Source organism: Candidatus Symbiopectobacterium sp. NZEC151, from assembly GCF_025962655.1.
Classification (GTDB): Bacteria; Pseudomonadota; Gammaproteobacteria; order Enterobacterales; family Enterobacteriaceae; genus Symbiopectobacterium.
Map to the genome: position 1 here is coordinate 115343 of NZ_JAGFPE010000004.1, position 230686 is coordinate 346028.

The 230686-nt window shown below is 52.6% G+C and carries 187 protein-coding genes, 2 tRNA genes and 3 pseudogenes (2 of these 192 cut by a window edge); 119 read left to right on the forward strand and 73 right to left on the reverse strand.

The window, feature by feature from the left end; translation table 11 throughout:
* The 3 genes from J5067_RS13935 to galR all read right to left on the reverse strand — a co-directional run.
* Positions 1-420: the 5' end (the start) of an MdtA/MuxA family multidrug efflux RND transporter periplasmic adaptor subunit gene (locus J5067_RS13935; RefSeq protein ID WP_264643784.1), read on the reverse strand. It extends 834 nt beyond the left edge of the window; only the first 420 of its 1254 coding nucleotides appear in the window; its start codon is at positions 418-420; the stop codon falls past the left edge of the window.
* A gap of 156 nt (positions 421-576) precedes the next feature.
* Positions 577-1767, reverse strand: a complete 1191-nt coding sequence (locus J5067_RS13940; protein ID WP_264651363.1) for a NupC/NupG family nucleoside CNT transporter — start codon at positions 1765-1767, stop codon at positions 577-579.
* Positions 1768-2112: 345 nt separating this feature from the next.
* On the reverse strand, positions 2113-3123 hold the full coding sequence (gene galR / locus J5067_RS13945; protein WP_264651364.1) for an HTH-type transcriptional regulator GalR: 1011 nt from the start codon (positions 3121-3123) through the stop codon (positions 2113-2115).
* Positions 3124-3359: 236 nt separating this feature from the next.
* On the opposite strand from galR, the gene galT reads away from it, so the two are divergent.
* Positions 3360-4421 (forward strand): galactose-1-phosphate uridylyltransferase, encoded by a 1062-nt coding sequence (gene galT / locus J5067_RS13950; protein ID WP_264651365.1) that lies wholly within the window; start codon positions 3360-3362, stop codon positions 4419-4421.
* Complete coding sequence (gene galK / locus J5067_RS13955; protein WP_264651366.1) at positions 4408-5583, forward strand: galactokinase; 1176 nt, start codon at positions 4408-4410, stop codon at positions 5581-5583. Before galT ends, galK begins: the two co-directional genes overlap by 14 nt.
* Here galK and mgtE read toward each other — a convergent pair.
* The 3 genes from mgtE to J5067_RS13970 form a co-directional block, all read right to left on the reverse strand.
* Positions 5572-6996 (reverse strand): magnesium transporter, encoded by a 1425-nt coding sequence (gene mgtE, locus J5067_RS13960; protein WP_264651367.1) that lies wholly within the window; start codon positions 6994-6996, stop codon positions 5572-5574. The genes galK and mgtE overlap by 12 nt on opposite strands.
* Positions 6997-7108: 112 nt before the next feature.
* Complete coding sequence (locus J5067_RS13965; RefSeq protein ID WP_264643579.1) at positions 7109-7573, reverse strand: DUF1456 family protein; 465 nt, start codon at positions 7571-7573, stop codon at positions 7109-7111.
* A 118-nt stretch (positions 7574-7691) separates the two neighbouring features.
* A complete protein-coding gene (locus tag J5067_RS13970) occupies positions 7692-7913 on the reverse strand; it encodes a YfgG family protein (RefSeq protein ID WP_264643783.1) in 222 nt (73 codons plus the stop codon).
* Positions 7914-8233: 320 nt separating this feature from the next.
* On the opposite strand from J5067_RS13970, the gene J5067_RS13975 reads away from it, so the two are divergent.
* On the forward strand, positions 8234-10186 hold the full coding sequence (locus J5067_RS13975; protein WP_264651368.1) for a methyl-accepting chemotaxis protein: 1953 nt from the start codon (positions 8234-8236) through the stop codon (positions 10184-10186).
* Positions 10187-10377: 191 nt separating this feature from the next.
* On the opposite strand, the gene ppx is transcribed toward J5067_RS13975, so the two are convergent.
* On the reverse strand, positions 10378-11910 hold the full coding sequence (ppx, locus tag J5067_RS13980; RefSeq protein ID WP_264643577.1) for an exopolyphosphatase: 1533 nt from the start codon (positions 11908-11910) through the stop codon (positions 10378-10380).
* Positions 11911-11919: 9 nt separating this feature from the next.
* The gene (ppk1, locus tag J5067_RS13985) at positions 11920-13983 is read right to left on the reverse strand and encodes a polyphosphate kinase 1 (protein WP_264643576.1); all 2064 of its coding nucleotides are present in this window, start codon (positions 13981-13983) and stop codon (positions 11920-11922) included.
* Positions 13984-14371: 388 nt separating this feature from the next.
* Here ppk1 and J5067_RS13990 point away from each other — a divergent pair, with 388 nt between their 5' ends.
* From J5067_RS13990 to J5067_RS14005, 4 genes are all read left to right on the forward strand, one after another.
* Positions 14372-16573 carry an ABC transporter permease subunit gene (locus tag J5067_RS13990; protein ID WP_264651369.1) on the forward strand — a complete coding sequence of 734 codons (2202 nt, stop codon included), beginning with the start codon at positions 14372-14374 and terminating at the stop codon, positions 16571-16573.
* Positions 16570-18234, forward strand: coding sequence for a phosphate ABC transporter permease PstA (gene pstA / locus J5067_RS13995; protein WP_264651370.1), 1665 nt, complete (start codon positions 16570-16572; stop codon positions 18232-18234). The genes J5067_RS13990 and pstA overlap by 4 nt, the downstream gene beginning before the upstream one ends.
* A gap of 43 nt (positions 18235-18277) precedes the next feature.
* Entirely contained in the window at positions 18278-19093 is an 816-nt protein-coding gene (gene pstB / locus J5067_RS14000) for a phosphate ABC transporter ATP-binding protein PstB (protein WP_264651371.1), read from the forward strand.
* Positions 19094-19207: 114 nt separating this feature from the next.
* A complete protein-coding gene (locus tag J5067_RS14005) occupies positions 19208-19648 on the forward strand; it encodes a helix-turn-helix domain-containing protein (protein ID WP_264643572.1) in 441 nt (146 codons plus the stop codon).
* A gap of 168 nt (positions 19649-19816) precedes the next feature.
* Here the strand turns inward: J5067_RS14005 and J5067_RS14010 are convergent, their stop codons facing one another.
* The 6 genes from J5067_RS14010 to ppiB all read right to left on the reverse strand — a co-directional run bounded on the left by J5067_RS14010 (position 19817) and on the right by ppiB (position 26122).
* The gene (locus J5067_RS14010) at positions 19817-21184 is read right to left on the reverse strand and encodes an L-serine ammonia-lyase (RefSeq protein ID WP_264643571.1); all 1368 of its coding nucleotides are present in this window, start codon (positions 21182-21184) and stop codon (positions 19817-19819) included.
* A gap of 155 nt (positions 21185-21339) precedes the next feature.
* Entirely contained in the window at positions 21340-22620 is a 1281-nt protein-coding gene (locus J5067_RS14015; RefSeq protein WP_264643570.1) for an HAAAP family serine/threonine permease, read from the reverse strand.
* Positions 22621-23123: 503 nt separating this feature from the next.
* Complete coding sequence (gene purK / locus J5067_RS14020; protein ID WP_264651372.1) at positions 23124-24188, reverse strand: 5-(carboxyamino)imidazole ribonucleotide synthase; 1065 nt, start codon at positions 24186-24188, stop codon at positions 23124-23126.
* Positions 24185-24694, reverse strand: coding sequence for a 5-(carboxyamino)imidazole ribonucleotide mutase (gene purE, locus J5067_RS14025; protein ID WP_264643568.1), 510 nt, complete (start codon positions 24692-24694; stop codon positions 24185-24187). Before purE ends, purK begins: the two co-directional genes overlap by 4 nt.
* Positions 24695-24894: 200 nt before the next feature.
* Positions 24895-25617 (reverse strand): UDP-2,3-diacylglucosamine diphosphatase, encoded by a 723-nt coding sequence (locus J5067_RS14030; protein ID WP_264643567.1) that lies wholly within the window; start codon positions 25615-25617, stop codon positions 24895-24897.
* Between the two features lie 10 nt (positions 25618-25627).
* A complete protein-coding gene (gene ppiB, locus J5067_RS14035) occupies positions 25628-26122 on the reverse strand; it encodes a peptidylprolyl isomerase B (RefSeq protein WP_264643566.1) in 495 nt (164 codons plus the stop codon).
* A gap of 341 nt (positions 26123-26463) precedes the next feature.
* Between ppiB and J5067_RS14040 the strand changes: the two genes are divergently transcribed.
* Together J5067_RS14040 and cysS are read left to right on the forward strand one after the other, a co-directional pair.
* Positions 26464-26886 (forward strand): DoxX family protein, encoded by a 423-nt coding sequence (locus J5067_RS14040; RefSeq protein WP_195316028.1) that lies wholly within the window; start codon positions 26464-26466, stop codon positions 26884-26886.
* A gap of 224 nt (positions 26887-27110) precedes the next feature.
* Positions 27111-28496: a cysteine--tRNA ligase gene (cysS, locus tag J5067_RS14045; RefSeq protein ID WP_264651373.1), complete on the forward strand. Its 1386-nt coding sequence runs from the start codon at positions 27111-27113 to the stop codon at positions 28494-28496.
* Between the two features lie 96 nt (positions 28497-28592).
* On the opposite strand, the gene ybcJ is transcribed toward cysS, so the two are convergent.
* The 4 genes from ybcJ to J5067_RS14065 form a co-directional block, all read right to left on the reverse strand.
* On the reverse strand, positions 28593-28805 hold the full coding sequence (gene ybcJ / locus J5067_RS14050) for a ribosome-associated protein YbcJ (protein ID WP_264643564.1): 213 nt from the start codon (positions 28803-28805) through the stop codon (positions 28593-28595).
* Between the two features lie 76 nt (positions 28806-28881).
* On the reverse strand, positions 28882-29745 hold the full coding sequence (gene folD / locus J5067_RS14055) for a bifunctional methylenetetrahydrofolate dehydrogenase/methenyltetrahydrofolate cyclohydrolase FolD (RefSeq protein ID WP_264643563.1): 864 nt from the start codon (positions 29743-29745) through the stop codon (positions 28882-28884).
* A gap of 79 nt (positions 29746-29824) precedes the next feature.
* The gene (locus tag J5067_RS14060; RefSeq protein WP_264651374.1) at positions 29825-31411 is read right to left on the reverse strand and encodes a sensor domain-containing diguanylate cyclase; all 1587 of its coding nucleotides are present in this window, start codon (positions 31409-31411) and stop codon (positions 29825-29827) included.
* 243 nt (positions 31412-31654) lie between these two features.
* Positions 31655-32800, reverse strand: coding sequence for an MFS transporter (locus J5067_RS14065; protein ID WP_264651493.1), 1146 nt, complete (start codon positions 32798-32800; stop codon positions 31655-31657).
* A 160-nt stretch (positions 32801-32960) separates the two neighbouring features.
* On the opposite strand from J5067_RS14065, the gene J5067_RS14070 reads away from it, so the two are divergent.
* Positions 32961-33905, forward strand: coding sequence for a LysR family transcriptional regulator (locus tag J5067_RS14070; RefSeq protein WP_264643561.1), 945 nt, complete (start codon positions 32961-32963; stop codon positions 33903-33905).
* On the opposite strand, the gene J5067_RS14075 is transcribed toward J5067_RS14070, so the two are convergent.
* Complete coding sequence (locus J5067_RS14075) at positions 33902-34831, reverse strand: dihydroorotate dehydrogenase (RefSeq protein WP_264651375.1); 930 nt, start codon at positions 34829-34831, stop codon at positions 33902-33904. The genes J5067_RS14070 and J5067_RS14075 overlap by 4 nt on opposite strands.
* Positions 34828-35673, reverse strand: coding sequence for a dihydroorotate dehydrogenase electron transfer subunit (locus J5067_RS14080; protein WP_264643559.1), 846 nt, complete (start codon positions 35671-35673; stop codon positions 34828-34830). The genes J5067_RS14075 and J5067_RS14080 overlap by 4 nt, the downstream gene beginning before the upstream one ends.
* A gap of 214 nt (positions 35674-35887) precedes the next feature.
* On the opposite strand from J5067_RS14080, the gene J5067_RS14085 reads away from it, so the two are divergent.
* On the forward strand, positions 35888-36775 hold the full coding sequence (locus J5067_RS14085) for a helix-turn-helix domain-containing protein (protein ID WP_264643558.1): 888 nt from the start codon (positions 35888-35890) through the stop codon (positions 36773-36775).
* Positions 36776-36798: 23 nt separating this feature from the next.
* Here J5067_RS14085 and J5067_RS14090 read toward each other — a convergent pair whose 3' ends face one another.
* On the reverse strand, positions 36799-38040 hold the full coding sequence (locus J5067_RS14090; RefSeq protein ID WP_264651376.1) for a Zn-dependent hydrolase: 1242 nt from the start codon (positions 38038-38040) through the stop codon (positions 36799-36801).
* Between the two features lie 350 nt (positions 38041-38390).
* Here J5067_RS14090 and J5067_RS14095 point away from each other — a divergent pair, with 350 nt between their 5' ends.
* Both J5067_RS14095 and J5067_RS14100 read left to right on the forward strand, forming a co-directional pair.
* The gene (locus J5067_RS14095; protein WP_264643556.1) at positions 38391-38729 is read left to right on the forward strand and encodes a hypothetical protein; all 339 of its coding nucleotides are present in this window, start codon (positions 38391-38393) and stop codon (positions 38727-38729) included.
* Positions 38730-39269: 540 nt separating this feature from the next.
* On the forward strand, positions 39270-40526 hold the full coding sequence (locus tag J5067_RS14100; RefSeq protein ID WP_264643555.1) for an MFS transporter: 1257 nt from the start codon (positions 39270-39272) through the stop codon (positions 40524-40526).
* Positions 40527-40578: 52 nt separating this feature from the next.
* Here the strand turns inward: J5067_RS14100 and cybB are convergent, their stop codons facing one another.
* Together cybB and J5067_RS14110 are read right to left on the reverse strand one after the other, a co-directional pair.
* Positions 40579-41127, reverse strand: a complete 549-nt coding sequence (cybB, locus tag J5067_RS14105) for a cytochrome b561 (RefSeq protein WP_264627727.1) — start codon at positions 41125-41127, stop codon at positions 40579-40581.
* 144 nt (positions 41128-41271) lie between these two features.
* A complete protein-coding gene (locus J5067_RS14110; RefSeq protein WP_264627728.1) occupies positions 41272-41862 on the reverse strand; it encodes a flavin reductase family protein in 591 nt (196 codons plus the stop codon).
* Between the two features lie 392 nt (positions 41863-42254).
* Here J5067_RS14110 and J5067_RS14115 point away from each other — a divergent pair, with 392 nt between their 5' ends.
* Positions 42255-46472, forward strand: a complete 4218-nt coding sequence (locus J5067_RS14115; RefSeq protein ID WP_264643554.1) for a hypothetical protein — start codon at positions 42255-42257, stop codon at positions 46470-46472.
* A gap of 23 nt (positions 46473-46495) precedes the next feature.
* On the opposite strand, the gene J5067_RS14120 is transcribed toward J5067_RS14115, so the two are convergent.
* Positions 46496-46735 (reverse strand): DinI family protein, encoded by a 240-nt coding sequence (locus tag J5067_RS14120; RefSeq protein WP_264643553.1) that lies wholly within the window; start codon positions 46733-46735, stop codon positions 46496-46498.
* 121 nt (positions 46736-46856) lie between these two features.
* Here J5067_RS14120 and J5067_RS14125 point away from each other — a divergent pair, with 121 nt between their 5' ends.
* The 12 genes from J5067_RS14125 (at position 46857) to J5067_RS14180 (ending at position 65943) form a co-directional block, all read left to right on the forward strand.
* Complete coding sequence (locus J5067_RS14125) at positions 46857-47123, forward strand: DksA/TraR family C4-type zinc finger protein (protein WP_264628947.1); 267 nt, start codon at positions 46857-46859, stop codon at positions 47121-47123.
* 205 nt (positions 47124-47328) lie between these two features.
* Positions 47329-51018, forward strand: coding sequence for a hypothetical protein (locus tag J5067_RS14130; RefSeq protein WP_264651377.1), 3690 nt, complete (start codon positions 47329-47331; stop codon positions 51016-51018).
* A gap of 127 nt (positions 51019-51145) precedes the next feature.
* A complete protein-coding gene (locus tag J5067_RS14135) occupies positions 51146-55501 on the forward strand; it encodes a hypothetical protein (RefSeq protein ID WP_264643551.1) in 4356 nt (1451 codons plus the stop codon).
* A gap of 250 nt (positions 55502-55751) precedes the next feature.
* Positions 55752-56735 (forward strand): MurR/RpiR family transcriptional regulator, encoded by a 984-nt coding sequence (locus J5067_RS14140; RefSeq protein ID WP_264643550.1) that lies wholly within the window; start codon positions 55752-55754, stop codon positions 56733-56735.
* 40 nt (positions 56736-56775) lie between these two features.
* Complete coding sequence (locus tag J5067_RS14145; RefSeq protein ID WP_264643549.1) at positions 56776-57813, forward strand: ABC transporter substrate-binding protein; 1038 nt, start codon at positions 56776-56778, stop codon at positions 57811-57813.
* A gap of 35 nt (positions 57814-57848) precedes the next feature.
* On the forward strand, positions 57849-58628 hold the full coding sequence (locus J5067_RS14150) for an ABC transporter ATP-binding protein (RefSeq protein ID WP_264651378.1): 780 nt from the start codon (positions 57849-57851) through the stop codon (positions 58626-58628).
* A 12-nt stretch (positions 58629-58640) separates the two neighbouring features.
* Positions 58641-59396 carry an ABC transporter permease gene (locus tag J5067_RS14155; RefSeq protein ID WP_264643547.1) on the forward strand — a complete coding sequence of 252 codons (756 nt, stop codon included), beginning with the start codon at positions 58641-58643 and terminating at the stop codon, positions 59394-59396.
* A gap of 34 nt (positions 59397-59430) precedes the next feature.
* On the forward strand, positions 59431-60666 hold the full coding sequence (locus J5067_RS14160) for a Zn-dependent hydrolase (RefSeq protein ID WP_264643546.1): 1236 nt from the start codon (positions 59431-59433) through the stop codon (positions 60664-60666).
* A 30-nt stretch (positions 60667-60696) separates the two neighbouring features.
* Positions 60697-61650 carry an N-carbamoyl-D-amino-acid hydrolase gene (locus tag J5067_RS14165; protein WP_264643545.1) on the forward strand — a complete coding sequence of 318 codons (954 nt, stop codon included), beginning with the start codon at positions 60697-60699 and terminating at the stop codon, positions 61648-61650.
* Positions 61651-61682: 32 nt separating this feature from the next.
* Positions 61683-64892: a molybdopterin cofactor-binding domain-containing protein gene (locus J5067_RS14170; protein ID WP_264643781.1), complete on the forward strand. Its 3210-nt coding sequence runs from the start codon at positions 61683-61685 to the stop codon at positions 64890-64892.
* A gap of 3 nt (positions 64893-64895) precedes the next feature.
* A complete protein-coding gene (locus J5067_RS14175; RefSeq protein ID WP_264643544.1) occupies positions 64896-65354 on the forward strand; it encodes a (2Fe-2S)-binding protein in 459 nt (152 codons plus the stop codon).
* A gap of 19 nt (positions 65355-65373) precedes the next feature.
* Positions 65374-65943, forward strand: coding sequence for an NTP transferase domain-containing protein (locus J5067_RS14180; RefSeq protein ID WP_264643543.1), 570 nt, complete (start codon positions 65374-65376; stop codon positions 65941-65943).
* A 13-nt stretch (positions 65944-65956) separates the two neighbouring features.
* On the opposite strand, the gene J5067_RS14185 is transcribed toward J5067_RS14180, so the two are convergent.
* Positions 65957-67717 carry a sigma 54-interacting transcriptional regulator gene (locus J5067_RS14185; protein WP_264643542.1) on the reverse strand — a complete coding sequence of 587 codons (1761 nt, stop codon included), beginning with the start codon at positions 67715-67717 and terminating at the stop codon, positions 65957-65959.
* Positions 67718-68080: 363 nt separating this feature from the next.
* Here J5067_RS14185 and dpaL point away from each other — a divergent pair, with 363 nt between their 5' ends.
* A complete protein-coding gene (gene dpaL, locus J5067_RS14190) occupies positions 68081-69277 on the forward strand; it encodes a diaminopropionate ammonia-lyase (protein WP_264643541.1) in 1197 nt (398 codons plus the stop codon).
* 29 nt (positions 69278-69306) lie between these two features.
* Positions 69307-70707: a dihydropyrimidinase gene (hydA, locus tag J5067_RS14195; RefSeq protein ID WP_264643540.1), complete on the forward strand. Its 1401-nt coding sequence runs from the start codon at positions 69307-69309 to the stop codon at positions 70705-70707.
* 4 nt (positions 70708-70711) lie between these two features.
* Here the strand turns inward: hydA and J5067_RS14200 are convergent, their stop codons facing one another.
* Positions 70712-71521 carry an XdhC family protein gene (locus tag J5067_RS14200; RefSeq protein WP_264643539.1) on the reverse strand — a complete coding sequence of 270 codons (810 nt, stop codon included), beginning with the start codon at positions 71519-71521 and terminating at the stop codon, positions 70712-70714.
* Between the two features lie 346 nt (positions 71522-71867).
* On the opposite strand from J5067_RS14200, the gene ygfK reads away from it, so the two are divergent.
* The 7 genes from ygfK to xdhB all read left to right on the forward strand — a co-directional run bounded on the left by ygfK (position 71868) and on the right by xdhB (position 85405).
* Positions 71868-74975: a putative selenate reductase subunit YgfK gene (ygfK, locus tag J5067_RS14205; RefSeq protein WP_264651379.1), complete on the forward strand. Its 3108-nt coding sequence runs from the start codon at positions 71868-71870 to the stop codon at positions 74973-74975.
* A 3-nt stretch (positions 74976-74978) separates the two neighbouring features.
* On the forward strand, positions 74979-76307 hold the full coding sequence (gene ssnA, locus J5067_RS14210; protein ID WP_264651380.1) for a putative aminohydrolase SsnA: 1329 nt from the start codon (positions 74979-74981) through the stop codon (positions 76305-76307).
* A gap of 308 nt (positions 76308-76615) precedes the next feature.
* Entirely contained in the window at positions 76616-77953 is a 1338-nt protein-coding gene (locus J5067_RS14215; RefSeq protein WP_264651381.1) for a TonB-dependent receptor, read from the forward strand.
* 198 nt (positions 77954-78151) lie between these two features.
* A complete protein-coding gene (locus J5067_RS14220; protein WP_264651382.1) occupies positions 78152-79912 on the forward strand; it encodes an ABC transporter ATP-binding protein in 1761 nt (586 codons plus the stop codon).
* A gap of 354 nt (positions 79913-80266) precedes the next feature.
* A complete protein-coding gene (gene guaD, locus J5067_RS14225; protein WP_264651383.1) occupies positions 80267-81598 on the forward strand; it encodes a guanine deaminase in 1332 nt (443 codons plus the stop codon).
* Positions 81595-83037, forward strand: a complete 1443-nt coding sequence (gene xdhA, locus J5067_RS14230; protein WP_264651384.1) for a xanthine dehydrogenase small subunit — start codon at positions 81595-81597, stop codon at positions 83035-83037. Before guaD ends, xdhA begins: the two co-directional genes overlap by 4 nt.
* On the forward strand, positions 83027-85405 hold the full coding sequence (xdhB, locus tag J5067_RS14235; protein ID WP_264651385.1) for a xanthine dehydrogenase molybdopterin binding subunit: 2379 nt from the start codon (positions 83027-83029) through the stop codon (positions 85403-85405). Before xdhA ends, xdhB begins: the two co-directional genes overlap by 11 nt.
* A 7-nt stretch (positions 85406-85412) precedes the next feature.
* Here xdhB and J5067_RS14240 read toward each other — a convergent pair whose 3' ends face one another.
* Positions 85413-86486, reverse strand: coding sequence for an alginate lyase family protein (locus tag J5067_RS14240; RefSeq protein WP_264651386.1), 1074 nt, complete (start codon positions 86484-86486; stop codon positions 85413-85415).
* Positions 86487-86731: 245 nt separating this feature from the next.
* Between J5067_RS14240 and epsC the strand changes: the two genes are divergently transcribed.
* From epsC to J5067_RS14305, 13 genes are all read left to right on the forward strand, one after another.
* Positions 86732-87670 carry a serine O-acetyltransferase EpsC gene (epsC, locus tag J5067_RS14245; protein WP_369076104.1) on the forward strand — a complete coding sequence of 313 codons (939 nt, stop codon included), beginning with the start codon at positions 86732-86734 and terminating at the stop codon, positions 87668-87670.
* 168 nt (positions 87671-87838) lie between these two features.
* Positions 87839-88744 (forward strand): PLP-dependent cysteine synthase family protein, encoded by a 906-nt coding sequence (locus J5067_RS14250; protein ID WP_264651387.1) that lies wholly within the window; start codon positions 87839-87841, stop codon positions 88742-88744.
* Positions 88737-89165, forward strand: coding sequence for a M67 family metallopeptidase (locus J5067_RS14255; RefSeq protein ID WP_264643528.1), 429 nt, complete (start codon positions 88737-88739; stop codon positions 89163-89165). Before J5067_RS14250 ends, J5067_RS14255 begins: the two co-directional genes overlap by 8 nt.
* A 66-nt stretch (positions 89166-89231) precedes the next feature.
* A complete protein-coding gene (locus J5067_RS14260) occupies positions 89232-89522 on the forward strand; it encodes a MoaD/ThiS family protein (RefSeq protein ID WP_264627620.1) in 291 nt (96 codons plus the stop codon).
* Positions 89519-90694: a molybdopterin-synthase adenylyltransferase MoeB gene (gene moeB, locus J5067_RS14265; protein WP_264627619.1), complete on the forward strand. Its 1176-nt coding sequence runs from the start codon at positions 89519-89521 to the stop codon at positions 90692-90694. Before J5067_RS14260 ends, moeB begins: the two co-directional genes overlap by 4 nt.
* 44 nt (positions 90695-90738) lie before the next feature.
* On the forward strand, positions 90739-91683 hold the full coding sequence (locus J5067_RS14270; RefSeq protein WP_264643525.1) for a family 2A encapsulin nanocompartment shell protein: 945 nt from the start codon (positions 90739-90741) through the stop codon (positions 91681-91683).
* A complete protein-coding gene (locus J5067_RS14275; protein ID WP_264651388.1) occupies positions 91670-93190 on the forward strand; it encodes a cysteine desulfurase in 1521 nt (506 codons plus the stop codon). Before J5067_RS14270 ends, J5067_RS14275 begins: the two co-directional genes overlap by 14 nt.
* Positions 93191-93363: 173 nt before the next feature.
* Positions 93364-94428, forward strand: a complete 1065-nt coding sequence (locus J5067_RS14280) for an ABC transporter substrate-binding protein (protein WP_264651389.1) — start codon at positions 93364-93366, stop codon at positions 94426-94428.
* The gene (locus tag J5067_RS14285) at positions 94425-95441 is read left to right on the forward strand and encodes an iron ABC transporter permease (RefSeq protein WP_264651390.1); all 1017 of its coding nucleotides are present in this window, start codon (positions 94425-94427) and stop codon (positions 95439-95441) included. The genes J5067_RS14280 and J5067_RS14285 overlap by 4 nt, the downstream gene beginning before the upstream one ends.
* A 4-nt stretch (positions 95442-95445) precedes the next feature.
* Positions 95446-96219, forward strand: a complete 774-nt coding sequence (locus tag J5067_RS14290) for an ABC transporter ATP-binding protein (protein WP_264651391.1) — start codon at positions 95446-95448, stop codon at positions 96217-96219.
* Entirely contained in the window at positions 96216-96950 is a 735-nt protein-coding gene (locus tag J5067_RS14295) for a molybdate ABC transporter substrate-binding protein (protein WP_264651392.1), read from the forward strand. The genes J5067_RS14290 and J5067_RS14295 overlap by 4 nt, the downstream gene beginning before the upstream one ends.
* 108 nt (positions 96951-97058) lie before the next feature.
* A complete protein-coding gene (dbpA, locus tag J5067_RS14300) occupies positions 97059-98441 on the forward strand; it encodes an ATP-dependent RNA helicase DbpA (protein ID WP_264643519.1) in 1383 nt (460 codons plus the stop codon).
* Positions 98442-98773: 332 nt separating this feature from the next.
* Positions 98774-99487 carry a PAS and helix-turn-helix domain-containing protein gene (locus tag J5067_RS14305; protein WP_264651393.1) on the forward strand — a complete coding sequence of 238 codons (714 nt, stop codon included), beginning with the start codon at positions 98774-98776 and terminating at the stop codon, positions 99485-99487.
* 19 nt (positions 99488-99506) lie between these two features.
* Here the strand turns inward: J5067_RS14305 and J5067_RS14310 are convergent, their stop codons facing one another.
* The 7 genes from J5067_RS14310 to J5067_RS14340 form a co-directional block, all read right to left on the reverse strand.
* Positions 99507-99857, reverse strand: a complete 351-nt coding sequence (locus J5067_RS14310; RefSeq protein WP_264628622.1) for a type II toxin-antitoxin system RelE/ParE family toxin — start codon at positions 99855-99857, stop codon at positions 99507-99509.
* A 23-nt stretch (positions 99858-99880) separates the two neighbouring features.
* The gene (locus J5067_RS14315) at positions 99881-100108 is read right to left on the reverse strand and encodes a type II toxin-antitoxin system Phd/YefM family antitoxin (protein ID WP_264628623.1); all 228 of its coding nucleotides are present in this window, start codon (positions 100106-100108) and stop codon (positions 99881-99883) included.
* Between the two features lie 183 nt (positions 100109-100291).
* The gene (locus tag J5067_RS14320; protein ID WP_264651494.1) at positions 100292-103048 is read right to left on the reverse strand and encodes a pitrilysin family protein; all 2757 of its coding nucleotides are present in this window, start codon (positions 103046-103048) and stop codon (positions 100292-100294) included.
* A gap of 31 nt (positions 103049-103079) precedes the next feature.
* Positions 103080-104792 carry an ABC transporter ATP-binding protein/permease gene (locus J5067_RS14325; RefSeq protein ID WP_264651394.1) on the reverse strand — a complete coding sequence of 571 codons (1713 nt, stop codon included), beginning with the start codon at positions 104790-104792 and terminating at the stop codon, positions 103080-103082.
* 24 nt (positions 104793-104816) lie between these two features.
* Entirely contained in the window at positions 104817-107561 is a 2745-nt protein-coding gene (locus J5067_RS14330; protein WP_264651395.1) for a TonB-dependent receptor, read from the reverse strand.
* Between the two features lie 96 nt (positions 107562-107657).
* Complete coding sequence (locus J5067_RS14335; RefSeq protein ID WP_264627667.1) at positions 107658-108644, reverse strand: FecR family protein; 987 nt, start codon at positions 108642-108644, stop codon at positions 107658-107660.
* Positions 108641-109186, reverse strand: coding sequence for an RNA polymerase sigma factor (locus tag J5067_RS14340; RefSeq protein WP_264627668.1), 546 nt, complete (start codon positions 109184-109186; stop codon positions 108641-108643). The genes J5067_RS14335 and J5067_RS14340 overlap by 4 nt, the downstream gene beginning before the upstream one ends.
* Before the next feature lie 330 nt (positions 109187-109516).
* Here J5067_RS14340 and J5067_RS14345 point away from each other — a divergent pair, with 330 nt between their 5' ends.
* Entirely contained in the window at positions 109517-110296 is a 780-nt protein-coding gene (locus J5067_RS14345; RefSeq protein ID WP_264627669.1) for a TonB family protein, read from the forward strand.
* Between the two features lie 31 nt (positions 110297-110327).
* On the opposite strand, the gene J5067_RS14350 is transcribed toward J5067_RS14345, so the two are convergent.
* Entirely contained in the window at positions 110328-111320 is a 993-nt protein-coding gene (locus tag J5067_RS14350) for a helix-turn-helix domain-containing protein (protein ID WP_264643511.1), read from the reverse strand.
* Positions 111321-111760: 440 nt separating this feature from the next.
* Here J5067_RS14350 and J5067_RS14355 point away from each other — a divergent pair, with 440 nt between their 5' ends.
* From J5067_RS14355 to J5067_RS14415, 13 genes are all read left to right on the forward strand, one after another.
* Complete coding sequence (locus J5067_RS14355; protein WP_264651396.1) at positions 111761-113368, forward strand: AMP-binding protein; 1608 nt, start codon at positions 111761-111763, stop codon at positions 113366-113368.
* A 74-nt stretch (positions 113369-113442) separates the two neighbouring features.
* Positions 113443-114678 (forward strand): CaiB/BaiF CoA-transferase family protein, encoded by a 1236-nt coding sequence (locus J5067_RS14360; RefSeq protein ID WP_264627900.1) that lies wholly within the window; start codon positions 113443-113445, stop codon positions 114676-114678.
* Positions 114679-114729: 51 nt separating this feature from the next.
* On the forward strand, positions 114730-115554 hold the full coding sequence (locus J5067_RS14365; protein ID WP_264651397.1) for an acyl-CoA dehydratase activase: 825 nt from the start codon (positions 114730-114732) through the stop codon (positions 115552-115554).
* Positions 115551-116792 (forward strand): 2-hydroxyacyl-CoA dehydratase subunit D, encoded by a 1242-nt coding sequence (locus tag J5067_RS14370; RefSeq protein ID WP_264651398.1) that lies wholly within the window; start codon positions 115551-115553, stop codon positions 116790-116792. Before J5067_RS14365 ends, J5067_RS14370 begins: the two co-directional genes overlap by 4 nt.
* A complete protein-coding gene (locus tag J5067_RS14375; RefSeq protein ID WP_264651399.1) occupies positions 116792-117925 on the forward strand; it encodes a 2-hydroxyacyl-CoA dehydratase subunit D in 1134 nt (377 codons plus the stop codon). Before J5067_RS14370 ends, J5067_RS14375 begins: the two co-directional genes overlap by 1 nt.
* 132 nt (positions 117926-118057) lie before the next feature.
* The gene (locus tag J5067_RS14380) at positions 118058-119395 is read left to right on the forward strand and encodes a GntP family permease (RefSeq protein ID WP_264643506.1); all 1338 of its coding nucleotides are present in this window, start codon (positions 118058-118060) and stop codon (positions 119393-119395) included.
* 127 nt (positions 119396-119522) lie between these two features.
* A complete protein-coding gene (locus J5067_RS14385) occupies positions 119523-120662 on the forward strand; it encodes an acyl-CoA dehydrogenase family protein (RefSeq protein WP_264651400.1) in 1140 nt (379 codons plus the stop codon).
* A gap of 98 nt (positions 120663-120760) precedes the next feature.
* Positions 120761-121537 carry a putative electron transfer flavoprotein FixA gene (fixA, locus tag J5067_RS14390; protein ID WP_264651401.1) on the forward strand — a complete coding sequence of 259 codons (777 nt, stop codon included), beginning with the start codon at positions 120761-120763 and terminating at the stop codon, positions 121535-121537.
* Between the two features lie 20 nt (positions 121538-121557).
* Positions 121558-122496 carry an FAD-binding protein gene (locus J5067_RS14395; protein WP_264651402.1) on the forward strand — a complete coding sequence of 313 codons (939 nt, stop codon included), beginning with the start codon at positions 121558-121560 and terminating at the stop codon, positions 122494-122496.
* Between the two features lie 24 nt (positions 122497-122520).
* The gene (locus J5067_RS14400; RefSeq protein ID WP_264651403.1) at positions 122521-123807 is read left to right on the forward strand and encodes an FAD-dependent oxidoreductase; all 1287 of its coding nucleotides are present in this window, start codon (positions 122521-122523) and stop codon (positions 123805-123807) included.
* The gene (locus tag J5067_RS14405; protein ID WP_195314096.1) at positions 123804-124088 is read left to right on the forward strand and encodes a ferredoxin family protein; all 285 of its coding nucleotides are present in this window, start codon (positions 123804-123806) and stop codon (positions 124086-124088) included. Before J5067_RS14400 ends, J5067_RS14405 begins: the two co-directional genes overlap by 4 nt.
* A gap of 88 nt (positions 124089-124176) precedes the next feature.
* Positions 124177-125019: an excinuclease Cho gene (gene cho / locus J5067_RS14410; RefSeq protein ID WP_264643779.1), complete on the forward strand. Its 843-nt coding sequence runs from the start codon at positions 124177-124179 to the stop codon at positions 125017-125019.
* A 74-nt stretch (positions 125020-125093) separates the two neighbouring features.
* Entirely contained in the window at positions 125094-125993 is a 900-nt protein-coding gene (locus J5067_RS14415; protein WP_264627965.1) for a LysR family transcriptional regulator, read from the forward strand.
* A gap of 64 nt (positions 125994-126057) precedes the next feature.
* On the opposite strand, the gene J5067_RS14420 is transcribed toward J5067_RS14415, so the two are convergent.
* From J5067_RS14420 to J5067_RS14445, 6 genes are all read right to left on the reverse strand, one after another.
* Positions 126058-126903 carry a DmsC/YnfH family molybdoenzyme membrane anchor subunit gene (locus J5067_RS14420; RefSeq protein WP_264651404.1) on the reverse strand — a complete coding sequence of 282 codons (846 nt, stop codon included), beginning with the start codon at positions 126901-126903 and terminating at the stop codon, positions 126058-126060.
* Position 126904: 1 nt separating this feature from the next.
* The gene (locus J5067_RS14425; protein ID WP_264643499.1) at positions 126905-127456 is read right to left on the reverse strand and encodes a DMSO/selenate family reductase complex B subunit; all 552 of its coding nucleotides are present in this window, start codon (positions 127454-127456) and stop codon (positions 126905-126907) included.
* Between the two features lie 2 nt (positions 127457-127458).
* Positions 127459-130047, reverse strand: coding sequence for a molybdopterin-dependent oxidoreductase (locus tag J5067_RS14430; protein WP_264643498.1), 2589 nt, complete (start codon positions 130045-130047; stop codon positions 127459-127461).
* A gap of 102 nt (positions 130048-130149) precedes the next feature.
* Entirely contained in the window at positions 130150-130848 is a 699-nt protein-coding gene (locus tag J5067_RS14435; RefSeq protein ID WP_264627979.1) for a molecular chaperone, read from the reverse strand.
* Positions 130849-130859: 11 nt separating this feature from the next.
* Entirely contained in the window at positions 130860-132182 is a 1323-nt protein-coding gene (locus tag J5067_RS14440) for a radical SAM protein (RefSeq protein ID WP_264651405.1), read from the reverse strand.
* A gap of 13 nt (positions 132183-132195) precedes the next feature.
* Positions 132196-133104 carry a 4Fe-4S dicluster domain-containing protein gene (locus tag J5067_RS14445; protein WP_369076103.1) on the reverse strand — a complete coding sequence of 303 codons (909 nt, stop codon included), beginning with the start codon at positions 133102-133104 and terminating at the stop codon, positions 132196-132198.
* 570 nt (positions 133105-133674) lie between these two features.
* Between J5067_RS14445 and J5067_RS14450 the strand changes: the two genes are divergently transcribed.
* The 3 genes from J5067_RS14450 (at position 133675) to J5067_RS14460 (ending at position 136050) form a co-directional block, all read left to right on the forward strand.
* A complete protein-coding gene (locus J5067_RS14450) occupies positions 133675-135123 on the forward strand; it encodes an alkaline phosphatase (protein ID WP_264651407.1) in 1449 nt (482 codons plus the stop codon).
* Positions 135124-135198: 75 nt separating this feature from the next.
* Positions 135199-135693: a hypothetical protein gene (locus J5067_RS14455; protein WP_264643494.1), complete on the forward strand. Its 495-nt coding sequence runs from the start codon at positions 135199-135201 to the stop codon at positions 135691-135693.
* Between the two features lie 129 nt (positions 135694-135822).
* A complete protein-coding gene (locus J5067_RS14460) occupies positions 135823-136050 on the forward strand; it encodes a YdgH/BhsA/McbA-like domain containing protein (RefSeq protein WP_264627772.1) in 228 nt (75 codons plus the stop codon).
* Between the two features lie 99 nt (positions 136051-136149).
* Here the strand turns inward: J5067_RS14460 and J5067_RS14465 are convergent, their stop codons facing one another.
* The 3 genes from J5067_RS14465 to J5067_RS14475 form a co-directional block, all read right to left on the reverse strand.
* Positions 136150-136941, reverse strand: a complete 792-nt coding sequence (locus J5067_RS14465; protein WP_264627771.1) for a hypothetical protein — start codon at positions 136939-136941, stop codon at positions 136150-136152.
* Positions 136942-137161: 220 nt separating this feature from the next.
* The gene (locus tag J5067_RS14470; RefSeq protein WP_264651408.1) at positions 137162-138388 is read right to left on the reverse strand and encodes a VWA domain-containing protein; all 1227 of its coding nucleotides are present in this window, start codon (positions 138386-138388) and stop codon (positions 137162-137164) included.
* A 422-nt stretch (positions 138389-138810) separates the two neighbouring features.
* Positions 138811-139209, reverse strand: coding sequence for a helix-turn-helix domain-containing protein (locus J5067_RS14475; protein WP_264627610.1), 399 nt, complete (start codon positions 139207-139209; stop codon positions 138811-138813).
* A gap of 79 nt (positions 139210-139288) precedes the next feature.
* Between J5067_RS14475 and J5067_RS14480 the strand changes: the two genes are divergently transcribed.
* Complete coding sequence (locus tag J5067_RS14480) at positions 139289-139780, forward strand: DUF2938 domain-containing protein (RefSeq protein ID WP_264627614.1); 492 nt, start codon at positions 139289-139291, stop codon at positions 139778-139780.
* 18 nt (positions 139781-139798) lie between these two features.
* On the opposite strand, the gene J5067_RS14485 is transcribed toward J5067_RS14480, so the two are convergent.
* Both J5067_RS14485 and J5067_RS14490 read right to left on the reverse strand, forming a co-directional pair.
* On the reverse strand, positions 139799-140449 hold the full coding sequence (locus J5067_RS14485; protein WP_264651495.1) for a LysR substrate-binding domain-containing protein: 651 nt from the start codon (positions 140447-140449) through the stop codon (positions 139799-139801).
* Between the two features lie 81 nt (positions 140450-140530).
* Positions 140531-140734 (reverse strand): annotated as a pseudogene (locus J5067_RS14490) (LysR family transcriptional regulator); the annotation flags it as partial.
* A gap of 162 nt (positions 140735-140896) precedes the next feature.
* On the opposite strand from J5067_RS14490, the gene J5067_RS14495 reads away from it, so the two are divergent.
* Genes J5067_RS14495 through J5067_RS14505 form a run of 3 tightly spaced genes read left to right on the forward strand, consistent with a single transcriptional unit; the run spans position 140897 to position 144074 of the window.
* Complete coding sequence (locus tag J5067_RS14495) at positions 140897-142030, forward strand: metallophosphoesterase (RefSeq protein ID WP_264643490.1); 1134 nt, start codon at positions 140897-140899, stop codon at positions 142028-142030.
* Between the two features lie 5 nt (positions 142031-142035).
* Positions 142036-143232, forward strand: a complete 1197-nt coding sequence (locus tag J5067_RS14500; RefSeq protein WP_264651409.1) for an MFS transporter — start codon at positions 142036-142038, stop codon at positions 143230-143232.
* 2 nt (positions 143233-143234) lie between these two features.
* Entirely contained in the window at positions 143235-144074 is an 840-nt protein-coding gene (locus J5067_RS14505; protein WP_264643488.1) for an SDR family oxidoreductase, read from the forward strand.
* 28 nt (positions 144075-144102) lie between these two features.
* Here J5067_RS14505 and J5067_RS14510 read toward each other — a convergent pair whose 3' ends face one another.
* Positions 144103-144897, reverse strand: coding sequence for an MBL fold metallo-hydrolase (locus tag J5067_RS14510; protein WP_264628097.1), 795 nt, complete (start codon positions 144895-144897; stop codon positions 144103-144105).
* A gap of 588 nt (positions 144898-145485) precedes the next feature.
* Between J5067_RS14510 and J5067_RS14515 the strand changes: the two are divergent.
* Positions 145486-145662: pseudogene (locus tag J5067_RS14515) on the forward strand (hypothetical protein); the annotation flags it as partial.
* An 88-nt stretch (positions 145663-145750) separates the two neighbouring features.
* On the opposite strand, the gene J5067_RS14520 reads toward J5067_RS14515, so the two are convergent.
* Positions 145751-146656, reverse strand: a complete 906-nt coding sequence (locus J5067_RS14520; protein ID WP_264651410.1) for an Rpn family recombination-promoting nuclease/putative transposase — start codon at positions 146654-146656, stop codon at positions 145751-145753.
* A 327-nt stretch (positions 146657-146983) separates the two neighbouring features.
* Here J5067_RS14520 and J5067_RS14525 point away from each other — a divergent pair, with 327 nt between their 5' ends.
* The 4 genes and pseudogenes from J5067_RS14525 to J5067_RS23240 form a co-directional block, all read left to right on the forward strand.
* A complete protein-coding gene (locus J5067_RS14525) occupies positions 146984-147244 on the forward strand; it encodes a type II toxin-antitoxin system Phd/YefM family antitoxin (protein ID WP_264643778.1) in 261 nt (86 codons plus the stop codon).
* Positions 147245-147247: 3 nt separating this feature from the next.
* Entirely contained in the window at positions 147248-147550 is a 303-nt protein-coding gene (locus J5067_RS14530) for a type II toxin-antitoxin system RelE/ParE family toxin (RefSeq protein WP_264651411.1), read from the forward strand.
* Positions 147551-147809: 259 nt separating this feature from the next.
* Positions 147810-148055 carry a helix-turn-helix transcriptional regulator gene (locus tag J5067_RS14535; RefSeq protein WP_264628260.1) on the forward strand — a complete coding sequence of 82 codons (246 nt, stop codon included), beginning with the start codon at positions 147810-147812 and terminating at the stop codon, positions 148053-148055.
* Between the two features lie 429 nt (positions 148056-148484).
* Positions 148485-148601, forward strand: a pseudogene (locus tag J5067_RS23240) (integrase domain-containing protein); the annotation flags it as partial.
* 399 nt (positions 148602-149000) lie between these two features.
* Here J5067_RS23240 and J5067_RS14540 read toward each other — a convergent pair.
* Together J5067_RS14540 and J5067_RS14545 are read right to left on the reverse strand one after the other, a co-directional pair.
* A tRNA-Arg gene (locus J5067_RS14540) sits at positions 149001-149077 on the reverse strand.
* 192 nt (positions 149078-149269) lie between these two features.
* Positions 149270-156052, reverse strand: a complete 6783-nt coding sequence (locus tag J5067_RS14545) for an autotransporter-associated beta strand repeat-containing protein (protein WP_264651412.1) — start codon at positions 156050-156052, stop codon at positions 149270-149272.
* 490 nt (positions 156053-156542) lie between these two features.
* Here J5067_RS14545 and J5067_RS14550 point away from each other — a divergent pair, with 490 nt between their 5' ends.
* On the forward strand, positions 156543-158999 hold the full coding sequence (locus J5067_RS14550) for a DUF3772 domain-containing protein (protein ID WP_264651413.1): 2457 nt from the start codon (positions 156543-156545) through the stop codon (positions 158997-158999).
* Between the two features lie 194 nt (positions 159000-159193).
* Here J5067_RS14550 and J5067_RS14555 read toward each other — a convergent pair whose 3' ends face one another.
* From J5067_RS14555 to dgcN, 3 genes are all read right to left on the reverse strand, one after another.
* Positions 159194-160054, reverse strand: coding sequence for a D-amino-acid transaminase (locus J5067_RS14555; RefSeq protein ID WP_264643483.1), 861 nt, complete (start codon positions 160052-160054; stop codon positions 159194-159196).
* 69 nt (positions 160055-160123) lie between these two features.
* Positions 160124-161104: an N-acetyl-D-Glu racemase DgcA gene (dgcA, locus tag J5067_RS14560; RefSeq protein ID WP_264643482.1), complete on the reverse strand. Its 981-nt coding sequence runs from the start codon at positions 161102-161104 to the stop codon at positions 160124-160126.
* Positions 161101-162102, reverse strand: coding sequence for an N-acetyltransferase DgcN (gene dgcN, locus J5067_RS14565; protein WP_264643481.1), 1002 nt, complete (start codon positions 162100-162102; stop codon positions 161101-161103). The genes dgcA and dgcN overlap by 4 nt, the downstream gene beginning before the upstream one ends.
* 664 nt (positions 162103-162766) lie before the next feature.
* On the opposite strand from dgcN, the gene alaC reads away from it, so the two are divergent.
* Both alaC and gspS read left to right on the forward strand, forming a co-directional pair.
* Positions 162767-163993, forward strand: coding sequence for an alanine transaminase (gene alaC / locus J5067_RS14570; protein WP_264651414.1), 1227 nt, complete (start codon positions 162767-162769; stop codon positions 163991-163993).
* Positions 163994-164160: 167 nt separating this feature from the next.
* Positions 164161-164562 carry a type II secretion system pilot lipoprotein GspS gene (gspS, locus tag J5067_RS14575; protein ID WP_264651415.1) on the forward strand — a complete coding sequence of 134 codons (402 nt, stop codon included), beginning with the start codon at positions 164161-164163 and terminating at the stop codon, positions 164560-164562.
* A 26-nt stretch (positions 164563-164588) separates the two neighbouring features.
* Here gspS and gspB read toward each other — a convergent pair whose 3' ends face one another.
* Positions 164589-165128, reverse strand: a complete 540-nt coding sequence (gene gspB / locus J5067_RS14580; protein ID WP_264651416.1) for a type II secretion system assembly factor GspB — start codon at positions 165126-165128, stop codon at positions 164589-164591.
* A gap of 559 nt (positions 165129-165687) precedes the next feature.
* On the opposite strand from gspB, the gene J5067_RS14585 reads away from it, so the two are divergent.
* From J5067_RS14585 to J5067_RS14655, 15 genes are all read left to right on the forward strand, one after another.
* Positions 165688-167250 carry a polysaccharide lyase family 1 protein gene (locus J5067_RS14585; RefSeq protein ID WP_264651417.1) on the forward strand — a complete coding sequence of 521 codons (1563 nt, stop codon included), beginning with the start codon at positions 165688-165690 and terminating at the stop codon, positions 167248-167250.
* Between the two features lie 99 nt (positions 167251-167349).
* The gene (locus J5067_RS14590; RefSeq protein ID WP_264651418.1) at positions 167350-169359 is read left to right on the forward strand and encodes a glycoside hydrolase family 28 protein; all 2010 of its coding nucleotides are present in this window, start codon (positions 167350-167352) and stop codon (positions 169357-169359) included.
* Between the two features lie 51 nt (positions 169360-169410).
* On the forward strand, positions 169411-170325 hold the full coding sequence (gspC, locus tag J5067_RS14595; RefSeq protein ID WP_264651419.1) for a type II secretion system protein GspC: 915 nt from the start codon (positions 169411-169413) through the stop codon (positions 170323-170325).
* 83 nt (positions 170326-170408) lie between these two features.
* Complete coding sequence (gene gspD, locus J5067_RS14600) at positions 170409-172337, forward strand: type II secretion system secretin GspD (protein ID WP_264643777.1); 1929 nt, start codon at positions 170409-170411, stop codon at positions 172335-172337.
* Positions 172334-173830 (forward strand): type II secretion system ATPase GspE, encoded by a 1497-nt coding sequence (gspE, locus tag J5067_RS14605; protein WP_264651420.1) that lies wholly within the window; start codon positions 172334-172336, stop codon positions 173828-173830. The genes gspD and gspE overlap by 4 nt, the downstream gene beginning before the upstream one ends.
* 1 nt (position 173831) lies before the next feature.
* Positions 173832-175058 carry a type II secretion system inner membrane protein GspF gene (gene gspF, locus J5067_RS14610; RefSeq protein WP_264651421.1) on the forward strand — a complete coding sequence of 409 codons (1227 nt, stop codon included), beginning with the start codon at positions 173832-173834 and terminating at the stop codon, positions 175056-175058.
* A 41-nt stretch (positions 175059-175099) separates the two neighbouring features.
* Positions 175100-175564, forward strand: coding sequence for a type II secretion system major pseudopilin GspG (gspG, locus tag J5067_RS14615; RefSeq protein WP_264643472.1), 465 nt, complete (start codon positions 175100-175102; stop codon positions 175562-175564).
* A 25-nt stretch (positions 175565-175589) separates the two neighbouring features.
* The gene (gene gspH / locus J5067_RS14620; RefSeq protein WP_264643471.1) at positions 175590-176189 is read left to right on the forward strand and encodes a type II secretion system minor pseudopilin GspH; all 600 of its coding nucleotides are present in this window, start codon (positions 175590-175592) and stop codon (positions 176187-176189) included.
* On the forward strand, positions 176186-176551 hold the full coding sequence (gene gspI, locus J5067_RS14625) for a type II secretion system minor pseudopilin GspI (protein ID WP_264643470.1): 366 nt from the start codon (positions 176186-176188) through the stop codon (positions 176549-176551). Before gspH ends, gspI begins: the two co-directional genes overlap by 4 nt.
* Positions 176548-177186, forward strand: coding sequence for a type II secretion system minor pseudopilin GspJ (gene gspJ, locus J5067_RS14630; RefSeq protein WP_264643469.1), 639 nt, complete (start codon positions 176548-176550; stop codon positions 177184-177186). The genes gspI and gspJ overlap by 4 nt, the downstream gene beginning before the upstream one ends.
* A complete protein-coding gene (gene gspK, locus J5067_RS14635; RefSeq protein WP_264643468.1) occupies positions 177183-178172 on the forward strand; it encodes a type II secretion system minor pseudopilin GspK in 990 nt (329 codons plus the stop codon). Before gspJ ends, gspK begins: the two co-directional genes overlap by 4 nt.
* Positions 178173-178183: 11 nt before the next feature.
* A complete protein-coding gene (gene gspL, locus J5067_RS14640) occupies positions 178184-179503 on the forward strand; it encodes a type II secretion system protein GspL (protein WP_264651422.1) in 1320 nt (439 codons plus the stop codon).
* Positions 179500-180012, forward strand: a complete 513-nt coding sequence (locus J5067_RS14645; protein WP_264643466.1) for a type II secretion system protein M — start codon at positions 179500-179502, stop codon at positions 180010-180012. Before gspL ends, J5067_RS14645 begins: the two co-directional genes overlap by 4 nt.
* Complete coding sequence (locus J5067_RS14650) at positions 180002-180787, forward strand: type II secretion system protein N (RefSeq protein ID WP_264651423.1); 786 nt, start codon at positions 180002-180004, stop codon at positions 180785-180787. Before J5067_RS14645 ends, J5067_RS14650 begins: the two co-directional genes overlap by 11 nt.
* A 127-nt stretch (positions 180788-180914) precedes the next feature.
* Entirely contained in the window at positions 180915-181760 is an 846-nt protein-coding gene (locus J5067_RS14655; protein ID WP_264651424.1) for an A24 family peptidase, read from the forward strand.
* Between the two features lie 122 nt (positions 181761-181882).
* On the opposite strand, the gene ypdK is transcribed toward J5067_RS14655, so the two are convergent.
* Positions 181883-181954: a membrane protein YpdK gene (gene ypdK / locus J5067_RS14660; RefSeq protein WP_195314225.1), complete on the reverse strand. Its 72-nt coding sequence runs from the start codon at positions 181952-181954 to the stop codon at positions 181883-181885.
* Between the two features lie 548 nt (positions 181955-182502).
* On the opposite strand from ypdK, the gene J5067_RS14665 reads away from it, so the two are divergent.
* Together J5067_RS14665 and J5067_RS14670 are read left to right on the forward strand one after the other, a co-directional pair.
* On the forward strand, positions 182503-183588 hold the full coding sequence (locus J5067_RS14665) for an alkene reductase (RefSeq protein WP_264651425.1): 1086 nt from the start codon (positions 182503-182505) through the stop codon (positions 183586-183588).
* A complete protein-coding gene (locus J5067_RS14670) occupies positions 183588-183857 on the forward strand; it encodes a hypothetical protein (RefSeq protein WP_264629357.1) in 270 nt (89 codons plus the stop codon). Before J5067_RS14665 ends, J5067_RS14670 begins: the two co-directional genes overlap by 1 nt.
* Positions 183858-183928: 71 nt before the next feature.
* Here J5067_RS14670 and J5067_RS14675 read toward each other — a convergent pair whose 3' ends face one another.
* The 4 genes from J5067_RS14675 to J5067_RS14690 form a co-directional block, all read right to left on the reverse strand.
* Positions 183929-184486 carry a hypothetical protein gene (locus tag J5067_RS14675; RefSeq protein WP_264643461.1) on the reverse strand — a complete coding sequence of 186 codons (558 nt, stop codon included), beginning with the start codon at positions 184484-184486 and terminating at the stop codon, positions 183929-183931.
* Positions 184487-184930: 444 nt separating this feature from the next.
* A complete protein-coding gene (locus J5067_RS14680) occupies positions 184931-186367 on the reverse strand; it encodes an MFS transporter (RefSeq protein WP_264651426.1) in 1437 nt (478 codons plus the stop codon).
* A 203-nt stretch (positions 186368-186570) separates the two neighbouring features.
* Complete coding sequence (locus tag J5067_RS14685) at positions 186571-187296, reverse strand: hypothetical protein (protein WP_264643459.1); 726 nt, start codon at positions 187294-187296, stop codon at positions 186571-186573.
* A gap of 260 nt (positions 187297-187556) precedes the next feature.
* Positions 187557-188495 (reverse strand): DUF1266 domain-containing protein, encoded by a 939-nt coding sequence (locus tag J5067_RS14690; RefSeq protein WP_264643458.1) that lies wholly within the window; start codon positions 188493-188495, stop codon positions 187557-187559.
* Between the two features lie 560 nt (positions 188496-189055).
* Between J5067_RS14690 and cspG the strand changes: the two genes are divergently transcribed.
* From cspG to J5067_RS14710, 4 genes are all read left to right on the forward strand, one after another.
* Positions 189056-189268, forward strand: coding sequence for a cold shock protein CspG (cspG, locus tag J5067_RS14695; protein WP_195314187.1), 213 nt, complete (start codon positions 189056-189058; stop codon positions 189266-189268).
* A gap of 18 nt (positions 189269-189286) precedes the next feature.
* Positions 189287-189481 carry a cold-shock protein gene (locus tag J5067_RS14700; RefSeq protein WP_264643776.1) on the forward strand — a complete coding sequence of 65 codons (195 nt, stop codon included), beginning with the start codon at positions 189287-189289 and terminating at the stop codon, positions 189479-189481.
* A gap of 294 nt (positions 189482-189775) precedes the next feature.
* Positions 189776-189922, forward strand: coding sequence for an ash family protein (locus J5067_RS14705; RefSeq protein ID WP_264651427.1), 147 nt, complete (start codon positions 189776-189778; stop codon positions 189920-189922).
* Between the two features lie 80 nt (positions 189923-190002).
* Complete coding sequence (locus tag J5067_RS14710) at positions 190003-190185, forward strand: hypothetical protein (RefSeq protein ID WP_264651428.1); 183 nt, start codon at positions 190003-190005, stop codon at positions 190183-190185.
* Between the two features lie 453 nt (positions 190186-190638).
* On the opposite strand, the gene J5067_RS14715 is transcribed toward J5067_RS14710, so the two are convergent.
* The 4 genes from J5067_RS14715 to J5067_RS14730 all read right to left on the reverse strand — a co-directional run bounded on the left by J5067_RS14715 (position 190639) and on the right by J5067_RS14730 (position 195769).
* Entirely contained in the window at positions 190639-193407 is a 2769-nt protein-coding gene (locus J5067_RS14715; protein WP_264651429.1) for an AAA family ATPase, read from the reverse strand.
* Positions 193408-193409: 2 nt separating this feature from the next.
* Positions 193410-193880, reverse strand: a complete 471-nt coding sequence (locus J5067_RS14720; protein WP_264627824.1) for a hypothetical protein — start codon at positions 193878-193880, stop codon at positions 193410-193412.
* A gap of 406 nt (positions 193881-194286) precedes the next feature.
* On the reverse strand, positions 194287-195519 hold the full coding sequence (locus J5067_RS14725) for an integrase arm-type DNA-binding domain-containing protein (RefSeq protein ID WP_264651430.1): 1233 nt from the start codon (positions 195517-195519) through the stop codon (positions 194287-194289).
* A 175-nt stretch (positions 195520-195694) separates the two neighbouring features.
* Positions 195695-195769, reverse strand: a tRNA-Arg gene (locus J5067_RS14730).
* Positions 195770-196120: 351 nt separating this feature from the next.
* Between J5067_RS14730 and mlaA the strand changes: the two genes are divergently transcribed.
* Both mlaA and mqo read left to right on the forward strand, forming a co-directional pair.
* Positions 196121-196906, forward strand: coding sequence for a phospholipid-binding lipoprotein MlaA (mlaA, locus tag J5067_RS14735; RefSeq protein WP_264651431.1), 786 nt, complete (start codon positions 196121-196123; stop codon positions 196904-196906).
* Between the two features lie 324 nt (positions 196907-197230).
* On the forward strand, positions 197231-198817 hold the full coding sequence (gene mqo, locus J5067_RS14740; protein ID WP_264651432.1) for a malate dehydrogenase (quinone): 1587 nt from the start codon (positions 197231-197233) through the stop codon (positions 198815-198817).
* A 75-nt stretch (positions 198818-198892) separates the two neighbouring features.
* On the opposite strand, the gene fadL is transcribed toward mqo, so the two are convergent.
* A complete protein-coding gene (gene fadL / locus J5067_RS14745) occupies positions 198893-200152 on the reverse strand; it encodes a long-chain fatty acid transporter FadL (protein WP_264651433.1) in 1260 nt (419 codons plus the stop codon).
* A gap of 393 nt (positions 200153-200545) precedes the next feature.
* On the opposite strand from fadL, the gene J5067_RS14750 reads away from it, so the two are divergent.
* From J5067_RS14750 to fadJ, 3 genes are all read left to right on the forward strand, one after another.
* Positions 200546-200842, forward strand: a complete 297-nt coding sequence (locus tag J5067_RS14750; protein ID WP_264643405.1) for a YfcZ/YiiS family protein — start codon at positions 200546-200548, stop codon at positions 200840-200842.
* A 230-nt stretch (positions 200843-201072) separates the two neighbouring features.
* Positions 201073-202386, forward strand: a complete 1314-nt coding sequence (fadI, locus tag J5067_RS14755) for an acetyl-CoA C-acyltransferase FadI (protein WP_264651434.1) — start codon at positions 201073-201075, stop codon at positions 202384-202386.
* The gene (gene fadJ / locus J5067_RS14760) at positions 202383-204551 is read left to right on the forward strand and encodes a fatty acid oxidation complex subunit alpha FadJ (protein ID WP_264651435.1); all 2169 of its coding nucleotides are present in this window, start codon (positions 202383-202385) and stop codon (positions 204549-204551) included. The genes fadI and fadJ overlap by 4 nt, the downstream gene beginning before the upstream one ends.
* A gap of 34 nt (positions 204552-204585) precedes the next feature.
* Here the strand turns inward: fadJ and J5067_RS14765 are convergent, their stop codons facing one another.
* From J5067_RS14765 to J5067_RS14785, 5 genes are all read right to left on the reverse strand, one after another.
* Entirely contained in the window at positions 204586-205542 is a 957-nt protein-coding gene (locus tag J5067_RS14765) for a spore coat protein U domain-containing protein (protein ID WP_264651436.1), read from the reverse strand.
* Positions 205543-205545: 3 nt separating this feature from the next.
* The gene (locus tag J5067_RS14770) at positions 205546-207864 is read right to left on the reverse strand and encodes a fimbria/pilus outer membrane usher protein (RefSeq protein ID WP_264643401.1); all 2319 of its coding nucleotides are present in this window, start codon (positions 207862-207864) and stop codon (positions 205546-205548) included.
* Positions 207865-207938: 74 nt separating this feature from the next.
* Positions 207939-208706, reverse strand: a complete 768-nt coding sequence (locus J5067_RS14775) for a molecular chaperone (RefSeq protein ID WP_264643400.1) — start codon at positions 208704-208706, stop codon at positions 207939-207941.
* Between the two features lie 87 nt (positions 208707-208793).
* Positions 208794-209363, reverse strand: a complete 570-nt coding sequence (locus J5067_RS14780; RefSeq protein WP_264651437.1) for a spore coat U domain-containing protein — start codon at positions 209361-209363, stop codon at positions 208794-208796.
* A gap of 22 nt (positions 209364-209385) precedes the next feature.
* Entirely contained in the window at positions 209386-209919 is a 534-nt protein-coding gene (locus J5067_RS14785) for a spore coat U domain-containing protein (RefSeq protein WP_264628116.1), read from the reverse strand.
* A gap of 910 nt (positions 209920-210829) precedes the next feature.
* Here J5067_RS14785 and sixA point away from each other — a divergent pair.
* Entirely contained in the window at positions 210830-211312 is a 483-nt protein-coding gene (gene sixA / locus J5067_RS14790; RefSeq protein ID WP_264643398.1) for a phosphohistidine phosphatase SixA, read from the forward strand.
* A 52-nt stretch (positions 211313-211364) separates the two neighbouring features.
* Here the strand turns inward: sixA and smrB are convergent, their stop codons facing one another.
* Complete coding sequence (smrB, locus tag J5067_RS14795) at positions 211365-211937, reverse strand: endonuclease SmrB (protein ID WP_264643397.1); 573 nt, start codon at positions 211935-211937, stop codon at positions 211365-211367.
* 313 nt (positions 211938-212250) lie between these two features.
* Here smrB and prmB point away from each other — a divergent pair, with 313 nt between their 5' ends.
* The 6 genes from prmB (at position 212251) to J5067_RS14825 (ending at position 216868) form a co-directional block, all read left to right on the forward strand.
* Positions 212251-213183 (forward strand): 50S ribosomal protein L3 N(5)-glutamine methyltransferase, encoded by a 933-nt coding sequence (gene prmB / locus J5067_RS14800; protein WP_264651438.1) that lies wholly within the window; start codon positions 212251-212253, stop codon positions 213181-213183.
* Between the two features lie 84 nt (positions 213184-213267).
* Positions 213268-214353, forward strand: a complete 1086-nt coding sequence (gene aroC / locus J5067_RS14805) for a chorismate synthase (protein ID WP_264643395.1) — start codon at positions 213268-213270, stop codon at positions 214351-214353.
* A 7-nt stretch (positions 214354-214360) separates the two neighbouring features.
* Positions 214361-215188: a penicillin-insensitive murein endopeptidase gene (gene mepA, locus J5067_RS14810; protein ID WP_264643394.1), complete on the forward strand. Its 828-nt coding sequence runs from the start codon at positions 214361-214363 to the stop codon at positions 215186-215188.
* Positions 215189-215191: 3 nt separating this feature from the next.
* Positions 215192-215995 (forward strand): sulfite exporter TauE/SafE family protein, encoded by an 804-nt coding sequence (locus J5067_RS14815; RefSeq protein ID WP_264643393.1) that lies wholly within the window; start codon positions 215192-215194, stop codon positions 215993-215995.
* Complete coding sequence (locus tag J5067_RS14820) at positions 215992-216555, forward strand: elongation factor P hydroxylase (protein ID WP_264643392.1); 564 nt, start codon at positions 215992-215994, stop codon at positions 216553-216555. The genes J5067_RS14815 and J5067_RS14820 overlap by 4 nt, the downstream gene beginning before the upstream one ends.
* 31 nt (positions 216556-216586) lie before the next feature.
* Positions 216587-216868, forward strand: coding sequence for a YfcL family protein (locus J5067_RS14825; protein ID WP_264643391.1), 282 nt, complete (start codon positions 216587-216589; stop codon positions 216866-216868).
* A gap of 53 nt (positions 216869-216921) precedes the next feature.
* Here the strand turns inward: J5067_RS14825 and mnmC are convergent, their stop codons facing one another.
* Positions 216922-218940 carry a bifunctional tRNA (5-methylaminomethyl-2-thiouridine)(34)-methyltransferase MnmD/FAD-dependent 5-carboxymethylaminomethyl-2-thiouridine(34) oxidoreductase MnmC gene (mnmC, locus tag J5067_RS14830; protein ID WP_264651439.1) on the reverse strand — a complete coding sequence of 673 codons (2019 nt, stop codon included), beginning with the start codon at positions 218938-218940 and terminating at the stop codon, positions 216922-216924.
* A 162-nt stretch (positions 218941-219102) separates the two neighbouring features.
* Between mnmC and fabB the strand changes: the two genes are divergently transcribed.
* Complete coding sequence (gene fabB, locus J5067_RS14835) at positions 219103-220317, forward strand: beta-ketoacyl-ACP synthase I (RefSeq protein ID WP_264651440.1); 1215 nt, start codon at positions 219103-219105, stop codon at positions 220315-220317.
* Positions 220318-220481: 164 nt separating this feature from the next.
* Here the strand turns inward: fabB and J5067_RS14840 are convergent, their stop codons facing one another.
* Both J5067_RS14840 and J5067_RS14845 read right to left on the reverse strand, forming a co-directional pair.
* Positions 220482-221723 carry a flagella biosynthesis regulator Flk gene (locus J5067_RS14840; protein WP_264651441.1) on the reverse strand — a complete coding sequence of 414 codons (1242 nt, stop codon included), beginning with the start codon at positions 221721-221723 and terminating at the stop codon, positions 220482-220484.
* A gap of 119 nt (positions 221724-221842) precedes the next feature.
* Positions 221843-222787 carry a DMT family transporter gene (locus J5067_RS14845; protein ID WP_264651442.1) on the reverse strand — a complete coding sequence of 315 codons (945 nt, stop codon included), beginning with the start codon at positions 222785-222787 and terminating at the stop codon, positions 221843-221845.
* Positions 222788-222883: 96 nt separating this feature from the next.
* Between J5067_RS14845 and J5067_RS14850 the strand changes: the two genes are divergently transcribed.
* The 8 genes from J5067_RS14850 to dedD form a co-directional block, all read left to right on the forward strand.
* On the forward strand, positions 222884-223660 hold the full coding sequence (locus tag J5067_RS14850; protein WP_264651443.1) for a helix-turn-helix domain-containing protein: 777 nt from the start codon (positions 222884-222886) through the stop codon (positions 223658-223660).
* Between the two features lie 90 nt (positions 223661-223750).
* Positions 223751-224878 carry a 4-phosphoerythronate dehydrogenase PdxB gene (gene pdxB / locus J5067_RS14855; protein ID WP_264651444.1) on the forward strand — a complete coding sequence of 376 codons (1128 nt, stop codon included), beginning with the start codon at positions 223751-223753 and terminating at the stop codon, positions 224876-224878.
* A gap of 102 nt (positions 224879-224980) precedes the next feature.
* Positions 224981-225991 (forward strand): aspartate-semialdehyde dehydrogenase, encoded by a 1011-nt coding sequence (locus J5067_RS14860; protein ID WP_264643774.1) that lies wholly within the window; start codon positions 224981-224983, stop codon positions 225989-225991.
* The gene (truA, locus tag J5067_RS14865; protein ID WP_264651445.1) at positions 225991-226812 is read left to right on the forward strand and encodes a tRNA pseudouridine(38-40) synthase TruA; all 822 of its coding nucleotides are present in this window, start codon (positions 225991-225993) and stop codon (positions 226810-226812) included. Before J5067_RS14860 ends, truA begins: the two co-directional genes overlap by 1 nt.
* 78 nt (positions 226813-226890) lie before the next feature.
* Positions 226891-227577, forward strand: a complete 687-nt coding sequence (locus J5067_RS14870) for a DedA family protein (protein ID WP_264643773.1) — start codon at positions 226891-226893, stop codon at positions 227575-227577.
* A gap of 213 nt (positions 227578-227790) precedes the next feature.
* The gene (gene accD, locus J5067_RS14875) at positions 227791-228708 is read left to right on the forward strand and encodes an acetyl-CoA carboxylase, carboxyltransferase subunit beta (protein ID WP_264643383.1); all 918 of its coding nucleotides are present in this window, start codon (positions 227791-227793) and stop codon (positions 228706-228708) included.
* 88 nt (positions 228709-228796) lie between these two features.
* Positions 228797-230065 carry a bifunctional tetrahydrofolate synthase/dihydrofolate synthase gene (folC, locus tag J5067_RS14880; protein WP_264651446.1) on the forward strand — a complete coding sequence of 423 codons (1269 nt, stop codon included), beginning with the start codon at positions 228797-228799 and terminating at the stop codon, positions 230063-230065.
* Positions 230055-230686: the 5' portion of a cell division protein DedD gene (gene dedD, locus J5067_RS14885; RefSeq protein ID WP_264651447.1), read on the forward strand. It continues 139 nt past the right edge of the window; 632 of the gene's 771 nt are visible here — the first part of the coding sequence; its start codon is at positions 230055-230057; its stop codon lies beyond the right edge, outside the window. Before folC ends, dedD begins: the two co-directional genes overlap by 11 nt.

A 230686-nucleotide genomic window follows, 5' to 3' on the forward strand; every position in this document is an offset into this window, starting at 1 on the left:
CAGTTGTCCTTGTGCCTGTGTCAGCGCCACCTGATAAGGGCGTGGGTCAATTTCTGCCAGCAGATCGCCCGCCTTGACCTGTTGTCCTTCCTGAAAATGCAGCGCCATCAGTTCGCCGTTAACCCGGCTGCGCACCGTCACGGTGCTGGCCGCGGTAATGGTGCCTAAACCCGAAAGGTAATACGGCACCGCCGCAGCGCGCGTGGTCGCTGCCTGCACGGGCGGCAACGTGCGCATGGCAGAACGCCGTCCGCCACCGCCGCCCGCATTGCGTGCAGGAGCCGCGTTGCTACTGGCTTCCTGACGGGCTGCTGGGGCCGCCGTCGGGGAATCGGCAGGGCGTAAGTAACGCCAGATGACAACAGCGGCGATAACCGCGAACGCAAGCAACAGCAGACGAAAAAGACGAGTGGTATTCATCATGGTTTACGAATCGAGTGGCAGCCAGTATTAACACAATGAGGGTAGTCTACTGTGTTTTACTCAAATAATAATGAAGGAAATGTGGAAGAAATGTCAGGGTTTGTAGCGGATAGTGGGCGGCCGTCTGGCCGCCCTGACGATCGTTATGGCAAATTACAGCACCAGCCCGGCGATTGAGGCAGAGAGAATGCTGACCAGCGTAGAGCCGTAGACCAGCTTCAGGCCGAAGCGGGACACCACGTTACCCTGATTTTCGTTCAACCCTTTGATAGCCCCGGCAATGATGCCGATAGAGGAGAAGTTGGCGAACGACACCAGGAACACGGAGAGGATCCCGACGCTGCGCGGTGACAGCTGGCTCGCCACTTTTTGCAGTTCCAGCATGGCGACGAACTCGTTGGACACCAGCTTGGTCGCCATGATGCTGCCGACCTGTAACGCTTCGTTAGCGGGAATCCCCATGATCCAGGCAAAGGGGAAGAACACGTAGCCCAGCATTTCCTGGAAGCTGATACCGAACACGGCGCTGAAGATGGCGTTAACCATGGCAATCAGCGCGATAAAGCCGATCAGCATGGCCGCGACGATACAGGCCACTTTGAAACCGGCGAGAATATATTCCCCCAGCATTTCAAAAAAGCTTTGGTTTTCATGCAAATCGCGCAGTTGCAACTCAGGTTCGGCATCGACTTTGTACGGGTTGATCAATGACAACACGATAAAAGTGCTGAACATATTCAGGATCAGCGCCGCCACCACATATTTGGAATCCAGCATGGTCATGTAGGCACCGACGATAGACATCGATACCGTCGACATCGCGGTGGCTGCCATGGTGTACATGCGTTTTTCCGACATCTTGCCCAGAATATCTTTATAGGCGATGAAGTTTTCCGATTGCCCCAGAATCAGTGAACTGACCGCGTTAAACGACTCCAGTTTCCCCATGCCGTTCACCTTGGACAGCACCGTACCGATGGCGCGAATCACGATAGGCAGCACCTTGATATGTTGCAGGATCCCGATTAATGCCGAAATAAACACGATAGGGCACAGCACTTTGAAGAAGAAGGAAATCAGATTCTTTTCGTGGTTGATCATATCGCCAAACACGAAATCGGTCCCTTGTCCGGCAAACCCCAGCAATTTATCAAAGATGGCGGCAAACCCTTTTACGAAGCCCAAGCCCACGTTGGAATACAAGAAGAACCAGGCGAGCAAAATTTCAATCACTAACAGCTGAATGATAAAACGGATACGAATGCTTTTATGGTCGCGGCAGACAAGCAGCGCTAAACCGGCAACGACAAGCAATGCCAACGCAAATTGCGCAATATGGGTCATGAGAGCTCCGAATAGTAGGCGGGGTAACGTTTCCCACGCCATTCTAGGTAACGAAAAAGCTAAAAATGCGATAAAACACGCAAAAGTATAATTATATCGTGGGAATAGCGCTAAGTTGAATAGCTTATACCCTAAATAATTCGAGTTGCAGGAAGGCGGCAAGGGAGTGAATCCCGATGAGCTTACTCAGGTAAGTGATTCGGGTGAGCGAGTGTAGCCAACGCACATGCAACTTGAAGTATGACGGGTATATCGCAGGGAGCGGTGTGGGGATGGTAAGCAAACGTAACCAATAAATGAGCGGGCAACCCGGTTCTGAGATGCCCGTATCCTCGGCTAACAGGGTTAACCTGTGCGGGTGAGGGACTGCACCGAGTGGCGACGCACCAGCGTCGGCGTAAAGGTGTTGGTGACCGCCGTCAGCGCCTGGCCTTGTGCCAGCGCAATGGCTAATTCGGCGGCTTGCGTCGACATGGCTATCACCGGGTAGCGGATCGTGGTCAATCGTGGGCGCAAGTAGCGCGCGATAAGCACGTCATCAAAACCTATCAGAGAAACAGCCTGTGGCACCTCAATGCCGTTGTCGCTTAATACTGCCAATGCGCCCGCCGCCATCGAATCGTTGTAACACACCACGGCGCTAAAAGGCACGCCGTGGCTCAGCAGTTCGCGCATCGCTGCCTCGCCACCGGCTTCATCCGGCGCGGCGCGGGCGATCAGCCGGTTATCCAGCGCAATGCCTTGATCGTGCAGGGCGGCACTGTAGCCCTGTAAGCGATCCTCGGCGTCAGAAATCCGGTGATCGGAACAGAGAAAGGCAATGGCACGATGCCCTTCCTGAATCATATGCCGGGTTGCCAGCCAGCCGCCATGGCGATCGTCCAGCGCCACACAGCGCGACTCAAATCCGGGCAGAATGCGGTTGATCAGCACCATGCCGGGGACGTGGTGCATAAACGCGCTCAGTTCTGCATCGGGCAACACTTTGGCGTGCACCACCAGCGCCGAGCAGCAGTGGCGCAGCAACTGTTCGATGGCCTGACGCTCCATTTCCGCGTCATGGTAGCCGTTACTGATCAACAAAAAATTGCCCGTCGCTCTGGCGGTGCTATCGACCGCTTTTACCATCGCACCAAAGAACGGATCGGAAACATCCGCCACCACCAGCCCCAGGGTTTCTGCATGCTGATGCGCCAGTGCGCGTGCATTGGCGTTGGGGTGATAGCGCAGTTCTGCCATGGCGCTATGCACCGCATCCCGCGATGCCTGGCTGGCTTTCGGCGAGTCGTTGATGACCCGTGAAACCGTTGCCACGGAGACGCCGGCCAGGCGCGCAACATCCTTTATGGTTGCCATCGGTGGTTTCCCTGTCTGTGTTGATGGTTATCGGTTTATGTGATCGGTATCAATATCAATCGCGTGCGTCGCTATTCTCATTTATCACGCTTACTGCCTACAATGAGGGTAATCGTTTACACAGCGTTTGCAACTGGCTTTTTTGCGATTTTTATCGCGCTGTGTGAAAACGGGTTACACCTCCATGCACCCGTCAACGCACCAAAGATATCGCTGCTGTTTAAGGAGTGTCAGGAATGTCATTCGATCCCACAGAGCACCCGCATCGTCGTTACAACCCGCTTCGCGGCGAATGGGTGTTGGTTTCTCCCCACCGTGCGAAACGCCCCTGGCAGGGCCAGCAGGATGAGCCGGACAGGCGTCAGTTACCGGCTCACGATCCGGATTGCTTTCTCTGCGCAGGCAACCGGCGCGTTACCGGCGATGTGAATCCGAATTACACCCACACCCATGTGTTTCGCAATGATTTTTCCGCGCTGATGGAGCAAACCCCCGCGCTGGCGGCAAGCGATGATCCGTTGTTTCAAACCCAAAGCGTGCAGGGCACCAGTCGCGTTATCTGCTTCTCACCGGACCACAGTAAAACATTGCCGGAACTCTCGCTGGCGGCATTGGCGCACGTAGTTGCGGCCTGGTGCGAACAAACCGAGACGCTGGGAAAACAGTACCCGTGGGTTCAGGTGTTTGAAAATAAAGGCGCGATGATGGGATGTTCTAACCCGCATCCGCATGGGCAAGTGTGGGCCAACAGCTTTTTACCGACCGATATCGTGAAAGAAGACGGGCAGCAGCGCGCCTATTTTGAGCGTCATGGCACGCCACTATTGCTGGATTATGCCCAGCGCGAACAGGCGGAGCAGGTGCGCTGTGTGGTGGAAACGGAACACTGGCTGGCGGTGGTGCCCTACTGGGCCGCGTGGCCGTTTGAAACGCTGCTATTGCCGCGCAGTGCGGTGCAGCAGTTGCCGCAACTGACAGCCGCGCAGCGCAGCGATTTGTGTCTGGCGCTGAAAAAGCTGACCAGCCGTTACGATAATCTGTTTCAGTGCGCGTTTCCCTATTCCATGGGCTGGCACGGTGCACCGTTTATTGAAGGCGATAACCCCCACTGGCAACTGCATGCGCATTTTTACCCGCCGCTGTTGCGTTCGGCCAGCGTGCGGAAATTTATGGTGGGCTACGAGATGCTGGCGGAGCCGCAGCGTGATTTGACGCCGGAACAGGCGGCAGAGCGCTTGCGCAGCGTAAGCGATATTCATTTTCGGCAACAGCATGAGGTGAACGATGGGACGGATTAACAGCGTGCGGCGACAGGTAGATGAAGTGTTCAACGCCACCTTTGGCTATGCGCCTGCGGTGCAGGTGCAGGCTCCCGGACGCGTCAACCTGATCGGTGAGCACACGGATTACAACGACGGGTTTGTGTTGCCCTGTGCCATCGATTACCACACGGTGATTGCTGCCGCCCCGCGCGCCGACAGTCTGGTTCGGGTGGTGGCTGTTAATATGGAAGAGCAGCAGGACAGCTTTGACCTGACGCAGGCCATTGAACCGCATCCCCAGTATCTCTGGCCCAACTATATTCGCGGCGTGGTGAAATATCTGCTGGCACGCGGATTGACCCTGGGCGGCGTGGATATGGTGATTGCCGGAAACGTGCCAACCGGTGCCGGGCTCAGTTCCTCGGCGTCATTGGAAGTGGCGGTCGGGCAGGTGTTTAAAACGCTCTATGGATTAGCGCTCAGCCCGTTGGATCTGGCGCTTAACGGCCAGCAGGCAGAAAACCACTTTGTCGGCTGCAACTGCGGCATCATGGATCAGTTTATTTCCGCGCAGGGCGTCGCAGGCCATGCGTTGCTGATTGATTGCCGTTCGTTGCAAGGCACGGCGGTGCCGATCCCGCCGGGATTGGATGTGCTGATCATTAACTCTAACGTGCGGCGCGGGCTGGTGGACAGTGAATACAACACCCGGCGCGCGCAGTGTGAGGCGGCAGCGCGGCATTTTGGTGTGAAGGCGCTGCGCGATGTTTCATTGGCACAGTTTGAGGCCAACCGTGCGGGGCTGGATGCAGTAGTGGCGCAGCGCGCGCGCCATATCGTTACCGAAAATCAGCGTACGCTGGAAGCCGCTGCGGCGCTCACGGCGGGCGATATCCCGCGTCTTTCCCGTCTGATGGCGCAATCGCACCGCTCAATGCGTGACGATTTTGCCATTACCGTGCCGCTCATCGACACGCTGGTTGCGTTGATTGACGACTATATCGGTGAGCGCGGCGGGGTACGCATGACCGGCGGCGGTTTCGGCGGCTGTGTGGTTGCGCTGTTGCCATCCGCGTTAACGGCAGAGGTGTGTGAGCGGGTGGCGCGGGAATATCCGGCTCGTACCGGCTTGCCACCTACGCTTCATATCTGCCAGCCGTCAGCCGGGGCAGGGGTTTTACCTGCATCAGGGCAGTAAAAACAGGGTCGCCAGCCCGAGGAAGATAAAAAAGCCGCCGGTATCGGTGATCGCCGTGATCATCACGCTGGAGCCGATGGCGGGATCGCGGCCCAGTTTTACCATTGCTAATGGGATCGTCACCCCCATGGTGGCGGCCAGCAGCAGGTTGAGCATGATAGCCAACATCATGACACCGCCCATGGCGATGTTGCCGTACAGCAGCACGGTGATGACGGCGAGCACGGCACCCCACACCAGACCATTGACAACGGCAACGCCCAACTCTTTGAGTAATAACGCCGATTTTTTACCGTGATCCAACTGGTGCAGCGCCAGCGCGCGCACGATCATGGTGATGGTTTGGTTACCGGTATTGCCGCCGATGCCGGCGACGATTGGCATCAGCGTCGCCAGCGCCACCAGATGCGCCAGCGTGTCTTCGAACAAGCCAATGACCCTGGATGCGAGCAAGGCGGTGCACAGGTTGATGGCCAGCCAGCCCGAACGGTTTTTTACCGCTTTGGCTACCGGCGCATAGACATCTTCTGACGCCGTCAACCCGCCCGAGCGGCGCAGATGGTGGTCGCTGGTGCGGTTGACCCGGTCCAGAATATCTTCCACGGTGACGCGTCCCAACAGCTTGCCTTTGCTGTCCACAACGGCGGCGGAGATCAGATCGTAGCGTTCGAACGCGCTGGCGACATCATCGGTCTCTGTTTCCGGTTCGAACAGAATCGGTTCGGAATTCATCACCTGCTCAACCGTTGTGTTTGGCCTGTGCAGCAGAATATTGGTCAGCGTGAGTTCACCCAGCAGGCGGTTTTTGCGATCGGTGACAAACAGCTTGTCGGTGGCGTCGGGGATCACTTTACGCCAACGCAGAAAACGTTGTACCACGGCCAGCGTAACGTCCGGTCGTACTGTCAGCAGATTGAAATCAACCAGATAGCCGACAGACTCTTCATCGTACTGGATGGTTTCTCGCAGTTGCGCCCGCTGGCGCGGTTCCAGTGCGGTAAGAATACGGCCCAGCAGATGGCGTGGCAAACGGCGCGCTAACTGCGCCTGCTCATCGATATCCAGCGGGCGGATGGCGCGCAGAATATCTTTGTCGCTCATCTGGGCGATCAGGCCGTCAGAAATGGTGTCCGAGGCCTCATACAGCACAAAGCCGCGCTTATCAAGCGGGGTCAGGTACCACAGCGCCTGCCGCGCTTCGGGCGGCAGCGATTCCAGCAGGTCAGCAAGGTCAGCAGCGTGTAATTCGGTGAGCAGCGTACAGATTTCAGCGGTGTGGTCGAGAAGCCGCGTTTTCTCATCCTCAGCAACCGGAGGCTGCTGAGTAATGATGCTTTCCACCAGTGCAGGATCATCGAGCAGCAACAGTGAAATGCGGCGGCGAATGGCCGAGAGTTTTTTGACGCTTGGCATGATCGTTTTTCTCAGTGGTTATCACGTGCACGTACTAGAAATCGAGCGTTGTCAGTGCCTTTTACGGTGGATAGTCAGACAACGCTCACGCCTTTTCATTGACGGGGCGCTCTTATCCTTTGCGTACCCGCGCCGCCAGCCCTTTCAGAAAGTAGCGGATAACCTGATCGCCGCAGGTGCGATAGTTTTTGTGGTCAGGTGCGCGCATCATTGCGGTGACTTCCGGCAGTGAAATGCGAAAATTTTGTGTCAGCAGGATCGCCTGAATATCATCCGTTTTTAATGAGAAAGCGACGCGCAGTTTTTTCAGGATAATATTATTGGTCACCTTGCGTTCAAACTGCGGCGCAGGCTGTTTTTCATCTTGACCGCGTTTTTGCAGAATCAGCCCAGTCAGGAAATAACTCATCACGATGTCCGGGCAAGGCTGATAGCCTTCCTCTCCCTCTTTTTTGACGTAGCTCGCCAACTGCTGGGGAGGGACGGTCATCTCCACCAGCGCCAGAATCTTCAGCAGGTGGTCATTATTGAAATTCAGCATATAGCGCACGCTGCGCAACACATCATTGTTCATCATTACCGGTTTTTTCTCGCCATTCATTTTGGTTATTGTTGGAGAGTATAAGGGATCGCGGAAGATGTGACACTCAAGTGTTAAAACGGCATGTGCGATACTTTTTATTAGCGCGTCTGCGTTACTCTTTTTTAACGAAGGACAGTGTGGGGTTGACCGGCGATGATTTCAGCGTTTGTTCGATACGTTGCTGTTTATCTTGATGATGGAAAAAGGCACTAACGGAGGAGTAAGCGAAACGGCCTACGAGGATAAAGAAACTGATCAGGAGAATCGCTTGCGCAATCCGCGAACCGCTTCGTCTCTCTCGGGACGATCGTCGCTTGTGGGACAGGGTTGACAGGGAGGGTCGTCGTTTGTGAATCAGGGTAGCCATTATTATCACTCTCGTATCCGCGCTTATGCGCTGTTTCTATTTATTCACAATTGATGAAGTTGGTCAATCCTTAGACTTACTTTTGTGATCCTGATGGATTTCGCCGTGCGCGCCATCGTGAATATTTAGGGTTTCTGTGCCATACATAATAAATCGGCGCAACGCCGGTCATCGATACCGACACTAAAGAATAAGCCTTGCTTATCGACGCAGATGGGCAGGCGTGATGTTCGTTGTTTTGACACAGTAAACCTGCCCTTAAAGGGAATACGGAGCGGCTTTTAATAATGCAGATACTTCACCGCATTTCGATACGTAATAAATTCCTCCTCGCGCTGTTACCCATGGTACTGGCATTGCTGTGGCTCAGCGCATTGGGAATGAATGAGCGTCGTCAGACAGAACGTGAAATGAACCGGATGGAAAAGCAGATCCAATTAGCGCGAGATGCGGGAGAGTTGGTGCATCAACTGCAACGGGAACGAGGGATGAGCGCCGGTTATTTTGGCAGTCAGGGCAACGCTTTTGGCCCCGAGTTGCAGACGCAGCGTCAGGACACGGACAAAGCCGCTACCGCTTTTCAGCAGCGTTACCGCGACATGGATACCACCTGGTTAGGCGGCGATGTGGCTAAAAACTTTACCCAGGTGGCGGATTCGCTCAACACACTGGAGACGCTCCGGGGTCAGGTAAACAGCATGTCGATACCGGTGAATGCCGCGCTGGGTGCCTATAGCGAAAAAGTGACGGCGTTGTTGGAAGGGATTGGACTGATGGCGCATCTGGTACGAGATGCCGGGGTGACGCAGCAGATCGCGGCCTACTACAGCCTGCTGAATGCCAAGGAGCAGGCGGGGATTGAGCGCGCGGTGCTGGCTAACGTTTTTTCTGCCAACCGTTTTGGTGAGGGCATGTTTGTGCGCCTGAACCAATTGGTGGGACGCGGCGATGCCTATATTGCCAGTTTCAGAACCCTGGCATCGGAATCACTGCGCCAGGCGTTTGACCGTGCAATAAGCTCCAGCCTGGCGCAAGACGCGCAGGCACTGCGCCAACGAGCGATCGCCGCACCGCAAGGGGAATGGAATATCGATGGGGCTCAGTGGTTTTCATTGCAAACACAGAAAATCGAACAGCTTAAAAGTATCGAAGAACAGGCGGTTACCACGCTGCTTGGCGATGTCCAGCGCTTGTCTGCTACTGCACAGCGGGCCTGGATCATCTACCTGAGCGGCACGCTGCTGGCGATCGGGTTGGCGCTGGCGCTGGCGGCGGTGATTATGCGCAGCATCAACCGACAGTTGCAGGATACCTTAACCACCATCGCCGAGATGGGCGGAGACTTGACGCAGCGCCTGTCCGTGCCGGGAACCGATGAGCTGTCACGGCTTAATGGAGCCTATAACCAATCGCTGGAGAGCATCGCGAATCTGGTGATAAAAATCAAAAACAGCGCTACCACCATTGGACGGGCCAGCAATGAAATTGCTTACGGCAATCATAATCTGGCGCAACGCACGGAGCAGCAGGCGGCTTCGCTGGTGGAAACCGCCAGCAGCATGGAGCAGATTACTGCCACCGTACAGCAGACCGCCGATTTTGCTGCTCAGGCACGCGAACTGACCAGCACGGTCGATGAGCAGGTGCGCACTATTGGTGATATTACCTCATCAGCCCGCGACGCCATGAGCAAGATCCAGCAAACCAGTCAACGCGTTACCGAAATCGTCACGGGGATTGACGCCATCGCGTTTCAAACCAACCTGCTGGCGCTCAATGCGGCGGTGGAAGCGGCCAGAGCGGGAGAACACGGGCGTGGTTTTGCGGTGGTGGCAACAGAAGTGCGCCAACTGTCGCAGCGTAGCGTCGATGAAGCCAATAAAATCCGTGCGCTGATCGCCGACAGCCTTTCCAGCGTGGAGGAGGGCAGTGCGCTGGTGTCGCAGTCGCATCGCGGCTTACATGAAATTATCGACGGCACCAGCAAAGTAAAAGCGCTGGTGGGGGATATCGCCATCGCGGCGGGCGAGCAATCGCTGGGGATCGCCCAGATCAACGTGGCATTGAGCCAGTTGGAGCAGGTCACCCAGCAGAATGCCACGCTGGTGGCTGAAGCCTCGACGGCAAGCCAGATGCTGGATGGACAAGTGGCGGATATGACAGAACTGGTCGGGCGTTTTCGCGTAGACGTTGCTGAACCGGTTGCTGAAAATACCCCTTATCTTCTGGCTGACGCTTAGCGCAGTGGGAAACGCCTGCGCGATTGCTGAAAAACAGCCTACTTTCACCGTCATTCCCGCGAAAGCGGGAATCTCATGCAGGTGAAACGCGTTTCCTCTCGCAGAGATCCCCGGCTTTCGCCGAGGATGACGAGGAAGGAAGTGACTTGGACATCAGTCTGATTCCCTCCCCCTAAAGGGAGCGCAGGGCGTTAGTTCGCTTCTTCGATCAGCAATTTCCAGCCAGTGACATCCAGCCAGTAGGCCTGCTCTGCTTCCAGATCGAGCTGTACCAGCGCGTTCTGCGCGAAATAGCCCTGCGGAAAGGTGAGCGTCCAGTGGTTATCATCGGTGCCAAGGCGCAGCGAATCCGGCGGCGTGGTCGCCTGCCGCTGGTTGTTGAGCAGGCTTGCCAGCCGCAGAATCTGCACCATCGGCAAATACTGTTTTTTCTTGAACAGGTTAAAACGCGGCAGTTCTTCCAGCTTGATGGCTTTGCGCTGCAAGCGCACCATCAATGACAGCATCAACTGCTGTTCCTGATTAAAGCCGGGCAGGTTGGTATTTTGCAGAATGTAAGCGGAATGGCGCTGCATGCCCGCGTGGTTGATGCTCAGGCCGACTTCGTGCAGCATGGCGGCCCATTTCAGGATCGCTTCTAACTGCGGATGCACCAGTGACGGGTTTTGCGCCGCCCATTGGGTAAACAGCAACTCGGTGGTTTCCCGTACCCGACGCGCTTGTTCCCTGTCGATATTGTAGTGGCTAGCCAGACTGAGCGCGGTGCGGATACGAATATCCTGATGGCGGAAACGGCCTTCCATTTCATACAGCACCCCTTCGCGCAGCGCGCCGTCCGACAGGCGCAGCGATTTGATGGCCAGCGCATCGAAAACCCCGCACAGAATCGCCAGTCCAGGCACCAACACCGATTGCCGGTCTTCCGACATGCCCGGCAAGCTCAGGGATTTGAAGGTTTTAAACTGCAAAATCTGATCGCGCAGCATATTGAGCCGTTCCAGGGTGATCAGACCGTCTTTCTCACCCATTTCCACCAGGATTTCATGGGCGGATTTGATGGTGCCGGACGCGCCCAAGGCGTAATCCCAACCATAAATGCGGTATTCCCAGGAGAGGGTTTCCAGCTTCTGTACCGCCGCCAAACGCGCGCGCCGGAAATTCTGCTCGCTGATCTCACCGTTAGGGAAAAATTGCTGTGCGAAGCTGACACAGCCCATACGACGGCTTTCGACCAGAATCGGCTCAAAATTCTCCCCGATAACCAACTCGGTGGAGCCGCCGCCGATGTCGATCACCAGCTTGCGCCCTTTTTCCGGCTGAGTGTGCTCAACGCCCATAAAAATCAGGCGCGCTTCTTCATGGCCGGAAATGATCTCGATTGGATAAGGGATAATGTCGGCCGCGCGGCGCAAAAAGGTTTGCGCATTGGCGGCTTCACGCAGGGCATGGGTGCCCACGATGGAAACGTTGTCAGGCGAAAAACCTTGCAGCCGCTCAGCAAACAGCGCCAGACAGCTTAAGCCGCGCTCCATCGCCTCTTCGCTCAGCATATTGTTGCTGTCGAGACCATCCGCCAGATGCACTCGCTGTTTAAGGCGGCTCAACACCTGCAATGCACCGTTGACCACACGGGCAACCACCATATGGAAACTGTTGGAACCAAGGTCAACCGCGGCGAATTCCTGCGGTGTTTCTTTATCGGTATCGGTTTGTATCAGGGGCATTTTTCTTGCCTATTCGTCGGGTTGCTCAAGGGCCTTGAGGTACTCGTAAATGGCCGTCTGCGCGCGGACTTTACGCCGGTTGCCGCGTGCAACATAGCGATTACTCAGCTCTTTATCAATAATACGTGCTTTAACCGTATCGCTGAACAGCAGATCCAGCGTGTCCAATATCTGTTTTTTCAGCGCAGGATCGAGCACTTCTGCTGCCACCTCGATACGATAATCGATATTACGTGTCATCCAGTCCGCTGAGGAGATATACACTTTGTCGTCTCCTCCATTATGGAACACATACACCCGATCGTGTTCAAGATAGCGATCCAAAATGCTGATGACCTGAATATTCTCGCTGATGCCGGGCAGTGAGGGGATCAACGAACACATGCCGCGCACCAGCAGGTTGATCTTCACACCTGCCGCAGAGGCTTCATACAGTTTTTCGGCCAGATCTTTATCGACCAGATTGTTGACCTTGAGCGTAATCGCTGCGGGAATGTTCTCAAGCGCGTTGGCGATTTCGTTATCGATCAGTTTGCGCAACCGGGAGCGTGAGTTCTGCGGTGATACCAGCAAATACTCAAAGCTGACCGGGCGATAAGGGTTCTCGATAAAGTTGAACACGCTGCGCACTTCATTGGTGATGCGCTCATCGGCGGTCAGCAGTGAATAATCGGTATAAAGCCGGGCGGTTTTTTCGTTAAAGTTGCCGGTGCCAATGTGGGCGTAACGCACGATGTTTTCCCCTTCACGGCGGGAAATCAGGAATAGCTTGGCGTGAATTTTCAGCCCCGGCACCGAGAAAATCACGTGTACACCGGCTTCCGTCAGGCGCTTGGCCCACTGAATATTCGCTTCTTCATCAAAGCGCGCCTGCAATTCCACCACCACGGAGACTTTTTTGCCGTTGTGTGCAGCGTGGATCATCGCGTTGATAATGCGCGAATCTTTCGCTACGCGATAAATATTGATTTTGATCGACAGTACGCTCGGATCGAACGACGCCTGACGCAGCAGCTCGAGTACGTGCTCAAAGGTGTGATACGGATAATAAAGCAATATGTCACGTTCGCGAATGGCATCAAACCCGTTGCGAAAATGGCTGAAGCGGGTATGGCGCAGGCGCGGCAGCGGCTTGTTTTCCAGATTCGGGCGGCCAATATTGGGGAAGCTGATAAAGTCTTTAAAGTTGTGGTAACGCCCGCCGGGAATGATGGAATCGTAGGAGGAGATGCCTAATTTCTGCATCAGCATGTCCACCATCGCATCCGGCATATCGCGCTGATAGACAAAGCGCACTGGCTCGGCGGTCAGGCGCTGTTTCAGGCTGGAAGACATCAATTCCAGCAGGCTGGACTCCATTTCCGTGACCAGATCGTACTCGGCATCGCGCGTCATTTTCATGGAATAGGCGTTGAGCGCATCGTAGTCAAAGAAGCCTCTGAAGATATCATCCAGGCAGTAGCGCAGAATGTTATCCAGCAAAATCATGGTTTTTTTTCTGCGCGATGATTCTGACGGCAGGTTGATAAAACGCGGCACCTTGTCCGACGGGATCTCCAGCAGCGCATAGCGAATCTCGTTGCCGCGAATAATCTCTACCGCCAAATAGGTGTAGTCATCTTTCAAAAACTCCACCAGATCGGTTTCTGGCAGGATCAGAATCGGCGTGATGTGCTGACGCAGGTTCTGGCGAAAATAGTCGCGCAGCCACTCCTGCTGAAGCGGAGAGACCTGACGCTCATTCACCAAGAAAATGTGGTTGCGCGCCATCTCCAACAGCAGTTCGTTATACAGATTATCGAACACCTGATCGGTTTTCAGTACGCGTGCCTGAATTTTACTCAGCAAATGGCGTAAACCGCCGGCGGAGCCTTGTTCCTCGTTGATCAGAATCCGTCTTTTCAGATCGGCGAAGCGCACTTTGTAAAATTCATCGAGGTTGTTGGAGTAGATGCCCAAAAAGCGCATGCGCTCAATCAACGGATTACTCTGATCCGCTGCCTCTTGCAACACGCGTTCGTTGAAGGATAACCAACTTAGTTCTTTCTCAATGAAGAGCTTGTCCTGACTCATTGTCACTCCGTTAAATCGTTTACTGACGCTGCACCCACTCTCTACACGCCAATGATGGCGGATTTATGACGACGTGGCGCTATCTTGTTCTTTGCAACCCATTTTTTACGCGACGCCGTCTCATTGCTGAAGGATTACGGTTATTTTGTTTACAAAATGACCTGGATGCCGCGTCCGGTGTGGACGTGCATTAAAATCGTTCTTACAGAACGTCTTACCATTGTCATATTATGAGTGTAAAGGCAACATATGCTACCCCGATTTCATCATGGGGAAGAGAAAAGCAATCCGCCACGGTGTTTGAGACAACCTCAATCGTGCGGGATGGGCGACGCAGGGCTTTTTGTTCGCCATTCACTAACAGAACCTGACGGGTGGTGTAGGGATAATGGCAGAAACAGACAGCAGATTTGCCTATCAGGATGCCCGACGGCGGCGTCTGGATCGCGTAACGCAGCATATCGTGGTTGGCAGTGGCCTGCTGGTGATGATGGCGTTGGTGCTGATCTTTTTCTATCTGCTGTACGTGGTTGCACCGCTGTTTGTTTCTCCCTCGGTGACACAGTACGCCGCGTCGCCGCGCGTGGCGTCGGCGCCGTCTGCCGCGGTCGGGATCAGCGATGACGGTTCCTTAGGCTATCGCATTGATCAACATGGCTTTGGCGAGTTTATGGTGTTTGCTGGCGCGCAATCTCTACCGCGCACCGCACTGAGCGTTACGCCCATCACCCGTGCCGTCGCCTTCGGCGAAGGGCGGCCCCATTACGCGCTGCTCTCTGCCACCGGCCACATCACGATTGTCGCTCCCTTTATTCCGCTCGCCGGTAATGCACAGCCTGCCTGGCGTTATCCGTTTGGCAAGACGCCCCTGCCGTTGACGGCGGATGGCACACCGCTACGTCATCTGGCGCTGGCACTGCGCGAAACCACACCGCCGATGGCCGCTAACGCTGCCGCCACGGTGGTGGACGCGGTCGCCGTGTGGGTGACGCAGGATAACCGCTTGTCCATGGGCCGCATTTCCGCTGACGGTGTGCAGCCTGTCGCCAGTGTGGCACTCGGCGATACGCCGGTTGACGACCTGGTGCTGACGCCCCGTGGTGATGTTATCTACAGCTTAAGCGGCAACCAACTGAGCTCATGGCGCGTCAATGGCGAGACGCTGATGCCTTCAGGCACGGCGACTTTGCCCTCTGCCGGGCCGTGGCGGCTGGCGCTGTTCTCCGGCGGTTATTCACTGCTGGTGTATACCGAGAGTGGTAAAATATTTCAGTGGTTTGACGTGCCTGGCGCGGATGGTCTGCGCCTGACCGAGATTCGAGATTTTCCTCAGCGCGAAACCCAAGGCATGCAACTGGTGCCGGAAGCCTTGCGTCGGGTATTTGCCACCCTGACGCCGCAGGGGGCGCTTTCACTGTTTGCCAGCAAGCAATCTGCCGCTGTATTAACCCAGCAGGTTGCCGCACAGGCACAGCGCATGGTGTTTTCGGCGCACGGCAAAGCGCTACTGCTTGAGACGCCAACGCAATGGTATGCCTATCGTGTCGATAATCCTTACCCCGATATCGGCTGGCGCGGCCTGTGGCAGCGTGTTTGGTATGAGAACTACCCCCAACCTGATTTTATCTGGCAGTCAACGGCGGCAGACGACAGCTATCAGGCCAAGTTCAGTCTGGTGCCGCTGTTGGCCGGATCGCTGAAGGCGGCGCTGTACGCCATGCTGTTTGCCACGCCGCTGGCGCTGGCTGCGGCGGTGTACACCGCCTGTTTTATGACGCCGGGTTTACGCCGCTGGGTGAAGCCGACGCTCGAGGTCATGGGCGCGCTCCCGACCGTGGTGGTGGGGTTGATTGCCGCGCTCTGGCTCGCGCCGCACGTTGAAACCTACCTTTCTGCCATTCTGGCCTTGCCGCTGCTCTGTACCCTGGGCGTATTGGGCGTGGGGGCGCTGACGGCGCGCTGGCCGCGCGTTGCCCGCTGGATGCAGGGGCGCGAGGTGCTGCTGCTGATGCCGGTGCTGCTGCTGATCGTGCTCGGGGTTTGCGGGTTTGCCCCGGCGCTGGAAGTGCGCCTGTTCGGACAACCGCTGTTCCAATGGATGGACGGCAATTTTGTGCAGCGCAATGCGCTGGTGGCGGGGATCGCGCTGGGCTTTGCACTGATCCCACTGATTTTCTCATTGGCGGAGGATGCCTTGTTCAATGTGCCCACGCGGCTGAGTCAAGGCTCTTTGGCGCTGGGGGCGACCCCGTGGCAAACCCTGTGGCACGTAGTGTTGCCTTCAGCCAGTGCCGGTATCTTTGCCGCGCTGATGCTGAGTTTTGGCCGTGCCGTCGGCGAAACCATGATTGTGTTGATGGCAACGGGCAATACGCCCATCGTCGATGCGGGTTTGCTGCAAGGATTGCGCTCACTGGCGGCCAATATCGCCATCGAAATGCCGGAGGCTGTGATGGGCAGCGGGCACTATCGCGTACTGTTTCTCACTGCGCTGGTGTTGTTTATCTTTACCTTTGTGGTCAATACGTTGGCCGAAACCCTGCGTCAGCGGCTACGCCGACGTTACCGGGATGAGGGAGATCACGCATGACATCTCAATCGACCGTCCCCGAAGGGCAAACGCGCAACTGGTTTCGCAGCGGCACGCCCTGGGTCTGGTTAACCGGTGCGGCGATTGGCGTCAGTCTGTTGGCGATGCTGGCCGTGGTGGTGATGCTGGCCTGGCAGGGTGGGCGCTATTTGTGGCCGCAACCGGTGTGGCAGTTCACGCTAACCGAGCAGGTGGCGGGAGCGCCGCGCGCGCTGCTGGGCGAAATGTATGCTCGTCAAACGCTGACCGCGCCTTCCACGTCAACCGCCGCTGGCGATGAGGTGGCACGCTATCTGGTTAAGGTCGGAATGCGGGAGCGTTACGGGCAAAGTTTCCAGACGCTGCTTTCTTCGGAGATCACCGCGCGATCGCTGCCCGCCGATGTGCTGGTGCTTAAGCGCGCACACAACGGGGTTGCCTACGGTTTTCTGGCCGGGATGCTGGAAGATGGTCAACCGCTGCTGGCCGAAGATCTGCCCGCGACCTTGCAGCGCCGTATTCAACTGGTGCAGGGTTTTGTCAATAAAACGCAGCGTATCCGGCTGGTAGAGATGCGAAAAATCAACCAACGGGTTGAGGCGCTGCGGCTGGAGGAGAAACAAAAGCAGCGCGTCGAGGCGTTGGATACCCAAACGCTGGCGCGACTTCAGGCCGAGCGCGGTGAGTTGCAGCGTCGGTTTGATACGCTGTCGGGGCAGCTGGCTACGCTCAATCAGGAGATCGATCGCAATCAGGTACTGCTGCGCGACGCCGAAGGCACGCTGTATCGCATTCCGCTCAAAGAGATCGAAGGGGCCTGGTTTCCCAATAGCATGAACCGCTGGGATAAAGTGCGGCACTGGGGGCATGAAATGGCCTACCTGCTCACCCACGATGCGCCGGACAACGCCAGCGGCCATCTGTTCCCGGCCATTTTTGGCACGGTGCTGATGGTGATCCTGATGTCGATTGTGGTGATGCCGTTAGGGGTGATCGCCGCGATCTATCTTAATGAGTATGCAGGGAAAAATCATTTCACGCGCTGGGTGCGTATCGCCGTTGCCAATCTGGCGGGCGTGCCATCGATTGTGTACGGCGTGTTCGGGTTGGGCTTTTTTGTCTACCTGATGGGCGGTACGCTGGATAAGCTGTTCTATGCCGATGCGTTGCCGAACCCGACGTTTGGTACACCGGGGCTGCTGTGGGCATCGCTGACGCTGGCATTGCTGACGTTGCCGGTGGTGATTGTGGCAACGGAAGAAGGGCTGGCGCGCATCCCTGTGTCGCTGCGCCACGGCTCGCTGGCGTTGGGCGCGACGCGGGCGGAAACCTTGTGGCACGTGGTGCTGCCGATGGCCGTTCCCGCCATGCTGACCGGTCTGATCCTGGCGGTGGCGCGGGCTGCCGGTGAAACTGCGCCGCTGATGCTGGTGGGGGTGGTGAAGTCGGTGCCGGTGTTACCGGTGGATGATATCTTCCCCTATCTGCATCTGGAACGAAAATTCATGCACCTTGGCTTTCAGATTTACGATTTGGCGTTTCAGAGTGCGGATGTGGAAGCGGCGCGACCGCTGGTATATCTCACGGCGCTGTTGCTGGTGGTGATTGTGGTCGGGCTGAACGTGGCGGCCATGGGCTTGCGCCACGTGTTGCGCGAAAAATACCGCGCGCTGACGTTGTGACGGGATTTCTTGTCTTGAAGCGATATTTTATTAGGAAAAGGCTATGCGAGTAACCAATCCCCTGCATGGATCACCGCTGCTGGATATCCGCCAACTGAGCGACGAGCAGACGGCGCTGGAAGTGGATCATCTCAGCCTCTATTACGGCGAAAAACAGGCGCTGAACGATATCTCGTTGCGCATTCCGCAGCATCAGGTGACCGCGCTGATTGGCCCGTCTGGTTGCGGTAAATCGACGCTGCTGCGCTGTTTTAATCGCATGAACGATCTGGTGGAAAATTGCCGTATTGAAGGCGATATCCGGCTGCGCGGGGTTTCCGTCAGGGATGCCCAGTGGGATGTCTCGGCGCTGCGGCGGCGGGTGGGCATGGTGTTCCAGCGTCCCAATCCGTTTCCTAAATCCATCTATGACAACGTGGCGTACGGCTTGCGCCTGCAAGGCATCCGCGATCGGCGCTTGCTGGACGAAACCGTGGAGAGTGCGCTGCGTGCCGCGGCGCTGTGGCATGAAGTGAAAGACCGGTTGGGCGATAATGCCTTGACGCTCTCCAGCGGTCAGCAGCAGCGTCTGGTGATTGCCCGTGCCATCGCGATTGAACCCGAAGTGTTACTGCTCGATGAGCCGACCTCCGCGCTGGATCCTATCTCTACGCTGGTGATTGAAGAGCTGATGGGGGCATTAAAACAGCGCTTCACGCTGGTGTTGGTGACACACAATATGCAGCAGGCGGCGCGGGTATCGGATTACACCGCCTTTATCCACCAGGGCAAGCTGATTGAGTACGATCTTACCGATACGCTGTTCACCTCTCCGGTTCAGCGCAAAACGGAAGATTACATTACCGGACGCTTTGGTTGAGGGTTCAGCAGAAAAAATCGTAAAAAAACCTGTCTTTTGTACGATTCTCCGTGCCATATGAAAAAGTGATGATAAAATGTGCGGAATTTAATCAGGCGCAGGTAAAGTCGTAACATGAAATTCAGCAGTATGAGTGAAGGCGACATTGTTGTTGAACTGTGCCGGAGAATCAAAGAAGCACGCATTCAGCAGCGGCTGTCGCAGGTTGATTTGGCCGAACGCGCCGGGTTGGGTATCGCCACCATTAAACGCGCAGAGTTGGGTGAATCGATAACCTTGAGCAGCCTGCTGTGTATTCTGCGCGGTTTGAACCGCCTGCATCAGTTGGAAGGCGTGTTGTTTGATGCGGATGTCACCGCCTTCCATGCGCAAATCAGCGGAGAGAAACAGCGCACGCCGATGCGTATTCGCAAGAAAGCCTCAGCATTCCCGCCGCAAGCCCATAGCGCACCCGCCGCAGTGAAACCGGTCGCGAACAGCACGGTGGATTGGTACATTTCGGCGGCGGAAAACAACATTATCTGGTCGCGTCCGGAAAACGAGAAAAAGTCGTGAGGCAATAGCCTGTCACTCTGGTATCCATTCGGGCTCTTTCGTATTTCCCCGTCATTCCCGCGCAGGCGGGAATCTCCTACAGGCTAAACGCGTTCCCGCTGCCAGAGATCCCCGGCTTTCGCCGAGGATGACGTGAATGTGAGCTGAGGACGATAAGGCGATACCGCGTTATTCGCACAGCACCACTTTGATCGCCAGTCCACCGCGTGAGGTCTCGCGGTATTTGGCGTTCATGTCCTTTCCGGTTTCGTACATGGTCTCGATCACCTTATCCAGCGAGACGCGCGGTTCGCTGGTACGACGCATCGCCATGCGTGCGGCATTGATGGCTTTGACCGCGGCGATGGCGTTACGCTCGATACAGGGCACCTGCACCTGACCAGCCACCGGATCGCAGGTTAATCCCAGATTGTGTTCCATGCCGATTTCAGCCGCGATGCACACCTGCTCCGGATTGGCACCCAGCAGCTCCGCCAGCCCGGCCGCCGCCATCGAGCAGGCAACCCCCACTTCTCCCTGACAGCCAACTTCCGCTCCAGAGATAGAGGCGTTCATTTTATACAGTACGCCAATGGCACCCGCCGCCAGAAAATAGCGCAGATAGGATTCCTGCGTTACCGGTTGGACAAACTGGTTGTAGTAGGCCAGCACGGCGGGAATGATGCCGCATGCGCCGTTGGTTGGTGCCGTCACCACACGTCCACCGGCGGCGTTCTCTTCCGAGACCGCCATGGCGAACATGTTTACCCAGTCCATGGCATCCATGGGATCTTTAGAGAAACGATCGTTGATAAACAGCAAACGGTGCAGTGCCGAGGCGCGGCGCGGAACGCGCAGCGGGCCGGGCAGAATACCTTCGGTATTCATGCCGCGATGGATGGCGTTTTGCATGGTTTGCCACACGTCGGCAAAGTAGTGCTCGATAGCCTCACGTCCGTGCAGGGCAATCTCATTCTTCATCACAATCGCCGACAGAGACAGGCAGTGATCGTGGCAGTGTTGCAGCAGCTTTTGCGCGGAATAGAACGGGTAGGGCGCGCTCTCTTCCGTGGTCAGCGTCTTGCCGAAATGCTCCTGATCGACAACAAAGCCGCCGCCGATGGAGTAATAGGTTTTGCTGTGCAGCAAGGTTTGCTGTTGGTAGGCACGGATCGTCATGCCGTTTTCGTGCAGCGGCAGGTTTTCCGCCTGAAAACGCAGAGCGGTTTCCAGCGGAAAGTCCACCTCATAGTCGCCCCCCAGCAGAGGCAGGCGCTGGGTCTCTTTTACCCGTTGAATAAACGCCGGAATGCTGTCGATATCCACGCTGTCCGGCAGATTTCCGGCCAGCCCCATAATGATGGCGATATCCGTATGGTGTCCTTTGCCGGTCAGGGAGAGCGAACCGTACACGTCCACCACGATATGGGTGACGGAAGCGATAAGTGACTGGCTGACTAACTCATCGGTAAACATTTTGCCCGCTTTCATCGGCCCGACGGTATGCGAACTCGACGGCCCAATACCAATTTTGAAAATCTCGAATACGCTGACCATGGCGATTTCCTCTAACAAGATGCTGGCAGCACCAAGGCGTTGCCAACAGATTCCGTCATCAGGTGTGCCAGGAGGCGGCCGGCAACCTATGCCGACCGTCTCCTGACATCAGTGAGGGGAACAGGGAAGCGGCCTAGTGCCGCTTCTGAGTGGGATTAATGCAGGCTATAGACGATGGCGGTAATGGCGATCAGACCCATCACGGTAACGAATACGTTACTGATCTGTCCGCTGTATTGCTTCATTGCCGGGACTTTCTGAATGGCGTACATCGGCATCAGGAACAGCAGGCAGGCGATAACCGGGCCACCCAGCGTTTCAATCATGCCCAGAATGCTGGGGTTGAGCGTGGCGACAATCCAGGTGGTCACCAGCATAAACAGCGCCGTGATGCGGTTCAGTTTGGCGTGACCGATGGTTTTACCGCGGCTGCGCAGCGATTTGATTATCATGCCGTTAAAGCCTTCGCCCGCTCCCAGATAGTGGCCGAGGAACGATTTGGAGATAGCGATGGTGGCGATAACCGGTGCCAGATAGGCCATGACCGGGTTATTAAAGTGGTTGGCCAGGTAAGACAAAATGGAAATGTTTTGCGTTTTGGCTTCCATCAGTTCCGTGGGTGACAGGCTCAGCACACAACTGAACACAAAGAACATCACGGTCAGCACCATCATGATATGGCTGTAGGAGAGGATGCGGGAGCATTTCGGCTCGGCATCGTCGCCATACTCTTTACGCTTGGCAACGGCAAACGAGGAGATGATCGGTGAATGGTTAAAGGAGAATACCATTACCGGGATCGCCAACCACAGGGTAGACAACAGTCCATTGCCGGTTGCGCTGCTGGTGAATGACATATTATCAAAAATCGCTAAATTCCAATGCGGAACTAAATAAAATGCCAGCAGCATCAATACCATGACAAAAGGATAAACCAGAATGCTCATGGCTTTTACAATCATGGCTTCGCCAAAGCGAACGATAAACATCAGGCCCAGAATTAATACCAGGGACAGTATGGCACGCGGCGGAGACGGTAAATGAAGTTGGTGAGTGATAAAACTGTCTACCGTATTGGTAATGGCAACGCTATAAACCAACAGAATAGGGTAAATTGCAAAAAAGTAGAGCAGTGTGATTAATTTTCCTGCGCCGACACCGAAATGTTCTTCGACCACTTCAGTAATATCTTCACCGCCTTTTTTACCGGATAAAACAAATCGACACAGTGCGCGGTGTGAGTAATATGTCATCGGGAAAGCAATAATTGCCATAATTATCAATGGAATTAATCCACCAATACCGGCGTTGATCGGCAGGAACAGCACGCCCGCGCCAATGGCTGTGCCATACAGGCCGAGCATCCAGACGGTGTCGCTTTTATGCCAACCAGAAGCGGGTGCGACGATCGCACCGCTTTCTTGAATTGTGCTCATAATGGGTTCTCCTTGGTGAACACAGTTTGCAAATCATGTCAATATTGGCAACGGCACCAACATTGTATAAATAATAAACATCCACGCGTTTTTATAACGCAATCGTATGTTAGAGAGTCAATACTGATTGTGGCGGCATTCTATATTGAGGCGGTCAGCGAATAATATTGAGACGATCACAGAAATGAATTGACGTGTTTTAATTTTATCAAAATTCGGCCATAAATAAAATATCAATGATGATACTTTACGTTATTTATTTATAAGGTCTCTTATTTGATACTTTAACGTAATAATTATGCCAAATAATAACCAATAGCACTGTTGCTAATAAATAGCGTTAATTCACCAGCGATTAATAATAAACCTAATAATCCATATGTCACGCCAAAATAAGACCATAAAAAAAATAGGGATTTATGGTTTGCTTACCCAACAGAGGGGGATAGTGCGGGAATGCACTTCCCACCGCGTAACGCCACACGGTGGGAAGCGTACAGTGGTTAAAGCGTTGCTTGCGCCCACTGCAAGCCGGAGTGATAGGCTTCAGGTAACAAGGGCACCAGTGCCTGTAACGTGTGTTGTAGCTGAGCGCGATCGCTGTGCGTCAGGTTCAGGTGGCCTACTTTACGCCCTGGGCGAACGTCTTTGTCATACCAGTGCAGATGAACCAGCGGCAGTGCCAGCCAGGCGGGATTAACGTCTGTGCCGATCAGATTGATCATAACGGCCGGTGCATCAATCACCGGTTTCGGTAACGGCAGATCCAGGATGGCGCGCAGGTGCAGTTCAAACTGGCTGATGGACGCGCCATTTTGCGTCCAGTGGCCGCTGTTGTGCACGCGGGGGGCCAATTCATTGATCAGTAAACGATCGCCCACGATAAAGCACTCCATCGCCATCACACCGACGTAGCCGAGCGCATTCATGATGGCAGCAAGCATGGTTTCCGCCTGTTGCTGCATGCGCGCATCCGGTTGCGGCAGCGCAACGCTGGCACGCAGAATGCCCTCTTCATGCAGATTGTGCGTCAGCGGATAAAACACGCAGTGTCCATCCGTACTACGCGCACCCACCATCGACACTTCACCGGAAAAGGCGATGCCCTGTTCCACGATGCATTCGCCGTAGCACTCTTGCGGCAGGGTCGCTGCGGTGTCGTGACGCAAACGCCACTGGCCGCGGCCGTCATAGCCACCCACGCGACGTTTGACGATCGCCAACTCGCCCAGTCGGCTAAAGACGCCGGGCCACTCTTGCTCTGAAGCCAGTAACTGCCAGGGGGCGGTAGGCAACTGCAACGAATCCAGCAACTGTTTCTGCGTCAGGCGATCGGCCAGGCGCGGAAAAATATCACGGTTAACAAAGGCTGCGTGCTCAGCCAATTCGCGCGTCAATGCGGTTTCCGGCCAGCGTTCAATCTCGGCGGTGATGACCGCGTGATGAAACGGCACGGATTCCGGTTCGGCATCCAGTCCCACCGGATAGACGGCAATCCCCAAGGGTTCACCGGCCTGACGTAACATTCGGCCCAGTTGGCCGTTTCCTAATACGCAAACGGGCTTCATGCCTCCTCCTGCGGATCGGGATGTGCCAGTACCTCATCGGTTTGCTGTTGACGCCAGGCGGCAAGGCGAACCGCCAGCTCGCCATCGTGCAGCGCCAGAATCTGTGCGGCGAGCAGGGCAGCATTGGCGGCACCGGCTTTGCCGATGGCCAGCGTGCCTACCGGGATGCCACGCGGCATTTGCACAATGGAGTACAGGCTATCAACGCCGCTCAATGCTGCACTCTGAACCGGCACACCCAGCACTGGCACCAGCGTTTTCGCTGCCAACATACCGGGCAAGTGCGCTGCTCCGCCTGCGCCCGCAATGATCACATCAAACCCGTTTTGTGCGGCTTGCTCTGCAAAACTAAACAGTTTGTCCGGCGTGCGGTGCGCTGAAACGACTTCGGTGTGAAAGGGAACAGCGAGTGTGGTGAGAATTTCCGCAGCAAACTGCATCGTAGCCCAGTCACTCTTTGAACCCATGACGATGGCAATTTTTGCCGGGGCAGCGTTGGATGACATGCCTGTAGTGCTCCTGTGATATGACGTATTGAGACGCATGGCTGCGTCGGCCAGAAAACGAATGACGCTCTGGCTGGAGGGCGCAGATCATACCATGAGCGTTCGGGAAGGAAAACGGTTGCGTAGGGACAAATCGCAGTATTATTGCCGTTAACGGCATCACAGGTTTGCTACAAAAGGCGGCGAAAAAGCGGAGAAAATCAGAAGGGAAAGGAAATCAAGGCGGTATCGTCAGCCGTGACTTTTATCATCCATCCTTGCTCATGCCAGGCACCCAGCACCGCGCGTTGCGCTTCGCCGCTTTGGGTTATGACGGTGTGTATGGCGGGTCGGTGGGTATGGCCATGAATCAGGGTGTTGACGTTATACGCCTGTAAACACGCCTGCACCGCCTGTTGATTGACATCCATGATCTGCTGCGACTTACTCTGGTTTGCCTGCTGACTGGCTGCACGCATTTTTGCCGCCACCTTGAGACGCAGGCGCAGGGGTAAACGCAGGAACAGCCACTGGATGACGGGATTGTGCACCCGGCGGCGATATTTCTGATAGGCCGCGTCGTCAATGCACAGGGTATCGCCGTGCATGATCAGGACCCGGCGTCCATCGCACTCCACTACCTGCTCGGCGGGGAGCAGCGTCATGCCTGCCTGCGCGGCGAAATGCTTGCCCAGCAGGAAGTCACGGTTGCCGTGAATGAAGTAACAAGGGACACCGCGTTGATGTAACTGACGCAGCGCTTGCGCGACACTGGCATGCAGCGGCTGCGGATCGTCATCGCCAATCCAGGCATCGAACAGATCGCCCAGGATGTAGAGCGCGTCCGCCTGCGGGGCATCACGCTCCAGAAAACGCAGAAAACCGGCGGTGATCGCCGGTTCATGTACGTTAAGATGCAGGTCGGCAATAAACAGTGTTGCCATGCTGCTGCGATTACTCGCTGACAGTCACGTGGGTAATCACCACATCTTCTTTAGGAACGTCTTGATGCATGCCGCTGCGGCCGGTTGCCACGTCTTTGATCTTGTCAACCACGTCCATGCCATCAGTCACTTCGGCAAACACGCAGTAGCCCCAGCCGTCTGCACGTTCTGAGCGGAAGTTGAGGAAATCGTTATCCACCAGGTTAATAAAGAACTGTGCGGTAGCGGAGTGCGGATCGTTGGTGCGTGCCATAGCCAGCGTGCCGCGGGTGTTTTTCACGCCGTTATTGGCTTCATTGGCGATAGGCGCTTCGGTGGCTTTTTGCTGCATACCCGGTGCGAAACCACCGCCCTGGATCATGAACCCATTGATCACACGGTGAAAGATGGTGTTGTCGTAAAAACCGTTACGGCAGTAGTTTTCGAAGTTTTCCACAGTAGCAGGCGCTTTGTCTGCAAACGTATTAATGACGATGTCACCGAAGTTTGTATGTAATGTAATCATGATGAGTAAACCCTGATAACCAGAAGGACGAGACACGAGCCGCCGAGCAGCTCTGCCTGCACAAAGGCTGAATAACCAAGGCGCTCTTATAGCATAACTGGCTGCGCGAGTCAGTATGACGAGGGAACTATTCGCCGGGCAAATGTGGACCGTTTGGTTAAAAAGTAACACAGTGTCAATAAAATTGACAATATGTCATACATTTGCATTATTTTATTGAATAAAAATTTTCTTGTTGTAGATCAAACATTACTTATTTGGAGGTAGGATTTGCAATCAAGTCAGATTAGTCTTAAATGATTCGTATTACTGAGTTTACTAACAATACTAACAGGTGAATCATGCTGGGCTTAATCAATCGTGTACTGGATAAACCCGATGCAGGCAAACTGCTGCTGCGTCTCGCTTTTGGCATTTTGTTGATTTTTCATGGATGGCACAAAGTTGTTGATGGAGTGGGTGCTATCGCGGGCATGCTGACCAATGCGGGATTACCGACGTTTATTGCGTATGGCGTCTTCGCTGGTGAAGTGGTTGCTCCCATTTTGTTGATTCTCGGCATTCTGACTCGTCCTTCCGCCTTAGTGGTTGCGGGCACCATGGTGGTTGCGCAGTTCCTGGCGGCTCCAGCGGGCTTTGTTTCGTTGGCGAAAACCGGTGCCTGGGGCGCTGAACCGACGGCGGTGTTCTTCTTTGCCGCATTGGCTATCGCGCTGTTGGGCAGCGGGAAATACTCAGTGATGAGTAACCCGAATTTGCGCTAACGCCGCTTCGGTTTGCAAGCAGTAACACGAGACCCGGCACGCCATTGCCGGGTTTCTGTTTTTTTAATCCTTGTCAATTATCTTCCTATTACGCTGTCTCAGTCTTGCAATAGCCCGAGGTTCAGGTTTCAATACGCTGCTGGGCTTGCTGAACCCGCCTTTATGGCGTTGTTCCGTTGGCTGCGCATACTCCACTTCTCCCGCGAATATCATGGAATGTTTTGATGTTAAAGATTTTTAATACGCTGAGTCGCCAAAAAGAGGAATTCAAACCCATTCATGCCGGGAACGTGGGCATGTATGTATGCGGCATTACCGTGTATGACCTGTGTCATATCGGTCACGGGCGTACTTTTGTGGCTTTCGATGTGGTTGCCAGGTATTTGCGCTATTTGGGGTACTCGCTCAAGTATGTGCGTAACGTAACGGACATCGACGACAAAATCATCAAACGTGCCGCAGAGAATGGAGAGAGCTGCGAACAGCTGACCTCGCGCATGATCGCCGAAATGCACGCTGATTTTGACGCGTTAAACATTTTACGCCCCGATCTGGAGCCGCGTGCCACGCACCACATCGCCGAAATCATCGAACTGGTGGCGCAGCTTATTGCGCGTAAGCATGCCTATGTGGCCGGCAACGGTGATGTGATGTTTTCTGTCGACAGTGCGCCGGGTTACGGCGTGCTTTCTCGCCAGGATCTGGAACAGTTGAAAGCGGGTGCGCGCATTGAGATTGCGGAAGTGAAACGCAATCCGATGGATTTTGTGCTGTGGAAAATGTCCAAACCCGGCGAGCCGCACTGGACATCTCCGTGGGGCGAAGGGCGTCCCGGCTGGCACATCGAATGTTCCGCCATGAACTGCAAACAGCTTGGCGAGCATTTTGATATTCACGGCGGTGGTTCCGATCTGATGTTCCCGCACCATGAGAACGAAATTGCCCAGTCGACCTGCGCCCATGACGGTCCCTACGTCAACTACTGGATGCATTCCGGTATGGTGATGATCGATCGCGAGAAGATGTCTAAATCGCTCAACAACTTCTTTACCGTGCGCGATGTGCTGAAGTATTACGACGCGGAAACTGTGCGTTACTTCCTGATGTCTGGTCATTACCGCAGCCAGTTGAACTACAGCGAAGAGAACCTGAAACAGGCTCGTGCGTCTTTAGAGCGCTTGTACACGGCGCTGCGCGGTACCGATGCGGCGGCGACGGCGCAAGGGGGCGAGGCGTTTGAAGCGCGTTTCCGCACGGCCATGGACGATGACTTTAATACGCCGGAAGCTTACTCGGTGTTGTTTGACATGGCGCGCGATGTCAACCGCCTGAAAGCGGAAGATGCGGTGGCCGCCGATGCGCTGGCAGCCGCGTTGCGCCGTCTGGCGGGCGTGTTGGGGCTGTTGGAGCAAGACCCGGAAGCTTTCCTGCAAAGCGGTTCTCAGGCGGATAATGATGAAGTGCAGGAGATTGAAGCCCTGATTCAACAGCGTAACGACGCGCGTCAAGCCAAAGACTGGGCGCTGGCCGACGTAGCGCGTGCGCGCCTGACGGAAATGGGGATTGTATTAGAAGACGGCCCACAGGGTACGGTTTGGCGTCGTAAGTAACGCTACTGCACGTAACGTGTTACTGCACTAAAAAATTCGCCCGCGAACGTTTACCGTCGCGGGCGATTTTTATGGGGTCAAACGACGGGCTGTCGCTTAGGGCGCTACAGTGACCGATTGCCCGGCAAAGGTGACCCGTTGACCGGCAATGATTTTGCAGCGTTTGCGCGTTTCTACCTGGCCGTCAACGGTGACGCCACCGTCAGCAATGGCGGCTTTGGCGGCAGCGCCGCTTTCACTCCAGCCAAGCAGTTTAAGCAGATCGCACAGTTCAACGTGCGGGTGTTTATCGAGATGAAAAGTTTCCATAACATCCTGCTGTAAGAAAGAAAAAGGCGCGCCTGAGCGCGATGTTAACGTGATGCGTTAACCGTATTCAGTGCTGTCACGCGTTGCCGTCGTGGTACTCTTCGCAGGCTTGCAGCGTATTTTGAATCAGGGTGCCAACGGTCATCGGGCCAACGCCGCCGGGTACCGGTGTTATTAGCGACGCGCGCTCCTGCGCGACGGAAAACTCTACGTCGCCCACCACTTTGCCGCTGTCCAGGCGATTGATGCCAACATCGATCACGATGGCGCCCGGTTTAATCCACTCGCCGGGGATAAAGCCCGGTTTGCCCACTGCCACGATCAGCAGCTCGGCCTGCTCAACGTGTTGGCGCAGGTTCTTGGTAAAACGGTGGGTGACCGTGGTGGTACAACCTGCCAGCAGCAGCTCCAGACTCATCGGGCGGCCAACGATATTGGAAGCTCCCACCACCACGGCGTTCAAGCCGAACATGTCCACATTGTAGCGTTCCAGCAGCGTGATGATGCCGCGCGGCGTGCAGGCACGCAGTAGCGGGTCGCGCTGACACAGACGGCCGACATTGTAGGGGTGGAAACCGTCCACGTCTTTATCGGGTGCGATGCGCTCGATGACTTTGGTGTTATCAATGCCTTCGGGGAGTGGCAGCTGAACCAAAATGCCATCAATGGCGTTGTCGGCATTAAGTTCATCAATTAGCGCCAGCAGCGCGGATTCGGTGGTGGTAGCGGGTAAATCATAAGAGCGTGAGACAAAGCCCACCTCGTCACACACTTTGCGTTTGCTCGCGACGTAAATCTGTGAGGCGGGATTATCGCCGACTAACACAACCGCCAGCCCTGGCGCACGCTTGCCCTCGGCCAGACGTTGCTTGACGCGCGCACAAACTTCATCCTTCACTTGCTGCGCAATCGTTTTACCATCAATAATCTTCGCTGCCATCTCTCTGGAAATCCATCAAATAAAACTACGGGGGATGGAGCTATTTTGTCAGAAGCAACGCGCGCTGTCAGGCTCTGTATCAATATAAATTCGTCCGCACCTGACCGCTGTTGGCTTCTTCCGCCGCAATTTCAACGCGATTTCTGCCGTTATTCTTGGCCTGATACAACGCTTTATCTGCGCGATTAATCACGCTCTCCGGTGCCTGAGCCGGTGTGGTACCGACAAAAAGATAGACGCCTGCACTGGCGGTGACGACTTTTTCATCCAACGTGGTGAGTTCATGGGGGATGCGCTGGTGTCTGATGGCTTCCAGCGCCCGCTCCGCGAAGGCCACGGCGCCTTCTTCCGTCACATCCATCAGAATGATGACAAACTCTTCGCCGCCGTAGCGTGCAATCAAATCCTCCTTGCGGCGCGGCATACTGCTTAACGCATGGCTCACGGTTTGCAGACACTTGTCACCCTCGACATGGCCGTAATGGTCGTTATATTTCTTGAACATATCGACATCGAGCATGATAAGCGCTATTCGTTTTCCGGAAAGGGCCGACTGCGCGATGGTCTCTCGCAGGAAAATATCAAACTGCCGTCGGTTTGCCAGGCCGGTGAGGCCATCCAACAGCGCCAGCGTTTCCAGCGTGTGATTCATCGCGGTGAGCTGGTCGCGCACTTTAGTCAGGTCGATCTGGTTCTTCTCATTGATGTTGATCTGCTTAAGCACGATCGCGCCCATGCTGCTCATGATCAGCAGCAAGGTAAGGGCGATAGCGGTATAAATGGTGGAGTCGACTTTCCAGTTGGAGAGCACCTGGGTTTTGTTATAACCCGCCGCAATCACAATCGGGTAGCGTTTCAGCCGGGTATAGCCATAGATGCGCTCAACGTGGTCAACGGCGGAATAGAAGGTGGCCGTACCGCTGGCGGATGTTTTCAGATGCTCCACAAACAGCGGGCTTGCGGATACATCGCGATTAATTTGTGAATCATCAAAAGGACGCCCATACAGGATATGCCCGTCCGACAGCAAAATGGCTAATACGTCAGTCTCGCCCATCGAGTAATAGCCGTAATAGAGTTTGAAATAATTGATAGAGATGGTGGCGAGCAGCACGCCTGCAAAACTGCCATCACCATTATTCAAACGCATCGAAACCGGAATAATCAGATCGTCAGTGGTGCGGCTACGGATGACATTACCAATATACAAACTGTTACTGGGATTATTTTGATGATATTTGAAGTATTCGCGATCGGAGTTATTGGCATTTTTAGGCGTGTAATCCGCGGCGTTTACCAGCCAGTGTCCTGAAGCGTCATAGATAAAGATGCCGTGTAGTTGCGGCAGCGTTGATTTACGATTTTTCAGCGTTTGTTGCAGACGGGGCAGTTGTTGCCCACCAAACCCATCCTGTTCAATGCGTTCATTGAGATCCTGGAGCAACAGTTCCACTTGCAAGAAGGTGTCTTCGGCGTGACGTGAAAGCGAAAGAGATAAGTTATCCGCCTGCTTTTCGGTGGCTTCAAGGGTGCGTTGATAGGAGTTAAAAACCACCCATCCATTAAGTATGACCACGGCCAGAATAATAAAAAGGATAAAACCTGCCATCAGGTTTTGCAGAGACGGTGATGTGCGTTGTTCTGTCGACTGCGCGCGTGTATTCATGCAATGGTATCCCTTGTCCCCCATGCTGACATGTCCGCATTACTTATCCATGTCAGTAAAGTATCCCGCGAAAAGAGAATTTCTCTGCCCCGATAAGTCTATGTTAATGATTTTAAATGGCAGCATAGAAAAACGCAGGATGCGAATACACTAAGTGTAGCCGTGTTATTAAAAAGCGAGTCTTAAGTGGTGTTTTTTTAATAACGGGCGGCATGATTTGCCGCCCGTTGTGATTATTCAGCCTTATTTTTCTGAACGCAGCCTGACGATAAGGCACATAACGCTGGCGAGTGTGGCAAGCAGGGTGACGCCCGGCCAACCGGCGATCGACATCGCTTTGGCACCCAGTGCCGATCCTGATGCCATGCCGATAAATACGCCGGTAAACAGCAGGGCGTTGAGCCGACCACGTGCCTGAGCGTTCAAACTGTAAACCAGCGTCTGGTGGGAAACCAATGCGGATTGTAATCCCAGGTCAAAACCCACGGCGGAAAGCGCAATCAGGGCCAATTGACCGTGCAGCGGCAGTGCAGGTAACAGAAACAAGGCGGCAAAAGAGATGGCCGAGAGCGCCGCGCCTAACTGTGTGACTTTTCCTGCGCCAAAACGATCCGACAGGCTGCCTGAGAGTGGGGCGGCCAGTGCCCCGGCGGCCCCTGCCAGACCGAAGGTACCGGCGACGGCGCTGCCCAATTGGTAATGCTGTTCCAGCATCACCGCCAGCGTTGACCAGAATGCGCTAAACCCGACAGAGAGCAGCCCTTGCGCCAGTGCCGCACGGCGCAGTGCCGGATAGCTGCGCCACAGTTGCAGCATAGAGCGCAGTAAACCTGGGTAGCTCAAGGCCGAGTGTTGCGCAAAGGCAGGCAGAATACGCCACAGGGCAACACCGATAATCGCGATACTGACGGCGGCCAACTGGTACATAGCCCGCCAGCCAATGTATTCACCCACCACGCCGCTCACGGTTCGAGACAGCAGTATCCCGATCAACAAACCGGTCATGACGGTGCCGACATTTTTTCCCTGTTTTCCCGCTGGGGCCAAAATGGCCGCGACGGGCACGATATCTTGCGCCAGAGTGGCGGCCATACCGAGCAGCAGGCTGGAAAGCCACAGTGCGGTTGGCCCTGTCACCTGACTACACAGCCAGAGCATGGCAGTCAGCGCCGCGCTTTTAACGGCAATGATCTTACGCCGATCGTAGCGATCGCCGAGCGGTAATAAAAGCAGGATGCCGAGCGCATAACCGATTTGCGTCAACGTGGGCACCAGCCCCATGCCATCAAGTGTCAACTGCAAGTCATGACCTATCTGCGGCAGAATCGGTTGAACATAGTAAATTGATGCCACGCTGAATCCCGCGCCAATGGCAAGGATGAGCGTCATCAGGCCGGAAAGGGTCGGCTGTGCGACGCTTTCGCTCTCGGTGTTTGATATGGTCGACATGTGAATTTCCCCGTTGTGCTGTCGTGTTGGGGCGTATTGTTCAGCAATGTGGCGTCGCGTTGTAGCCGGATAAGTGGTAAAACAGTTATACGTATCGCGTATGAGTGATGGCATAGTGAGCAACATAGATCGTATAGAATTGATGCAGACGCTGACGCGCATTATTGAAAGTGGTTCTCTGTCGGCAGCGGCGCAGCAGATGGGGACGACTCAGGCGACCATCAGCCGCCGTTTGCAAGCGCTGGAGCAGTTGCTGAATACCAAGCTTCTGCTGCGCACTACCCATGCCATGAAGCTGACGGATGACGGTGAGCGCTGTTACCAACACGCGCGATCGCTGATCGCCGCCTGGGAGGCGCTAGAGGACGATTTGAAAGGGGCGGATGCTGAACCCACGGGCGTGCTTCGGGTGCGTGCTCCGCATGCGTTTGGTCAGGAACAGCTTATTGCGCCGCTGACGCAATTTCTCAATCAGTACGGGCAACTCTCCGTGGAGTGGATGCTGAACGATAAATCACCGGATTTTATTGCCGACAATATTGACTGTGCGATACACGTTGGGCCAGCCACCGATCCGGCGACGGTTGCCACGCGTTTAGCGGAGGTGCCGCGTATCATCGTGGCCTCTCCCACGCTGTTGGCTCAGGCTAAGAACGCCATTGAAGATATTGATGCTTTGGCGGCGTTGCCCTGGATCGCCATCCGGCAGTTTTATCACTACGATGTGACGTTGTCCCACAGTGAAACCGGGCAGAGCGAGCACTTTTCCATTGTTCCACGGCTCACGTCAGACAGTCTGTATGCCGTGCGTCAGGCCGCATTAAGCAGTATTGGCGCGGTCATTATTTCGGCCTGGCTGGTGGAGGATGACATCCGCTCCGGTCGGCTGATTCATGTGTTACCGCAGTGGCAAGCCTCACCACTGCCGGTTTTCTTGCTCTACCCTTATGCCAACTACTATCCCGCACGGCTGCGCAAATTTTTGGCGTTAATGCGCGATGCCATGCCGGGATTAGTGGGAATGCGTAAACCCGAATTCCGTTAGCGTACCTCTGCCAGCAGCGGGGTATCATTCAGCGCGCCTGTCAGTTCACTGATATGGCGAATGCCCTGCTGTTGACAGTAGTGGTGCAGGTCATCGAGCAGCGTAATCATGGTTTGCGGTTGGATAAACGTTGCTGTGCCCACCTGTACGGCACTCGCCCCTGCCAGCAGGTAGGCGATGGCATCTTCCGCGTTGGAAATACCGCCGCAGCCGATGATGGGAATGGAAATATGTTTGTGGCACTGGTAGACCATGCGCAGCATGATGGGCTTGATGGCCGGGCCGGAGAGACCTCCCATGATATTGCCCAGCCGAGGTCGCCTGCTGTGGATATCAATACTCATGCCCAACAGCGTGTTACCCACCACCACCGCATCCCCCCCTTCGTTTTCTACCGCCTGCGCCACGGCGGCGACATCCGAGGTATTCGGCGTCAGTTTGGCCCAGAGCGGCAGGGAAGTCGCCTGACGCAACGCCTTGATCACTCGGGCGGTTGCCACCGGTTCAATGGCGAAGGCGCGCCCATCCTCTTCAATATTGGGGCAGGAGATGTTGGCCTCGATAGCGGCAATGCCCGGCACTTCGCTCAGGCGCGCTGCCAGGGTGGCAAACTCCTGTGCAGTCGGTGCGGATATGCTGGCGATCAGCGGCGGCGCATAGCGCTGATAAAACGGCAGCGTATGTTCAATAAAGTCCTCAACGCCTTTACTGGGAATACCAATGGCGTTGAGCATGGCCGAATCCAGCTCACACACACGCGGCAGCGGGTTGCCGCTGCGCGGGTGCAGCGTGAAGGTTTTGGTGACGAAAGCGCCAAGGCGATTAAAGTCAATCACGTCGGCCAATCCTTCGGCAAAGGTGCCTGACGCGGGCATCACCGGATTTGCCAGACGCAGTCCGTTAATATCGACGCTCAAATCCGTCATAACACCACCTCATGCAGCGGAAATACCGGGCCGTCGTAGCACACGCGTTTATCGCTGAGCGCGTGGCTCTCTTTATCGCGCATGGGACGAACGCAGCAGTAGCACATGCCCAAACCGCACGCCATCTGCTGTTCCAGTGCGGCTTCGCCGCTGAATCCCAACTCCTGTGAGAGGCGTTGCAACAGGTGAATCACGCGGGATGAACCGCAGGTATAGACGGCATCGATCGGGCGCTGCTGGTGCACGGCGCGAATGCGTTGCTCAACCTGGGCCATGGCGCTGGAGCCATCACTGTCCGTCACTTCGATAACAGTGGCACCGCTGGCGAGAAAACGCTGCTGCGACATCAAGTGCTCAGGATCGCGCGCACTCAGCAGGGCGGTAACCTGAACATGATGCGCCGCCGCGTGCTCGGCCAGCGGTGCCAATGTTGCCAGACCGACGCCGCGCCCGGCGACCAGAATATGGCGATGGCCCGGTTGCAGCGTGAAGCCGTTGCCCAGCGGACCCAGCACATTCACCGCATCCTGTGGGCGCAGCGTCGACAAACCGCGCGTTCCGGCACCGACCACTTTATACAGAAAATCGACATAGCCCTGCTCCGCATTGGCAAACCAGGTGCTCATCGGGCGGCGGAAAAACGGTTTATCCTGCTCCGTTTGCGGGCATTGCAGGTTAAAGAATTGGCCCGGTTTCACCTGTGCCGCAAGCGCATCGACACGCACGCGCAGATGTTTATATTCATCATTGACCCATTCATTACTCAGCACGCTGGCGGCATTTTCGCGTGCGGTACTTCCTCTACGGGAACAGGCACGCGCGGCATCGTCACGCATTGTCATAAAAACTCCGGTGATATAGATAAAATAAATTTCCCTGGCGCGGTGTAAAAAAGAGAAACCAATCCGCGCATAATGTTTTCGCCCTGGTGTGGCGTTGTATTTATGAGTTACCGCTATAATGAAGCGCCATCACGGTATTCTCCGCGGGTGGCTACATTTGTCAGTCAGAACCGTTGATGATAAAATAATGCAAATTATTCAGTGGCCTGGAATCATGAACCTCACGTCGATCGATTATTTGGCTATTGGGCAACGGTTGCGTGCATACCGGATTGCCGCGTCGCTTAATGCGGAACAGATTGCTGCCGAACTGGGTATATCGCGTGCGGCGGTATACCGTCTGGAAAAAGGCGAAATAAAAAAGATCGAAACCCTTGAGCGTCTGGCGCAGTGCCTGAATACCACTGTCGAGACGTTGCTGGGCGTGGGCATGGAGTATTATCCCCATGCCAGCGGCTTCTTTGAGAGAATGCGCCAACTTGAAGAGGGCTCTACGCGTATTTATTCTCACTTTGAACCGTTCTCCTATCTGCTCACCTCAGAAAAATACGATGCCTACCTGCAACAGATGTTGCTGGAAACCGACAGCACGACGGTGCAGGGCGACAAACTTGACCCGAAGTCATTACAAACGCTGGCTATCCTGTCGGAACGTAAATCCCACCTGAATACCCATTTGCCGAAAATTCATAACCTGATCGGTATTCAGCACATCGAGAAATTTATTCATCTCGGGCTGGTGGGTTCCCTGAATATTTCACCCAGTACGCGCATGGAGCGTGTGCTGGCGGCGCGTCAGGAAGTGAAATACCTGCTCCAGGTATTGGAAGAGAAAAAGGATATCGTTCAGGTAGCCATCACCAAACAGACCATCCCTTCTTCTACCTTCCAGATTTTCTATAACGACAGTGAGGCGCTTTCGGTGGCCTCCAGCCCTTTCCGTTTGGGGGAATTACCCAATATCAGCGCCGGGGTGGCGTGGGTTTCCTCATCAAAAGAGGCGATTCACCACCATCAATCCCTGTTCGATGCGCTGTGGGAAAATGCCGCCAAAGGGGAAGATGCCCTGCGTTTGTTACGTGATACCCTCGATCGCTACTGATGACGCGCTCTGTTGTTTCTGCTTCAGGCGTTGGCTAACCGCGCCAGCGTGTTTTTCAATACCGTGGCGGCCAGTGCGATATCCTGCGGTGCCGTGTATTCCGCCGGGTGGTGGCTGATGCCTTCCCGAGAAGGCACAAACAGCATCGCCGTGGGGTAGTGACTGGCCATGTACATCGCATCGTGCCCGGCACCGCTCGCCATGCGCATGCTGGTAATCCCCTCTTGCGCGGCGCTTTCTTCTAACACACTGCAAATCGATTTATTCAGCAGCGTCGGGGTTTCAGCGGCCAGCGATTCCAGCGCAATCTGCACATCGTTCTCTTTCGCCACTTTGCTGACGGAATCGGCCAGACGATCCGCTACCCGTTGAATGCTGTTTTTATCGATGCCACGAATATCAACATAAAACTTCACCAAACCGGGGATCACGTTCATCGCGTTGGGCGACACGTCCAGTTTGCCGACGGTGCCAACGGTGCCATAGACCATCTCTTTACAGGCTGCATGGTGCACGTCTTCAATGATCATGGCGCTGGCGACCAGAGCGTCATGACGCTGGTACATCGGCGTGGCACCGGAATGGTCGGCAAGACCGGTTACGGTCACGCGAAAGCGCGTTGGTGCCGCAATGCCTTCAACAATTCCGAGGGTTTTTCCTTCGTTTTCAAGGCGGCGTCCTTGTTCAATGTGCAGTTCGATAAAGGCGTCGTAGCGTGCGGGTGCTAGCTCACAGCTGGTGAATTCATGCTCGGTATAACCTGCCGCGCTCAGTGCCTGAAATACCGTTAATCCTTGATCGTCGGTGTTTTTCATCCACGCGCTACGATCGATGTGCCCGGTCAGCACTTTGCTACCGATACAGGAAAAACCAAACCGGCTCGACTCTTCAGCACGGAACACCACCAGTTCCAGGCTGCGTTTTAGCTCGCCGGGTTCGAATTGCGCCAGGGCATACAGGCCAGCGATCACGCCCAGCGTGCCGTCGTATGCGCCCCCGCTCGGCACGGAGTCAATGTGTGAACCGGTGCCAATCGCGGGAAGCGAACGGTCATGACCGGGCAACCGCGCGAATATCGTGCCCATCGCGTCCCGGCATACCTCAAGCCCCTGCGTCGCCAACGTGTCGGCCAGATAACGGTGCGCCGCCTCGTCCTCCCGGCTGAAGGCGAGACGCGTGACGCCATCCTGACCGTGGGTGGTGGAAAATTGGCGTAATTCTTCCAGCAACACCGTGATGTCTTCTGTGGTGAAACGGGGCGGCATAGGGACTCCTGATCCTCTGTACTGTCAGCCATTACCGGTTAACCCTAAGGGCCAACCACGTTGGTAAACCTGGGCTGATGTTATGGTTTTTAGTGTTGCTCGTTTTTTTAATGCTCGTCAATATGATTGTCTAAAAATTTAGACAAAAATCGAAATGTGCTAGTAGGGGATTTAGCAATAAGCTGTTTTTAAGAAAGTATTTGTTTGTGGTAATAAGAAAAAACGATGGGTGATGTTCGTTTGTGTCAATTTTTAGATATCCATTGCTGAACACAGTTGACAAGTTGCGGTATTCGTTTTAGAAAAGGTAGCTTCCCTATGTGGTTGACTAACCGCGACTAAAGGTGGCAATGATGGATTTTACAACGGTATATCATGCATTTACTCAGAGTCTGGATGGCACGGATAGCTATGTTGTCTTGCGCCGCGATTTGGACAGCCTGATTGGGAGCGATCCTGATAACGCGGTTTCCTATTACGTTTTACGCGGTCTGGCGGATAGCTATGTGACATTGTATGCCGATCAGGCAGTTAGCCCTGATTTCGCGCATCAGGCTAAGACGGAAATGATTCGATTGCTTGATATCGTAAAACCGGCGTTGGCAGATAAAACCGCATCGGTAGCGGTGCGCTATCAGGCGATTAACGCGTTGGTGACCAGCTACTCATCGGGAAAAAAACGGTTTTAGTGTGCGATTCGCCCCCCGGCATCCAGCGATGCAAGGGGTTGCTCTGCCAAACATCCTCCGCTTTCAGGAGGATTTTTTTTAACTATTGCTTGTTATTTTGTATCAAAAATAAAACAAACGGGTAAATTTTGCTGCCTACCACTGTTTAAGGCCAAAGATGAGAAATCAGTGCATAGGTTTGCATGTTAGGCGTGAATTCTTTTATTGCACTGATTTAGTGATAATATGGTGCGTTTGCATTATTTTGGTGCTGGTGTTTACCGTAATCAGTGCACAACCCTTTTAGTACAAATTGGCATTCCCCTGTTCTTAGGAAATGGCTGAAAAATAACTCGTTATAAATCAAATTATTATTCATTTCGCACTCCGTCGTTGGGCGCTTTTGCGAAGTAAACGTTTGCGTGGGTGTTGGAGGAAAAGTGGTATGACTATTGCTAGTCATGCTTGTATCAAAAATGATACTGGTGGCGCACAAGGGCAAGGGTGGCAATACCAGGCACGTAATTTCATATTCTTATAACAATGATTCAGGAGAGCAGGATGGAATCCATTCCTTCACAAAGTGCACCCGCGTCAAGGCCGGAGAGCACGGAAAAAGAACACGTTGACAGCTACAGTTGGAAAGCATTAGCAGGGTCGGCAGTGGGCTACGCCATGGACGGATTTGATTTGCTGATTCTCGGCTTTATGCTGACGGCGATATCTGCGGATTTGAGCCTGACGTCCGGTCAGGCGGGATCGTTGGTCACCTGGACACTGATCGGCGCTGTGATCGGTGGTTTGATTTTTGGTGCCTTGAGCGATCGTTACGGTCGTATTCGTGTTCTGACTTGGACCATTGTGCTGTTCGCTGTGTTTACCGGGCTGTGTGCTTTTGCGCAGGGCTACTGGGATTTGCTGATCTACCGAACCATTGCCGGTATCGGTCTGGGCGGTGAGTTTGGCATTGGTATGGCGCTGGCGGCGGAAGCCTGGCCCGCCAAGCATCGCGCCCGCGCGTCTTCTTATGTTGCACTGGGCTGGCAGGCTGGCGTTTTAGGTGCAGCGCTGATTACCCCTGCGCTGCTGCCGCACATCGGCTGGCGTGGCATGTTTTTGGTGGGGATTATTCCGGCCTTTGTGGCCTGGTTTATTCGTCACCGCCTGCACGAGCCGGAAGTGTTTGTACGTAAGACCGATAAAAAAGCCTCGACCTGGTCTTCTTTCAAACTGCTGATGAAAGACAAGGCGACCAGTAAAGTCAGCGCCGGGATCGTGGTGCTCACCTCAGTTCAGAACTTTGGTTATTACGGCATCATGATCTGGATGCCAAGCTTTCTGTCCAAAACCCTGGGCTTCAACCTGACCAAATCGGCCATGTGGACCTCGGTGACTATTTTAGGCATGATCGCCGGTATCTGGGTGTTTGGACAACTGGCGGATCGTATTGGCCGCAAACCCTCGTTTTTGTTGTTCCAGGTTGGCGCTGTCGTTATGGTTTTGACCTATTCTCAACTGACCGATCCCATGACCATGCTGTGGGCCGGTGCGCTGCTCGGCGTGTTTGTTAACGGTATGATGGGTGGCTATGGTGCGGTGATGTCTGAAGCGTATCCAACCAATGCCCGTGCGACCGCGCAGAACGTGCTGTTCAACATTGGACGCGGTATTGGGGGTTTTGGCCCCGTGGTGATTGGTGCAGTAGCCAGCGTTTACTCTTTCCAGATGGCGATCGCGCTGCTTGCCGCTATCTACGTGCTGGATATTCTGGCGACGCTGTTCCTGATCCCTGAATTGAAAGGGAAAGCGCTGGAATAACGTTTCTCCGGGTAAGCGTACAAGGCCAGAGCATATGCTCTGGCCTTGGCGTTTAGCGCGTTTGAGTGGTGTCGGATTTGCCCGGCATCATGCGCAGCAGCGTATTGTCGCGCTGAACATAATGGTGAAAGAGTGCTGCGCCTGCATGCAGGGCAATCAGCACATAGCCCAGATTGGCGAGCGTTTCGTGAATGTCTTTCAGCAGGAACTGAGTGTCTTCATCGGGCGTGACGAAAGGGGAGACGGTGAAGCCCATGAGCGACCATTCATTGTCGCCATATGCCATCATGGCAATGCCCAATAAAGGCAATGCCAGGAAAGTAGCATAAAGCACGATATGCGTCAGCGTGGCGAGGTGATGCTGCCATTGCGGTGGCGCAGGCACGATCGCGGGCGTTTGGTATTTGTGCTTGAGCCCTATGCGGATAAACATCAATACCCAAACGGCAACCCCTGCGTTGTAATGCAACGTTCTCATTGCGGAAAAGGCAAAGGATGAGCGTGGAAACCAGCCCCGCAATTCCATCGCCGCATACGCCAGCGCAATCAGCAGCAGCGTTATCCAATGCAGGTGAATCTGTAATCTGGAGAATCGAGTCATCGTGGCATATCCCATTGAATGCTATAGCGAGTCGGCAGCAAGAAACCGTAACATAAACAAACGTTGAGAGTTACCGGAAATAACGCCACATCGTCAAGGGAGATTTAAAATCTTTACGTCCTGCCTCGTCCGCCAATCAGCACATCAACTGCCGTATTTAAAGTTAAACCCAAATGCAGGCGTGGTGGTGTTGTATTCACGGAACTTATAGATAAGCGGGTTCCACTGAGCGGTATTGAGGGAGCCATCTTCGTTCAACAGGTATTCATCGATCCACACCTGTTTGATATCCAACTCCACCAAAATGAAGGCCGCTTTCTCAATAACGTCGACGGTTTTACATTCAGCCTGAATCGGGCAATCTGCAATACGATCGGGGGAAACCTGCGTGGAGGCTTCCAGGGTAAATCCGCTTAAATCCGCTTTATCTGAGCAGTAGGAAAAACCCTGACTCAATTTACTGTCAGGCACAATTTCTCTTCCGGTCACACGGCCCAACTGCTCAATTTTAGACCACAACTGATGCGGGGGGATATTGATCACCACATCCGAACCGGCCACGATATTGTCGTGAGTTTTGTTGCTTTTATTTACGCCAATCATCAGCGTATTGCCGAGTGAAAAAGAGGCAGAGAGTGGCGCGATATTCAGTTGTTGCGTGATGGGGTCGCGAGTTGAAGCCAAAAATACCGGAAAACCATAGTAAAACGATTTTACGTTAACGCTTTTTTTCATTATCAATCACCTCAGTAGAACGTGGACGGGCGTAATGCCATCAGGCCTTAGCCCTCCCCGATACTACTGCCATCATTTCTACCAGAACAATGACCCGAAAGAGGGAGGCAATACTCCTTTATTATCAGTGCATGTATAAAAACGGGGCCGAGTCATCAGTGGCTAACATGATGGTGAATGCGATAGCCTGTTTTTTGAGCAATGCAAAAATAATTGCCTATCAATCAATTTCAAGTTCTCGGTCCATTGGTTAATACCAATGATCTCACTCATCGATATTATATCGTTTAATGATATGAAAATTCGGTATCACTAAATACACTATTGATTGTTTTGTTTGTATTTTTGAATATCTGATGGTCATGTAATTTTTAATAAAATGGATGTCTTTTATGCCAAAAGCAATACAATGCAATAATACTAATCGTAATATAGTGTTATTTTCACAAACAGGTTTTCCTGAGCAAGAAACTTGTAACATCACTGCGACATGCTTGCAAGATATAATAGTTGTAAAAAATTCGCGAGAAGAACCCTCTTTTAGCAAAAAACCAGGTGCTGCCGGGTGTGATAGCGAGCATTTATTAAGTGAGCCTGGCTCATCCGAAAATGTAAGGCCTACTAATGGCTTCTTTGGCAGAATGTGGCATCCCGCTTTTCAGCGTGCTGTTGGTATTGTGGCTGGATTAGTTTTAACAGCGACAGTTGGGCGTAAAATATACAGCACTTATGGCAATGTGAATCCATCTACTGAAAATAGAAGCGTAGAAAAAAACGACTCTCTTTCTTTTGCTGTGCATCAAATTGTGCAGGGTAATAACGCCTACAGCATGCAGAGATTAAACGCAATACAACAGGATTCCGATAAAAACGCTGTGCTAAACGCCAGCGAAAACTCACTCACTAATCACTCCTCTGTGACTCGAGAGTTTAAAATAACACTGCATGAGTATTTGAAGGAAATTGAAGTCATTGGAAAGTTAGCACCTCTACACTTGGATGATTTTTATAATAAGGTTTTTAATGTTGATATGAAAATAAGGGTGCAGCGGTCACATAATGACTTAAAGGAAAAAAAGATATCGGTTTCAGAGGAAATAAATTTTTTTTTGAATGATCCAATGATCGATTGGCGAATTAGAAATGAACTGCATTTGTTATACTCCAAAGCGAATGAAACAGTCGAGGTCAGTAATGCTAAAAACGGTCAGGTAAGGGATGCGAAGTTGATCTTGGCCTGTATTGATTTAACATTGCATTATCTTCATGAAAATAGGAAAAATGGGTTAAGTGGCGTTTCTTTCATCTATGGGGTGTTTTTTATTGATAAGTTATTATTGATTTTAGACGAAGTGAAGTTAGCGAGGAAAGGGGGGGAGGGTAAAAGACTGCGCCAGGATGTTAAGTTATACATCAGTGATATATATTCAAATAAGAATGTCGATATGCCATACGATGTGATGGATATGTATAAACACACTATTACGCACGGCCAGGTTTTGCATAAAAACAGGAATGATTATTTCTATTCAGCAATAAGAGAGCATGTCTTAAAAGGTGAAAATGTTACCGCGCAAAAACCAGAAAAAGACGAAGTGAAGATTATTGATCTCACTTTTTGTCAAAAAGAAAGAGAAAATCCAACACTGAGTGATACCTTGCGACTCATTGCTAAGGCAATAAAGCATCCCCTATCCACACTCGCTGAAGAAGGAAGAATTCTCTATGATTATAATGTTAAAGAGGAGGGATGTGCAACAGACATGCATATTGTTGAGCTAACTAAGAAAATAGATGAAAGTATTGATCTGCTTATGGAGTGGGTACCGCATTATAACCGGGGTCGGATGATTTTATCAATGGCTGCAACTTCTATGGATATGATTGCCGATGCCATCGATGGGAATGAGTTATCCGTGAGTTCCGTAAGTGAAATATATGGCTATTTTATTAGTTTTACCAAAGATCTGCTTTCTTCACTTTCAGCAAAACAAATAAATGACATGGAGTCTAAAAATTTAGAAGATGAAATTCTTAAGATGACCAGAAAAATAAAACACACAAATAACAGATTAACAATCGAAACTTCAGACCCTGATGAAATAACTTTTATCGATAGAGAATATGGGAATTTTGTCGATGAAATGAGTAAAAAAGTTATTTATTATAATGATGATAATGCTTGGCATATAAGTCCAGATGTTCGTTTCACACCTGAAACAAAAAAAATATTGGAAAATACGTATGGAATCTATCAACAAGGATATGATATTTATCTCATTAAAAATAGCTCTCCGGATTTATATGCGGATGGAACGTTGGCAAGAATAGATGATATACTTCATGTTTTTGTTGATAATGAGATGTATTCTGTTTCTGAAACGCTTATTTCGGATGGTGTTTATCGTTATGTAGCAAATAAAGATGATGTATTTACGCCCGTGGTTAATATCGGTGGTGTATGGGAATTTGAAAGTAAGCATTCACCATACGTAGGCGAGGATCTTATTGATTTTTTGGTCAACAATGAAAGAATAAGAGAAAAGTTGGTCAGTGAGGATACCCTTCATGAAAATGTGACACCAATTCGTCCATCGGTACTTTATCAGTATGATGGCAAGCATAATAAATACATAAAAATTGATGATAATTATTATCTTTTTAAAACTAATGATTTTTCATCGAGCTATATTGAAGGGTGTCATGACATTTTACCTGTTAATTTTGATGCTGGTAAATACCATGTTCATTTTGATCTGTTAGGAAATATGTATGATGTATATAAAATAGCCTTGAGACAGCCACTTGAACAGGATGATGTGGGTAAGTATTATTTAGACAGTTCCGTGATTAATAAAATATCTAAAAGAAGATTTTTAAACACGGCTAACGGTATTTTCAGTTTCCAAAAATCATTTTCTCAGTATATGTCAAAGTCGAATAACATTGATGGTGCAGTCACTATCAATAGAGTGGATTATATTATCTTTGATAAAAACTTTATAGAGATATCTAATAATGGGGATGATACTTATTTATTGGGGAGGGATGATAATATAAAAATATACAAAAATTCAAAAAGCAATACTTATTTTATCATGCCAAAAAAAGTTAATGAGATATTCAAAGCACAACAGTTAAAAATTCGCGATTCACGCTGCATCGCTAAACGGCAGGTTTTATCACTATGCACCGCACGTTTTATGGAGTCAAAGGACATAACTACGCTTCTTAGAAGAAACTCTGATCATAGTATAAATATTGATGCTCCAGTTGAACACCTTGAGCCCTATGGAGATGCTGATGGCTTTTTTAAAGAAAAAGAGGCTTCTTATTCCCTTTATTTTTTATCTAATGATGGCGTTTTTTTTCATGCCAAAGAGGAACCTATCAGCGACGGTATGGTTCCTGTATTTTTCAAAATCTATGGTAAAAAAAATGAGGGTGAGATAGACAAAAATATCATCATTGCTGATGTCTGTATTATCAAGGATTTTGACACAAAGCAGACGATAATCACTACGCCATCAGAAGCTCTTGAAATGGTTTTTAATTTAGATGCTGAGGTATCAAGCGCTTTATCAAAATGGCAAAATTCCGATATTAAACGTGAGCCTTTTGAAACTTCTTTCACATCGTTGGACAACTTGAAAAAAAAATTATTGGATAATGGTGATGTACAACATGTCAAGGATTTTTTCTCTCTCAGCAGTAAAAAATTAGTAACGTCAATAAAATACAGTAATGAATTTATTGATGATTACAAAATTGATGTTCTCGAGAATAAAGATGATTATTCTTTCAATAGTATCACGTCTATTGCAGATTCTCCCTCTCATGCCTATCTTTTTGAGGTATTCAATGATGCCTTTGATAAGACTAAGAAAGATATTTCGAAAGTCCGTATGCTGATCGAAAAACAATCTCCGGAGGTGAAAGACTACGTAGAGAATAGGTTGAGAATTTCTGATTTTTCTGCTCAAAAATTATTCATTGATACGTTATTGATTAAACTGAATCGTATGGATCTTGTTTTTGATGAAAATGATAAATCGAATATTTTTCTAGTCATGAATAAGCATGAAAAAAAACAGACTATGGACAACGGTGACCTGAGTAGGAAAAATAATGTTGCTGGATTTTCATATTCAAACGATCCACTGGATAGAATCTTTATCATGACGGATTTTATTCACGCTAAAGAATATGGGTCACTCCCACCGCACATCAAATCTCAGAAACTCTCTAAGGATACCAAAGCAGTTTCTGCCACTATGTGCCATGAGTCGATCCATGCGTTGGGTCGCCCTGAAGATTATTTTTATCATTATTCTGATGGGAATGGCGATTTTGGCACTATCGAAGAAACGTTAGCACGCACTGAGCTCTATATCCGAGGGAATGTACAGATCAGAGGAGAGTTTCTTCACATGTGCAAACTCTACTTTATGAGCAACCCTGTTTACAGTTCCTATGACTTGGATAGCTTGATCAAACCTGAGAGCTTGAGTCTTTTATTCCAATATGATGATTTCCTACGTGGTGTAATATTAATCAATAACCCAGACACCATCAGCGTGCTGGTCAATGATATTGCAAAGTTTGCGTAATTTATTGTCATAGTGCATTTTTTTTAGTCTGCAACCAGCCATTCATCTGCATCATTGAACATCTCTTCAATGAGGCGATTGATGACCGCTTTGTCAGATTTACTGGCATCAGAATTTATCGCGTTCGCCTGCATGGCCTTTGCCCTGACTTCAGCATCGGGAAAGGCGCGGTGTACGCGTTTTATCAGTTCTTTTTCGATAAGCGTGTGGGCGTTGTTCAGTCCGGCAACGTTACGTTTGTCATAAACAAGTTCAACAAACATGAAAGCTATCCTTGATGTTACTGTTTTTATGTACAGTACACGGAAACATGAAGCTTGAAAAGACAATTTTACCCATCCACACTACCATAAAGACAAGATGATTCGCGTTGGAGTACATAACATGGCCGTTGGCTGGGCAGGGGATGGTGCGGTACAGGAGCAAATAGACAGCACGGTTGAGGACGCTGTTGCCAGAGTAAGAAATGAACTGCCTTCTGGTGAGAGTTTGTCGCATTGTGCCGAGTGCGGTGAGCCGATCCCGGAGGCAAGACGCAAAGCATTACCTGGCGTGCGTTTTTGTGTGAATTGTCAGAAGTCTCTGGATGTCAAACAGCAAAATTTTTCTGGTTATAATCGGCGGGGTTCCAAGGATAGCCAACTGCGCTAATTTTTTAGTTTGGAAAATATTATATTGAATATTATTTATATTCTCGGGGGTTTTATTGTTCGGCCATTCATTAAAACTAAAAAAATCAATATAATAAAAGGGTAAGCATAAATCATCGTTAACTGGTATCCGCTTATCTAAAGCCTGTATATGATTAATCATGTTTTCAATATCATGACCACGTACTTCTTGTATGAGATTGCCTATGGATGTGAGGCTTATTATAGCGGACGAGAAAAACAAATACTTATCCGTTGAGGATGCAATAAAACCATCAATGCAGAAAAATATATTGCCTGCTAAAATTAACAAAATAGCCAGTTCCACTGAATGTCCAAGCGGCAGGAAAAACCTAAGGCATCAAAATCAAACTGTCACCAAATTAACAAAAACCTGTTTACGAGAAAGCAATGTACACTATGAAGACAATAATCTATCACTCTCAACGCTGATGGCGCGTGGGCATCAATTATATGTAGAGTCGGAGAGATTGAAAACCAGTGAGATAAATGATAAACCTGTACTTCCTGATTACTCACTTGGGAGAAAATCAACGATAGCTATTGGACTCATTATGTTAGGCGGCACAGGATGGTGGTTAGGTTATTCTCGCTACCGGCAGTGGGGACGCGATTCCATTCAGCCTATCTCAGCGGATAACGGTTCGATTTATCCTGCGGAAGCGCGGTATCCTGACCAAAAAATTACTATTGAAAAATACCCTGATAGGCATGAAAAACAGGGCTATACCAATGAGGCTAATGTAACGACGCATTTTCCGAAAGCGCGTGTTTTGTACGTTCGAAAAAGACACATTGAAAAAGAGACGGAGACTAAAAAAAATGCACCAGCATACGATGACGTTAAAATAATTAAACTTACAGATTGTCGCGATGAAAGAGAGCGTTTAGCGCTGTCAGATATATTACGAGTGATTAGCAAAACGATAAGATACCCGATATCCTCATTGATTGAGGAGGGGCGGATAGTGTTAGATTACAGTATCTATGCCAAGGGGTGTGTCGATCACAGTAAGTTTAACTCAATCTCTCAAAAAATTGAAAGTGCTATCAATTCGCTGCTGTCCTGGATTCCTATGTATAACAGAACGCACTTGATTACCCTGATAGCGGCTACCGTCCTGGATATGATCTCTGATGCTATCGAAGGCAAGGAGTTATCATTATCCTATATCGAGGATATTGATAATAATATTATTAATTTGGCGAAGGATATGATCTCTTCTTTATCAACCATACAGATCAATAACATGATAAAGCCTGATGGTCAAAAAGAGATTAATGCCATGACTAATGATGTTAAATATCGCAAAGGGAAATTAATAATCAGAACAGCTCACCCTATAAGAGATATTCCTGTAAAAAACTTTTTTAACCACTTCATCGATGAAAGAAGAAATAAATATCTTTTTTATGAGAACAATCATTGGGTTGTAAATAGAAACATTCAATTTAATCACGAAGTAAAAAAAACCAAGAGATTGATTGATAAGATATGGAGGGATGAAAAGGGGGTGTTTTATTTTAGAAACAGCTCACCCGAGTTTTATGGTGATTCGATTTTAATAAGACATTTAGATGAACTGTATATTGTTATTGGAAATAGAATTTATCCGGCAAAAGAATTTCAAGTCAATCCGAGAGTGTTTCGCTACCTGGCATTGAAACACAGTGTGTATGTCCCTGTTGTACAGCGAGCAGGAAAGTGGGTGTTTGAAAGTAAAATAACCCATTCTGCGAGCAGCGATCTGGTTCATTTTTTAACAGAAAAAGAAAACATCAAAAATAGATTGGTTAGGAATCACGTAGCACACAGCGACGTTGGGCCAATAACATTATCCAGAAAATTCCAGTTCGATAAAAATTACAATCGATATCTAAAAATCAATGAAGGTTATTACAGGGTTAAGCAAGATGTGTTCGGCTCTCTGTATGTTGATGGACATCGAGATATACTTCCCTTGAGAGAAAAAGATAGCCAGTTTTATACAAAATCATACCTTGCAGAAGGACAGTTTTCATACTATAAAAAAGCGTTACAAAAACCTTTTTCCTCCCATGATGATAAAAATTATTATCTAGATAACAGCGTGGTTGAGAGGATGCCCCGTAGTCAGTTATTCATGCAAGCCAAATCCTTTTCTGATGATACTTTTCTTGCTGAACATCAATATGATAGATCCCAAAAAATTGATGGTGCCTACGTTTTAGACGGAAAATATTTTTTTCTTTATAACAATAAAATGATTGCGGTTACAGACTTAGGAAATGATTATTTTTTATTACCGAATGAGAGACATGCTGATGATGGTATTTTTTTATATAAAAACAGTCGAGGAAATACCTATTATTCTTTTCAAAAAAAAAGTGGTATCAAAATAAATAAATACAATACCAAAACATTGCAATGCAAAGTAAAGCGGCAAGTACCTTCAGGGTGCATGAACGCGTATTATGAAACGGCAGAGTTTACTTCTCTACTTAAACGGAATGTCGATAATGGCATTAAATTGTTCAACGCAAAGGAAATGTTAGAGCCATACCGCGATCTTGACGGTTTTTACCGAAATAAAAATGATGAAAATAAGCTCTATTATTTTTTTAATGATAATGTTTATTTTCATGCCAGTGAAGTGGACAGCGCCGAAGATAGAATTGCACCTGTTTATTTTAAACTGTATGGAAAAAATGCAGAGGGCGAAATAAACCCCAGTTTCGTCATTTCAGATGTCTGCATCATAAAAGATTTTTATGATAAAAAAACTATCGTGAGTACGCCTATAGAAGCACAAGAAATCGTATTGGACTTAGACAAAACGTATTCACAAAAATTACTAAGGTGGCAGCAACGCAGTTCGGAAGGTATCATCGCTGAAAAGGGAAGTGAAGATATTGAGCAGTTATTACGCAAGTTACATGAAAAATTTGATAGTGATGAAGTCACAAAACTGTTTGATTTGAGCAGCAAAAAGAGCATTACTTCCATAAAAGATGCCGATTATTATATTAATAATGCAATAAAAGAAATCATCAACAGGCCTGATTCATTTGATTATATAACGTTAGCGTCAATAGAGAATGAAAAGAGTGATGTCATTTTATCAGCGATATTCAATGAAGCCTATAGTAATGCAATAGAAATGGTTGATAAGTCAAGTCGATTTGTCAAAAGCGATCGTTATTTAGCTGATGAGTATATCATTGAGCGGTTAAAGATTTCTGATAAAAGAGTGATTGACATTTTTATTGATTCATTCACTAAGATCTCAGGTAGAATAAATCAGTTGTTTAGCATGCATAATAAAGAAAATATTATTCTTATTGTCAGAAACAAAAACCATCCGATAGCATCGGATAAGAAAAATATAGATGTGAATCGTAATGTTTTAGGTTTTTCATTTATTAATGACCCTCTTGATCGGGTTTTTTTAAATACGGATATCATCCCTGATGATTTGACCATGAATGCGAGTGATTATGAGGGATTTAGCCAGCAAGAGTACTATGTAAACTTGATGTCTGGAACACTCTGCCATGAAGCCATACATGCATTAGGCAATCCTGATGATTACTTTTATCATCGAATAGATGAAAATGGGAAACTGCAACAGGTTGAGGACGCTATCGACCGGATTGAGTATTTTATCCTGACGGGAAATGCATTCAATGATCGATTTGTCTATCTTTGTAAATCATATTTTATGAGCAACCCTATATATGCTGGAGTCAATATAGAGAGTCTGATGAAACCAGCCGTGTTTCATCAGCTTTTCGTCAGGGATAATTATCTTCGCGCTATCGTTCTGTTAAATAACCCGGATACATTAACGCTGCTGATTCGTGATTTTGCACGGGATCATGTTTTGCTGTTATAACCGGACTTGTTTGTCTTATTTAGATGTCATGCACGATGATAATTTTCTCTGTAAGTAGTCATAGGGCTAATAGCTAATGATATTTATTAATGACGAGTTATGTTGGTAACAATCGGAGCATTTATTGATGCATGTAAAAACAAACCAAAAGCATTCATTCGAAAATTTGCCTTATTGTAAAAATTTCAATGAAATGACTACCGCTCATCGATTACATCATCAGCCCAATGGCCGGCCTGTTGCATCGGCGGCGAGAAAAACCTTGGCCGAGGAAGCGAACCCGCGGGCGGATGTGTTCAGCATATTTTCGTTTATTACACGGGTTTTCTCGTTCGGCACATCCTTACCACGACGTACTGACGAGAGTGCGTTTTCTCACATATCCCTCTCGGGGCAAAAGCTGATAGATGAAAGTGAGGCGTTGAAAGAGAAAACAAGAGGTGTTAATGAACAGAAAATTGGGTTCAATCTGACAAAAAAGCAAGCATTGGTTTTTGGCAGTCTGCTCCTTGGCGCTGGATTTGCCGGAGTTGTTTATTATCGCAATAACCACTCCCCCCAAAAACAGCATAGTGATAAAAATAATTATCACAACGATCGGGGTATTTATTTGGACATTAAAAATTCTTCTGAATATCCCTATGAAATGAATGACGATGATTTTGTGAACCCTTCCATTTACACCGACAAAACTATTATTGGCATTCCTGATCCTGTAACTGGATTGTGGCAAATATCAGAAGAGGAGTTTTACAATGATATTTCTGTGATAAATCAGTTGGTAGTATCCAGTTTTGACGACGGTTACGTTGTAGATCATGCTAACGCCCCTCCTGATAGAGTGGCGCGACAGAGCAGAAGAGTAATTATTAAAAATAAAAACATACTGAGTGAGATAATTAATCTTACACGCGATGAAAAAATTGACCGGCATTTAAGAAATGAATTTCATCATATTTTTAGGCGTTCAGAATCATCACCAGATGTAAAAAAAATTGAAAATAAAAGAGAAAGAAATATCAGGCTGTTGTTAAAGTGTATTCAGTATACGCATAAATATATCTATGGCGCTTTTGCTAATGAAATAAATAACCTGTCCTTTTTTCTTGCAAATATCCATTTGGTAAAGCTATGGCGGATTGTTGAAAGCTTGTCTAAAAAAGATAAAAGAACAGTTCGTGTTTTAATAAAAGAACATAACGCTATGTTCAAAGGGAAAACCCATCATTTTTCTTTCCTCGAAAATAATCATAAGCGAAAGAGAACAAATAAGAAACGTCCTGGCGTTGATGGGAAAGTCGATCCCTACCTTTCTGTCAATAAAAACAAAAATGGCTCAGTCGAGAGAGGATTTTCCTTTAATGCCAATCGGCGTTCTCAGGTTATGTATGATATCAAAAAGAGAATATATTCACCAAAAGAAAGAGAAAAAAATCAGAGTGCAACTATCGACGACGTGGTGAGGGTGAAAACCACGGACTGTCACGATCAACGGGAAGCGTTGTCAGTTTCAAAAATATTAAGAGTTATCAGTAAAACAGTAAAGAGCCCAGTGACCTCTCTGATTGAAGAGGGGCGTGTGATTTTACATTACGAAATTTATGGCATGGGTTGTACAAATTACACTAATTTTAATGCCCTTTCCCAAAAGATAGAGACTGCATTAGGTGGGCTTTTTACATGGTTACCCACCTATAATAAGACACGACTGGTAACATTAATTTTCGCTACCGTTCTGGATATGATTTCTGACTCTATTGATAACAAAGAACTGTCTATAGATTATCTCGAGGATCTGGAAAACTATACCTTATCTCTGGCAAAAGATATTGTATCCTCTTTGCTCACCAAAACGGTAAATGAGATAGCAAACAATAATGATGATAAACGAATCAGTAGCATTGTCAAAAACATCAAGCATAAAAATAATAATTTGATTATTAAAACACAGAGGCCAGAGAAGACAGTTTATATTGACCGAGTCGCCAACCATTTCGCTGATGAGGAAAGCAAAGGATTAATATTTTATAATGAACATAATTGTTGGGTGATTGATAAAAACTTACCTTTTAATAATGAAGTTAAAAGCACGTTTAATTTGGCTGAAAATTTCTGGACAAACGCCAAAAATATTTATTTTTATAAAAATAGCTCACCAGAAATCTACGGTGATGGAATTTTAATCAGATTTGACGGCATGGCTTATGCGCTTGTCGGCAATGTTTTCAAGCCAGCCTTAGAGATTCAAATATCAGATAATGTTTTCAGGTACATGGCCAAGGATGACAGAGGGTATCGGCCTATTACTCAGCGTGCGGGGAAATGGGTTTTTGAAAGTGAGCATACGCCGCTGGCAAGCGAAGCGTTGATATCACTGATTGAGTCTGATCAAAAACTAAAGAATGAATTGGTCAGTATGGATATCCAACACCACAATGTCGGGCCGATAACGGCAGGGAGGAAATATCAATTCGATAAATATCATAATAAATATTTAAAAATATCAGATGAGTATTTTAGATTTCATGTTGATGACAGTATGACGATGTATTTAGAAGGTAAGGGTGATTTGCTGCCGTTAACCTATTCAGGTGGGAAATTTGTTATCAAACCTGATCTTGTCACTGGAATCTATTCAATCATCAAATATCCATTAGAGAGATTGCCTTGGGAGACTTATGACCAGGATTATTATATCGACAATACTATTGTGAACGAGATTAATAAACATAAAATATTGCTCAGTGCTAAAGACTCACAGACCATTAGTCAACTCGCTATGCATGCGTTAACACCGTCGAAGAGCATCGATGGCGCTGTTATTTGTGAAGCGAAAGAGTATCTTCCTTATGAAGACAGATTAATAAGCATCAAGGCTAATGGTGATGATACCTATATTTTAGGTGAGTTAACCGGTGAGGAGGAGGGTATTCATCTTTATAAGAACCAGAAATCAAATTCCTATTATTTAATGCCTCAGGGGGCAGGCATTAACTCAGGACGGCAACGTTATAAACTTCGCTCATCAATGTGCAGAACTAAACGGCAGATTTTCTCTTTGTGTACGGCTGATTTCTATGAAAGCAACGATATCAGTTTTTTATTGAAGCGAAATGTTGGTGCTGGATTGAAATTTGATTCACCCAGTGAAATACTCAAACCTTATGTGGGAATCAATGGCTTTTACAAAGACATTAAGCTTGACAGTAAGTTATATTACTTATCCAATAATGATGTTTTCTTTCATGCATTAGAGAGTCCAGTGAGTGATAATGCTATCCCCACTTACTTTAAACTTTATGGAAAGAATAATGATGGTGAAATCAATCCTAATTTTTTAATCACAGATGTCAGCATTGTTAAGGATTTTGGCACTAAGAAAATCATCATTACTACCCCTTCTGAAGCACAAGAGATGATCTTTTCTCTCGACAGAGATTTGGCTGATAAATCGGTCAAGTGGCAGTCGGGTAATTCAAGAGGACATGATTTTAATATTGATGGATCAGATTTGTCTGGGTTGCCGTTTAAGTTATACAACAATGAGAATATGCATGAGGTGTATAACTTGCTTGAGCGTAGTGGAAAAAAAGTTGTCACATCGGTTCAGCAGGCAGATTTGTATATTGAAGAAAAGAAAACAGTGCTTTTCAGGGATCCTGAACAGTACGCGTATAAAAGCCTCGATGTGATTGAAAAGGAGCATCAATATACTGCTGTCTCTACTATCATGTTACAAGCCTTTGATAAAACAAAAGCAACGCTATCCAGCGCCAGCTATTTAATCAGTAATGATTATTCTGAGTTCGATGAATATATGTTGAATAAATTAAGGATAACAGATAAAAAGGTTAGGGATTATGTTAGTGAAATTTTTTGCGATAAGATAAATAAAATGAAGCTGGTCTTTGGTGATGAAGCTAAAGATAATATTATTATCGCGGTAAAAAAACGAGAGAGCGGGATGGACGAAGCGCGCGCTGAGAGCAATATATTAGGGTTTTCCTACGTTAACGATCCACTCGATAGAATATTTATCAATGCAGAGTTTATTCCGGCAGATTACACCCCTGACGAGCGAGAGTATGAGGGATATACCGAGCAGCAATACTATGTCAATCTGGCTGCGGATACGATGCGCCACGAGGCAGTGCATGCTTTGGGCAGCCCGGATGATTATTTTTATCTAAGAACAGATGCGGAGGGGAATCTTGAGGATGTTGATGCTTCGATTGCCCGTATTGAGTACCATATTATTACAGGAAAGATGCTAAGCGAAAGATTTGTTTATTTATGCAAGGTTTATTTCATGACCAACCCGGTCTACAAAGCCTATAACCTGGACAGCTTGCTTAAACCTTCCACCCTTTACCATATATTTCAACGTGATAATTATCTCCGGATGATTTTTTTAGTCAATAATCCGGATACGCTAAGTTTAATTATCAGAGATCTGGCAAAGCTAACAAAATTTCCACAGTGAGTACCCTTTTACTTTGCCTCCCTGCATTGTCATGGTGCAAAACGCGTGAAATCTGCACCAAAGTTGAAATACTACATGCATCACCGCCGCCATTTTTCGGCTAGGCCGTTTCTGATTACTCAATAAAAACCATATTTTTCATGTAGATAAATAATTACCTTTGAATTGGTAAGGTTTTGGCGCGCCCTTTGCTTAGTGGTTGGTACAGGCGTTTCGTTATGTGCTTTCTCATAAAACAGATGTGCCATTTGTGGCTGCTTTGCACCGCGAAACGTTAAGTACCACGCAGACCGAGGTCATGATGAATAACGCGCTAACCGCACCTGAAGAACACACCAGCGTATTGGCTGAGTTGCACACTGCCATCCGCCTTATCTATGGCGCGTTGTCCCCGGCAGAGAAGAAGCTGGTCGATGTCATTCTGGCGCATCAACATCAATTGGCAAGCTATAGCGCGACGGAATTATCCCGACTGGCGGGCGTCTCTAAATCGACCGCGGCGCGGGTGTTTCGTCGCCTCGGTTTTCAGGATTTCAATCAGTTTCGCATGAAATGTCGCGGTATTGAGCCGATGGGCTATTCGCCGCTCACTAATCTGGCACAGCGCACGCCACATCCGACAACGGTGCGTGAACGGCTTGATGTGCATATCGAACGGGAACGCGAAAATCTGGCGGGTATGCAGCGCGACAGCATGCCTGAAGAGCTGGAACGCGCGGTGCATCTTATGCGTGATGCACGCCGCGTTTGGGTGTTGGGGTTTCGCAATAGTTACGCCCCTGCTTTCTATGCCCAGTCGCTGTTCTCTCATGCGCTGAGCGATGTGCAACTGATAAACGATCCGGCTGCGAAATTTGCCGACGTGCTGGCGGACATTCGCGAGACGGATGTGCTGTTCGTGGTGGATTTTCCCCGCCAGATCCAACTGCTGCTACATCTGGTACGCGTGGCCAAACGCTATGGCACCCGCATTGTGGTGCTCAGTAATACCCCGGTATCTGATGTCTGCGCGCTGGCCGATGTGGTCATCCCATGTGCCGCAAAGCACAGCGACATTTTTGATTCCTACACCGCCGCCATCAGCATGGTCAATTTTATTGGCAATGAGCTGGCGGCCTGCTGTTCCGAGAGGGCAAGCCAACGCATGCAACGCATGGAAGATATTCATCAGCAGATTGGCGACCTGTATCAACGTGCTCCGCTCCCATCGGCGGACGACAAAAACCGGCGTTAATTCGGCTACACACTGACTTTCACTATTGAGGACATTCGTGATGTTGACATCCAGATTCGCAACACTGCACAAATTGGGTTGTACGGCGCTACTGTCTTTATCTGTACTGGCGTCATCCGCCTATGCGGCAGATCCTGTCAAAGTAAAATTCTCGCTCGACTGGCGCTTTGAGGGGCCCTCTGCACCGTTTTTGATGGCTAAAGCCAAAGGCTATTTCGCCCAGGAAGGGCTGGACGTACAGATCGACTCCGGTAACGGCTCCGCGGGTGCCGTGACTCGTGTGGCAACCGGTGCCTATGATATGGCCTTTGCCGATTTCAATGCTTTGATTGAACAAGAATCCCAGCATCCAGGCACCGGCATTAAAGGCGTTTATATGCTGTATAACGCCACGCCTGCCGCGGTATTTTTGCTGAAAAGCACTGGGGTAAAAACGCCAGCAGACCTGAAAGGGAAAACCATTGCGGCTCCGGTCTTTGATGCCGCGCGCAAAGCCTGGCCAGCTTTTGCGAAGAAAGTGGGGTTGAGCAAAGACGCCGTCACCTGGCAATCGGCTGACCCCACCGTTACCGCCAACCTGCTGGTGCGCAAAAACGTCGATGCGATTTCCGGCTTCTATTTTACCAATCTGCTGAATCTCGAAGCGCGCGGTGCCAAGGCTGATGACCTGACTATCTTCCCGTATGCGCAATATGGCGTCGATCTCTACGGCAACACCATCATCGCCAGCAAAGAGATGCTGGAAAAACACCCTGACACCATCAAAGCCTTCTTGCGTGCCTTTAACAAAGCGGTGCAGGAAACCCTCGCCGATCCCGTCAGCGCCGCCAAGTTTGTGAAGGAGCAGGATTCACTGATCGATTTGCCGCTGGAAACCCGTCGCCTGCAACTGGCGTTTGATCAGTTGGTGGTAACGCCAGAAACCAAGAAAAACGGTCTGGGCAGTGTGGATACCCAGCGCTTGAGTAACTCCATCAGTGATGTGGTGTCCGCGTTCGAGTTGAAAGAGACGCCGAAAACGGAGGCGTTGTTTACCAGTGCGCTGTTACCGGCATCTGCCGATCGTACCGTGCGGTAATTTCCGTCAGGCAGCATGATTTCAGGTGGTGAACAATGAGTTTCGTTAAGTTCGAGAATGTCAGTCTGGCGTACAGCAACAGCGAACAGCTGGCCATAAAGGACATTAATTTCAGTATCAATGAAAATGAGTTCGTGGCGCTGGTAGGACCTTCCGGCTGTGGTAAATCGACATTCATGAAGTTGACCTCGGGGCTGCTCTCGCCGAGTGAGGGCTACGTTTTCGTCAACAAACGCGAAGTGGTGGGGCCGCAGAAATGCATCGGCATGGCGTTTCAGGCCTCTAACTTGCTGCCTTGGCGCACCACGCTACAAAACGTCATGCTGCCGATGGAGATCGTGGAGCCTTACCGCTCTACGCGACGTAAAAAAGGGCGCGAGTATGAAGAGCAGGCGCGAGCCTTGCTGAAACGGGTTGGGCTGGAAGGGTATGAAGACAAATTCCCGTGGGAGTTGTCCGGTGGCATGCAGCAGCGCGCCTCGATTTGTCGCGCGCTGATCCACAAACCGCGCTTGCTGATGTTGGATGAACCGTTCGGTGCGCTGGATGCGTTCACCCGTGAAGAGTTGTGGTGCATGTTGCGCGATCTGTGGCAGGAAGCGCCGTTTACGGTGGTGCTGGTCACGCACGATCTGCGTGAAGCGGTGTTTCTGGCGGATACCGTCTATGTGATGAGTGCCAGGCCGGGCCGGATTATCGCGCGCCGGGAGGTTGAACTTCCTCGTCCGCGCGATCTTCAGGTGACCTACACCGATGCGTTTTCTCGCTATGTGTTTGAACTGCGCGAGCACATCTCTTCACAACATCATGCCTAACGGAGGCCCGTCGTGATATCTCGTCATGTGTTAATCAAGATAGCCCCTTGGGCACTGCTGGTCCTGCTCGGCGTTCTGTGGCAGGTGATTGTGGTGGGGCTGGATGTGCCGACCTACCTGTTCCCGTCATTGAGCGATGTCTTCCGCTCGTTGGTCGCGGACTGGCGGCCCATCGCCGCGCATTCGCTGCAAACGCTCTACACCACGCTGGCGGGTTTTGTGTTGGCGGTAGCCGTAGGGCTGGTGTTGGGGGTTGCGGTCGGTGCGTCCTCGCTGGTTTACAAAGCGGTGTATCCGCTGCTGGTCGGGTTTAACTCGATTCCCAAAGTGGCCTTTGTGCCGGTACTGGTGGTGTGGTTTGGCATCGGTACCATTCCGGCCATTGCCACTGCTTTTCTCATCTCTTTTTTCCCGGTGGTCGTCAACGTCGCGACCGGGCTCGCGACGGTAGAGCCTGAAATGGAGGATGTGCTGCGTTCACTGGGGGCATCCCGTTTCGACATTTTGAAAAAGGTGGGGTTGCCCCGATCGCTGCCTTACTTCTTTGCCTCGTTAAAAGTGGCCATCACGCTGGCGTTTGTCGGATCGGTGATTTCGGAAACCGTGGCCTCCAATCTGGGTATTGGCTATCTGATGATGTCGGCCAGCTCCAACATGAATATGGCGTTGGTGTTTGCGGGGTTGATCGTTATCGGCGCCATGGGGGTGGTGATGTATGAAATCTTCGCCTTCATTGAAAAGCGGATGACGCACTGGGCGCATCGTTGATGGCGCGCGGCAGCACGATAAAAAAGGTTATGTCATGACAAGCGAGTTACGCATTAACGGCGAACGCCTGATGGCGTCGCTGTATCAACTGGGCGCGATAGGCGCATTGCCGCAGGGCGGTGTGTGTCGGCTGGCGCTCAGCGATGAAGACCGGCAGGGGCGTGATTGGGCAGTGGCGCGCATGCAGGCGTTAGGACTCAACGTAACGGTGGATGCCATCGGTAATACCGTGGGTGTCTACCCCGGATTAACCGATACGCCGCCGGTGATGATGGGATCGCATATTGATACCGTGGCAACCGGCGGGCTGTATGACGGTAACTACGGCGTGCTCTCTGGGCTGGAAGTGATTGCCACCTTGAAAGATGCCGGTGTGCGGCTGCGTCGTCCCGTTGCGGTGGCGTTTTTCACCAATGAAGAAGGTTCACGTTTTCAACCCGACATGATGGGCAGCCTGGTGTATCAGGGCGGGCTGGCGCTGGAAACCGCGCTGGCAACCCGCGGTATTGACGGTGTCACCGTAGGCGATGCGTTGCGGAAAATCGGTTATGCCGGTCCGGCATCGGTGGGGAATAACCGGGTGGACAGCTATTTCGAACTGCATATCGAGCAAGGCCCAGTGCTGGATGAAGAAGGGCTGGCGATTGGGGTGGTGGAAGGTGTGCAAGGGATTTCATGGACCGAATTCCACTTGCAGGGCGTGTCGAACCATGCGGGCACCACGCCGATACGGTTACGTCACGATGCCGGTTACGTCGCCGCTAGGATCGGCGTGTTTGCTCGCCAACTGGCACAAGAGCTGGGTGGCGATCAGGTCGCTACCGTCGGGCATCTGGTGTTCACGCCAAATCTGGTCAATGTGATCCCCGATACCGTGACCTTGACTGTGGATTTACGCAATACCGACGCAGAGGCACTGCGTCTGGCCGAACAGCGCCTGTGGGCATTTGCCGAACAGGCGGCGCACGAAGAAGGGATTAGCGTGTCACGCAACATGCTGGCGCGTTTTGAGCCGACGCCCTTTGCGCCGGAGATGGTCGAACTGGTTGCTGCACAGGCGCGCCTGCGTGGCTTACCGTCGCGCCGCATGCCTAGCGGTGCCGGGCATGATGCGCAAATCATGGCTGCCATGTGTCCGGCCGGAATGATCTTCGTGCCCAGCGTGGCGGGGTTGAGCCACAACATTAACGAATTTACGGCACCACAGGATTTGATCGCGGGCGCGAACGTTCTGCTGGGTGCCGTCGTACAGCGCGCCGATCGCGCCTGATACCCGATGCGTTTACAGGAGAAAAATCACATGGCGCGTTATGTCAATGTCGCTATCGGCCAGTTAGGGCCGGTCAATAAACAAGATTCCCGTGCTGCCGTGGTGGCACGCTTGATGAACCTGATGCGCGAGGCGCACCAACTGGGTGCGGATCTGATCGTGTATCCCGAGTTGGCGCTCACCACGTTTTTTCCGCGCTGGTATATCGACGATGAGTCCCAACTGGATAGCTGGTGCGAGGCGGCGATGCCGGGTGCCGAAACACAGCCGCTGTTCGATTTGGCGCGTGAATTGCAAGTGGGCTTTTGTCTGGGATACGCCGAACTGAGCGTGGAACAGGGGGAAAAACGGCGGTTTAACACCTCAATATTGGTGGATAAAAACGGCGTTATCGTCGGCAAATACCACAAAGTGCACTTGCCGGGGCACCGTGAGCACGAACCCTGGCGCGCCTTTCAGCATTTGGAGAAACGCTATTTTACGCCAGGAACAGAATTCTCGGTGTTTAACGCCTTTGGCGGCCGGGTCGGCATGGCGATTTGTAATGACCGTCGCTGGTGTGAAACCTATCGCGTGATGGGGCTGCAAGGCGTGGAAATGGTGCTGATCGGCTACAACACGCCGGTGCACAATGCGCCTGCGCCGGAGCACGACGATCTGTCACTGTTTCATAACCAACTCTCTATGCAGGCGGGGGCTTATCAGAATGGCACCTGGGTGGTGGGGGTGGCGAAAGCGGGAACGGAAGAGGGCGTGGAACACATTGGCGGGAGCTGCATCATTGCGCCATCGGGTGAAGTGGTCGCCAGCTGTCTGACCAAAGGCGATGAAGTGGCGATAGCCCATTGCGATCTCGATTTCTGCCAGATCTACAAACGCACCACGTTCAACTTTGATGTGCATCGCCAGCCCAACGCCTACGGTCCGATTACCGCGCTCAAAGGCGAGGCATTGCTGGCTGATGGCAGTCCGCGTCACCAATGAGGTTAACCATGGCAGCAGATGAGAAAGACGTGATGGAAATGCAAGTGGTCGGCCATGAAGTGCCGCGCGTGGATGGCTTGGCCAAGGTCAAGGGCAGCGCGGTGTACGGTGATGATATCGTCCTGAAAGACATGTTGTACGGCGTGTGTCGCTATGCAGATATCGCGGCGGGGCGGGTGGAGGACATCGATCTCGACGCCGCATTACAGGTGCCGGGCGTGGTGAAAATTGCCACCTGGCGCGATGTACCCGGCGAAAGTCACATTGGCGTGGTGATGGCCGACTATCCGCCGCTGGTGAATGAGAATATTGCGTTTCGCGGCGATGTGATTGCGGTGATTGCAGCGGAAAGTTACGAAGCGGCCTGTCAGGCTGCGGATAGAATCAGCGTGCGCTACACGCCGTTTGAGCCCATCACCCGCGTAGAAGACGCGCTAAAACCGGATGCACGGCTGATTCACCCGGGCAGCGCCAGCAATGTGATCAATCACCACCACACCATCAAAGGTGACATTGACGCAGGGTTCGCGGCCTCCAGCCATATTTTCGAACGGGACTATGAGGTGGGGTATCAGGAGCACGCCTACATTGAACCGGAGTCGATCATTGCCTGGATCGACGATAACGAGCAGATCATGACGCTGTCAGGGTCGGTACAGAATGCGCACCGCGTGCGCGGTTTTGTGGCGAAGTACCTCGGTTTGCCGCAAGCGCGCGTCAACATCAAGCGGGCGATCGTTGGCGGCTCGTTTGGCGGCAAAGATGACATTATTGACCACCTGGCGTGCCGTGCGGCGCTGTTGTGTCACTTAACGGGCAGGCCGGTCAAATTTACCTACAACCGTGAGCAATCGATGCGGGAGAGCTATAAACGCCACCCGTACAAGATGAAATACAAAATCGGTCTGGATGACGAGGCACGTATTCAAGCCATCAAGATTGAGGTGCTGGCGGATGGTGGCAGCTATGCCGGGCAAACGCCGTTTGTCACCTGGCGCAGTTCGGTGCAGGCGGCGGGGCCGTACCGCATTCCGAATGTGCGCGTTGATGTCACGGGGGTCTACACCAACAACAACTACACCTCGGCGTTTCGCGGTTTTGGTGCGCCGCAGGTGATTCTGGCGAACGAGTCGCTGATGGATGAAGTGGCGGCGGCGCTTGGCCTGTCACCGCTTGAACTGCGTCAGCGTAATATCCTGCAACAAGGGGATACCAGCATGGCAGGACAGGTGTTCAGCGAACACACGGTCTCTGCCGAGGAAGTGCTGGCGAAAGCGGCTAACAGCGTTGAATTTATGGCAAAACGCGAACGCTATCAGCTATTGAATGCGCAGGGGGGGCCGATCAAATACGGCATCGGTCTGGCGTTAAGCCACCGTGGCTGTTCGCTCGGTGCGGAAGGGCTGGATGCGTCATCCGCGCTGATTCAGGTCAATGCCGATGGCAGCGTCAATATCTCCACGGCAGTGTCTGAGAATGGTCAAGGATTGCAAACCACGATGTCGATGATTGCGGCGGAAGCCTTCGGCCTGCCGCTCTCATGGATAACCTTTACCGATCCGGCGACCGCGATGATAGCTGACGGCGGCTCGACCGTTGCCTCGCGCGGCACGCTGATGGGCGGGCAAGCGGTGCTCAATGCCGCCAGCAAGATCAAACAGCGCATGGCAGATGCGGTTGCTGCACAACTGGGGGCAAGTGGCGTGGACTCCCTGATGTGGCGCGACGGCAAGGTGTTCAACCGTGCCAACCTGACGCGTTGCATGGATTTCGCTCAGGTGGTGACGCTCACCAAGGCGACCGGTGCCAATCTCTCCGCCTATGGCTGGCATGTCGCGCCCTCCATTCACTGGGATGAGGAAAAAGGCTGCGGCAGCCCCTATTTTACCTGGGTATACGGGTGTCAGGTGGCAGATGTCGCGGTGGATACCCGTACCGGGAAAATCACGCTGCTGGATATCACGGCGGTACACGACGTGGGCAAGGTGGTGAACCGCGTGGGGTTTGAAGGGCAGGTATACGGCGGCGTGGTGCAAGGGATGATCGGCTACGGCATGCTGGAAGATTTCAATATCGAAAACGGGGAAGTGAAATCCGAGAACTTCGACACCTACCTGTTGCCGACGATTCGCGATATCCCCAACATTAACGTGATTGCGGTAGAAAATCACGATAAGGCCGGGCCTTACGGTGCCAAGGTGATTGGTGAGCCGGTGCTGGAACTGGGCGGTGCCGCGCTCAACAATGCGGTCAGTTTCGCCATTGGCCGTTGGAATCGCACGCTGCCGTTGACGCTGGAACAGGTACGGCTGGGCTACAACCTGAAAAAACCGGCACGCCAGAGTGAAGTGCAAGCCCATGACGGTGAACGTAAGCAGGTGCTGCGTCTCAATACCCTTGAGGTGAACCAGCCCGCCAGTCTGGATCAGGCGTTAACGCTGTTGGCCCAACCCGGTGCCCAGGTATTGGCCGGCGGCACAGATGTGCTGGTGCAGGCGCGTTTAAAAACCACGCCGGTGCGGCTGGTGAATATTTCCAGCTTGCGCGAATTACGCGGAATTGATGCTGAAGGTGACGCCCTTACTATCGGAGCAGGCACCTGCTTTACCGATCTGGTCTGCGATGAACGGTTGCAGCGCCATTACCCGCTGCTGGTAACCGCCTGTCGCACGGTGGGTTCGCTGCAACTGCGCAACCGGGCGACCGTTGGCGGCAATATCGTCAATGCCGCCCCCTGTGCGGATTCCGTGCCGCCGCTGATGGTCTATGGTGCTGAGGTGGAGTTGCGTACTGCCAGTGAATGCCGCCGCGTCCCACTGGCGTCTTTTATCACCGGCGGCTATCGCACCCAGCTACAACCCGGCGAATTACTCACACGCATTATCCTCCCGCCGCCTCCGGCGGGCGCATTGCACCCTTTTTATCTGCAACTGGGGCGGCGTACTGCCGTGAATATCACGCGCCAAAGCCTCACCGCGCTGTTTCGATTGGACGCGCACGGCAACATCGAACTGTGCCGTTTGGTCGATGGCGCCGTGTTTGGCAAGCCACAGCGCTTGACGGTAGTCGAGCAGGCGCTGCTGGGGCACGCGCCGACACTGGCAGTGATTGATAATGCCGCAGCAGCATTGGAAACCCTGGTCACCGATGCGATTGGTGGTCGTTGGTCGGCACCTTACAAAATCCCAGTTTATCTCGACATGTTCCGTCAGGTAATGACAGGACTGGCGCAGCAGGAGTGACAGATGATTGATGTAGCAATGAAGATTAACGGCATTCGGGTGCAGGCCACGGTGAATGACAATACGCGCCTGCTGGATTACCTGCGTGAAGACCGTCGGTTGACCGGCACCAAAGAAGGCTGTTCCGTCGGTGAGTGCGGTGCCTGCTCGGTGATCATGAACGGGCGTGCGGTGTGCTCTTGTCTGTTGCTGGTGGCACAGTGCGATGGCGCTGAAATCACCACGGTCGAAGCACTGCATCAGGATCCTGTCGGGGTAAAACTGCAAAAGGCCTTCATTCGCCACGGTGGCGTGCAGTGCGGCTTTTGTACGCCCGGCGTGTTGATCAGCGCCAAGGCCTTGCTGGATGCCAACCCTCAACCGAATGATGAAGAAATTCGCGAGGCGCTGGAGGGCAACCTGTGCCGCTGCACGGGCTATCAGCCGATTATCACCTCGATCAAAGCGGTGTTGGCACAGTGATGCTGGTGGAGCTGGCTGCATGAGTGAGAAAGTCTGTCTGATGCTGGCGGCCGGGCTTTCCAGCCGTATGGGGCAGTGGAAAATGATGCTGCCCTGGGGGGAAGGAACGGTGCTCGACAGCGCGCTGGCGGCGGCACTCTCCTTTTGCGATCGCGTGGTGTTGGTGACCGGTTTTCGCGGTGCTGAACTGAACTGGCGCTATGGCGACAATGGGCGCATCACGCTGTGCCATAACGAGGATTTTACCGAGGGGATGTTCTCCTCCATTCGCTGTGGTGCGGCGGCGCTCGGCGGCGGGCATTTCTTTCTGGCGTTGGGGGATATGCCTGCCGTCAGCGGGGCGGTGTATCGCACGCTGTGGCAACAGCGCGATGCGACCTGTCTGATTCCGGAATATGCTCAAGGGAAAGGGCACCCGGTATTGCTGCCACCCGCCCTGCGCGATGCGGTGCTGGCGGCGGATAACCACACCTCGATGAAAACGCTGATTACCTGTCACGGCCAACGGCGGGTGCCCGTATCGGAGAGCGCGATTCATTGGGATATGGATACGCCGGAACAGTACCAGCAGTTGCTCCGGCGGCGTTAGCGATGAGAGCGGGCTAGTGAATATCACCTAGCCCGTATTTTTTGATTTTGCGATACAGCGTCGCCACGCTGATCTCCAACTCTTGCGCCAGTTGTGCTTTGTTCACGCCACGACCTAACGCCTCGATAATGCGCTGGTGTTCCAGCTGTTTCAGGCTCGGGGGCACGGCGGGTGTTGTTGCTGTAACCGCTTCGACGGCGGGCAACGGGGGGGTTGTGGCGCGATGAAAATGCGGCGGCAACAGCGTCGGATCAATCACCTCGCCGTCGGGCACGATATTCACCAGATACTCCACCAGATTGCTCAATTCACGCACATTGCCCGGCCAGCGATAATCTCGCAGCAAGGCCATTACCTCGCGGCTCACGCCAGGGTAGGTGCTGCCAATACGGCGTGTGTGCAGATTGAGAAAGTGGTGCACCAGCAGTTCGATATCTGCCGTGCGCTCGCGCAACGGTGGGATCTCGACCGGTATCACCTTCAGGCGGTAGTAGAGATCCTCGCGAAAGTTTCCCGCTTCGATCGCGCGCGTCAAATTTTGGTGGGTGGCAGAAATAATGCGGATATCCACCGCCACTGGCTTGCTGGCTCCCAGCGGCATCACTTCGCGCGTTTCGAGTACTCGCAGCAGCTTGGCCTGCAACGTTAACGGCATATCGCCAATCTCGTCGAGGAACAAGGTGCCAAGATGGGCGGACTGAATCAGCCCCGCCTTGCCATTCGGGGCGGCACCGGTAAATGCGCCTTTAACATAGCCGAACAGTTCACTCTCCAGCAGATGCTCAGGGATCGCCGCACAGTTGATGGCAATAAAAGGGTGCATGCTACGCCGTCCCACCTGATGAATGGAACGCGCCAGAACTTCTTTACCGCTGCCGCTCTCACCGGTGATCATGATGCTGGAGGGGCTATCGGCAAAACGCGCGATGTGCTGTTTCAGCGCCTGTACCGCCGGTGCATTGCCGATAAACTGGCCGATACGCGGTTCGCTGTCTGCCTCATTGAGTGGCGCGGGACGTTCAGATTGGTGGAAAGCAAACAGGAACAACTGCCGGTTGTTACCGTTATGATGCTGCCCGATCACCACTTCCTGCTGTGCGGCAAAGGCGATCACATGCTGTGCATTGCCGTTGGCGAAATCTTTGCTGGCCACCAACGGACGGATGGTCACCGGCGTGTTGGCCAGGGTTTCCCAACGGGCGTTGAGCAGCGTCAGCGCATTCTGATTGGCAAACGTCATAATGCCACGCTCATCCAGTACCAGAATGCCCTGATCCATGCTGTTGATGAGCGTGGTGAACAGCACATCCATGCCATCATTGGCAGTGGGATTCTTCGTCAGGTTAGCGATCAGCAGTGAAGCGATATGGCGAACGTAATCGGAAAATACGCTGATATTGTCCTGCAATCGCTGCTGCTGTTCTGCATTGATGGCCGCAAGGCTGATGACGCCCAGACAGCGCTCACCGTGCATCACCGGCAGGCCAAGAAACGCCAGCTCGCCGCAGTTGCCGTACTGACCACAACCCTGGCAAATCGGATCGTGCTGCGAGTGAATAACCGCTTTCTCTTGCTTGTTATCAATGACGTATTGCAGCAGGCGGGTGTTATCCGAGGGATGGCCGATGCGGTTACGATAGGGTCCACTGCCTGCCACGCGCAGCAACCGGTTATCAACGATCTCCACTTCCAGCCGCAATACCTGACTGAGCATCTGGGTGAAATGCCGAATGGTGGGCTGGATGTGCATCAGAGACAGGGTCTGGCTGGTCATGGGCTACGCTCTTATATCGGGTAAAGCGCCTCGCGGCTGTTTCTCATTTTGAGAATTCGTCATTTCCGTTCCCCTCCGTCATTCCCGTTCCCCTCCGTCATTCCCGCGAAAGCGGGAACCCCTTACAGAAGAAACATGTTCATTCTCACAGAGATCCCCGGCTTTCGCCGAGGATGACGAAGGAAGGCGTCATTCCCGCGAAGGCGGGAATCCCGTGCAGAAGAAACTCGTTCATTCTCACAGTGATCTCCTGTTTTCGATTATTCGACATTGCACTGGGCGCTGCAACTACAAACTGGCACAGATATTGATGTATGGATAGGGAATAGCGATGAATTCATTAATCAAAATCAGGATGCCAACATGTCAACGTTTTCACTACGGATGCAGATTGCCGACAACGCTCACTTTACGCCGCACGGCGCAGCACTGTTCAGCCGGGAACAGGCGGAACAGGCGCGCAACTTTCATCAACGGATGCCGGGTTATCGCCCGACGCCGCTGCACTCGCTGACGGCGTTTGCGGCTGAATTGGGCGTGGGGCAGGTGCTGGTGAAAGATGAATCTCAACGTTTCGGGCTCAACGCCTTCAAAATTCTCGGCGGTGCCTATGCCATCGCCCGCTGCGTGTGCGAAAAATACCACTTCTCCCTGGAGGATTTTTCGTTTGAGCAAGGCCGCGCGGCACTGGCGGAAAGCATTACCTTTGCCACCACCACGGATGGCAATCACGGTCGAGGCGTTGCCTGGGCGGCCAACGCGTTAGGGCAACAGGCGGTGGTCTATATGCCCAAGGGGGCGTCTGCGGAGCGTGTCGCACACATCACCGGGCTGGGGGCGGAATGTATCGTCACTGATATGAACTATGACGATACCGTGCGCCTGACCATGCAAACCGCGCAAGAAAAGGGCTGGGAAGTGGTACAGGACACCGCCTGGCCAGGTTACGAAAAAATCCCTGCCTGGATAATGCAAGGTTATGCGACGCTGGCGGTGGAAGCGGTAGAACAGGTTGCCGAGAACGACTGGCCGACACCGACGCACGTTTTTCTTCAGGCTGGCGTGGGTGCGATGGCGGCGGGGGTGCTGGATTATCTGGTGAATTGCTATGGTGCAGATAAATTGCATGCGGTGATCGTGGAGCCCGATCGCGCTGACTGTTTGTTCCGCTCAGCGCAACACGGGGAGATCGTCGCTGTCGGCGGTGCGATGGACACCATGATGGTGGGGTTGGCCTGCGGTGAACCCAACCCGTTAGGATGGCCGCGCCTGCGAGATTGTTCCCGCCAGTTTATCTCCTGTGAAGACCGCGTCACCGCGCTGGGTATGCGGGTGCTGGGCAATCCGCTGGGGCAGGATGCGCGCATCGTGTCCGGTGAATCGGGCGCTGTCGGTATGGGCGTCTTGGCGGCGATACTGCACAGTCCGGATCGAGAAGCGTTGCTGGCACAGTTGGGGTTGGATTCCTCCTCCTGTGTGCTGGTAGTCAGTTCTGAAGGCGATACCGATCGACAACACTATCGCGAAGTGGTGTGGGAAGGCCGTCCTTTGATGGATTAACCGTCTTCAACTTGATGCAGGAGAATGCTATGCAGCGCTTACTCAAAGGCGGCACGTTGGTCGATCATCAGGGGCAGTATCACGAGGATCTGCTGATCGAACAGGGGCGGATCGTACGGCGTGAACCCCATATCGCCATCACGCCCGAGATGGCGGTGATTGATGCAACCGGGTATCAGGTGATGCCCGGTGGTATTGATGTACACACCCATTTCAATATCGATGTCGGCATTGGCCGCAGCTGCGATGATTTTTTTTCCGGCACGCGTGCGGCGGCGTGCGGCGGCACCACGACTATTGTCGATCATATGGGCTTTGGTCCGGCGGGATGCAACCTGCATCATCAATTGGGGCGCTATCATGCCTATGCAGAGGGGCAGGCGGCGATCGACTACAGCTTTCACGGCGTGGTGCAGCATGTCGACGATGCTATTCTGGATGAAATGGCGTCGATGGTGGAGCAAGAAGGGATCAGCAGCTTCAAACTTTACCTGACCTATCAGTACAAACTGGATGACGCGGCGGTGTTGCAGGCGTTGCAGCGGCTGCGTCAGGTGGGCGCGTTAACCACGGTACATCCGGAAAATGATGCGGCGATTCGATGGCGTCGTGATGCCTTTGTGCAACAGGGGAACACCGCGCCGATGTATCACGCCTTGAGTCGCCCCGTCGCTTGTGAGGCGGAGGCGATCGCGCGCATGATTAACCTGGCGTCGTTAGCGGATAGCGCGCCGCTGTATATCGTTCACCTGTCCAACGCATTGGGGCTGGATTATATCCGTCTGGCGCAGCGCAACGGGCAGCCGGTGTGGGCAGAAACCTGCCCACAATACCTGCTGCTGGATGAGCAACGTTACCAAGACCCTGACGGGATGAAATACATCCTCAGCCCGCCGTTGCGCGGACAGGAAGAGCAGGCCGCGCTGTGGCAAGGGATGGCAGAGGGCAGTATCGCCACGCTGGCGACCGATCACTGTAATTTTTCACTGCATCAACGTCACATGCTCTCCGGTGGGGATTTCAGCCGTTGTCCGAACGGGTTGCCAGGCGTGGAAAATCGACTGGCATTACTCTATTCGAACGGTGTATCGACGGGGATAATCAGTCCTGAGCAGTTTGTCGCCTTGACCAGCACGCGTCCGGCGCAATTGTTTGGCCTGTGGCCGCAGAAAGGTAACCTGATGCCCGGTGCGGATGCCGATCTGGTGCTGTTTGATCCGCACCAGCGCGTTACGCTGCGGCACGATGAGATGCATGATAACGGCGACTACTCTCCCTATGAGGGCATGGTATGCCAGGGTTGGCCGATCATGACCTTGAGCCGCGGTGAGGTGGTGTGGCGTGAGGGTGTGTTCACCGGCCGCGCCGGGCATGGGCGCTTTCTGCGCCGCAAGCCGTTTAACGCCGCGTTGGTGAAGACACTATTCTGATAGGCTATTTTGATACGACAGCCAGCGTGGTGGACTGGAGTGATACCGCGCTGGCACCACTTTTCACCTGAAGAATTTCCGCTATCACGCTGATGGCGATCTCCTCCGGGGTTTCCGCCCCGATATCCAACCCAATCGGCGATCGCAGCGCAGCGATGTCAGCGGCATCGACGCCTCGCTTCTCAAGCTCGGCACGGAAGGTCTGGATCTTTCTTCGGCTGGCCAGCAAGCCAAGGTAACGCACCGGACTGCCGATGGTGTGTTCCAACGCTTCTCTGTCCTGATGGTTGGTGGCGATCACCACATAGCAGTTATCATCCAGTGTCAGCTGCTGGATACCGGCAGTGAAACTCTCAACCAGTAATTTGCGGCTGGCAGGCGGGAGATCCGGGTGATCCAGATTCTCTTTCCAGGTATCCATCAGCGCTACCTCGAAGCCGAGCGGGGCGGCCACCACGGCGATGGCGCGGTTCACGTGGCCCGCACCCAGCAGCACCAATTGCGGCCGGCGTGGCTGCACCGCGATATGTATCTTCATGGCGCCACCGCAATCCGAGCCAACGGCACCTTCGCCCTGACGCGCCATGCGCCCGCTAAATACGCGGGATTGCCCTTGCGCTAGCGCCTCTTTCGCTTGCTCCAGCACCAACCGCTCCATCATCCCGCCGCCGATGGTTCCCAGACTGTTGCCGTCTTCATCAACCAGCATGCTGGCATTGTGGCGCGGTGTAGAGCCCCGGCTTTCGACGATCTGGATAAAGGCAAAAGCCCGGTTATTTTTTTCCAATTCCGCTGCCTGAGTAAAAAGCCCCATTGCATACCTCGCATAAATCATGACTGATAAGGGAGTAATGCAAATTCTGTGCCTGCGTATGGGGTTATTTTGGCGCGTAATGACGCGGGGCATCGCGGGGAAACCCCGGTTATTTTCTCAAAATGAGAAATGCGATTATTAATTTGCAAAAACCTGATGCTAACCCTGAGCATCCCGCCCTTTCACCCTCGGCATAGGTATTTCGTCTGGTCAGCAGAACACGCTATAGCGCCTTATTCCCACGCCGCGCTCCCCGACGGCCTATTTCTGGCCTGCATATTGCTTTAACCACAATAACAATGTCGTTCGGTTTATTTTAAAAAAAGAACCAATAAAGGAGAGCAATGTGGGTGATGTGATGCGTCCCATTCCGTTTGAGCAATTGCTGGAAAGAATGTTTTCTGAATACCAGCAAAGTCGCTCTATTTTTGGCATCCCTGAGAGCCAGTTCTATCGCCGCAATCCCGCTCGGCAAATGCGCGTGTTCGGCGAAGTCTGCGACACCCCGGTGGGGCCAGCGGCAGGTCCGCATACCCAGTTGGCGCAAAATATCATTACCGCATGGCTGACCGGCGGCAGTTTTATTGAACTGAAAACGGTGCAGATTCTGGACAAACTGGAGCTGGAAAAACCCTGTATTGATGCGCAGGATGAAGGGTTCAATACCGAATGGTCTACCGAATTTACGCTGGTAAAAGCCGCCGATGAATATCTCAAAGCGTGGTTTGCCCTGTGGTTGCTGGAGTGTCTGTTTGCCCCGCGCACGCCTGAACAAGGCCGCTCATTTATTTTCAATATGAGCGTAGGCTATGACCTGAAAGGCATTCAACAAGCCCCGATGCAAACGTTTATTGCCACCCTGATGGATGCCGCCGATTCACCCGCCTTTCAGCGCTATCGCCAGACGCTGGCGCAGTGGATCGCGAACGTTGATACCCTGTTCGATGGTGTGGTGCACCCTGACAGCACTGCACTGGCAATGCTACCGGAGCGTATTCCTTCCCGGCTGGTCACCGGCGTGACCTTATCAACCATGCACGGCTGCCCTCCCGACGAAATCGAAGCGATTTGCCGCTATATGCTGGAAGAAAAGGGCCTGCATACCTTTGTGAAACTGAACCCGACGCTGCTTGGCTATGCGCGCGTTCGCGAAATTCTGGATGGCTGCGGGTTTGATTATATCCAATTAAAAGAGTCCTCTTTCCTGCATGACTTGCCGCTAGACCGAGCGCTGGGCATGTTGGAGCGGCTGCTGGCGTTGGCACACCAACAGGGGTTGGAATTCGGCGTAAAACTGACCAACACGCTGGGTGCTGGCAATCATAAACACCGTCTACCGGGCGATGAAATGTACATGTCGGGCCGGGCGTTGTTTCCCATTTCGATTAACGTCGCAGCGGTGTTATCACGCCATTTCGACGGAAAACTGCCCATCTCCTATTCCGGCGGGGCCAGTCAGCTCAATATCCGTGCGATTCATGAAACCGGTATTCATCCCATTACCATGGCGACCGATCTGCTGAAACCCGGTGGGTACCTGCGTCTGGCGGCCTGTGCGCAACAGCTTGAAAACTCTGCGGGCTGGACGATGAGCGCGGTGGACGTGTCACGGTTAGAGACGCTGGCGCAGGCGGCGCTAACGGCGGAATACCACCAGAAAGCCTGGAAGCGGGAAGAGACCATTGATGCCGGTGGCGTTTTACCGCCGTCCGATTGTTACGTCGCCCCCTGTGTCAGCGCCTGCGCTATCCATCAGGATATTCCCGAATACCTGCGTCTGGCCGGCGCGGGGCGCTATACCGAGGCGCTGGAACTGATTTATCAGCGTAACGCGCTGCCAGCCATTACCGGTCACATTTGCGATCACCAGTGCCAGTCCAACTGTACCCGACTGGATTACGACAGTGCGTTAAATATCCGTGAAGTGAAACGTATTGCGCTGGAAAAAGGCTGGTCGGGATATCAGCAGCGCTGGTGCAAACCGGCCGGTTCTGGCAACCGTCATCCGGTGGCGGTGATCGGTGCCGGTCCGGCAGGGCTGGCAACCGGGTATTTTTTGGCGCGTGCAGGGCATCCGGTCACGATATTCGAGCGTGAGCAAAGTGCCGGTGGCGTAGTACGCCACGTGGTGCCGCAGTTCCGTATTCCGGCGGAAAAGATCCAACACGATATTGATTTTGTCGCGCAGCACGGCGTGCAATTTGAATATGGTTGCGACAGCGGACTGACGATTGAGGCGTTGCACCAGCGCGGCTTTTCCTATGTCTGTGTCGGTACCGGGGCCTACCGTAGCCGCGATGTGGCGCTGGCCGGGGATAACCCCGCAGTGTGGTCATCATTTCAGTTTCTGCGGCGTTTCAACCGGGCTGAATCACTCACGCTCGGGCGCTCCGTGGGTGTTGTCGGCGCGGGGAATACCGCGATGGATTGCGCGCGCGCCGCGCTGCGTGTACCCGGCGTTGAGCAGGTCACCATTCTCTACCGTCGCGGTGAGCACGATATGCCTGCCTGGCGCGAAGAAGTGGAAGAGGCGCGTCACGCTGGGGTTGAATTCCGCTTTTGGGTGAATCCGGAACGGTTTGATAGCGACGGTGCTGTGACGCTACGGGTGATGCAACCCGGCGAGCCCGATGCGCAGGGGCGGGCCCGTCCGCTGGCGACCGAGCGCACCGACGTGCTGCATCTGGATGCCCTTATCTCCGCCGTTGGGGAAGAGCCGGATTATGCGGCGCTGGCACAGATGGGGATTCCCCTGTCGGCCAAGGGTGCCCCGGTGGTGGATAGCAAAACGCAGGAAACGCAGCGCAATAATGTGTTTCTGATTGGTGATGCGCAAAGCGGTCCGGCTTCCATTGTGGCGGCAATCGGTGCGGCGCGACGCGCGACGGATGCGATTTTGCTGCGTGAGAATATTCGTGACGATCATGCGGCCAAACGCTGGCTGAATACCGATCCGGCGGATATCTATCGCCGCAAAGGGGCGATAGACGTCCAACTGATCGCAACGGATGAGCAGGATGCGTTTGCCCAGCAAGAAGCACAGCGGTGCCTGTCGTGTAACTATGTGTGCGCCAAGTGTGTGGATGTTTGCCCTAACCGCGCCAATATCTCCATTGCGGTACCCGGTTTTCGTGACCGGTTCCAAACGCTGCATATTGATGCCTATTGCAATGAATGCGGTAACTGCGCCCAGTTCTGCCCGTGGGACGGCAAACCTTACCGCGATAAAGTCACCATCTTCAATTTGCGTGAGGACTTTGCCGCCAGCAGCAATCCTGGTTTCCTGTTGGATGAAGATGGCATTCTGGTACGCCATGAGCAGCAGGTCTATCACCTGGCGATTGACCCGCACGGCCATATTGCCAGTGCCCCACCGGAGCTGGCAGACATGTGCCGCATTATTTCAACGGTTTATCAACATCATCACTATTTACTTGGCGCGGTGGAGGCGTAATTCATGCTGATTTTGCGTAACGCAACGGCGGTGCAGTTTGAGCCCGCTCGGGTGGATGAGGGCGTGGATATCGCCATTGACGGCACGGCGATCGTGGCGGTGGGAAAAAACCTGACGGCGCGCTATCCGGCGGCGACAGTGAAAGAGATGCAGGGGCGGCTGGTGATGCCGGGCATCGTCTGCGCCCATAACCATTTTTACTCCGGGCTGGCACGTGGCATTTTGGCGCGTATTGACCCCTGTCCGGATTTTATCTCCACGCTAAAGAACCTGTGGTGGAAACTGGACCGCGCGCTGGATGAAGAGTCGCTGTATTACAGCGGGTTGGTATGCTCACTGGAAGCGATTAAACAAGGTTGCACCTCGGTTATCGATCACCATGCCTCCCCGTCGCTGATCGGCGGATCGCTGGATATTTTACGCCGTGGCTTTCTCACTGCCGGTTTGCGTGGTATGACCTGCTATGAAACCACCGATCGCAATGGCGGGCTGGATGAATTGCGGCGCGGCGTGGAAGAAAATATCCGTTTTGCTCACCGTATCGATCTGGATAAAAAGTCGGGCAAAACGCCCTATCTGGTGGAGGCGCATATTGGGGCTCACGCGCCGTTCACGCTGAGCGATGCCGGACTGGAACTGTTGGCCGATGCGATTCAGAGCACGGGGCGCGGGCTGCATATTCACGTTGCGGAAGACCGCTATGATGTGTCTCACAGTCATCACCATTATGGTGTTGATCCGATGGTGCGACTGGCGCGGGCGGGATTGCTGAACGAGAAAAGCCTGATCGCGCACGGCCTGTTTCTTTCGGCGCAGGACGTGGCGGTGATCAATGAGTTTGATGCTTGTCTGGTGCATAACGCCCGTTCCAACATGAACAATCAGGTGGGGTACAACCCGCGTCTGGCGGAGTATCGCCATGTGGCCTTAGGAACCGACGGTATCGGTGCGGATATGTTTGAAGAGTTGAAATTCGCTTGCTTCAAGCACCGCGATGCAGGTGGCACGCTGTGGCCAGACAGTTTCCTGCGTTTTCTGCATAACGGTAACCTGTTGCTGGAATGTAACTTTGGTGCGCAGTTTGGCGCATTGGCTGCGGGTTATCAGGCCGATTTAACCATTTGCGATTACCACTCCCCGACGCCGCTGTGTGCTGAAAATCTGGCCGGGCATTTGGCCTTCGCACTGAATTCCGCCAGCGTGCACAGTGTGATGGTGGCAGGGAATCTGGTGTATGAAAATCGCTGTTTCCCGTTTGACGTCGAGGAGATTTATTTCCACGCACGTCAGGCCGCGGAGAAATTATGGCAACGTATGGATAATCTCGCGTAATAAAATAAAAATACGGTTGAAATAATAAAAAAAGACACTCAATTATTCTTCATCCTCCGCAATTGCGGAGGATGAATATCAAAATAATTACTAACCTGCGAAAATAACGTCATCGCTGTTGTTCTATACCCTAAATAATTCGAGTTGCAGGAAGGCGGCAAGCGAATGAATCCCGATGAGCTTACTCAAGTAAGTGATTCGGGTGAATGAGCGTAGCCAACGCACCTGCAACTTGAAGTATGACGGGTATATTTGGCTATTCCTTGTTACAAGGTGGCTTCCTTTAATTCTGTAGTAGGAACCTAACTGTGAAACATAGCATTGTATCTTTATTCCCCAGGGATATTCGCACAGGTCGTTTATTTTCCATCAGTACCGCCGCAGCCGCACTGTTATTACCCGCATTCGCGTTTGCCGAATCGCCAGCAGCAATAAAACCGCTGAGCAGTAATCTGGGACAAACCTGCACACAAAATGCCTACGGCGTAGATAATGCGCTTGATGCATTACGCTGCGGTTCTGTTCATGGTTCGTTACGCTCACTGTATTACTCCACCAAGAATGCCTATTTCGTCAGGAATAATAATCAGGATACGGCCAGCTATGGCGGTAATATTCTGTTCCAAACGGCACCGTATTACGGTATTAGCGCAGGCGTTGGTGGGATTTATCAACAACAGTGGCGTTCACCGGGCGCTGGGCGTGGTGTGACGGAATTGGCGACCAATCAAAACGGTTTTGGCGAAGCCTGGTTGCGTTGGCAGTATCAGGATTTCCGCTTTACGGCGGGCGATCAGCGCATCGATATTCCCTTTATGAGCGACTATGACTGGCGTATTACGCCCATTCTGTTTCGCGCTGTGGATATGCATTGGGGCGATAAAACCGATTTCGTACACGCCACCAAGATATACCGCTACAAGCCGTGGCGCAGTGATAAATTCCTGGCAACCAGTGCTTATAGCGCGATTAAAGAAGAGACCAACGGCGCCTGGGCCGTGGGGGCGGGTCGCTCCAAGCAGGTGGGCGACATGACGCTGACCGGCCAGTTATGGTATGAAAGTTATGATGACTACGTGAATATTTTCTATAGCGAAGCGCACAGTCAGTGGAAAACTGCGCCGTGGCAGCCGGATATCGGCGTGCAATTTATTCGCGGTAGTGGCGAAGGTGAGCGTTTGCGCGGCGAAGTCGATAGCACCTCTTACGGTGTGCAATTGGCGCTAACGCCGACTAGCAAAGTGAAGTGGTCTATCAACTACAACCACATTGTCTCCAACCCTGAGGCCTATCTGAATGGGGCGCTGGTGACGCCCTATTCCAGCAGCACCTCGTCGGGTAAATATTTCGCACAGCCGTATTTTACCAGCACCCAGGATCTCGGTACCGGCAATGCCTATTCCACACGTATCAGCTATCAGATTATGCCTGCATTGAGCATCGGGACTTACTATTCCTTTATGGACCTGAAAAGTTCAGCCAGCGCGCCCAGCCGTAATCAGTCTGAATATGTGGTCTTTGGTATTTACCAGTTTGATGGTGCCTTAAAAGGATTAAGTTTGTCTAATTTCCTTGGGGTACAAACCTCGCCGGTTTACGATTATTCGTTTTGGCAGAATCGTGTTTCTCTGCAATATAATTTCTGATGTTGTTTTTTTGAAAAGGTATCCATGGCGGATACCTTATCTTCTCCCCAAATGCACCCTTAACTGATGTCTGCTTTGCACTTTTCATCTATACTTCTGAAAATTAGGCATAACGTACTGATTGCAATGTTATTTACGAGTGGTATGGTAAGTCGCTTCCTGCATGAAGCGTGACGTTTTCTAACACTGGGCGGTGTGATGAATAAGCTTGTGGAGTTTTATAAGCTCTTTAATTATTCGATTTTTCTTTTATTTTCATCCTCACCACTGCTATCAGTGTTATTTGTTTTTTTGGTCGTAATTCAAGGCATTATGCCGACATTAAGTGTTATGTTGGGCATTAGGTTAGGGAATCTTATCGGCCATGCTAACCAAACTGACATTTTTATTACCTCTATTGCCTGGGTAGTGACCTTTGTTATTCCTGGTGTGTTGGCCCCGATAGTCAGCACGCTGCAAAGTGTTTTGAATCAGAAAGCAACCTTTTTAACGCAAAAAAAGATAATGTTGTCCGTTTCCAGAATAAATGATCTGAATGTGATAGAGACAGAAAAGATTCACAATGATTTTGAAACCTTGTCACGAGAAGCATCAAATAAACCACTGAATTTATTAGTCAACTTGGTGAGTGTTTTCAGAGACTCGATAACATTAGTTTCTCTGTCTTTATTGATATCGACTATTGTTTGGTGGCTGCCTTTTGCATTGCTGTTTCCGGCATATCCGGTTGCTCTTGCTGTTTCAAAATCACAAAAAGATATATTCAACGCTTTTGCGGATAAGAGTGGTGCGTCACGATTAATCAAATATTTTATTTCTGTTTTGTTGAATACTGCGCTAGCTAAAGAAATTAGAGTTTTTAATTTGTCAAATTTTTTCATGTCTAAACATCGAGAAAATTTTCACCAGCTTGAATGTGATTTAAATGAGATCAGAAAAAAACAGATATTAAGACCGCAAGGTTGGAACTTACTTTATCTGGTTACCGCCTCATCGGTCATGTATTGGTTTTCAAACCATATTTCACAGGGGGAAATTTCAACAGGCGAGTTACTTGGCGTCATTCAGTCTATCACTTTTTTTGGCCTGACATGTCAATGGGGGGTCTATACGTTAGCTTACCTGTCCGTCTGTTTTGAGTATTTTAGAAAACTCTATGACATTGAAAACCTGTGTCAGGATGAGCGTGCCATGTATTTTACATTACCTGATGATAAGACAATAATATTTGAAAATGTCTCTTTTTCGTATCGAGAGCAGCGATGTGCCGTGAGTGATGTCAGCTTTCAAATAAAAGAAGGTGAGCATATCGCTTTAATCGGAGAGAACGGTGCGGGAAAAAGCACTCTTGTTAAATTATTATGCCGACTCTATACGCCGACATCGGGGCGAATTACTCTGGGAGGTATAGATATTAATGAGATTGATATCACCGTTTGGCGCGAGTATATATCTGCTATCTTTCAAGATTTTGGTCATTATGTGCTCAGTGTTGAGGAGAATATCTACCTGGGGGATGTGGCTAATGGGGGTAACAGAGAGGCGCTAGAACGTGTGTGTTTGCAGGCAGGGTTTACATTACCCGCAGGAGTAGATTATACCGATCTGTTGGGGAAAGAGTTTTCCGGGACGGACCTGTCTGGCGGACAATGGCAACGGCTTGCTATTGCCAGGGCATTATATTCATCGAACAGTGGCATTGTTATCTTAGATGAACCCACCAGCGCACTGGATCCGCGCATTGAAGCAGATTTCTTTAAGCGTTTTTATCAAAGCACCAAAGGAAAAACCTCCATAACGGTAACACACAGAATGGGGGCCGTTAAGAATGCAGAGAAAGTGATTGTGATGAAAAACGGGGTTCTTGTAGAGCAAGGGACGCCCGATGCGCTCTCAAGGTTAAAGGGCGAATATTATGAGTTGGTCAATATCCAAAAAGAGCTTTGGAACGCGTCTTGAGTTGGTTTACCGTTAATTCATCATCTCATGGTATTTGCAATACGTGCCGATAATCTTGAGTGAACAGATCTCTCCTCCTGTTCAATAGACAAATAAAACACAAATCAAATGTCATAACCATGCACTTTATAAGGGCATGGGGAGCTATTTTTGCTGTTTCATGGTGCATTATTAGAAATAGATCTATTGCGTCAGCGATGTGTAATAACGTGGCTCCGACAAGGTAATCGTTTGCTTAAAAATGCAACCGTTTGCATATCATAAAAAATAAATGACCACCGGGCCGGTTTTATTGTGGTACGGGAATTGCTGTTTATTAAATAACCCTTCGTTTATTACTCAGGATAAAACAGCATGACCGTATGCAACCGTTACGCTATCCGCAGCGCTTTTTTCGATATTGTCGCGCCCGCAGAGAATCCGCAGCAGATCGTTGAGCATGCCCGTTATATTGAAGACGGCGTATTGCTGATTGATAAGGGAAAAATCGTCGATTTAGTGCCCTGGCAGCAAGGTGAAGCGCGTGTCAAAACGGGCTGGTCGCTGATCGATTATCGCGGAAAAGTGATTTTGCCGGGCTTTATCGATACCCATATTCACTTTCCACAGGCCGAAATTATTGGTGCTTACGGTGAGCAGTTGCTGGAGTGGCTTGAGCGTTACACTTTTCCTGCCGAAAGCCACTATGGCGATATGCACTATGCTACCCGGATGGCCGCGTTTTTCCTGCAACAACTGCTGAGTAACGGCACCACCAGCGCCATGGTATTCGCCACCGTGCATCCTGAATCCGTAGAGGCACTGTTTAGCGCTGCGCAAGGGTTGGGGATGCGATTGATTGCGGGCAAAGTGATGATGGATTGCAACGCGCCGGACAATCTGGTTGAGACGGCAGAAAGCAGCCATCGCCAGTGTCAGGCGTTGATCCGGCGTTGGCACGGTCGTGGACGTCTGGGCTATGCCATCACCCCACGTTTTGCGCCGACATCGTCACCGGAGCTGCTGAGTGCCGCGCAGCGCCTGCGCGAAGAATTTCCCGATACCTGGCTGCAAACACACTTGAGCGAAAACCCGCAGGAAGTGGCTTGGGTACGCGAGCTTTATCCCGATCGGGACAACTATCTGGATGTGTATCACCACTACCGGTTGACCGGTCGGCGCAGCGTGTTTGCGCACGCTATCCACCTCGATGAGGCGGAGTGGGATTGTCTGCACCAGACGCAATCTGCCGTGGCGTTTTGCCCCAGTTCTAATCTGTTTCTCGGCAGCGGGCTGTTTCGTTTGCAGCAGAGCTGGCACAAGGGCGTGCGTATCGGCATGGGGACTGATGTCGGTGCGGGAACGTCGTTCAGTCTGCTGCAAACGTTGGGAGATGCTTACAAAGTCGGGCAGTTACAACAGTACCGGCTGTCAGCCTGTGAGGCGTTCTACCACGCCACGTTGGGAGGCGCATGTGCGCTCGATCTGGAGCATGAAATCGGCAATTTTGCGGCAGGGAAAACCGCAGATTTCGTGGTTATCGATCCTGCGGCCACCGCCTTACAACGCCTGCGTGATGACAAGTGTCAGGACATTATGGAGCGGCTGTTTGTGCTGATGACGCTGGGTGACGATCGTAATGTGGTTGCCACCTGGGTCAATGGGCGTCCCGTTTGGCAGGCTGACTGTCAGGAGGTGGCCGCATGACCGCTTTTTTACTCAACGATACCGTAGTCGTGGAGCGGGATGGCGATCCTGCGCTGACCGTATTGCACTACCTGCGCCAGCGTAAGCGTCGCACCGGAACCAAAGAAGGCTGCGGTTCTGGCGACTGCGGTGCCTGCACTGTGGTAGTGGGCCGCGTGGAGCAGGGACGTATCTGTTATGAAACTGCCAGTGCCTGCCTGACGCCATTGAGCGCATTGCAGGGTAAACAGCTCATCACGGTAGAAGATCTGCGGCAGGAGGGAGAACTGCATCCGGTGCAGCAGGCGGTAGTGGATCTGCATGCGTCACAATGTGGTTTCTGTACGCCGGGTATGGTGATGTCCCTGTTTGTGCTGCAAAAACAGCACATAGGATGGGATCGTCAGCAGGCGGAGCAGGCATTGGCAGGAAATTTATGCCGCTGTACCGGCTATCGACCGATCATGGACGCGGCGCGCCAGTTGTGCGAACACCCGACAGAGGACAGTTTCACCCGACAGGAAGCGCATACCGTCGCACGGTTGAATGCATTGGCGAGAGAGGTCACCGAGGTGCCGTTCGGTGAGGAGCAGCGCTGCTTTATGCCAACCTCGCTGGAACAGTTGGCGGCCTATTATCTGCGATATCCACAGGTGCGCTTGCTGGCGGGGGGAACCGATCTGATGTTGGAGATGGCGCAAGCCGGATCGGCTCCTCCTCCCGCGATCGCGTTGGAACAGGTGGAGACACTGCGTGACGCCTATACGGATGACAACCATATCCATCTCGGTGCCGGATTAACCATTACTCAGTGCGAACATCGCTTACACGCCGCGCTCCCGGCTTTTGCTCAGGCGTTGCAGCGCTTTGCATCACGCCAGATCCGTAATCGCGCTACGCTTGGGGGCAACATCGCCAACGCATCACCGATAGGCGATACCCCTCCCATGCTGTTGGCGCTGGATGCTGCGTTGCTGCTACAGCGGGGGGGCGATCTTCGCACGATACCGTTGCGAGAATTCTTCCTGGCTTACCGCAAAACGGCGTTAGCGCCGGGCGAATTTATTCGCGAGATCCTGATCCCGCGTGGGTCGCTGCTGGACAACTTCCGCGCGTGGAAGGTATCCAAACGGGCCGATGACGATATCGCTATCGTGTTCGGCGCTTTCTCTCTGCATATCGAACAGGGACGTATTGTGCAGGCGCGCGTCGCTTTCGGGGGGATGGATGCGATCCCTCGGCGGGCTGAACGTTGTGAGCGCGCGCTGCTGCATCAGCCCTGGAACCGGGAGACGATTATGGCGGCCAGTCAGGTGCTGGCGCAGGATTTCACACCACTCAGTGACGCGCGCGCCAGCGCCGATTACCGCATGCAGCTCGCCAGGAATTTGCTGCTGCGTTACTTCTTCTGCTTACAAGGTGAAGACGTCACCATGGAGGTTACGCACCATGTCGAATAACACCGAGTCGCATAACATCTTGCAGCCTACACTCACCCAAACGGCGTTGCAGGCGCAATTCTCTCAGCCGCTGTCTGGCGCTGTTGGGCACAGCCGTATTCACGAAAGTGCCGCCCTGCACGTCAGCGGGGAAGCACGTTACATCGACGATCGACCCGAACCGGAGGGGCTGCTGCACCTCTGCCCGCGCCTGAGCGATCACGCCCATGCCCGCATTCTGAAGATTGATGTTGAACCCTGCTATCGCATTCCCGGCGTGGTGGCGGTGCTGACCCGGCAGCAGATCCCAGGTAACCCGGATATCGGTGCACTGGCTCCGGGCGATCCGTTGCTGGCCGATGAGGAAGTGAACTATGCCGGGCAGATGGTGCTGGTGGTAGCGGCAGAATCCCGTGAGGCGGCGCGATTGGGCGCGCGGGCGGCAATCATCGACTACGAGGTGCTGACACCGATACTGGATGTGCGTGAAGCGCTGGAAAAGCAACATTACGTTGAACGCCCCTTTGTGCAGCAGCGTGGTGATGTGGATGCGGCGCTGGCCCGCGCGGCACAGCGTTTGACGGGGGAGTTTCATATCGGTGGGCAAGAGCATTTTTATCTGGAAACGCAGGCGGCACTGGTTTATCCCGGCGAGCATCAAACGGTCACGGTCCATGCCTCCACCCAGAACCCCACCGAAGTACAAAAGCGGGTTGCCTCGGTGTTAGGTGTCAGCCAGAGTCAGGTGACGGTAGAGATGCGCCGTATGGGGGGCGCATTTGGCGGCAAGGAGTCTCAGGGGGCGAGCGTTGCCTGCTTGTGCGCGCTGGCGGCGCGGCTGACCGGGCGGCCTGCGAAAATGTGCCTGTCGCGGCGCGACGATATGCGTATTACCGGCAAGCGCCACGCTTTTTTTGTGCGCTACCAGGTCGGCATTGATGAGCGCGGGGTCTTGTGCGGGGTGAAGATCGATTTAGCCGCGAATTGCGGCCACTCACTGGATTTGTCGGGATCGATTGTCGATCGCGCCATGTTCCATGCTGACAATGCCTATTATCTGGGGGATGCGCGTATCACCGGATATCGCTGTCGCACCCATACCGTTTCCAACACGGCCTTTCGCGGTTTCGGTGGCCCTCAGGGCATGGTTGCCATCGAGCAGGTGATTGAGCACATTGCACGTACGTTACATCTGGACCCGCTGGAAGTGCGCAAGCGCAACTATTATGGCACGCGCGACGGCGGTATTAACGCGCGCAATATCACCCACTATCACCAACCGGTGGGACAGAATCTGCTGGATGACATCACCGAACGGCTGACGCGCAGCGCCCAGTACGATCAACGTCGTGCCGAGATTGAGGATTTCAATGCGCACCATCCTGTGCTGCGGCGCGGGCTGGCGCTGATGCCGATCAAATTCGGTATCTCTTTCACCTCGACCTTTCTCAATCAGGCGGGGGCCTTGCTGTTGGTGTATACCGATGGCAGTGTGCAGGTTAATCACGGTGGAACCGAGATGGGGCAGGGGCTGAATACCAAGGTGGCGCAGATTGTGGCACAGGTGCTGCAAATTGATAGCGCGTCGATTCAGATCACCGCTACCGATACCAGTAAGGTGCCGAATACCTCCCCGACGGCGGCGTCCAGCGGTGCCGATTTGAACGGCAAAGCCGCGCAGCAGGCAGCGGAAGTCATTCGGCAGCGCCTGGTCGACTTGCTGTGTCGCCTTTACGCCTGCGCTCCCGACGATATCGCCTTTTGCAATGGCGTGGTGCGTGCAGGTGAGCAGCATTTTACCTTTGCGCAGGTCGTGCAGTTGGCATGGCTCAATCAGGTGTCACTGTCGGCAACGGGGTTTTATCGGGTGCCGGGTATCCATTACGATCGTGACGCCGGGTGTGGACAACCCTTCTACTACTTTGTGTATGGTGCAGCCTGCGCCGAAGTGGTGGTCGATACGCTGACCGGTGAGTATCAGGTAAAGCGCGTGGACATTTTGCATGATGCGGGGGCTTCACTGAATCCGGCGCTGGATATCGGTCAGGTAGAGGGCGGGTTTGTACAGGGAATGGGGTGGGTTACCACCGAGGAACTGGTGTGGAACGCTCAGGGGCGTTTGCTGACCGATACCGGTGCCACCTACAAGATCCCGACCGTGGCGGATATTCCGCATGACTTTCGCGTGCAACTGTTGCCGCACACGGATAACGCGGTAGACACGGTGTTTCGTTCCAAGGCGGTGGGTGAGCCGCCGTTTATGCTGGGTATTGCTGTCTGGTGTGCATTGCAGGATGCGGTGGCGCGCCGGGATGACGCGCAGCCCCACGTTTTGCTTGAGTTGCCCGCCACACCGGAACGGGTATGGCGAGCACTGCAACGATCGTAGGCTTGCATCACTGGCAGGGCGTAATGGCCCACAGCCAGCGCGCTGGCGTCTTGTTGAGCTGCCGTGCCGTCTCCAGATAGCGGAGATCCAACACGCTGGCAGACCAATAGACATTCGCGGCATTGCTGGGTTGCCACTGTCCATCGAACCCTTTAACGCCAGCTGCGCGACGCTCAATGTCGAAACGCACCTTGGTATTGGCGAATTCTTGGTGCGTTTTTTCACCGTCGGCATAGGGTTTCAGCCATTCCAGCGCGGTACGCAGGCTCTGCCCATGGCGGCCTTGCAGATCAATCCAGTGCTCACCTTGCAATTGCGCTGCCATGGCGGCGCGCAGCAGCGGCTCCAGTGAGTAGACCACGTAGTGCAACGCGTCGCGTTCGGTGAAATCCATCACTTCGCCATCAGCGTGAATATTGGCATCTAACTGACGGATAAACGCCGCTTTGGCCTCTGTCAGCAACGCATCGTCATCTATCGCCGCCGCACTCATGGCGACTAACTTAACGCGATGGCTTTGCCAGTTGTTGCTCCAGATTTTTTTGGCACTGTTCTGGTTTTCGGCCATCTTCTGTAAGTACCCGGTTGCCATTGCATGCAGGAAGGCGCGGGTGCGCTCCCGTGTGGCTTCCGGCAGGGCGCTGTGGGTCAACCGGTATGCTTCAATCAGTCCGTCAAAGCTGGTTTCATCGATAGGATTGAAGCTGAGTTGATAGGTTTTCATCCAGTCATCCAGATAGATCGTCAAGCGTGACAGCAGCGCAGCATCCTGAGTCCGTTGCCAGGCTAAGGCCAGATCGCGCATATAGCTGAAATCACGCCGTGCCGCGTTAGACATATCGTAGATGCCCTGATGCGGCAAGGTGCCTTCCGTGTGTACGATCGGCATCGCTTGCGGCTTGGCGGCGGGTGGATGCGCGACAGTGGATAAGAGCGCCTTGGTTGAGGGCGCGCTCACCTTGCTGCAAAGCGCTTCGCTGGCCTGCACGGTTGGCAGCAACAGCATGGTCAGTATCCCTAAAGCATAGGGCAAACGGTGAAATCGCCGAGAACGGCAAAGCGTCGATGCGACAGTATTCATAGCAAGCATCCTGTGGTTATCAATCACCCGATCATACTGGAATGTGCCAGGTTAGGTTTAGTGCTGTTTCACATTCAGCTTTTTTGTTCAGTTTGGTTTATCCATTTCTTGGCTATACAAAGCCGATAACAGTATTTGTTTTGTTGGGGAATCACGCATAAAAATTGAGAAAAGCAATTTGTCTAAATCCATTGCAGGTATTCGAGGGGAAAAACATTATGTCGGAATTAGGAGAATTAGTGTTTATTTCTCAACGAAATAATCATTGGCATCTGGATGGGGTTGTTGATGAATTACGTCGCGTGCGACAGCAATGGCGCGACAGTTTTTCTCAGGGCGATTATCAGAATAAACGGTTACTGCCCTCAAAACAGAGTATCCATAGCGTTGTCGATACGCTGATTAAGGTATTGTATCCCATGCGATTGGGGGCTACCGATCTGCGTAAAGAGGGGGAAGATTACTACGTCGGCTATCTGCTGGGCACGGCGCTCGATGCGCTGGCGGAAGAGGCCGCGCTTGAATTGCACTACCTCGCAGGCACCTCAACGCCGCACGGCGTCACCTCACCCGAAGCGCAGGACGCAGAACAACGCATCCGTAAGTTCGCCACGCGCTTGCCAGCGATTCGACAACGTCTGGACAGTGATATTCAAGCCGCCTATCAGGGCGATCCTTCCGCGCGCAGCCAGGATGAAGTGCTGCTGTGCTACCCCGGTATTCATGCGGTGATGCATTACCGGCTGGCTCATGAACTGTATCAATTGGGGTTGCCTCTGTTGGCGCGCATCATGACCGAAAAAGCGCACGGCGAAACCGGTATTGATATCCACCCCGGAGCACAAATTAGCGAAGGTTTTTTTATCGATCACGGCACGGGCGTGGTGATCGGCGAGACGGCGATTATTGGCAAACGCGTGCGGCTTTATCAGGCGGTCACGCTCGGTGCCAAACGCTTTGTCACTGACAATAACGGCCAGTTGCAAAAGAACTATCCCCGACATCCGATCGTGGAAGACGATGTGGTGATTTACGCCGGTGCCACGCTATTAGGCCGTATTACCATTGGTGCCCGCTCCAGCATTGGCGGAAACGTCTGGCTGACGCGCGACGTACCGCCGGACAGCAATGTACGTCAGGCCAGCCTGTTGCAATCGCAGTACCGCGATGGCGACGGCATTTAATCAGCATATAGACGCAGCAAAATAATAATCAGCGACGAAGATGATTATTTAATCCGGTTATGGATTATGAAAAATAAGAATAAGCCGTCGCTGGTCTACTTATATCGCTCATTATTTTTGAAATGATTTTTCTAATAATAATTATGCACCCTGCATACGGATGTAATCATGACTATTTTGGATAGGGTGGGCAATACCCCATTAATCGCCTTGCCCTTATTTTCTAACGTTGCGCCTGGGGTATCGCTATGGGCGAAAGCGGAATTTATGAACCCCAGTGGTTCGGTAAAAGACCGTGCGGCAAAAGCCATGGTGCTGGATGGCATTGCGCGTGGCGCACTGACGCCAGAAAAAACCATTATTGATGCCACCAGCGGTAATACCGGCATTGCTTACGCCATGATGGGCGCGGCGTTGGGTTATAAGGTGGTGCTGTATATGCCGCAGAACACCAGCGCAGAACGTAAACAGATCATTCGCCACTATGGCGCAGCGATTGTGGAAACCGATCCGCTGGAAGGATCTGACGGTGCCTATCTGGCCGTTAAAGCCCAGGTTGCATCCGATCCCGCGCGCTATTTCTATCCTGACCAATACAACAACCCGGTCAATCCCGCGACCCATTTTGCCACCACGGGGGCGGAAATCTGGCAACAAACGCAGCAGCGCGTCACCCATTTTATTGCCAGCATGGGTACCTCGGGCAGTTTTGTCGGCATTGCCCAGCGGCTCAAACAGGAAAACCCATTGGTGCAAACGTTGGCTGTTCAGCCCGCCTCGCCGTTTCACGGTATTGAAGGCACCAAGCATATGGCGAGCAGCATCAAGCCCGGCATTCTGGATGAAACCTTGCAAGATGGCGTTATCACTGTCACCACCGAAGAGGCCTACGCCACCACGCGGCGATTGGCACGCCGGGCGGGCATCTTTGTTGGGGTTTCCTCCGGCGCTAACGTTGCGGCGGCCACTACACTGGCGAGCACCTTACCCGCCGACGCGGTGGTGGTAACGCTGTTGTGCGATACCGGCTCCCGCTACCTTGCAGACCCTTTTTGGAATGAAACCGATGATTGAGTTAACCACCGAAATTGCACACCAGATCCGCCAGGAAGGTGAAAAAGCCTATCCCAATGAGTGCTGCGGAGCGCTGTTGGGCCATTTTTCGACCAACGGTGATGCGCGGGTTACGGCGATTTTACCCATCGTGAATGCGCGGGAATCCGAAGAGCAATACCACCGCTTTGTGATAACCGCCGATGACTCATTGCGCGCCGAGCGCACTGCATTGGCGCAGGGTGTTGATGTGGTGGGGTTTTACCACTCGCATCCGGATCATCCGGCCATCCCGTCCGAGTATGACCGCGAGCACGCTCTGCCGTTTTACGCCTACATCATCGTGGCGGTTGCCGAACGGCAGGCCGGGGATCTGACCAGTTGGCGGTTGACGCAGAGCCGACAACGTTTTGAACAAGAACGTGTGCAAACGGCGCCGTGATAGGACATGCCGAACAGCAAATGCACAGCGTTATCACCCGATAGAACAGACAGAGAGAGAAAAGCGATGGCAGCTACATTATTGATTCCTACCGCATTACGCGCCTTTACCGAGGGGCAGGGAAAAGTCAGTCTGGAAGGGCGCACCGTCGGGGAACTGGTTGCCGCGCTGGCAACGCGTTATCCCGATATTCAGCAGCACCTGTATGACGACGCAGGCGAACTGCGCGCGTTTATCAACCTGTATGTGGGTGACACCAATATCAAACACAGTGGCGGTCTGGCAACGCCCATCAATCCGGGGGATGAAGTGTTGCTGGTGCCTGCGATTGCCGGTGGCTCTGAGGCAACGCGATGAGTACACCGAGTATCATTCCCGACGACCGCCTGACCGAATTATCTCACGCCGAGATTGCGCGCTACAGCCGCCATTTACTGCTGCCGGAAGTGGGATTGGAGGGGCAGCAGCGACTGAAAAGCGCGAAGGTGCTGTTGGTCGGCACCGGTGGATTAGGCGCGCCGGTCGCGCTCTATCTGGCCGCAGCAGGCGTTGGCACATTGGGGATTGTGGATTTTGATTTCGTTGAGGTTTCTAACCTGCAACGCCAGATTATTCATACCACCAAGGACATCGACCGTCCGAAGGTGGCGTCTGCTAAAGACAAAATCAAAGCCATCAACCCTGATGTTCAGGTGGTGACCTACAACACCTCGCTGAGCAGCAAGAATGCGCTCGATATTATTCGGGATTACGACATTGTGGTGGATGGCACCGACAACTATCCCACCCGCTATCTGATCAACGACGCCTGCGTACTGTTGGGCAAACCCACCGTTTACGGCTCTATTTTCCAGTTCGAAGGGCAGGCCAGCGTGTTCTATGCCAAAGCGGGGCCGTGCTACCGCTGCCTGTACCCGGCACCGCCACCGCCTGGACTGGTACCTTCCTGCGCCGAGGGCGGTGTGGTTGGAGTACTGCCCGGCATTATCGGCACCATTCAGGCCGCCGAGGTGATCAAACTGATTGTCGGCGGTAGCGATAGCCTGATTGGTCGCCTGCTGCTGCTGGATGTGTGGCAAATGAAACAGCGTGAACTGCGGTTGGAGAAAGATCCGGGTTGCCCGGTGTGTGGTGAGCACCCAACGATTCACGCACTGATCGATTACGAGGAATTTTGCGGCCTTAAACCCTCAAACGACGAAATACCGATCGAGAGCGTTACCGCCAAGGAGCTACAGGCGTGGCTGGAATCAGACAAGCCAGTGCAACTGATTGATATCCGTGAGCCTCATGAGCGAGCGATTGTGAAATTTCCTCAGGCTAAGGTGATGCCGCTCGGTCAAATCGTGCGGCGTATCGATGAATTTGATCCTGCGGTGGATGCGGTTTTCCTCTGCAAGATTGGGCAGCGCAGTATTTTCGCCATCCGTGCGCTTCAGCGCGCTGGCTATCAGGGCCGCGTGTTGAATTTGAAAGATGGCATTAACGCTTGGGCGCGGGATGTGGATACCCGTTTGCCTCAGTACTGAGAGTCATCCCCTTTATTTCCGGCAAATAAGACGAAGGTATCATCATGGCAGAACAAAAAGTCATTAATGCATTGGGGCGTGAAGCCGCCTACCAACTGGCTAACGTCACCAAGACTGCGCCGCAATTCGGCGCCATTACGCCGCGCTGGGTAAGCCGTTTCCTCGACTATAAGGGGCTGGAGTCGGGCATCTATCGCGTTAACAAAGTGGTGGAGGGGGATACACCGCTGGATGTGCTGTGCAGCCAGGACCCAACCCGTATCGAGATCCCAAAAGGGTATATCGAATACCAGACGCAGCCGCGTGAATATCAGTTGGACTCGATTGCCACCATCGTTAACGTCGATACCAAGATTGCCGATCTCTACAGTTCCCCGTTCGATCAGGCGTCAGAACAGATTGCACTGGCGATTGAGAGCCTGAGAGAGCGTCAGGAAAGCCAGTTAATCAATAATGACGACTACGGCTTATTGAATAATATCGCTGAGTCGCAGCGCATTCAGACGCGCAATGGACGCCCAACGCCAGACGATCTGGATGAGTTGATCGCCAAGGTGTGGAAAGAGCCCTCTTTCTTCCTGGCGCATCCGCGTGCCATTGCCGCGTTTCAGCGTGAGGCCACGCGTCGCGGCGTGCCGCCGGTTACTGTTAACCTGCACGGTGGCACCTTTATCTTGTGGCGCGGCATTCCGCTGATCCCTTCCGACAAGCTGTTTGTTGACGGTTTAAAGAACCCGAAAGGCAAGGGCGGTAAAACCAATATCCTGCTGATTCGCTCTGGTGAGGCTAAACGCGGCGTGTTGGGGCTTTACCAGTCCGGGTTGCCCAACGAACAATCGCGTGGACTCTCCGTACGCTTCCGTGGCATCGATGACAACGGCGTTGCCTCCTACTTGCTCTCACTTTATTGCTCTGCGGCGATTTTGGCGGATGATGCGATCGCCGTGCTGGAGGACGTTGAAGTGGGTGAATACTATGACTATCAATAACCGGACTCTCAATAACCCGGCGCTTAATCACCGCGCCCTGACACCGCCGGGCTTGCCCGACGCACGGTCAGACCATTGGGGGCAGCCGCCTTCCGCGCGGGATTACGGATTGCCAGACGAGCGCGATCTGCTGGCGCTGTTGGGCAGTGGAACTCCTGTGCCGCGTGATATTGACCCCGCGTATACGCCTCGCGTGCTGCCTTTGGGGCAAGCGAATGCGCCATCGAGTGCGATTACCCCCGCCACGGCGGGCGCATCATCACTCTGGACGCCAGCGCCGTTGGCGCGTGTCGGGCTGGTGCCGGTGGAGCGTATCCGTGCGGATTTTCCCATTCTGTCTGAACAGGTGGACGGTAAACCGCTGGTGTGGCTGGACAACGCTGCCACCACGCAGCGGCCACGTCAGGTGATTGAGCGCATCAGCCACTACTACCTGCATGAAAACTCTAACGTGCACCGAGCCGCGCACGCGCTGGCGGCTCGCTCCACTGACGCCTATGAAGCCTCGCGCGAAAAAGTGGCGCGTTTTCTCGGCGCGCCGGGGCCCGAGAACATTGTCTTTGTGCGTGGCACCACGGAAGGCATCAACCTGATTGCGCACAGCTACGTGAAGCCGTTACTGCGACCGGGGGATGAAATCATCCTCACGCTGCTCGAGCATCACGCCAATATTGTGCCGTGGCAGTTGGTGGCGCAGGAAACGGGTGCGGTGATCCGTGTGGCACCGGTGGATGAACGAGGCCAACTGATCGTCGAGGAGTACGTGCGTCTGTTTAACGACAGAACCCGGTTTGTTTCGGCGACCCACGTTTCGAATGCGCTGGGAACCGTGACGCCGATTCAGGAACTGGTGGCGATTGCACACCGCTTTGGCGTGCGTATCGCCATTGACGGGGCGCAATCTGTCTCACATATCCCCGTGAACGTCACGGCGCTGGATGCCGACTTTTTCGTGTTTTCCGGCCACAAGATCTTCGGTCCAACCGGGATCGGCGTGGTGTATGGCAAGCAGGACGTGTGGGACGAGGCGCAACCCTATCAGGGGGGCGGTAACATGATCGCCGATGTGACCTTTGAACTGACGCGCTATCAACCTGTGCCGAACAAGTTCGAAGCGGGCACCGGAAATATTGCCGATGCTGTCGGGCTGGGGGCGGCGATCGATTATGTGACGGCGCTCGGTATCGAAAATATCGCCCAGTACGAACATGCACTGCTGGAATATGGCATTGAAAAGCTGTCACGCATTCCCGGTTTGACGCTGGTTGGCACCGCAGCGCAGAAGACCAGCGTACTGTCGTTTGTGTTGGCCGGGCATGAGAATGAGGCGGTTGGGCGTCATCTCAGTCAGGCTGGGATCGCGGTTCGCTCAGGGCACCATTGTGCACAGCCCATTTTGCGTCATTTTGGTCATGAAGGAACCGTACGACCCTCTCTGGCCTTTTACAATACGCCGCAAGAGATTGATTTTCTGGCAGAAAGCATTAGCCAACTGGTTGCGCGCTAACCGGCGCAACCCACGTCCCCTCATCACCCCGGCGTAAGCCGGGGGTCTCTGGTTAGCGAATCTCCGGCACTACCTCTCTGGTGGTAATGAAATCGCATTATGAGCGAGATCAGTATTTTCTTGAACGCGGTCGTTGTATTGTTCTGTATATATCGAAACACCAGGACATCAACATGATAAAGAAAATAGGTTACACACTCGGGGTTGTCGGGCTGCTTATGGCGTTTTCCTCTGCGTGGGCAGCGCGTCAGGTTACCGATCAGTTAGGGCGCAACGTCACCATCCCCGATCACGTTAATCGCGTGGTGGTCTTGCAGCATCAAACACTGAATCTGCTGGTGCAGTTGGATGCGCAACAGAGTGTGGTTGGCGTGCTGTCCAGTTGGAAAAAGCAATTGGGGGACAGCTATCTGCGCCTTGCCCCTCAGTTGGCAAATTTACCGATGCCGGGCGATCTGACACAGGTGAATATTGAAAGCCTGCTGAAACTCGAACCGCAGGTCGTGTTTGTCGCCAACTATGCGCCGCCGGAGATGATCTCGCAGATTGAACGCGCGGGCATCCCAGTGGTGGCTGTCTCCCTGCGTCAGGACAAGCCTGGCGAGGCTGACAAAATCAACCCGACCATGAGCGATGAAAATACCGCATATAACGAAGGGCTTAAAACCGGCATCCGCTTGATCGGTGACGTGGTGGAGCGCCAGAAACAGGCAGAAGCGCTTATCAACTATACCTTCAGCGAACGGGAAAAAGTCAGTGCCCACATCGCGGCTATCCCTGAAGAGAAGCGCATTCGCGTGTATATGGCTAACCCCGATCTGACCACCTACGGCTCAGGAAAATATACCGGTCTGATGATGTCACACGCCGGTGCCATGAACGTGGCGGCAGCCTCCATCAAAGGCTTCAAACAGGTCTCGATTGAGAATGTGCTGGCCTGGAATCCACAGGTTATTTTCGTGCAAGATCGCTACCCGGACGTGGTGCAGCACATCATCAACGACCCGGCCTGGCAGTCCATCGATGCGGTGAAACAGCATCGGGTCTATCTGATGCCGGAATACGCCAAAGCCTGGGGATACCCGATGCCAGAAGCGTTAGCCATTGGCGAACTGTGGATGGCGAAAAAGCTCTATCCGGAACGCTTTGCCGATGTGGATATGCAAAAAGCCGCGAATTACTATTACCAGCGCTTCTACCGTATGGATTACCGCGCGGAAAATCCAGCAGCACAATGACGGCGCAACGCTATCGTATTACGCTGCTGGCCGTGGTGGTGGGGACCTTGTTGATTGCCCTGTGCTCATTGGGGCTGGGGCGCTATGGCCTTTCTCCGTGCCGCATTGTACAGATACTGGTCGAGCCGTTGTCTGACAGCAATCCGACGCTGAGTGACATTGAACGTCAGGTGGTGTGGAGTGTGCGCTTACCTCGGGTGCTACTCGCACTGTGTGCTGGAGCAGGGTTAGCTCTGAGCGGTGCCACGCTGCAAGGCGTGTTTCGCAACCCTCTGGTTGATCCACACATTATTGGCGTCTCTGCCGGTGCGGCGTTTGGCGGCACGCTGGCTCTCTTGCTGAGTTGGACACCACTGTTTCTGCTGCTCTCGACGTTCACGTTTGGCATGGTCGCCCTGCTGCTGGTGTTCATGATGGCTGCCGCGTTGGGCAAGCAGAATGTCCTGATCCTGATACTGGCGGGTGTCATCATCAGCGGCTTTTTCGGCGCATTAGTCAGTCTGATGCAGTATCTGGCTGATACCGAAGAAAAACTGCCAAGTATTGTGTTTTGGCTGTTGGGGAGTTTCGCCACCGCCCACTGGGACAAACTGGTCACACTGGCGCTGCCGCTCGGTCTGGCGGGAGGACTGCTGTTGCGCCTGCGTTGGCACATTAACGTGCTATCGATGGGAGAGCAGGATGCGCGCACGCTGGGCATGGCAGTGCAGCCGGTGCGCTGGCTGGTGCTGAGCCTGTGCGCGGCGGTGGTGGCTGCACAGGTGGCCGTGAGCGGCAGCATTGGCTGGATTGGGCTGGTGATCCCCCACGTTGCGCGCATGCTGGTGGGGGCCGATCACCGGCGTTTATTGCCGGTATCGTTCTGGCTTGGCGGTGGGTTTATGGTGCTGGTGGATGATTTGGCGCGTACGCTCAGTGATGCGGAGATCCCGTTGGGGATCCTTACTGCACTGTTTGGCGCACCGCTGTTTGCCTTGCTGCTGTATAAAACACAACGGCAGCGCAGAGGTTGATGCTATGTCACTGATGAGATTATCCACACAGGCGCTGGCGTATGGCTATCACGCGGGAGAGCCGTTTTTCCCTCCGCTCGAACTGTGCTGCCGTGCCGGGGAAATCACCGCCATTTTGGGTGCCAACGGTCGGGGAAAAACCACATTGCTGCACACGCTGCTGGGTTTTCTGCCGCCGTTAGCCGGGACGGTGCAACGGGACGGGGCAATAGGTTTTGTGCCGCAGCTTTTTACGCCGCCTTTCTCCTACAGCGTGCTGGATATGGTACTGATGGGGCGAGCAGGGCGTATCTCGCTGTTTTCCCTGCCGACGGCGCACGATATTGCCGCGGCGCAGCGTGCGCTGGATATGCTGGGCATCGCGACGCTGGCCGAGCGTGATTTTAGCGCGCTGTCGGGCGGGCAGCGGCAACTGGTGTTGATTGCACGTGCGCTGGCCTCGGAATGCCAGACGCTGATCCTTGATGAGCCGACCGCCGCACTTGATTTGCACAATCAGGCGCAGGTACTGCAATTGCTCACACGTTTGGCGCGTGAGCAAGGGCTGTGTATTTTGCTCACCACGCACGACCCGTCTCATGCGCTGGCGATCGCGCAGCAGGCGTTGTTGTTGATGGCCGACAAACAGTACCTCTACGGCCACCGCGATACGGTGGTGACAGAACAGAACCTGACCCGCCTGTACGGTATTCCGGTGCGGCAGGTAACGCTCGAGACGCCTTCGCAGCCGCCTTATCAGGCACTGATCCCCTTGTTTACCGTAACGGAGCCGCGATGACCCTTCCTATACGCCTCTATGCGGCGGGCAGCCTGCGTAACGCTTTGACACCGCTGCTGGCTGCATTTTCCGAACGCCATTCGTTGCAGGTGATGACAACGTTCGGCCCGGCAGGGCTGTTGAGTGAGAAAATCGAGCAAGGGGATGAGGTCGATCTCTTTGCATCGGCAAACTGCGCTCACCCTCTGCGCTTGAAAATGCTGGGGCTGGCGCATCACACGATGGTCTTTACCCGCAATCACCTGTGCATTGCGATGCGCAATGTGCCTGAATTGACCTCGCAGCACTGGCTGTCCGCACTGTGCGATGCCCGGTTTGTGCTCTCAACGTCAACACCAGGAAACGATCCCGCTGGCGATTACGCTTTTCAACTGTTTGATCGTATCGAACACTATCATCCCGGTACTGGCAGGTTACTGCGCGACAGGGCCAAACCGCTGGTGGGTGGCTCAATGACGCACAATGTCCCACCGGGGATGACCGCTGGGAGCTACCTGATCCGAAGTGGGCAGAGTGATATGCACATCGGCTACTCCAGCTACTTGCCGCTATTGCTGAACCAGCCGGATTTACACGTAGTGCTTGTGCCAGCGCCCTACAACATCACCGCGGAATACATGCTGGCACTGTTGAACCCGGTCAGGCCGGAGGCACGTCTGCTGGCAGACACCATCTTGTCAGCGCAAGGGCAGGATTTTCTGGTAAGTAACGGGTTTACTGCACTGGCCTGACGCGGTAAATCGGTTAATCGTGACAAATTCTGCTATGATTGCGGCTCACCTGCGCTGTGCCTGATGACAGCGTGCCTTTCCTTTGTCGTCGTTGGTAGAGCAATCACTGTGAGTACAACTTCTTTTTCTTCTCTGGCGCTGCCTGCGGAGCAGCTATCTAATCTTGATGAACTGGGCTATAGCGCAATGACGCCCGTTCAGGCGGCTGCGCTGCCTGCCGTGTTAAGCGGTGTGGATGTGCGTGCCAAAGCGAAGACCGGCAGCGGAAAAACGGCGGCATTTGGTATCGGTTTGTTGAATCGCATCGTGGTGAGTGATTTTACCACGCAGGCACTGGTGCTGTGTCCTACGCGTGAACTGGCAGATCAGGTCAGTAAAGAACTGCGTCGTCTGGCGCGCTTTACGCAGAATATCAAAATCCTCACGCTGTGCGGCGGCCAACCGATGGGGCCACAACTTGACTCGCTGGTGCATGCGCCGCACATTGTGGTGGGAACGCCGGGACGGCTTCAGGAACACCTGCGCAAACAGTCCCTGTTGCTGGACAACCTCAAGGTGTTGGTGCTGGATGAAGCCGATCGTATGCTGGATATGGGGTTTAGCGACGCGATTGATGACGTGATCTCCTATACCTCGCCCGAGCGACAAACTCTGCTGTTTTCCGCCACCTACCCGCAGGAGATCGAACAGATCAGCGCCCGCGTTCAGCGCGAGCCGCTGCGCGTGGACGTGACAGACGATGAAGTCGCGCCTGCGATTGAACAGCATTTCTACGAGACCACCCCGCAGCAGCGTTTGCCGCTGTTAGTGGCCGTTTTGAATCATCATCAACCCCGTTCTTGCGTGGTGTTTTGCAATACCAAGCGTGATTGTCAGAGCGTGTTCGAAACGCTGGAGGCGCGCGGCATCAGCGTGCTGGCGCTGCACGGCGATCTCGAACAGCGCGATCGCGATCAGGTGCTGGTGCGCTTTGCCAACCACAGTTGCCGTGTGCTGGTCGCGACCGATGTGGCGGCGCGCGGTCTGGATATTAAAGATCTGGAACTGGTGGTCAATTTTGAACTGGCGTTCGATCCAGAAGTGCATGTGCACCGTATCGGTCGTACCGGGCGTGCCGGTCAGCAAGGCGTGGCGGTTAGCTTGTGTACACCGCAGGAAATGGCGCGTGTGAACCTACTGGAGGACATGCTCGGCATGAAAGTGCAGTGGGCGTCTGCGGGTTCCCTCACGCGCAACGCGGAAGCGATGCTTGAGCCGGAGATGATGACGCTGTGCATTGACGGCGGCAAAAAGGCCAAGATTCGGCCCGGTGATATTCTTGGAGCATTAACCGGCGATGCGGGATTGACGGCGGCAGAAGTTGGTAAAATTGATATGTTCCCGGTACATGCTTACGTGGCCATTCGCAAGGCCAGCGCCAAACGTGCGTTGCAGCAACTGCTTAAAGGCAAGATCAAAGGAAAAAGCTGCAAAGCGCGGTTATTGAAATAACTGCATAAGGGCAGGTTTGGCCTGCCCTTATTGGATACCCAGTACCTTTTGTTTTATATTATTTATAAGCTATTAATTATTTAGTCTAATTATTCATTTAAATATGTTTTTCCCGGTCAACAGCAAAATAACCTCAGTCACGGGTAAGCTAATTGCACCTGTTTGATACCTCTCGTTCAACTAGAGTATATTGTACTCTATCCTATGAGGCGTATAATACCCTGGTCAACGGCGATAGGCTGACACCAGGGACTCTTTTATCACTCTGAATAATAATCATAATTTTTATAATGTGAGATAGCGTGTTGATTGACTCTGCAACAGAGGACAGTATGGATGATGGCAAAAGTAAAGAGAAGAAAACCATCGTGCATAGTGCCCTCGACAATATTCCCCTTGTTTCTGTTATGGAACATGCGTCGATCCCTTGGGGAATAAAAAGCAACGAATCAAAATTTGTTTATATGAATCAAGCTGCAATGAACTTTTGCAACATTCCTAAAGGGTTTGATGTTGAAGGTCGGCTGGATTCAGAGATTCCGGTCTCCTGGAGTGAATTGGCTCCTGAATTACAAGCGCACGATAGAAAAGCCGAACAGAGTAAAGAGGGGGCCGATGTTATCGAAACGGCGTACTTTGGTCGTGATGCGATACTTGCGCCGTGGCACTGTGCAAAATTCCCGATATACCATAGCGATGGCACGGTGTTAGGGACAATGTTTTATGCCAAAGCATTCAACTTCTATTCGGTATATGAGTTTTTCAATAATAGTAAACCTTCCGTAATAACACTCACCCCACCCGTTGATATTTTTACTCAGCGAGAGTTAGAGATAATATCCTTCGCTATCCGACGACTCTCGGCAAAAGAGATCGCCAGCAGGCTGTGCCTTTCCTATCGCACGGTGCAAAATCGCTTAAACGGCATTTACAGTAAAGCGCAAACCACCTCGCTCAGTGGCTTGATTGAGTATTGCATGATGGTTGGGTTGAATGACTATATGCCAAGAAGCCTGTTAAAACAGAAAGTGGATTTCTTTTGGTAGCGCGATCCGGACACCGGCCTCAGCGCGCGATGATGCGATCGAAAAGAAGCTGTTGGATATCTTCGCGCTGTGCCTGAATGACATGCACGACAATCCTGTTTTGTTCGCTGTTGATGGAATAAAAGAACCGATAACCGCTTTCTGTATTACATTCACGGTATTTCATGCAGCCCAATTTAGATAGCTGCGGTGAGATAGGGCAGCTTGAAGGGAAAGCAGTGACTCTATTTTCAAACTCTTGGATCGCAAGCCGTAACACAGGGCGGGGATCGATGTTGTTACTGCGCAGGAAGAACGCTATTTTGTTTACACAGAACTTTGCCGTTTCCGTATAGGTGACATCGATCCCTGTCTTGTGCAGTGTGGTCATATTGACTCCCTGTCATTGCAACGTTAAATGCCATCCAATAATTCGTCGCGTGCAAATACCCGCCCTTCGGCGAGATCTTTTTCGGAAATCGTCAGCAGTTTTAACAGTGCGATCGCGTCATCGCGTTGCTTTCTTTCTTCAAAAGACTCAATGACATAAGCAGGCATGCCATTTTGGGTAACCAAAATCGGCTCAGAAAGTTCAAGTGCAGCCGCGTGCTTTTTAATATAGCTGATGGTTTCGACTCTCATGGCGACTCCTGTGGTTTACTTGTAATATCGCGGGACGTATCACAGGGCAATCCTGTATCACGCGATGCCTAGTGACGGATAAACCCAAACATGGTCTGAATGTGGACCATATTTGGGTTTTCGTCAATCTTGAAAAACCCTCACCGTCGCTATTTGAGATAAATCGTCATGGCCATTGCTGTCTCACGGCGGGGTCAGCATAAAGACTTTTTCATTCTGTCCCAGATAGCGTGCCGCCACCCGATTGATATCAGCCACGGTAAGGCGGTTCCAGAGGGCGAGTTCCTGATCCAGACGAGCAAAGTTTTTATCATCGGCTGCCGTTTGCGCCAGCGTATCGGCCCAGAAACTTGCGCTCTGCCAGGCGGGTTGCTTTTCGGTACGCCAGATGTTTTTGGCTTCGTTAAGCTCCTTCTCCGTCACACCGTGTTGGCGTAATGACGCGATCACCGTCTGGGTCAGCCGTGTCATTTCCTCTGCGCGTTGTGGTGCGGTGGTAAAATTCAATCGACCGGTGTAGTAGGGCACAGGCAGCTTGGCGAGCATGGAAGAAAATCCCAGCGCATAAATACCGCTTGCCTGTTCACGCAGCGCAAACCGCAAACGCTGACTCACGATAGTATCCAGCAGTTGCAGCGCCAGAGCCTCTTGCGCTGACCACTGGGCGGGAGCGGCGAACTGGATACTGATCATGCTTTTATCCGAACTGGCGAGCGGATAGGTCTTGGTCAGCGTACTCATTTTGGGACGAATGCCCACATCGCGCCAATGCAGACGTTGATCCGTAGCCGGTAGCGCCGCAATCCAGCGTTCCACCGCCGCTTTCACTTTTGGCACATCTACCGCACCTGCAATCACCAGCGTCATATCCTGCGTAGCCCCCAACAACTGCTGATGGCTTTGCTGAAGCTGATAGGCGGTAAACTGCCGCCAGTTACCCTCGGGGCTGATGGTCAGACGATCGCCATGCAGGTAGCTTTCCCGATTAATGTTATCCAGAAACTGACGTTCTACCGGCATCTGTTTCAGCGAGGAGGCAAAGCTGGCCTTGTACTGTTCCAGTTTTTGCCCGTTAAACTGGGGCTGGGTGATTTTCAGGTAAAGCAGTTTTAGCACGGTTTCCAGTTCATCGGCCGGCGCACTGCCGCGAAAGCCGTGATACAACATCTCGCTGTAGGGCTGGAGCGTGAGGCTGTGTTGCTTGCTGAACAGCGCCAGTTCTCGACTGCTGTAGCTCCCGTATCCGCTACTTTCCGGCAGTTTCAGCGCCCATTCCACCAATCCGGGGGTTGCCTCGGTTTCCAGAGAACGGCCGCCGGGAATGCGCAACGACACTTGCACGTCGTCTTGCAGCGCCTTATCACTTTTCACGATAACCGTAATGCGGTTGCTCAGTGTCCACTGTTCGGTGTTGTCCAGCGGCAGTGGCTGACGCTCACTGACAGTTCCTGCGGTGGGGGCGAGCAGATTTAACGTAACCGCACGGGCTTGCAGTGCAAACGGACCTGGCTGAGAGCGGCGAATTTGCTGCCAGAGCGTGGTGAACGCCTGGGGCTGGAATGTAGCGCTGTCACTATCCGGGCCGATAAGGGCCAAACGGGGCGATGCGCTATCGAGAAACGCCGCGATATGGCGTTGCAGATCGGCGGGCTTAACGTCTTTGATCAGCGCATGGGTCATAAAAAGCTGCTGCTTTTTGTCAAACAATGGCATCTGGAAGGCTAACGCCGTGGTTATCTGATCGGCCAAATAGTCATTCTGATAACGCTGCTGGGTGGCGGCCTGCTGGCTGAGCTTGGCGAGCAGGCGTTGACGCACACCGTTTAGTTCGTCATCGCTGACGGGGGATGTCGCCATGCGCTGCACTTCCGTCCAGAGTAAGCGCAACGCGCCCTGATAATCTTGCCCTGAAGGACGCACAATCATCAGTTGCTGGCGCCGTTTTTCATCGAGCAATGCCCCTTGCTCGTTGACTGAGGCGGAAGGGAGTTCGCCGTTGTCTACCAATACGCCAAGGCGTTGGTTAAGGATAGGTATCCAGAGATTATCCAACAGGTCGTCACGCTGCCCTGCGGCGGTATTCAGCGGTGCGACGGCATCGCGCTGCAAGGAAAACTGGATCACCCGATCGCCATATTCACGATCAAAAATAGGGGAGACCAACAGGGCGGATTGTGGCGCAAAGCGCTGCCATTCTGGATTATCCGGCGTGGCGGGTTGAACGGGTTTAGCGGAAAAATAACGCGAAATCGCGCTTTTTATCGCGGATTGATCCAGTTCACCGACAATCACCAGCACCATACGTTCAGGCTGATACCAGGTGTGATAATACGCTTTTGCCTCGTCTACCGGTGCCTGACGAACGATATCCAGCAGGCCGATAGGGTCGCGTTCAGCATAGCGGCTACCGTGATAACGCAACTGTTCCAGTGCCTGATTAATGCGAAAACCTACGCCCTGACGTACTCGCCACTCTTCGACGATCACTCCGCGCTCTTTTTCAAACGCGTCCTGCTCGAATGTGATGCCCTGTGCCCAGTCGGACAGGAGTTGCAGGCCGGTTGCGGTCTGCTCAGGGGTAGCCTGTGGCAGCGAGAGCTTGTAGGTGGTGGAATTGAAGCTGGTCACGGCGTTGACGTGATTGCCCAGCTTGATGCCTTGTTGCTCAAGCTGTTTAAACCCGCTGGTGCCGGGGAAATGGGTGGTGCCTTTGAACGCCATGTGTTCAGTGAAGTGCGCCAACCCACGCTGCTGTTCGTTTTCTTGTAGCGAGCCGCTTTTCACCAGCAGGCGCATCTCGATGCCTTTCTGTGCGCGTGGCAGCAGATAGACATCAAGCCCGTTGTCCAGTGTGAAATGTTGCATGTCCGTGCGCGTCGGCACAGCGCTGGCAGCCGAGTGGCGATCGGTACTGGCGCAGCTCAGCAACGTCAGACTCATGATGCCGATGGCAACGCGATAAGTGAATGGGTTATGACGCATGAAGCGTTCCTTCTGCTAACGGGAGTTGCTCTGCAACAGGGGCGTATCCGGTTAAATCGATAACGCGCTCGGCTTCTTCCCGTAAAAAAGTTTGGTGACTCACCAGTACGATGGCGCTGTCCGGCAGGTGCTGTTTAAGCTGGCGCAGCAGCGTGCGTGCGCTGGTTTCATCCAGTGCCGAGGTGGTTTCGTCCAGCAACAGTAATTTCGGCTGGTTTAACAGCAGCCGGGCAAACAGTACGCGCTGCTGCTCACCGCCAGACAGTTGTTGTGCCCAGTCGATATCCTGTTCCAGTCGGTCGGACAACGGCATCAACCCGACAACGCTGAGTGCACTGCGGTATTGCTCAACGCTGAATACCTGGTTCGAACGGGGATAGGCGAGCAGCGTATCCAAACGACCGGGAGGCAGATAGCTGCCCTGAGGGATCCAACTGGTGTGAGTATCGTGTTGTACGCTGCCGGTATAGTAGGGCCAATGGCCACTGAGGGTGCGTAACAGCGTGGATTTTCCCAGACCCGATGGCCCGGTAAGCAGCAGTAACTCACCGGCTTGCACGTTAAGCGTAACGCCGGTCAGTAGCGGCGTTTTGTCCGGTGTCATCACCGTCAGTTGCGCACGCAAGCGCGCCGCGCCCTCCGTAGCCTGTGCTGATGGCGTCTCCTCGCCGTCCAACAATACGACGAAGTGGTAAAGCCGCGCCACCGTGGCCTGCCAGGCAGCAATCTCTTTATAGGCAAACACGAACCAGCTCAGCGATGTGGCGACGCTGGCGAACGCCTGACGCAATTGCATCAACCCGCCAAGCATAATTTCACCGGCCAGAAATTTCGGCAGCGCGAATAATATGGGGGCCAGGGCGGTGACCTGCTGATAGCCGACGGTAAAAAACGACAGGTTACGTTCATAGCGAATCAGCTGGTTCCAGTTGCCCATCACATGGATGAAATGCTGCATCAACGTGTGGCGCTCGCCGCCTTCTCCCCGTTGCCCGGCAATCGCATCGCTGTGCTGGCGGCGGATCAGCAGCGCAGCGCGGTAGTTAGCTTCGTGGCGCTGCCGCTCCATGTTGAGATGACGCAGCGGCGAACCTATCCACTGCGTTACTGCCATACCCAACAGGGTATAGAGGATACACGCCCAGAACATATACCCGGGAATGTGCCAACTGCTAGCGCCCAACGAGAAAGAGAGGCTGCCGGACAGTTGCCACAGAATGGCGGTGAACGACATCAGCGTCAGCGTGGCATGCAGGAAAGACACCAGCAGCTTTAGCGTCGATTCCACCAGCAGGCGAATATCTTCCGCAATACGCTGATCGGGGTTATCCGGCTCGGTTGCTGCCAGCTTGAGCTGATAGTGGCGGCTGTGGTCAGACAGCCAGCGCCGGGTAATATCGGCAGTCATCCGTTCGCGCCAGCGGATCAGTAATTTCTGCTGAAAATACGCGCCAAGCACGATAACCAAAATCAACCCGGTGACCAGAACCACGAAGCGGCGCAGCAGAACATAAATGTGCTGTCCATCCAACTGCTGCAAGGCATTATAAAAGCTGCCGTTCCACTGGTTCATTTGAATGTTGAACCACACGGAGGAGAGCGTTAAGCCCAGCGAAAGCAGCAACAGAAACCAGCAAAACAGGGAGCCGCGGCTCCCCCAGAAAGGTTTGACTAAATAAATGAACTGTCTGATTGTTGTCATGATCGGCGTTCTGTTTACCTGAGATTAAAAGTCATAATTCATCTGTAACCAGAACTGACGACCCGGATCGTAAACGCGTAACACCTGATCGCTGTAGACAAGGGTGTCTGCGACATTTTTGTTGTTGAGAATGTTATTAACCTCGACGGAGACGCTGGCACCGTAGGCAAAATCGGGTTTCCAGGTGACGCGACCATCCCAGGTATAGCGGCTGGCAAAATGTTCTTTGCTGTATTTGCGCAGTTGTCCGTATTCGGCATCGTTGTAGTATTCGTTGCCGTAGCGCACCGCTTGCTGACGCGAACCCCACCATTGCAGACGGTTGTACAGGGTTAACCCGTACTCCTGCCATTCGCTGGTCAACTCCAGATTGAACTTGAGCGGCGAGTTATAGTTGGTGGACGGCAAATCTTTGGCATCGATGACTTTGCCGTTATACCAGACTTTATCGGAGTTCAGACGCGTGCTGGGATCGAAGAAAGAGTAGCCCTGATCGCTCGGCGTGTTGTTTTTGCTTTGCTGCCAGGAGACAGAACCATTCAGTACGTGAGTGGCATCGGCCCATTCCCAGGGCTGGCTGTTGCGTACCGACAAGGTCACCGCATCGTGTGAGCTGCGACCGCCGTTATCGAAGGTACGAATCTTGGATTGATCGCCCGTGGTGCCGGGATACTTGGTGCGGCTGCGTACTTCATCATGACCTTCACGATGCACATACTGCAAACGCCAGGTGGTGGACAGCACCCGTTGCTGGACGGCCAGCGACAACTCATCGTTATAGGGCGTGGAGAGTGATTCCAGTCCCTCAAAGTCTTTCTGCTGTTCCCAGTAGTTATCAGGATCGGTCGGGTTTAACGAGCTACAGCCATTGCAGTTCTGCAAACCGGCGTTTTGTGCACCATAAAGAGCATAGGTCAACATTGAACGCCCGTAATAGCGGTTCAAACCGCCAATCAACAAGGTATCGCTATCACCAAACAGATCGTAAGTGGCGCTCAGGCGCGGTGCAATGTTGGTTTGCTCAACGAAATCATCGCGATCGAGGCGCACACCGGGGCGCACAGTGAGCCGACCATAGCGCAGGGTATCATCGGCAAACAGCGCATAGCTGGTGTAGGTGGTGCTGTAAGTCCCGGCGAGGAAACGGTTCATGGTGAACATATCAAACCAGTCGAAACTCATTAGTCGGTAGCGATAATAATCATCACGGCGAATATATCGACCTTCGGTATTGTTCACCTCAAAACCGACGCTGGGCTGGTGTGCTATGCCTAACCACTCAGTGTCGTTAAAGCGCATCACGCTTTTGGCTGACAGCGTTTCCTGCTCGGAAATCAGATTACCCGGTCCACCGCTGCGCAGGGAGGAGGAGTTGCTCCCAGTAGTATAATCCATCAGTTCAACGTAATTGCCCTGATCGGCCGTCCGCTCATCCTTCAGTTTCTGGTAGCTGCCGGTAAATTCCAGTTCACCCAACGCCATACGGTGCTTTAGCGTGCTGGTAAAACCGAGCCCGGTGTGGGCGTTGTCGTAGCCGGAGTTGAGCACTGAACTGGAGAACAGGCGGCTCTGGTAGTCGGCGTAGTTACCGGAAATATCCACCGTGGTGGCGCTGCTCAGGTTCATCGAATACTTCAGGAAAAAGTTGTCCGAAACCCGTTTTTGATTGCGACGACCCGCCGCGCTTTCAATCATCTCAAACTCACCGGCGTCATTGAGGATCACGCCTTCGCCGCCGGTGGTGTACATGGGGATAGTGGAACTGCGCCGTGAGACGGAGAACAGCAGCCCGGAATTGTCGGTTACGCCAGTTTCAAACCAGCCGCCGAAATCTTCCTTGTTGTAGCGGTTCTGGAAACGCGCCGGGTTGCTGGTGTCATTCTTGCTGCTGTCTATCGCCTGGGCGTCGTCATTAAACAGCTTGGTCCAACTGGATTGCGTGGTGCGATAGTAAGCGTGGGCGCTGTTTTCTCCGCGCCAGCGACGGCTGGTCACATCAACGGTACCGCCGGTAAATCCGCCGTACTCCACCGGGATGTTGTTGTCATACACGGCAACGCTATCGATCAACCGGCTGTCGATGTAGATCCCCTGATCGCCGGTGTCGATGCGGGTTTCCGTTTCGCCATTGTCGTTTTTAGCCGGATCGAAATCGTTGTTGAAGTTCACGCCGTCGAGCTTGTAGGCGTTCTGGAAACTGGAGGCACCGTTAATGGAAATGCGCGACGGCTTGATTTCGCCCTGATTGAGTGAGCTGCTGTCGCCGTTGGCAAATTGCACTGCCGGGTTGGTTTTCAGCAGGTCCGTCACGTTGCCATCACCGGTGTTGCGTTGGGCAATCTCTTCGGAAGTCAGGTATTGCGGCGCGGACATCACATCGGTGGCTGGATGGCGGCCTACCACCCCTTGCACGCTGGTTTCCGGGATCACCAGCGCATCACGCGCGGTTTTTTGTGGGCGAACCACAAAGCCCGAACCCTGTGGCACCATTTCCAGCCCGGTGCCGAGCAGAATTTTTTGCAGCGCAGTCTCCGGCGTAAAAGTGCCGTTGAGCGCGGGCGCACGCAGCTGTTTTACTGCGGTTGCGTCATACAGCACTTGGATTTGGCCCTGGCGGGCAATGGCGTTGATCGATGTTGCCAGCGATTGTTCTGGCAGGGCTACCTGTACGTCTTTAGCGAAAGTCTGTCCACACCAGAGCAGGCCGGCGCAGACGGCGATGGTCAGTTTCTGCGGCCTGAAAGAGGGGAAACGGTTTCTTGTTATCATGTTTTTCGGTCTCAGCATCATGCCAAAATAAAAGAGTCATGAAGGAAGACTTAAGAATGAGAATTATCCTCACCTAGAAAAACACAAATTTTTGCATTATTTTTTCTTTTCTTTGTTTATCAATAGATTGTTCTGATCCTGCCAAACCACATTCACGGGCAACAGCAGGGGTAACGCATTAAAAAAGGCGGTTGGATCGTCCAGATTGACTTGCCCGGATAGGGGAAGATTGCCCAACGCAGCGTCCGACAGCGTGACATTCACCGCATAATAGGGCTTCAGCGTGGCAAGCACCTCGCGCAACGGTTGATTATCAAAACTGAGCTGGCCGAAGCGCCATTCTCCCACTGCGGCGAGTTCAATCGGATTTACCCTGAGACGATCGCCACGTGAGTAACTGGTTGCACTCTCACCCGCGTGCAGTAAGGTCTGAGGGGCATTGAGCGCAGTGGTAACCGCCACCACACCTTGAGAGACGGCAACGGATACCCGTTCTCCCGCTTTGAGGATATCAAAAGCGGTACCGACCACTTTCACCTGGCGCCCGTCAATCTCAACGTAAAAAGGGCGCTGCGGATCGGGGCTAACGCTAAAGTAGGCTTCGCCCGCCTCAAGCCACAGCCGGCGCTGATCGTGCTGATAGGCGATGCGCAGGTGTGAATCTCGGTTAAGCATGATGCGACTGCCGTCAGAGAGCTGAAAGGTTTTCGGCTGGTCGGACGTCGCCAATGTCATATTATCTTGCAGCAGGGCAGGCCACTGGCTGTAAGGCAACACCAGTGCGAACAGCATCAACAGACCCGCTGCCAGGTGCTTGAACGGGCGATATCCCCAGGAAAACCGCCGGGGGGCGGGGCGGGAAGCCAACGCCGGGCGCGGGAGTTCGGCGGCATCGCGCCAGAGCGTAAACATACTCTCGAAAGCGTGCCGGTGTTGCGCCGAGTTCGCCAGCCAGGCTTCCAGCGCCTGCCGCTGCGTGCGTGGCAGGTGGCGATTTTGGCTACGGGCAAACCACAGCGCCGCTTGCTCATCGATATCCGCCACCGATAGCGGGTCTGTTTGCACGTCAGGCCCTGTGCTCATTGTTCTTCCTCACTGTGTACCGCATTTTCCACATAGCGCTTGCAATGCAACATGGCCTTGGCGATATGTTTTTCTACCATACTGACAGAAATATCCATTTTTTCAGCAATTTCACTTTGTGACAGGCCATCAAACCGGCAAAGCACAAACGCTTCCCGCTGGCGCGGTGGCAGCGTCTCGATGGCATCATACAAACGCTGTAAGCGCTGCTGGTGATTTAGCACCTCGGCGGGATCGTCAGAGACAGAACCCGCGTGGTTCAGGTGCGCCTCTTCCTCCATGGGCGATTGCAACTGTTCTTGTTTCTGATGGCGATGCCAGTAATCAATCAATACATTGTTGGCGATTTTAAACAGAAACGCGCGGGATTCCTGAACCGGCGTATCCTCCCGTCGGTTGAGCCACTTAGCGAACACATCCTGCGACAGATCGCTGGCATCATGGCGGTTTCCCAAACGCTTCTGGAAAAAACGTTCCAATTGATGATAGGTTGATTGATAGGCATTGCCGATAAAATGCCGCAATGGTTTGTTTATAGTCATGTGCCTGGTGTTACCCGTCATACTTCAAGTTGCAGGTGAGTTGGCTTACCCGAATCACTAACTTGCCGCCTTACTGCAACCCGAATTATTTAGGGTAAAATATTAAAAATGCGTGAAAAATCAGCTCTACTACATTGCTAGCGTGCCGTTTTTGGCACGAATGGCGATCGTTTCTTATTTTTTTTGGGTGTTGTACGTAATAAATAATAAATATCATTTGCATTCGCGTTGTGTCTATAATCTTCTGTAAAGAAAGTATTAAGCCCTTACGCTGTAGCAACATGTTTCCCTGTTGCTGTACCGGATAATGTGGCATGGCGAGCAGAGGCAATGAGCAGCATAGGTGTTTTCCCCCTTCCCCGACGTTTTTATCTTGGTGGTTCTGCCGCCAGTATTCTGTTTCATTTGAGCGTGGTGGCGATCGCGGTCGTCTGGTCAACGCGCGTGATGCAAAATCAGAAAGGCGCGCTGCCACCGGTGGTCAGCGTACAGTTGGGTGCCTACCAATTGGAAAAAGCGCCGCCTCAGGTGGTTGAAGGACCCAAGCAGGTCTTTTCAGCGCCCGAACCGCGCCAGCAGCAGGAACAACCCGACGAGCCCGTGCTGGATACCTTACCGGTAGTGGCGCAAGGGACGCTGGAAAAACGCGTTAAAGTGCGCGAAAAGCCGCGCCCGCAGAAAAAAGAGATACAGCCGGAGGTGCGTAGTGAACCGGCGCCTCAGGTCGCGGAAAGTGCACCTGCAACCTCGGCATACAGCGCCGGAGAGGCAACGCGCAGCGCTGCCAATTTCACCAGCGCGGCTCAGCAAGCGATCAGCGGGCAGGTGGGCTGGGAGAGCTTGTTGCATACGCATTTAGCGAAATTCAAACGTTATCCTCGCGCCGCATTGCGCTATCGGGCGACGGGAATTAGCCATGTCAGCATGGTGTTGAATGCGCAAGGTGAGGTGATTGACGCCGCGATTGTCACGACGTCCGGCAACCGCATTCTGGATAGCGAAGCGCTGGACATCGTTAAACGCGCTGCGCCGCTGCCGGCACCGCCGCCGCATGCGCTGAACCGTGAGGGTCAGGTGCAGGTGGTAGCACCCATTTCGTTTTATTTGTGAGCAGTCAGAACCGGTGGCGTTATGGCAAAACCTAGGCCATGGCCGCTGCGCGGTGCGGCCGACGCACCGCGTGCATCTTACGGTACTCCGACGGCGTAACCATAAACTCAGCCTTAAAGCGACGGCTAAGGTTTGAGATATCGTTAAACCCGCAGTCGTAAGCGATTTGAGTGATATTTTTATCTGCCATTAGTGGGTTCATTAACGCCGCTTTGTAGCGCTCCAATCGCTGTTGCTGTACCCAACGGTTTACTGATGTGCCCTGTTCCTGAAACAGTTTTTGCAACGAACGTACCGAAATGCCGCAGGCACTGGCACATTCATTGACGCTCAGTTGCGGGTTGGAAAGATGCTTTTCCAGATACTGCTGCGCGATATAAAACAGCGTTGAGTGCCCCAGGCTCTGGGTCGGCGCTGTCATGCTCAGTTCACTCAGCGAGGTGGCGATCAAATTCAGCAAAATATCCGCCAGATGTTGCGCATGCAGCGGCGGGATCGCATCCAGAAAAGGCACGTATTTCAGAATAAAACTGTACACCAGCGCGCCAGTGACGCTGTTACCGCGTATCGCTTTGGCGGTGAGATTCTGCGTATTGCCCAGTCGACTGGAAAATTTTTCTCTCGGGATCAGAATCTTGAATAACGAATAGTCATCATCAAAAGACCAGGTTACCGGCCTCGACATATCAAAAAAGCAAAAATCCCCCTGACGTAAAAAGGCGGTGCGGCCATCCTGCGACAGTTGGCTGGTGCCGAAGCGCTGTAGTTCAATGTAAAAATCGCCCTCCTGGCTCATCCCCTGTGAACGCGGCGTACTGGTAGCGCGGTGGCCATTTGATTCCAGTTGCAGAAACTGAAGATCGAGCACCCGTCGTTCAGTTATATTGGCGTAAAAGCGCGATTGGGAAGGAGGGGCACTCATTCCGCACTCGTACGAGGAGAGAAAACGGCCCTTCACAATATCTCTGAACGCACCGAAACGCTCAAGGTCAGGAATATCCTGCGTTGTAAAAATGTTTCTCATCACGTTTGCCTTCATAAAAGACATATTCTTTATGTGGTCTATCGTCATTCAGAACAAAAATCAAGCACACATACCTTAAAAATGAATCGTCGTCTCATAAAGTCAAATGTGTGGTTATTTATTTCCTTTTATGTCTAACCTTTGTTGGGAATTAATAAAATTCCCGCCATGTTGTTTATTACAAACCTTTCACATTACGCTCACTGAGCTGCTTCATTTCACTCACTCGAAAACCACACATCGCCTATTTTATTCATTTTTCTCTTCAGTGAAAATCACAGGTAGAGGTAAATCACAATTTTCATCCTTTGGTGAAAATGACGAAAAAAAGTTCGCAATTTACCAAGAATCTACCCGTGCACACTTTCACAATGAACGCATTAAAACGGGTTGGTAAATAACCTCACCGTGCAATTAGAACAGTACTGAATAGGGTTTTTATGCATCTATTAACGACCACCGTTGGCGAATGCTTAAATAAAGCAGCGATGCGCAATCCATCCGGTGTGGCATTGATTACCTCTCAGAGCGGAGCGTCGCTTACCTGGCAGCAATTAAATGATGAGGTGCATCAGGTTGCTCGCGGATTATTGGTTTCCGGGTTAAAAAAAGGTGACCGTCTGGGACTTTGGTCTGCAAACAGCGTTGAATGGATCATCTGTTTTTTAGCTGCCGCTAACATCGGTGTGGTGGTCATTGGTCTTAATTTTCAGTTTCAGAAAAGGGAAATTCTCAATTTAATCCGCTTAACCCAGATTGATGCGTTGTGTTTCTCCGACGGTTTTCGGGATAACGACTTCGCTGCCGTGGTTGCTGAGTTGGTGCAAGAGACATCACTATCGCATTTGCGCTTAACCATCGCCCTGGAAAACAAGACGCTTCCTGGTGCATTGTCACTCAACGAAATAAAAGCGCTCGGTACGGCATTGCCATCGGGGGATTATCAACAGGCGCAGACGCAAGTGCAAAGCAGCGATCTGCTGACATTACAGCTCACTTCCGGCAGTACTGCGGCACCCAAGCGGGTGATGCTCAGTCATCATAGCGTTATTAATAATGCGCTGTTCTCTTCCCTGCGTTTGGGGGTGACACACGCGGATACACTGTGTCTGGCTGTGCCGCTGTTTCATTGTTTCGGGCTCTCTTCCGGGCTGTTGTTTGCCCTGCATCAGGGATGCAAAATTGTGTTGCTGAATAACTACAGCGCCGAGGCGGTGCTGAAGGCCGTTGAGCACTATCGTTGTACGATTTTGCATGGCGTTCCGACCATTTTCAGCCGCCTTATGCAGCACGATGCGTTCACTCAGTATGATATTTCCAGCCTCGATAAAGGCATTGTGGCGGGTGCCTACTGCTCACCGCGCCTGATATCGGATATTACGCAGCATCTTGGCATGCGGCATCTTGCCGTCTCTTATGGTCAGACAGAAACGTCACCCTGTTGTACCCAAACGCTGTTTAACGATCCGCTGGTCGTTAAATGCTTTTCTGTTGGCAAACCGCTGCCTTTTGTTGAAATAAAGATTATTCACACCAAATCCGGTGCGCTTTGCCCCAGCGGGGTTTCGGGTGAAATCTGTTCACGAGGGTTTCATGTGATGCAGGGGTATGACGATGCCCCGGAACAAACACGAGCCGTGCTTGATAGTGAAGGGTGGTTACATACCGGTGACGTTGGCTTTATGGATGCCGAGGGGTATTTACATTACTCCTATCGCCTAAAAGAGATCATCGTGCGCGGCGGTGAAAATATCAGTCCACGAGAAATAGAAGAAGCGATTTTAGAATATCCAGGCGTTGAGATTGTTAAGGTATTTGGCATTGCATCGGAGGCGCTGGGAGAGGAAATTATTGCCGCTCTCTGCATTAAACCTGGCTATCACATCACGGAATCAATATTGCGTGACTTTTTAATGCCACAGTTGGCGCGTTACAAGATCCCCGCGCAATTTCATTTTTTAGAACAGTTTCCTTATACCCCCTGCGGGAAAATTGATGTCCAGCAGTTGAAATTATTAACCCATGCCGCAGAGGTCAGCGAAGAGTAATCAATTCGCGGTGGGAAATAACGCGATTTCCCACATTATGCCGTGAGCCAAAATAATCGATTAAGGAGAAAAGTATGGCGAAGCAAAAAGCATTGGCGGGCGTTACCGTAGTAGAGTTGGCGACATTTATCGCCGTTCCTGCTGCCGGACGTATTCTGGCAGACATGGGGGCAAACGTAATTAAAATAGAATCTCTGGACGGGGATAATTTACGTTACACCGCGCCAACGGAAGGCCGTCCCTTAGATCAGCATGAAAACACCACCTTTGACCTGGAGAATGCCAATAAACGCGGCATTGCGCTGAACACCAAAACGGCCACCGGGCAAAAAATATTATTTCAACTGCTGGAAAAAGCAGACATTTTCCTGACTAACTGGCGGCCAAAAGCGCGCGATCGTGCTGGTTTGGATTATGAAACCCTGAAACAAAAATTCCCCCATCTGGTTTATGCCTGCGTCACTGGCTATGGCGACACCGGCCCAGATCAGGATTTGCCCGGCTTTGATTACACCGCGTTTTATGCGCGTGGCGGTATTTTGGGATCGCTGTATCAGAAAGGCACGGTGCCGATGAACGTGATCCCCGGCTTAGGCGATCACCAGTGCGCTATGGCGCTGGTGTCTGGGGTGTTAGCCGCCTATATCCATGCCAAAAATACCGGTGAAGGGGAGTACGTATCCACCAACTTGCTGCATACCTCGATCTACACGCAGGCGATCATGATCCAGGCCGCGCAATATAAAGAGTATGGTCAGCCTTATCCTATCGATCGCCGCACGACTACCAGCCCGTTTATTTTGGCCTACAAGACCAAAGATGATCGCTTTATCCAGATTTGCATGCCGGTGTATGACGCCTATTACAGCAAATTTATCACCTGTATAGGCCGTGAGGATCTGGCACAAGACCCGCGCTACACCCACCTGCAAGAGGTCGCCAAACACAAACGTTCGCCCGAACTCTACGACATCATTTGGCAGCAGATGGCGCAGAAGACCGTCAATGAGTGGCGGGAAATTTTTCTGGTTAACGACATTCCCTTCAGTGTGGCGCAACTGTGGGAAGAGGTATTGGAAGATAAGCAGGCCTGGGCCATCGATACCTTCTATCGCATGCAGTACGCCAACGGTAGCGAAAAGGCGCTGGTACGCCCCCCCATCAGCTTGCTGGAAAGCGGCCTGCCGGACTATCAGCGTGGCCCTTTGCTGGGTGAAGACACGCCATCCATTCTACAGGAACTCGGTTACAGCGCGGATGAGGTTGCCAAGCTGGAAGCCAGCAAAGATGTCGGCATTTGGCGGGAATAGCTAACGCGGCGGTTGTGTCATCGGAACAGGTCAGTACCGAAGAGAGGCTGTATGCAAGAGATACTTACCATGGGGGTGGATATCGGTTCGTCCGCCTCGAAATGCATCATCATGCGTAACGGAACAGAGATCGTCGCACAATCCTTGTTTGCGGTTGGGGCGGGTACGTCAGGACCGGAAAAATCGATAGCGGAAGTGTTGCGCCTGTATGGCGGTGCCCGCAGTGATATCCGTTGGGTGTGCGCCACCGGCTATGGCCGTCATTCCCTCAAGGAAGCCAACAAAGAGGTTAGCGAGCTCAGTTGCCATGCCAAAGGTGCCAACTATCTGTTTCCCGGCGTTAAAACGGTCATTGATATCGGTGGGCAAGATGTCAAAGCCCTGCATATGGATGGGCAGGGGCGCCTGCTTAATTTTGTCATGAACGATAAGTGTGCCGCGGGCACCGGACGTTTTCTCGATGTCATGTCGCGGGTGCTGGAGACACGCATCGATGAGCTTGCAGCGCTCGGTGCGCAGTCACAAAAGCGCGTCACCATCAGTTCAACCTGTACGGTATTTTCCGAATCTGAAGTGATCTCACATCTCGCCAATAACGAAACCATTCCCGACATCATCAATGGTATTCACAAATCCGTTGCCAGCCGTATTGCCGGGCTGGCAAAACGCGTCGGTATTGAACAACCGGTCATCATGACCGGCGGCGTAGCGAAGAATTTTGAAGTGGTTCGCTATGTCAGTCAGGAATTGGGTGCTCCCATCAAGACATCGCCATTATCACAATATAACGGGGCGATAGGAGCGGCTATTTATGCGTTTGAAGCGTGCAGCGCGTTACTCGCGAGCGACGCACCTCTTTCAGGAACACATCTATGAGCAATGTAACCCCTCAAACGTCGGAACCGGTTCCGGCAAAGAAAAAATTGCAGAACATCGCGGCTCAAGCTTATCAACGGGCCTGGGATGCGAAAAATCGCGGTGAAAAAATCGGCTGGTGTGCCTCCAACTTTCCGCAGGAGATCGCGGAAACATTGGATATCCCGGTGGTGTACCCAGAAAATCAGGCGGCCGCAATCGCGGCGAAAGGCGGTGGTCTGCGCATGTGCGAACATGCCGAGAGTCTGGGATATTCCAACGATATTTGTGCCTATGCCCGCATCAGCCTCTCCTACGCGGATATCAAGCACTGCGAAGAGATGGATATGCCGCAGCCGGATTTTCTGCTGTGCTGTAACAACATCTGCAATTGCATGATCAAGTGGTATGAAAATATTGCCTATGAATTGCATATCCCGCTGATCCTGATCGATATCCCGTTCAAAAATGACTACGACACCGATGACGCCACGGTGCGCTATATCAAGGCGCAGTTTGACGACGCTTTTACGCACCTGGCCGAAATCACCGGGCGCTCGTACTCAGAGGAGCGGTTCAAGGAAGTGTGTGAAATTTCGCAACGCACTGGCCGCGCCTGGCTGAAAGCGGCGGAATATTGTCAGTATCAACCTTCACCCATGAACGGTTTCGATCTGTTTAATCACATGGCGGTGGCCGTCTGCGCGCGCGGGCGACTGGAAGCGGCAGAAGCCTTTGAGCAGTTGTGTGAAGAGATGGAACACAATATTCAAGAGCAGCAGTCCACCTACCGTGGTGAAGAGAAATATCGCGTGTTGTTTGAAGGCATCGCCTGCTGGCCCTATTTGCGCGCCACGTCCACGCCGTTGAAAGAGCAGGGAATCAACGTTACCGCCACGGTATATGCCACGGCGTTTGGCGTGATTTACCAAAACAGCGACGAAATGATGCGCGCTTACTCCTACGTGCCTAACTGCGTATCGCTGGAACGTGCGGCAGATATGCGTATTGATGTGGGCCGCCAGAACCACATTGATGGCGCGGTCATTCACGTCAACCGCAGTTGCAAGCTGTGGAGCGGCATCATGCCAGAGATTGAGCGCCGCATTCGTCACGAACTGAACATCCCTACTGTCACGTTTGATGGCGATCAGGCCGATCCGCGCGGTTTCTCTGAAGCGCAATACGTGACTCGCATTGAGGCACTAACGGAAATTATGGCTGCCAATAAAGCGGCTGCGCACAAAGGGGGCTTGTGATGGAACGCGTAAATCAAAAAATTGAACAGTTGCAGGAGATCGTTAATAACCCCGGCAAGCAACTTAATGCGCTGCTGAAAAGCGGTAAGCAAGTTGTCGGCTGCTTTCCGGAATATACCCCGAATGAAATCGTTTATGCGGCAGGCATGGTACCGTTTGGCCTGTGGGGGGCAGAAGGGAAGGAGATCTCGGAGGCCAAGAAATACTTCCCGCCGTTTTACTGCGCGCTGGCGCTGTCCACGCTGGAACTGGGTCTGGATCATGCACTGAATAAACTGTCGGCGGTGATGATTCCGGTGCTGTGTGACACCCTTAAATGCCTGGGGCAAAACTGGAAGGTGGGGGTGCCGCAGGTGCCCTTTATCCAACTGGTGCATCCACAGAATCGCGCCATGCCGGCTGGTATTGCGTTTTTGACTGAACAGTATCAGCGTATCGCCCAGCAATTAGGGCGGATATCCGGGCAGTCTGTCACGCCGCAAGCGCTCGATCGCGCCATTGAACTGTTTAATCAGCATCGTACCGCGCTGCGTGAATTCTCACAGGTGGCCGCTCGCTACCCGCGTACCATTAGCCCGCTGATGCGTAATACCGTGATAAAAAGCGGCTATTTCATGGACGTGGTGGAACATACCCTGCGTGTGCGTGAGATCAGCGCACTGTGCACACAATTGCCAACCGAGCAGTGGGATGGTCATAACATTGTGGTGACTGGCATCATCGCGGACAGCCCTGCCATTCTGCAAATTTTTGCTGACAACCATATGGCGATCGTGGCTGATGAAGTGGCTCACGAATCCCGCCAATTCCGGCAAGACGTTCCTCCTGACAGCGATCCCTACCGTCGCCTGGCCTTGCAGATTGCCCAGCTCGAAGGGTGCTCATTGCTACACGATCCCGAGAAGAAACGCGGCAGTGTGTTGGTTGATATGGTGCGGAAAAATAATGCGCAGGGCGTGGTGTATCTGTTAACCAAGTTTTGCGATCCGGAAGAGTTTGATGCACCCATTATCAAAAAGCAGCTCGATAAGGAAGGTATTCCCTCCATTATTATTGAAATCGATCAACAAACAAAAAGTTACGAGCAGGCGCGTACGGCATTACAGACTTTTGCCGATGTGCTTTCAGCATAAATGAATATGCGACGATTGGTAAATTAATGAAGCTGGGTTGAGCGCGGCATATTACACCGCGTTCAATCACGGCGAATGGTTGTTTAATTTAATCATCTCTGACGCTGATAAATAAATAGAAGAGAGAATATCATGGGTATTTTCTGTTTGATTCTCGGATTAATTATTTTGATGGTGATGTGTATAAAAGGCATACACATCTTTATTTCTGTCTTTACCGCCAGCCTGTTTTTAGCCGTGACGGCATGGTTAACCGCGCCAGATGGCCTGAATCCTCTGGATGCGATATTAAAAATCTACACCACGGGGCTTGGCAGCTATTTCGGCGCCTTCTTTTTTATCTTCGTACTGGGGGCGATATTCGGCAAGCTGACGGCCATCAGCGGCGCGGCTGACAGCGTGGCATCGTTCATCATCGGTAAATTTGGTGAAAGGGCGGTAATCCCCTCATTGGTGGCAGCCTGTGCCATTCTGGCGTATGGCGGTGTCTCGGTGTTTGTGGCGCTGTTTACCGTCTACTCCATGATGGTCAGCATGTTCAAAAAAGCCAATTTGCCGCGCAGGCTGATCCCCGCTGTCTATTTTGCCGGTGCGGGCACCTTTGTCATGATCATGCCGGGTTCTCCCCAAATCCAGAACCTGATACCGATGAAGTTTCTCGGCACCTCAGCCACTGCGGGGTTAGTGCCAGGATTATTGACGGCCGCTTTTCAGGCGACATTGGTGATCTTCTATCTGTCATGGCTGTTTCGCAAAGTGAAAGCCAGCGGCGAAGGGTGGGTGGATGACGATGCCGCCGCCGGGAAAAGCAATGCTCCGCAGAGTGCGGCAAAAGATAAGCCGCAGCCCCATGTGATCATTGCGCTGTTGCCGATGCTGCTGTTGCTGTCGGTGCTGAATATTTTGAAATGGGACCCGGCAATTGCGCTGTTTTGCGCCATCGTTTCGGCACTGATTATTTACGCTCGCTATCTCAACTGGAAAGAGATTATCGGCAACCTGGCGGCAGGCACCATGGAGGGCGTGGTGTCTCTGTTTAACACGGCGGTCATCGTCGGTTTTGGCGCGCTGGTCATGAAGCTGCCTGCGTTTCAGGAATCCTTTCAGGCGATCGCGCATTCCGGGCTGAGCCCATTGATGGTCACCGCCATTGCCGTCGGTGCGTTGGTGTTTATCAGCGGTTCCGGCTCGGGTGCACTCAGTATCGCCATGCCGCTGATTGCCTCTATGTTTCCGGCTGCGGTGGTGGATCAGGGGGCATTGCACCGCGTGGCGACCATGGCCTGCATGAGTACCACGCCACCCTTTAACGGATTGATTATTACCGTACTGAGTGTGTGCGGTGTCAGCCATAAACAAGCCTATGGTCCGGTCGGTATGCTGACGTTAGCCATTCCGTTGGTTGCCATGGCCTTTATGCTGCTGCTTTACGCTGTGTTGCCCGCCTCTATCACTATGCTCGGTGGATAACCTCCTCTGTTAATCAGGACGTGATCTACGCCGGTGCGTGGTAATTATCTTGTAACCGCGTACCGAAAAAATATGAAACACCAGGGAATAACTATTTATTCCAGTAAGATTATCGGGAGACGTAAAAATGAATTTCGAACTTAACGAAGAACAAACGCTGATTCGTAATATGGTCAGAGAGTTTGTGGACAGCGATATTAAACCCATTGCCGCTATTATTGATAAACAGCACCGTTTCCCGCAGGAAAGTATTACGCCAATGGCTGAATTAGGCCTGTTTGGTTTTAATATTAACGAGGCATTCGGCGGCAGCGATGCTGATGCGATCAGCTATATAGTGGCGACGGAAGAAATGGCAAAGGTGAGTGCTGCTCATGCCATGATCATGGGATCGCAATGTTCCCTGACCGGGCCGATCGTTCAGAAATATGCCGACGCGCAGACACAGCAACGTTTGCTGCCGAAGGTGGTGACGGGGGAAAGCCTTGGCTGTTTCTGCCTGTCGGAGCCGAGCGCCGGATGTGATGCTGCCGCACAGCAGACCACCGCAGTGCGTCAGGGCGATAACTATATCATCAACGGCTCCAAGCTTTGGATCACCGCTGCACCGCAGGGGGCATTCTTTATCGTGTTTGCCATGACCGACAAAAGCCAAGGGGTAAAGGGCATTACCGCGTTTCTGGTTGAGCGCGATAACCCCGGCATTAGCATCGGCCTGCCGGAAGAGAAAATGGGGATGAACGGTTCCGATACCTGTGCCGTCAGCTTCAGCGACTGTGTGGTGCCAGCCAGTTGTCGTTTGGGCGCGGAAGGGAAAGGATTTGCTATCGCCATGGAAACGCTGGATGGCGGTCGGCTAAGTTGCTCGGCCATTGCGCTGGGCATTGCCCAAAGTGCACTCGATGCCACGCTCACCTACACCAAAGAGCGTATCCAGTTCGGTAAACCCATTGCCGCTAATCAAGGGGTACAGTGGATGCTGGTAGAGATGGCTACCCAGGTCGATTGTGCCCGTATGCTGGTCTATCGTGCCGCTGCCGCCAAAATGGCCGGACACCCCTACACGCGCGAAGCCGCACAAGCCAAGCTCTATGCTTCTGAAGCTGCCACCTATGTCACCCAAAAAGCAGTGCAACTGCACGGTGGCATGGGCTACACCTCGTCGTATCCGGTTGAACGACTGATGCGGGAAGCGAAGTTGACAGAGATCTTCGAAGGCACCAGTGAAGTACAACGCATGGTGATCGCTAAACATATTTTGGCCTGAATCAGGCCACTGACCTGTTGGCCACAGCGATCTGTTGCGCTCTGTGGCCCGCTTCAACCACCTTCTTTTTTCGGGCATCTTTAGGGAGAGCGCTCACTATGAGACTTATCGCCTGCTGCAAAATCGTCCATGACGAGCAAGACATCACCACCAACGCGGATCGTTCGCTGTGTGTGGATAATGCCAATCTGAAAATCAGCCTCTACGATCTCAATGCCTTAGAGGCTGCAACGGTGCTGGCAAGCGAACAGCCCGGCAGCCAACTGACGGCGCTCAGCGTGGGCAGTAAGACCCTGCTGGAAAACGCCCGAATTCGTAAGGACGTGCTGTCTCGTGGGCCTGATACGTTAACGGTGATCGCCGATGACGCCTGTGACGGGAGCTACCCAACCGAAACAGCACAGATTCTGGCCTGTGCCGCGCAGAAGCTAGGCTTCGATCTGATTATCTGTGGCGAAGGTTCTGGCGATCTCTATGCACAACAAACCGGTATCCAGATAGGCGAGCGGCTCAATCTGCCCTGCGTCAATGCGGTCAGCAAAATCACCGTTGTCGGCGATAAAGTGCGCGTTGAGCGTGACCTCGAAGATGTGGTGGAAGAGTTGGAACTGACCTTGCCTGCGGTGATCTCCGTGACATCGGATATCAACACGCCGCGCCTGCCGTCAATGAAAGCGATTCTGGCAGCGAGTAAAAAAACGGTGACCCAGTGGAGTCTGGCCGATGTGGCCTGTGACTCTGGCCCGGTAACGGCGATCCGCGTTAGCGCCTGTGCGCCGGAACAAGCTGACAGGCTTGGCATCTGCATCGAAGGCGATTCTGACGACAATATCGCTGCCTTCGCCGATCATCTTCGTAAAGCGCTGAATCAATAACCCTACGCAAGGAATCCATCATGGCTACGCTATTACCGCTCGTTTTTGTTTACGCCGACAATACGGATCGTCTTGCCGGTCTACTTGCCAGCGCCCGCCAGTGGGGCGAGGAAGTTAACGTTTTATTTGTGGGGGATGAACAGCAGGTGAAGGCGTGCGTCAATCTCGGCGCCAATATCGTGTATCACTTCACGCCGCAGGAAGGCGTTGTCAGCGAAGACTATGTGCCATCGTTTGTCAGCATTATTCGTGAATCAGGACCTCGGGCGCTGGTGTTGCTGGCGGCCAGCAAACGCGGCAAAGCCATCGCCGCGCGACTGGGTGCACAACTTAATGCTGCGGTGGTCAATGATGTCATTCGCTTGCGAGTAGAAGAAGACGGCGTGTTTGCCTCTCATCCGTTCTATGGCGGCTTGGCTCATGAGACGCAACAGTTGCTCTCGCCCTACGCTGTGGTCACCTGTGGCAGTAGCGCTGAGGAAAGCGTTAACGGTGCGGCCAGCGCGAGTGTAAAGCCGGGCGCGTTTGTTCCGCCAGCGCATCCGCTGAAACTGATTGCGCGTCGGGCCAAACCCGGTAGCACGGTCGATCTCGCCAAGGCGAAGCGCGTGGTTGGCGTCGGACGGGGCTTTGGCAAACAGCAGGATATCGCACTGGCGAGCGCATTGGCTCAGGCGATTCACGGGGAAGTGGGCTGTTCGCGCCCCATTGCAGAGGGGGAAGGCTGGATGGAACATCAGCGCTATATCGGCGTTTCCGGCACCACGCTGCACGCCGATCTTTATATTGCCGCCGGTGTGTCTGGGCAGATCCAGCATATGGTCGGTGTGAACAACGTCAAAACGCTGGTTGCCATCAATAAAGACAAGAATGCCCCGATTTTCAATAGCGTTGATTACGGTATCGTCGGCGATCTTTATAAAATTCTGCCGGCGTTAACCGCCCGGTTAAACCGTTAACGCAAGGTAAAGGATTAACACACTATGGCAGACGATATTTTTGACGCCATCATCGTGGGGGGAGGGCTGGCCGGTGCCACAGCCGCCTACGTATTGGCACAAGCCGGGCTGGATGTGCTGGTGATTGAACGCAGCAATGTCTCGGGTGGAAAAAACATGACGGGTGGGCGGCTCTATGCCCACAGCCTGGAGCGCATCATGCCGGGGTTTGCCGAACGCGCGCCGCTGGAGCGTCAGGTCACTCGAGAGAAAATATCCATGCTGACAGCGGATAGCGGCGTCACGCTGGACTACCAGCACGCGGCTTCTGCGCTGCCCGAAGAGCGCTCCTACACCGTGTTACGCGCCACGTTTGATCCCTGGTTGATGGGGGAGGCGGAGGCTGCGGGCGCGCAATTGATCCCCGGCGTACGCGTTGACGAATTGATCGTGCGAGAAGGGAAGGTGTGTGGCGTCAGAGCGGGCGAAGACGAAATTGAAGCGCGCGTTGTGATTCTGGCTGACGGGGTTAATTCACTGTTGGGGGAAAAGCTGGGTATGGTGCGCCATGTCAATCCCCATACAGTGGCGGTGGGGGTTAAAGAACTGCTGGCATTTACCCCGGAACAGATGGCCGAGCGTTTTGGTTGTGCTGGAGATGATGGACTGGCCTGGTTGTTTGCTGGCACGCCTTCTGAGGGCCTGATGGGGGGCGGATTCCTGTATACCAACAAGAACACCGTTTCATTAGGTTTGGTGCTCGGTTTGCACAACGTAGACAAGCTGAGCAAAAGCGTGCCGCAACTGCTGGAGGATTTCAAGCAACATCCGCTGGTTGCCCCGCTGGTCAGTGATGGCAAACTGCTGGAATACTCGGCGCATCTGGTGCCTGAAGGCGGTTTGGATATGGTACCGGAGCTGATCGGTGATGGCGTGTTGATTGCCGGTGATGCCGCTGGGTTCTGTCTGAACGTCGGCTATACGGTACGTGGCATGGATTTGGCTATTGCTTCCGGAGAAGCTGCCGCCAAAGCCGTTATCGCAGCCAAACAGCGTGACGATTTCAGCCGACAGGGGTTGTCAGGCTATCAGATGCTGCTGGATGAAAGCTTCGTTCTCAAAGACATGAAGCTGTATAAAAATCTGCCAGCGTTTTTAGACAATCCACGTTTTTTCAGCGCCTATCCGACGATGATGACGGGCATGATGCAGGATCTGTTTACCATCAACGGTCCGCAACGTCCTCTGCGTAACAAGATGTTCTCCCGCATCGGAAACGTCGGGGTAATGAACATCCTGAAAGATGGTTTTAAAGGAGTGCGTTGGTTATGAGTAAGGTCAATGTGGATATCAAGCTGGGGGTTAACAAGTTTTATGTTGATGAGGGCAATCCGCACATTGTACTGATTGCCAACCCTGACCCGGTGGAGTTCAACAAGCTGATGTTAGCCTGTCCGGCAGGGCTGTATAAACAGGATGAGCAAGGCCAATATCTGTTTGATTCCGCAGGGTGTTTGGAGTGCGGTACCTGCCGCGTGCTGTGCGGGAACACCATTCTGGAGAAATGGAGCTTTCCCGTCGGGACCCAGGGGGTTGAGTTTCGCTATGGTTGAGTGGGGACTTTTCAACGGGTGAAAATTTGCTACACTGTATGCAATTACAGTAATGGCGAGTATCCCCGTGAATCCGTATCAAGCCTCTATGGATAAGCCGTTAGATGCCATGGAGGCCTATCACTACCCTGAGCACCTGCGCCCGTTTCTTGAGGGATTGCCCGCAGCACCAGGCGTCTATGTCTTCCATAGCGATAGCGATGTCATGCCGCTGTATATCGGTAAAAGCGTCAATATCCGCAGTCGAGTCATGTCGCATTTCAGGACCGTTTCCGAGGCGCGCATGCTGCACCAGTCTCGCCGCATCAGCTATCATTTGACGGCGGGTGAGATTGGCGCGCTGTTGCTGGAAGCGCAAATGATCAAACAGCTACAGCCGTTGCACAATAAACGGTTGCGGCGCAGTCGCCAGCTCTGCTCGTTGCATTTGCGTAACGGCGCCCCCCATATTGTCTCGGCAAAAGAGATCGACTTTTCCCATACGCCCGATTTATACGGCTTGTTCTCCAACCGGCGCGCTGCGCAGCAAGCGCTGCTGGATATCGCCGACAGTGAGTTGCTGTGTTACGGGCTGTTAGGTTTGGAAAAAAAACCGCACGGTCGGGCTTGTTTCAGACATCAACTGGGGCGATGCGCAGGTGCCTGTTGTGGCAAGGAACCGGTGGTAGAGCATCAACTGCGTCTGCTCGATGGGCTGCAACAGCTACGTGTGTTCAACTGGCCTTACTCGGGCGCCGTCGGGCTGGTGGAGCAGCACGGCGATGTGCGGCAGATTCATGTTATCAACAACTGGTATTACCTCGGATCCGTAGAAGACATCGCTGATGCAGCACGCTTGACCAAGGTCGCTCACGGTTTTGATCGCGACGGATACAAGATTTTAAGCGGGCCGCTGTTAAAGGGGCAGCATGAGGTCATTTTGCTGGAATGATCTGATCTCATCGACATTCATCGCGGCTGATGAATGATAATATGGATTATCCACATTTATGCTATGGATTTTCGATGTTATTTACGCTGCGCCAACTTGAATTTTTTGTCGCTGTTGCCGATGCCGGACAAATCTCTAAGGCAGCGTTGTTTTGCAATGTTTCCCAATCGTCAATGACGGTTGCGCTGCAAAATCTGGAAGAGCAATGCGGAAGGTCGCTGTTTACCCGCCATGCCAAAGGAATACGCCTGACGGAAACCGGAGAGCGTCTATTACGCCATGCCAGAAAGGTATTAAACACCGTTCAGCTCGCGACGGATGATATGCTGATTCCGTCTAACGATCTGAGTGGAACGCTGCGCATTGGTGTCACTGAAACCCTCTCGGCCTATATGCTGCCTGCGCTGCTGAGCTCGATTACGGCGCGCTTTCCTTCTTTGCAATTTAGCCTGGTTGAGTATCCTTCTCCCCGATTGTGTCAGGCGATAAGGGCCGGGATGGTTGATCTGGCCTTGATGCTGGTGTCTAACATCATGCTGCCAGAGGATTTTGCGACAGAGATATTCATTCGTTCGACTCGGCGATTATGGACCTGTGCCGGCCACCCATTACAGGATGCGCCGACGATTACGTTAGAGAGCATTGCGAAAGAAGATTTTTTGCTTCTCGATATGGATGACCATATCCCTACCGTCAATCATTACTGGGCTGAGCAAAATCTGCAACCACGCATCAAATTTAAATCGACCTCCATTGAGGCGATAAGGGGTATGGTGGCGCAAGGCCACGGTGTCACCATTTTGTCTGATTTTGTGTATCGCCCCTGGTCGTTGGAAGGCAATCGTATTGTCCGGCGGGATGTGAGTAACGTGATCCCTTCGATGGATATTGGGGCCGTGTGGTTACCCGCGCGCCCTTTGCTGCCCAGCGCTGAGATGTTGATAGATTTCATTCGTAAACAAAAAAACGCGTAATCATCCCCTGTTCTGCGCCATAAAAAATGGGCTGTTAGCCAGCCCATTGATGGTTAGCGCACGATCACCCTCCGACGCTAAAGAACGCGTAGCGCCCTAAGAACTCGCCGGTGATGGTTATCATCAACGCCAGTGAGAGCAGAGCGGGCAATGATTTTCGTGGCAATCGGGTGACATAGGTCACCAGCAGGACCAGTGCGATGCCCAGCAGCAGGTAACGCCACAGCGTCAGTGTTCCGACATTCACCGCAGCGGTTTTAATGCTGATTCCTTGCGCAAGGTTGGGGGCAACGGCAGAAAACATGACAATGACCGCAACCGTAGCCAGCACAAAACCCAGCAGGTAGAAGCGAAGCAAAGGTGTCATGGCACGCGCACTCTCATCCTCTGCCAGTTGGTGTAACTGGGGCCACAGGCACAGCGCATACAACAGGCTGCCCATCATAAACGCCGAACCATAAAAGCCCGCATAGGTTCCCCATCCTTGCCAAAGGATAAAACGGCTATGGTCGTAAATGGCTGACATGACGAAGATATCCGCCACGCCGACCAACGCGGTGAGCCCCAGCAGTGCGGTAGGTAGCTGTTTTTTCACCAGAGCATAAACCAGTGTCAAAAATAGCAAGCCTATAAACAGCGCTGTGAACAGGATTTCGCGGCTCATCCAGGATGAGGCGACATGGCTAAGTGTAAATAGCGCATGCCACGGGTTACCCAGATGCGCAACGGATGCCAATAAGCCAACGCCGCCGCACAGTAACGCACACAAGAGTGCGGGACTCGCCAGCTTCAGCCGTTTATCATCGGTCAACGTAGTGAAAATGAATGTATGGCAATACCAAACGGTGACGACACAACCGATAGTGATTTGCATCAGCAAGGTAAAAAAGATCAATGGCCATTCGTGCATGTCAGTATCCTCGCTGTGTTTTAGTACCCACGATCAAGTTGGGTCGGGTTAGCGATGAGTCGGGCAGACCTGCGATATCCGCATTGTTGCCGTATTTTTTCCGGAGTTCACTGATGGGACCGAAATCCAAGGCTCGCATGGGGCAGGCATCCACGCAGGCTGGGTTTTCCCCCTTGGCGCGCAGATTCAGGCAGGTATCGCATTTCGTCATCATGCCAGACGCCTCATCAAACTGCGGTGCCTCGTAAGGACATGCCCAGGTGCAGTAGCGGCAGCCGACACACAGTGTGTGATCGACCACGACCACCCCATCTTCTTCGCGCTTATGCATCGCCTTGGTGGGGCAATGGCTGACACAGGCAGGCGAGTCGCAATGATTACACGCGATAGAAAGATGCCAACGTTTCGGCTTGGGAAACGTACCTTCCTCAAAGTCGTAGACCCGTCGAAAATTACGTCCCACTTCCAGATCGTTTTTATCTTTGCAGGCGATGACGCATGTTTTGCAACCGATGCACGCGGCGGCATTAAAATAGAATCCAACCTGTTCCATCGTTATCGCTCCTCACCAAAAATGATACGTTGTGGTCTGTCTACATCAGGAATCAATGCCGGGCCTTGCCACTTTTTCACGTCGCACAGCACGGTATTCCAGCCCGATGTCCCAAACCCGGTCGCGACCTGTTCCGATATAGCGTTATCCGCCCCGGCCAAATCAATGCCGCTGGCCTCATCAAGCTCGAACCAACTGCCGTGAGGCAGCGCGACAACGCCGGGTTTCAACGTCTCGGTCAGCCAGGCCGGGCGCAGCGTTTTTCCTGAGGCGCTGGTAATGAGCACGGTTTCACCGTGGCGGATGCCAAGGCGAGTGGCATCAGATTTATTGAGATAGACGGGTGAGGGCCAGGCTTCTCTAAGCCAGGGCACGTTATCCAACGTACTGTGTGAACGTCTTAAATAGTGCGGATTGTAAACCTGGAAGGGATACTCGCCTTTCACTTTAGCGTTCCAATCTGAGAAGCTTTCTTCATACCCTTTGGGCTTGGCGGTATAGGCAGGAATAGGAGGTACTTCATTCCAGCCGTACTCATGGCTGATTCGTTTGAGTTTCTCGCAATAAATTTCAAACTTCCCGCTATCCGTGTCGCGTGGATTCTTCTCTGGGGCCTGGACAAAATCTTTATAGGCGATATAGCCGTAATTATCCCCTTCGGTGCGCTCTACCTGATAGGTGCCACGGGTCAGGAATGCATTCAGCGAGGTTTTGCCCTGCTGCGTTTTCCCCTTAACGCCCCATGCTGCCAGATCCTGCTCAGTGATGGTTAACAAAGGAACCTTGGTCTTACCGTCTTCATCAATGACGTTAGCCCCTTGCAGCGTATTGAAAAACTGCTGCTTTTCAGAAATCGGGAAGATTTTATCAACATCAACGCCCAGACGTTTGCCGATCTCTTTTGCAATCCATTGATCGCTTTTCGCTTCATAAAGCGGTTTAACAATATTCACTGCCACAATCAGCACGTCGCGGTTGCTGGGGTTTAAAATGGTGCCTTCCCGTTCCCATTCGGTCGTGACCGGCAAGACCACATCAGAATACTTGGCGCTGGTGTGCAACACATAAGTGGGAGAGACGATGAACTCAACCTTCTCCCTTAGTGCAGCGATGCCTTGCGTAATATTGGCTCGCGTTTGCATCGTGGCATTGAAGGTGTGGAACATCATCTGGATATCCACCTGTTTCTCGCCCTTACCGCGCTGACGAAATTTGCCTTCCGTTAATGCCCTGTTGATCTCGTTGTGATTAATGGTGCTGCTGATCGGGTTTGGGAAGTTGGGGAGCCCTGTACCGCCGCCGTTAACCAAACGTGTACCGCCGTTGCCAGCCGTGTAATGGCAGCATACGCCAGTCATTCGGCCAGAACGGCCCATATGCCCGGTCATAAAACCGAGCGTTGAAAACGCATGAACCCATCCTTCACCATTGTGAATACGGGCTGGTGCCCACCCAGTGAGCAGGGCGACGCGGCGAGTGCCACCGATTTGTCTTGCCAGGCTACGGATAGTGTCTGGCGCAACACCACAGATTTCGGCGGCCCACTCAGGATTCTTGGGCTCGTGGGTAAAGGTGCCCAACAGATAATCTTTGAAATTATCATCGGGATTAGCGCTTGCAGGCATGTGCTCCCTGTCGAAGCCAACACAGCAACGGTTCAGGAAATCCCAATCTATCAGCGGGTTGTTTTGCGGATCGTCCTCTTCCAGTAGGGCATACATAATGCCTAGTGCAAGCGCATGGTCTGTGCCAGGGTTGACCGGAACCCAATCGGCATCGAGCAGCTCACAGGTTGCATGGTAGCTCGGATCAATACAGATAAAGCGCGCACCGGCCTTTTTCGCTTGCAGATAGTGATAGGTCGGGCTGCCCGGGCTACTCCAGGCGGGGTTGGCTCCCCACAGGACGATAAGCTGAGATTTGCGTAAGTCCAGACGATCGTTGGTGCCGAAACGGACCCACCCATCATGAACGCCGATATATTCCGGTGTGTCTTTCCATGCTCCCCAGGACGTCGTTCCCCAGTCTGAGGTATAACCGCCGTAGTTAGCGTACATATTAAGGTAATGCGTGCCGTTAGAGCCGGTGAGCCAGATTGACTCATTGCCATACTTTTCTTTGATACGCTTGGTTTCGCTGGCCACAATGTCCAGCGCTTCGTCCCAACTGATGCGTACCCATTGATCACGCCCACGGAGCGATTTATCACCGCCGCCAGGGGCCCAGTTTTTACGCTTCATGGGATAACGGATACGGTCGGCACCAAAGACTTGTTTACGCTGGGAGCGGCCGCGCAGACATCCCCGTTGTTGAGGATTATCAGGGGTGTCACTGTGAGTATCATCCGTCTTTTGACGTTCTACTACGCCATCTACCACCAACGCCTTGTTCAAGCAGCGGCCACCACAGTTATGCCAGCATGCTGCGGGTTTCCAGGTGCCTGTTTTGTCCGTCACAGCCGTTGCCGGCTGGGCGGTAGTCGGTTCAGCGCGTAATCCGCGGCTCATGGGCAACGCTGCGATAGCGGCTGCCGCGGAGCTTATCTGGATAAACGCACGCCGACTGATTCCAGAAAGTAAATTATTGATCATGTAATACTCCTACTTTCACATTGCATAAAAACCCTGCCGCCGTCGGATCTGCCAATACGGCATTGCCGACATGGCGGTGGGCATAGCGTGTTATCGTTTTTGTTATGACGTTGCCTGCACAGTCTCCATGTCAACGACCTGATTGAGTTGCTGTGCATCGTGGGTTAAAAACACCGGCAATAGCTGAGCGATGCCGCGATAGAAATCGGTCTCTGCGTGTGTTTTTACGTTATGAGAAAACGCATCACAGAACGCCAGCGTATGCTGCTGGAGAAAATCACGTTGCCTTAGCAGAGAAAGCATGACGTTCTGAAGCGCCGCGCCGCTGTGCAACGCTTCGGCAACGGACTGGCTTTGCTGATAAAGAAAATCGAGCTCGAACCCGATGTGGTCTGGGGCCTCGCCGTCATCGTCAGACATGGTCAACCCGCAGGATTGATAAACCTGCTTCACCTCTTGGGTGCAACGTTGAAACAACAGCTTATCGCGCGATACATAGATGGATTCCCACGGTGGTGCAGGGGGCGTCTCAGGGCCGATAAACAAGCGGGTGAAATCCCAATGCAGATTTTCAAAGGCGCTCTCACCGGTGATAAAGGGTTCTCCTGCCAGCGCGTGCTGCACACTTTCTACTGCTGAAGAGAAATTCGCGTCAGCGATCGCAGGGAACAGCGTCGCCAGATCTTGCTGCTGGAGAAAATTCAACAGTGCAGGCGTGGGCTCTTCGATCAGCAACCGGCGTAAAAGATCGTAACCCACGGTGCGCTGGATGAGGTATTGCGGGAATTGATGAGGGGTCATCGTCATATCCTTTAAATGTCGGCCAGTGAAAAGGTGGATGGCGTCACGTGTTGTAATTGCACTTCTTTCACGTAACGCTCGGTTTCTGAAAGGTGTTCAATAACGTTGAGTGAAAGACAAACCTCAACGGGCAATGCACCAAGCAAGGAAATGGCCGAGGGGTGAAACTGAATACAGTGATGTTGCTGGCTGTGTCTGACGGGAATGTGGTGTTGGGCCAGAAGGGTTTTCACGGCAGTAATGGCCGAGCCGAATACTTTAGCGCATTTGAAAAAAGCGTCTCGGGGAGAAAAATAGTAGGTGTTGTCAACCGGGCTGAGGTGGTTTTGCTGGAACACTTGGCCGGTATGTTTATTTTCTAAAGAGCAATAGTGTACGCCCAGCCTCAACGCGCGCTCTAACGCGAACAGCATCAATTCCAGTGCCAATGTTTCGCTACCGGCTATGGCTAACCCGCCGGCATACCAATAATTGTAATACACCTGATAGGGGGGATATTTCAGGGTAAAACCGCGTTCGCGAAACGCGGCGGCATTCGCCAGAGGAAAACAAAACTCCAGCAGGTTGATACCGTCAACGCCGAGGGCATCAAGTTCGCGCAATAACGCTTTCATCTGTTCGCCGCTGCCGGGAATAACCGGCATTTCCACCATTACAGTGGGAATATATTTTTTTGCCAGGCGAATGCGCCGCAGTATGCGGGCTTGCTTCTCTGCCGGATCGTCAATTTTGATGCTAAACCGAATTTCTTTCAGCCCGGCTTGTTGCAGCTGTTGTGCGGTTTGCTCGTCCAGGGGATCGCCGGCAGTGTAGAGCCGGGCGTGAATATCAGGAAAATGGTGCTGAACCTGTTTGAAGAAACCGGTCGCTTCCGCTTTGTGTAATAGTGGTTCTCCCCCGGTCAACGCCGCAAATTGCAGGGGCTCTCCGCTGGCAGCAATCTGTTCAACTTCCGTTGCTGCCTGACGCAGATGGTGTTGGTAGTAGTCATAATCCTGTTGATTGGGATTGAAACAGAAATAGCATTGACGATGGCATTTTAGCGAAATGAACGCGGTGTAACTCCCTGCTCCCGTGCGGCAGGCAACGCATGCATCAGAAATCCAGTTGATGTGAATGCTTTTGTCATTGTTGGAAAACTGGGCTCCCATGGCGCGCAGTTGGTGTTTTAGGGCAAGTGCGTTATCGCTGCTTTCGCCGGTGGATTCAAACGGCAGACCATACCGTGTGATGGCCTGTAAGGTCTTTTGCTCAATCTCGATATATCGTTGAGCGTACTGTGCGAAATCAGGATCGTTAATACACGGAAAGGTCGTGCTATTGATGATGTTCATTTTTCACCCTCCGTTACGCAGAGAAATTCAGGCTTTTCATGCCGATACGGTCCCCGGTGAAGCGGAGCTTTTCTTGCATGGAACAGGCCGGGCACAGGTGCTCACCTGGATTCAACGATGGGAACGGTTGTTGACAGCGAGGACAACATGCAGCGTTAAAGGAATAATGCGTCTGTGTTTTTTTTGTTATTTCTTCTCTCATCTCAATAGCGGATTCTGGGCAGCTTGCCTGACAGAGTTGACACCCAACGCACTTGCCTGATTCAATAACCAATTGCTTGTTTTGATAATGGAAAACGCCCGTTGGACATAATTTCAAGCAGCTACTGCATAATGAACAGGTATCTTTATTGATATTGATACTGAACAGTTGATAGTCAGGGAAAATATCGCTGATTAATCTGTTTGTTGGCGCTCTCTTTTTTCGTAAATACCGCTGAACCGTACCAATACGTAGAAAACGACGCCGCGCGATAACTGCGTCTACTGGTTCTGCGCTGGCATGATTCAGTGAGAAGGGTTCTTGGTGACATGCGCGTAACAGGTTATTTGTGCGGTCGACGACATCACACCATGAGAAATGATTATCATCTACAACCAGCGTACGGTACCCTGCACGATAATAGAGTAAAAGTTCTTTCACCGACGGGGCGGTAATCGCATCCAAATATAAATGGTCATCAACAGTTTGACGTTCGGGAAATGAGCCTGTTATCGCCATTACTGGACACGCTGCTATGCATCCGCCGCAGCCTGAGCAGGCATCAGGAATAATGTTGACCACACCAGCGTGGGTGATGAACAGAGCCGCAGATGAACATGCCTCTGTGCATAGCCGACATTCGACTCTCCGGCTTTTATTTCGGATACAATCAGACGTTACGACAATGTCATCATTGAACGAAGTATTAATAACATTCACCTCGTGCTGGCTTATAAGGAAAATATGACAAAAATTTAGTAAAAAAGTATGGTTTTATTTTTTTTGTATGTGTCTTTGGCTGTTTTTTATTTATCTGTTGTTTGTTTGTTAAATTCTATCAACGCTGTTATTTAAGTTAAAAAAATACTATATCCATATACTGTATAAGGATAATGGATTTTTTCGATATGCCATTATTAGTATTTTCTATATATCTCGTTTTTCTCCCTTGTGGCGGTGATTTATCTGATTGAAGGGCGGGGCGGACACGGAATTTCAGACGAGATTATTTTAACGAATATTGATGATGATCATAAATAGCGTGGATTGAAATACAGCACATCGTTATGTAATTATATTTATAACGGTGTGCTTAATCTACACAATTTATTTATCAAATGATAATTGTTTTTGTATCAGCCATTTTTCCACATGGCTCGAATTAAGGGATGAAATTTCAATGTCAACGCAAACTATCGTTATGCGCGTCAAGAAAATGTCATAAAGTGCAGGTAATGTGTCGGAGAGTTTCTAATTGTTACGTTATATCATTACACAAGGAATTTCTCCATGCGAAAGCTCTCCACCGCATTATTGGTTCTTTCTATTAGCGCTGTGCTCTCGCCCTGGGCGATTGCGCAGGGCTCGGCACCCGCAAAAGCGAAAAATGTGATTTTGCTTATCAGCGATGGCGCGGGGATCAACACCTGGCATGCTGCAAGCTATTATCGGCACGGTGCGTTGGGGCACGAAGTCTATGATGACTTTGATGTCAAACTGTTTGCTTCCACCTATCCGCTTAACACCTCTAATGTGCCAACCCGCACGATGGATAAGTCTGTTACGTTTGATGCCGATAAAATTTGGAACAAAGACAAAGTAGACAGCACTTTTCAGGGCAGCTTGGGTAAATATCCGGGCTACTTTGCCGGTTATGAATACCTGCGCGCGGATTTTACCGACAGCGCTGCGGCAGCAACTGCACTGGCCTCCGGCCACAAGACCTACAACAACGCCATTAACTGGTCCAACGATGACAAAAGGCTCAAGCATATTGGTGAATATGCCGTAGAAAACGGCAAAGCGTTGGGGGTGATCACCTCTGTGCAGTGGAGCCATGCGACGCCAGCGGGTTTCCTTGCGCATAACGTTAGCCGTAACGAATACGCCGCTATTGGCAAAGAGATCGTGGAATCTGGGCTGGCAACGGTGGTGATGGGTTCCGGCCATCCTGCCTATGATGAAAACGGCAAACCGACGACGCCGAAGGATGATAAGGCCTACCGCTATGTCGGCGGCAAAGCGGTGTGGGATCGTTTGGTGGCGGGCAAAACCGACTATAAGCACATTGAAACCAAAGCAGATTTTGTCGCATTGGCTGATGGCAAACTGAATATGGGTAACAAAACCAAGCTGGTGGGTACGGTGCAAAACCATGCGACGTTGCAGTTTAATCGTGCGGGCGTTGCTGCTGGCGAGTTGCTGGATAATCAGCCTGATTTGGCGACCATGACCCGTGGTGCGCTAAACCTGATAGCCAAGAACCCGAACGGCTTTATGTTGATGGTGGAAGGTGGGGCAGTGGATTGGGCTGCGCATGCCAATAACCTGCCGCGTTTGATTGAAGAGCAGATCGATTTCAACCACGCGGTTGAAGCGGCGGTAGCCTGGGTAGAAAAGAACAGCTCCTGGGATGACACGCTGGTGATTGTTACCACCGATCACGGCAATGGGTTATTGCAGGGACCAGATTCAAATAACGACGCGTTCTCCGACATTGTCAATCAGGGCGCCGGGGCGCTGCCGCTGGTGCGCTGGCACACTGATACCCACACGCGTGAACTGGTCCCCGTTTATGCTAAAGGTGCCGGCGCGGATTTCTTGCGCTCAGTGGCGAAACCCAACAAGGGGCTGGCAACCTACAATGTGCCGGAAGAGAGCCAACGGTTTGTTGATAACACGGATATTTTCCGTGCCTCACTGAATGCCTTTGGCATTACCGCAGCAGACCCCCAGTAAACCACTTGCTTGCGCTGTGTACCACGAACCGTACGCAGCGTTATTTTTATGACAGAACACAGGAATTTGGCCGTGATGAAGAAATGGATAAACGCGCATTGGCGTGATGCTCGGCGGCACAGTGTGGCAGGGCTTTGTCTGCTGCTGCTGAGCACCTCGGCGGTGCTGGCGGCTGACCACCCGACGGTAGCGACGCCAAGCACCAATGCGCAGGCGCAGGTGATGCGTGCTGTGCGCCAAAATGGAGAGTTGCTGATCGAATTGCGGTTTGAGACCACGGCAGATACGTTTGGTGGCGAAACCATCTATGAGAATATGACGCCTGACATAATGAATTCATCCTTTTATATCGAGGCACAGGGACAGCATTTTACGCTGAGTGATACGGGAAAAGCGCAGCTCCCCACCTCGTTGAGATTGAATTTCAGCTACGACCGCAATAAAAATCCTCGCGTGGGTGCCTGGCGCGGAAGGTTCGTTGCGCCGCCAACATCAATCACTCAGGTTGAACTGCATATCCCCGGATTGGCACTGATATCAGGCATTTCGATTACCGACAGAGGAGAGTAAAATCAATCAATAAATTTGAATGATTATGGCAATTTTATCTGATATTCACTTCTGAATGATGGCGCTATGATTTATCACATCGAAGGCAAACAGCCTTTTAATCAAACATCAAACAGAAGGATTACCCTCATGAATACTATCAAAAAATTTGCCGCATTTTTTGCTCTCGGCCTGGTTTCTTTCGGTAGCTTTGCTGCCCAAGAAGTGGGTACCGTTCAGGTCAGTGGTGCAGAAACCCTGAGCGCATTCGAAGCGCAAGTGGCTGCCAAGGCTGAAGCCGCGGGCGCAACGTCTTACAAGATTGTCTCTGCTGCTGGTGGCGATCAACTGCGTGGCACAGCAATCCTGTATAAATGATTTCATCATCGTTGATGGAACAGCCTGAAAGGGGAGCGAAAGCCCCCCCTTTTTGTTTCTAAGGCCATTTCGTTATCGCTTGCTTAGGCAGCAGCGGTATTACAATTGGTTTAGCCAGTTGCTATCCCAATTCCGTTGATGGATGTCTGACGCAGACTCATCATGAGGGGCGGAGCGCGCGAGATACCTTGTGAGTAAATCAACACCCATATCAATGGTTTGACCGTAGTTATCTCGATTAAATGTCTTTTGCGTGTTGAATCCGCGCTCGAAGTCGAATACCGCAATTTGTGCGTTGGCTAGATCATTAGCCAATTTGACTAATCCATCATCGTCATTCAATGCCTTATTCAACCGCTCAATTTGTTCTTTATTCAACCCTTCTGCCTGCGTCACAAATAGTGTTCCATCTTTATTAACACTGAATCCAAAATACGCGTCCTTTAAATCGGGGTTATCTTCGGCAAGTTGGTCCAGGAAAGAGGAATAAGTCTGATCAATCTCGTCAGTTACCGCTGAAAGATTTCCCCACACCTGATACGACATTTTGGCGTGTTCGACTCGCATTTCTTCATGGCTAGCGGCTATAAGCGCTTCCCGTGCGGTTTGCTCTGCTTCACTAACCGGGCCCTGTTGAGCAACGGCTGCACCTTCAGCCGTTCTTTGCCAGGTGGATGCCGCACCATCCGCCTTTTGTTGTTCCGCATACGCCTGAAATTTAGTAAGGGCCTCTTGGCTGATATGCACCGTCTGAAGATCGCTTTTTTCCCCAGCAGATACCGAATGACGATCCTCGATATTCTGTTGTTCAGGTTGGCTGTTTACCGTACGGCTATTTTGTCCTGAATAGGTCACGCTATGCAATCCAGAGGTCGCTATGCTATCGATCATTCCTTGTTCTCCTGAGTATCAGGATGCCAGAGCATCTGACAACGCTGTCCTGAAAATATGCTTGAATGTGAGAGACGTATCATTTCTATCTTCTTAATACTAACGGTTATTTCTCACAAATCTTTAGGATGATATGGGTGATGAATTATTCGATAGCATATTATTCATAAAAATATTTCATCGCCGTGATTGGCATCAATGTCCCATGGCGCGCGGAGGATTAAAGGATTTGTGCCTCCTTTGCCTTATCTAGCCAGGGTTTAAACCCTTCCAGCAAAAGATCGAACAAACACTCATCTGACATCGTGGCAAAGTCGTCGATGGCGAAGAAATGGGAGTTATCAAGTCGTCTGTCGGTAAACGTATCCAGAACTTCCAGCAGGCCATAATTACAGCCGCCGAGGCCGACGAACTTCCAGAAAATAGGGTAGTTGGCGGAGCGGCGGATCGCATCTTTGATCTCTCGGGTTTTATTGATGCCACCGTCAGTGATAAAGACGACATATACGGGTAATTTACTGTTATAGAACGTGTCAATGAGCTCTTCCATTACCGGCGGCTCATTATTCCTACCTCCTAATCCCGGCAAGATCTCCCTTCCGACTCTTTCTCCCTGCTGTTGTATCGTGGTGATGTAGTCGTCAAGGTTTTCGAGCGTTACATTCGGGTACTTTGCATGTTGTTGACCAAAAGCCCACACATCCATTGAGCCATCATTGTCGAACTCGACTGACAGTATCGCAATGCGGTCCAGTACAGCCTGTACGTAACCACGACTAAACTGTCTACTCATCGAGCCGGAGGCATCTAACACAAAGGCCACTTTTGCTTTCAGTGTTTCCAGTTCACACTTTCTCAGACAGGCTATGACCGTTTTTGCTATGCGGACCAACCGTGGTGCTGTTACCCTCAGCCTATTCTCCAGACTGATGACAGCCGGTGGTTGCGTGGGCATCTCCTCGTTCTGTAACAGCGATTCAATCCCATTGCTGAGCGCCCGCCCCGCGGCATGCAGTTTCCACCCTCCCTCGTGGCGATAAATCTCTGCAAGTACCATCAGCTGCTCGTGACAGTGCTGAATCTCTGGGCTGAATTGAGCAATATTCTCCGCGATCAGCATCAGACTACTAAGTGCAGAAATGCCTTCACCGTCATCACCGTCGATAGCGATAATTATTGAAATTTTACTGACGTCTGCGTCAATTTTGCTGAGATCCAATGAGATAGTGCTTTCATGTGGAATACCCTCTGGAGCTATATTGTGATCGGGCAGGTTAGGTTGATTTAAAAATACCATGTCCTCATCCATGTTGATCATGGTGTACTTATTGATCAGAAATACAGTGTTATCTACCTGTCCATGAAAGCCAGATGGAGTGGTGTATTTTATTCTCAGTGTCAACTGCGAGGTTGTAAGGATCTGGTTTTGACCTGTTTGTAACGACATGATGCCAATCTCCTTTTGTCTATCACTCGCTAAGCGTTTGCTTAAGCGCAGAGGAGCGCACGCAGGTATGGCGCTTATCTCGGTTATACATGCTATTTAAAATAGATATTGGCAATATAAAGTCACTAAAAATATATTGTTTTTTCTTTTTTTGCGAGATGCGCTGTAAATGAGTTTTTTATATGGCGATGTGTCCCTCGGTGTTTTGTTGTGTGTATATCAATTCATTTATTTAGATGTTTATATCATTAGCTTTCCTGTTTTAATTGCGGGGTGCTACGGTGCGGATAAATAAGGAAGTAAAACCAGAGCGACACAGTTAATTTATGCTTGAGGAGGAGTGCCATTTTAGACATCAGGCACGTTCCATTCTGCTTAACCGTTTTCGATGGGGAGCGTATCGGTTGTCCGCTAAGAAATATTTACCTGAGAAGTCGAAGCCCTCTCGAGACAATTTTCTTGAATTCTTCACACTGAGTATGCTCCGGCTCTGTACAGCGGGCAGCATGCTTCAGCCCCCGACTTAACAGTTGCAACCTGCGAATGGTGTTGTCTATCTCCTTAGCGCGCTGGTGGAGCAACTCGCGGTCGATAGCAACCTTACCCTCCGTATTGAACATCGTAGCCATTTCATCCAGAGAAAACCCAGCGGCCTGTCCTAACCCAATCAGTTGCAGTTTATTCAGCACGTTTTCATGGTACTGCCTCCTCAGGCCATTGCGGCCAACAGGTGTGATTAATCCTTTCTTTTCGTAAAACCGCAACGCTGAGGGGGTAACGCCAGAAAGGTTAGCAATCTCTCGGATATCCAGTTCTTTCATTGTTGACTTGAACCTTACTTTAAGTTGCACACTGGTTCCCAGTTTAGTATGTCATCAAAAAAGGAAGCAGACATTGGATATGATTCTTGTTCTTCAAACGGTCATAACAGGTATCGGCGCAACGTTGGTCATGGATTTATGGTCATGGTGTCAGAAACACCTACTGAACGTTCCGCCACTGAATTATGCGCTGGTTGGTCGCTGGATTTTATGGCTCCCCAGAGGAAAATTCTGGCATCACACAATCGTCTCGACGTCCCGAATGCAAGGAGAGATTTTTACTGGCTGGGCATTTCATTACCTGACCGGAATACTTTTTGCGTCTATACCGTTTATGTTGGCCGGAGGAGGCTGGTTTCATGAACCTTGTCTGTTAACGGGTCTGCTGGTCGGTGTGTTAACGTTACCGGCTCCGTTCATGATGCTACAGCCCGCGTTTGGCTTTGGCATCGCGGCGTCCCGCACCTCCCGCCCGTGGTTGGCGCGCTTGTTAAGCCTTGTGACGCATCTGGTATATGGAATCGGACTTTATGGCATGGCCACTGTTCTGACCGTATTCTCATGGCCTTAACCGTGGTCTGCTGTTCCGTTAGCCTTTTCTGTCTGTGTGTGTGATTTCTTCGTGCAGTACCTCAATCAGTTCTTTCAAACCCTGTGGCAGTCGTCGGTGCCCCGGATAATAGAGATACATCGGCGGTTCGATGGGGGACCATTCTGGTAGGACGACCCTGAGACTGCCATCGCGGATATAATCACGCACTCTGTCTTTCAAACAGTAGGCAATACCGACTCCCGACAGGGCCAGCTCGATAGCCAGCGCCGTTTCGCTGACACAAACAGGCCCTGTTACATCCACCACGCGATAATCCTCTTTCCGGCGGAACTCCCACCTGTAGATAATCCCCTGCCCAGTGCGCATCTGGATGCAGTCATGAAGTCGCAAATCCTCCGGTATGGAAGGGGGAGTGTGCTGGTAAAGATACCGTGGAGAAGCCACCGCCACCCATGTAAGTTCGCCGCCAAGACGAACGGCAACCAGGTCTTCAGGTACTGTGCCACCGAAACGTATCCCGGCATCAAAGCCCTCGGACACGATATCCACCATGCGATCGTCCACGCTGATTTCGACTTCAACATCAGGATATTTGCTGATAAAGCGCGGAAGATGTCGGGCAATAACCAAACGGGCACCATCGCTCAGCACGTTAAGTCGCAGCCGACCTACAGGGCGATCTCGCATAAGGTTTATCTCTTCCAGGGCGTCGCCAATTTCCCTGAACCCAGTGGTAAGTCGCAGTGCCAGAGTGGTCCCGGCTTCGGTCGGTGAAACGGTCCGGCTGGTTCGGTTAAGCAGCCGGACGCCAAGGCGGGTCTCCAGATTGCGTATGGAATGGCTGAGGGCCGAAGTAGTAATCCCCAGTTCAACCGCTGCTTTGGTAAAACTGCGCATTCTTTCTGTGATTAAAAAGGCATTGAGGTCGGCAAGGTCGCTGCGGGTAAGCGTGGTGGGAGTTTTGGCTGGCATAGATAATGGACCGTTGAGTTGATTTCAACGTGTCATTAAATTTAATGACACAAAATCGCCTTTAAGGAATGTTAAGTTTAGATGGATTCAACATAGAGATGCAACCCACCAGCGATCTTCTCAGGGGGATGCTTTTTCATCAGACCTCCTGGAGAGATTCACGTGTTCCATATCTGGACTCTGCTTCCTGCATTATACCTGCTTTTCAGATTTGTCAGGCCGCTAACCATTTCACTTGTCCTGAAAATCATCATTGGTTTATTGATTGCGGCAGTGTGTGAGTTCCATTGGTTTACTCGGCTTCTGACTGGAAATATGTTTTCTCCTGAGTTGTCTCGGCCGCTGATGATCCTGGTGGGATGGCTCTTTGGTGTGGCCGTTTTTCTGGCTGGGCTTCTCCTGCTCCGTGACGCACTCTACCTTATTTTAAGGATACTTTTCGGTCAGCCTCTCACACACCAGTCTGGATTACGGGGGCTGTTGCTGGCCGTGGCCGTCATTTTGTCATCAGTCGCTGTTTGGCAGGGCATCAGGGCCCCGCAGGTCAATCACGTCCGGATAACGCTTAAGGGGCTGCCTCCTCAGTTTGAAGGATTCTCGATAGTTCAACTCGCCGACCTCCATTCCAGCAGACTTCTGCCTCGGAACTGGGTACAGGACGTGGTCACCCGAACCAACGCCCTCAACGCCGATCTTATCGTTCTCACTGGGGATATGGTTGACGGCTGGGTGATGTCCCGCTATGGGGACATTGAACCTCTGGGCGACCTGCGCGCAAAACACGGGGTTTGGGCTGTGACAGGTAACCACGAGTACTATTTTTGTGCCCCGGACTGGGTGAAAACATTCGAAAAACTCGGGTTAACCTTCCTGAACAATTCCGCTACCCGTATTACCCAGGGGAGTGCTGCAATCTACCTTGCTGGCGTTACTGATGCTGTCGCTCCGAAATATGGGTTGCAGGGTCCCCAACTGAATGATGCCCTGGCAGCACGCCGTCCTGATGACACGGTCATTCTGCTTGATCATCGTCCGGGAAACGCCCGACAAAACGAAGAGATGGGCGTTAGCCTCCAGCTTTCTGGTCACACTCACGGAGGCATGATTTCCGGACTCGATAAACTCATCGGATCCGCCAACAACGGGTTTGTATCAGGCCAGTACCCTCTGGGAGCGATGACGCTGTACGTGAGTAACGGTACAGGGATTTGGAACGGATTTCCCTTTCGCCTTGGCAAGCAGTCAGAAATAACACTCATCACCCTGCACAGTACAAATCACGTTCTCAGGAGTTAGACTCAGTGTCAGAAAACAGCATGATAGGGGCAGATGGACGTATCCGCCCACCCTTAGGTCTTTTGCCCGCAATGCTTGCGCTCGGTGCCGGAGGATTATGCATCGGTACCGGGGAGTTTGCCCCAATGAGCCTTCTGCCCGATCTCGCTCAGGGCACGGATGTTTCGATTCCAGCAGCCGGTGGCTACATCAGCGCGTATGCGGCTGGTGTGGTGATCGGTGCTCCAGCTATCGCTGTACTGGGTGCGCGACTGCCACGCAAAATACTTCTGCTCATTCTGCTGATGATTGCCATGGTTGGATATGCATTTAGTGCCATGGCGTGGAACGCTCCCTCCATGCTGACTGCTCGCTTCCTCTCCGGAATGCCTCATGGTGCATGGTATGGCGTGTCGGCTCTGGTTGCTGCTTCTATGGTATCACCACAGCATAGGGCACGTTATATCGGCTATGTGATGCTTGGGCTTGCGGTGGCAAACGTGGCGGGCGTTCCGCTGGTTACCTGGGTTGGACAGGTTCTGGGCTGGAGAATGTCTTTCTGGGGCGTGTTTGCGGGACTGGTGCTGACGGCAGCAATCGTTTCGCTGTGCGTTCCCTCCATTGCTGCTGATGGTACTGCATCTCCCGTTAAAGAGCTTGGGGCGCTGCGTAGCCCCCAGATACTGATGACGTTTGCGGTGGCTTCAGTCAGTTTTGCGGGTATGTTTGCAGTATACAGCTTTATCACCCCCGCGCTGACCGAAATGGCTGGCTTCTCTTTGTCAGCCGTACCCTGGATCCTGATTCTCTGGGGGGCGGGTATGGTTGCCGGTAATATTATCGGAGGGCGACTAGCCGACAGAGCGCTTATCCCATCGATCTTTGGCATCATTATATGGAATGTGGTTTTTCTGGTTCTGTTTTCTCTGACGGGCTCCCTACAACTGCCGACGCTCATGGTGCTGTTTTTGCTGGGGGGCGGGTTTGCTCTCGTGCCTGCGCTCCAGTCGCATATGATGGACATTGCCGGTGAGGCCCAGACACTGGCCTCATCGCTGACGCACAGCGCTTTCAATATTTCAAACGCCCTGGGCGCAGCCGCAGGTGGTTTGGTCATCGCCTCTGGAGGAAGTTGGATTTCTACCGGTTGGGTTGGTGCGGGTTTTTCCCTTCTTGCGCTTATCCTGATGTCCCTTTCTGTCTACATCACACGACGGAGTTAATCATGAATGAAAAAGTCATTAAATCAGAAAACGTTGCCGTGATTACGGGAGCCGCAAGGGGGATTGGCGCAGCAGCGGCACGCGAGTTTGCACATCAGGGCATGAAGCTTTGCCTGTTCGACCGCGATCGGGAAGCTCTTCAGGTGCTGGCCGATGAACTTGACACTGAAATTACACTGGTCATCGGTGATGTCACCCGGGAGGAGGACCTGAGACAACTGCACAAAACGGCTTACAGTACCTACGGAAAAGTTAATCTGCTTTTCAATAATGCCGGTGCCAAAGTTGCCGCAGGTGCCTGCGATTCGCCTGATCGGTGGCGACATCAGATGGCCGTTAACCTAACCTCAATCGTGGCCACCCAGCATCTGTTCCTTCCAGAGATGCTTAAGATGAAGGAGCGCGGTGCGGTGGTGAATCTGGGGTCAAAGGAAGGCATTACCACGCCACCTGGGTTTGCCGCCTACAATGCCTCAAAAGCTGCCGTGAAGGTACTGACAGAGCAATTATCACACCAGTTACTGATGGATACCGGGAGCAGGTTAACCGCGCATTTACTTGTTCCGGGTTACACGTGGACAGCTATGAATGACCCCGGCATGGACGAACGCAAAGGGATCAAGCCTGATGAAGCATGGACGGCGGCACAGGTCATTGACTACTTTGTTCCCCGGTTTGAACACGGTGATTTCTATATTATTTGCCCCGATAACGCCGTCAGCTGCGAGACAGATGCAAAACGTATTCTCTGGGCCTGTCAGGACATGCTTGAGAACCGTCCGGCACTGTCTCGCTGGCATCCTGACTGGAAAGACGATTTTGAACGCTGGCTAAAGCGCTGAGGCTCCAGAGCGCGTGCGCTTTATTCAATCAGTCTAGATAAATGACATCGCCCGTCATTGGCGATGTCATGTTTGGTATCCACAGTCGTCCCCATAATCCGGTACAGTGACAACCCATGACTTTCTCGATTCGCTGTTCGGCAATCAGTTTCTTCGTGCTGAGCAATGTAGAGGGCGAAGCGCATCGAAGATGAAAACCACCGATCAACGCGTAAACCTGGTTGATGCCAGTAATATTTTTACAGTGTTCTACAATCCCACCAATTCCCCGGTGCCCGCAGCCCGTTACAATGACTAATCCTCGCGAAGATTTATAAATCAGCACACCTTCATCCTGAATATAATCAGGCGAGTCTGGTGTTCCTGCTAATACGCCATAGGCATGCGGTTTGTTTATATGAATCTCTCCAGACCACATTATCGATTGGCTAATGTCCAATGGAGTACGAGAGAATTGCATTCGGTAGGGAGAATAATCAATATCAAGAGACAGTTTCTTTATTTTTGGTGTATAGCCAAAAAGAGTAACAGATGAAAAGCGTTTATCGATAATAGCGGGATGACAAATAATACGAGTGCCATGAGGAAGTGCTGAAACGCCGCCACAGTGATCGTAGTGCCCATGTGACAATACAACGGCATCGATATTCGCCAGATCTACGCCCATCAGTGTGGCATTGTGAACAAAACTGGCATCTGGGCCGGTATCAAAGAGCACGGTGGTATCTTGGTCTTGAATCAGCAGGCTTAATCCAGCTTTAGCTATTAATTGGGAATCTTTCCCTCGACGATTTTCAAGAAGAACCGTGATTTTTAGTGGCATTCTTTTTCTTATGTGTTGCGAGTGACGGTAACACAAGGGTAAGCGAAGATTAATTCACTATTAAAGCGATTTCAATCGATTCGCTTTTGTTCATATCGTCGGCAAGCACGCAGATTCTTGTTCCGTTGAATTCTGTTAGTTTCATGGGAAGCGTCATGTCCGTTATGATTGCTATAGCACCCGTTAGGACATCCGAGCGTAGTCATTTGATTGGTTTTTATTAGGTGACTGACTGATTTTGATGGCCTACAGGATTCGAATTGGCTATTCATTACATTGAATTTAAATGAATAAATCGTGTTCGATAAATTTTATACCAACATTTATACCAACATGTCGTTTTGTGTCGACGTTAAGGTGTTGCAGGAGTGAAGCGATAGCACATAAGTGTCAGTTGTCGTCTCTGGTCTGTGCGTCTGGTTGCTCTCGTTCCGGTATGAAATCATGTGTTATCTTTTCACCGTCAAACCAGCTATCCCAGGTCTTCTGATTCTGGGAATTGAGCTCAGATGAATCAGTTTGTGGTTCGAAGGCGTTTAAATGTTCGGTAATCCAATTCACGGCTATCTTCCATTCGTTAGTGGAAATCCACCCGACGTGATTGAGGCTGCACTGGCCCATGTGGATAAAAACGAGGTGCGCCGCGCCTATAACCGCAGCGACTATCTGGAACAACTCCGCCCCTTGATGCAATGGTGGGCTGATTTTGTGAAGGCGGCAGATAGGGGGAGTCTTTTAGAGGGCGACTGTGTGTTTGTTCGATGAAGCTTGAATGAACAGGGTTGAGATTAGCCTTTGCACATAGTGCAGAGGCCGCCTCTGGGCGGTAAAAGATGCGCCAGTAGAATGCGTATCAATGGCCGAATTTAGCCAAGTCCTCTTTAGATAGCCCCGTCATTTCCATGATAGTGGCGAAATCCATTCCTTTTTGCAGCATGGCTTTGGCTATTTTCAACGTTGCTTCGCGCCCACCCTTCTCGATACCTTTTTCAATACCTTTCTGTTCCAACTGTTCCGCTATGGTCATCAGTTCATCTCCATGTTGCGGCACACGTTGTGCCAGTTGCCTTACATAAGCTTCAGCATTTGATGTGTTGCCTGCCTGTACCATGTAATTTATCAGCGATATGACCTGTTGTCTGGTCATGTTAGTCGTCAGCATAATCGTTACCAGTCGGTCCATCAAGTCAGACAAATCCCGTTCGCGAATGTGCTTTTGTATCAGTGTCAGCGCGGCCATACTGCGATGCTGCATGATGTCCTCATCGGGTATGATCGTCACATCAACCAGCGGGAAATCTTCACTGTATAGCTGCCTGGCTAAAGCCGGATCGTCGAACAGTTGTAGCCAGTTGGTGGAGTTCGGGCAAGGGCTCGGCTTGCCCACATAAAACAGTATCGGGATCACCAGAGGCAGTTTCTTGTTTCCCGCATCAAGGTGCCGCTGCATCGCGGCAATCGCGTAGCGCATCAGCCTGAATGCCATCTGCTTGTCCGGCTTGCTTTGGTGCTCAATCAGCACATGAACATACCCTGCTCCTACGCAGGTCTGTAGGCTGTAAAGCACATCACTGTAAAACGCTCTTAAGTCATCCTCAACAAACGAGCCGGACTCCAGCTTCAAGGTGGTGAGATCGCAAAGCGCCAACAGCTTTTCAGGTAAATGCAGTTGTATAAAATCTCGGGCGGACTCCGGATGCGTCAAAAACTGCTTAAATGTCGCATCGTGCGGGAAGGTGGTTTTGTTGGCTTTTTTCATTAGCGCGGACTCTGGATGTTATCCGCAGCAGTGTAGCTATCCTGACCTATCGGGTTCCTCAATAGGAGGCTACTTCTGCTCAGTTTACCGCCTGTAATTGCCGATACAACGCCGGAATGCAGTGCTCAACACCGCGACCTATCAACGGATAGGTTGGGTGGCCTTTTATAGGACAAAAGAGGGTGACTAATAATTAGACAAAAGCTACAATGAACGAATCGAACGAATCGAACGAATCGAACGAATCGAACGAATCGAACGAATCGAACGAATCGAACGAATCGAACGAATCGAACGAACGAACGATTCATGCGATTTGGTGATGTCATGCATACTCTCACAGCCAATGAGGCCAAAACTCAGTTTGGTGATATGTTGCTCAAAGCACAGCGAGAACCAGTACAGATCAGCCGCAACGGCAAACCCGTTGCTGTCGTCGTTTCCGTTGAAGATTATGAGCATATGGAAGCGATGAAGCTGCAACTGCTAAAGGCCAAAATTCAGCGTGCTCGCAATGATGCCGATGCAGGAAATGTCGTTGATGGCGACGCGTTTTTCGATGAATTAATGGATCAATATAAGGATTAAAGCGTGAGTTACCGGTTAACTGGCGAAGCGCAACGCGATCTTATCAGTATCCGTGATTACACCCTAAAGAACTGGGGTTCCAAGCAATCAAAAGACTACCTGGCTCGCCCAAGAACAGTGCTAATTCGCTTAGCTGAAATGCCAACTATGGGGCAAAACCGCACCGAAGAATTCGATGAAGAAATATACAGCTTCCCACATGTTAGCCATATGATTTACTACATTGCTGAAGGTTCAGATATCCTGATATTGGCGATATTGCACCAGAGCCAGGTTCCGGCAAAGCATCTAAGCCAGCGGTTATAAATTCGCCTGCCCTCGGCTTCGTTTGATGATTTTGAGCCCGCTTTTATCTCCCGCGTCCCACCATAAGCCAGTGATGGTGGGACGCGGGAGAGATGCTATTTTTACATCAGCTATCAGTAATACCCCGGTTTTCCCTCTTTAGTAACTCTCAAGAAAATACCGCTTAGCGAATGCTACAACGGAAGTGCCTAAATACTACGCCTTAGTCAGATAAGCAATTTCACTGACGCTGGCCGGGCATCAACCTAAGGAGCTTTCGATGGCACAACAAGATTGGCATCCGGCAGATATCATCGCTGGTTTAAAAAAGAAGGGCACAACACTGGCAGCAGTTTCCCGACAGGCCGGGCTGGCATCATCTACTTTGGGAAATACGCTATTGCGCCATTGGCCTAAGGGAGAACGATTAATTGCAGAAGCCTTGCATACACGTCCTGAAGCGATCTGGCCTTCACGCTATCTCAACAGGCAACGTAGGAAAGATGGCGATAGTGCAGTAGATTAAAGGACAGCCATTCAAGCCGGGAGGTATACCTTCCGGCGCATGGTCGCAACGCGGCCACCTTCTTCTGCCCCATGCCTCGCTCCACCAACTCACCCAATACCGTGGGGCGAGTTAGTGGGGCAATGTGTTTGGGCGAGCGACAGAGAGCTCGATGGTGACAAATTAAAAGAGACCCCTCTTCATTGAGTTCGATAATTCATGGTCTATTTTTCGAGATCACTCCATCAGTATGGAGGAGTGCATTAATGAAAATACAACCGATAGCAATATCTCCAGAGAACGTATTCTGTCACCGATAGACTTCTATGCTCCCTAGCGGATTTCTATGCCATAGAAATCCGCTAGGGAGCTAACAAGCGCAGCGCCTTAGTGGCTTGATTGAGGATTTTGGCACAGTGCATCGCCAGCGTAATACGCCTGCCAAGAGCACTGTTCGATAAACCTAGCCTAAAAAGCACGATGAATTGATGACGATCGCAAACTGTGCTTGCTGGATTAAAAGGGCCATATTCACCGCATTCCCTGCGATATGCTTGGACACGGGAGATATATAGTACAGGTTTATGGTTGAGGAGCCTTGCTGTAGAAGATTACATGTAGCGAAAATCTCTAAAAGTGCATGGTTCGGTTTACCGGGATACTTACACCATCAGATGCATCCCTTCACCATCGGTAAGTTTATAAGCCTTGTCTTCTGGTTTGGCACTTCTGACTTTTACATCGGTGAGTGGCATAGCAGATCTCCATATTGAGGTGTCGGCATACGCTGGCTGTTGGTATAAGAATTCATTGAACGGGCTTGTACCATCACTTATACCAATAAATCCTACTTGATGTACGTAGATGTCGGTAGAGTCTGGTTGACTGAAAACAGCGAGTTTATAGCTAATTCACTGAATTTTAGGAATAAAAAAAGACGTCGCTTGACGTCTGTTTACTTCGAAATGGTACGCCCTACAGGGCTCGAACCTGTGACCTACGGCTTAGAAGGCCGTTGCTCTATCCAACTGAGCTAAGGGCGCATATATTGCGATGTCACTATGGTGGATAACCATAGTGGGCTGGATTATACCCACACGCCTCAGTGAGTCAACGCATTGCGCCTGATTTTCTGCCGTACGGTGAATCACTGTACAGTTCCATTGGCGAGTCCATCATTCAGTACGCTATGTCGGAAAGCCGTTATCATGACCGCTGATGATAACGGCGAGCGATTACCAGGAATAATTCACACCGAGTGAGACCCGTCCTGCCTTGTAAGATGACATATTGGTATCTACGCCGACAGCGCCCGTCACACTCAGGTTATGCATCACATTTCCTTTCACGCCAAATTTGAATTCGGCCCGATCGGCAGGCATCGGTTCCCGTACTGTCGTTTCATCCATGCGCATGGTTTGTGATGATGGCCCATGCCACCAGTTGGCTTCTATGAACCCCTGCATCAACGTTTGTCCATTCTTGTCCAGCCTGTCTTCATAAAACCTGACCCCCAAACGTGTAGTGGCATTATTATCAGACATATCGGATGCTACGGAGCCGCTGGCCGTTGTGTGATCTTTTGCGCGATACAGGGAATAAATGATCTGAGCCTGTGGCTCCAGGTAATACCGTGCCGTGGGTGATTCAGCCATCTTGAGTTTATATCCGCTCTCAATGGACATTGTCGTATTACGTGAGCGATAACTCTCGGTACGCTGTCCCTGGCCTGTCACGTCGTTGTCAAATCGCCCATGCATCAACCAGGTATCAATATAGGGGCCGGTTTGCGGATCGTGGTGAGCAAACCAGGTGCTATAGATCCCTGCGCTGTAGCCTTTAACGCTGTGGGATGAACGTGATACCTCATCCTCACTGTTGCCGGAACTGGTGCCATATTGCGCCATCAGCCCAACCCGAATGCTGCCGTCGTGCCCGTCGCTGAAACGTGCGATGTCACTCCCGCCGTGTAGCACCCAGCGCCTGTCTTCCGTTTCCTGGTTATCAACACCATCGTGTTGAACCATTGAGCCCTCCATGCGTAACCAGGTATACGAATCTTCTTGCCCCGGCACCTGCCACTGCCTGTCGTGCAGCGTATGTTTATGCATCGCCATCGCCGATTGGCGTTCTTGCAGGTATGAACCAACCACAGGCGAAAGGAGCGAAACCAAATACCAATCTTGTGCTTCGCCGCCATCACCACCGCGTTTTAAACTGTAGTTATACGCGCCAACGTTCAATATTCCTGTACTGTTATATCCGTCGGAGTTGGGATCAAGTTGAAAAGCACTCGCACTGGTCGTGCCGCCATTTTCAGTTTGTACCAGGGCAACGCCTTTGTTGGTGAGCCCACCCAAACTATTGCCTGTTTTCACCAGAAGTGAAGTATTGCCTGAGGCGTTACCGCCATCAATGATCAGGCGATCGGAGGGGGATGCATCACCGCTGAGCTGCGTATTGACCACAATGATCCCGCCACTCCCAACATAATCGCCTTTAACTGTCAGCGTTGCGCTGGGACCACTGCCGTCGGTCATGTTTACCGTGCCAGCATTATTGAGCCCGGCGATGATTTGGCTTAGCCCATCGAGTGCCAACGTGGCCGATTGCCCGACCGTGATGATGGAATCTGGGCTGAATACGTTCAGAGCGCCTGCTTGCAGTGTACCTGCTTCTACAACGGTTGAACCTGAGTAGGTATTATTGGCCGTCAGCGTGGCGATACCGGTGCCGAATAGCCGTATTCCGCCGCTGCCAGAAATAAGGCCGTCAAAGAAATAATCGTCACTGCGATTAAAGGCAAGTGTGCCCGAATTCTCTACGTTGCCAAGAATTGAGCCCGTGCTGCCACCGTTGCCTAGTTGTAACGTACCGGCGGAAATCAGCGTGTTGCCGAGATAGCTATTGGATCCTGTTAATACGGTGGTGCCACTGCCTCGTTGATCAACTGAACCACTACCGGTGATGGTGTTGTTGAAAATCAACGTATTGCTACGATTGAATGCAAATACTCCATTGTTGTTAACGTTGCTGGCGAGTGAGCCTGTGCTACCACCATTGCCCAGTTGCAGAGTCCCAGAAGAGATTGTGGTGAGGCCACTGTAGGTATTGTTTGCTGTCAATACGGTGGAGCCGGTACCCACTTGGTTGACCACGCCGGTGCCGGAAATAACGCCATCGTAGACGAGCGTGTTGTTACGATTAAACGCCAACGTAGCTTTGTTGATCACATTGCTGACGATTGAACCGGTGCTGCCGCCATCGCCAATCTGTAATGTCCCCAGGTTGAGTGCTGTATTTCCGGTGTAAGTGTTCTCTCCTGTCAGTGCAAGTAAACCGGTACCGATTTTGGTCAGGGTTCCTGCACCTGAAATAATACCGCTTGTAGTTAACGGGGAGGCGAGGGCGATGTCGATTGTGCCGCCGAGGGCGTTCAATTGGATCGCGCGTGACGTGGCCATCGTAGCGTCAGTGGCGAGCGTACCTCCATTAAAAGATAACCCCCCATCGGACTGACCAAGGTTGCTGTCGCTCGTGATACGCAGCGTACCGCCGTTGATTGCCGTGCCCCCGGTATAGGTGTTGGATCCGTTAAGTACCAGTGTGCCGAGATCGGCTTTCACCAACTGCACGTCGCCTTGCAAGATGGCATCAATGGTGGCTGTGTAGGCTGCTCCTGGCAGGCTACCATTGCCTACTCGCACCGTGGTCTGCCCTGAGCCGGTTTCGGTTTCTACCAGCGACAACGCAGCGCCATTCAAAACGTAGCCATTAGAGGCGAACTGCATCCCCGATGAGGTAACCTGACCCAGGCTATTATCTATCGTAACAGCGCCTGCTTCCGCCTGAAAAATGGCAAAAGCGCCGTCCTGCCAGGGGGCGTTTAATATGCCATCGGAAACCGTCCAGTTGTCGTTACCCACGGTAGCGGTTTGCCAGACACCGCTACCGCCATTGACTTCACCGTTATTTTTATTACCTACCGCGCCGCCGTCCCACATGTTCAGCGTCAGACCGGTGGTATCCACCAGGTTTACCTGATTCGCCACCGACGTTTGCACATATTCAACCCTGCCGGGAGGGATGTCACCGAGCTCCAGGCCGTTATTGGTCAACGTTCCTGTGTAATCAATGACGCGATAGATACCGGGACCAAATGAGCCTCCTGTCGTGGCCGTGACGTTGATGGTCCCATCCAGAACCAGATCCCCGTTGACTGCCACCAGATCGTTAAGGGGGCCCCCCACTTCATAAGGTAATCCGAAGTTGTAATCGAGTATTGAACCACTGCTCAACGTGAGATTGCCATTGATGGTCAGCTTATCAATGATCCCTCCCACCGCGCCGGGGGACAGGGTAGCGCCGTCGGCAATGGTGACATCACCGCCGATAATACCGGTGCCGCCGAGTGTGGCGCCGTTGTTGACCGTGGTGATGCCCGTGGCTGCGGTTTGATCGCCATTGATATACAGCCCACCGGCTGTGACGTTGGTTGCTCCCAGATAGGTGTTGCTGCCCGTTAATACCGTGTTTCCTGAACCGGTTTGAGATACAGCGCCATTACCTGAGATGTTGCCTCCATAGGTAAGTAAATTGCTGCGTTGAAACGCCAGTGTGCCACCGCTCGCCACATTGACATCGCTTGCTATTGAGCCGGTGCTGCCGTTATTACCGAGTTGTAGCGTTCCGGCAGTGACAGTGGTGATGCCAGTGTAAGTATTCTCTCCTGTCAGGAGGGTAACACCACTACCGCGTTGATTGACCTGACCGCTACCCGAAATAATACCGGCATACAGGAGGCTGTTGTTACGATTGAATGCCAGCACGCCATTGGTGTCTATATCAACATTACTGCTAATGGAGCCTGTGCCAAGACCGTTACCTAGCTGTAGCGTACCGTTCAAAATATCGGTTTGGCCTGTATAGTTGCTTGCTCCTGTAAGCGCCAGCGTGCCGCTTCCGTCTTTGGTGAGTGAGCCTGAACCGCCGATAGCGCCACTCAGTGTCAGTGTCGTCGTGGGTGCTACAGCAAATGTGCCGCCGCCAATGCCCAGCGTGACTGCTCGGGTTGAGGAAAAACTGCCGGTTGTGGCGAGGGTTCCGGTGTTCATGCTGAGGCTACTCGCCAAGGTACCGAGGTTACTGTCTGTGCTGACTTGCAGAGTGCCGCCTTCGATCGCCGTACCGCCGGAATAGGTATTGAGTCCGTTTAATATCAATGTGCCCAGATCGCTCTTCACTAACGTGGTTGCCCCCTGCAACAGGGCATCAATGGTGGCAACATAACCGGCACCTGTTGAGGTATGATCGCCGACTTCAATAATGGTTTCTCCTGAACCGGCCTCGCTTTCAACTAACGTTAGTGCTGCGCCATTGAGGGTATAACCGTCTGACGCAAACTGCATTCCCGCTGCGATAACCTGTCCTTCACTGTTATCAATGGTGACTATGCCGGGGTCCGCCGTGAAGATGGCAAACGCAGCGTTGCTCCAGTGGGTGTTAATCGTGCCCGTATCGAGGGTCCAGTTATCGTTACTGCCGGGCGTAGAAGCCTGCCAGATACCATTTCCTCCATTAACAACGCCGTCGTTTTTATTGGCCAGTGCGCCACCGTCCCAAAAATTCAGTGTGAGTCCTGCGCTGTTGATCAAATTGACTTGATTGGCAACGGATGTCTGAATAAACATGCCACTCGTCTCAGGGAGAGTTCCAAGATTCAGTTGGTTATTGGTTAATGTGCCGCTGTAATTGATAAGGCGATAAAGACCAGGGGTAAATGCACCGGGAACGGTTTCAGTGACGTTAAGTAGACCATCCAGCGTGAGATTGCCGTTAACCACGGTCAAATCATTGTTGCTGCCGTTGATGACGCCTGCTTCACCCAAGGTGTAGTTGAGTACCGAGGTGTTGTTAAGATTGAGATTCCCGTTAATTGTCAGGGTTCCAACACTTCCAGAGGCCGCACCGGGTGATAAGATACCGCCATTCGCCACGGTGACAGAGCCGCCAATAATGCCATTGCCACCCAGCGTTGCGCCATTACTGACTGTGGTTGTTCCGGTGGCGCTGGTCTGGTTACCGTTGATATACAGGCTGCCATTACTCACAGAAGTGTTGCCGCTATAGCTATTGTTGCCACTCAGCGTCGTCGTGCCACTACCGTTTTGACTGATTGCACCGCTACCGGAAATAATATCGCTGTAGTTAATCGCATTGCTGCGATTAAAGGCTAGCGTTGCGTTATTGATGATGTTGCCGGTGATGGAACCTGATGTTGTGCCATTACCTAATTGCAACGTGCCGCCAGAGAGCGTGGTACCGCCAGTATAAGTGCTATTTCCCGTCAGTATGACGGTGCCTGTGCCTGTGTTGCGAAGCGCGCCATCGCCAGAAATCAAGCCACTGTAGGTCAGCGTGCCGGAACGGTTGAAAGAAAGTAATGCATTATTGGCAACAGACGTATTACCGCTGATTGAACCTGCATTGCCGCCTACCTCCAAGGTACCTTGATTGATGGCGGTGCCATTATAGGTATTGGCACCGGTAAGCGTTAGTACGCCGCTGCCATTTTTGGTCAGGGAGTTTCCCGTGATGGTGCTGTTGATGGTAACTGCGTTATTCTGGGTATCAAAAACACTGTCTGCGTCAGTGATGTTCACCGTTCTTGCTGCCGACAAGGTGGCGTTACTGGTGAATTGCAGCGTACCGCCATCAAGTGTCAGGGTGCCTGCCGTGCTACCCAGTGCGCCATCTGCGGCAATTTGCAAAATGCCTGCCGCCAGCGTCCATGGCGTATTGGCCGTTGTGGTGTTTATTAGTCTCCAGGTACTTGAGCCGGTTTTGTAAAAACTGGAGAAGTTTTGGAATTTGTTGCCGAATTGCGAGACATCAAAGATGGTCGATCGTTGAACCCCCGCGGTGTTGGTCGCCAGGTCGCTGGTCGTGCCCCCTAATAAGAATGTGTTAGTGGTGCCTGAATTAGCAGAGATATTGCCATTAAAAAACCAATTATATTGCAATTCCAGTCTATTGCTGCCTTCGGTGAAATAAACTGAATTTGCCCGGGTTAAACCATCTGTATTAAAGCCACCTTGAATGTTGTTATTATTAATAATGTTGATATTCTTTCCGGTAATGCCGAATCCTCCGACAGGAAGGGTGCTTGTGGGTAAACTGCCAGCCCCACCTGCATTACCGCCAGTGATCGTTCCACTATTAGTAATGGTGGCGCTCTCGGCGTTAATGCCTGCGCCACCATTCGCGCCATACCTTCCCCGGTTAAAGCTGGGCGTGCCGCCATTACCGCCATTGCCACCATTACCACCGGTAATAGCATGATTTCCGATATTGAGAGTAACGTTTTGTGCGCGAATCGCGGAACCACCCTCACCAGCTAACCCGGCACCGCCTTGAGCAAATGCGTTTCCGCCATTTCCCCCTCGGCCCCCGAAGATATTGTTTGAGGAACTCATTGTTCCTCCTCCGATAATTACTGCTCCAGCACCACCACCGCCGCCACCGCCGCCATCGGCGCCAGCACTGCCACCGTCATCAGTGGCGTTACCCCCGTTCCCGCCATTTCCTCCGCGAATAACGGCAGAAATACCGTTTATTGAACCAACCAAGCCATCACCGCCACCGCCACCGCCGCCCGCACCAATAGGTCCCGAACAGCCACCGCACACGGAGTTTCCGCCATTTCCACCGGCACTTCCTTGAGGATTAATCGATGTGCCCGATATACCGCCAGTGCCCGCACTCCCGGCCGTACCACCGGATGCGGCACGGCCTGCGCTGCCAGCACCGCCATTCCCATTGCTCAAACCGTCGCCACCAGAACCTACTGCACCGGTACCCAGCCCCCCTGCGCCAAATCGTCCACCACCACCACCTACGCCCGCGTTGCCTCCGTAGCCATCAATCGGGAAAGGGTTGTCAGCACCAGAACCGTCAGCGAGAGCCACTGAGGCGTTTACGCAAAATGCTGCGATTAACAGCAAGCGTAATAGAGGCATCTTTAAGACAACGTTATATATTGTCACTGCTCCATCCTGGGGGAGTAACCGAATATTATTATTTTGCTTTTTTGGGGGATGGGATAAATGAACAAAGCAATGCTTTTTCATTGTTTACTCCACTAGGGTTTTTAAAAAAGGATGACAAAAATTATTTTTGCCCCTTAATAGAAAAAATTTGCTAACACTTTGTTTTTATGATTATGGTATGGGGGAGTGTATTTTCAGTGTAATCAAATTCTTAATTGTTTCTTCTTGTTGTGTTGTGTACCAATATTAATTGATGTGAGTCCACTCTTTGGAGTGATATATTTCTCTTTCTTTTTTTCCCCTATGCTTAGTCGTCGATAACTTTTGACTCATAAGGCTGTAACCTTATCTGCCCACATACGGCGTTACGGCGCTGACACATCCCCCTTGCGTACAACGGCAATCTATTGTGTATTAAGCACATGCAGGTCTGACAATTGCCAAGAGAAGAGCCCTATTGATGCAACGAAACCTTTTGATGCGAGTGCCACAACGAGCCGCGCAGGTATGGCTTCCCGTCATTTTTGCCGCATTATTTGCTCTGTTGTGCACCTCGTTACCGGCTACGGCCGCTGAAAACACCACGCCTGCGGATGTGGCTGCCGCCGCAAAAATCAATGTAGACAGTGAAGTCGCCAAATTGCAAAAGCAGTTGGATGGCATCAAGCAGCAGGTCTCCAACGCCGCCAGTGACAGTAAATACGGCGAATTGAATGACGCCGTGCAGCAGTTGATCGGCAACACCAACGATCTCGCAACCGCGTTGGCACCGCTTCAGGCACAGCTTCAGGCGCAGGTGGATGTGCTGGGGCCTGCCCCGGAGCCGGGTGCGGCGATAACGGAAACCAGCGAGGTCACGCGTAAACGTGCCAGTTTGAATGTGCAAAAAACCAAACTGGATGCACAACTGGAACAGATTCAGGCGATTCGTACCGGTGCCCTCAATCTTTCGGCGCAGATCGTTACGCTGCGTCGCAATGCGCTAAAAACGCAACTGGCGCTTAACTCGGGCAGCATTCTGGGGGGGCGTTTCTGGTCCCCGTTGCTGGCGTCTCAGGACGAGGATGAAAAGCGGTTGACGCAATTTCAGTCGCAGCTCAGCGACACCTTGAGTGCGACCTGGGAGCCCGACTGGCGGTACGGAACGCTGTTTTATCTGCTGTTGGCGCTGGCGTTAGCCACGGCGGGCCAGCGGCTACTGGAGAAATATCTGGCACGCGCCGGGATCCGCTGGTTGCCGGAAGGGCGATTGCGCCGCAGTTTCCTTGCCTCTGCTACCGTGCTCTCTTCCGTCACTACCATCGGGCTTGCTGCTAATTTGCTGGACTATACGTTGGTGCGCCCTGGCGATATACCGGTCGCCATCGGGAGTTTTCTCGATAATCTGGTGCGACTTGCCGTGTTTAGCGCCATGATTGCCGGGCTGGGTCGGGCATTTCTTTCCAATCACCGTCCATCCTGGCGTTTGCCTGCCATGGCTAATCCGGTTGCCAAGGCGATGGACCCGTTCCCGATTATTGCCGCCAGCCTGATGTTTGTGTTTGGCATGCTTGAACAGCTTAACACCACGGTGGGCACCTCCGTTGCCGTCACCATCGTTGGGAACGGGCTGTCTGCATTGGCGCTGGCGTTAACCGTCGGGGCCATTGCGCTGCGCAGCAATCAGGTGCGACGGCAGATGGTAGAAGCCGGCGAACAGCCGGAAGTGCGCTCCACGCTGTCAGGGCTGGTGCATTTGGCTACGTTGCTAACGGCGATTGCCGTGCTGATTTCCCTGGCGATTGGCTATATCTCGCTGGCGCGTTTCTTGATTTATGAGCTGATATGGGTGGGTATGGTGCTTTCCTGCCTGTATCTGCTGATAACCCTGGTGACCGATCTCAGTGAAAGCATTTTTTCGCCGAATACCGCCAGCGGACGACGTATTAAACGCTCTCTGAATCTGGACGATCGCCATCTGGCGCAGGCTACCTCTCTGGTCTCGGTGTGCGGGAAAGTCTTTCTGATTCTGATGGGTGCCGTGGCGTTGCTAAACGGCACTTTTGGCACGACGACACCGATCGAGTTGTTGCAAAAATCGGTGGAAATCTGGGGCGGAAAGGGGCTGGAGTCATTAAGCATCGTCCCGGCCAATCTGGTGAACGCCGCGGCGTGTCTGGTGATTGGCATCTATGTGTTGCGTTCATCCCGGCGTTGGTTAGAAGATGATTTTCTGCCGAAGACCACGCTGGAAAAGGGGATTCGCGCCTCGCTGGTCACCCTGTTTACCAATATCGGTTATATCCTGCTTATTCTGTTGACGCTGGCTGCGTTAGGGATCCAGTGGAACAAGCTGGCGTGGATTGTCAGCGCACTGTCGGTCGGGATCGGTTTTGGTCTGCAAGAGATCGTTAAAAACTTTATCTCTGGGCTGATTTTGCTTACCGAGCGTCCGGTCAAAGTTGGGGATTTGGTTAATATCAGCGGGGTAGAAGGGGATATCCGGCGTATCAATGTGCGCGCGACGGAAATTCAACTCGGCGATCGCTCCACGGTGATCGTGCCGAATTCGCAGTTTATCTCGCAAAACGTACGCAATATCACCATGGGGAATGCGATGGGGGTGGCAACGTTGGCCTTAACCTTCCCGCTGGATGCCGATCCTGAAATCATTCGGGATATCCTGCTCAGTGCTTATGGCGATCATGAGTCCATTTTGGAAACGCCCGCGCCTTCGGTAACCTTTAGCCAGCTTACGCCGACCGGGATGGTGCTGAGTGTGACCGGTTATGTTCCCAGTCCCCGCATGGTCGCGGGGGCAAAAAGCGACTTGTTGTTTGAAATTATCAAGCGCCTGCGTACTGCCAGCATCCCGCTGGCATCTCCGCAGAAGATGGTGCTGGAAAATGCTTCGGACAATACCTTGTTGCCGGAATAACAAAAACGCCCAGCGTCATTTCCGCCACCCCGAGATTCCCGCCACCCCCGTCATTCCCGCGAAGGCGGGAATCTCTGCCAGACGAAACGCATTTATTCTGCCAGAGATCCCCGGCTTTCGCCGAGGATGACGAGGAGGGAAAACCGAGGATGACGAGGGGGCAAGTGACTTTGACGTTAGTTTGAATAACGCGGTTACTCGACCTGTGCTTTCACCCGCGCAATGTAGATTTCCCGCAGTCGTTTGGCGATCGGACCGGGTTTGCCGGTGCCGATGGTTTTGCCATCCAGTGAAACCACCGGCAGTACAAAGGTGGTGGCTGAACTGAGGAAAATCTCGCTGGCGTGGTAGGCCTCTTCCGGCGTGAACGGGCGTTCTTCCAGTGCGATATTGTCCCTGGCGGCGAGTTCAAGCAGTGACTGACGGGTAATACCGTGCAAAATGTCATTGCTCAGTTGGCGTGTTACCACGGTGTTGTCGGCCAGCACGATATAGCAGTTACAGGAACTGCCTTCGGTGATAAACCCGTTTTCCACCAGAAACGCGTCATCCGCGCCTTTGCTGTGTGCCACTTCTTTTGCCAGACAGGCCGCCAGCAGGCTGACGGTCTTGATATCACGGCGGTGCCAGCGAATGTCCGGGCAGGTCACGACGTGCAGGCCGGTTTCCGCTTTCGGGTTATCGATAACCGAACGCGCCTGAGTAAACAGCACCAGCGTGGATTTCACTTCCGCACCGGGAAAATGAAAATCGCGATCGCCCGCGTTGCCGCGGCTGAGTTGTAAATAGATAGCCCCTTCGTGCAGCTGATTTTTGTCGATCAGCGCCAAATGGACCTTTTTCAACTCATCAATAGAGACCGGCAGTTGCAGTGCCAGTTCACGGCAGGAACGCTGCAAGCGCGTGATGTGGCCGTCATATTCAGCCAGCTTCCCATTGATGACCGCAGTCACTTCGTAGACGGCGTCGGCGAACAAAAAACCGCGGTCAAAAACGGAAACCTTGGCGTCCTGCTCTTCTACATACTGACCGTCAACATACACAATACGTTGCATTACAACACTCCTAAACAAGGTAAATGGCCTGACCGTGAAAGTGCATGTCAGACCACACGCGAATCAGCACTAACCCCAGAGCGCGGCTGAAGGCGGGTTGATGATGCTGCCTTGGTAGTCCAGCCCGTTATCGCGATCGCGTTGCAGCAACAGCGGACCATCCAAATCAACAACATCAGCCCCCTGCGCCACGATAAACGCAGGTGCCATCGCCAACGACGTACTGACCATGCAGCCTACCATAATTTTTAGCCCGAGCTTGACTGCTTCATCACGCAGACGCAGCGCTTCGGTTAAGCCGCCAGCTTTATCCAGTTTGATGTTAATCATGTCGTAGCGCCCCACCAGTGCAGCCAGCGAATGGCTGTCGTGACAGGATTCATCGGCACAGATCGGGATGGGGCGGGGCAGCGATGCCAGCGCTTCATCTTTTCCGGCGGGCATCGGTTGCTCAATCATGGTAACGCCGAGTTTGACCAGCTCCGGCACCAGATGAGTGTAAAGCGCTTCATCCCATCCTTCGTTGGCATCCACAATCAGACGCGCTGAGGGGGCACCCGCCCGCACGGCGGCGACCCGTTCCAGATCGTGCCGATCGGCCAGCTTCAGCTTCAGCAACGGGCGGTGTGCCTGCTTCTCTGCCGCCTGGCGCATGTGCTCTGGCGTGTCCAGCGACAGGGTATAGGCGGTTTCCAGCGTGTGAGGCGTCGGCACAGTGAGCCGTTGCCAGATGCGCTGACGATACAGCTTGCACTCCAAATCCCACAGGGCACAGTCGAGCGCGTTGCGTGCGGCTCCCGCAGGCAAGCGAGATTGCAGCGTGAGTCTGTCCAGCCCGTTGCGCAAGTCGCTCTCAAGCGATGCGATTTGCTCAGTGACGCTCTCGACCGATTCACCGTAGCGCGCGTAAGGCAGGCACTCACCGTAGCCGGTAATCTCACCGGCGCGGAGGGCGGCAACCACCACATCGGCCTGTCGTTTGCTACCGCGCGAAATGGTAAACACTTCACGCAGCGGCCAGCTTTCACGAGATAAGGTAAGTTCGGTCATAGGCTGGCCAACGCTTCAACGATACGGCCCACACCGTGACGCACCGGATCAACCGCCGGCAGGCCGAATTCGGCTTCAATGGTTGCCAGCAGAGAGAGGGCGGCGTCCTCATCCAGCGCGGAAGTATTTACCGAGATGCCCACAAAGCGGGCGTTAGGGTTAGTCAAGCGCGCCATCGACAGGTTGAGCGCCATGCAGGCCGCCAGATCGGGGATCGGGTAGTCAACGCCACGCATGGTTTTGCGTGTCGGCTCATGGCACAGTACCAGCGCATCCGGTTGTGCACCGTGAATAATCCCGGTGGTCACGCCCGCAAAGGACGGATGGAACAGTGAGCCCTGACCTTCAATCACATCCCAGTGATCCGCATCATTGGCGGGTGCCAATACTTCAACCGCTCCCGCAATAAAGTCAGAAACCACAGCATCAATACTGACGCCCGCACCGCTGATCAGAATGCCGGTCTGGCCGGTTGCGCGGAACGTTGCTTTGCCGCCGCTTGCCAGAATCTCTTTTTCGATAGCCAGCGCCGTGTACATTTTGCCACAGGAGCAATCGGTGCCGACGGGCAACAGGCGTTTGCCGCTGCGCTTGCGGCCGTTTGCCACCGGGTAGGTTTCCGTTGGATGGCGCACGTCAAACAACGAACGCCCCAGTTTCGCCGCCAGCTCGCGCAATTCAGGCACGTCAGCAAGTTTGTTGTGCAGTCCGGCGGCGAGATCCATACCGCTTTCCAACGCTTCACGCAGAATGGCGATCCACTGTTGAGAGATAATCCCGCCACGGTTGGCCACGCCAATCACCAGGGTTTGTGCTCCAGCGGCGCGTGCTGCGGCGATATCCAGATCGGGCAGGCCGCAATCCGCGTGGCAGTCCGCCATGCGGTATTGACCCACACAATATTCGGGGTGCCACTGCTTGATGCCGATAGCGACCTTGGCGGCTAACTGATCGTGCGCATCACCAAGAAAAAGCAAATAGGGCTTTTTGATATCCATTATTGTTCCTCATTAAAATTTTGACGTAATAAATGATAAATCGCTATCAGGCGCGTCAGTGATTGTTATCTGGATAACAGCTGATTACCTTTGATAATATTCATAGGCTTTTTATTGTCAATATGGCGATGTTTTTAGAGTAATATGTCGTAGTGGTGGGTTTTTTTGGCGATTAAATAAAGTGATTGCTTTTTAAGTTGGTTTTTTGGTCTGCGTTGTGCGTTATTTTGTTATTTCCTCGGTTTTTTATAAAAAAGCACGGCCATACTGTTTTCTTATTCTTTTTATTTTGTTGTTTTTTAAGTGGTTTTTACTTTTTATTGTCTGCTTCATTTTGGCGCAATGCCATAAAGTTGGGCCCACTAATAATGCAGTGCGTCATTATTTTTCAACGGCTATTGGAGCCTTATTCAGGTTACTCATACCATCGCGTTGATAACAAAAAAAAGTAATGGGAAATATCTGCGATGCTTTGAAACAATATGCTGAACCGTGAAGGGTTATGGCAAATGTCAGCATAAAATTTGGTGATAGGCGATCTCACTTTACATTTTTCTTGTTCGCACTCTCGACAGCCAACAATTTCTACGATAGCGTAACCATTAGCCCACAAGGGCTAAGCGTCGCTCGGATGGTCCGGGCGCTCACGTATCTTGAGGATGTTATGGCTGATTCCAATTCTTCGCGCCGCTTTGCGCGCATCGATCGTCTTCCCCCGTATGTATTTAACATTACCGCTGAGCTGAAAATGGCCGCCCGTCGTCGTGGCGAGGACATCATTGACTTCAGTATGGGTAACCCGGATGGGCCGACACCGCCGCACATCGTCGAGAAACTGTGTACGGTAGCACAGCGGGATGATACCCACGGCTATTCCACATCACGCGGTATTCCGCGTTTACGCCGGGCCATTTCGCGTTGGTATGACGAACGCTATGGCGTTGAGATCGATCCGGAAAGTGAAGCCATTGTCACCATTGGCTCCAAAGAGGGGTTGGCACACCTGATGCTGGCAACGCTGGATCACGGTGACACGGTGTTGGTACCGAATCCCAGCTACCCGATTCATATTTACGGCGCGGTGATCGCGGGCGCACAAGTGCGTTCTGTGCCGCTGGTGGAGGGCGTTGATTTCTTCAACGAGCTGGAAAGGGCCATCCGCGAAAGTATTCCCAAACCCAAAATGATGATTCTGGGCTTTCCTTCAAACCCAACCGCGCAGTGCGTTGAGCTGGATTTCTTCGAGCGCGTAGTGGCGCTGGCGAAGCAGTATAACGTGCTGGTGATACACGATTTGGCCTATGCCGACATCGTGTACGACGGTTGGAAAGCCCCGTCGATCATGCAAGTCCCAGGTGCGAAGGATATCGCCGTTGAATTCTTTACCTTGTCCAAGAGCTACAACATGGCCGGGTGGCGTATCGGCTTTATGGTGGGCAATAAAGAGTTGGTCAATGCACTGGCGCGCATTAAAAGTTATCACGACTACGGCACCTTTACGCCGTTGCAAGTCGCCGCCATTGCGGCACTGGAAGGGGATCAGCAGTGCGTGCGCGATATTGCCGAGCAATACCGTCAACGCCGTAATGTGTTGGTAAAAGGGCTACATGAAGCGGGATGGATGGTGGATGAACCCAAAGCGTCCATGTACGTCTGGGCGAAGATCCCTGAACCTTATGCGCATCTTGGCTCGTTGGAGTTTGCCAAACGGTTGCTGGCGGAGGCAAAAGTGTGCGTCTCTCCCGGCATTGGTTTTGGTGATTACGGCGATACGCACGTTCGCTTCGCGTTGATTGAAAATCAGGATCGTATTCGTCAGGCGGTGCGCGGTATCAAGGCTATGTTCCGTGCTGATGGGCTTCTCTCTGCCGGAAAATCATCGATAGCCTGACAGTCCTGTCCTCTTTCTCCCCGGTGTCAGCCGGGGAGCTTCCTTTGCGCATCCCGTCTCTTTTTTTTCATTTTGTGAGCAAAGTGGGTTTGGCATTACGCCATCTCGCGGGCGGTTTTGCTACACTCCTCCTCCGGTTTTCATTACAACAAAAGATGAGAGTAGTCATGCGGTCCCCTTTGTTGACGTTTTCAGCAGTCACCTTGTTGTGCATTACGCTGGTCGGTTGCCAGGCACCGACGCGCTCCAGTACGCCGGTATCGTCGGTGTCTTCAGTCAGTACCGCCGAACAACTGAATCAAATTGCGTCGTTGGTGGCGGCAAGCCGTTATTTGAAATCCCAATGTAATCGCAGTGATATTCCTGATGATGGTACGCTTCAACGCGCCGCGTTGGCCGTGGCGCAGCAAAAAGGGTGGAGCACTGCTCATTTCACGCAGTTGGCCGCGCGCAGCGAAAACCTGTATCAAGGGTTATTGCAGGATGGCACGCCTAAAGAGGCGCAGTGTTCAGAGTTCAACCGCTCACTGGCCCCGTTTCTTGACTTCATCAGAAAAGATTTCAGGTAATACGCTTCTCATTACGTCGCCGGGCGCTACTCAGCGCCCACCTCTTTGATATCGCCGCCCGGCCAGTCGGACAGCGCATCCAGAATGAAAATCTCGCCGTTGGCATCGAATAACGTGATGTCCTGCTGAATCTGTTCGATAACCAACCCTTCCATCGGACTCTCTCCTTCCTGATAACGCACCCCATTGAGCGTCACGCTGCGCCGGGACGGATCCGAGGTGAACACGTGCGCGCTGTAACTCAGCGGCGGCACCTGACCCTTTTCTACTTTGGCCGGTTTTGGCGTTACCGTTGGGGAGGGGGCCGGATCGGCTGTCGGCGCCGGCGGCGGGGCAACGGCGGGTGCCAATGGCGGCGTATTCTCGCTCGGTGGATTTTCGCTGTGCGGTTGCGCTGCGGTGGCCGATGCCACAACGCTCGTGGGCCTTTCTATCCAGCGTTGGTGAGCAAACCACCCCAGTGATAGCAGCAATAACGCATAGGTCGCCAACAGATATCCCGGCATCGCATAGGTCGCTGTAAGGGGCATACGTGGCGCAAGGCGAGGGCTGGCTATCGGTTCCACGAGGGATTTTCCTTATTACAGTCAACATGTGCCGCTGCGCGTCAGGCAAGATGCGAGACGGGCGACAACGGCGGCATGCACAACAGATGTGGCTTGAGGGTTTCTTTACATGCCCGATTTTATGGCAAATTAACAGCGCTAAATGCTTTTACCTGATGGTTCTGTGACGGAAATTGGATTTCATGAAAAAGTCATAATTTACCTTTGCACTACTAATGAAACCTTGAACTCAGTCTCAAAAAAAAGGCGCAGATATGCTTTAATGACTCCGCTAATGAAATGGTGTTTTATTAATAAAGGTATATCGTTTCTTTTGTGTGATTTTCTACATGGCGGTCAATAAATGATGTGAAAAATTTGCATGTAAAAATGTAAGTAATTTTTACGTTAAATAAAATTTAACAACTACAAGCCATGGTGACCCTTGGTCAGGGTGTTTTTTTATCTAAATAATTAAAATATATCAAAGAATCTAAAGAATAATTTTTATATGCGGTGAAAAAAAGCCGCAGGGCATTATGTTGCCTTTTTTTGTCACAATACTGAGGGATAAAACTTTATGTCAGTCAAAAATAGTCGGCGTTTCCGTTATAGCGTTCTCTGTGTCGCATTGTCTTCTTTATTTTTAACCGGATGCGATAACAGTTCATCGCATACCGAACTGGCCGATGAAACGCTACCGGTTAAAACTGCACCGTTCGGTTGGACGGCACAGTATAAGGATGTGGATGGTACCGCAGCGGCCACAACCGGTGGCGAAGGGGCGCGGGCGGAAAGTATTTACGTCGTGAGTTCTCGTCAGGAACTGAAAGATGCGTTAAGCAATACACGCAGCCCGAATTACCTTGCCGGAGATGCCACGGCGGAACTGGCTGCCAAGCTGGAGCCTAAAATTATCTATTGGGTTGGCACTATTCGTGGTGATGATTTGGGCAATGGTACCTACGCGGACGCCACCTATTACAAAACCAAGCCCAATAAAACCACCTTTGATTTTGACCTGTATGTAAAGGCGTTCGATAAGGATTATCTGGCGCAGTTGCAAGCGACGATCAATGCCGGTGGTGCAGAGGCGGTAACGGCGCAAGCCGAACTCACGCTGTTGAAAAAACAGAACGGCCAGCGCTCGCAGTATGCCAACAACCAGAAAGCGCAGATCCAGTTCCAGGTGCCGCCCAACACCACCATTTTGGGCGTAGGACAAGATGCAAAGCTGGAAGAGGGTTATCTGTCAATCAATACCCTGAGCCATACCTTCAACAAGACGGATAACAGCAACATCATTATCCGTAATATTACCTTCCAGGCACCGCGTGACTTTGCACCCGCCTGGGATGCCGGTGATGGCGCATCAGGTAACTGGAACGCGCGTTACGACGCGGTCTCTATCAATGCCAGTAAAAATGTCTGGATTGATCACTGTACCTTTACCGACGGCGAGCACCCAGACAGCAAAGAGCCGGTGCTGTTTGGTAAACACATTCAACGTCATGACGGTTTGCTGGATATTGAGGATGGCGCGGATTACCTGACCATCTCTTATAACGTTTTCGAAGAGCACGATAAAACTACCATTATCGGGTCAGGTGACAGCGATGAAGGCGAATACCGCATTACCTTTGAAGGCAACCTGTGGAGCAATTTAACCCAACGTGCACCGCGCGTGCGTTTTGGCCAGGTGCATCTGGTGAATAACTACCACCGTGGTGCCACCGATGCTGATTATCCGATTCTCTATTCCATCGGTATGGGTTTTGCCTCTTCTATTTTATCCGAAGGGAACGTGTTTAATTTCCAAGGGGCAGGTGCAGAGGAAAGTACCATTATTGGTGCCTATAAAGGCAGCAAGTTTAAAGATAACGGCTCCTGGTTTAATGGCGCACAAGCTAAAAACCTGAACCAGGTAGCCATTGAAAAATGCACAGCATTGCAAGAACAAGAAAAAACCGCTGCGGAGAGTGCAGGTAAAGCACCAGGAAACTGGGCATTGGAAACCTGTACCAATGATATTGATTGGGAACCGCCATATACCTATGCCGTGGGTAAATCTATCGCAGCCGTCGAAAAATATGTTTTGGAAAATGCGGGCGCAGGAAAATTGTCAATATCGCTGCCTGACTGATTATTCGCCAGGGATGGTTTTCAACACTGTTTTCAAGGCTAGCAATAGAACAGTTAATATTCACTAGTTAATATTTACTATTACATGGGAAATGATTTTATGACGCAATTTTTACCCAGAACCCGATTAACGTTGTGCGCCACCTTGGTATTGGGGGGGCTGTTAGCGGGCTGTGATAATAACTCCAGCCATACCACTACGCCGGTTGACCGCTCCGCCGCACCGCAGAAATTGCAGGTGCCGACGCTGGCCTTTGATGACAGCTCTATCTCGCTGGCGTGGGAAAAGCCCACGACCGCGAGCGGCGAGATCAAAGACTATAACGTGTACATGAACGGCAAACTGCTCGGCAGCACGCTGGAAAACCAGGATAAACACTCGCCTGCCAAACCGTACATCGATAACTTTTACAGCAAATTTGATGCGGATAACTGGCACGTGCGCGTCAAGTTCCACAACTTTACTGCCGACAGCACGGACGGTTTGAAACCGGATACCGAATACAAGTTTACGGTGCGTACCGTCTATGCCGATGGCAAAGAGTCGGTCGACAGTGAAACCCTCACGCAACGCACCAGCAAAACGCCGCATGTGATTGACGTGAAAGTAGAAGGCGCGGCAGACAATGGTACAACGCTAGCTACTGCGGTCATTCAACAAGCGATCGATTCCTGCACCATCCAGGCGTATCCGCAAGGATGTAAGGTGCTGCTGAGCGGGGGCGGGGTATTCAAGACCGGCGCGCTGTTCCTGCACAGCGACATGACCTTTGAAATTGCGGAAGGCACCAAACTGCTCGGCTCCGAAAATCCGGCGGATTATCCGGTAGCGAAAGGCTATTACCTTTACCCGTATATCATTAATGGTGAAAAACTGACCAAACGTCCGCCGTCCTTGCTCAATGCGCTGGTGGCGAACGACACGGGCAGCAGCCACGCGGGCACCTTCAAAAATATCCGTATCGTGGGTAAAGGCAGCATTGATGGTAATGGTTGGGTGGCAGGGCTGAGCACCAGTAAACCTGCGGCGACCTTCACCGATGAAATGGGCAACGCACTGCCGCAAATTCGTGCCAGTAGCGCCAGCAAAGTCAAAGATGACGGTATTCTGGCGAAAAACCAGACGCAAGCTGCCGTCGATGAAGGTGTGGCGCTGGAAGATGCCTACAAAAACCGCCGCTCATCCATGATGACGCTGCGTGGCGTAAGCAACCTCTATGTCGGCGGCTTGACGGTGCTGAACCCGGCCTATCACGGTGTGATGGCGTTGGAATCAGAAAATGTGGTGATGCACGGGCTGCAACACAAAACCTATGACGGCAACAACGCCGATGGTATTGAGTTCGGTAACAGCCAAAACGTCATGGTTTATAACAACTTCTTCGATACCGGGGATGACAGCGTCAACTTCGCCGCAGGTTATGGTGCAGGTGTGGCTGAGTTTGGTCAGAAAGCCCAAAGCGGTGCCTGGATCTTCAACAACTACTTCCGTGAAGGTCACGGTGCGGTGGTTGCAGGAAGCCATACCGGTGCCTGGATCGAGAAGATTGTGGCTGAAAACAACGTTATGTACCTGACTGATGTCGGTCTGCGCATGAAGAGCCGTCCGTATTACGGCGGTGGTGCGCGTGACGTGCTGTTCCGTGATAACGCGATGAAAGATATCGGCGGCAACGAGCCGTTTATTTTCACCATCGCTTACAGCGCGGATACCAACGATACCCTGCCAGCCAAAGAACCGGCCCAGTTCCGTGATATCTCCGTGTACAACATCACTATCGATGGCTCCAACAAGAAGAGCAGCATCGCGGTGGATGGTATGACTCAGGCAGCAATGGATACCGCGTATGGGTTTGATCTAGGCCGCGACGCGTATCATAAGAACTTCGATTTTGAAGATGTGAAGTTCCGCAACGTCAAAGCGACGGCCATTGGCTTCCTGCATGACAGCCAGTTCAAAAACGTCACGTTTGATAACGTATTGAGTGGTGCACAAGCCTGGAGCTTCGGTGAAGGGGTTTCTAACGTCAAGCTGAAAGACAGCGTGAACGACGAGACCATCACCACGACGGGTTCGCAAACCATCACGCGTGATGCAGCAACGCAGTAACGCCGTAGTGTAACGCTATTCCCCACGCCTCTCCGGCGTGGGGAAAGGAGAATGTCTCAGGTGATACAACAACGCGTACAAGGTTTACTGTCTATCGGCGCGCGCCTGCCTTCCTCCTGGCTCAGGCTCGGGATGATGGGGCTGCTGTTATTGCTGATTTGCCAACAGCTCGCCGTCTGGACCTGGCGCGTGTGGCTGCCTGCGCAACCTGTCGCGAACACCGTCTCGCTCTCACCGGCGCATGCCACGTCAACGCCGTCACAAACCACCGTGTATACGCTGTTCGGTCGCTCTCCCAGTGCTACCTCACTCAAGCCTGTGCCAGAAGGCGTATTGGCGGGGGATATCCCCGTTTCTTCCCTGCAATTGACCGTGACCGGTATTCTGGCAAGCCGACAGACCGATCGCGCCATAGTGATTATCGCCAAAGATGGTCGGCAATTCAGCCGTGGCGTCGGTGACGCCGTTCCCGGCTATGAAGCCCGGATTGTGACCATCTCTGCCGATCGTATCGTACTTGAACACCAGGGGCGTTATGAAGCGCTCTACCTGTACCGTGATGAAGTTGGCGCAGCCAGCAGTAACAGCAGCGCGTCCAAGCCGCCCGCAGCGGCGCTGAGTACAGTGCGTAATTCGTTGAAATCAGAACCAATGAAGGTGATGGAATACCTCTCGATCGCCCCGCAGATGAAAGACAACGCGCTGGCGGGCTATCGCCTGAATCCGGGGAAAAAAACCGAACTGTTCTACCGCCTGGGGCTGCATGACAACGATCTGGCGGTGGCGCTTAACGGCATGGATTTGCGTGATGCGGAGCAAGGGCAGCAAGCCATGGCGCAACTGCCGCAGTTGAGCGAATTGACGTTGACGATAGAGCGCGACGGACAGCGCCAGGATATTACGCTGACCCTTGATGGGGCGGCGGACGATGAGAGTGAACAGCACGCGGGCAGAGATGAGCCGTAATGGGAGACGAACAGGTGGCGCAACGTGTTTTTAGCAAAGGGCGGCGGATGACAGGCTTGCGGTTGGCGGGGGCGGGCCTTCTGATGATGGTTTCTGCCTGGTGCTGGGGCGCGGAATTTTCTGCCAGCTTTAAAGGGACGGATATTCAGGAGTTCATCAATACCGTCAGTAAGAATCTGAATAAAACCGTGATCATCGATCCCGCAGTGCGCGGGTCTATCACGGTGCGCAGCTACGACATGATGAACGAAGAGCAGTATTACCAGTTCTTCCTCAGCGTGCTGGACGTGTACGGTTTTGCCGTGGTGCCGATGGATAACGGTGTGCTAAAGGTGATTGCCGCCAAAGATGCCAAAACCTCATCGATACCGGTCGCGACGGACAAACAGCCGGGTATCGGAGATGAAGTGGTGACGCGCGTGGTGCCGGTGAACAACGTTGCCGCGCGTGATTTAGCGCCGCTGCTACGCCAGCTCAACGACAATGCAGGCTCTGGCAGCGTGGTGCATTACGAACCGTCAAACGTGTTGCTGATGACCGGTCGCGCAGCGGTAGTGAAACGCCTGATGGAGATTGTTGAGCGCGTCGACCGCACCGGCGATCGCAACGTGGTGACGGTGCCGCTCTCCTACGCCTCTTCTGCCGAAGTGGTGAAACTGGTCAATGAGCTGAATAAGTCTGATGAAAAAACCGCGCTGCCGGGGGCGATGACCGCCAACGTGGTGGCCGACGAGCGCACCAACGCGGTGCTGGTGCGCGGCGAACCCAAATCGCGTGAACGGGTGATCGCCATGATCAAACAGCTCGACAGGCAGCAGGCGGCGCAGGGTAACACCAAGGTGATTTATCTCAAGTTTGCCAAGGCCGCGGATTTAGTGGAGGTGCTTACCGGCGTCAGCGACAGCTTGCAAAAAGATCAGCAAACGACGCAGCCGGGGACCGCGCTGCGCCGCGATATCTCTATCAAGTCGCATGAACAGACCAATGCCTTGATCGTCAATGCCGCGCCGGATGTGATGCGCGATCTGGAACAGGTGATCAACCGCCTCGATATTCGCCGTCCACAGGTGCTGGTAGAGGCGATCATTGCCGAAGTGCAGGACGCCGATGGCCTTAATCTCGGCATTCAGTGGGGCAATAAACACGCCGGAATGACGCAGTTCACCAACACCGGACTGCCGCTTTCCACCGTGGTGACCGGCGTGGATCAATACCGCAAAGATGGCACCATCCCCACCGCGCTGGGTACGGCGCTCGGCGGCGTTAACGGTCTGGCGGCAGGATTCTACCAGGGCAACTGGTCGATGCTGCTGACCGCCATTTCCAGCGACAGCAAAAACGATATTCTGGCGACGCCAAGCATTGTCACGTTGGACAACATGGAAGCCAACTTCAACGTCGGCCAGGAAGTGCCGGTGCTGGCGGGATCGCAGACCACGGCCAGCGATCGTATCTTCAACACCGTTGAGCGCAAAACGGTTGGGATCAAACTCAAGGTCAAACCGCAGATCAATGAGGGGGATTCGGTACTGATGGAGATCGAACAAGAGGTCTCCAGCGTGGCGGATTCCGCCTCCAGCAGCAGTTCCGAATTGGGCGTGACCTTTAACACCCGCACGGTAAGCAACGCGGTGCTGGTAGGCAACGGCGAAACGGTAGTGGTAGGCGGCCTGCTGGACAAGAGCACCACCGAGAGCGCGTCACGCGTGCCGATATTGGGCGATATCCCGGTGATTGGTGCGCTGTTCCGCTCCAACAGCAAACAGGTCAAAAAACGTAACCTGATGCTGTTTATTCGACCCACCATCATCCGCGATCGCCAGCAGTATCAGACGGCGTCCAGCGATAAATACCGCTCATTCAGCGAAGAGCGCGGGCAGCAACGTGAAGGAGATAATCGCGATAACCTGCTGCATGACAAACAGTTGCGCTTACCGGGCAGCGGTAACACCCACACCTTCCTTCAGGTGAAAACCGCCATTACCGCGCTCTATCCCACGGGTGGCCGATGAGCGAGCTTAACGCCAGCACGCCGGAATGGCGGCCACTCCTGCCGTTTGCCTACGCGCGCACCCATCACATCCTGCTGTTACAGGATGGCGCAACGCAGCAGCACAGCCTGATGTGTGATGCGGCAACGACGGCAACCGCATTGATGGAAGCGCGCCGTGTGGCGGGCAGCGCTTTCACCGTGGCGCGCGTCAGTGCGCAAGAGTTCGAGCGGCAACTGATCGTCTGCTATCAGCGCGATTCCGATGAAGCGCGGCGTCTGATGGAAGATATTGGCAACGAGATGGATTTCTACACCTTGGTGGAAGAGTTACCGGACAGCGACGATTTGCTGGACGCTGACGATGACGCGCCGATTATCCGTCTGATCAACGCCATGCTGACCGAAGCCATCAAAAACAAAGCCTCGGATATTCATATTGAAACCTACGAACGCCACCTGCTGATTCGCTTTCGCGTGGATGGCGTGCTGCGCGAGATTCTGCGCCCGCAGCGCAAGCTGGCGTCACTGCTGGTGTCGCGTATCAAGGTAATGGCGCGTCTGGATATCGCCGAAAAGCGTATTCCACAGGATGGCCGCATGGCGCTGCGCATTGGCGGACGCGCCGTCGATGTGCGTGTCTCTACCTTGCCCTCCAGCCACGGCGAACGCGTGGTGCTGCGTCTGCTCGACAAGAACAGCGTTCAGCTCGATCTCGCCGCGCTGGGGATGTCGCAAGCGCTGCGGCAGCAGATTGACGCACTGATCAACCGTCCGCACGGCATCATTCTGGTGACCGGGCCGACCGGTTCAGGAAAGAGTACCACGCTGTATGCGGCGCTGAGCCGTTTGAATGCCACCGAGCGCAACATCATGACGGTGGAAGACCCTATCGAGTATGAGCTGGAAGGCATCGGACAGACGCAGGTCAACACCAAGGTGGACATGACCTTTGCGCGCGGCCTGCGCGCTATCTTGCGCCAGGACCCGGACGTGGTACTGGTCGGTGAAATCCGTGATGGCGAAACCGCCCAGATAGCGGTGCAGGCCTCACTGACCGGCCATCTGGTGCTCTCCACCTTGCACACCAACAGCGCGCTGGGGGCGCTGTCACGCTTGCAGGATATGGGCATCGAGCCATTTCTGCTGTCCACCTCGCTGCTGGCGGTGCTGGCGCAGCGGCTGGTGCGCACCCTGTGTCCTGACTGCCGTGAAGCACACCCGATTGATGCCGTGCAGGCGCAGCAAATGGGCATTACGCCGCACAGCACGGTGTATCGGGCCGTTGGGTGCACACAGTGCAACTTTACCGGCTACCGGGGCCGTACCGGGATCCATGAACTTTTACTGGTGAATGACGACGTTCGCGCCGCCATCCACCGTGGCGACGGTGAACTGGCGATTGCCCGCCTGCTGGGGCCGGAACGTCTCACCATCCGCCAGGACGGCATCAACAAGGTGTTGGCCGGTTTGACCACCTGGGAAGAGGTAATTCGAGTAACGCAGGAGGAGTGAGATGGCGCTGTTTCACTATCAGGCATTGGACGAGCACGGAAAACGCTATCGCGGCAGTCAGGAGGCTGACTCTGCTCGCCACGCGCGACAGCTACTGCGCGAGCGCGGTATGACGCCATTGGTGTTAAGCGAGGGGCAAGGCAGCGACGGCACATCCGCGACACCGCGTTTTTCGCTGCGCCGCACCACGCGTATCAGCGCGGCGGATTTGGCGCTGTTGACGCGCCAGTTGGCAACGCTGGTAGCCGCAGCGCTGCCGCTGGAAGAGGCGCTGGATGCGGTGGCGCGTCAGAGTGAAAAGCCAGCGTTGAGCAACCTGATGAGCGGCGTGCGCAGCAAGGTGATGGAAGGGCATTCACTGGCGGAGGCGATGAAAGCGTTTCCCGGCTGCTTTACCCGTCTCTATTGCGCCATGGTCGCCGCAGGCGAAACCTCGGGTCACCTGGATACGGTGTTGAACCGGCTGGCGGATTACACCGAACAGCGCCAGCAGATGCGCAGCCGTATTCAGCAGGCATTGATCTACCCCTGCGTATTGACGGTGGTGGCCATTGCCGTGGTCAGCATTTTGCTGTCTGTCGTGGTGCCGAAGGTGGTCGAGCAGTTTATTCACATGAAACAGGTGCTGCCGCTGTCAACCCGTGTGCTGATGGGCCTGAGCGATATGGTGCGCAGCGCCGGGCCGTGGATTGCCATTGCACTGGTGGTCGGTGCCCTGGTCGCACGCGCGTTGCTCAAGCAGGAAACGCGTCGCCTGGCGTATCACCGTCGCCAGCTCGGCGTGCCGGTGATCGGGCGCATCCTGCGTGGCCTCAATACCGCGCGCTATGCGCGCACGCTCAGCATTCTGAACGCCAGCGCGGTGCCGCTATTGCAGGCGATGCGCATCAGCGGCGATGTGATGAGCAATGATTATGCGCGCCATCGCCTGTCGCAAGCGACAGAGGCGGTGCGCGAGGGTGTCAGCCTGCACAAGGCGCTGGAACAAACGGCACTGTTTCCACCGATGATGCGCCACATGATCGCCAGCGGTGAACGCAGCGGCGAGTTGGACAGCATGCTGGAACGGGCGGCGGATAATCAGGACAGGGAGTTCAACGCGCAGATGTCCATGGCGCTCGGGCTGTTCGAACCGCTGTTGGTGGTGACGATGGCCGCCGTGGTGCTGTTTATCGTGCTGGCCATCCTTCAGCCGCTGTTGCAACTGAATACCATGATGAGCATGTAACGTAATCCCCGTTCAAGGGGGCAAGGAATAAGGAAGACAATATGCAACAACATAACCCTACCCACCGTCAGTCAAGGCGGCGTCGTCCGGCTCAGCAGGGGTTTACGCTGCTGGAGATCATGGTGGTGATTGTGATCCTCGGGGTGCTGGCGAGCATGGTGGTGCCCAGCCTGATGGGGAACAAAGACAAAGCCGATCGCCAGAAAGCGGTGAGTGACATTGTGGCGCTCGAAAGCGCATTGGATATGTATCGTCTGGATAACCAGCGCTACCCATCGACGGAGCAGGGATTGACCGCATTGGTGAAGAAACCGGTGATCCAGCCTGAACCGAAGAATTACCAGCCGGACGGCTATATCCGTCGTTTGCCGCAAGATCCTTGGGGTGCGGATTATCAACTGCTGAATCCGGGTAAGCACGGCAAACTGGATATCTTCTCTCTGGGGCCGGATGGCATGCCGGGCACCGAAGACGATATCGGCAATTGGAACATCGGTGGCAAATAGCGTGGGTCACGCAAGGTAGGGCAGGATGGAACAGCAACGCGGGTTCACACTACTGGAGATGATGTTGGTTGCTCTGCTGGCAGGGATTGCTGCCAGCCTGGTGATGATGGCCTTTCCTTCCGACAGGCAGAGCGACAGCGCCTGGCAGATGGCCTATTTCCGCGCGCAGCTCGATTTTGCCGTGGAAGAGAGCCAACTGAACGAGCATGTGCTTGGCGTGCGTATTTCTCAGAATCGGTGGCAGTTTATTGAATTATTGCCGAATGACGGTGGCGAGACGTCACGCTCACACAGCGATCAGTTTTTGGGCTATCACTGGCAGCCCTGGCGACCACAAAGCATCACGCCTTCAGCAACGTTACCCGCACGCTTGCGCCTTGAACTGCAAGATATCAAAAGTAAAAAAGCGCTGAAACGCAATGCCCACGAAGAGGTGTCTAACGGGCGTGATGATGAGCCTGACATCCTGATTTTGCCCGGCGGGGAAGTGACGCCGTTTCGTCTGGTGTTCAATGCCGAGCCGAAAACGCAGAACGCCTGGGTGCAGGTGGATGCCGTCGGCAACATCATGACGTCGCAGGATGCGCCAGAAAAACGCACAAATATTCAGGGGGCGCGGTTATGAAACCGCAGCGCGGTATGACGCTGCTCGAGGTGATGGTGGCGTTGACGGTGTTTGCGTTGGCGGGGCTGGCCGTGATGAGGACGGCTATTTACCAGGTCAGCACCCTGAACCGTCTGGAACTGAAAACCTTCGCCGGCTGGGTGGCAGAAAACCAGCAGGTACAGTTAAAGCTGGAGAAACGCTGGCCGGAAACGCGCTGGGTCAGCGGTGTCAGTTCGCTGGGCGGTGAGCGCTGGTTTTGGCGTTGGCAAGGCGTTGAAACCGGTGATGCGCAGTTTCGCGCGCTGGATGTTGAAGTACGGCGTGACAAAAACAGCAGTGCGGCCGATGCCGTGCTGCGCAGTTATGTGGTGAAACAATGAAGGGCGAAACGGCCCGCCTTGACGGTGTAACAGCAATACCGTTGCGTGCACAGCGCGGTTTTACACTGGTAGAGATGTTGCTGGCTATCGGCATTTTTGCCGCGCTGAGCGTTAGCGCATTCCAGATACTGAACGGTGTAATGCGTAACGATGAAATTTCAGCGCGCAAAGCGCAGCGATTGTCGGAGTTACAGCGGGCGTTTGGTCAGGTAGAAGACGATCTTTCACACATCATTGCTCGCCATGGTCGAGGCAGCGCCGCGTTCTTTTTTACCGGCAGCAAGCAGATGCAAAGTGAGGACGACTACCTGCGTTTCACTCGCAATGGCTGGCTTAACCCGCTGGGTATTTTACCGCGCAGCGAATTACAGGGCGTGGCGTATCGCTTGCGTGATAACCAACTGGAGCGGTTGTTTTATCGCTACGTCGATCCTATTCCCGGTGAAAAGCCGGAGCAGAAAGCGATATTGACCCAGGTGGAGGGCTTTCGCTTACGTTTTTACGGCAGTAACGGCTGGCAGAAATCGTGGGGCAACGCCTCGCAGTTACCGCAGGGGATTGAAGTGATTGTAACGCTGCGCGATTACGGTGAAGTGTCACGCCTGTTCCTTATCGCGCCGGGAGAGAAAACATGAGGTCGCGCCAGCGCGGTGTCGCCTTGTTGGTGGTATTGCTGATCCTGGCGCTGATGGTCACGGTTGCCGCCAGCATCGCTGAACGACAAGGCAAGGTGTTTATGCGCACCGAGCGCCAGTTGGGGCACCAGCAGGCTAAATGGTATGCCCTTGGTGCGGAGGCTTTTGTCGGTAAGGTGATCCTGCGTGATGCGCTGATCACGCCGGAACGCACCACGCTGTCGCAAAGCTGGGCGCAGCGCGGACGTCAGTTTCCGGTTGAGGGCGGGGAGATCCTCGGCTATGTGCAGGATGGGCTGGCGTGTTTCAACCTGAATGCTATTAACCAAACCATCAGCGACGACAGCACGGCGGTCAGCACGCCGTATCCCGCGCTGGTGTTCCGCTGGCTGCTGATCAATCTCGGGGTCGATCCGGCACAGGCGGTGACCATTGTGGCGGCGGTGCGCGATTGGATCGACGAAGACAGCCAGCCGATGGCGAACGGGGCTGAAGATGAAACCTATATGGCATTGCCTGATCCCTACCGTGCGGCCAACCAGTCGATGGTGGATATCAGTGAATTGCGCATGGTGCAAGGGGTGGATGCTGCGCTTTACCAGCGCCTGCTGCCGTTCGTCTGCGCACTGCCGACGCAAAAGTTGCAGATAAATATTAATACTTTGCGGGACTATCAGGCACCGCTGCTCTCCGCATTGTTTCTCAACACGCTAAACGCAGAGCAGGCAAAAATGTTGTTGCAGCAGCGCCCTGTGGCGGGATGGCAGAGCGGCACGGCGTTTTTATCGCAAGACGGTTTTCCCTCGATAAACAAAAGCAGCGCGCAGCGGGTGTTGGTGGCGAGAAGTGATTGGTTTTTTGCCCATATGCGGGTTCGCATGGGTGACAGTGGCGACGTCTATCAAACCAGCCTGCTGCATCGGGATGGAAAAACGGTGTCCGTGGTACGACGGTACTCAGGCGGTTACCGCACGGTGAATCCATGAACAGGAACAGTATGAACACGTTTAATTTTCAACGCATATTGCCCGGCCGCGCGCTGGCTTCTTCACGTCAGACGAATGACCGCGTGCGGGCTTCTGACAAGCCGCGTCTGATCCTGCGACTGGCGGGGGATGACACGGATGTTGAATGGCTGATCGCGCACGGCCGTGAGGCACGCGTTGTAACGCAAGGGCAGGGCGGCGTAGCGCAATTGCGTGAGCTGCTGGCAGGGTATCCCGGTATTCACTCTGCCACCGTGCTGGTGCCGACGACCGCCGTGACGTTTCACTCGCTGACCATTGCCCGACAGGCCCGCCGCCAGCTACAGCAGGCGCTGCCGTTTATGCTGGAAGAGCGTCTGGCGGTTGATGTGGAAACCGTACACTGCGCCGTACTGGCATGGGAAGGCGATCGTGCTACGGTTGCTGTCGTCGCAAAGAGCAAGATGGCGCACTGGATAGCGCTGTGCGACGCGCTGGCCATCAAACCGGACATCATACTGCCGGATGTGATGGCACTGCCTCTGCCGATCTCTGGTCTCAGCGCACTCTGCCACCGCGATCTGTGGCTGTTTCGCCACACAACCGGTGAGGGTTTGGCGGCGGAGCAGAGCTGGCATGCCGCGTTGTTGGCCGCATTGCCACAGGCCAACCCCGATGACGAACCCGATGCAGCGGGGAATGACACTGACCAAGAGATGTCGGTTCTGCACGGTGACAGCTACAGCCATCCGGTACCTTCCGTTGGCATCTGGGCGTCTCAACCCGCCACACCGCTGCTGCAATTGGCTGCACAGGCACCGAGGCTGTCCGCTTTAGGGCTGGAACAGGGGGAATTCGCACCGGCGAGAGCATGGCGCAACGGCTGGAATGCCTGGCGCGGGGTGGCGGCGCTGGCTGGCTGCTATTTGCTGTTGCTGCTGGCGGATGCTGTCTGGCAGCATTACCAACTGTATCAACAAGCGACCTACTGGCAGCAAGAGAGTGTGCGTGTTTATCGCCAGATATTCCCCGCAGAAACCCAGGTGGTGAATCCTCGGGCGCAGATGCAACAGCATTTACAGCAGGCAGGCGGCGAGCGCGATACGCCGCGCCTGTTGCAATCAATGAACCGCTTACAGGCGCTGCTGGGCGAAAATCAGGATATACGCCTGAGCACGCTGGCCTATGACGGCAACCGGCGGGAGATTCGTCTGGCTTACAGCGCACCGGCTTATCCCGAACTGGAACAGTTCCAGCAACAGGCTGAAACCTATTACCAGATCCAACACGGTGAAATTCGCCAGAATGGCGCACGCGTGGAAGCACAGATGACGTTAAAGGGGCAGCCATGAGAAACGCCGTTATGACGCAGTGGCACCGCTATTGGCTCAGCATTACGCCGCGTGAGCGTCGGCTGCTGATGCTGGCGGGCAGCGCGTTGGCGCTGGCCGTCTGCTATTTCCTGCTGTGGCAACCCTGGCAGCAGCGCAGCGAGCAGTGGCAGCGCACCCTGGTCAGGGAGCAACAAACGGTCGCCTGGCTGCGCCAGCAAGCCCCGCGTATCGCACAGGCGGCAGCACCCTCGACATCAGCGACCGAGGAGTCGCGTCATGTCAGCTTGCCGGTGCTGATTTCGCAAAGCAGTAGCCGTTACGGCTTGAAAGCGGCACGGCTGCAACCGCAAGGTAATCAGGTAGCGGTGACGCTGGAGCGCAGTGATTTCACCTTGCTGATGCAGTGGTTGGGTGAGATGGAACAGTTGGGTGTGAGCGTGCTCCAGCTTGATGTGAATGCCGTGGACGGTGCGCCCGGCAGGGTTGATATCAGCAAACTGGTGATGGAGCGTGTTAATGAAAGCTAATGCTCTCCACACTGACGCAAACAAGGGGCTAGCGTTCAAAACGAAAGTGCTGGGTGCCCTGTTACTGATGCTGGGCTATCTGTTTTTCCTGGCGCTGGATGCCCCCGCGCGGCTGTTGACGCGATGGCTACCGCCGGATCTGGCGGTTAACGGTGTTAGCGGCACCGTCTGGCACGGGCAGGTTGATGTGGTTCGCTGGCGCGGTAGCAATGTGGGCGCGGTGAGCTGGGATGTCACCTTCTCTGACCTGATGCCCGCGCTGGCGCTGACGTTCGATAGCCCCGACGGGCCGCGCGGTAAAGGTGTGATCCGGGGCTGGCAGCAGGCGCAACTTTTCCAGTGGCAGGTGTCTGTTCCGGCGGCTTACGTGGTGAATAAATTGCCGCTGATTGTCCCGGTCAGCGCACAAGGGAACGTGCAGTTGCGACTGCAACAAGCGGTTATCGATCCGCGTGGATGCCAATCGCTGTCGGCAACGTTGAACTGGCAGGATGCTGCATTAGGCACGCCGCTTGGCACGGTTGCGCTGGCTCAGCCCCAGGTGCAGCTCAATTGCCACGAAGGGTGGTTGGAAATGGCGCTACGCCAGCAATCGCCTCACGTACAAATTACCGGCAAAGGAAGGCTGGCTGCCAGCGGGGAATACCAGTTTGATGGGCGGCTGGCGAGCGGTGATGCCATGCCGCAAGCGATTGGACGCATCTTGTCCACGCAGGGTAATGCCGATGCGCAAGGTGGCCGTTTGTTGCGTTTCCAGGGGCGTTTGGCGCTTTAACTGCGTACGAGTGCACAAGCTTGCATGTGCGGATGTTTTACCGGTTGTTGCTGCTTGTGGCGTGTGAAACCATAGCGCGCAAAGGCGATGCCAACCATTACGAGGATGATGATATGCGAGGCACGGCGTGGAACAACTGGTAGCGTTTTCGGAAGCGTATCCTCTGCTCTGGTGCAGCGCGCTTTTGGTATTGGGGCTGGTTATTGGTAGTTTTCTGAATGTGGTGATTCATCGCCTGCCTGTCATGTTGGAAATGCAGTGGCGCGATGACGCCGCGTTGAGCGCTGACGGCGATGTGCAGGTTGCGCAGGCTCGCTACGATCTGTGGTGGCCACGCTCTCACTGTCCGCGTTGCCACCAGCCGATTGCGCTGCGTTATAACGTGCCGGTGCTGGGGTGGCTGGTGCTGCGCGGGCGCAGTCGCTGCTGTCATCAGCCTATCGCCTGGCGCTATCCGCTGGTGGAAGCGGCAACCGGGCTGCTGTTTGTGGCAGCCGGCAGCCTGTGGCCGCCGGGGATATCGTTACTGGGGGCATTGACACTGCTTGCCTTTCTCATCGCGCTGGCGGCGATTGATGCCGAGACGTTGCTGCTGCCGGATGCTTTGACGCTGCCGCTGTTATGGCTCGGATTGTTCATCAATCTCAGTGACGCCTTTGTGCCACTGGAGAGTGCCGTTATTGGTGCCATGGCCGGATATCTTGCCCTCTGGGTAGTCTACTGGCTGTTTAAAACCCTGACGGGCAAAGATGCGTTGGGGGCGGGCGATTTCAAACTGCTGGCGGCACTCGGTGCCTGGCTTGGATGGCAAGCGCTGCCGCAACTGGTGCTGTTAGCGGCGCTGGGTGGCTTGGTGATGACCTGTCTGTGGCGATGGCGGCGCAGTGGCGATTTCGAGCAGCCGCTGGCGTTTGGCCCCTGGCTGGCGATAAGCGGCGGTATTCTGTTGTTTGTTCCCGGTTTCTCTTTCTGATTTTTCTTACCAACGACGCCAACAAAATGGGCTGAGTGATTCTTCACTCAGCCCTTATTCATTTCTTTTTTTCGATTTTATTTATTTATGCTGTTTGGTATCGAACTCGCGATGACCTGTCACTAAATCATCAGCATAAAAGTACCCGCCCACACCATCAGCATGAATGAGATACCCATAAAAAAATACTTCACTGATTGTCATCTCCAGCAAACATACGCCTGCAACGATTCCGATTGTGCGTCTTTTTGGAAAGCATTTACCCCTGCGAACCGACGCAGAGCGAGGGCCTTCCGTCTGTCATAAACAGGGCGCGCCCGTTATGATGGAATCGGCGCTAAATCTACGCCTGGTGGGGGTTGAATATCAATAGGGGGAAGGAGGAAAATGCAATAAATAGCATTAAAAAGCAGCCTGTTCGAAAGCGTCTTTAAGGGAAAAAAAGGCATGCGGTGGCGATTAATGCTACCAATAATTGCGGGGTTGACAGGAAAACGCGAGAAAGGGTGTCAACCCAGAAAAAGTATTCGAATTTACGCTTTGTTGTTCACTCATTTTCCCCCTCGATGCTTCTTATCCTCGTCGCGGATAATCGCGGCTCCAAATGGGCACTTTGCCTCTATAATGTGATCTGTCTCGCACTATTTGCTGCGAATCGGACATGAGTGCCGTGATAAAACACCAGACACAGTAGGGTTGCCTAAACCAGCCTTGAGGCCGGTTTCTGAGAAAGGAAAATGCTATGCCGAATCTATTCGAGCCCGTCGCTATCGGCGAACTGACGCTGCCTAACCGTATTGTGATGGCTCCGTTAACGCGCATGAAAGCCTTTAACGAAAGAACGCCTGGGCCGCTGATGCTGGAATACTACGTACAGCGCGCCAATGCAGGACTGATCATCAGTGAAGCCACCTCTATCTCAGCGCAGGGTGTAGGCTATCCGAATACGCCGGGTATCTGGTCTGATGAACAGATTGCCGGTTGGGCACGTATTACCGCCGGTGTGCACGCTGCCGGTGGGAAAATTGTCCTGCAACTGTGGCATGTCGGACGTATCTCCGATCCTGTCTACCTTGATGGGAAACTGCCGGTTGCGCCGAGTGCGATTGCACCGGAGGGCCACGTCGCTACGCTTCGCCCCTATAAGAACTACGAAGTACCACGCGCGCTGGAAACCAATGAGATCCCTGATATTGTTGAGGATTTCCGTCAGGCAGCCGCCAATGCCAAACGCGCTGGCTTTGACGGTGTGGAAATACACGCAGCCAATGGTTACTTGCTCGATCAGTTCCTGCACGATGGCTCAAACCAGCGGACGGACCGCTACGGTGGCAACATTGAAAACCGCGCACGTTTTCTGCTCGACGCGGTGGATGCGGTGCTCACCGTCTGGCCCGCTGGCCGAGTTGGCGTGCACCTAAACCTGATGTCCAATACGCACTCCATGAAGGATTCCGATCCGGCGGCGCTGTTTACCTATGTGGCCCAACAGCTGGATACACGGCGTTTGGCCTTTATCTTTGGCCGTGAAGATATTGCGGGTAGCACGCTTTATGGCCCGTTGGTGCGTAAGCATTTTTCCGGTGCCTATATTGCCAATGATGGTTTGACGCTAGCCTCGGCACAGGCGCTGTTGGATGAAGGCGGCGCAGATGCCGTGTCGTTTGGACGGTGGTACATCGCTAACCCCGATCTGGTGCAACGCTTACGCCTCGGTGCGCCGCTCAATGCGTTGAACGCACAAACGATTTATACCAGCGATCGAACAGGCTACACCGATTACCCCAGCCTGGATGACGATACCGCCAGCCCTCAGGAAGGCGCGTGATGGCGAGTATCAAATTAACGGTGAATCATCTGTATCAGCTACAAGGTGATGAAAAAAAACCGGCTCATGCGGTGGCACGCGTCTATGTAGGGGATACGCTACTGGCAACGGAACAGATAACGGGAATGACCGAGGACGCGGTAAGCAAATACCTGCACCATTCACTCCCTGAAGGACAAGCGGTGCGCGTAGAGTGGGATTGTGCGGGCGTCACGGCAATCAGCGCCGCTGAGGTGCATATGTGCCCCTGCTGTCACGCACAGGATTAACCGCATCACGTTATACGGCAGCCCGCGCGGACAAGGCAGATATCAGCGCGGGCCCTGAGCCGTCATGGATATTACACGTCGCTTCCGTTTTCCTTGCCGAGCAACTCTTGAATACGCTGATAGACTTCAGCGGCCGTAAGCCCGCTGTAAGATTCATTACTCTCAAAATTCAGTATCTCCTCGGGATCAACACCGTGCAGCACACCGATCAATGCAAGGTCTTGTTGAGAAATACGTTTTCCCGTCCGGGTATCAAACATCTCTGATTGACCATCAGGGTATTTGATCACTGAAACCAGCTTCCCGCCGAACAGAGGAATGCCTGTCATGCTCAGTGAATAGTCATTGCCCGCCGCAGCCTCTTCATCATCATTCTGATGCTCGGCCGGCTTTCTCTCAGCCGAATCGCCTCGGGCAGCGCGCGCCTTGTCAGAAGAGAGGGTCACCTTGGTGCTGTTGGCCGGAGAGAAGGTATCTGAAGGATCTGAGCCAGTAGATGACGATCCGGTTTTACTTTCAGTATTGACTGCCGCAACCGCATTGGGTGATTTGATCACATCAACGGTAGAGACGTTAGGTTGAAAAGTGGCGCCATGTAGATTTTGAGTCTGAATATCTGGAATAACCACAATATAACTCCTTTATATATTCATTACTGGCAGTATTTAATGCCAACACGTCACTTTGAAATAAAGCGAAAAAGATAAAAATGTCAGTAAAATATTTCTGACAAAACAGCCACTTAACATATTAATGTGCAATCTCAACGCGTTGGGCTTTGAGGCACGCGACGTCTGGCCCAGCAACCGCTGGTTATCGATGCTTTAGCCATTGCCCGCTACTGCATCGAGCTTATCTTTATGCGCACAGAACACAAACCCTTGAAGTCACTATCGGCCAAAAAAAGAGCTTTTTTAATACTTAAAATGAATAATAGATGATTTCCGTTATTCCGTACGGAAACTGTGGATGTGGCGCGTTTTTTGATAGTTGGCCAACGTTAATTGGCCACAACAATCAATACGGCGAAAACTAGCGCAATATGGAAAACCAGAGGCTCGCTGGCAGGTCAATCATTTAGTTTTGCGAGAAACATTGTTGCCCGCGTCCGCACTTAACTTGATGATATCCCACAGTGCCAGCGCGGTAATCAGCGCAATCAGGGCAAACCCGATGCGAAAACTGATTCCTGGTATGGCGGGCAGCATAAACGTCTCGCTGAGCCAGGCACCCGAGCGAATGCACAGCGCGCCGAGCGTGATACCGAGGCCATTAGCCAACTGCAACGAGGTGCTGAAAAGCGTGTTGGCTGAGCTCATTTCTTGCGCGGGAACATCAGCGAAGGCCAATGAACTGATTCCGGTGAATTGCATGGAACGAAACAGGCCGCCCAAAAACAGCACCACCAATGTGACCATTTGCGGTGTATCGGGGCTTAACAGTGCGCAGCCTAACAACGACAGTACGCACAGAATACCGTTACCGATCAGCAATTTTTTAAAGCCAAAATAGCGGATCAGCGGTGTTGTCGCGGGTTTCATCGCCAGGTTGCCGGCAAAAACTGCCAACACCAATGCGCCAGCGTGAAAGGCATCCATCCCAAATCCAACCTGAAACATCAGTGGCAGCAGGAAGGGAACGGAACTGATGGTGGCGCGTAAAACAAATCCTCCGCGCATGGTGATGCGGAAGGTGGGAACGCTCAATGCGTCGAGGCGAATCAGCGGTGTAGACGCGGTGCGCAGGTGTTTTATCGCCCAAAACAGGGCGAGTATGCCGGCAGCGATGACGGCAAAGGCATAAGCCGGGTGACTCTGCTGCTGGCTGAGCATTTCCAACCCGGAAACCAGGCACAGCATGGTGATCCCGGTGGAGAGAAAGCCCCGACCATCAAACGGCAGCTTCTCTGTCGGTTTCTGATTCGGCATTAAACGCAGTGCGATAATAATGGCGATAATCCCCAAGGGCACGTTGAGAAAAAAAATCCAGTGCCAACTGGCGTAGGAGGTGATGAACCCTCCCAACGGCGGCCCGATGATCGGTGCCACCAGTGCGGGCCAGGTGAGCGTGGCGATCGCCTTGATCAGTTGGTCTTTGGGCGTGGTTCTCAATACCACCAGACGACCCACTGGCACCATCATGGCACCGCCAATGCCTTGCACCACGCGTAACAACACAAACTGCGTTGCGGATTCCGCCAGGCCGCATAGCAATGATGAAAAGGTAAATATCGCCAAAGCCGCACTGAAAACGGTTCTGGCACCAAAACGCTCCGCAACCCAACCGCTGGCAGGAATCAGCGCCGCCAGCGTTAACAGATAAGCCGTAATACCAATATTAAGGTCAACGGCAGAAACGCCGAACGAGCGCGCCATATCGGGCAATGCGGTGGCGATCACCGTACCATCGAGAAACTCCATAAAGAAAGCGCTGGCTACCAACAGGGCGATACCTGAAATGGGCGCTGACGCGGGTTTGCTTTGCTGCTGCGCGGAATCAGATGCAGCCATAATTATTCCCCTGACGTGACAATAAAAAAAGATATTATTATTTAATGGTATAACAGCACTATAAAGGTGTTATACCACTATTGGTTCGAGGGGAAAACTGCAATTCCATAGCAGAGTTAGGGTTTTTGGTATGCAAACATTGCGCTGTCATGGTTGATTTGCATTGCGCAAATCATGGTCAAGCGAATGACGTGTAAGTGTATTTAACGCCGTGCTGTGAAAAATGCCATAGCCTCTTTTGCTGATGCTTGCGTTAAAGAGCCGGTCTTTACAATGGTGTCCACGTAATAAAGGGTATAACGGCCACAGTCATTGCCATTCAAGAGGTGCTGATGCCCGTGATGCTGTGCGGTGAGGATACCTTTTTTGTCCAACCCAAGACTTTCATGGTTGAGAAACTGCCTATTAAGGTGCTTGTCACCCTTATAAAAACCATCAATTAATCCTGCTTTAGGGTCATGCAGGGTTATTGTCTGGATTTTTCCCTCGTGAATATCGACCTCACATAGCACAAAGTGGCCGCGTAGCCCAAAGCATCCGAGCGGATTACTTTGTGCGATAGGCATTAAGGTTTTTACATTGCCCCTTGTAAATTCTTTTTTTATTTCTTCCAACAGTGCGGCGGCTGAATGGCCACCCGATCGTATTGCTTCATTGCTACGGTCGTCGAGTAGATCGTGGGCTGGTGCAGTTATCAGGTAGGTGGTGTCCTCGATCTGCCTGCTGCGATAGACGGTTTGCTCTACGGTGGTATATGTGGATGTCCCTTTCAAGTGTGTCCATCCCTCTTCTTTGCTAAACAGCGCATCCAACTGAAGATTAAGCTGTGAGCACGTGAGCTTTTCACCGTGGGTGTCTGTCAACACTCGGAATATTTCCACAATCCTGGCGCGGAAATCACCGAATTGAAAAGACAGGAGTGACTTCATGGCTTCCTTTATAAGCGTCGCACAAGGGGTTTGTGCTGAAGGGGGAGATATTGGGGATAGTAGGGGGATGGTATCGTTTGAAATGGGCAGTGGCATGTTTTTATATCTCACATAAGAGGTAAAGGCTGTACACAATGTTCTAGAGGGTAAGGCGATGGAGTGCCTTTATAAGGTAATAATGGCGCGGCAGGTGGTTGAGGGGAATAGGTAATAAACCCTATTCCAAATTCTGGAACAGGGTATTGGCTATTAACAGCTAATTATTTGGCGCTGGAAAGGGCGTTGATCGCTTCCCATGACAAATCGAGATAGTTGTTTTTCTGTAATTCTGTTAACCCGTACAAGCGTTCACGAACCATATCGAGATTATCTTTGGCGTGGAACAGATAAACCGCAATCAGGTAATCGTAGGTAAATTTGCCGAAACCGGTATCGCCGAAATAGGTCTGATAGGCCGCGTGAATTTCTGCTTTAAACAGATCCCACTCCTCTTCATTGATCATATTACAGGTGAAGCCCCACCGGACCAGCATGGCAGCACGTTGTAAATTGAAGGCGACGTAGGGAAGGGTAGTTTCGTGATGCTTTTCCAACTGTGTTTCTGTTACCGCCGAAAATTTATCCAGAATAGCCAGTGCTTCACCGTAGGCCGATGTGGCTTCCGGTCTGTTTTCTTCCGGTAAGGACTGAAGTAATTTGCCAATAAATTCGATCAATTCGCTGCGTTTTTCGATGTCATAGCTCAGCATCAGATAGTCGAACGCGGAATTATCAATAATGCCTTTTTTGTTGGGCTCTATGTTGACGTCGTAGGCCTCGCGGCTGTTGAGGTAGGATCTGGCATGATCGGCGCGGTTGTTTCTGGTATCACAGATATCCATCAACCCGGATAACTTCACCACCAGCGCATCGGCGTCATCTCTGAGCGGATAGCGAATGTTGGCGGCTATTCCGTTGGAAAATTGTGGGATACCATCCTTGAAACCATAGTTGGTCACAATATTCAGCAACAACCGAAGGATTACCCACGCTAAGGATGCACCCATTACCCACGGGAAATAGGTATGAATGCTGTCCAGGCGCGCACCCAGCATATGTTCGAGGTAGGGCAGAGAATAGTGCACGACCAGGAAAAAGATGGCGATTTTGCCAAGGCCGACAACCAGTTTTTTTATTATAGGTTTGTAGATATCAAACATAAAATTTCCTTATAAATGTGTATTGCACAACGCCATGGCATTGAACAGGTATTTTTTCCATTATGACCTGAACGAGTAAAACGGGAGGATGGCGCGTAAATATTTGGCGTGAATCTAACAATTTCATAGAGATAATTCAATGCCAGCGTGATAGCTTCTTTTTTTGCAATTTATTGTGCTGCGTAATTATTTAATCTGTTGCTATATTATTGTCTCAATATTTTATTTGTGGCGGATTTTCATGCTAAGCCGCTGAGATCTGCCCGGTTAAACAAACATTTTCTATGCAACCGCCGCCCCCGCGTTGCAGGTGTCACTCCCTCAGTGCAAAACAGGATTTCTTGATACCCCTTGCAATGCCAACCATTTTATGCGTTAATGACAGCGTCGGTTTGATAAGCAGACATGATCAACGCAGTTTACTAAAGCAGTTCTCACATCTAAGTGCTATCTAAGAGTTATCCTCGATACCCCTTCTTTTTGAGTTTCATCTTTACGCTCTGATTCCATCCTGTTCTCAAGCCCTGTTCGCCGAAAGGCTCATTAAGAAGGTAATAGATATGTCTAACAAAATGACTGGTTTAGTAAAATGGTTCAACGCAGACAAGGGTTTTGGCTTCATTTCCCCGACTGACGGTAGCAAAGATGTTTTTGTTCATTTTTCTGCTATTCAGAGCAACGAATTCCGTACTCTGGATGAAGGTCAGAAAGTTGAATTCTCAATTGAAAATGGCCCTAAAGGCCCAGCAGCCGCGAACGTGGTTGCGCTGTAAGTAAAGGATTGGTTCGTTATTTCTACATTATTTCTAAAATGTCCGTGTTGTCACGGTTCCCAATACCGAACGTCGCATTTTGACGTTTCACCGTGGAATCCGCATGGTGCGAAATGCATTTTTTGCAAAACCATTATGCAAGCGGAGAGCAACTGCTCCGTGCACGCAGGACAGCTAATAAAAACGCCAACATTATTGGCGCATTATTCTTGATAATTTCAGAATAAAAACCTCTGTATAAATAAAACCACACCTGGCGCGTCAATGCTAATTGACCGGGGTGTGGTTTTTTGCATTAGGAAGAGGGAGTTGCGGTTTTTCTGATACTTTATACCCGTTGTATGAAAAATTGCCTGTTGCCGCAAAATCGGCCGCCGGACGTGGAAACCTGTGTTTACTATCGACGATACCAGACGCGACATGCGTCTTTTTTGTATCGTAGCCTCGGCACATCCATACTTTACGAATCCTATTCGTAGCACAATGGTGGCTTAGGCGGGGCAGCCTTTGGGCTGGCCGGTTTCCGATAGTGCCGGTACTGCTAACCCTGTCTGGGCTACCACCAATTTAGAGATTAGCAGCTCTGGTGGTGGTGTTTTTCTTACGATCGGAGACTACCGTAATGGTTGCGACCTCTACCCAAACTCAGCCTGAATGTTGCTTTGCCATTCTGACACAACACTGTGCCGATCTGTTTTCAATTGGTGAGGCTCTGCTGACTGAGAGGGCATGTCATGTTTGATAACGCCCCTCTGGAACTGGAAGACCTTATCGATCAATGCCGCGCACTTGCTTATGCGCTGGTGGAGTTGGATCACCCAGAGGCTAAAGACATTCTTACCATTATTTTGTCTGAACGACTGGATTTTCTCTATCGCGCCTTTCACCTGACGCCAGAAGAGGGCAACTATCATTGACCCTCGCGCGTTAATCAGACAGCCAGGACTTTCATAAGCGGGTTGTTCTTCAATTGAATGGGGAAAAGGGCGTGACGGCCCTTTTTTATGCGGGCTGTTAATTTCTTCTTATTCATTTAGTATAAATATTTCTATATCCTATTTATGTATCAATACCCCCCCAAAAAATTAGAACTTATGATATATATCATGGATTTGTGTTAATTAATTTCATTGAAAGATTCAATTGCATGAGATCAAAAATGCATAGCCTAAGTTGAAATTTTTTAAATGATATTTTTATGATTTTTCTTAGGCTCATTATAAAAAATAATTAAAAACGGGGCGATTAATTAAAATAATTCATGGGTTATATTGTCATAAACATTTAATACTTGAATAAGCATCTGGTATGCATTTTTTGAATGTTCTTGGTGCTATATGTAAAATATAACACCAAGCATTAGATGCTAATCACATGCCAAGGTAGTTGGTATATAAATATGCAAAACCATATCTTGTTTTACTACCAACCATGTAAGGGGAAATTATTTTATTGGCGATAAGAATTTGCTTAAATTCTTCAAGTGTACCATTTCTAATAACTTCATCATCGCTATGATTCCTCTTAACTTCTTCTAATAACCTATCAAAAATATGTTCGGTAAGTACATTCTTTTTATAAATTGCATTTACTTTATTGTTAGATATATCTTGGCAGAAGTATTTAACAAATTCATTGCCACGCTCATTCCAAAGATCTTCTAAATAATTCACTACTGCATTTTTCCTTACTTGTTTACTTGTGCAATACGCTAACCCAATAATAGCACCTTGCCTATACCCTCTGTCTGATTCTTGATCTTCCTGTTCTTTAATTGCATTAGAAATCAAATCAATAAAAGGGCGTAAATTAACAGTTTTATCTGCGCTTTGTATGTTACGATACAAATCTTCATATGCTGTGCTTAGTCTCCCATTTTTTTTGGGTTTTGGATCTCCAAAAAAAGCATTTACAACAGGTTGAATAAGATATTTATCTAATGGTAGTTGATTATGTTCATTGTTTTTTGTTTTTAATTTTTTTCTTATTTGAGTAACAAGTTCATGGCTTGATAATGATTTTTTTAAAAACTCAAAAAAGTTTTCCTTTGAGTAACTGAAAACAATTTTTAAAAAATATGAAAAAATTTCATTTTGTGACCATTCCAAATTTATGGCTCTTGCGCTAAAAGAACTTTTATTTGTTAAATTACCTAATCGTTCATATAAATCTCGACGTAAAAAAAGCTTTGGTTGAATATATTCATAAGGAAACCGCATCGCTATTTTGACTAACGGTGATATGACATCATTCCACAAAAATGGTTTAACAATATTATCAAGTTGGTCGAATGTTAATATAAGTCGCTTATCCTTACCTTTTAGCTTATTATTTATTTCATTGAGTTCATCTTCGATTTCCGAGTAAATTTCATTATTTTGAATTAAATTAATGATTTTACTATGAACATCTAGTTTATCTAAGGAAATTATAAGATTTCGATTTTTACCACCATAATTACTTCTTGAACAAATAGCATTCCAAATAAAAAACATCCAGAATCTTTTTACAAAAAGCTCATCTTTTATATATTCATCAAAACCTAGGAACTCAAAATTATCCTTATCAAAATTAGTTACATTCAATACTTGATAAGATAAATGTTCTTTTTGAGCTTTGGATATAAGGGTATTAAAAAAACTTTCTTTTTTTAATGCTTTATAAAATGCAGTTTTACCAGTGCCTTTATCCCCTAGCAAAATATTTTTTTCTGGAATAAACAAATCTTCCATGCAAGGTCGAAAATAAAAGTATTTATTTAAATATTCATCAGTATAAGGAATATTCTCGGCATATAAATTTGGAAGTCTGCCTTTTAGATCATTTAATACCCTATCCTGAATAGAAATTGAAGGATGATTACAATTTTGATCAACTTCGTTTGTATTTTCTTGGTTTCTAACAGAAATGATTGGAGGGAGGTTTTGTTTTATAGCATCATCCTCTCTATGTAAATCATTTTCATTTTGAATGTTTTCTGATTGAGTGGTTATTTCAGATATGTACTTAAAAAACTTTTGATACTGAGTAGATCCATTTTCGCCATTTATAAAATCGTCAATATCGTCCTTATCTTCTAATGGAGTACCAATAAACTCTAATGTATTTTGTCGATCAAAATAAAAAACCTCAGCGTCAAATGACGAGATACCTTGTATTTGATTTGAAAAATTATTATATCTTTTGCTGAAATTACTACTGATTATTGAAAGAATAAAACAGGAGTTTATATTCATTTCATTAAGCGTTTTGGTTACATACTCAATCCCAGGTTGATTCTGAATATCATCACCTGCTAAAACTACAATATTTTTTGATATTTGAGCAAGTGCACCAAAAGTGTTATTAAAACCGGTTCTTGAGTCAATCAAAATCACATCTGGGTTATATTTCAAATCTATATCATTTATTAATTTATTAAATATATTAACTAGTTGCTTCCCTTGTAAATCAATTTTTGCCAGCCCTTCCAAATAGCTAACCAAATCCTCATTGCTCTTCAATATATTTCCTGCAGGCATCAAGTTAATGCTACCGGTTCCAGAATAGCTTTTCTCAATATCATAGACATAGTCATCTAAATCGACATCAGGCATAAATGCCTGATCATTCAAATATTCTACCAATCCATTTTTACAACTCTCTGATTGAGAGCTATTAAAAAAATTTATTAATCCAGGAGCTTCAAAGTCGCAATCAATGACAAAAACTTTTTTCCCTTTACGGGACAGATAGGTTGCTGTTAATGCTAATGATGTTGTACGTCCAACCCCGCCTTTGTAACTAAAAAAGGTAATGATATTATTATTTTTATTCACTGAATCCATAGCTAAGAGAGCACCAAGTGAACGCCTTAACCCATAGGATTTCTTGTTTCCTGAAAATAAATATGACCAATCATCTTCTAAAGATTGATGTTCAGTAATAAATGTAATGTGTACATTAGGATTGTCGAGCTCTTGCGATAATATAGATTTTAAATATAAAGAAGATACCTCATGGATTTGATCGCTGACGATGTATACATCGATACTTTGATTGATTTTTAATTCAATATAAAAATCTAAAATATTATTTTTTTCTAAATTTTCACTCAAGTCATCTTCAAGTCTGTCAATGAAGTAAATAGATTTTAACATAATTAAACCTTATTCGTTTTTTTTAGAAACTCAACTGTGTGTTCATAAAACTTAACTACATGATCATAATCTACGATTATATTTTGATATCTTATTTCAGGATTCCATTTTTTTATTAATATGTTAACACTTTTATTTTTGCTCATGTGCGGAAAATCGCCAATAAAAGAACTTAAAGTATTCTGAAGTATATCAAAATTGTGATTTTTTATGTCCCTCCTATAGTTTATTCCTCGCACATTGCAACCTGATTCATTTATTTCAGTCAATCTGTCATAATTACAAAGTTCGAATATTTTAAATTTCATAGAGCACTCAATAATATAACCAGATAGATAATACAAATTAAGAATAAGAAATTTAACCTCTTCAGTGTTGAATTTGCTTTCATCATACTGATCTATTTTTTCTTTTAGAACACGGCAAGCTTGATTATGTTTGTAAGCTGAGAATAAATATTCAGTATATCTCATGTAGTCTCCATTCTATTTTTATAAGAATTTTCAATTGAAATCATTAAAATAGTAAATAACTGAATCACTTTTTCGATATAGTAAATTATTATAGGAATTGAGATCAATCACTTTTAAATCAATATGTTAGATACATAATTCATAGGCTAAATTATTTTGATTAAGTGATTGTTTTTTATAATTAATTTGACCAATGATAGCATTGGAAGGTATAACATAAAAACAGAAAGCATTAGGTGTTCTAAGGGCCTGGAAAATCTCTTATCAGCTAACCTCATTGGCCTATCTCAAGCCCACGAGGATGATAAAACTTGTTATTAATCATTGCGTTATTTCATTGGCAATTGCATGGGCTCATTTTATATGTCATCTTGGGCGATTTCTAATATATGCCTTGTGTGCAAACTCAAACGGCATTGACAATGCTTTTACGATTAGCATCAAGAAAATCTGCCCACCATTGCAGCATCAGGCGGCGTTCATCCAGATGTTCAGCTTTATGAATGTAAGCAGCACGTACCGAATTGCGTTCTTGGTGGCTCATTTGGCGTTCAACGGCATCTCTTGACCATAACCCTGATTCAATCAGAGCACTACACGCCATTGTGCGGAATCCATGAGCGCAAACGTCTTTTTGGGTGTCATAACCCATAGCGCGTAATGCCTTGTTAATCGTGTTTTCACTGATAGGTTTGTCAGCATAGCTAAAACCCGTGAATACAAGTTCGTGATCGCCACTGATGGTTTCGATTTCCTTCAGAATAGTGATGGCCTGCTTGCTCAGGGGCACCAGATGGGGACTATTCATCTTTGATCCACGGTGTGAGAACTTCACATTTTTAAGGGGTTCTCGTTCCGCTGGTATCGTCCATAGTGCATTTTTAAAATCAATCTCTGACCAACGCGCAAATCTCAGTTCGCTGGAGTGGATAAACGTCAGCAAACACAATCTAACAGCCAATTGGGTAAGCCCTTTGCCTTTATATGCCTCTATACGTTCCATAAACTCGGCAATGCGTTCAAGGGGAAGGGCTGGACGATGAACACTTTTCGCAGTAGCTATGGCTCCCGCCAGATCATAGGCCGGGTTGTGGTCGATAAGAGCATTATGTACTGCATAGCGCATAATGGCGGTGATACGCTGTTGAAGTCGTGAAGCCAGTTCGAGATGCCCGGTTTTTTCGGAGTTTTTTACAGGCACCAATAAATCACGCGTTTTTAGGTCAGTAACGTTTCTCAGCCCGATGATTGGAAAAACATGAGTGGTTAAGCTGTTGAGTATCAGTGTGCGATGGCCTTGTGACCACGTTTTATTGCTGGAATGCCAGTTTCGTGCCACTGCCTCAAAAGTTAAAGCGCCACTCTCTTCAATTTTATTCGCTTTCTTCTTTTCGCTGGGATCAGTGCCATTAGCAATCAGTTTTCTTGCGTCGTCACGTCTCTCCCGTGCCTCTGCAAGAGATACGTCAGGATAGGCACCGAGTGCGAGCATCTTCTGTTTGCCAGAGAACCGGTATTGAAAGCGCCAATACTTCGAGCCATTTGGGTGAACAAGCAGATGCATACCAAACCCGTCAGTGAGCTTGATAGGCTTGTCGGAAGGCTTAGCAGACCACACTTTTACATCAGTTAGCGCCATCGGTTGCGCCTCCTGATGTGGGTACAACGCATACCGAGCTTACGACACCAACAGATATACCAACAAAGTAACGTTAATGTAGGGGGGAGTGACCTTTGGCGAACAATGAGTATTGGTTAACACATTGTTTTTAAGATGATTGGTGAGTATCGGTGGATGTTGCTGAACAGGCTTCTGGTGTCCCCAGCAGGAATCGAACCTGCAATTAGCCCTTAGGAGGGGCTCGTTATATCCATTTAACTATGGAGACTTCAGCGAGGACATTATACGCATTTTGGCTGTAAGCATAAGCACATGAATGCGCGTTTGCTTAATATCACGTCAATCGGTGGCAAAAAAGTGTGAAGAATGTGCGTGCTAAGGGCATTGGGACTGATGTACTGCGTCGTAAAAAGCTGCTTTCTCTGCCTGCTGATTCGGTAACACGTGCATAGATAAGCACTATTACGTTAGCTTTCCTCGATGAAGAGCAATAAAATGTTACACTAACAACGACTATTTCTTACCCGGGCGCGCTCTGCATCATCCATGCGTTAAGATCCGTCGGGGGACTATAAGGTTGTAACGTGGGCGAAACGCAATTTTATCAGGGAGAATCACTATGAATAACCGTTTGAGTGGGGTGGTGCTGGCCAGTGTCATGCTGGTTGGGTGCGCCAGCTCTTCGGATAAAACAACCCAAGGGCGTTCCGACCCACTTGAGGGATTCAACCGCACCATGTTCAACTTTAACTACAACGTGCTGGACCCTTATGTCGTCCGGCCGGTAGCCGTTGCCTGGCGTGACTATGTGCCGAAACCCGCGCGTAATGGGCTGAGTAATTTCTTCAGTAACCTGGAAGAGCCCGCCGCGATGGCAAACTATTTTGTGTCAGGCGATCCCTACAAGGCCATGATTCACTTTAACCGCTTCTTCCTGAACACCCTGTTGGGGATGGGCGGGTTATTCGATCTTGCCTCGGTGGCGAATCCGAAGCTGGCAAAAGAAGAGCCGCGCCGATTCGGCACTACGTTGGGAAGCTACGGCGTGGGCTATGGTCCGTATTTGGTATTGCCGGGCTATGGCAGCGCAACGCTGCGTGAAGACGGTGGCGGTATGGTTGATACGCTCTATCCGGTGCTGAGTTACCTGACGTTCTGGGCTTCTGCGGGTAAGTGGGTCGTGGAAGGGGTAGAGACGCGTGCACAACTGTTGGATTCGGATGGTCTGCTGAGAAACTCATCCGATCCTTATCTGCTGGTGCGCGAAGCCTACTTCCAACGGCATGATTTCCTGGCGCGCGGTGGCCGTCTGGCTCCACAAGTGAACCCGAACGCCGCAGCCATCGAAGATTCTCTTCAGGAGATCGATGCGCCTGATCCGGTTCCCGCAGCACCTGCCAAATAGCCCTTTCTCTGGCATCATACTCAAAAAGGCTCCCGGTGGAGCCTTTTGCTTTACGCGCATTCACCTGAAATAAAAAACTGCAATAATAAAAATAAGCAGTTGCTATCACTGCTTGTTAATCAATGATAATTGTATTGTTATTTTTTATTTAATTACAAAAATTTATTTTCACCGCCTTTGTAACAATAATGTTGTGCGGATGTGCGCTGTAATAGGTATTTCACACAAGGCCTGGCTGCCGCGTGGGAATGTCGCACGTTCGGGATGGTTGGAGTAGCAATTTACCTGCAACAACAAAATTAGAATAAACAGAGGCATAGAAGTATGAAAACACTACGGGCGTTGGTCTTGTGCCTGAATCTGGCGGGTACCGCAGTCTTGCCCGCATGGGCGGAAAGTGCAGCGGATACTGCAAAAACCACAGATGTAGTACTGATCGGTGGGGGTGTCATGAGTGCCACTCTTGGGACTTATCTTCAGGAACTGCAACCCGACTGGTCAATCACCATGGTTGAACGTCTGGATAAGGTTGCCGAAGAAAGCTCCAACGGCTGGAATAACGCGGGCACTGGCCACTCGGCCTTTATGGAACTGAACTACACGCCAGAAAAAGCCGACGGCTCCGTTGATATCAGTAAAGCGGTTGAGATCAGCGAAGCGTTCGAGATTTCGCGTCAATTCTGGTCTTACCAAGTCAAGAATGGCGTTCTGCACGATCCGAATCTGTTTATCAACAGCGTGCCGCACATCAGCTTTGTCTGGGGTGATGAGAATACCGCCTTCCTGAATCAGCGTTATAAGGCGTTGCAGCACAGTACGTTGTTCCGTGGCATGGAGTTCAGCGACGATCACGCCACGATCCAATCCTGGGCACCGTTGGTGATGGAAGGGCGCGATCCGGCGCAGAAGGTAGCAGCCACGCGCATGCCGATTGGCACCGATGTCAATTACGGTGAAATCACGCGCCAGCTGGTTTCCGGATTACAGACCAAAAACAACTTCTCACTGCGCCTGAATGCTGAAGTACGCGAGATAAAGCGTAATGCGGACCACACCTGGAGCATTACCTATGCGGATTTGAAGGACGGCGAAAAAGAGCATGCCATCAATGCCAAGTTTGTCTTTATTGGCGCGGGCGGGGCGGCGCTGCCGTTATTGCAAAAATCCGGTATTCCCGAAGCGGATCTCTATGGTGGTTTCCCGGTCGGCGGCGAGTTTCTAGTCACCGACAATCCTGACATCGTAAAACGCCATATGGCAAAAGTGTATGGCAAAGCCTCCGTGGGCGCACCGCCGATGTCCGTGCCGCACCTGGATACGCGTATCTTTGACGGTAAACCTGCGCTGCTGTTTGGTCCTTTTGCCACGTTCTCCAGCAAGTTCCTGAAAAATGGTTCACTGTGGGATTTACCGGGCTCTGTCACGCTGTCAAACCTGATGCCGATGACGCATGTCGGGCTGGATAATTTCGATCTGGTCAAATACCTGATTGGACAGGTGATGATGGATGATGACGATCGTTTCGCGGCACTGAAAGAGTATTTCCCCGAGGCGAAAAAGGAAGACTGGCGCTTGGCGGTTGCCGGACAGCGCGTTCAGGTTATCAAGAAAGATGCGGATAAAGGCGGTGTGCTGAAGTTGGGCACCGAGATCGTCAGCTCGCAGGATGGCACCATTGCCGCGCTGCTGGGCGCTTCTCCGGGGGCGTCAACCGCTGCACCGATCATGCTGAGTCTGCTGGAGAAAGTGTTTAAGCAGCAGGTGGCAACGCCAGAATGGCAGGGCAAACTGAAAGCGATCGTGCCGTCTTACGGTAAGAAACTGGATGGCGATATCGATCTCACCAACCAGATCCGCCGTTACACCAGTGACACGCTGCACCTGAACTACATTGAAGTGAAGCCGGAGTAAACTGCAAGCGTTGCGTTACCTTGAGCAAAAAGAAAGGCCGCATTAGCGGCCTTTCTTATCGATCACGAGTCGTGATTAGAAGGTGTAGTTCAGGTTAACGCCGTAGAGCCAGGCGCGGCCTTTGGAACTAAAGTTGTACTCGGCAGAAGGTACTGGACCGATCGCAGGTGTGTGTTCAGTGATATTCACACTCTTACCGTGCATATAGGATACGCCAACATCCACGGACATATCTTTATTAAACGCATAGGTAGTACCCGCGCTTAACCAGAAGCGATCCTGATCGGGAATGGAGATGGAACGTTTATCGGCAGGAACCGGGCTGTCATCGAAGGCGATACCGGTACGGAAGGTCCAGTTATCATCATGATAGTAGGTGGTGCCGATAGCCAGACGGTAGGCGTCGCGGAAACCCTCTTGTTTCTCAAACAACGTGTTGCCGCTATTGTTGGTTGCTCTTAGCTCCTTAAAGGCGCTCCAACTGGTTAATGCCATGCTGTAGTGCACTGCCCATTGTGGTGCGACACGATGATACGCAGAAACTTCCCACATTTCAGGCAGGTTCAACGTTAACTTGCCAGGAATTGTATTGCCACCCGTGGAAAGGCCGCTGAAGTCACCTTTAAAGTCGATATCTACTTTTGAACGGTAAGTGAAGCCGAAACGGTTATTTTTATCCACTTCGTATAAAATGCCCGCATTCCAGCCGTAACCCCATTCTTTACCTTCAAGCCGTAATAACTCCGCGGATGCTGGACGACCCAGACTTGCGCCTGCTGCACCAAGATGACGCACAATAGTCGCATCGGCATAAACCGCATTGACACCCAAGCCAAAGCTGAAGTGTTGATTCAGGCGGTAGGCTGCGCTCAGATTAAGGTTCGAAGTGACCAAATCCGTTTTGCCGCCAATTGAGCCAGCCGTATAGTTCTTGTTAAACTCTGTTGCTAACCCATAGTTTGTGGTTGCCGATGCACCTACAGCCCATTGCTCGTTTAATGGCACAATCAGGTGCATATTCGGCACCCAAGCGTGCGGTGCGATGTTTTTCGCACTGGCATCAGTGCCTGATGCGCTCTTGCCCGTAATATCAATATCCGGATTAATATACGTCACACCACCAGAAACCGTGGTGCGATCGAACATTGTCATGGTGGCGGGGTTGCGGCTGCCGGATGTCGCATTATCGGCCACGGCACCTTCGCCAGAAAACGCACGCCCCAACCCGGATGAAGAGTATTCATTGAGTTGGAAGCCTGCGGCGGAAACTTGTGCTGAAACCAGTGCCACTGCTATCGCTACTGCGGAGTGTTTAAACAGGTTTTTCTGGCTCATGACCAAAACCTCATCGTGTACTTGTTATTTGACTTTGTTACATACCGTAACAAGGGACGCGCATTGTAGGGGGCGCAGGTGGACTGACAAATCAGACCAGTTGGCGAAAGTATAAGTGGGGAGTATGGAAATGTTGCAAGTTTGTGTTCGAAATATTTCCAGATTGATGTAAAAACCAGATCCAGTTAACACATTCGTTAAGAAATTCGCGGTCTAAGGTGCGTTAATTTACCTAATAATAACAAAACGATGTGAGCTTGATCACTAAATGCCCTTACGTGCAGTAAGTCCTAGTGCTTGGCGAGCCTGCTGAGTAAAATAGCGGGAAAAGTGATATTTTTGAACCGGATCAAATCTGCCCGGGCAGTTCGTTACCCGTAGAGGAAAAGCATCATGACAAACGCGATAAATAAATGTTCTGCTGAAGAAACCGCCGCTTGCTGCTGCGTAGATGTCGGTACTGTAATGGACAACACTGACTGTACGGCATCCTACAGCAAAGTATTTGCTGACCGTGCTGCTGCGCAGGCCACGCTGGCGGCGCTAACGGAAAAAGCCCGTGCAGTAGAATCTGAGCCGTGCCAGATCGACAGTCGCTTTGCTGACGTGAACGGCGGCGTACAACTGGATATCGATTTCACGTTCAGCTGCCAGGCTGAAACGCTGATTTTCCAACTGGGACTGCGTTAAGCATCCCGGTGATAACGTGCGGTGCAGCACGCCGCACGTTGTGTTCGTCCCCGTTTTCTCTACCGACTCTTCGTCTTGCCATCCCCTTTTAGATTCCACCTCCTCTTGCAGAGAGCGTGCGCTCGCATTTTGTAGTGAACAGGTTTGCTTAATGTAATGCTCTGGTTAACACTCTATTCAGGTCTGACCTGTTAGAACATATACTTAATTCTCTGTTTACAGGAGTGTTTATGAGCGAGGTGTTACCCCTGATAACCCGGAGCGGCGAACGGGTCGCGATCGTCAGTGGATTGCGCACGCCTTTTGCTCGTCAAGCGACCGCGTATCGCGGTATTCCCGCCATGGATTTGGGCAAAATGGTGGTGAGCGAACTGCTGATCCGGTATGGCATCGATCCCAAGTGGGTCGATCTGTTGGTGTTTGGTCAGGTAGTACAAATGCCGGCTGCACCGAACATTGCGCGCGAAATTGTACTGGGCACCGGAATGTGTGTGCATACCGATGCCTACACGGTTTCCCGTGCCTGTGCCACCAGCTTTCAGTCCGTGGTCAACGTGGCCGAAAGCATTATGGCGGGCACCGCGCAGGTGGGAATTGCGGGCGGGGCTGATACGTTCTCATTGCCGCCGATCGGTGTAACCAAAAATCTGGCGATGACGCTGCTGGATCTCAGCAAGGCCCGTACGTTGGGGCAACGGCTCAAACTGCTGTCACGCTTGCGTCCGCGCGATCTGGTGCCGGTCTCGCCGCCCGTGGCGGAGTACTCCACCGGGCTGCGTATGGGTGATACCGCAGAACAGATGGCAAAAACCTACGGCATTTCTCGCGCCGAGCAGGATGCTTTTGCTCATCGTTCGCACCGGCTGGCGGCGAAAACCTGGCAACAAGGTGTGCTGCATCAAGAGGTGATGACCGCTTACGTACCGCCATACCGTCAAACGCTCAAAGAAGATAACAACGTGCGTCATGATTCTACGCTGGAGCATTACGCCCGTTTGTCGCCCGCGTTTGATTGCCTGCACGGTTCTGTCACCGCGGCCAACAGCTCTCCCCTTACCGACGGTGCGGCCGCTGTGCTCTTAATGAGCGAAGGAAAAGCACGCAGCCTCGGGTTAACGCCGCTGGGCTACCTGAAAAGCTATGCTTTCACTGCCATTGGTGTTCAGCAAGATATGCTATTGGGACCGGCGTATGCCACGCCGCTGGCGTTGGATCGTGCGGGTCTTAGCCTTGGCGATCTTACGCTTATCGATATGCATGAAGCTTTTGCGGCGCAGACGCTGGCCAACGTCAAACTGTTCGCCAGCGCTGATTTTGCACGGGATAAGCTGGGGCGTACCTCGGCATTGGGAGACGTGGACATGGACAAATTCAACGTGCTGGGCGGTTCGATTGCTTACGGTCATCCGTTCGCGGCCACGGGGGCCAGAATGATTACGCAGACCCTGCATGAGTTACAACGGCGCGGCGGCGGGTTTGGGCTGGTTACCGCCTGTGCGGCGGGGGGGCTGGGGGCGGCAATGGTTCTGGAGGTCACACCATGAAACAAGTGCACGCTATCGAGCAAACTCCGAGCGAGGTAGAGACAGCTCCCTCGGCGTTTTCGCTGTACGTTCGGCCAGACAATATCGCCGTGATCGCCATGGACGTGCCGGGCGAGAAAATGAACACCCTGAAAAGCGCCTTTGCGGAACAAGTACAAACGGTGCTGCATCAGGCGCAGCAACATGCGGCGCTGCGTGGCGTCATTTTAATATCGGGCAAACCTGACTCGTTTATTGTGGGGGCGGATATCACCATGCTTGATGCCTGCACACAGGCGGAAGAGGCGGAAGCGCTGGCGCGGCAAGGGCAGGAAACCTTTGCCGCTTTTGGCGACTTGCCGTTTCCTCTGGTTGCGGCGATCCACGGTCCTTGTCTGGGCGGCGGGTTTGAGCTGGCGTTGGCCTGCGATTATCGCGTCTGCTCGCTGGATGACAAAACAGTGCTGGGATTACCGGAAGTGCAGTTGGGTTTGTTGCCGGGGTCGGGCGGGACTCAGCGTTTGCCCAGGCTGATTGGCGTCGATCGCGCGCTGGATTTGATCTTGACGGGCCGCTCGGTAAAAGCGCGGCAGGCGCTCAAGCTCGGGATGATCGATGATGCCGTTCCCAACAGTATTTTGCTGGAAACGGCGGCCGCGTTGCTGAAAAAGGGTAAACGGCGGCAGCCGATACTGCCCTGGCGCACGCGTCTGGTGAACAGTTGGCCGGTACGTCACGTGTTATTTAAAGTGGTAAAGCAGAAGACGCGCGCTAAAACCCAGGGCAACTATCCTGCCACCGATCGCATCATTCAAGTGGTCCGGCGGGGCATGGATAAAGGGCTGGCCGAAGGGTATAAACAGGAGGCGCGTGCATTTGGCAAACTGGTGATGACACCCGCCTCAGCGGCGTTGCGTAGTCTGTTTTTTGCCACCAATGCGTTGAAAAAACAGGCGGGAGCTTCAGCCGAACCGCGTGAAATACACCGTGTCGGCGTGCTCGGTGGTGGACTGATGGGCGGCGGTATCGCCTGCGTTACCGCCCAGCGCGCACAGCTTCCGGTGCGCATCAAGGATATCAACGAAGAAGGTATCAACCATGCGCTACGTTACAGTTGGGAATTGCTGAGTAAACGCGTGCAGCGCAAACGCATGAAACCGGCGGAACGCCAGCGCCTGATGACGCTGGTCTCCGGCAGCACCGATTATCACGGTTTTGAATATGCCGATATCGTTGTCGAGGCGGTGTTTGAGGATCTGGCGCTCAAGCAGAACATGGTGGCAGATATCGAACAGCATGCGCGCCCGGAAACCCTGTTCGCGTCCAACACCTCTTCCTTGCCCATACACCAGATCGCCGAACGGGCGCAGCGCCCTGAGCAAGTCATTGGTCTGCACTATTTCAGCCCGGTAGACAAAATGCCGTTGGTAGAAGTGATTCCCCATGCAGGCACCAGCGCTGAAACCATCGCCACCACGGTAGCTTTTGCCCGCCAGCAAGGGAAAACCGCCATTGTGGTGGCCGATAAAGCCGGGTTTTATGTCAACCGCATTTTGGCTCCCTATATCAACGAGGCAGCTTATTGCCTGTTGGAAGGCGAGCCGGTGGAGACCGTGGATGCCGCGCTGGTACGCTTCGGTTTCCCGGTTGGCCCGTTAACCCTGCTCGACGAAGTGGGCATTGATGTGGCGACCAAGATAGTGCCGATACTGGTGGCGGCATGGGGCGAGCGTTTTCAGGCTCCGGCCACCTTCGAGGCCATTTTGCAGGATGGGCGCAAAGGGCGTAAGAACGGCAAGGGTTTTTACCGCTATGGCACCCCGCGCCGTTTCTGGCGCGCGCCGCGTGAGGTGGACAGTGCCATCTATCCTTTGCTGGGCGTCACGCCAAAAGCGCATCTCGATCATGCGTTGATGGCACAACGCTGCGTGATGATGATGTTAAACGAGGCAGCACGCTGTCTGGATGAAGGCGTGATCCAATGCGCGCGTGACGGTGATATCGGTGCGGTATTTGGTATTGGCTTTCCACCGTTCCTTGGTGGTCCGTTCCACTACATGGATCATCTGGGGATCGATACGGTCGTCAAAACGCTGGAAACGTTTGAGCATCAGTATGGCCCCCGCTTTGCCCCGTGCCAGCGCCTGTTGACCATGCAGGCAAGTGCGGCCCGCTTTCACCCTTAATCCTTTCCCCCTTCCGGCATCAGCCGGAAGGGCGTCAATTGATGGTCACCGCCACGCTCACCGTATCTTTGTAGCTTCCTGCCGGTTTATTTGCCTGACTCGTATTGATGCGTGCCGTATACGGGATGGTCTGCGTCAAACCAGTGCCGGTTCCCGCATAGTTGTTGCTCTCCGTCCAGGCGCTGTTGTCAGCGCGGTAAAGTTGATATTGCAGGTAATAATTGGTACCGGAAACGCTTGCGGTCATCCGACGCCAATTGGCATCGTCAGGGTGCGTGCTGGTTAACGCCACGCTGTAAGCGCCATCTTTGGTGCAACGCACGCCCAGACTGCTGTTGATAGCCGTGAAGGCGGAGGGAAAGGCTGCGCTGCCAAATTCGATATTGTTGGTATTGCTGATCTGGCAATCGTTGGTGACGGTCAGCGTTAGCGTGATGTTAGAGGTCGGTGTGCCGGAATAGTACAGGCAGAGTTCACCAATACCGACATCGCAAACCCGATAGTCCCAGTTAACGGCGATAACATCGGTATACGTGCCGGCAGAAAGCACAGCACCGGTGCTTGTTTTTACCCACAGCGGCAAGGTGCTGTTTGGGCCGGTAAACAACCCTAATAGCCCCAAGAGCGTCTGACTACTCCAGGTGTATGAGCCATTAAGGGCGAGTATGTTGTTACAGTTTTGATCGACGCAAAGCGTATAAGGCAGAACGTCACTTTTCGTGGTGTGTTTTAACTGACGCAGACCCGCGGAGGCGTTATTCCCGGTGCCGAACGTCGCAATGACGCGGTTGGTGCCTGCCAATGACAGCGTGGGCGCATCGCAGTTAAAACCGGTACTGGCTTGAGAGGTCTGCGATGCACCATTGAGCGTGATCGAGCTGGCGCTGCCAAGCGAAGATGAGGTGCTGGGCACACGACACTGTGCCCATGTCACTGGGGCATAACTGAAACCGAGCAGCACAAGTGAGAAAAACAGGAAAAGTATACGCATCTTTTATCCTTGGTTATCGGGTTGGCATGTCAGCGGGCCAACCCGTGCCGGCATGGATTGCTGCTCTGGCAGTGAAAATTGCACGTGACAACGACGCCCATCTTCCTGAGTAAACGACAGGCGGTTGTGAATAGCTAAATGAGCGAAGTAAACCAAACCGTCATAGCCACTGATGGTGGTGTTGCCACTGGTTTCATCGGTAATCCAGGTGCCGACGCGCAGCGCTTCACCGTGGCTGTTTCGCAGCGCGATATTGGCTGAACGTACCTTTTTGATGGCAAAAGAGGCCAATGTGCCACTGCCTTCCTTCACGGCTAACCGGGTTTCAACGCCAGAGATGTCGACGTCCGGTGGTAAAGCAAGCGGATCGATTTCCACCTTGGCCGGGTAGTGGGAGGTTACCCACGGGATCAGCAGTCGTCCTTGCTGGTTGGTATAGCCGACTAACTGGTTTTCGTAGCGCACGGGCACGTCGGCATAGCCTTGCGTATCGACCACAATAAAGGCGTCATTGATACGGTTGCTGGGAAACAGGCTGCCATCCAGATAGATTACCGAGCCGCTCATTTCTCCCCATTGCGTTTGGCTCCCCTCGTTGCCATAGATTCCTCCCTGTAGCTGGTTATACGGGCCGCGCCAACTGAGCGCCCCTTGATGATAAGGATCGTTGCCAGCACTGTAGGCCAGGTTCCAGCCAAAACCGCCGTCGAGGGGAAGGGTGCGCGTCACACCCAGCGTTGTGAGGCTCTCTCCCTGGTTGTTACGTTGCACGCTGGTGTTGAACGTATCGTTGTTGCCAAAGGGGATAATCACCTGGAGCTGTGCGCTGTAACCGCGATCGCCCAGCGTTTTGTTGGCCGCCAGATAGAGCGTGCTGTTGCCCCACAGTTGCCGCGTGTAGGAGAGATTGACTAACTCAGTGCGCGAATCGTTAAACGGGGTAATGGCGAAATACCCCACCCCGACGGTGCCGTTTGCCGGGCCAAATAACAGGCTGCTAAGGGTAGCTTGCAGGCTCTCTTTGCTCATGTTACCCGGTGTGGTGTAAGTGCTGAGATCCTGATAGCGCGACGTGCGGCGCTGGTGCTGAAGGTTGAACCCCACGGTATTGCCATAGTAGGAGTAACCGAAGACGTATTGTTGTCCGCCTCCGTCCCGTTCACTGTGACTGTAAGCGGTGCTAAGCGTACCCCAGCGCCCTACGGCCATGTCTGCGCCTGCGCCGAGCAGGGAGAGGTCACGCACCGTTTCGCCATGGCCGGAAAGCGTCAGGCTCTGTGTGAGACCATAGCGATAGAAGCCGCTGAATGCGGGATCTGACGCATAGCGATCCTGCCCCAACCCGTAGGTTCGGCGCAGCACGCCAACGGAGAGGTCGAAATCGCTAAGCCCCTGACGCAGTAGGGTGTTGGAGACATAAAACGGCACGCTGGTAGCAATCTGTCGCCCTTGTGCATCGGTGGTAACGATCGTCGCTTCACCCGCACCGTTGAGATAGGGAGTATTGGTCAGGGTGAACGGGCCGGAGTTGAGCGCCATGCTGCTGGTTTTAAAGCCGTTGATAAACAAATCCAGCGTGCTGGGTACCGCAGCAGAGCCTGCATATTGCAACATGGGATAGGTAACGATATCCGGTCGCAGATTGAAATTACGCCCAATGCGCAGACCCGCCATACGTGCTGATTGGCTCCAGGTAAGCGAGTTGCTGATGAGATCGCCAAGCTGGTAGCTGACCATCCGCTCACTGTCGCTGTAGCGCCAATAGGTATCGTAGCGACGATAGCGGCTGCCATTGTCGGTGTAGGGGCTTTTTATTACCCACAGCCCCGAGTTGGACAAGGTGCCGTAGTCGCTGAAAAGGCGCTGTTCCATCAGCGCGTTCATCGTGTCGCCCTGCTGGGGCGGTGAAGTATAAAACAGGTTGTAATTAAACAGCAGGCCGGTGCTACTGCGCGCAGACAGTCGCTGAATGCCGCCGCTGTCGCCTGCGCTGATTTGCTGCTGTGGCAGCCAATCCGTGGGTATTGTCAGTTGGAGCTGTTGCACCCGGCTGTCATAGAACACCGTTACATCAGGCAACGAATTGATGTCTATTTGACCTGCTGCATTGGCAGGCAGTTTGATATGTCTGCGGGCGAGCTCGCTGGCGTCCGCAGCGTAGCGATCGCCATTAACGCTAACGGGGACGACCAGATTATCGCTGTATCCGTTGACCGCCAGCGTCAGGTAATAAAGGGCGTGTTGCTGAGCAGGGGGAGCCGTAGGCGGGGGCGGCAAGTCGCCGAACTCCTCGGCGGCAAACACGGTTGATGCGCACAGCATAACGCCCCCTGCAAACAGGAATGCGCTTGGGCAAACACGCGGTGATGAATGCTTCAAGCTTCCTGACATCAGGTTTAGCCGCGCGTGATAACGACAGGGTCAGGGGTATCCGCCAAATGGGTATACAGAATGGCATTTGCACCGGGTGCTGCCGCTGATGCCGGAAGCGGCCAGCGCATCTCCTGACCCGGTAGAACATACCCTAAAAAGCCCTCACTGATGCTGGTACGAGGTCCTTTTCCTTGCGGTGAGGTGGACCAAAACACATTATTCAGGCGGGCATGGGTTTGGCCCTCATTACGAACATAGAGGTAGGGCTTTCCATCGACCGGGGCAATGCGCCAGTGCAGTTGCAAGGGAGCCGCCGCCGCATTCGGCTTATCGTGGCCCGAGCCCCGGAGAAACAAGGGCAACAGATACCGCATCTGGAATTGAACGCCAGAGGGGGCGTTACTGGTTTGCGGCAGATAAGGCGTGGCTATTTCATCAATCACGATGCGAAAAGCGCGTTCCTGAGTGACTGATGGTGGGGCAACACGCATCAACCTGATCATACTGCGCTGACCCGGTTCCAGTTTAATAAAGGGCGGAGTAGGTATCACTTCGGTTTGATCGGCGTAGCGATCTTCATACTGCATCTGACGCCAGGTCATAATGCGAATTTGCAAACCCACGGTGTTATTACCCTTGTTTTCCAGCCATAGCGCTGAGCTGCTGTTATGTGCCTCGATAATTTGGTAAATCGGCCACACCAGCAACGAACTGGCAGCAAATGCGCCTGAACAGACAAACAGTACCGCTACAGATAAAAATCGACCCACACTGCTTTTCGTTAATTTCATGCCAACGCCTTATTATTTTAATAACGCCGTAATGACTGACACTGCTACGCGTATCTCAATGACCGCCGCTCGCGCCACACCTTGCGGTTAATACGTCACATTGATGGTGACACTGTCGGTATATTGCCCGGCCGCAGGCAGCGGCGTTGCGCCAAAATAGCGTGCATATACCGTATAGGTTTGTGTCGTGCTGGGAAAAGAGGACACGGTGAGCGCCAGTGTGCCAGTACCCCATACCTGAGAACGCGCGGCATCACGGTAAAGTTGATAGGGCAGCGTGCGAGTTCCTGTGCTGTTTTTCAGGTAGCGCTGTGCACTGCTGCCGCCGTTTGCGCCGTAATCGAGCGCAATGGAAACGGATGCACCGGGCGTGCAGGTGACGACGATTGAGCCACTGCCTGCACTGCTGACCACATCCACATTCGTGGCAGTGGCACTTTGTGAGCCGAAACTGAGGGTTCCCATATTGCTTGAGCTGCTGCTGTTAACGCCAAACAGGCAGCCATTTTGCAAGGTGGCCGTCACGTCAAAGGACCCATTGACCGTTACCGCCGACACCGGATTGGCAAGACTCAGCAGCACCGCCAGCGACGGCATGAGGTCGCGGAAAAAACGCCCTGCGCTGATGCCCGTGGTTTTCCCGGTGCAAGCCTTCATGGCAATAGGGTCCTCCTGTTTATCAGTTCCAGGTAAGCGTCGCTGTAATGGTGTCTGTATAGTTGCCCGCAGGGGGGTATTTGAGCGTTTGCTCGGACGCAAGGATTCGGCCATAGATAGGCACTGCTTGTGCTACACCGGTGCCCGCGGGAACGTTAAGGGTACCACCGATAGCAATTTCCGTGGAGCGCGCACTGTTGCTGTAAAGGCGATAGGAGATCAGTGTCGGGGTGCCTGCACCGTTGGTGAGACGGCGTACGGCACTGGCGTCATTTGCGCCAGCACCGATAGTGAGCACGGCGGCGGTGCCTGACGAACACAGCACCGAAAGGCCCGTAGTGCCCACCTCGGCGTCCACGTTGGTGTTTAAATCCGCGACCTGACCAAACGCCAGCGTTCCGAATGTGCCACTGCTCACGTTGTTAACCAGACATGTCGAGTTTACCGTCAGGGAAACGGCGATATTGCCAGTAATGGTGGCGCTTTCAACAAACGTGGTTGGCATAAACAGAAATAAAGAGGAGAGTGCGGCGAGCGCTGCTTTTTGCTTATTCATTGCCCTTCCTTCATACAAGCACCGCACACCGAAATTCCGTTAAACGTAATGACGTTTTAAAATAGGAAAGCGTGGCAGCGCGCAGATTTTTTCATTCTCACCGCGACACACTGGCGCAGGGAAAACGGACAAAGCGTGCAGGATATAAACCTTCACCCCTTTTTTGAGGCATCGCTTTCTCTGGTGGGCAATATAAACCCGTCACACTTCACGTTGCCGATGCGTTGGCGGTGTTCACTTACCCGAATCACTGACTTGAGTAAGTTCCTCACTTGCTGCCTTCCTGCAACGCGAATTATTTAGGGTATAAACAATGAAAATAAAGGTGCAATCGGTGCTTTCGCTGTCATTGCCAGCAGCACGGAATAATAGATTATGGTGAGCTTTTAAATAAATTTAATAACAACTTACATAAACCGCTCTTCATAAAGATAGATGCCCCCCCTTTGTTTAACAATGTGAGGAATTTGATAAAAAGGAAAAAGGAATGAAAAAGCCAAATTCTATGCGCTGTTAGTTTTAAATTTTCACCTGGAAGGTTTTAATGGTTTTTTACTCTGATTTTTTACGCTGTCGTGGTGGCGAAAATGTTGTTTTTCGCTTTTTTTTGCTCTGCTGCCCTAGGTGATTGAGACAATGTCGTCACTTAACCTGATGATTCATGTGTGTAATCTTGCCACACTGCGTGTTCTGGTGATGAAGCGAGGCATGCCTATGCCTCAGCGGCCTATGCAAATCGGTTGACTCCAGCTTCCTATCTAAGGTAAAAAAGCGTTTCGTGCTTCGGTTAAATTTGCAACAAAATGACACGTATTCTCCCTGCCAGACCCTGTACGCATGGAAGGGTTTTTATCGGGAAATATGCGCTAACAGCATAATAGAACGAAGTTTTTTACTATAACGGTGTTATATGCAAGTGTTGATTATGCGTCATGGTGATGCAGTACCTGACGCAGCCAGCGATGCGCTTCGCCCGCTCAGTGCGCGCGGTGTTGAAGAATCGCGTCAGATGGCTTTATGGTTACATGATCAGAGTGTGGCCATTACGCGTGTTTTGGTGAGTCCTTATCTCCGCGCCCAGCAAACCCTGTCCACCTTGCGTGGTATCCTTTCCCTGCCTGATGAAGAAGAATGCGTGCCGGAACTGACCCCGGGAGGCAATGCCGCATTTGTCAGTGATTATCTGCTGGCATTGGCCGGTGAGGGGATCGAATCGGTGTTGATCGTCTCGCACCTGCCCTTGGTGGGGTATCTGGTGGCGGAGCTCAGCCCGCAAACCGGCGCACCGATGTTTGCCACCTCAGCGGTGGCCTGCGTCACGCTGGATGCGCAGTCGGGCGCTGGTGTGTTCGATTGGCAAACCAGCCCGTCACAGTTGGCGCTCAAATCCTGAGCCACGCTTGCGCCGTCGCCAATGTCAGGCGATAGCGCGCAAGCCGGGCGCGTTAGCGCGGCGGCTCGGTGCCCGCTTTTATCTGACCGTACACCGCATCCAGTTCCACCAACACCAACAGCGCGGCGTCACCGCCAAACTCTTTGGGCGCCTGATGGAAAGCCAGTACATCTGGATGTTGCGCCAGCCAGAGTGGCGTTTGCTGTTTGAGAATATGCTTGCCGTGGCCGTGCATCACACAGGCGCAGTAAACGTGTTCACGGCGACAGGCCGCGAGCAGGGCGCCTAGCTCTTGCTTGGCTTGCAACTGAGTCAATCCGTGCAGATCGAGAAACAGGTCCGGGGAATAGTCGCCGCGCCGCAGTTTTTTCAGCTCGTAGTGGCTGCTGCCGGGGCGTACGTAACGCATCGGGCCGTCGCTGTCCAACTGGGGCTGAAATTCGTCAGAAAAATAAAAGCTGGCATCCACTTGTTCCTGCAACGCCTTGCGCGGCGGCAGCTTCCCTTCGACATGATGGCGCTGAGGACGGTGCACATAGGTATCCTGGCGCAGCGTCTTGGTGCCGGCCACGGAGGCGCGGAATAGCTGTGCGTCGCCATCATTCAACGCGTGTTTTTTACTCATTCGGTCACCCCGTTGTATCTCTTGGTCCTTATTACGTCGGCGTATCTGCTTCCCGATGGGGCGGCCTGGCGTTAGGGCATCACTTCATACGGCATTTGCCATAAATTTCATGGGTCCCAGTGTAACCTGTAATAGTGCCTGCGCTACCTTTTTAATAACAAACCCGAAATTGCCCAACAACCGAGAGGCCGAATCGATTGATAGGCAACGCACAGGATTTCCTGCGCGGGTGGGTGATATCTGCTGATTTGTAGTTGGCTTCATGGCAAACTAAGCGGCATTTCCTGACGGGTGGGGTCTGTGGAGGACTAACTTGGATAAAATTTTCGTCGACGAGGCGGTCAACGACCTGCATACCTTGCAAGATATGCTGCGCTGGGCGGTAAGCCGTTTTAACGCAGCCGAGCTCTATTATGGACATGGCACCGATAACCCGTGGGATGAAGCGCTGCAACTGGTGCTGCCGACCCTGTATTTACCCCTTGATTTCCCTGCGGATATGTTTGGCTCGCGTCTGACGTTATCGGAACGCCAGCGTGTGGTTGAGCGCGTGATTCGCCGCGTTAATGAACGTCTGCCCGTGGCTTACCTGACCAACAAGGCGTGGTTTTGCGGGTTGGAGTTTTTTGTCGATGAGCGCGTACTGGTGCCGCGTTCGCCAATTGGTGAGCTAATTTCACAGCAGTTCGCGGGACTGATCGCCGATGAGCCGCAGCATATTCTCGATCTCTGTACCGGCAGCGGCTGCATCGCCATTGCGTGTGCGCACGCCTTCCCCGACGCAGAGGTGGATGCCGTCGATCTCTCCAGCGATGCGTTGGCGGTCGCCGAGCAGAATATCCAGCAACACGGCCTGGAACAGCAGGTCACGCCGATTCGCTCCGACCTGTTCCGCGCGCTGCCACCGCTCGCGTATGACCTGATTGTCACCAATCCGCCTTATGTGGATGCGGAAGACATGGCGGATTTGCCACAGGAGTTTCGTCGCGAGCCGGAACTGGGTCTTGCGGCAGGTCATGACGGGCTGGATCTGGTGCGCCGTATTTTGGCCTGTGCGCCCGATTACCTTAATGAGCAGGGCGTGCTGATTTGCGAAGTGGGCAACAGCATGGTGCATTTGATGGATCAGTATCCGGATATTCCGTTTACCTGGCTGGAATTCGAGCACGGTGGTGATGGCGTCTTTATGCTGACAAAAGAACAACTGGTGGATTGCCACAGCCATTTCGCGGCGTATCGGCAATAAACAGACTGGTTATGCCGGGCTCATCCCGGCAACATAAATCATGATGCTGTACAGAATAGCGATGTTACACAGAAAGGAGCCGTGATGGCAGGCAACAGTATTGGCCAGTTCTTCCGCGTCACCACGTTCGGCGAATCCCACGGTATTGCGTTGGGATGTATCGTTGATGGCGTACCGCCGGGCATTCCGCTGACCGAAGCGGATCTGCAACACGATTTGGATCGCCGTCGCCCCGGCACCTCGCGTTATACCACGCAGCGCCGCGAGCCGGATCAGGTGCGTATTTTGTCTGGCGTGTTTGAAGGGGTCACCACGGGCACCAGCATTGGCCTGATCATCGAAAATACCGATCAGCGCTCTCAGGATTACAGTGCGATCAAGGATGTATTCCGTCCCGGTCATGCCGATTATACCTACGAACAAAAATACGGCGTGCGTGACTATCGCGGCGGCGGTCGTTCTTCGGCCCGTGAAACCGCCATGCGCGTGGCCGCCGGGGCCATTGCTAAAAAATACCTGCAAATGACCCACGGCATTCAGGTGCGTGGTTTTCTGGCGCAGATGGGCGATGTCAACTGCGAGCTGAAAGACTGGGATATCGTTGAACAAAACCCGTTTTTCTGCCCCGATGCCGACAAGATCGATGCACTGGATGAACTGATGCGTGCCCTGAAAAAAGAGGGTGACTCCATCGGTGCCAAGGTCAGCGTTGTCGCCGAATCGGTACCCGCTGGTTTGGGTGAGCCGGTGTTCGACCGTTTGGATGCCGATCTGGCCCACGCATTGATGAGCATCAACGCCGTAAAAGGTGTGGAAATTGGCGATGGATTTGCGGTTGTTACTAAACGCGGCAGCGAAAACCGCGACGAGATTACCCCGCAAGGGTTCCAGAGTAACCATGCGGGCGGTGTACTGGGCGGCATCAGCAGCGGACAGGCGATTGTCGCGCATCTGGCGCTGAAACCCACCTCGAGCATCACGGTGCCGGGGAAAACCATCAACCGCCAGGGTGAAGCAACGGAAATGATCACCCGTGGACGTCACGATCCCTGTGTGGGTATCCGTGCAGTGCCGATTGCGGAGGCCATGATGGCGATTGTATTGATGGATCATCTGTTGCGTCAGCGCGCCCAGTGTGGTGACGTCGTGAGTCAGGTTCCTCGTTGGTAAATAAAACATGAAAAAAGGGTGGGTGGGGGCCATTGCCGTGCTGTTGAGCACCGGCGTATGGGCAAAAACCCCGTGGCAAGAGATCGCACATCCGGTGTCCGGTGCGGCACAGGCCATTGGTGCGTTCTCTAACGGCTGCATTGTCGGTGCGCAGCCGCTGCCGTTAGAATCCGTCAATTATCAGGTGATGCGTGTCGATCAACGCCGCTATTTCGGTCATCCGGATTTGCTGGCGTTTATCACGCGACTGAGCGCCAAGGTGAAAAAGCAGACTGGCGGGCTTGTGCTAGTGGGTGATATGGGGATGCCAGCAGGCGGTCGGTTCAGCAGCGGCCATGCCAGCCATCAGTCCGGGCTGGATGCGGATATCTGGTTACAGATGCCGTTGCAACGCTGGACGGCGCAGCAACTTCTGAAACCGCAGCCTATCGATCTGGTGGCGGCCAATGGTCGCCAGATTAATCCGCGCCAGTGGCAACCGCAGGTAACGGCGTTGATCAAACTGGCGGCGCAGGACACTGAGGTTACCCGCATCTTCGTTAACCCGGCCATCAAGAAGCAACTGTGCCAGGAAGCGGGACAGGATCGCGACTGGCTGCGTAAAGTGCGTCCCTGGTTTGCGCACCGGGCGCATATGCACGTGCGGTTACGCTGTCCGGCAGACAGTCTGGAATGTCAGGATCAGGAAGCGCCACCCGCTGGTGATGGTTGCGGTGCGGAGTTGAGCAGCTGGTTCACGCCACGCCAGCCGAGCCCTGAAGCGCCAGTGAAAACGCCACCTCCGTTACCGGCCTCGTGTCAGGCATTACTCGATAAACATCTGTTGGTGAACTAAGTCATGGAATGGTTTTTAGTCAGCCCTGAAATGCTCGGGGTGTTGTTTGCTTTTGCCGCGCTTGCCGGTTTTATCGATTCTATCGCGGGCGGGGGCGGGTTACTCAGTATCCCCATTCTGCTCTCGGCGGGGCTGAGCCCGGCACAAGCGCTGGCCACCAATAAACTGCAAGCGGTCGGTGGCTCTTTTTCTGCCAGCCTCTATTTTGTCCGTCAGCGCGCGGTGAAGTTAAGTGAACAAAAGCTGCCCATTGCGTTGACGTTTGTCGGTTCAACGTTCGGTGCCTGGCTGATTCAGCAGATCCATGCGGATTTTTTGCGCCAGATCCTGCCGGTTCTGGTGATCGGTATCGGGCTCTATTTCCTGTTGATGCCGAAAATTGGTGAAGAAGACCGCCAGAAACGCTTGTCAGGCCTTCCTTTTGCCTTTTTAGCGGGCGGGTGCATCGGGTTCTATGATGGTTTCTTTGGCCCCGGTGCCGGTTCTTTCTATGCGCTGGCGTTTGTCACGCTCAGCGGTTTTAGCCTGCCTAAAGCCACGGCGCATGCCAAGGTGCTCAATTTCACCTCCAATTTTGGCGGGTTGCTGTTCTTTATTCTGGGCGGTCAGGTGGTCTGGGGCGTTGGTCTGGTGATGCTGGTCGGGCAGGTGTTGGGCGCGCGTCTCGGGGCTCGCATGGTGCTTAACAAAGGACAAACGTTGATCCGTCCGATGCTGGTGGTGGTGTCGGCCTGTATGAGCGTGAAGCTGATTTATGACAATCACGGCAGCGATATTGCCCAATGGATAGGACATCTCTGGTCATGACCACCTCAAGCGTAAGCACCGCGCACGATTACCGCGATCTCATCACCTTGTTCGCGCAGTGCTTTGAACAGGACTTTAACACCCAACTGGTGAAAGGGGATGATGAGCCTATCTATCTGCCCGCCGATGACCAGTTTCCCTATCATCGTATCGTGTTCGCGCACGGGTTTTATGCCAGCGCATTCCATGAGATTTCACACTGGTGCATTGCCGGTGAAGCGCGACGTAAGCTGGTGGATTTTGGCTATTGGTACTGCCCGGATGGCCGCGATGCGACAACGCAGGGACAGTTCGAGCAGGTAGAAATCAAGCCACAGGCGTTTGACTGGCTGTTTTGCGTGGCATCGGGCTTTCCGTTTAATGTCAGTTGCGACAATCTGGAAGGGGATATCGAACCCGATCGCATCGCGTTTCAGCGCACCGTGCATGCGCAAGTGATGGCCTATCTCGAGCAGGGTATCCCGGCGCGGCCATTGCGCTTTATTCGCGCATTACAATCGTTTTACAATACGCCGCCGTTGACGGCGGAGCAGTTTCCGTATCCCGCCGATCTCAACTGATGCGGATAAACGTTAATAGTGAGGATGTTAGATGATCGCAGAATGTGAAGGGCGTATTCTCGCTCTGATTGATGATATGGTAGAGCATGCCAGCGATGATGAACTTTTTGCCGGTGGCTACCTGCGCGGTCATTTGACGCTGGCGGTGGCAGAGGCCGAAGAACAGGGCGAAACCACGGTTCAGGCGCTCTATCAGCGCGTGTGCGACAGCGTGCAGCAAGCGATTAAAAACGGTGAGCTTTCGCCGCCGGATCAGATATTGGTCAATGGCATGTGGGACGATTTATTTCAGCGCGCTTCGCAGATTAACTGATCGATTCTCTGTTCCGCCACTGTCTATCCCATCGTCAGTGGCGGCTATCTTCGTTACACCGCTCTGCCTTTCAGCAGCTTTCTCACCCAAAAACGATTCGGATTCAACGCGGCAAGGGTTTCTGCATCGAGCGGTAACGGCTCGCCGTACAGTTGCCCGGCCAGGATTTCGGCGGACAACGGGGCAGAGCACAATCCACGCGATCCCAGCGCACCGATAACGAACAGATCCTGATGAACCGGAGCTACAGCCACTCGCTCCGGCGTGTGCCGCTGCACGTCAAGTGACGCGTATTGATCTAGCGTCTGCGCGTAATCCGGCGTAGCGCCGAGCAGCGGCAGATGATCGCGGGTGGCGCAGCGCACGCCCTGACGCGCTGCGTTGTCGCTGACATCAATGTCATTCACCCAGCTTGCCTCGGGCAAGCAGGCCACCAGGCGCTGGTGGTTTTCCTGCTGCTCGTCTGCACTAAACGTGGTAGTAACCACGCCTCGCTGGTAGCTGGCACCGATACAGTGCTGCTGATGGTGAGGGCTGACTGGGGTCAGATAGCCGTCATAGCACAGTACGCGTTGCAAGCGTTGCAGTGTCGGGGTAGTGGGAATATGGCTCACCTGACCGCGCACCGCATAGCTGGGGAGCTGTTGAGTTTGCGACCAGTCGCTGAGCCGCTGTCCGTTAGCCAGCACCACCACGGGATGGGTCTTTTGCTGCCCGTTTGCCAATCGAAGTTGCCAGCCGGATGCGGTTTTTTCCAGCGCAGAGACGCCAGTAGCAAAATGCACCACCAGTCCGAGCGATTGTGCGTGTTTCAGCGCATGGGTTGTTAGCTCTGCCGGGCACAGCCAGCCGCCCTCGGTATAGCTCGCACCGGGAAAACCTATCGCTAATCCGGCCGTTGCGTCCATCTCATCGGCGCTGAGCGGCGTAACCACCTCTGCCGGCCAGTGGCCGTGCAAGATTTGCGTGATTTTACGCGCGCTTTTTTCATCGTAGGCAATCTGATTTACACCGCACCAGTCATGCTCGAAGGGGATACCGGCTTGCCACAGCGTGTCGTACTGGCGGCGGGCAAAACCAAACGCGGTGGCAAAAAAACGGGAAAGCGCATCGTGTTTGTCGTTGAGTAACGGGTAGAGGGCTCCCTGACGGTTACCGGAAGCGCCTGACGCCGGAGCCTCATCTTCACAGTAGAGCGTCACCCGTGCGTCGCGTCGTAGCAGCGCTAACGCTGTCAGCACGCTGGCAATGCCGCCGCCAATAATCGCGATATCCTCTGTGGTACTCGCTGCCGGGCGCGAATACCAGGGGGCTGTCGCTGAGATCGGAATGGCGTGCGGTAGCACGCCGCGCAGCATTTCGCGTTTTTGTCCGTAGCCCTTGATTTTTTCCACGTCAAAGCAGGCTTGCTGTAGCCCCCGACGTACAAACCCTGCGGCGGTAAAGGTCGCAAAGGTGCCCTGGGCCCGGCACAGGCGTGCCATGGCGTGAAACAAGTTCTCGGTCCACATGTCCGGGTTTTTGGACGGGGCAAAGCCATCGAGAAACCAGGCGTCAACCTGATGCGTCAGGGAATCGTCCAGCGTTGGCAGCAAGTCGTTGATATCGCCAAACCACAGGTCGAGGGTGATGGCACCGTCAGCCAGAATCAAACGATGGCAGCCCGGCAGCGCCGACGGCCAGGCCTGTCGCAATGCTTCGGCGTAAGGGGCAAGCGTCGGCCAGTGGGCGTGCGCCTGTTGCAAATCGGCCACGCGCAATGGGAATTTTTCAAAGCTGATAAAGTGCAGGCGACGCAGTGCCGCGTGCGGATGCTGCGCGCGAAAATCAGCGAACGCTTGCCACAGCGTTAAAAAGTTCAGGCCAGTGCCGAAGCCGGTTTCCGCGATGATGCACTGTGGGCGGGGGTGCTCAACAAAGCGCGCCGGGAAGTGGTTACCTTGCAAAAAAACGTAGCGGGTTTCTTCCAGCCCATCCTGATTTGAGAAGTAAACGTCATCAAACTGTTGCGAAACAGGTGTACCCTGTTCGTTCCAGGAGAGCGTACCGTGCTGAATAGCATGGTCTTTCACGATAATTGACTCATTTTTAAAGCGATAGCGTGATTTTACTCAGCAGGTGCTCAGGGCGCAAATTTTGTAAAAGGTTGGGTGATCGGACTTGTTCAGCTTACATCTGTACGCTAAAGTGCGTGACGAAATCCCAAAATACATTTATGCGGAAAGAGGTATTGAATGAAACGTGCAGTGATTACTGGCCTGGGGATCGTCTCAAGCATTGGTAATAACCAGCAGGAAGTCCTGGCATCGTTGCGGGAAGGTCGCTCGGGTATTACGTTCTCACAAGAGCTGAAAGATTCCGGTATGCGTAGTCACGTCTGGGGCAATGTGAAGCTGGATACTACCGGCCTCATTGAACGTAAGGTCGTGCGTTTCATGAGCGATGCCTCTGTCTATGCTTTTCTGTCGATGGAACAAGCCATTGACGATGCCAAGCTGGCACCTGAGGTTTACCAAAACAACCCGCGCGTCGGTTTGATTGCCGGTTCCGGCGGTTCAGCACGTTCTCAAGTGTTCGGCGCGGATGCGATGCGTAGCGCGCGTGGCCTGAAAGCGGTTGGCCCGTACGTGGTCACTAAAGCGATGGGCTCTGCGGTGTCCGCCTGTCTTGCCACGCCCTTTAAAATTCAAGGCGTGAACTACTCCATCAGCTCTGCCTGTGCTACCTCTGCGCACTGTATCGGGAATGCGGTAGAGCAGATCCAACTGGGTAAACAGGACATCGTGTTTGCTGGCGGTGGTGAAGAGCTCTGCTGGGAACTGGCCTGTGAATTTGATGCCATGGGCGCGCTGTCTACCAAATACAATGAAACGCCAGAAAAAGCGTCCCGCACCTATGATGCCGATCGCGACGGTTTTGTTATCGCCGGCGGCGGCGGTATGGTGGTGGTGGAAGAGCTGGAACATGCGCTGGCGCGTGGTGCACACATTTACGCCGAAGTGGTCGGCTACGGTGCCACCTCTGACGGTGCCGACATGGTTGCTCCGTCGGGTGAAGGCGCAGTGCGCTGCATGAAGCTTGCGATGCAGGATGTGGATACCCCTATCGATTATATCAATACCCACGGTACGTCTACGCCGGTGGGTGACGTGAAAGAGCTGTGGGCGATTCGTCAGGTGTTTGGCGAGGCGGTACCGCCTATCTCTGCAACCAAAGCGATGACCGGGCACTCTCTCGGCGCGGCGGGCGTACAGGAAGCGATCTACTCCCTGCTGATGTTGGAGCACGGTTTTATCGCGCCGAGCATTAACGTTGATACGCTGGATGAATTGGCACAGGACATGAACATCGTGACGGAAGCGACCGAGCGTACGCTGACCACGGTGATGTCTAACGGTTTTGGCTTCGGCGGCACCAATGCCACGTTGGTGATGCGTAAGTTAGCGTAATCGCTATACCCTAAACTCTCGTCATCCTCGGCGAAAGCCGGGGATCTCTGCCAGAAGAAACACGTTTGCCTGCAAGAGATTCCCGCTTTCGCGGGAATGACCATGAGAGTAGGGCTGTTTATCAGCAACCTCTCCGGGGCCTTGTGCCCCGGTTTTTTTATTGGTTAAAACAGCACCCACAGTAAGAATATCACCACGCAAACGCTGACAATGGGCCAAAACAGCGGTTTGTTGAACACGGCCTGGAGGGCAGGTGGCAAGGTGGCAACCAGCGGATTGACAATCGGCTGCGGATGCGGGAACAGGCTTTGTATCGTCAGTTCCCCATCGGAAGCGCGCTGCATGCGGTGGGCGAACAAAAAAGTCACCAGCTCGTTGAGTTGCGGTTGGGTGAGCGGTGTCTGAACCCCGGCATTGAAACGGTTTTGGCTGTAGTCCAGCAACAGTTGCCGTTCATTGGCTTCCAATGCGGGTTGCAACAGCGTGTGCAAGGTGGACTGGGTTGCCGTCATTGGCGGCTGTGCCGTAGTGCCCGCAGCGGTTGCCGCGGTTGTCGTCGATGCCAGGGTCGAAGCGGCGGTCGCGGGTGCATCGCCGCGTGCATTTCCGGTAGTCAGCAGATGGTGCAGGTCAGTTTGCGTCTGCAAATATTGCATCAGAAGCGGCAGATGGCGGGCGGGGATCGGCGTGCCCGGCGGCTGGTGTTGCATTGCCGTCAATGACGTCCAGATTTTTTCTGTTGGCTCCCCCAGCAGCGCGGATAACCGCACCACCATCTGATTCAGGCTGTTCTGCTCGACGCTGGATAACGGACGTTGCAGCAGGGCGGTGGTCGCTGCATTGGTGGCAACATTGGTGAGCGCATTTTGCACCAGCGTTGTGGCCAGCGCGGGTGCCTTGCCGGAAGCGGAATTTAGCGGTGCCGCATCCGCCGGTGTTTGCAAGAAGGTCAGCACCCGTTGTAACTGAGGCTGCGTCAGCGCTTTAAGTTCGGTATGACCAAATTCCTGGCGTAAAAACTGAGTGACGCGCTGGCTGTTATTTCCCTGCGGTAGCAGATCGGTCAGGCGCTGCAACAACGGATGGCGGGCGCTGCTTTGCTGCGTCTGAGCCAGTACCAACTGGTTCTGCAATGACTGCTCAGCGGCGGTAAAATGCTGTCCGAGCAGCGTCTGGTTCGGGGCCAGGCCGATGTCCTGACGCAGCGTGGTCCAGATGGCATTGTTACTGAGCGACATCAGCGCCTGTAACTTGACCACCAGCGTGTCCAGCGTCGCGCGTTGGGTAAAGCTCAGTGGGGAATTCGCCGCCGCCGCATTGGAAGAAGAAGAGGCAATGGCCGACGTCGGCGACGCGGGTGGGCGATCTCCCGGCGTCGGGGTTCCCGGACTGCTGACAGGCTGCATGATGGACTCCTCACTGCGTGAAAGGCACCCTGCATTCCCCGGGAGCCCTGAATAGGCAACAGAAATCATAGCAAGGTGTCTGGTGCGAGAATAGTCAGATCATAGGGGAAAATACCTTCTTATTTGCGGTTTGCTTCCGCGTCACGCAGTTGCGCGGGTGGCGTATTGGTATCCGGCCTACAAATCGCGTTGTGCTGAGCGCGCGGAGTGCGCATACGCTGCGCCATGACAACCCCGAGTAATACCATGACCCCGCCCACGATGTGATAGCTGTGCAGCGTTTCATGCAGCAACGTCACGGCGATCAGTGCGGTAAACACCGGCGTCAGATTGATGAAAATGCTGGCATTGTTGGCCCCGATACGCATTACCCCGACGATCCACATCCACGGGGCGAGGATCGAGGCAAAAATACCGGCGAACAGCACCAGCGGTATGTTTTGCGCATTCAAGGCGATGCTTTCAGCCAACAGCAAATTAGGCAGCAACAGCACGACGCCAAAGGCAATTTGCACGTAGAGCGATACCCAGGTGGGAAGAGCAATCGACCAGCGTTTGGTTAATACGCCATACAAGGCATAGGCTAACGCGGCAATAAACATCATTACTTCGCCGCGCCCGATGCCCTGCGCCAGAATCAGTGCCGGATGTCCACCGCTGATAAGCCAACTGATGCCGAAAAAGGAGAGCAGGCTGCCGCACAGTAAGCTGACTGTGGGCACTACGCCAAGCAGTGGAATGCTGATCAATACCGTGAGCAAGGGGATCAACGAAACCAGAATGCCCATCATCAGCGCGCTGATGCTGTGCGCGGCATAGTAGGCCATGCTCTGGTAGAGCACCATGCCGAGAAACCCCAGAAACAATAATTTTCCCCAGTGTAGCCTGATGGTGCCCGCGTGGCGTCGCAACTGAGGCAGCATAAAGGGCGTCAGTACCAGCAGAGCCAACAGCCAGCGGTAGAATGACATGGCTGCCGGATCGATGGCACCCACGGAAAGTTTATTAACGATCACGTTAAATGACCAAAACAGGACGGCAATAAGGGGGAATAGCGCTTGCATGATAACAATTCTCATTAACGTGGTATGCCAGTTTACGTCAGGCGGGTTCGTTCTATATAGTGAAAACAAGACATCCTTAACGGCAAGACAGACAACATGACCCGGCAACGATCTTATTACCGTCCTGAAGGCATACCGCCGCACGGGGTGTTTTTGCGTACCGAGGCGGTCAGCGCGGATACGGAATACCTGCCTCATCGTCATGAGTGGGGACAATTGCTGTATGTGGTTTCAGGCGTTGTGGTGCTGCGTCTCGCACAGGAGCGGTTTTGGGCACCGACCCATTTTGCTATCTGGTTGCCGCAGGGGGTCGAGCACGCCTGCTATAACCAACGTCAGGCCACGATCCGCACCATCAATTTCGATGCGCGCTGGTATGCAGAACTTCCCGAAACGCCATGCCTGCTCGAGGTTGGCCCGCTGTTTAAGGCGATTCAGGACGATTTGTTCGCGCGCGACGTGCTGATCCCACACGATAAGCCCGACCTGCGCTTGTGCCACGTACTGTGCGATCAAATGACGGTGGCACCGCGCCAACGCAACTATTTGCCGGGCACTGACGATCGCCTGCTGGCTCCGGTGCTGCATGCGCTGGAACAGTGCCCGGCGGATGACCGAACGTTGGCGCAATGGGCCGCCGAGGTTTACAGCACGGAACGCACGCTGTCGCGGCGCTGTCAGGCATTGCTCGGTATGTCGTTCAGCGAATGGCGACAGCGGCTACGCTACCTGCAAGCGCTGGCATTGTTGCGTCAGGGCATGAGCGTGCAGTCAGTGGCGCTGGAGGTCGGCTACAGTTCTTCATCGGCCTTTATCGCCATGTTTCGCCAGCAAAGTGGGGCTACGCCGGAAGGGTATCGCGCCAGGCCCTAAGCGATGGGGATAGCGTTGGGATTCTTGACCATTCGGTGGCAAAATAGTGCCCCTGTTTTTCTTGCAAGCGTAGCCTGACCGGGGTCGTACATGAAAATTGTGGTTGATGAGAATATGCCGTATGCACGCGAGCTGTTCAGCCGCGTGGGTGAGGTGGTGGCTGTGCCGGGAAGACCGTTGCCGGTTGAGGCGCTGGCACAGGCACAGGCCCTGATGGTGCGCTCCGTCACGCCGGTCAACGCCGCCCTGTTAGCGGATACGGGAGTGACCTTTGTCGGCAGCGCCACGGCGGGTACCGATCATGTGGATGAAGCCTGGCTGAGTGAGCAGGGCGTCGAATTTTCCGCCGCGCCAGGCTGCAATGCCATCGCGGTGGTGGAATACGTTTTTTCTGCGCTATTGATGCTGGCGGAGCGAGACGGCTTTCAGTTGCGCGACAAAACCGTCGGCATTGTCGGTGTCGGCAACGTCGGGCGGCGTTTGCAGGCGCGCCTCAACGCCTGGGGGGTGAAGACGTTACTGTGCGATCCACCCCGGGCGCGCAGGGGCGATGTTGGCCCCTTTTTGCCGCTGGAGGCGTTACTGCGTGACGCGGATATTGTCACGCTGCATACGCCACTGACCAAGGGTGGCCCAGATAATACCTGGCACCTGATTGATGAGGCGGTGCTCGCTGCCTTGCCCGCCGGACGTATTCTGATCAACGCGTGTCGCGGGCCGGTGGTCGATAATACTGCCCTGCTGCGAGCGTTGCAGCAGGGCAAGGATCTGCGCGTGGTGTTGGACGTGTGGGAGCCAGAACCGGGGCTTTCGCTGGATTTGCTGGCGCGCGCTGACGTGGGTACGGCGCATATTGCCGGTTACACGCTGGAAGGCAAGGCGCGCGGTACCACGCAGGTGTTTGAGGCGTTGTGCCAGTTTATCGGCAAACCTCAACAGGTGCCGCTGTCATCGCTGTTGCCTGCCCCGGATATCATGGATGTTCACCTAACGGCCCCTATCGAGCAAGCGTTGCTTAAGCGTCTGGTTCATCTGGTGTATGATGTGCGTCGTGATGATGCACTGTTGCGCCAGTCTGCTGGCCAGCCTGGCGGATTTGATCGTCTGCGTAAACACTATCAGGAGCGCCGCGAATGGTCTTCGCTGCGTGTCACTTGTTCTGATGAGGCCAGTGTGGCCTGTCTGAATGCATTGGGTTTCACTGCCGTCTTGCCGTAGTTCGGTGAGAGGGTGTCATGAAATACGACGTTTTTCGCGTAGGGTATTCGGGCGGTGATACACCGCCCGAGCAAGAGGTATTGACGAATGGGAGAACACCACATGTCTGACGGCTGGAATATTGCGCTATTGGGCGCAACGGGTGCGGTGGGAACGGCGCTGCTGGAGTTGTTGCAAGAGCGCGAGTTTCCTATCGGCACGCTTTATCCGCTCGCCAGCGAACGCAGCGTGGGGGAATCCGTAAGGGTCAACGGCAAATCCTGGCAGGTCGAGGATGTGGCCGATTTTGATTGGTCCCAGGCACAATTGGCCTTCTTTGTCGCCGGTAGCGAAGCGAGCGCCCGCTATGCGGAAGATGCCGGTAACGCAGGCTGCCTGGTGATTGACAGCAGCGGTCTGTTCGCGCTGGAGCCGGATGTCCCGTTGGTGGTGCCGGGGGTCAACACCCATGTGCTGGCCGATTACCGCAATCGCAATATCGTGGCGGTGGCAGACAGTCTGGTGAGCCAACTGCTGCTGGCTATCAAACCGCTGATCGATCAAGCCGGGCTGTCACGCCTCCACGTCACCAATCTGCTCTCCGTGTCCGCGCTCGGCAAAGCGGCGGTAGACGATTTGGCCGGACAAAGTGCCCGTTTGCTGAACGGTATTCCACCGGAACCGGGCTTTTTTGCCAAACAGCTGGCGTTTAATGTGCTGCCGCTTCTGGCGGATGCGCAAGGCAGCGTGGCGCAAGAGCGTCGGTTGGTGGATCAGGTGCGCAAGGTGTTACAGGACGAAGGGCTGCCTATTTCCGTCAACTGCTTACAGGCTCCGGTGTTTTACGGCCATGCGCAGGTTGTGCATCTTGAAGCATTACGGCCGCTGTCTGCGGAGGAGGCCCGGGATGAACTGGCGCGCACTGAAGAGGTTCAACTCAGCGATGAGGATGACTACCCGACGCAGGTGGAAGATGCCTCTGACAACGTTCAACTGAAAATTGGTTGCCTGCGCAATGATTACGGCGTTCCCGAACTGCTGCAATTCTGGTCGGTGGCGGACAACGTGCGCTTTGGCGGCGCATTGATGGCGGTGGAAACGGCAGAACGGCTGGTGCAGGAGTATCTGGGGTAATGTCAGACAGAGATTTGCCGCCGCAGCCTGCGGGTATCAAGGTGGCGCTGGGCATCGAGTATGACGGTAGCCGCTATTATGGCTGGCAGCGTCAGGCTGAAGTAGAGAGCGTGCAAGGGCATCTGGAACAGGCGCTGAGTAAAGTGGCCGATGCGCCGATTACCGTGTTTTGTGCGGGCAGAACCGATGCTGGTGTGCACGCTACCGGGCAGGTGGTGCACTTCACCACTCAGGCTCAGCGCAAAGATGCGGCCTGGACCCTGGGCGTCAATGCCCATTTACCCCGGGATATCGCCGTGCGCTGGGTGAAAACTGTCGATGACGATTTTCATGCGCGTTTCAGCGCCACGGCGCGTCGCTATCGCTACATTATCTATAATCATCGCCTGCGCCCGGCGGTACTGGCGCGTGGCGTAACGCAGTTCCACTTCCCGCTGGATGCGGCGCGCATGGAACGCGCCGGACAAAGCCTGCTGGGTGAGAACGACTTCACCTCGTTTCGCGCCGTGCAATGCCAGTCGCGCACGCCGTGGCGCAATGTAAATCATTTAAAGGTTACGCGTCATGGCGCTTACATCGTGGTAGATATTAAAGCCAATGCGTTCGTACATCACATGGTGCGCAATATCGTTGGCAGCCTGATGGAAGTGGGATGCGGCAATCAGCCTGAATCCTGGATTGCTGAACTGCTGGCGGCCAAAGATCGCACGCTGGCGGCTGCCACGGCGCGCGCCGACGGTCTGTATCTGGTGGCGGTAGATTATCCGGCGCGTTTCGAACTGCCGGTTGCGCCAATGGGCCCGCTGTTTCTGGAAGATTGACCCGTGGCGGGCGGCTGTGCCGCGCCACGCTAAACACTCGAGGATTGTCACGGCATTGCGCCGTGAAACATGCACATGATGGAACTTGTCGCGTTTATACGCTTTATCATCGATTTTATTCTGCATATTGACGTTCACCTTGCGGAACTGGTTGCGCAATACGGTGTCTGGATTTATGCCATTCTGTTTTTGATCCTGTTTTGTGAAACTGGCCTGGTAGTGACGCCGTTTCTGCCGGGGGATTCCCTGCTGTTTGTCGCCGGTGCGCTGGCGGCGCTGCCCAGCAACGATCTGAATGTGCACACCATGGTGGCGCTGATGATTGCGGCGGCCATACTGGGGGATGCGGTCAACTACACCATCGGACGTTTGTTCGGGGAAAAACTGTTCAGTAATCCCAATTCGAAAATTTTCCGCCGCAGTTATCTGGATAAAACGCATCAGTTTTATGCCCGTCACGGCGGCAAAACGATTATTCTGGCGCGCTTCGTACCGATTGTGAGAACATTCGCGCCGTTTGTCGCCGGTATGGGACACATGCGCTACCGCCACTTTGCTCTCTATAATGTGGTAGGGGCATTGCTGTGGGTATTACTGTTTACCTACGCAGGTTACCTGTTTGGCGACCTGCCGATTGTGCAAGAAAACTTGAAGTTATTGATTGTCGCGATTATTTTCATCTCTATCTTGCCGGGGATCATTGAAATCTGGCGGCATAGACGAGCGGCGGCCCGTGCGAATAGCGCGTCGCGTTCACAAGAATAAACGCGGTAATCGCTCCGGTTTGACCAGTTTTCTATCCACAGTCCCGGAGTGTTATGGTTTAATGAGCGGCATTTATGGTCTGTCCCCGATGACGACCTGTGTTGCCAGCGCCTTGAAACACGGGTGTAAACACCGGTTCAGGCTACGGCAAACGGGCGTTGTGACGGGGCAGAGCGGACTGGCTACGGCCAGGTTCAAGCAGAAAGGTTATCAATGAGCTGGATTGAACGAATTCTTAACAAGAGCAACATTACACCGACCCGCAAGGCCAATATTCCTGAAGGGGTATGGACCAAATGTGACAGTTGTGGTCAGGTGCTTTACCGCGCTGAATTAGAGCGTAACCTTGAGGTGTGTCCCAAGTGTGACCACCACATGCGGCTTTCCGCCCGTGCGCGTTTAAATGCGTTTCTGGATAAGGACAGCGTGGTTGAGCTGGGTAGTGAGCTGGAGCCCAAGGATGCGCTGAAGTTCAAAGACTCGAAGAAATACAAAGATCGTCTGGTTGCCGCACAGAAGCAGTCTGACGAAAAAGACGCGCTGGTGGTGATGAAAGGCACGCTGTACGGCATGCCAGTGGTCGCCGCCTCCTTTGAATTTGCCTTTATGGGCGGTTCCATGGCCTCTGTGGTCGGCGCGCGTTTTGTGCGTGCGGTGGAGCAGTCGCTGGAAGATGGCTGTCCGTTGGTGTGTTTCTCCGCCAGCGGCGGTGCGCGTATGCAGGAAGCGCTGATGTCGCTGATGCAAATGGCGAAAACCAGCGCGGCGTTGGCAAAAATGCGCGAGCGCGGTCTGCCCTATATCTCGGTGTTGACCGACCCGACCATGGGTGGCGTTTCCGCCAGTCTGGCGATGCTCGGCGATTTGAACATTGCCGAACCTAAAGCGCTGATCGGTTTTGCTGGCCCGCGCGTTATCGAACAGACGGTGCGTGAAAAATTGCCGCCGGGTTTCCAACGCAGTGAATTCCTGCTGGAGAAAGGGGCGATTGACATGATCGTGCGCCGCCCGGAAATGCGCTTCAAGTTAGCCAGCATGCTGTCTCGCTTGACCAACCACCCTGAGCCGGTGGACACCGCTGAAGTTCGTCCGCCGGAAGTGACCACTGAACCGCAGGATGATGCGCAATAAGTGACACATGAACAGGGTGTGACAGGATTGCGCTTAGGCCGTTCTGTGCACCCTGTATCAATGAACCGTAAGCCAGTGAACGGGACTCATGGAAAATCTTCTCATTCCCCAAGCCACGTCGCCTTTGGCCGCGTGGCTTCATTATCTGGAGCACCTGCACGCCACTGCCATTGACATGGGATTGACGCGCGTTAAACAGGTTGCCGATCGTCTTCATCTGCTGCGTCCGGCCCCAACGGTGTTTACCGTCGCGGGCACCAACGGGAAGGGCACCACCTGCTGCACGCTGGAAGCCATTTTGATGGCGGCGGGGTTGCGTGTCGGTGTCTACAGTTCGCCCCATCTGCTGCGCTATACCGAGCGGGTGCGCATTCAAGGCCAGGAATTGCCGGAAGCGGCCCACGCTCAGGCTTTTGCCGAGATTGAAGCAGGACGTGGCGATGTCTCGTTGACCTATTTCGAATTTGGCACCCTTGCGGCACTGCACTTGTTCAGGCAGGCAAATCTGGATGTGGTGATTCTGGAAGTGGGGTTGGGCGGGCGTCTGGATGCCACCAATATCGTCGATGCCGACGTGGCGGTGGTGACCAGTATTGCGCTCGATCATACTGACTGGTTAGGGCACGATCGCGAAAGCATCGGTCGCGAAAAAGCCGGTATCTTCCGTGGTAATACTCCCGCCGTGGTGGGGGAGCCGGATATGCCCGCCTCTATTGCCGCCGTGGCCGAAGAGACCGGGGCCTTGTTGTGCAAGCGCGGTCGCGATTGGCACTTTGCGCTGGAAGGCGACGGCTGGTATTGGCAAGCGGCTGACGGAGCGCGCATGACGCTACCTCTGCCGAACGTGCCGCTGCCCAACGCCGCCACGGCGCTGGCCGCGCTGCATCAGGGACCGATTAACGTCCCTCTGGCTGCTATTGAACAGGGGCTGCGCCGTGCGGCGTTACCGGGCCGGTTCCAAACGGTGAGCGAACAGCCAACACTGATTCTGGATGTGGCGCATAATCCTCATGCCGCAGCCTATCTGGCCGGGCGTTTGGCGCAACTGCCAAAAAAGGGCAAAGTGCGTGCGGTGATCGGTATGCTGGCTGATAAAGATATTCCCGGCACCCTGGCGCAGCTCAAGCCGGTGGTGGATGAATGGTATTGCGCCCCACTGGAGGGGCCGCGCGGTGCAGGCGCTGAATTGATAGCGGCACACCTTGAATCCAGCCGGTCGTTTGACGATGTCGCGACCGCTTGGCATCAGGCGATGCAAGATGCAGATACGCAGGATACCGTGGTGGTGTGCGGATCTTTTCATACGGTAGCGCATGTCATGGAAGCGCGGGAGGAGAGGGGGTCGAATGGCAAGTAAGTTTCAAAACCGTCTGGTCGGCACCATTATTCTGGTAGCGTTGGGCGTTATTGTGCTGCCTGCTCTGCTGGATGGCAAAAAGAAACATTACGAAGATGAATTTGCCGCGATTCCTCTGGTGCCAAAGCCGGGCGACAGCACGGAGGCAGAATCATTGCCTTCATTGAACCAGTCGTTGCCCAGCCAGCCGCCGGAGGGTGCGCAGCAGGCGATGCAAGGACAACCGGCTCAGGGCGGTGTGATCGCGCCAGAGGATGACGGCGCCATGCAGGCACCGCCGAGCAGTACGCCACCGTCATCTTCCGCACCGATAGAAATTGCCCCGCCCGCCGTGGCGGCGCGTCCGGTTACCCCTAAAGCGGAAGTGAAACCGGAAACCAAACCCAAGGCGAAGCCGGAAACTAAACCGGAAGTGAAGCCTGAGCCGAAACCGGAAAGCAAACCGGCAACGCCTGCGCCGCAACCCGCGCAGCAGCCCGTCGCGCAACCGGAAGTGAAGCCGGAAGCCGCACCAGCAGGGCAAGCCTACGTGGTGCAACTGGGCGCGCTGAAAAATGCCGATAAAGTGAATGAGATTGTGGCCAAGCTGCGCTTGTCGGGATACCGCGCTTATACGGTGCC

Excerpts from the sequence above, each read along its gene's own strand:
- J5067_RS14520 (WP_264651410.1), bottom strand. The coding sequence starts at position 146,656 with ATGAAAAAAGCCAACAAAACCACCTTCCCGCACGATGCGACATTTAAG.
- J5067_RS14850 (WP_264651443.1), top strand. The coding sequence starts at position 222,884 with ATGACCCGGCAACGATCTTATTACCGTCCTGAAGGCATACCGCCGCAC.
- J5067_RS14775 (WP_264643400.1), bottom strand. The coding sequence starts at position 208,706 with ATGAAATTAACGAAAAGCAGTGTGGGTCGATTTTTATCTGTAGCGGTA.
- J5067_RS14005 (WP_264643572.1), top strand. The coding sequence starts at position 19,208 with ATGAAATTCAGCAGTATGAGTGAAGGCGACATTGTTGTTGAACTGTGC.
- J5067_RS14125 (WP_264628947.1), top strand. The coding sequence starts at position 46,857 with ATGGCCGTTGGCTGGGCAGGGGATGGTGCGGTACAGGAGCAAATAGAC.
- dgcA (WP_264643482.1), bottom strand. The coding sequence starts at position 161,104 with ATGACCGAACTTACCTTATCTCGTGAAAGCTGGCCGCTGCGTGAAGTG.
- J5067_RS14160 (WP_264643546.1), top strand. The coding sequence starts at position 59,431 with ATGACAAGCGAGTTACGCATTAACGGCGAACGCCTGATGGCGTCGCTG.
- J5067_RS14435 (WP_264627979.1), bottom strand. The coding sequence starts at position 130,848 with ATGACCCCTCATCAATTCCCGCAATACCTCATCCAGCGCACCGTGGGT.
- J5067_RS14365 (WP_264651397.1), top strand. The coding sequence starts at position 114,730 with ATGCAAGAGATACTTACCATGGGGGTGGATATCGGTTCGTCCGCCTCG.
- J5067_RS13975 (WP_264651368.1), top strand. The coding sequence starts at position 8,234 with ATGCAGATACTTCACCGCATTTCGATACGTAATAAATTCCTCCTCGCG.
- truA (WP_264651445.1), top strand. The coding sequence starts at position 225,991 with ATGTCAGACAGAGATTTGCCGCCGCAGCCTGCGGGTATCAAGGTGGCG.
- alaC (WP_264651414.1), top strand. The coding sequence starts at position 162,767 with ATGGCTGATTCCAATTCTTCGCGCCGCTTTGCGCGCATCGATCGTCTT.
- J5067_RS14685 (WP_264643459.1), bottom strand. The coding sequence starts at position 187,296 with ATGAAGTCACTCCTGTCTTTTCAATTCGGTGATTTCCGCGCCAGGATT.
- cybB (WP_264627727.1), bottom strand. The coding sequence starts at position 41,127 with ATGACTCGATTCTCCAGATTACAGATTCACCTGCATTGGATAACGCTG.
- J5067_RS14150 (WP_264651378.1), top strand. The coding sequence starts at position 57,849 with ATGAGTTTCGTTAAGTTCGAGAATGTCAGTCTGGCGTACAGCAACAGC.
- J5067_RS14785 (WP_264628116.1), bottom strand. The coding sequence starts at position 209,919 with ATGAATAAGCAAAAAGCAGCGCTCGCCGCACTCTCCTCTTTATTTCTG.
- J5067_RS14415 (WP_264627965.1), top strand. The coding sequence starts at position 125,094 with ATGTTATTTACGCTGCGCCAACTTGAATTTTTTGTCGCTGTTGCCGAT.
- mgtE (WP_264651367.1), bottom strand. The coding sequence starts at position 6,996 with ATGCCAAGCGTCAAAAAACTCTCGGCCATTCGCCGCCGCATTTCACTG.
- J5067_RS14770 (WP_264643401.1), bottom strand. The coding sequence starts at position 207,864 with ATGCTGTGCGCATCAACCGTGTTTGCCGCCGAGGAGTTCGGCGACTTG.
- J5067_RS14510 (WP_264628097.1), bottom strand. The coding sequence starts at position 144,897 with ATGCCACTAAAAATCACGGTTCTTCTTGAAAATCGTCGAGGGAAAGAT.
- J5067_RS14395 (WP_264651402.1), top strand. The coding sequence starts at position 121,558 with ATGGCTACGCTATTACCGCTCGTTTTTGTTTACGCCGACAATACGGAT.
- J5067_RS14280 (WP_264651389.1), top strand. The coding sequence starts at position 93,364 with ATGATAAAGAAAATAGGTTACACACTCGGGGTTGTCGGGCTGCTTATG.
- J5067_RS14090 (WP_264651376.1), bottom strand. The coding sequence starts at position 38,040 with ATGCCGCCCCGTTTCACCACAGAAGACATCACGGTGTTGCTGGAAGAA.
- J5067_RS14120 (WP_264643553.1), bottom strand. The coding sequence starts at position 46,735 with ATGTTTGTTGAACTTGTTTATGACAAACGTAACGTTGCCGGACTGAAC.
- J5067_RS14825 (WP_264643391.1), top strand. The coding sequence starts at position 216,587 with ATGATCGCAGAATGTGAAGGGCGTATTCTCGCTCTGATTGATGATATG.
- folC (WP_264651446.1), top strand. The coding sequence starts at position 228,797 with ATGGAAAATCTTCTCATTCCCCAAGCCACGTCGCCTTTGGCCGCGTGG.
- J5067_RS14095 (WP_264643556.1), top strand. The coding sequence starts at position 38,391 with ATGATGGATTTTACAACGGTATATCATGCATTTACTCAGAGTCTGGAT.
- J5067_RS14040 (WP_195316028.1), top strand. The coding sequence starts at position 26,464 with ATGCTGGGCTTAATCAATCGTGTACTGGATAAACCCGATGCAGGCAAA.
- guaD (WP_264651383.1), top strand. The coding sequence starts at position 80,267 with ATGACCGTATGCAACCGTTACGCTATCCGCAGCGCTTTTTTCGATATT.
- gspH (WP_264643471.1), top strand. The coding sequence starts at position 175,590 with ATGGAACAGCAACGCGGGTTCACACTACTGGAGATGATGTTGGTTGCT.
- J5067_RS14370 (WP_264651398.1), top strand. The coding sequence starts at position 115,551 with ATGAGCAATGTAACCCCTCAAACGTCGGAACCGGTTCCGGCAAAGAAA.
- J5067_RS14075 (WP_264651375.1), bottom strand. The coding sequence starts at position 34,831 with ATGACGGATTTGAGCGTCGATATTAACGGACTGCGTCTGGCAAATCCG.
- J5067_RS14290 (WP_264651391.1), top strand. The coding sequence starts at position 95,446 with ATGTCACTGATGAGATTATCCACACAGGCGCTGGCGTATGGCTATCAC.
- galK (WP_264651366.1), top strand. The coding sequence starts at position 4,408 with ATGGGACGGATTAACAGCGTGCGGCGACAGGTAGATGAAGTGTTCAAC.
- J5067_RS14360 (WP_264627900.1), top strand. The coding sequence starts at position 113,443 with ATGGCGAAGCAAAAAGCATTGGCGGGCGTTACCGTAGTAGAGTTGGCG.
- J5067_RS14465 (WP_264627771.1), bottom strand. The coding sequence starts at position 136,941 with ATGATCGATAGCATAGCGACCTCTGGATTGCATAGCGTGACCTATTCA.
- J5067_RS14710 (WP_264651428.1), top strand. The coding sequence starts at position 190,003 with ATGTTTGATAACGCCCCTCTGGAACTGGAAGACCTTATCGATCAATGC.
- J5067_RS14720 (WP_264627824.1), bottom strand. The coding sequence starts at position 193,880 with ATGAGATATACTGAATATTTATTCTCAGCTTACAAACATAATCAAGCT.
- gspS (WP_264651415.1), top strand. The coding sequence starts at position 164,161 with ATGCGGTCCCCTTTGTTGACGTTTTCAGCAGTCACCTTGTTGTGCATT.
- gspF (WP_264651421.1), top strand. The coding sequence starts at position 173,832 with ATGGCGCTGTTTCACTATCAGGCATTGGACGAGCACGGAAAACGCTAT.
- ppk1 (WP_264643576.1), bottom strand. The coding sequence starts at position 13,983 with ATGAGTCAGGACAAGCTCTTCATTGAGAAAGAACTAAGTTGGTTATCC.
- ybcJ (WP_264643564.1), bottom strand. The coding sequence starts at position 28,805 with ATGGAAACTTTTCATCTCGATAAACACCCGCACGTTGAACTGTGCGAT.
- J5067_RS14425 (WP_264643499.1), bottom strand. The coding sequence starts at position 127,456 with ATGGAACAGGTTGGATTCTATTTTAATGCCGCCGCGTGCATCGGTTGC.
- gspK (WP_264643468.1), top strand. The coding sequence starts at position 177,183 with ATGAGGTCGCGCCAGCGCGGTGTCGCCTTGTTGGTGGTATTGCTGATC.
- J5067_RS14080 (WP_264643559.1), bottom strand. The coding sequence starts at position 35,673 with ATGACAATGCGTGACGATGCCGCGCGTGCCTGTTCCCGTAGAGGAAGT.
- J5067_RS14100 (WP_264643555.1), top strand. The coding sequence starts at position 39,270 with ATGGAATCCATTCCTTCACAAAGTGCACCCGCGTCAAGGCCGGAGAGC.
- J5067_RS14485 (WP_264651495.1), bottom strand. The coding sequence starts at position 140,449 with ATGCGAGATCGCCCTGTAGGTCGGCTGCGACTTAACGTGCTGAGCGAT.
- J5067_RS14450 (WP_264651407.1), top strand. The coding sequence starts at position 133,675 with ATGCGAAAGCTCTCCACCGCATTATTGGTTCTTTCTATTAGCGCTGTG.
- J5067_RS14380 (WP_264643506.1), top strand. The coding sequence starts at position 118,058 with ATGGGTATTTTCTGTTTGATTCTCGGATTAATTATTTTGATGGTGATG.
- pdxB (WP_264651444.1), top strand. The coding sequence starts at position 223,751 with ATGAAAATTGTGGTTGATGAGAATATGCCGTATGCACGCGAGCTGTTC.
- J5067_RS14060 (WP_264651374.1), bottom strand. The coding sequence starts at position 31,411 with ATGAATACACGCGCGCAGTCGACAGAACAACGCACATCACCGTCTCTG.
- J5067_RS14185 (WP_264643542.1), bottom strand. The coding sequence starts at position 67,717 with ATGACCAGCCAGACCCTGTCTCTGATGCACATCCAGCCCACCATTCGG.
- purE (WP_264643568.1), bottom strand. The coding sequence starts at position 24,694 with ATGTCATCCAACGCTGCCCCGGCAAAAATTGCCATCGTCATGGGTTCA.
- J5067_RS14295 (WP_264651392.1), top strand. The coding sequence starts at position 96,216 with ATGACCCTTCCTATACGCCTCTATGCGGCGGGCAGCCTGCGTAACGCT.
- J5067_RS14680 (WP_264651426.1), bottom strand. The coding sequence starts at position 186,367 with ATGGCTGCATCTGATTCCGCGCAGCAGCAAAGCAAACCCGCGTCAGCG.
- J5067_RS14315 (WP_264628623.1), bottom strand. The coding sequence starts at position 100,108 with ATGAGAGTCGAAACCATCAGCTATATTAAAAAGCACGCGGCTGCACTT.
- J5067_RS14765 (WP_264651436.1), bottom strand. The coding sequence starts at position 205,542 with ATGCGTATACTTTTCCTGTTTTTCTCACTTGTGCTGCTCGGTTTCAGT.
- gspG (WP_264643472.1), top strand. The coding sequence starts at position 175,100 with ATGCAACAACATAACCCTACCCACCGTCAGTCAAGGCGGCGTCGTCCG.
- J5067_RS14780 (WP_264651437.1), bottom strand. The coding sequence starts at position 209,363 with ATGAAGGCTTGCACCGGGAAAACCACGGGCATCAGCGCAGGGCGTTTT.
- J5067_RS14310 (WP_264628622.1), bottom strand. The coding sequence starts at position 99,857 with ATGACCACACTGCACAAGACAGGGATCGATGTCACCTATACGGAAACG.
- J5067_RS14180 (WP_264643543.1), top strand. The coding sequence starts at position 65,374 with ATGAGTGAGAAAGTCTGTCTGATGCTGGCGGCCGGGCTTTCCAGCCGT.
- J5067_RS14065 (WP_264651493.1), bottom strand. The coding sequence starts at position 32,800 with ATGACGCTCATCCTTGCCATTGGCGCGGGATTCAGCGTGGCATCAATT.
- J5067_RS14400 (WP_264651403.1), top strand. The coding sequence starts at position 122,521 with ATGGCAGACGATATTTTTGACGCCATCATCGTGGGGGGAGGGCTGGCC.
- folD (WP_264643563.1), bottom strand. The coding sequence starts at position 29,745 with ATGGCAGCGAAGATTATTGATGGTAAAACGATTGCGCAGCAAGTGAAG.
- J5067_RS14135 (WP_264643551.1), top strand. The coding sequence starts at position 51,146 with ATGCATGTAAAAACAAACCAAAAGCATTCATTCGAAAATTTGCCTTAT.
- J5067_RS14085 (WP_264643558.1), top strand. The coding sequence starts at position 35,888 with ATGAACCTCACGTCGATCGATTATTTGGCTATTGGGCAACGGTTGCGT.
- gspD (WP_264643777.1), top strand. The coding sequence starts at position 170,409 with ATGATGGTTTCTGCCTGGTGCTGGGGCGCGGAATTTTCTGCCAGCTTT.
- gspL (WP_264651422.1), top strand. The coding sequence starts at position 178,184 with ATGAACACGTTTAATTTTCAACGCATATTGCCCGGCCGCGCGCTGGCT.
- J5067_RS14455 (WP_264643494.1), top strand. The coding sequence starts at position 135,199 with ATGAAGAAATGGATAAACGCGCATTGGCGTGATGCTCGGCGGCACAGT.
- J5067_RS14270 (WP_264643525.1), top strand. The coding sequence starts at position 90,739 with ATGGCAGAACAAAAAGTCATTAATGCATTGGGGCGTGAAGCCGCCTAC.
- J5067_RS14860 (WP_264643774.1), top strand. The coding sequence starts at position 224,981 with ATGTCTGACGGCTGGAATATTGCGCTATTGGGCGCAACGGGTGCGGTG.
- J5067_RS14480 (WP_264627614.1), top strand. The coding sequence starts at position 139,289 with ATGATTCTTGTTCTTCAAACGGTCATAACAGGTATCGGCGCAACGTTG.
- J5067_RS14820 (WP_264643392.1), top strand. The coding sequence starts at position 215,992 with ATGACCACCTCAAGCGTAAGCACCGCGCACGATTACCGCGATCTCATC.
- J5067_RS14420 (WP_264651404.1), bottom strand. The coding sequence starts at position 126,903 with ATGCACGAATGGCCATTGATCTTTTTTACCTTGCTGATGCAAATCACT.
- J5067_RS14505 (WP_264643488.1), top strand. The coding sequence starts at position 143,235 with ATGAATGAAAAAGTCATTAAATCAGAAAACGTTGCCGTGATTACGGGA.
- J5067_RS14240 (WP_264651386.1), bottom strand. The coding sequence starts at position 86,486 with ATGAATACTGTCGCATCGACGCTTTGCCGTTCTCGGCGATTTCACCGT.
- J5067_RS14010 (WP_264643571.1), bottom strand. The coding sequence starts at position 21,184 with ATGGTCAGCGTATTCGAGATTTTCAAAATTGGTATTGGGCCGTCGAGT.
- J5067_RS14130 (WP_264651377.1), top strand. The coding sequence starts at position 47,329 with ATGGATGTGAGGCTTATTATAGCGGACGAGAAAAACAAATACTTATCC.
- mlaA (WP_264651431.1), top strand. The coding sequence starts at position 196,121 with ATGAATAACCGTTTGAGTGGGGTGGTGCTGGCCAGTGTCATGCTGGTT.
- J5067_RS14030 (WP_264643567.1), bottom strand. The coding sequence starts at position 25,617 with ATGGCAACACTGTTTATTGCCGACCTGCATCTTAACGTACATGAACCG.
- J5067_RS14250 (WP_264651387.1), top strand. The coding sequence starts at position 87,839 with ATGACTATTTTGGATAGGGTGGGCAATACCCCATTAATCGCCTTGCCC.
- J5067_RS14340 (WP_264627668.1), bottom strand. The coding sequence starts at position 109,186 with ATGACTATAAACAAACCATTGCGGCATTTTATCGGCAATGCCTATCAA.
- J5067_RS14585 (WP_264651417.1), top strand. The coding sequence starts at position 165,688 with ATGTCAGTCAAAAATAGTCGGCGTTTCCGTTATAGCGTTCTCTGTGTC.
- J5067_RS14590 (WP_264651418.1), top strand. The coding sequence starts at position 167,350 with ATGACGCAATTTTTACCCAGAACCCGATTAACGTTGTGCGCCACCTTG.
- J5067_RS14325 (WP_264651394.1), bottom strand. The coding sequence starts at position 104,792 with ATGACAACAATCAGACAGTTCATTTATTTAGTCAAACCTTTCTGGGGG.
- J5067_RS14175 (WP_264643544.1), top strand. The coding sequence starts at position 64,896 with ATGATTGATGTAGCAATGAAGATTAACGGCATTCGGGTGCAGGCCACG.
- J5067_RS13940 (WP_264651363.1), bottom strand. The coding sequence starts at position 1,767 with ATGACCCATATTGCGCAATTTGCGTTGGCATTGCTTGTCGTTGCCGGT.
- J5067_RS14715 (WP_264651429.1), bottom strand. The coding sequence starts at position 193,407 with ATGTTAAAATCTATTTACTTCATTGACAGACTTGAAGATGACTTGAGT.
- gspI (WP_264643470.1), top strand. The coding sequence starts at position 176,186 with ATGAAACCGCAGCGCGGTATGACGCTGCTCGAGGTGATGGTGGCGTTG.
- J5067_RS14670 (WP_264629357.1), top strand. The coding sequence starts at position 183,588 with ATGGCGAGTATCAAATTAACGGTGAATCATCTGTATCAGCTACAAGGT.
- J5067_RS14555 (WP_264643483.1), bottom strand. The coding sequence starts at position 160,054 with ATGCAACGTATTGTGTATGTTGACGGTCAGTATGTAGAAGAGCAGGAC.
- J5067_RS14665 (WP_264651425.1), top strand. The coding sequence starts at position 182,503 with ATGCCGAATCTATTCGAGCCCGTCGCTATCGGCGAACTGACGCTGCCT.
- J5067_RS14525 (WP_264643778.1), top strand. The coding sequence starts at position 146,984 with ATGCATACTCTCACAGCCAATGAGGCCAAAACTCAGTTTGGTGATATG.
- J5067_RS14385 (WP_264651400.1), top strand. The coding sequence starts at position 119,523 with ATGAATTTCGAACTTAACGAAGAACAAACGCTGATTCGTAATATGGTC.
- J5067_RS14845 (WP_264651442.1), bottom strand. The coding sequence starts at position 222,787 with ATGCAAGCGCTATTCCCCCTTATTGCCGTCCTGTTTTGGTCATTTAAC.
- J5067_RS14110 (WP_264627728.1), bottom strand. The coding sequence starts at position 41,862 with ATGAAAAAAAGCGTTAACGTAAAATCGTTTTACTATGGTTTTCCGGTA.
- pstA (WP_264651370.1), top strand. The coding sequence starts at position 16,570 with ATGACATCTCAATCGACCGTCCCCGAAGGGCAAACGCGCAACTGGTTT.
- aroC (WP_264643395.1), top strand. The coding sequence starts at position 213,268 with ATGGCAGGCAACAGTATTGGCCAGTTCTTCCGCGTCACCACGTTCGGC.
- accD (WP_264643383.1), top strand. The coding sequence starts at position 227,791 with ATGAGCTGGATTGAACGAATTCTTAACAAGAGCAACATTACACCGACC.
- fixA (WP_264651401.1), top strand. The coding sequence starts at position 120,761 with ATGAGACTTATCGCCTGCTGCAAAATCGTCCATGACGAGCAAGACATC.
- J5067_RS14070 (WP_264643561.1), top strand. The coding sequence starts at position 32,961 with ATGAGTGATGGCATAGTGAGCAACATAGATCGTATAGAATTGATGCAG.
- J5067_RS14320 (WP_264651494.1), bottom strand. The coding sequence starts at position 103,048 with ATGAGTCTGACGTTGCTGAGCTGCGCCAGTACCGATCGCCACTCGGCT.
- J5067_RS14470 (WP_264651408.1), bottom strand. The coding sequence starts at position 138,388 with ATGTCGTTACAAACAGGTCAAAACCAGATCCTTACAACCTCGCAGTTG.
- xdhA (WP_264651384.1), top strand. The coding sequence starts at position 81,595 with ATGACCGCTTTTTTACTCAACGATACCGTAGTCGTGGAGCGGGATGGC.
- J5067_RS14355 (WP_264651396.1), top strand. The coding sequence starts at position 111,761 with ATGCATCTATTAACGACCACCGTTGGCGAATGCTTAAATAAAGCAGCG.
- J5067_RS14275 (WP_264651388.1), top strand. The coding sequence starts at position 91,670 with ATGACTATCAATAACCGGACTCTCAATAACCCGGCGCTTAATCACCGC.
- pstB (WP_264651371.1), top strand. The coding sequence starts at position 18,278 with ATGCGAGTAACCAATCCCCTGCATGGATCACCGCTGCTGGATATCCGC.
- J5067_RS14405 (WP_195314096.1), top strand. The coding sequence starts at position 123,804 with ATGAGTAAGGTCAATGTGGATATCAAGCTGGGGGTTAACAAGTTTTAT.
- cysS (WP_264651373.1), top strand. The coding sequence starts at position 27,111 with ATGTTAAAGATTTTTAATACGCTGAGTCGCCAAAAAGAGGAATTCAAA.
- J5067_RS14115 (WP_264643554.1), top strand. The coding sequence starts at position 42,255 with ATGCCAAAAGCAATACAATGCAATAATACTAATCGTAATATAGTGTTA.
- galR (WP_264651364.1), bottom strand. The coding sequence starts at position 3,123 with ATGGCAACCATAAAGGATGTTGCGCGCCTGGCCGGCGTCTCCGTGGCA.
- J5067_RS14145 (WP_264643549.1), top strand. The coding sequence starts at position 56,776 with ATGTTGACATCCAGATTCGCAACACTGCACAAATTGGGTTGTACGGCG.
- J5067_RS14545 (WP_264651412.1), bottom strand. The coding sequence starts at position 156,052 with ATGCCTCTATTACGCTTGCTGTTAATCGCAGCATTTTGCGTAAACGCC.
- J5067_RS14220 (WP_264651382.1), top strand. The coding sequence starts at position 78,152 with ATGAATAAGCTTGTGGAGTTTTATAAGCTCTTTAATTATTCGATTTTT.
- gspC (WP_264651419.1), top strand. The coding sequence starts at position 169,411 with ATGTCTCAGGTGATACAACAACGCGTACAAGGTTTACTGTCTATCGGC.
- fadJ (WP_264651435.1), top strand. The coding sequence starts at position 202,383 with ATGAAACAAGTGCACGCTATCGAGCAAACTCCGAGCGAGGTAGAGACA.
- J5067_RS14870 (WP_264643773.1), top strand. The coding sequence starts at position 226,891 with ATGGAACTTGTCGCGTTTATACGCTTTATCATCGATTTTATTCTGCAT.
- J5067_RS14535 (WP_264628260.1), top strand. The coding sequence starts at position 147,810 with ATGGCACAACAAGATTGGCATCCGGCAGATATCATCGCTGGTTTAAAA.
- dpaL (WP_264643541.1), top strand. The coding sequence starts at position 68,081 with ATGTCAACGTTTTCACTACGGATGCAGATTGCCGACAACGCTCACTTT.
- galT (WP_264651365.1), top strand. The coding sequence starts at position 3,360 with ATGTCATTCGATCCCACAGAGCACCCGCATCGTCGTTACAACCCGCTT.
- J5067_RS14345 (WP_264627669.1), top strand. The coding sequence starts at position 109,517 with ATGAGCAGCATAGGTGTTTTCCCCCTTCCCCGACGTTTTTATCTTGGT.
- dgcN (WP_264643481.1), bottom strand. The coding sequence starts at position 162,102 with ATGGATATCAAAAAGCCCTATTTGCTTTTTCTTGGTGATGCGCACGAT.
- J5067_RS14550 (WP_264651413.1), top strand. The coding sequence starts at position 156,543 with ATGCAACGAAACCTTTTGATGCGAGTGCCACAACGAGCCGCGCAGGTA.
- J5067_RS14440 (WP_264651405.1), bottom strand. The coding sequence starts at position 132,182 with ATGAACATCATCAATAGCACGACCTTTCCGTGTATTAACGATCCTGAT.
- J5067_RS14840 (WP_264651441.1), bottom strand. The coding sequence starts at position 221,723 with ATGCAGCCTGTCAGCAGTCCGGGAACCCCGACGCCGGGAGATCGCCCA.
- J5067_RS13990 (WP_264651369.1), top strand. The coding sequence starts at position 14,372 with ATGGCAGAAACAGACAGCAGATTTGCCTATCAGGATGCCCGACGGCGG.
- J5067_RS14170 (WP_264643781.1), top strand. The coding sequence starts at position 61,683 with ATGGAAATGCAAGTGGTCGGCCATGAAGTGCCGCGCGTGGATGGCTTG.
- purK (WP_264651372.1), bottom strand. The coding sequence starts at position 24,188 with ATGAAGCCCGTTTGCGTATTAGGAAACGGCCAACTGGGCCGAATGTTA.
- moeB (WP_264627619.1), top strand. The coding sequence starts at position 89,519 with ATGAGTACACCGAGTATCATTCCCGACGACCGCCTGACCGAATTATCT.
- J5067_RS14305 (WP_264651393.1), top strand. The coding sequence starts at position 98,774 with ATGGATGATGGCAAAAGTAAAGAGAAGAAAACCATCGTGCATAGTGCC.
- ppiB (WP_264643566.1), bottom strand. The coding sequence starts at position 26,122 with ATGATTACATTACATACAAACTTCGGTGACATCGTCATTAATACGTTT.
- mepA (WP_264643394.1), top strand. The coding sequence starts at position 214,361 with ATGAAAAAAGGGTGGGTGGGGGCCATTGCCGTGCTGTTGAGCACCGGC.
- ppx (WP_264643577.1), bottom strand. The coding sequence starts at position 11,910 with ATGCCCCTGATACAAACCGATACCGATAAAGAAACACCGCAGGAATTC.
- sixA (WP_264643398.1), top strand. The coding sequence starts at position 210,830 with ATGCAAGTGTTGATTATGCGTCATGGTGATGCAGTACCTGACGCAGCC.
- J5067_RS14645 (WP_264643466.1), top strand. The coding sequence starts at position 179,500 with ATGAGAAACGCCGTTATGACGCAGTGGCACCGCTATTGGCTCAGCATT.
- J5067_RS14260 (WP_264627620.1), top strand. The coding sequence starts at position 89,232 with ATGGCAGCTACATTATTGATTCCTACCGCATTACGCGCCTTTACCGAG.
- J5067_RS14335 (WP_264627667.1), bottom strand. The coding sequence starts at position 108,644 with ATGAGCACAGGGCCTGACGTGCAAACAGACCCGCTATCGGTGGCGGAT.
- xdhB (WP_264651385.1), top strand. The coding sequence starts at position 83,027 with ATGTCGAATAACACCGAGTCGCATAACATCTTGCAGCCTACACTCACC.
- J5067_RS14475 (WP_264627610.1), bottom strand. The coding sequence starts at position 139,209 with ATGAAAGAACTGGATATCCGAGAGATTGCTAACCTTTCTGGCGTTACC.
- J5067_RS14330 (WP_264651395.1), bottom strand. The coding sequence starts at position 107,561 with ATGATAACAAGAAACCGTTTCCCCTCTTTCAGGCCGCAGAAACTGACC.
- J5067_RS14165 (WP_264643545.1), top strand. The coding sequence starts at position 60,697 with ATGGCGCGTTATGTCAATGTCGCTATCGGCCAGTTAGGGCCGGTCAAT.
- fadL (WP_264651433.1), bottom strand. The coding sequence starts at position 200,152 with ATGAGCCAGAAAAACCTGTTTAAACACTCCGCAGTAGCGATAGCAGTG.
- J5067_RS14815 (WP_264643393.1), top strand. The coding sequence starts at position 215,192 with ATGGAATGGTTTTTAGTCAGCCCTGAAATGCTCGGGGTGTTGTTTGCT.
- J5067_RS13965 (WP_264643579.1), bottom strand. The coding sequence starts at position 7,573 with ATGATGAACAATGATGTGTTGCGCAGCGTGCGCTATATGCTGAATTTC.
- J5067_RS14690 (WP_264643458.1), bottom strand. The coding sequence starts at position 188,495 with ATGTTTGATATCTACAAACCTATAATAAAAAAACTGGTTGTCGGCCTT.
- J5067_RS14725 (WP_264651430.1), bottom strand. The coding sequence starts at position 195,519 with ATGGCGCTAACTGATGTAAAAGTGTGGTCTGCTAAGCCTTCCGACAAG.
- gspE (WP_264651420.1), top strand. The coding sequence starts at position 172,334 with ATGAGCGAGCTTAACGCCAGCACGCCGGAATGGCGGCCACTCCTGCCG.
- mqo (WP_264651432.1), top strand. The coding sequence starts at position 197,231 with ATGAAAACACTACGGGCGTTGGTCTTGTGCCTGAATCTGGCGGGTACC.
- gspJ (WP_264643469.1), top strand. The coding sequence starts at position 176,548 with ATGAAGGGCGAAACGGCCCGCCTTGACGGTGTAACAGCAATACCGTTG.
- J5067_RS14285 (WP_264651390.1), top strand. The coding sequence starts at position 94,425 with ATGACGGCGCAACGCTATCGTATTACGCTGCTGGCCGTGGTGGTGGGG.
- ssnA (WP_264651380.1), top strand. The coding sequence starts at position 74,979 with ATGCTGATTTTGCGTAACGCAACGGCGGTGCAGTTTGAGCCCGCTCGG.
- fabB (WP_264651440.1), top strand. The coding sequence starts at position 219,103 with ATGAAACGTGCAGTGATTACTGGCCTGGGGATCGTCTCAAGCATTGGT.
- J5067_RS14460 (WP_264627772.1), top strand. The coding sequence starts at position 135,823 with ATGAATACTATCAAAAAATTTGCCGCATTTTTTGCTCTCGGCCTGGTT.
- cho (WP_264643779.1), top strand. The coding sequence starts at position 124,177 with ATGGATAAGCCGTTAGATGCCATGGAGGCCTATCACTACCCTGAGCAC.
- J5067_RS14255 (WP_264643528.1), top strand. The coding sequence starts at position 88,737 with ATGATTGAGTTAACCACCGAAATTGCACACCAGATCCGCCAGGAAGGT.
- J5067_RS14350 (WP_264643511.1), bottom strand. The coding sequence starts at position 111,320 with ATGAGAAACATTTTTACAACGCAGGATATTCCTGACCTTGAGCGTTTC.
- J5067_RS14750 (WP_264643405.1), top strand. The coding sequence starts at position 200,546 with ATGACAAACGCGATAAATAAATGTTCTGCTGAAGAAACCGCCGCTTGC.
- J5067_RS14200 (WP_264643539.1), bottom strand. The coding sequence starts at position 71,521 with ATGGGGCTTTTTACTCAGGCAGCGGAATTGGAAAAAAATAACCGGGCT.
- J5067_RS14015 (WP_264643570.1), bottom strand. The coding sequence starts at position 22,620 with ATGAGCACAATTCAAGAAAGCGGTGCGATCGTCGCACCCGCTTCTGGT.
- J5067_RS14375 (WP_264651399.1), top strand. The coding sequence starts at position 116,792 with ATGGAACGCGTAAATCAAAAAATTGAACAGTTGCAGGAGATCGTTAAT.
- J5067_RS14430 (WP_264643498.1), bottom strand. The coding sequence starts at position 130,047 with ATGATCAATAATTTACTTTCTGGAATCAGTCGGCGTGCGTTTATCCAG.
- J5067_RS14650 (WP_264651423.1), top strand. The coding sequence starts at position 180,002 with ATGAAAGCTAATGCTCTCCACACTGACGCAAACAAGGGGCTAGCGTTC.
- hydA (WP_264643540.1), top strand. The coding sequence starts at position 69,307 with ATGCAGCGCTTACTCAAAGGCGGCACGTTGGTCGATCATCAGGGGCAG.
- smrB (WP_264643397.1), bottom strand. The coding sequence starts at position 211,937 with ATGAGTAAAAAACACGCGTTGAATGATGGCGACGCACAGCTATTCCGC.
- cspG (WP_195314187.1), top strand. The coding sequence starts at position 189,056 with ATGTCTAACAAAATGACTGGTTTAGTAAAATGGTTCAACGCAGACAAG.
- fadI (WP_264651434.1), top strand. The coding sequence starts at position 201,073 with ATGAGCGAGGTGTTACCCCTGATAACCCGGAGCGGCGAACGGGTCGCG.